This is a genomic window from Streptomyces sp. MMS24-W38 (genome assembly GCF_059889265.1).
This window is the reverse complement of sequence record NZ_JCBCPP010000001.1, coordinates 1953635-2180610: the sequence shown is the minus strand read 5'-3', so window position 1 is coordinate 2180610 and position 226976 is coordinate 1953635. Positions and strand designations below refer to the sequence as shown.

213 protein-coding genes, 1 rRNA gene and 5 pseudogenes (2 of these 219 running past the window's edge) are annotated in these 226976 nt (G+C 70.1%); 135 read left to right on the top strand and 84 right to left on the bottom strand.

Features of this window, described 5'->3' with window-relative positions; genetic code table 11:
• Nucleotides 1–463, bottom strand: partial view of a tetratricopeptide repeat protein gene (locus AC6F7H_RS08635; protein ID WP_500756291.1) — the 5' portion only. It extends 2744 nt beyond the left edge of the window; only the first 463 of its 3207 coding nucleotides appear in the window; it begins with the start codon at nt 461–463; the stop codon falls past the left edge of the window.
• Nucleotides 464–817: 354 nt separating this feature from the next.
• Here AC6F7H_RS08635 and AC6F7H_RS08630 point away from each other — a divergent pair, with 354 nt between their 5' ends.
• The gene (locus AC6F7H_RS08630) at nt 818–2860 is read left to right on the top strand and encodes a thioredoxin domain-containing protein (protein WP_500756290.1); all 2043 of its coding nucleotides are present in this window, start codon (nt 818–820) and stop codon (nt 2858–2860) included.
• Nucleotides 2861–3062: 202 nt separating this feature from the next.
• On the opposite strand, the gene AC6F7H_RS08625 is transcribed toward AC6F7H_RS08630, so the two are convergent.
• The 3 genes from AC6F7H_RS08625 to trhA are packed head-to-tail and all read right to left on the bottom strand — an operon-like array spanning nt 3063 to nt 4943.
• Nucleotides 3063–3392, bottom strand: a complete 330-nt coding sequence (locus tag AC6F7H_RS08625) for a hypothetical protein (RefSeq protein ID WP_500756289.1) — start codon at nt 3390–3392, stop codon at nt 3063–3065.
• 48 nt (nt 3393–3440) lie between these two features.
• Nucleotides 3441–4172 (bottom strand): Mut7-C RNAse domain-containing protein, encoded by a 732-nt coding sequence (locus AC6F7H_RS08620; protein WP_500756287.1) that lies wholly within the window; start codon nt 4170–4172, stop codon nt 3441–3443.
• A gap of 57 nt (nt 4173–4229) precedes the next feature.
• Nucleotides 4230–4943 carry a PAQR family membrane homeostasis protein TrhA gene (gene trhA / locus AC6F7H_RS08615; RefSeq protein ID WP_500756286.1) on the bottom strand — a complete coding sequence of 238 codons (714 nt, stop codon included), beginning with the start codon at nt 4941–4943 and terminating at the stop codon, nt 4230–4232.
• Between the two features lie 456 nt (nt 4944–5399).
• Between trhA and AC6F7H_RS08610 the strand changes: the two genes are divergently transcribed.
• The 6 genes from AC6F7H_RS08610 (at nt 5400) to AC6F7H_RS08585 (ending at nt 13314) form a co-directional block, all read left to right on the top strand.
• Nucleotides 5400–7220 carry a phosphoenolpyruvate carboxykinase (GTP) gene (locus AC6F7H_RS08610; RefSeq protein ID WP_500756284.1) on the top strand — a complete coding sequence of 607 codons (1821 nt, stop codon included), beginning with the start codon at nt 5400–5402 and terminating at the stop codon, nt 7218–7220.
• Nucleotides 7221–7884: 664 nt separating this feature from the next.
• Nucleotides 7885–10710: a sensor histidine kinase gene (locus tag AC6F7H_RS08605; protein WP_500756282.1), complete on the top strand. Its 2826-nt coding sequence runs from the start codon at nt 7885–7887 to the stop codon at nt 10708–10710.
• A gap of 16 nt (nt 10711–10726) precedes the next feature.
• Complete coding sequence (locus tag AC6F7H_RS08600; protein WP_500756281.1) at nt 10727–11164, top strand: roadblock/LC7 domain-containing protein; 438 nt, start codon at nt 10727–10729, stop codon at nt 11162–11164.
• 47 nt (nt 11165–11211) lie between these two features.
• Nucleotides 11212–11568: a DUF742 domain-containing protein gene (locus AC6F7H_RS08595; RefSeq protein WP_500761715.1), complete on the top strand. Its 357-nt coding sequence runs from the start codon at nt 11212–11214 to the stop codon at nt 11566–11568.
• 5 nt (nt 11569–11573) lie between these two features.
• On the top strand, nt 11574–12143 hold the full coding sequence (locus AC6F7H_RS08590) for a GTP-binding protein (protein ID WP_500756279.1): 570 nt from the start codon (nt 11574–11576) through the stop codon (nt 12141–12143).
• 40 nt (nt 12144–12183) lie between these two features.
• On the top strand, nt 12184–13314 hold the full coding sequence (locus tag AC6F7H_RS08585) for an FAD-dependent monooxygenase (protein WP_500756277.1): 1131 nt from the start codon (nt 12184–12186) through the stop codon (nt 13312–13314).
• A gap of 100 nt (nt 13315–13414) precedes the next feature.
• Here AC6F7H_RS08585 and AC6F7H_RS08580 read toward each other — a convergent pair whose 3' ends face one another.
• Both AC6F7H_RS08580 and AC6F7H_RS08575 read right to left on the bottom strand, forming a co-directional pair.
• Complete coding sequence (locus tag AC6F7H_RS08580; protein WP_500756276.1) at nt 13415–13630, bottom strand: hypothetical protein; 216 nt, start codon at nt 13628–13630, stop codon at nt 13415–13417.
• Nucleotides 13631–13718: 88 nt separating this feature from the next.
• Nucleotides 13719–14195, bottom strand: a complete 477-nt coding sequence (locus tag AC6F7H_RS08575) for an SRPBCC family protein (RefSeq protein WP_500756275.1) — start codon at nt 14193–14195, stop codon at nt 13719–13721.
• 498 nt (nt 14196–14693) lie between these two features.
• On the opposite strand from AC6F7H_RS08575, the gene AC6F7H_RS08570 reads away from it, so the two are divergent.
• Nucleotides 14694–15410 (top strand): DinB family protein, encoded by a 717-nt coding sequence (locus AC6F7H_RS08570; protein WP_500756273.1) that lies wholly within the window; start codon nt 14694–14696, stop codon nt 15408–15410.
• Here AC6F7H_RS08570 and AC6F7H_RS08565 read toward each other — a convergent pair.
• Nucleotides 15343–16125 carry an NUDIX hydrolase gene (locus AC6F7H_RS08565; RefSeq protein WP_500756271.1) on the bottom strand — a complete coding sequence of 261 codons (783 nt, stop codon included), beginning with the start codon at nt 16123–16125 and terminating at the stop codon, nt 15343–15345. The two genes, AC6F7H_RS08570 and AC6F7H_RS08565, sit on opposite strands and share 68 nt — an antisense overlap.
• Before the next feature lie 180 nt (nt 16126–16305).
• Here AC6F7H_RS08565 and AC6F7H_RS08560 point away from each other — a divergent pair, with 180 nt between their 5' ends.
• The 3 genes from AC6F7H_RS08560 to AC6F7H_RS08550 are packed head-to-tail and all read left to right on the top strand — an operon-like array spanning nt 16306 to nt 19019.
• Entirely contained in the window at nt 16306–16524 is a 219-nt protein-coding gene (locus AC6F7H_RS08560; protein WP_500756269.1) for a hypothetical protein, read from the top strand.
• A 48-nt stretch (nt 16525–16572) separates the two neighbouring features.
• Nucleotides 16573–17955, top strand: a complete 1383-nt coding sequence (locus AC6F7H_RS08555; RefSeq protein WP_500756267.1) for an SMI1/KNR4 family protein — start codon at nt 16573–16575, stop codon at nt 17953–17955.
• Nucleotides 17952–19019, top strand: coding sequence for an ATP-binding protein (locus AC6F7H_RS08550; RefSeq protein ID WP_500756266.1), 1068 nt, complete (start codon nt 17952–17954; stop codon nt 19017–19019). Before AC6F7H_RS08555 ends, AC6F7H_RS08550 begins: the two co-directional genes overlap by 4 nt.
• 19 nt (nt 19020–19038) lie before the next feature.
• Here AC6F7H_RS08550 and AC6F7H_RS08545 read toward each other — a convergent pair whose 3' ends face one another.
• The gene (locus AC6F7H_RS08545; RefSeq protein ID WP_500756265.1) at nt 19039–19401 is read right to left on the bottom strand and encodes a helix-turn-helix domain-containing protein; all 363 of its coding nucleotides are present in this window, start codon (nt 19399–19401) and stop codon (nt 19039–19041) included.
• Nucleotides 19402–19634: 233 nt separating this feature from the next.
• Here AC6F7H_RS08545 and AC6F7H_RS08540 point away from each other — a divergent pair, with 233 nt between their 5' ends.
• The gene (locus AC6F7H_RS08540; RefSeq protein WP_500756264.1) at nt 19635–20507 is read left to right on the top strand and encodes a hypothetical protein; all 873 of its coding nucleotides are present in this window, start codon (nt 19635–19637) and stop codon (nt 20505–20507) included.
• A gap of 103 nt (nt 20508–20610) precedes the next feature.
• On the opposite strand, the gene AC6F7H_RS08535 is transcribed toward AC6F7H_RS08540, so the two are convergent.
• From AC6F7H_RS08535 to AC6F7H_RS08520, 4 genes and pseudogenes are all read right to left on the bottom strand, one after another.
• A complete protein-coding gene (locus tag AC6F7H_RS08535; RefSeq protein WP_500756263.1) occupies nt 20611–21003 on the bottom strand; it encodes a hypothetical protein in 393 nt (130 codons plus the stop codon).
• A gap of 220 nt (nt 21004–21223) precedes the next feature.
• Nucleotides 21224–21745 carry a hypothetical protein gene (locus tag AC6F7H_RS08530; RefSeq protein WP_500756262.1) on the bottom strand — a complete coding sequence of 174 codons (522 nt, stop codon included), beginning with the start codon at nt 21743–21745 and terminating at the stop codon, nt 21224–21226.
• 209 nt (nt 21746–21954) lie between these two features.
• A pseudogene (locus AC6F7H_RS08525) lies at nt 21955–22314 on the bottom strand (polymorphic toxin-type HINT domain-containing protein); the annotation flags it as partial.
• Between the two features lie 100 nt (nt 22315–22414).
• A complete protein-coding gene (locus AC6F7H_RS08520; RefSeq protein ID WP_500756261.1) occupies nt 22415–22924 on the bottom strand; it encodes an SMI1/KNR4 family protein in 510 nt (169 codons plus the stop codon).
• A 40-nt stretch (nt 22925–22964) separates the two neighbouring features.
• Here AC6F7H_RS08520 and AC6F7H_RS08515 point away from each other — a divergent pair, with 40 nt between their 5' ends.
• Nucleotides 22965–23306, top strand: coding sequence for a hypothetical protein (locus AC6F7H_RS08515; RefSeq protein WP_500756260.1), 342 nt, complete (start codon nt 22965–22967; stop codon nt 23304–23306).
• Nucleotides 23307–24298: 992 nt separating this feature from the next.
• Nucleotides 24299–25978 carry a peptidoglycan recognition protein family protein gene (locus AC6F7H_RS08510; RefSeq protein ID WP_500756259.1) on the top strand — a complete coding sequence of 560 codons (1680 nt, stop codon included), beginning with the start codon at nt 24299–24301 and terminating at the stop codon, nt 25976–25978.
• Between the two features lie 158 nt (nt 25979–26136).
• On the opposite strand, the gene AC6F7H_RS08505 is transcribed toward AC6F7H_RS08510, so the two are convergent.
• The 4 genes from AC6F7H_RS08505 to AC6F7H_RS08490 all read right to left on the bottom strand — a co-directional run bounded on the left by AC6F7H_RS08505 (nt 26137) and on the right by AC6F7H_RS08490 (nt 31062).
• Nucleotides 26137–26559 carry an SCO4983 family protein gene (locus AC6F7H_RS08505; protein ID WP_500756258.1) on the bottom strand — a complete coding sequence of 141 codons (423 nt, stop codon included), beginning with the start codon at nt 26557–26559 and terminating at the stop codon, nt 26137–26139.
• Between the two features lie 110 nt (nt 26560–26669).
• Entirely contained in the window at nt 26670–27881 is a 1212-nt protein-coding gene (locus tag AC6F7H_RS08500; RefSeq protein ID WP_500756257.1) for a pyridoxal phosphate-dependent aminotransferase, read from the bottom strand.
• A 280-nt stretch (nt 27882–28161) separates the two neighbouring features.
• Nucleotides 28162–29772, bottom strand: a complete 1611-nt coding sequence (locus AC6F7H_RS08495; RefSeq protein ID WP_500756256.1) for an N-acyl-D-amino-acid deacylase family protein — start codon at nt 29770–29772, stop codon at nt 28162–28164.
• Between the two features lie 12 nt (nt 29773–29784).
• Entirely contained in the window at nt 29785–31062 is a 1278-nt protein-coding gene (locus AC6F7H_RS08490) for an amino acid deaminase (protein WP_500756255.1), read from the bottom strand.
• Nucleotides 31063–31285: 223 nt separating this feature from the next.
• Here AC6F7H_RS08490 and AC6F7H_RS08485 point away from each other — a divergent pair, with 223 nt between their 5' ends.
• The 5 genes from AC6F7H_RS08485 (at nt 31286) to AC6F7H_RS08465 (ending at nt 36134) form a co-directional block, all read left to right on the top strand.
• Nucleotides 31286–32392, top strand: a complete 1107-nt coding sequence (locus AC6F7H_RS08485; RefSeq protein ID WP_500756254.1) for a sugar kinase — start codon at nt 31286–31288, stop codon at nt 32390–32392.
• Nucleotides 32389–33147 carry an IclR family transcriptional regulator gene (locus tag AC6F7H_RS08480; protein ID WP_500756253.1) on the top strand — a complete coding sequence of 253 codons (759 nt, stop codon included), beginning with the start codon at nt 32389–32391 and terminating at the stop codon, nt 33145–33147. Before AC6F7H_RS08485 ends, AC6F7H_RS08480 begins: the two co-directional genes overlap by 4 nt.
• Before the next feature lie 13 nt (nt 33148–33160).
• Complete coding sequence (locus AC6F7H_RS08475) at nt 33161–33571, top strand: RidA family protein (RefSeq protein ID WP_500756252.1); 411 nt, start codon at nt 33161–33163, stop codon at nt 33569–33571.
• Between the two features lie 141 nt (nt 33572–33712).
• Nucleotides 33713–35209, top strand: coding sequence for a GntP family permease (locus tag AC6F7H_RS08470; RefSeq protein WP_500756251.1), 1497 nt, complete (start codon nt 33713–33715; stop codon nt 35207–35209).
• Nucleotides 35210–35336: 127 nt separating this feature from the next.
• Nucleotides 35337–36134 carry a hypothetical protein gene (locus AC6F7H_RS08465; protein WP_500756250.1) on the top strand — a complete coding sequence of 266 codons (798 nt, stop codon included), beginning with the start codon at nt 35337–35339 and terminating at the stop codon, nt 36132–36134.
• A gap of 57 nt (nt 36135–36191) precedes the next feature.
• Here AC6F7H_RS08465 and AC6F7H_RS08460 read toward each other — a convergent pair whose 3' ends face one another.
• Nucleotides 36192–37529 carry a M14 family metallopeptidase gene (locus tag AC6F7H_RS08460; protein ID WP_500756249.1) on the bottom strand — a complete coding sequence of 446 codons (1338 nt, stop codon included), beginning with the start codon at nt 37527–37529 and terminating at the stop codon, nt 36192–36194.
• A 206-nt stretch (nt 37530–37735) separates the two neighbouring features.
• On the opposite strand from AC6F7H_RS08460, the gene AC6F7H_RS08455 reads away from it, so the two are divergent.
• On the top strand, nt 37736–39073 hold the full coding sequence (locus AC6F7H_RS08455; protein ID WP_500756248.1) for an Nramp family divalent metal transporter: 1338 nt from the start codon (nt 37736–37738) through the stop codon (nt 39071–39073).
• A gap of 8 nt (nt 39074–39081) precedes the next feature.
• On the opposite strand, the gene AC6F7H_RS08450 is transcribed toward AC6F7H_RS08455, so the two are convergent.
• Nucleotides 39082–40341, bottom strand: a complete 1260-nt coding sequence (locus tag AC6F7H_RS08450; protein ID WP_500756247.1) for a hypothetical protein — start codon at nt 40339–40341, stop codon at nt 39082–39084.
• An 81-nt stretch (nt 40342–40422) separates the two neighbouring features.
• Nucleotides 40423–40932 carry a SigE family RNA polymerase sigma factor gene (locus tag AC6F7H_RS08445; protein ID WP_500756246.1) on the bottom strand — a complete coding sequence of 170 codons (510 nt, stop codon included), beginning with the start codon at nt 40930–40932 and terminating at the stop codon, nt 40423–40425.
• A gap of 489 nt (nt 40933–41421) precedes the next feature.
• Between AC6F7H_RS08445 and AC6F7H_RS08440 the strand changes: the two genes are divergently transcribed.
• From AC6F7H_RS08440 to AC6F7H_RS08425, 4 genes are all read left to right on the top strand, one after another.
• Nucleotides 41422–42987 carry an acyl CoA:acetate/3-ketoacid CoA transferase gene (locus AC6F7H_RS08440; RefSeq protein ID WP_500756245.1) on the top strand — a complete coding sequence of 522 codons (1566 nt, stop codon included), beginning with the start codon at nt 41422–41424 and terminating at the stop codon, nt 42985–42987.
• On the top strand, nt 42977–43765 hold the full coding sequence (locus AC6F7H_RS08435; RefSeq protein WP_500756243.1) for an enoyl-CoA hydratase/isomerase family protein: 789 nt from the start codon (nt 42977–42979) through the stop codon (nt 43763–43765). The genes AC6F7H_RS08440 and AC6F7H_RS08435 overlap by 11 nt, the downstream gene beginning before the upstream one ends.
• A gap of 76 nt (nt 43766–43841) precedes the next feature.
• Complete coding sequence (locus AC6F7H_RS08430; protein ID WP_500756241.1) at nt 43842–45239, top strand: FAD-dependent oxidoreductase; 1398 nt, start codon at nt 43842–43844, stop codon at nt 45237–45239.
• Complete coding sequence (locus AC6F7H_RS08425) at nt 45236–46027, top strand: shikimate dehydrogenase family protein (protein ID WP_500756240.1); 792 nt, start codon at nt 45236–45238, stop codon at nt 46025–46027. The genes AC6F7H_RS08430 and AC6F7H_RS08425 overlap by 4 nt, the downstream gene beginning before the upstream one ends.
• A 294-nt stretch (nt 46028–46321) precedes the next feature.
• Here the strand turns inward: AC6F7H_RS08425 and AC6F7H_RS08420 are convergent, their stop codons facing one another.
• Nucleotides 46322–47110 carry an IclR family transcriptional regulator gene (locus AC6F7H_RS08420; RefSeq protein WP_500756239.1) on the bottom strand — a complete coding sequence of 263 codons (789 nt, stop codon included), beginning with the start codon at nt 47108–47110 and terminating at the stop codon, nt 46322–46324.
• Between the two features lie 235 nt (nt 47111–47345).
• On the opposite strand from AC6F7H_RS08420, the gene AC6F7H_RS08415 reads away from it, so the two are divergent.
• The gene (locus tag AC6F7H_RS08415) at nt 47346–48695 is read left to right on the top strand and encodes an MFS transporter (RefSeq protein WP_500756238.1); all 1350 of its coding nucleotides are present in this window, start codon (nt 47346–47348) and stop codon (nt 48693–48695) included.
• A gap of 371 nt (nt 48696–49066) precedes the next feature.
• Here the strand turns inward: AC6F7H_RS08415 and AC6F7H_RS08410 are convergent, their stop codons facing one another.
• Nucleotides 49067–49753: a TetR/AcrR family transcriptional regulator gene (locus tag AC6F7H_RS08410; RefSeq protein ID WP_500756237.1), complete on the bottom strand. Its 687-nt coding sequence runs from the start codon at nt 49751–49753 to the stop codon at nt 49067–49069.
• Nucleotides 49754–49968: 215 nt separating this feature from the next.
• On the opposite strand from AC6F7H_RS08410, the gene AC6F7H_RS08405 reads away from it, so the two are divergent.
• From AC6F7H_RS08405 to AC6F7H_RS08385, 5 genes are all read left to right on the top strand, one after another.
• Nucleotides 49969–51654, top strand: coding sequence for a class I adenylate-forming enzyme family protein (locus AC6F7H_RS08405; RefSeq protein ID WP_500756235.1), 1686 nt, complete (start codon nt 49969–49971; stop codon nt 51652–51654).
• 3 nt (nt 51655–51657) lie between these two features.
• A complete protein-coding gene (locus AC6F7H_RS08400; RefSeq protein ID WP_500756234.1) occupies nt 51658–52461 on the top strand; it encodes an SDR family oxidoreductase in 804 nt (267 codons plus the stop codon).
• A gap of 34 nt (nt 52462–52495) precedes the next feature.
• The gene (locus AC6F7H_RS08395; RefSeq protein ID WP_202276549.1) at nt 52496–53731 is read left to right on the top strand and encodes an acyl-CoA dehydrogenase family protein; all 1236 of its coding nucleotides are present in this window, start codon (nt 52496–52498) and stop codon (nt 53729–53731) included.
• Nucleotides 53731–54816 (top strand): phosphotransferase family protein, encoded by a 1086-nt coding sequence (locus tag AC6F7H_RS08390; protein ID WP_500756232.1) that lies wholly within the window; start codon nt 53731–53733, stop codon nt 54814–54816. The genes AC6F7H_RS08395 and AC6F7H_RS08390 overlap by 1 nt, the downstream gene beginning before the upstream one ends.
• Nucleotides 54817–54888: 72 nt before the next feature.
• Entirely contained in the window at nt 54889–56208 is a 1320-nt protein-coding gene (locus tag AC6F7H_RS08385) for an MFS transporter (protein WP_500756231.1), read from the top strand.
• Nucleotides 56209–56283: 75 nt separating this feature from the next.
• Here AC6F7H_RS08385 and AC6F7H_RS08380 read toward each other — a convergent pair whose 3' ends face one another.
• From AC6F7H_RS08380 to AC6F7H_RS08360, 5 genes are all read right to left on the bottom strand, one after another.
• A complete protein-coding gene (locus AC6F7H_RS08380) occupies nt 56284–57993 on the bottom strand; it encodes a chitinase (protein WP_500756230.1) in 1710 nt (569 codons plus the stop codon).
• 186 nt (nt 57994–58179) lie between these two features.
• On the bottom strand, nt 58180–58614 hold the full coding sequence (locus AC6F7H_RS08375) for a hypothetical protein (RefSeq protein ID WP_500756229.1): 435 nt from the start codon (nt 58612–58614) through the stop codon (nt 58180–58182).
• The gene (locus tag AC6F7H_RS08370; RefSeq protein ID WP_500756228.1) at nt 58614–58826 is read right to left on the bottom strand and encodes a hypothetical protein; all 213 of its coding nucleotides are present in this window, start codon (nt 58824–58826) and stop codon (nt 58614–58616) included. The genes AC6F7H_RS08375 and AC6F7H_RS08370 overlap by 1 nt, the downstream gene beginning before the upstream one ends.
• Nucleotides 58827–58845: 19 nt before the next feature.
• Complete coding sequence (locus AC6F7H_RS08365) at nt 58846–59421, bottom strand: hypothetical protein (protein WP_500756227.1); 576 nt, start codon at nt 59419–59421, stop codon at nt 58846–58848.
• Nucleotides 59422–59442: 21 nt separating this feature from the next.
• On the bottom strand, nt 59443–60927 hold the full coding sequence (locus AC6F7H_RS08360; RefSeq protein ID WP_500756226.1) for a hypothetical protein: 1485 nt from the start codon (nt 60925–60927) through the stop codon (nt 59443–59445).
• A gap of 441 nt (nt 60928–61368) precedes the next feature.
• On the opposite strand from AC6F7H_RS08360, the gene AC6F7H_RS08355 reads away from it, so the two are divergent.
• The 14 genes from AC6F7H_RS08355 to AC6F7H_RS08290 all read left to right on the top strand — a co-directional run bounded on the left by AC6F7H_RS08355 (nt 61369) and on the right by AC6F7H_RS08290 (nt 73177).
• Complete coding sequence (locus AC6F7H_RS08355; protein WP_500761713.1) at nt 61369–62217, top strand: hypothetical protein; 849 nt, start codon at nt 61369–61371, stop codon at nt 62215–62217.
• Between the two features lie 133 nt (nt 62218–62350).
• On the top strand, nt 62351–63058 hold the full coding sequence (cpaB, locus tag AC6F7H_RS08350; RefSeq protein WP_500756224.1) for a Flp pilus assembly protein CpaB: 708 nt from the start codon (nt 62351–62353) through the stop codon (nt 63056–63058).
• Nucleotides 63059–63065: 7 nt separating this feature from the next.
• Nucleotides 63066–64319: a CpaE/TadZ family protein gene (locus tag AC6F7H_RS08345; protein WP_500756223.1), complete on the top strand. Its 1254-nt coding sequence runs from the start codon at nt 63066–63068 to the stop codon at nt 64317–64319.
• 11 nt (nt 64320–64330) lie between these two features.
• Nucleotides 64331–64744 carry a pilus assembly protein gene (locus tag AC6F7H_RS08340; protein WP_500756221.1) on the top strand — a complete coding sequence of 138 codons (414 nt, stop codon included), beginning with the start codon at nt 64331–64333 and terminating at the stop codon, nt 64742–64744.
• 1 nt (nt 64745) lies between these two features.
• Nucleotides 64746–65102: a TadE/TadG family type IV pilus assembly protein gene (locus AC6F7H_RS08335; RefSeq protein WP_500756220.1), complete on the top strand. Its 357-nt coding sequence runs from the start codon at nt 64746–64748 to the stop codon at nt 65100–65102.
• 118 nt (nt 65103–65220) lie between these two features.
• Nucleotides 65221–66558, top strand: a complete 1338-nt coding sequence (locus AC6F7H_RS08330; protein ID WP_500756218.1) for a TadA family conjugal transfer-associated ATPase — start codon at nt 65221–65223, stop codon at nt 66556–66558.
• An 11-nt stretch (nt 66559–66569) separates the two neighbouring features.
• Nucleotides 66570–67514, top strand: a complete 945-nt coding sequence (locus tag AC6F7H_RS08325) for a type II secretion system F family protein (protein WP_500756216.1) — start codon at nt 66570–66572, stop codon at nt 67512–67514.
• A gap of 19 nt (nt 67515–67533) precedes the next feature.
• Entirely contained in the window at nt 67534–68421 is an 888-nt protein-coding gene (locus AC6F7H_RS08320; protein WP_500756214.1) for a DUF5936 domain-containing protein, read from the top strand.
• A 16-nt stretch (nt 68422–68437) separates the two neighbouring features.
• Nucleotides 68438–70012 (top strand): sensor histidine kinase, encoded by a 1575-nt coding sequence (locus AC6F7H_RS08315; RefSeq protein ID WP_500756213.1) that lies wholly within the window; start codon nt 68438–68440, stop codon nt 70010–70012.
• Nucleotides 70009–70947: a response regulator gene (locus tag AC6F7H_RS08310; protein WP_500756212.1), complete on the top strand. Its 939-nt coding sequence runs from the start codon at nt 70009–70011 to the stop codon at nt 70945–70947. Before AC6F7H_RS08315 ends, AC6F7H_RS08310 begins: the two co-directional genes overlap by 4 nt.
• 156 nt (nt 70948–71103) lie before the next feature.
• Nucleotides 71104–71304: a Flp family type IVb pilin gene (locus tag AC6F7H_RS08305; RefSeq protein WP_500756210.1), complete on the top strand. Its 201-nt coding sequence runs from the start codon at nt 71104–71106 to the stop codon at nt 71302–71304.
• The gene (locus AC6F7H_RS08300; protein ID WP_500756209.1) at nt 71304–71909 is read left to right on the top strand and encodes a pilus assembly protein TadG-related protein; all 606 of its coding nucleotides are present in this window, start codon (nt 71304–71306) and stop codon (nt 71907–71909) included. Before AC6F7H_RS08305 ends, AC6F7H_RS08300 begins: the two co-directional genes overlap by 1 nt.
• A gap of 34 nt (nt 71910–71943) precedes the next feature.
• Nucleotides 71944–72522 carry a hypothetical protein gene (locus AC6F7H_RS08295; protein WP_500756207.1) on the top strand — a complete coding sequence of 193 codons (579 nt, stop codon included), beginning with the start codon at nt 71944–71946 and terminating at the stop codon, nt 72520–72522.
• Between the two features lie 7 nt (nt 72523–72529).
• Nucleotides 72530–73177 carry an OmpA family protein gene (locus AC6F7H_RS08290; protein WP_500756206.1) on the top strand — a complete coding sequence of 216 codons (648 nt, stop codon included), beginning with the start codon at nt 72530–72532 and terminating at the stop codon, nt 73175–73177.
• On the opposite strand, the gene AC6F7H_RS08285 is transcribed toward AC6F7H_RS08290, so the two are convergent.
• A complete protein-coding gene (locus AC6F7H_RS08285) occupies nt 73178–73369 on the bottom strand; it encodes a hypothetical protein (RefSeq protein WP_500756205.1) in 192 nt (63 codons plus the stop codon). It lies immediately after the preceding gene.
• Between the two features lie 9 nt (nt 73370–73378).
• A complete protein-coding gene (locus tag AC6F7H_RS08280) occupies nt 73379–74230 on the bottom strand; it encodes a helix-turn-helix domain-containing protein (RefSeq protein ID WP_500756204.1) in 852 nt (283 codons plus the stop codon).
• A gap of 269 nt (nt 74231–74499) precedes the next feature.
• On the opposite strand from AC6F7H_RS08280, the gene AC6F7H_RS08275 reads away from it, so the two are divergent.
• Nucleotides 74500–75000 carry an ATP-binding protein gene (locus tag AC6F7H_RS08275; protein WP_500756203.1) on the top strand — a complete coding sequence of 167 codons (501 nt, stop codon included), beginning with the start codon at nt 74500–74502 and terminating at the stop codon, nt 74998–75000.
• Nucleotides 75001–75008: 8 nt separating this feature from the next.
• Here the strand turns inward: AC6F7H_RS08275 and AC6F7H_RS08270 are convergent, their stop codons facing one another.
• Both AC6F7H_RS08270 and AC6F7H_RS08265 read right to left on the bottom strand, forming a co-directional pair.
• Complete coding sequence (locus AC6F7H_RS08270) at nt 75009–75383, bottom strand: DUF192 domain-containing protein (RefSeq protein WP_500756202.1); 375 nt, start codon at nt 75381–75383, stop codon at nt 75009–75011.
• A gap of 190 nt (nt 75384–75573) precedes the next feature.
• Nucleotides 75574–75807, bottom strand: a complete 234-nt coding sequence (locus tag AC6F7H_RS08265) for a DUF8730 family Cys-rich protein (protein ID WP_500756201.1) — start codon at nt 75805–75807, stop codon at nt 75574–75576.
• A gap of 911 nt (nt 75808–76718) precedes the next feature.
• On the opposite strand from AC6F7H_RS08265, the gene AC6F7H_RS08260 reads away from it, so the two are divergent.
• The 6 genes from AC6F7H_RS08260 (at nt 76719) to AC6F7H_RS08235 (ending at nt 83773) form a co-directional block, all read left to right on the top strand.
• Nucleotides 76719–77387, top strand: coding sequence for a YeeE/YedE family protein (locus AC6F7H_RS08260; RefSeq protein ID WP_500756199.1), 669 nt, complete (start codon nt 76719–76721; stop codon nt 77385–77387).
• Nucleotides 77387–77803: a YeeE/YedE thiosulfate transporter family protein gene (locus AC6F7H_RS08255; protein ID WP_500756197.1), complete on the top strand. Its 417-nt coding sequence runs from the start codon at nt 77387–77389 to the stop codon at nt 77801–77803. The genes AC6F7H_RS08260 and AC6F7H_RS08255 overlap by 1 nt, the downstream gene beginning before the upstream one ends.
• Before the next feature lie 682 nt (nt 77804–78485).
• Entirely contained in the window at nt 78486–79259 is a 774-nt protein-coding gene (locus AC6F7H_RS08250) for an isoprenyl transferase (protein WP_500756196.1), read from the top strand.
• A 291-nt stretch (nt 79260–79550) separates the two neighbouring features.
• A complete protein-coding gene (gene phoH2 / locus AC6F7H_RS08245; RefSeq protein ID WP_500756195.1) occupies nt 79551–80876 on the top strand; it encodes an RNA 5'-3' helicase PhoH2 in 1326 nt (441 codons plus the stop codon).
• Nucleotides 80877–81435: 559 nt separating this feature from the next.
• A complete protein-coding gene (locus tag AC6F7H_RS08240) occupies nt 81436–82161 on the top strand; it encodes an aggregation-promoting factor C-terminal-like domain-containing protein (RefSeq protein WP_500756194.1) in 726 nt (241 codons plus the stop codon).
• Between the two features lie 154 nt (nt 82162–82315).
• Nucleotides 82316–83773, top strand: coding sequence for an AI-2E family transporter (locus AC6F7H_RS08235; protein WP_500756192.1), 1458 nt, complete (start codon nt 82316–82318; stop codon nt 83771–83773).
• A gap of 102 nt (nt 83774–83875) precedes the next feature.
• On the opposite strand, the gene AC6F7H_RS08230 is transcribed toward AC6F7H_RS08235, so the two are convergent.
• Together AC6F7H_RS08230 and AC6F7H_RS08225 are read right to left on the bottom strand one after the other, a co-directional pair.
• The gene (locus tag AC6F7H_RS08230) at nt 83876–84409 is read right to left on the bottom strand and encodes an alkyl hydroperoxide reductase (protein WP_363036425.1); all 534 of its coding nucleotides are present in this window, start codon (nt 84407–84409) and stop codon (nt 83876–83878) included.
• 6 nt (nt 84410–84415) lie between these two features.
• On the bottom strand, nt 84416–84970 hold the full coding sequence (locus tag AC6F7H_RS08225; RefSeq protein WP_109376779.1) for a peroxiredoxin: 555 nt from the start codon (nt 84968–84970) through the stop codon (nt 84416–84418).
• Nucleotides 84971–85103: 133 nt separating this feature from the next.
• Here AC6F7H_RS08225 and AC6F7H_RS08220 point away from each other — a divergent pair, with 133 nt between their 5' ends.
• Nucleotides 85104–86147: a LysR substrate-binding domain-containing protein gene (locus tag AC6F7H_RS08220; protein WP_500756190.1), complete on the top strand. Its 1044-nt coding sequence runs from the start codon at nt 85104–85106 to the stop codon at nt 86145–86147.
• A 42-nt stretch (nt 86148–86189) separates the two neighbouring features.
• Here AC6F7H_RS08220 and AC6F7H_RS08215 read toward each other — a convergent pair whose 3' ends face one another.
• The 5 genes from AC6F7H_RS08215 to AC6F7H_RS08195 all read right to left on the bottom strand — a co-directional run bounded on the left by AC6F7H_RS08215 (nt 86190) and on the right by AC6F7H_RS08195 (nt 91162).
• Entirely contained in the window at nt 86190–88502 is a 2313-nt protein-coding gene (locus AC6F7H_RS08215) for an ABC transporter permease (RefSeq protein WP_500761711.1), read from the bottom strand.
• An 89-nt stretch (nt 88503–88591) separates the two neighbouring features.
• Nucleotides 88592–89281 (bottom strand): ABC transporter ATP-binding protein, encoded by a 690-nt coding sequence (locus tag AC6F7H_RS08210; RefSeq protein WP_500756189.1) that lies wholly within the window; start codon nt 89279–89281, stop codon nt 88592–88594.
• Nucleotides 89278–89802: a PadR family transcriptional regulator gene (locus AC6F7H_RS08205; RefSeq protein ID WP_109376783.1), complete on the bottom strand. Its 525-nt coding sequence runs from the start codon at nt 89800–89802 to the stop codon at nt 89278–89280. The genes AC6F7H_RS08210 and AC6F7H_RS08205 overlap by 4 nt, the downstream gene beginning before the upstream one ends.
• A 155-nt stretch (nt 89803–89957) precedes the next feature.
• A complete protein-coding gene (locus AC6F7H_RS08200; protein ID WP_500756188.1) occupies nt 89958–90230 on the bottom strand; it encodes a type II toxin-antitoxin system antitoxin in 273 nt (90 codons plus the stop codon).
• On the bottom strand, nt 90227–91162 hold the full coding sequence (locus AC6F7H_RS08195) for an SPFH domain-containing protein (RefSeq protein WP_500756186.1): 936 nt from the start codon (nt 91160–91162) through the stop codon (nt 90227–90229). Before AC6F7H_RS08195 ends, AC6F7H_RS08200 begins: the two co-directional genes overlap by 4 nt.
• A gap of 271 nt (nt 91163–91433) precedes the next feature.
• Between AC6F7H_RS08195 and AC6F7H_RS08190 the strand changes: the two genes are divergently transcribed.
• On the top strand, nt 91434–93725 hold the full coding sequence (locus AC6F7H_RS08190) for a transglycosylase domain-containing protein (RefSeq protein ID WP_500756185.1): 2292 nt from the start codon (nt 91434–91436) through the stop codon (nt 93723–93725).
• Nucleotides 93726–93819: 94 nt separating this feature from the next.
• Here AC6F7H_RS08190 and AC6F7H_RS08185 read toward each other — a convergent pair whose 3' ends face one another.
• From AC6F7H_RS08185 to AC6F7H_RS08165, 5 genes are all read right to left on the bottom strand, one after another.
• The gene (locus tag AC6F7H_RS08185; protein WP_500756184.1) at nt 93820–95955 is read right to left on the bottom strand and encodes an ATP-binding SpoIIE family protein phosphatase; all 2136 of its coding nucleotides are present in this window, start codon (nt 95953–95955) and stop codon (nt 93820–93822) included.
• A 366-nt stretch (nt 95956–96321) separates the two neighbouring features.
• Nucleotides 96322–97074: a cytidylyl-2-hydroxypropylphosphonate hydrolase gene (gene fomD / locus AC6F7H_RS08180; RefSeq protein WP_500756183.1), complete on the bottom strand. Its 753-nt coding sequence runs from the start codon at nt 97072–97074 to the stop codon at nt 96322–96324.
• A gap of 367 nt (nt 97075–97441) precedes the next feature.
• Nucleotides 97442–98845 carry a class II fumarate hydratase gene (locus AC6F7H_RS08175; protein ID WP_109376787.1) on the bottom strand — a complete coding sequence of 468 codons (1404 nt, stop codon included), beginning with the start codon at nt 98843–98845 and terminating at the stop codon, nt 97442–97444.
• A 247-nt stretch (nt 98846–99092) separates the two neighbouring features.
• Nucleotides 99093–100061, bottom strand: coding sequence for a M28 family metallopeptidase (locus AC6F7H_RS08170; RefSeq protein ID WP_500756182.1), 969 nt, complete (start codon nt 100059–100061; stop codon nt 99093–99095).
• Nucleotides 100062–100470: 409 nt separating this feature from the next.
• Complete coding sequence (locus AC6F7H_RS08165) at nt 100471–102147, bottom strand: fumarate hydratase (RefSeq protein WP_500756180.1); 1677 nt, start codon at nt 102145–102147, stop codon at nt 100471–100473.
• A 262-nt stretch (nt 102148–102409) separates the two neighbouring features.
• Between AC6F7H_RS08165 and AC6F7H_RS08160 the strand changes: the two genes are divergently transcribed.
• Nucleotides 102410–103099 carry a DUF1707 SHOCT-like domain-containing protein gene (locus AC6F7H_RS08160; RefSeq protein WP_500756179.1) on the top strand — a complete coding sequence of 230 codons (690 nt, stop codon included), beginning with the start codon at nt 102410–102412 and terminating at the stop codon, nt 103097–103099.
• A 181-nt stretch (nt 103100–103280) separates the two neighbouring features.
• A complete protein-coding gene (locus tag AC6F7H_RS08155) occupies nt 103281–103658 on the top strand; it encodes a WhiB family transcriptional regulator (RefSeq protein WP_500756177.1) in 378 nt (125 codons plus the stop codon).
• A 90-nt stretch (nt 103659–103748) separates the two neighbouring features.
• Here AC6F7H_RS08155 and glpX read toward each other — a convergent pair whose 3' ends face one another.
• Nucleotides 103749–104783 (bottom strand): class II fructose-bisphosphatase, encoded by a 1035-nt coding sequence (gene glpX / locus AC6F7H_RS08150; RefSeq protein ID WP_202276488.1) that lies wholly within the window; start codon nt 104781–104783, stop codon nt 103749–103751.
• 123 nt (nt 104784–104906) lie between these two features.
• Here glpX and AC6F7H_RS08145 point away from each other — a divergent pair, with 123 nt between their 5' ends.
• Entirely contained in the window at nt 104907–105440 is a 534-nt protein-coding gene (locus tag AC6F7H_RS08145) for a DUF4245 domain-containing protein (RefSeq protein ID WP_500756175.1), read from the top strand.
• Between the two features lie 83 nt (nt 105441–105523).
• Here AC6F7H_RS08145 and AC6F7H_RS08140 read toward each other — a convergent pair whose 3' ends face one another.
• From AC6F7H_RS08140 to xseA, 3 genes are all read right to left on the bottom strand, one after another.
• Nucleotides 105524–106114: a malonic semialdehyde reductase gene (locus AC6F7H_RS08140; RefSeq protein ID WP_500756173.1), complete on the bottom strand. Its 591-nt coding sequence runs from the start codon at nt 106112–106114 to the stop codon at nt 105524–105526.
• A 144-nt stretch (nt 106115–106258) separates the two neighbouring features.
• Complete coding sequence (locus tag AC6F7H_RS08135; protein WP_500756172.1) at nt 106259–106534, bottom strand: exodeoxyribonuclease VII small subunit; 276 nt, start codon at nt 106532–106534, stop codon at nt 106259–106261.
• Between the two features lie 9 nt (nt 106535–106543).
• Nucleotides 106544–107752, bottom strand: coding sequence for an exodeoxyribonuclease VII large subunit (gene xseA, locus AC6F7H_RS08130; protein WP_109376796.1), 1209 nt, complete (start codon nt 107750–107752; stop codon nt 106544–106546).
• 138 nt (nt 107753–107890) lie between these two features.
• Between xseA and AC6F7H_RS08125 the strand changes: the two genes are divergently transcribed.
• Nucleotides 107891–108925, top strand: a complete 1035-nt coding sequence (locus AC6F7H_RS08125; protein WP_500756171.1) for a 4-hydroxy-3-methylbut-2-enyl diphosphate reductase — start codon at nt 107891–107893, stop codon at nt 108923–108925.
• 81 nt (nt 108926–109006) lie between these two features.
• Complete coding sequence (gene ppgK, locus AC6F7H_RS08120; RefSeq protein ID WP_500756170.1) at nt 109007–109753, top strand: polyphosphate--glucose phosphotransferase; 747 nt, start codon at nt 109007–109009, stop codon at nt 109751–109753.
• A gap of 51 nt (nt 109754–109804) precedes the next feature.
• Here the strand turns inward: ppgK and AC6F7H_RS08115 are convergent, their stop codons facing one another.
• Complete coding sequence (locus AC6F7H_RS08115; RefSeq protein WP_500756169.1) at nt 109805–110458, bottom strand: DUF6542 domain-containing protein; 654 nt, start codon at nt 110456–110458, stop codon at nt 109805–109807.
• Nucleotides 110459–110641: 183 nt separating this feature from the next.
• Between AC6F7H_RS08115 and ychF the strand changes: the two genes are divergently transcribed.
• The 3 genes from ychF (at nt 110642) to AC6F7H_RS08100 (ending at nt 113874) form a co-directional block, all read left to right on the top strand.
• Entirely contained in the window at nt 110642–111730 is a 1089-nt protein-coding gene (gene ychF, locus AC6F7H_RS08110; protein ID WP_500756168.1) for a redox-regulated ATPase YchF, read from the top strand.
• A gap of 423 nt (nt 111731–112153) precedes the next feature.
• Complete coding sequence (locus AC6F7H_RS08105; RefSeq protein ID WP_500756166.1) at nt 112154–113035, top strand: helix-turn-helix domain-containing protein; 882 nt, start codon at nt 112154–112156, stop codon at nt 113033–113035.
• A gap of 41 nt (nt 113036–113076) precedes the next feature.
• Nucleotides 113077–113874, top strand: a complete 798-nt coding sequence (locus AC6F7H_RS08100; protein WP_500756164.1) for a hypothetical protein — start codon at nt 113077–113079, stop codon at nt 113872–113874.
• 120 nt (nt 113875–113994) lie between these two features.
• On the opposite strand, the gene AC6F7H_RS08095 is transcribed toward AC6F7H_RS08100, so the two are convergent.
• Nucleotides 113995–114306 (bottom strand): hypothetical protein, encoded by a 312-nt coding sequence (locus tag AC6F7H_RS08095; protein WP_500756163.1) that lies wholly within the window; start codon nt 114304–114306, stop codon nt 113995–113997.
• Between the two features lie 288 nt (nt 114307–114594).
• Here AC6F7H_RS08095 and AC6F7H_RS08090 point away from each other — a divergent pair, with 288 nt between their 5' ends.
• The 6 genes from AC6F7H_RS08090 (at nt 114595) to AC6F7H_RS08065 (ending at nt 119412) form a co-directional block, all read left to right on the top strand.
• Nucleotides 114595–114801, top strand: a complete 207-nt coding sequence (locus AC6F7H_RS08090; protein ID WP_500756162.1) for a hypothetical protein — start codon at nt 114595–114597, stop codon at nt 114799–114801.
• Nucleotides 114785–115300 carry a DUF6879 family protein gene (locus tag AC6F7H_RS08085; protein ID WP_500756160.1) on the top strand — a complete coding sequence of 172 codons (516 nt, stop codon included), beginning with the start codon at nt 114785–114787 and terminating at the stop codon, nt 115298–115300. Before AC6F7H_RS08090 ends, AC6F7H_RS08085 begins: the two co-directional genes overlap by 17 nt.
• Nucleotides 115297–116130 (top strand): helix-turn-helix domain-containing protein, encoded by an 834-nt coding sequence (locus tag AC6F7H_RS08080; protein WP_500756159.1) that lies wholly within the window; start codon nt 115297–115299, stop codon nt 116128–116130. Before AC6F7H_RS08085 ends, AC6F7H_RS08080 begins: the two co-directional genes overlap by 4 nt.
• Before the next feature lie 294 nt (nt 116131–116424).
• The gene (locus tag AC6F7H_RS08075) at nt 116425–116652 is read left to right on the top strand and encodes a DUF7848 domain-containing protein (protein ID WP_500756157.1); all 228 of its coding nucleotides are present in this window, start codon (nt 116425–116427) and stop codon (nt 116650–116652) included.
• A gap of 233 nt (nt 116653–116885) precedes the next feature.
• Entirely contained in the window at nt 116886–118415 is a 1530-nt protein-coding gene (locus AC6F7H_RS08070; RefSeq protein ID WP_500756156.1) for an Eco57I restriction-modification methylase domain-containing protein, read from the top strand.
• Nucleotides 118416–118434: 19 nt separating this feature from the next.
• Nucleotides 118435–119412 carry a BsuBI/PstI family type II restriction endonuclease gene (locus AC6F7H_RS08065; RefSeq protein ID WP_500756154.1) on the top strand — a complete coding sequence of 326 codons (978 nt, stop codon included), beginning with the start codon at nt 118435–118437 and terminating at the stop codon, nt 119410–119412.
• A 66-nt stretch (nt 119413–119478) separates the two neighbouring features.
• On the opposite strand, the gene rrf is transcribed toward AC6F7H_RS08065, so the two are convergent.
• Nucleotides 119479–119595: ribosomal RNA gene (gene rrf, locus AC6F7H_RS08060) — 5S ribosomal RNA — on the bottom strand.
• Nucleotides 119596–120731: 1136 nt separating this feature from the next.
• Here rrf and AC6F7H_RS08055 point away from each other — a divergent pair.
• From AC6F7H_RS08055 to AC6F7H_RS08030, 6 genes are all read left to right on the top strand, one after another.
• Nucleotides 120732–120953, top strand: coding sequence for a hypothetical protein (locus AC6F7H_RS08055; protein WP_500756152.1), 222 nt, complete (start codon nt 120732–120734; stop codon nt 120951–120953).
• Nucleotides 120943–121497 carry a hypothetical protein gene (locus tag AC6F7H_RS08050; RefSeq protein ID WP_500756151.1) on the top strand — a complete coding sequence of 185 codons (555 nt, stop codon included), beginning with the start codon at nt 120943–120945 and terminating at the stop codon, nt 121495–121497. The genes AC6F7H_RS08055 and AC6F7H_RS08050 overlap by 11 nt, the downstream gene beginning before the upstream one ends.
• A gap of 516 nt (nt 121498–122013) precedes the next feature.
• Complete coding sequence (locus AC6F7H_RS08045) at nt 122014–122208, top strand: helix-turn-helix domain-containing protein (protein WP_500756149.1); 195 nt, start codon at nt 122014–122016, stop codon at nt 122206–122208.
• A 71-nt stretch (nt 122209–122279) separates the two neighbouring features.
• Entirely contained in the window at nt 122280–123092 is an 813-nt protein-coding gene (locus AC6F7H_RS08040) for a hypothetical protein (RefSeq protein ID WP_500756147.1), read from the top strand.
• A 488-nt stretch (nt 123093–123580) separates the two neighbouring features.
• Nucleotides 123581–124111, top strand: a complete 531-nt coding sequence (locus tag AC6F7H_RS08035; protein ID WP_500761709.1) for an NUMOD4 domain-containing protein — start codon at nt 123581–123583, stop codon at nt 124109–124111.
• On the top strand, nt 124101–124313 hold the full coding sequence (locus AC6F7H_RS08030) for a helix-turn-helix domain-containing protein (RefSeq protein ID WP_500756145.1): 213 nt from the start codon (nt 124101–124103) through the stop codon (nt 124311–124313). The genes AC6F7H_RS08035 and AC6F7H_RS08030 overlap by 11 nt, the downstream gene beginning before the upstream one ends.
• Before the next feature lie 182 nt (nt 124314–124495).
• On the opposite strand, the gene AC6F7H_RS08025 is transcribed toward AC6F7H_RS08030, so the two are convergent.
• Complete coding sequence (locus AC6F7H_RS08025; RefSeq protein ID WP_500756144.1) at nt 124496–124993, bottom strand: hypothetical protein; 498 nt, start codon at nt 124991–124993, stop codon at nt 124496–124498.
• Nucleotides 124990–126114 (bottom strand): ISAs1 family transposase, encoded by a 1125-nt coding sequence (locus tag AC6F7H_RS08020; protein ID WP_500754596.1) that lies wholly within the window; start codon nt 126112–126114, stop codon nt 124990–124992. Before AC6F7H_RS08020 ends, AC6F7H_RS08025 begins: the two co-directional genes overlap by 4 nt.
• A gap of 121 nt (nt 126115–126235) precedes the next feature.
• Between AC6F7H_RS08020 and AC6F7H_RS08015 the strand changes: the two genes are divergently transcribed.
• Nucleotides 126236–126907, top strand: coding sequence for a site-specific integrase (locus AC6F7H_RS08015; RefSeq protein WP_500756142.1), 672 nt, complete (start codon nt 126236–126238; stop codon nt 126905–126907).
• A gap of 247 nt (nt 126908–127154) precedes the next feature.
• Here AC6F7H_RS08015 and AC6F7H_RS08010 read toward each other — a convergent pair whose 3' ends face one another.
• The 4 genes from AC6F7H_RS08010 to AC6F7H_RS07995 form a co-directional block, all read right to left on the bottom strand.
• Nucleotides 127155–127547 carry a PIN domain-containing protein gene (locus AC6F7H_RS08010; protein ID WP_384016235.1) on the bottom strand — a complete coding sequence of 131 codons (393 nt, stop codon included), beginning with the start codon at nt 127545–127547 and terminating at the stop codon, nt 127155–127157.
• Nucleotides 127547–127798 (bottom strand): hypothetical protein, encoded by a 252-nt coding sequence (locus AC6F7H_RS08005; protein WP_073946283.1) that lies wholly within the window; start codon nt 127796–127798, stop codon nt 127547–127549. Before AC6F7H_RS08005 ends, AC6F7H_RS08010 begins: the two co-directional genes overlap by 1 nt.
• A gap of 938 nt (nt 127799–128736) precedes the next feature.
• Nucleotides 128737–129129, bottom strand: coding sequence for a PIN domain-containing protein (locus tag AC6F7H_RS08000; protein ID WP_500756140.1), 393 nt, complete (start codon nt 129127–129129; stop codon nt 128737–128739).
• The gene (locus AC6F7H_RS07995; protein WP_500756139.1) at nt 129126–129392 is read right to left on the bottom strand and encodes a hypothetical protein; all 267 of its coding nucleotides are present in this window, start codon (nt 129390–129392) and stop codon (nt 129126–129128) included. Before AC6F7H_RS07995 ends, AC6F7H_RS08000 begins: the two co-directional genes overlap by 4 nt.
• A gap of 636 nt (nt 129393–130028) precedes the next feature.
• On the opposite strand from AC6F7H_RS07995, the gene AC6F7H_RS07990 reads away from it, so the two are divergent.
• The 6 genes from AC6F7H_RS07990 (at nt 130029) to AC6F7H_RS07965 (ending at nt 137037) form a co-directional block, all read left to right on the top strand.
• Entirely contained in the window at nt 130029–131447 is a 1419-nt protein-coding gene (locus AC6F7H_RS07990) for an ATP-binding protein (protein WP_500756137.1), read from the top strand.
• 251 nt (nt 131448–131698) lie between these two features.
• Nucleotides 131699–132049, top strand: coding sequence for a hypothetical protein (locus tag AC6F7H_RS07985; protein ID WP_500756136.1), 351 nt, complete (start codon nt 131699–131701; stop codon nt 132047–132049).
• A 26-nt stretch (nt 132050–132075) separates the two neighbouring features.
• Nucleotides 132076–134019 carry a DUF4132 domain-containing protein gene (locus tag AC6F7H_RS07980; protein WP_500756135.1) on the top strand — a complete coding sequence of 648 codons (1944 nt, stop codon included), beginning with the start codon at nt 132076–132078 and terminating at the stop codon, nt 134017–134019.
• Nucleotides 134019–134411 (top strand): hypothetical protein, encoded by a 393-nt coding sequence (locus tag AC6F7H_RS07975; protein WP_500756134.1) that lies wholly within the window; start codon nt 134019–134021, stop codon nt 134409–134411. The genes AC6F7H_RS07980 and AC6F7H_RS07975 overlap by 1 nt, the downstream gene beginning before the upstream one ends.
• A 173-nt stretch (nt 134412–134584) precedes the next feature.
• Nucleotides 134585–136801, top strand: coding sequence for a carbon starvation CstA family protein (locus AC6F7H_RS07970; protein ID WP_500756133.1), 2217 nt, complete (start codon nt 134585–134587; stop codon nt 136799–136801).
• Nucleotides 136798–137037, top strand: coding sequence for a YbdD/YjiX family protein (locus tag AC6F7H_RS07965; protein WP_500756131.1), 240 nt, complete (start codon nt 136798–136800; stop codon nt 137035–137037). Before AC6F7H_RS07970 ends, AC6F7H_RS07965 begins: the two co-directional genes overlap by 4 nt.
• 48 nt (nt 137038–137085) lie before the next feature.
• Here the strand turns inward: AC6F7H_RS07965 and AC6F7H_RS07960 are convergent, their stop codons facing one another.
• Nucleotides 137086–137280 carry a hypothetical protein gene (locus AC6F7H_RS07960; RefSeq protein WP_500756130.1) on the bottom strand — a complete coding sequence of 65 codons (195 nt, stop codon included), beginning with the start codon at nt 137278–137280 and terminating at the stop codon, nt 137086–137088.
• Between the two features lie 91 nt (nt 137281–137371).
• Between AC6F7H_RS07960 and AC6F7H_RS07955 the strand changes: the two are divergent.
• The 3 genes and pseudogenes from AC6F7H_RS07955 to AC6F7H_RS07945 all read left to right on the top strand — a co-directional run.
• Nucleotides 137372–137503: pseudogene (locus AC6F7H_RS07955) on the top strand (IS110 family transposase); the annotation flags it as partial.
• A 447-nt stretch (nt 137504–137950) separates the two neighbouring features.
• Nucleotides 137951–140131, top strand: coding sequence for a DEAD/DEAH box helicase (locus AC6F7H_RS07950; RefSeq protein WP_500761707.1), 2181 nt, complete (start codon nt 137951–137953; stop codon nt 140129–140131).
• Between the two features lie 136 nt (nt 140132–140267).
• Nucleotides 140268–141458: a hypothetical protein gene (locus AC6F7H_RS07945; RefSeq protein WP_500756129.1), complete on the top strand. Its 1191-nt coding sequence runs from the start codon at nt 140268–140270 to the stop codon at nt 141456–141458.
• Between the two features lie 521 nt (nt 141459–141979).
• Here AC6F7H_RS07945 and AC6F7H_RS07940 read toward each other — a convergent pair.
• Nucleotides 141980–142306 carry a plasmid stabilization protein gene (locus AC6F7H_RS07940; RefSeq protein WP_500756128.1) on the bottom strand — a complete coding sequence of 109 codons (327 nt, stop codon included), beginning with the start codon at nt 142304–142306 and terminating at the stop codon, nt 141980–141982.
• A 212-nt stretch (nt 142307–142518) separates the two neighbouring features.
• Here AC6F7H_RS07940 and AC6F7H_RS07935 point away from each other — a divergent pair, with 212 nt between their 5' ends.
• From AC6F7H_RS07935 to AC6F7H_RS07885, 11 genes and pseudogenes are all read left to right on the top strand, one after another.
• Complete coding sequence (locus AC6F7H_RS07935; protein WP_500756127.1) at nt 142519–143499, top strand: SDR family NAD(P)-dependent oxidoreductase; 981 nt, start codon at nt 142519–142521, stop codon at nt 143497–143499.
• Nucleotides 143442–144487: pseudogene (locus AC6F7H_RS07930) on the top strand (SDR family oxidoreductase). Before AC6F7H_RS07935 ends, AC6F7H_RS07930 begins: the two are co-directional and overlap by 58 nt.
• A 520-nt stretch (nt 144488–145007) precedes the next feature.
• A complete protein-coding gene (locus AC6F7H_RS07925; RefSeq protein ID WP_500756126.1) occupies nt 145008–146588 on the top strand; it encodes a S8 family peptidase in 1581 nt (526 codons plus the stop codon).
• A 285-nt stretch (nt 146589–146873) separates the two neighbouring features.
• Nucleotides 146874–148151, top strand: a complete 1278-nt coding sequence (locus AC6F7H_RS07920; RefSeq protein WP_500756124.1) for a DUF4190 domain-containing protein — start codon at nt 146874–146876, stop codon at nt 148149–148151.
• A gap of 146 nt (nt 148152–148297) precedes the next feature.
• A complete protein-coding gene (locus AC6F7H_RS07915) occupies nt 148298–149050 on the top strand; it encodes a GntR family transcriptional regulator (protein ID WP_500756122.1) in 753 nt (250 codons plus the stop codon).
• A 407-nt stretch (nt 149051–149457) separates the two neighbouring features.
• Nucleotides 149458–149646: an SPOR domain-containing protein gene (locus AC6F7H_RS07910; RefSeq protein WP_109376818.1), complete on the top strand. Its 189-nt coding sequence runs from the start codon at nt 149458–149460 to the stop codon at nt 149644–149646.
• Between the two features lie 65 nt (nt 149647–149711).
• Entirely contained in the window at nt 149712–150125 is a 414-nt protein-coding gene (locus AC6F7H_RS07905; protein ID WP_363041378.1) for an NUDIX hydrolase, read from the top strand.
• A 299-nt stretch (nt 150126–150424) separates the two neighbouring features.
• Nucleotides 150425–150832: an ATP-binding protein gene (locus tag AC6F7H_RS07900; protein WP_500756121.1), complete on the top strand. Its 408-nt coding sequence runs from the start codon at nt 150425–150427 to the stop codon at nt 150830–150832.
• Nucleotides 150833–151123: 291 nt separating this feature from the next.
• Nucleotides 151124–153880 (top strand): SpoIIE family protein phosphatase, encoded by a 2757-nt coding sequence (locus tag AC6F7H_RS07895; protein ID WP_500756120.1) that lies wholly within the window; start codon nt 151124–151126, stop codon nt 153878–153880.
• Nucleotides 153881–153923: 43 nt separating this feature from the next.
• Nucleotides 153924–154481 (top strand): GNAT family N-acetyltransferase, encoded by a 558-nt coding sequence (locus tag AC6F7H_RS07890; RefSeq protein ID WP_500756119.1) that lies wholly within the window; start codon nt 153924–153926, stop codon nt 154479–154481.
• Nucleotides 154482–154567: 86 nt separating this feature from the next.
• Nucleotides 154568–155683: a glycoside hydrolase family 18 protein gene (locus tag AC6F7H_RS07885; protein WP_500756117.1), complete on the top strand. Its 1116-nt coding sequence runs from the start codon at nt 154568–154570 to the stop codon at nt 155681–155683.
• A 13-nt stretch (nt 155684–155696) separates the two neighbouring features.
• Here AC6F7H_RS07885 and AC6F7H_RS07880 read toward each other — a convergent pair whose 3' ends face one another.
• From AC6F7H_RS07880 to AC6F7H_RS07865, 4 genes are read right to left on the bottom strand one after another with little or no spacing between them, the layout of a single operon-like run.
• Nucleotides 155697–156473: a succinate dehydrogenase/fumarate reductase iron-sulfur subunit gene (locus AC6F7H_RS07880; RefSeq protein WP_500756116.1), complete on the bottom strand. Its 777-nt coding sequence runs from the start codon at nt 156471–156473 to the stop codon at nt 155697–155699.
• Nucleotides 156470–158425, bottom strand: coding sequence for a fumarate reductase/succinate dehydrogenase flavoprotein subunit (locus AC6F7H_RS07875; RefSeq protein ID WP_500756115.1), 1956 nt, complete (start codon nt 158423–158425; stop codon nt 156470–156472). The genes AC6F7H_RS07880 and AC6F7H_RS07875 overlap by 4 nt, the downstream gene beginning before the upstream one ends.
• An 18-nt stretch (nt 158426–158443) precedes the next feature.
• Nucleotides 158444–159280: a succinate dehydrogenase subunit SdhC gene (gene sdhC / locus AC6F7H_RS07870; protein ID WP_500756114.1), complete on the bottom strand. Its 837-nt coding sequence runs from the start codon at nt 159278–159280 to the stop codon at nt 158444–158446.
• A 48-nt stretch (nt 159281–159328) separates the two neighbouring features.
• Nucleotides 159329–159622 carry an Rv0250c family protein gene (locus tag AC6F7H_RS07865; RefSeq protein ID WP_500756113.1) on the bottom strand — a complete coding sequence of 98 codons (294 nt, stop codon included), beginning with the start codon at nt 159620–159622 and terminating at the stop codon, nt 159329–159331.
• A 302-nt stretch (nt 159623–159924) separates the two neighbouring features.
• On the opposite strand from AC6F7H_RS07865, the gene AC6F7H_RS07860 reads away from it, so the two are divergent.
• The 14 genes from AC6F7H_RS07860 to AC6F7H_RS07795 all read left to right on the top strand — a co-directional run bounded on the left by AC6F7H_RS07860 (nt 159925) and on the right by AC6F7H_RS07795 (nt 179211).
• The gene (locus AC6F7H_RS07860; RefSeq protein ID WP_500756111.1) at nt 159925–162351 is read left to right on the top strand and encodes an ABC transporter family substrate-binding protein; all 2427 of its coding nucleotides are present in this window, start codon (nt 159925–159927) and stop codon (nt 162349–162351) included.
• A gap of 385 nt (nt 162352–162736) precedes the next feature.
• Nucleotides 162737–164653 (top strand): translational GTPase TypA, encoded by a 1917-nt coding sequence (typA, locus tag AC6F7H_RS07855; RefSeq protein ID WP_500756109.1) that lies wholly within the window; start codon nt 162737–162739, stop codon nt 164651–164653.
• A gap of 173 nt (nt 164654–164826) precedes the next feature.
• Nucleotides 164827–165411, top strand: a complete 585-nt coding sequence (locus AC6F7H_RS07850; protein WP_500756108.1) for an IS607 family transposase — start codon at nt 164827–164829, stop codon at nt 165409–165411.
• Nucleotides 165374–167041, top strand: coding sequence for a nuclease/transposase family protein (locus AC6F7H_RS07845; RefSeq protein ID WP_500756107.1), 1668 nt, complete (start codon nt 165374–165376; stop codon nt 167039–167041). The genes AC6F7H_RS07850 and AC6F7H_RS07845 overlap by 38 nt, the downstream gene beginning before the upstream one ends.
• Before the next feature lie 562 nt (nt 167042–167603).
• Nucleotides 167604–169223, top strand: a complete 1620-nt coding sequence (locus tag AC6F7H_RS07840; protein ID WP_500756106.1) for a peptide ABC transporter substrate-binding protein — start codon at nt 167604–167606, stop codon at nt 169221–169223.
• A gap of 130 nt (nt 169224–169353) precedes the next feature.
• A complete protein-coding gene (locus tag AC6F7H_RS07835) occupies nt 169354–170283 on the top strand; it encodes an ABC transporter permease (RefSeq protein ID WP_500756105.1) in 930 nt (309 codons plus the stop codon).
• On the top strand, nt 170276–171238 hold the full coding sequence (locus AC6F7H_RS07830; protein ID WP_500756104.1) for an ABC transporter permease: 963 nt from the start codon (nt 170276–170278) through the stop codon (nt 171236–171238). The genes AC6F7H_RS07835 and AC6F7H_RS07830 overlap by 8 nt, the downstream gene beginning before the upstream one ends.
• 11 nt (nt 171239–171249) lie before the next feature.
• Nucleotides 171250–172308 carry an ABC transporter ATP-binding protein gene (locus AC6F7H_RS07825; protein ID WP_500756102.1) on the top strand — a complete coding sequence of 353 codons (1059 nt, stop codon included), beginning with the start codon at nt 171250–171252 and terminating at the stop codon, nt 172306–172308.
• Nucleotides 172301–173449 (top strand): ABC transporter ATP-binding protein, encoded by a 1149-nt coding sequence (locus tag AC6F7H_RS07820; RefSeq protein WP_500756101.1) that lies wholly within the window; start codon nt 172301–172303, stop codon nt 173447–173449. Before AC6F7H_RS07825 ends, AC6F7H_RS07820 begins: the two co-directional genes overlap by 8 nt.
• Nucleotides 173450–173671: 222 nt before the next feature.
• Nucleotides 173672–175297 (top strand): peptide ABC transporter substrate-binding protein, encoded by a 1626-nt coding sequence (locus AC6F7H_RS07815; RefSeq protein ID WP_500756100.1) that lies wholly within the window; start codon nt 173672–173674, stop codon nt 175295–175297.
• A gap of 6 nt (nt 175298–175303) precedes the next feature.
• Entirely contained in the window at nt 175304–176227 is a 924-nt protein-coding gene (locus AC6F7H_RS07810) for an ABC transporter permease (protein ID WP_500756099.1), read from the top strand.
• Complete coding sequence (locus AC6F7H_RS07805; RefSeq protein WP_500756098.1) at nt 176220–177185, top strand: ABC transporter permease; 966 nt, start codon at nt 176220–176222, stop codon at nt 177183–177185. The genes AC6F7H_RS07810 and AC6F7H_RS07805 overlap by 8 nt, the downstream gene beginning before the upstream one ends.
• A 9-nt stretch (nt 177186–177194) precedes the next feature.
• Nucleotides 177195–178169, top strand: a complete 975-nt coding sequence (locus tag AC6F7H_RS07800; RefSeq protein WP_500756096.1) for an ABC transporter ATP-binding protein — start codon at nt 177195–177197, stop codon at nt 178167–178169.
• Nucleotides 178162–179211 (top strand): ABC transporter ATP-binding protein, encoded by a 1050-nt coding sequence (locus tag AC6F7H_RS07795; protein WP_500756095.1) that lies wholly within the window; start codon nt 178162–178164, stop codon nt 179209–179211. The genes AC6F7H_RS07800 and AC6F7H_RS07795 overlap by 8 nt, the downstream gene beginning before the upstream one ends.
• A gap of 33 nt (nt 179212–179244) precedes the next feature.
• Here the strand turns inward: AC6F7H_RS07795 and AC6F7H_RS07790 are convergent, their stop codons facing one another.
• Complete coding sequence (locus tag AC6F7H_RS07790) at nt 179245–181365, bottom strand: S9 family peptidase (RefSeq protein WP_500756094.1); 2121 nt, start codon at nt 181363–181365, stop codon at nt 179245–179247.
• A gap of 177 nt (nt 181366–181542) precedes the next feature.
• Here AC6F7H_RS07790 and AC6F7H_RS07785 point away from each other — a divergent pair, with 177 nt between their 5' ends.
• Nucleotides 181543–181737, top strand: a complete 195-nt coding sequence (locus AC6F7H_RS07785; RefSeq protein ID WP_500756092.1) for a hypothetical protein — start codon at nt 181543–181545, stop codon at nt 181735–181737.
• Nucleotides 181738–182320: 583 nt separating this feature from the next.
• On the opposite strand, the pseudogene AC6F7H_RS07780 reads toward AC6F7H_RS07785, so the two are convergent.
• Nucleotides 182321–183293 (bottom strand): annotated as a pseudogene (locus AC6F7H_RS07780) (BtrH N-terminal domain-containing protein); the annotation flags it as partial.
• 172 nt (nt 183294–183465) lie between these two features.
• On the opposite strand from AC6F7H_RS07780, the gene AC6F7H_RS07775 reads away from it, so the two are divergent.
• Both AC6F7H_RS07775 and AC6F7H_RS07770 read left to right on the top strand, forming a co-directional pair.
• Nucleotides 183466–183894 (top strand): DUF5959 family protein, encoded by a 429-nt coding sequence (locus AC6F7H_RS07775; RefSeq protein WP_500756090.1) that lies wholly within the window; start codon nt 183466–183468, stop codon nt 183892–183894.
• A gap of 111 nt (nt 183895–184005) precedes the next feature.
• Entirely contained in the window at nt 184006–184518 is a 513-nt protein-coding gene (locus AC6F7H_RS07770; RefSeq protein ID WP_500756089.1) for a hypothetical protein, read from the top strand.
• 340 nt (nt 184519–184858) lie between these two features.
• Here the strand turns inward: AC6F7H_RS07770 and AC6F7H_RS07765 are convergent, their stop codons facing one another.
• Complete coding sequence (locus AC6F7H_RS07765) at nt 184859–186049, bottom strand: SPFH domain-containing protein (RefSeq protein WP_500756088.1); 1191 nt, start codon at nt 186047–186049, stop codon at nt 184859–184861.
• A gap of 89 nt (nt 186050–186138) precedes the next feature.
• Nucleotides 186139–186366, bottom strand: coding sequence for an NfeD C-terminal domain-containing protein (locus tag AC6F7H_RS07760; protein WP_500756087.1), 228 nt, complete (start codon nt 186364–186366; stop codon nt 186139–186141).
• A gap of 238 nt (nt 186367–186604) precedes the next feature.
• Here AC6F7H_RS07760 and mshB point away from each other — a divergent pair, with 238 nt between their 5' ends.
• From mshB to AC6F7H_RS07745, 3 genes are all read left to right on the top strand, one after another.
• Nucleotides 186605–187498, top strand: coding sequence for an N-acetyl-1-D-myo-inositol-2-amino-2-deoxy-alpha-D-glucopyranoside deacetylase (mshB, locus tag AC6F7H_RS07755; protein ID WP_500756085.1), 894 nt, complete (start codon nt 186605–186607; stop codon nt 187496–187498).
• Nucleotides 187495–187932, top strand: a complete 438-nt coding sequence (locus AC6F7H_RS07750; RefSeq protein WP_500756084.1) for a DUF6113 family protein — start codon at nt 187495–187497, stop codon at nt 187930–187932. Before mshB ends, AC6F7H_RS07750 begins: the two co-directional genes overlap by 4 nt.
• 195 nt (nt 187933–188127) lie before the next feature.
• Nucleotides 188128–190344 (top strand): hypothetical protein, encoded by a 2217-nt coding sequence (locus AC6F7H_RS07745; protein ID WP_500756083.1) that lies wholly within the window; start codon nt 188128–188130, stop codon nt 190342–190344.
• A gap of 88 nt (nt 190345–190432) precedes the next feature.
• Here AC6F7H_RS07745 and AC6F7H_RS07740 read toward each other — a convergent pair whose 3' ends face one another.
• Together AC6F7H_RS07740 and AC6F7H_RS07735 are read right to left on the bottom strand one after the other, a co-directional pair.
• Nucleotides 190433–190861 carry a DUF7144 family membrane protein gene (locus tag AC6F7H_RS07740; protein WP_500756082.1) on the bottom strand — a complete coding sequence of 143 codons (429 nt, stop codon included), beginning with the start codon at nt 190859–190861 and terminating at the stop codon, nt 190433–190435.
• A gap of 75 nt (nt 190862–190936) precedes the next feature.
• Nucleotides 190937–191380 (bottom strand): SHOCT domain-containing protein, encoded by a 444-nt coding sequence (locus AC6F7H_RS07735; RefSeq protein WP_500756081.1) that lies wholly within the window; start codon nt 191378–191380, stop codon nt 190937–190939.
• A gap of 161 nt (nt 191381–191541) precedes the next feature.
• On the opposite strand from AC6F7H_RS07735, the gene AC6F7H_RS07730 reads away from it, so the two are divergent.
• From AC6F7H_RS07730 to AC6F7H_RS07720, 3 genes are all read left to right on the top strand, one after another.
• Nucleotides 191542–192951 carry a DUF2252 domain-containing protein gene (locus tag AC6F7H_RS07730; protein ID WP_500756079.1) on the top strand — a complete coding sequence of 470 codons (1410 nt, stop codon included), beginning with the start codon at nt 191542–191544 and terminating at the stop codon, nt 192949–192951.
• A gap of 174 nt (nt 192952–193125) precedes the next feature.
• A complete protein-coding gene (locus AC6F7H_RS07725; protein ID WP_500761705.1) occupies nt 193126–193479 on the top strand; it encodes a DUF6247 family protein in 354 nt (117 codons plus the stop codon).
• Nucleotides 193476–193694, top strand: coding sequence for a hypothetical protein (locus tag AC6F7H_RS07720; protein WP_500756078.1), 219 nt, complete (start codon nt 193476–193478; stop codon nt 193692–193694). Before AC6F7H_RS07725 ends, AC6F7H_RS07720 begins: the two co-directional genes overlap by 4 nt.
• A 52-nt stretch (nt 193695–193746) precedes the next feature.
• Here the strand turns inward: AC6F7H_RS07720 and AC6F7H_RS07715 are convergent, their stop codons facing one another.
• The 6 genes from AC6F7H_RS07715 to AC6F7H_RS07690 all read right to left on the bottom strand — a co-directional run bounded on the left by AC6F7H_RS07715 (nt 193747) and on the right by AC6F7H_RS07690 (nt 201288).
• On the bottom strand, nt 193747–193944 hold the full coding sequence (locus tag AC6F7H_RS07715) for a DUF8691 family protein (RefSeq protein ID WP_500756077.1): 198 nt from the start codon (nt 193942–193944) through the stop codon (nt 193747–193749).
• Nucleotides 193945–194084: 140 nt separating this feature from the next.
• On the bottom strand, nt 194085–196754 hold the full coding sequence (locus tag AC6F7H_RS07710) for a winged helix-turn-helix domain-containing protein (protein ID WP_500756076.1): 2670 nt from the start codon (nt 196752–196754) through the stop codon (nt 194085–194087).
• Between the two features lie 212 nt (nt 196755–196966).
• Complete coding sequence (locus AC6F7H_RS07705; RefSeq protein ID WP_500756075.1) at nt 196967–198616, bottom strand: MFS transporter; 1650 nt, start codon at nt 198614–198616, stop codon at nt 196967–196969.
• 235 nt (nt 198617–198851) lie between these two features.
• A complete protein-coding gene (locus tag AC6F7H_RS07700; protein ID WP_500756074.1) occupies nt 198852–199325 on the bottom strand; it encodes a MarR family winged helix-turn-helix transcriptional regulator in 474 nt (157 codons plus the stop codon).
• Nucleotides 199326–199390: 65 nt separating this feature from the next.
• Nucleotides 199391–200242, bottom strand: a complete 852-nt coding sequence (locus AC6F7H_RS07695) for a SirB1 family protein (protein ID WP_500756073.1) — start codon at nt 200240–200242, stop codon at nt 199391–199393.
• A 17-nt stretch (nt 200243–200259) separates the two neighbouring features.
• Nucleotides 200260–201288, bottom strand: coding sequence for a GNAT family N-acetyltransferase (locus tag AC6F7H_RS07690; protein ID WP_500756072.1), 1029 nt, complete (start codon nt 201286–201288; stop codon nt 200260–200262).
• A 140-nt stretch (nt 201289–201428) separates the two neighbouring features.
• Here AC6F7H_RS07690 and fdxA point away from each other — a divergent pair, with 140 nt between their 5' ends.
• Nucleotides 201429–201746 (top strand): ferredoxin, encoded by a 318-nt coding sequence (gene fdxA / locus AC6F7H_RS07685; RefSeq protein ID WP_055572727.1) that lies wholly within the window; start codon nt 201429–201431, stop codon nt 201744–201746.
• Nucleotides 201747–201933: 187 nt separating this feature from the next.
• Entirely contained in the window at nt 201934–203031 is a 1098-nt protein-coding gene (locus AC6F7H_RS07680; RefSeq protein WP_500756071.1) for a bifunctional succinyldiaminopimelate transaminase/glutamate-prephenate aminotransferase, read from the top strand.
• 127 nt (nt 203032–203158) lie between these two features.
• Here the strand turns inward: AC6F7H_RS07680 and AC6F7H_RS07675 are convergent.
• Nucleotides 203159–203419 (bottom strand): annotated as a pseudogene (locus AC6F7H_RS07675) (ATP-binding protein); the annotation flags it as partial.
• A gap of 335 nt (nt 203420–203754) precedes the next feature.
• On the bottom strand, nt 203755–204807 hold the full coding sequence (locus AC6F7H_RS07670; RefSeq protein WP_500756070.1) for a VldE C-terminal domain-containing protein: 1053 nt from the start codon (nt 204805–204807) through the stop codon (nt 203755–203757).
• A gap of 81 nt (nt 204808–204888) precedes the next feature.
• Here AC6F7H_RS07670 and dapE point away from each other — a divergent pair, with 81 nt between their 5' ends.
• Both dapE and AC6F7H_RS07660 read left to right on the top strand, forming a co-directional pair.
• Nucleotides 204889–205968 carry a succinyl-diaminopimelate desuccinylase gene (gene dapE / locus AC6F7H_RS07665; protein ID WP_500756069.1) on the top strand — a complete coding sequence of 360 codons (1080 nt, stop codon included), beginning with the start codon at nt 204889–204891 and terminating at the stop codon, nt 205966–205968.
• 148 nt (nt 205969–206116) lie between these two features.
• A complete protein-coding gene (locus tag AC6F7H_RS07660) occupies nt 206117–206875 on the top strand; it encodes an LOG family protein (RefSeq protein WP_500756067.1) in 759 nt (252 codons plus the stop codon).
• Between the two features lie 93 nt (nt 206876–206968).
• Here AC6F7H_RS07660 and folP read toward each other — a convergent pair whose 3' ends face one another.
• Nucleotides 206969–207829 carry a dihydropteroate synthase gene (gene folP, locus AC6F7H_RS07655; protein WP_500756066.1) on the bottom strand — a complete coding sequence of 287 codons (861 nt, stop codon included), beginning with the start codon at nt 207827–207829 and terminating at the stop codon, nt 206969–206971.
• A gap of 245 nt (nt 207830–208074) precedes the next feature.
• On the opposite strand from folP, the gene AC6F7H_RS07650 reads away from it, so the two are divergent.
• Together AC6F7H_RS07650 and AC6F7H_RS07645 are read left to right on the top strand one after the other, a co-directional pair.
• Complete coding sequence (locus AC6F7H_RS07650; RefSeq protein ID WP_500761702.1) at nt 208075–208431, top strand: DivIVA domain-containing protein; 357 nt, start codon at nt 208075–208077, stop codon at nt 208429–208431.
• The gene (locus AC6F7H_RS07645) at nt 208428–209012 is read left to right on the top strand and encodes a DNA-3-methyladenine glycosylase I (protein ID WP_500756065.1); all 585 of its coding nucleotides are present in this window, start codon (nt 208428–208430) and stop codon (nt 209010–209012) included. The genes AC6F7H_RS07650 and AC6F7H_RS07645 overlap by 4 nt, the downstream gene beginning before the upstream one ends.
• A gap of 47 nt (nt 209013–209059) precedes the next feature.
• On the opposite strand, the gene chcB is transcribed toward AC6F7H_RS07645, so the two are convergent.
• Complete coding sequence (gene chcB / locus AC6F7H_RS07640; RefSeq protein ID WP_500756064.1) at nt 209060–209863, bottom strand: 2-cyclohexenylcarbonyl CoA isomerase; 804 nt, start codon at nt 209861–209863, stop codon at nt 209060–209062.
• Nucleotides 209864–209927: 64 nt separating this feature from the next.
• Between chcB and AC6F7H_RS07635 the strand changes: the two genes are divergently transcribed.
• Together AC6F7H_RS07635 and AC6F7H_RS07630 are read left to right on the top strand one after the other, a co-directional pair.
• Complete coding sequence (locus tag AC6F7H_RS07635) at nt 209928–210092, top strand: hypothetical protein (RefSeq protein WP_363039651.1); 165 nt, start codon at nt 209928–209930, stop codon at nt 210090–210092.
• 152 nt (nt 210093–210244) lie between these two features.
• The gene (locus AC6F7H_RS07630; RefSeq protein WP_003966491.1) at nt 210245–210412 is read left to right on the top strand and encodes a DUF3117 domain-containing protein; all 168 of its coding nucleotides are present in this window, start codon (nt 210245–210247) and stop codon (nt 210410–210412) included.
• A gap of 141 nt (nt 210413–210553) precedes the next feature.
• Here the strand turns inward: AC6F7H_RS07630 and AC6F7H_RS07625 are convergent, their stop codons facing one another.
• The gene (locus tag AC6F7H_RS07625) at nt 210554–211252 is read right to left on the bottom strand and encodes an O-methyltransferase (protein ID WP_109376867.1); all 699 of its coding nucleotides are present in this window, start codon (nt 211250–211252) and stop codon (nt 210554–210556) included.
• A gap of 162 nt (nt 211253–211414) precedes the next feature.
• Here AC6F7H_RS07625 and sigE point away from each other — a divergent pair, with 162 nt between their 5' ends.
• The 5 genes from sigE (at nt 211415) to AC6F7H_RS07600 (ending at nt 216885) form a co-directional block, all read left to right on the top strand.
• Nucleotides 211415–212188, top strand: coding sequence for an RNA polymerase sigma factor SigE (sigE, locus tag AC6F7H_RS07620; protein WP_500761700.1), 774 nt, complete (start codon nt 211415–211417; stop codon nt 212186–212188).
• On the top strand, nt 212185–213255 hold the full coding sequence (locus tag AC6F7H_RS07615) for an anti-sigma factor family protein (RefSeq protein WP_500756063.1): 1071 nt from the start codon (nt 212185–212187) through the stop codon (nt 213253–213255). The genes sigE and AC6F7H_RS07615 overlap by 4 nt, the downstream gene beginning before the upstream one ends.
• Before the next feature lie 164 nt (nt 213256–213419).
• Nucleotides 213420–215273, top strand: coding sequence for a S1C family serine protease (locus AC6F7H_RS07610; protein WP_500756061.1), 1854 nt, complete (start codon nt 213420–213422; stop codon nt 215271–215273).
• A gap of 228 nt (nt 215274–215501) precedes the next feature.
• Nucleotides 215502–215963, top strand: coding sequence for a sec-independent translocase (locus AC6F7H_RS07605; protein ID WP_500756060.1), 462 nt, complete (start codon nt 215502–215504; stop codon nt 215961–215963).
• A 244-nt stretch (nt 215964–216207) separates the two neighbouring features.
• Complete coding sequence (locus tag AC6F7H_RS07600; protein WP_500756059.1) at nt 216208–216885, top strand: hypothetical protein; 678 nt, start codon at nt 216208–216210, stop codon at nt 216883–216885.
• 137 nt (nt 216886–217022) lie between these two features.
• On the opposite strand, the gene AC6F7H_RS07595 is transcribed toward AC6F7H_RS07600, so the two are convergent.
• The 3 genes from AC6F7H_RS07595 to AC6F7H_RS07585 are packed head-to-tail and all read right to left on the bottom strand — an operon-like array spanning nt 217023 to nt 220189.
• Complete coding sequence (locus AC6F7H_RS07595; RefSeq protein WP_500756058.1) at nt 217023–218156, bottom strand: Mrp/NBP35 family ATP-binding protein; 1134 nt, start codon at nt 218154–218156, stop codon at nt 217023–217025.
• Nucleotides 218157–218199: 43 nt separating this feature from the next.
• Entirely contained in the window at nt 218200–218808 is a 609-nt protein-coding gene (locus tag AC6F7H_RS07590) for a DUF1003 domain-containing protein (protein ID WP_500756057.1), read from the bottom strand.
• Nucleotides 218798–220189, bottom strand: coding sequence for a magnesium transporter MgtE N-terminal domain-containing protein (locus AC6F7H_RS07585; protein ID WP_500756055.1), 1392 nt, complete (start codon nt 220187–220189; stop codon nt 218798–218800). The genes AC6F7H_RS07590 and AC6F7H_RS07585 overlap by 11 nt, the downstream gene beginning before the upstream one ends.
• Before the next feature lie 232 nt (nt 220190–220421).
• Here AC6F7H_RS07585 and AC6F7H_RS07580 point away from each other — a divergent pair, with 232 nt between their 5' ends.
• Nucleotides 220422–221216, top strand: a complete 795-nt coding sequence (locus AC6F7H_RS07580) for a hypothetical protein (RefSeq protein WP_500756054.1) — start codon at nt 220422–220424, stop codon at nt 221214–221216.
• A 21-nt stretch (nt 221217–221237) separates the two neighbouring features.
• Here the strand turns inward: AC6F7H_RS07580 and AC6F7H_RS07575 are convergent, their stop codons facing one another.
• Complete coding sequence (locus AC6F7H_RS07575; protein ID WP_500756052.1) at nt 221238–221768, bottom strand: hypothetical protein; 531 nt, start codon at nt 221766–221768, stop codon at nt 221238–221240.
• A gap of 78 nt (nt 221769–221846) precedes the next feature.
• Nucleotides 221847–222965 carry a magnesium and cobalt transport protein CorA gene (locus tag AC6F7H_RS07570; protein ID WP_500756050.1) on the bottom strand — a complete coding sequence of 373 codons (1119 nt, stop codon included), beginning with the start codon at nt 222963–222965 and terminating at the stop codon, nt 221847–221849.
• A gap of 606 nt (nt 222966–223571) precedes the next feature.
• Here AC6F7H_RS07570 and AC6F7H_RS07565 point away from each other — a divergent pair.
• From AC6F7H_RS07565 to AC6F7H_RS07550, 4 genes are all read left to right on the top strand, one after another.
• Nucleotides 223572–224156 carry a suppressor of fused domain protein gene (locus tag AC6F7H_RS07565; protein ID WP_363039634.1) on the top strand — a complete coding sequence of 195 codons (585 nt, stop codon included), beginning with the start codon at nt 223572–223574 and terminating at the stop codon, nt 224154–224156.
• Nucleotides 224157–224356: 200 nt separating this feature from the next.
• On the top strand, nt 224357–225004 hold the full coding sequence (locus AC6F7H_RS07560) for a DUF6758 family protein (protein WP_500756049.1): 648 nt from the start codon (nt 224357–224359) through the stop codon (nt 225002–225004).
• 177 nt (nt 225005–225181) lie between these two features.
• A complete protein-coding gene (locus AC6F7H_RS07555; RefSeq protein WP_500756047.1) occupies nt 225182–226039 on the top strand; it encodes a PHP domain-containing protein in 858 nt (285 codons plus the stop codon).
• Nucleotides 226040–226179: 140 nt separating this feature from the next.
• Nucleotides 226180–226785 (top strand): MarC family protein, encoded by a 606-nt coding sequence (locus AC6F7H_RS07550; RefSeq protein ID WP_500756046.1) that lies wholly within the window; start codon nt 226180–226182, stop codon nt 226783–226785.
• A gap of 58 nt (nt 226786–226843) precedes the next feature.
• Here the strand turns inward: AC6F7H_RS07550 and AC6F7H_RS07545 are convergent, their stop codons facing one another.
• Nucleotides 226844–226976, bottom strand: partial view of a DUF8834 family protein gene (locus AC6F7H_RS07545; protein WP_202277958.1) — the 3' portion only. It continues 20 nt past the right edge of the window; only the last 133 of its 153 coding nucleotides appear in the window; its start codon lies off the right edge, out of view — the gene reads right to left on this strand; its stop codon occupies nt 226844–226846.

The following is a 226976-nucleotide window of genomic DNA, read 5'->3' as shown; positions in this document are numbered from 1 at the left end:
TCAGCCACTGCAGCCGCAACTGCTCCGGCCCGCCCGGCTGGCTCACCACTCCGGCCCGGTGGTGCGCGGCGGGCACATGCGCGCCCACCACCTTCACCACGGTCGCCGCCGCGCCGGTCACCCCGACGGCCACACCCGCGCCCAGCGCCGTCCCGGTCCCCGTACCGAGGGCGAGGTCGGCGGCCACGGCCGCGAGCCCGGCCACCCCGGCCACGAGCAGCGGCGTCCCGGCGCCCTCGCGGGCGTACCGCTGGCGGAAGGTGAGCTGGCCGGCCGCCGCCTCGTCCAGCGCGCGGGTGTACGCCTCGTACTCCTCGGCCGCCGTCCGCGCGATCGCGTCCAGCGCCCCGCGCGCCCGGGACAGCAGCACTTTTCCGTCGGCACGCCCGCCCGACCGGCGTACCTCTTCCTCCACAGCCCGTGCCAACAGCCGCTCCGCGTCCGCACGATGACCGTCCCGCATGTCACGTCCCCCTCCGGCGGCCTCGGTCGCACCCGGTGTGCCCGGGAGTCCTCGGGTCCCTTCCGACCCATCCCCGAGACCCCATCCGGTTATGCGTCGGCCAAGTGTCCTGCGCACGAAGCTTCTTGGGGAGGGGGAGACAGGAAGAAACCCGGGAGCGCGGCGGGGTGGGGAGAGGAACCGGATGCTCCCGGGAGCCGGCCGGGCCGCCGCCGCGGCCCGCCCCCGACCGAGGCGAACAGGTCGACGTACCGGTGCGCCGGCGTGCCCCGATCGGCGGCGTCCCCCGGACGCCGGGCCCCGCCGGAGGCCGGTGACACCCCTCCACGGGGTTACTGGGGCAGGATGGAGCACATGGCGAACCGACTGGCCCACGAGACGTCCCCGTACCTCCTTCAGCACGCCGACAACCCCGTCGACTGGTGGCCCTGGTCGGACGAAGCCTTCGCACACGCGCGCGAGCGGAACGTGCCCGTCCTGCTGAGCGTCGGCTACGCGAGCTGCCACTGGTGCCATGTGATGGCCCACGAGTCGTTCGAGGACCAGGCCACCGCCGACTATCTGAACGAGCACTTCGTGAGCGTCAAGGTGGACCGCGAGGAGCGCCCCGACGTGGACGCCGTCTACATGGAGGCGGTACAGGCGGCGACCGGGCAGGGTGGCTGGCCGATGACCGTGTTCCTCACCCCCGGCGCCGAGCCGTTCTACTTCGGCACCTACTTCCCGCCCGAGCCCCGGCACGGCATGCCGTCCTTCCGACAGCTGCTCCAGGGCGTGCACCAGGCGTGGGAGGAGCGCCGGGACGAGGTCACCGAGGTCGCCGGGAAGATCGTGCGGGACCTGGCCGGCCGGGAGATCTCCTACGGCGACGCACGGCTCCCGGGCGAGGAGCAGCAGGCGCAGGCGCTGCTCGGGCTCACGCGGGAGTACGACGCGCAGCGCGGCGGGTTCGGCGGGGCGCCGAAGTTCCCGCCGTCCATGGTGCTCGAGTTCCTGCTCAGGCACCACGCCCGCACCGGTTCCGAGGGCGCCCTCCAGATGGCGCGGGACACCGCCGAGCGCATGGCCCGCGGCGGCATCTACGACCAGCTCGGCGGCGGTTTCGCCCGGTACTCCGTGGACCGGGACTGGGTGGTGCCGCACTTCGAGAAGATGCTCTACGACAACGCCCTGCTCTGCCGGGTCTACGCCCACCTGTGGCGGTCCACCGGCTCCGAGCTCGCGCGCCGGGTCGCGCTGGAGACCGCCGACTTCATGGTCCGCGAACTGGGCACGCCCGAGGGCGGGTTCGCCTCCGCGCTGGACGCGGACAGCGACGACGGGAGCGGCAAGCACGTCGAGGGCGTGTACTACGTCTGGACGCCGGAGCAGTTGCGCGAGGTGCTCGGCGCGCAGGACGCCGAACTCGCCGCGCGGTACTTCGGGGTGACCGAGGAGGGCACCTTCGAGGAGGGTGCCTCGGTGCTGCAACTGCCGCAGCAGGACGAGGTGTTCGACGCCGACCGGATCGGAGGGGCCGGCGGGGTCAAGGAGCGGCTGCTCGCGGCGCGAGGCGCCCGTCCGGCCCCCGGCCGGGACGACAAGGTCGTCGCCGCCTGGAACGGGCTGGCGGTCGCCGCGCTCGCCGAGACCGGCGCCTACTTCGACCGGCCGGACCTGACCGAGGCCGCGGTCGCCGCCGCCGACCTGCTGGTCAGGGTGCATCTCGACGACCACGCCCGGATCGCCCGCACCAGCAGGGACGGCAGGGTCGGTGCCAACGCGGGCGTCCTGGAGGACTACGCCGATGTCGCCGAGGGGTTCCTCGCGCTGGCCTCGGTGACCGGGGAGGGGGTGTGGCTGGAGTTCGCCGGTCTGCTCCTCGACCATGTGCTGGTCCGCTTCACCGACCCGGAGACGGGCGCCCTGTACGACACGGCGTCCGACGCCGAGCGGCTCATCCGGCGCCCGCAGGACCCGACCGACAACGCCGTGCCGTCCGGCTGGACGGCCGCCACCGGGGCGCTGCTGGGGTATGCGGCGCAGACCGGCTCCGAGCCGCACCGCACCGCTGCGGAGCGGGCGTTGGGCGTGGTGAAGACGCTCGGTCCGCGGGTGCCGCGGTTCGTCGGCTGGGGTCTCGCGGTCGCCGAGGCGGCGCTGGACGGGCCGCGGGAGGTCGCGGTGGTCGGTCCGGCGCTCGACGATCCGGCCACGGCGGCCCTGCACCGCAGGGCGCTTCTGGGCGTCGCCCCGGGCGCGGTGGTCGCCGTCGGTGCGCCGGAGAGCGACGAGTTCCCGCTGCTGGCCGACCGGCCCCTGGTGGGGGGCGAACCGACCGCGTACGTCTGCCGCAACTTCACCTGCGACGCGCCGACGACCGACCCCGACCGGCTGAGCACGGCCCTGGGCGGCTGAGGCGGCGGACGTGCCAGGGCGGCGCGTGCTCGGCTCGCGGATCGGCAGCGAGTGGGACCACGCCGGCATCCGGCGGAGCACTGTCGACCGGTCCATCGCCGAGGCCGCTGCCCCGTCTCTGGCTGAGACCGGTACCACGGCTCAGCCGGGCCGGCGCCGGGTGCCGCCGAGGACGTACGTCAGGCGCCGCGGCGCACGGGGATCAGGGGCCGCTGAGGATGAGCGCGCCCGTGGTGAGCATGGCCAGCCACTGCACGGCGACGGCTCCGAACCGGGCGGACGGCCACCGGGTCCGGGGCCATGCCGTGGCCAGGACCCCGGCCACGAGGGCGGTCACGAAGAAGCCCGGGGCGAGCCCGTCCGGCACGTCGTAGCACTGCTCGCCGTAGAGCAGGCAGCGGCCGCCCCGCTCGGTGAGCAGGACGGCGATCCAGGCGAGGACCACGGTGGGCAGCAGCAGGACGAGCCCGGCGACGGCCCATACGGTCAGCGGACGGGTGGCGGAGTGCGGCGGCGGTGCGCTCGTGGTCATGCCGCCATCCCACCGCGCCGGCCGGCGCCCGGACATCGGCCGGGGTACTCAGTGCTCCTGAGCGCTCCGGCTCAGTGCGCGTTCCACGATCGCCTCCAGCTGGTCGTGGTGGGCGCCCCGCCAGTAGGCGCGGCCGCAGTCGGCGCACCGCGCGAACACGTCGTACGAGCGGTGCGTGCCGCTCTTCAGCTGGTCGGCGACCTCGTCCTTGGTGGCGGGGCCCAGCAGGCCGTTGCAGGCGGTGCAGCGGGTCCAGGGGCGCAGTTCGGGCTGGAAGCGGTCCAGTACGTAGGGGAGTTGCTCCTCGGGCCCGGTGCTGTAGACGAACGCGCCGGCCCACAGTTCCCGGCGGCGCAGCAGGCCGCGGTCGCGGCTGAGCATCACCCGCTGTTCGGCCGCCGAGCGGGCGGCCAGTGCCGGGTCGCCGATGTCCGTCGACTCGTACGCCGTGTCCACGCCCAGCAGCCGCAGCCGGCGGGCCAGCGTGCCGAGGTGCACGTCGAGCAGGAAGCGCAGGGGGGCGCCGGGCACCCGCTGGGGGAGTACGACGGGGCGGACGGTCACCGACTCGCCGGCGGCCGGGGTGTGCGAGACGGGCACCTCGCGCCCGTCCACGAGCAGCGCGCCGACCTCGGTCAGCGGGACGCCGAGCGACTCGACGACGTGACCGAGGGTGGAGACGCCGTCGATGGGGGCCTTCGTGGCGCCGGTGGACCGTGCCCGGGGGACGAAGACGAGCAGTCCAGGGGCGAACTCGACGTGGATCTCGGGACCGTTCACCCGTTCAGGATGTCATGCGCGCGGTCCGCGGCCCCGGGTTTTCCGGGCGCTCCCGGCTCAGGCGTGCTGGTAGGCGACCAGGGAGATCCCCACGTAGTGGGCGATGAAGGCGGCCAGGGTGAAGGAGTGGAAGACCTCGTGGAAGCCGAACCAGCGCGGTGACGGGTTGGGCTTCTTGATGCCGTAGACCACTCCGCCCGCGCTGTAGAGCAGGCCGCCCACGATCACCAGGACCAGTACGGCGATGCCGCCGGTGCGCATGAAGTCGGGGAGGTAGAAGACGGCCGCCCAGCCCATCGCGAGGTAGCAGGGGGTGTAGAGCCAGCGCGGGGCGCCCACCCAGAACACCCGGAAGACGATCCCGGCGGCGGCGGCCGCCCAGATGCCCCAGAGCAGCCACTGGCCCTTCGCCTCGGGCAGGAGCAGCAGGGTGAGCGGGGTGTAGGTGCCGGCGATGATGAGGAAGATGTTGGCGTGGTCGAGGCGGCGCAGCACCCCGTCCATGCGGGGGCTCCAGTCGCCGCGGTGGTACAGCGCGCTCACGCCGAACAGCAGGCAGGCCGTCAGTGCGTAGATCCCGCAGGCGATGCGGCCCCGGGGCGAGTCGGCGAGGGCGGTGAGCACCAGCCCGGCGATCAGGGCGGCGGGGAACATGCCCAGGTGCAGCCAGCCGCGCAGCTTGGGTTTGGCCGGGTGCGGGAGGGAGAGCTCTACCGGACCGCGGTCTTCGGCCGGCGGGTCCGCGGGTGCGTCGGGGGCGAACGCTGTCATGGCCGCATCGTACCTACGGAACCGTAAGTTGCGGAGCGGTGCGCCTGTTCGGCGGTGACGTAGTGGCCATCCTCTCACGCGGCACGCATGGCGGTGTTCGTCGGTGTTCGTCGGTGCTCATCGGGGTCTGCCGGTGTTCGCCGGTGCCTCCGGCTCGGGCGAGGAGCCGCACCGGGGTGATCGCCTGCACAAAGAACCCGCAAAGGAGCGGCCCGCCGCACGTCACGCGTACGCAATGTGCACGCAAAGCCGCCCAGCGTACGCGCGAGGTTTCCCGGAAATCGTGGCCAGCGTCACTCTGCTCACCTGTGCATCCCTCTGGACAGATGGGCACTCTCATCAGAGGATCAAATGAGTGCGGTCGGCACCGGATGAGCGCCGAACATCCACCGTGAAGCATCCGGGCCGCAGCCCCCACGGGGCCTCTCAACCAAAAACCCTCACTTAGGAGCAATCGTGGCGCGCGACATCGCGGCTCCCACCGTCCCCACCCACCACCAGGGACTGATTTCCTGGGTCAACGAGATCGCAGAGCTGACCCAGCCGGACCGTGTGGTCTGGTGCGACGGTTCCGAGGCTGAGTACGAACGGCTGAGCGAGGAGCTCGTCGCCAAGGGCACGTTCCGCAAGCTCGACCCGATCAAGCGCCCCAACTCCTACTACGCCGCCTCCGACCCCAGCGACGTCGCCCGCGTCGAGGACCGCACCTTCATCTGCTCCGAGAAGGAGGAGGACGCCGGCCCCACCAACCACTGGAAGGCCCCCGGCGAGATGCGGGAGATCTTCACCGGTGAGAAGGGCGTCTTCCGCGGCTCCATGAAGGGCCGCACGATGTACGTCGTGCCCTTCTGCATGGGCCCCCTCGGCTCGCCGCTGTCCGCGATCGGCGTCGAGATCACCGACTCCGCGTACGTCGCCGTCTCCATGCGCACCATGACCCGCATGGGGCAGCCCGTCCTGGACGAACTCGGCGACGACGGCTTCTTCGTCAAGGCCGTGCACTCGGTCGGCGCCCCCCTGGAGCCCGGTCAGCAGGACGTCCCCTGGCCCTGCAACCAGACCAAGTACATCTCGCACTTCCCCGAGGACCGCGAGATCTGGTCCTACGGCTCCGGCTACGGCGGCAACGCCCTGCTCGGCAAGAAGTGCTACGCCCTGCGCATCGCCTCCGTCATGGCCCGCGACGAGGGCTGGCTCGCCGAGCACATGCTGATCCTCAAGCTGACCCCGCCGCAGGGCGAGTCGAAGTACGTGGCCGCCGCCTTCCCGAGCGCCTGCGGCAAGACCAACCTCGCCATGCTGGAGCCCACGATCTCCGGCTGGACCGTCGAGACGATCGGCGACGACATCGCCTGGATGCGGTTCGGCGAGGACGGCCGCCTCTACGCCATCAACCCCGAGGCCGGCTTCTTCGGCGTCGCGCCCGGCACCGGCGAGCACACCAACGCCAACGCGATGAAGACCCTGTGGGGCAACTCCGTCTTCACCAACGTCGCCCTCACCGACGACGGCGACGTGTGGTGGGAGGGCATGACCGAGGAGACCCCGGCCCACCTCACCGACTGGAAGGGCAACGACTGGACCCCCGAGTCCGGCACGCCCGCCGCCCACCCCAACGCCCGCTTCACCACGCCTGCCGCGCAGTGCCCGATCATCGCGCCCGAGTGGGAGGACCCCAAGGGCGTGCCGATCTCCGCGATCCTGTTCGGCGGGCGCCGCGCCACCGCCGTACCGCTGGTCACGGAGTCCTTCGACTGGAACCACGGCGTCTTCCTCGGCGCCAACGTGGCCTCCGAGAAGACCGCCGCCGCCGAGGGCAAGGTCGGCGAGCTGCGCCGCGACCCGTTCGCCATGCTGCCGTTCTGCGGCTACAACATGGGCGACTACATGGGCCACTGGGTCGACGTGGCCAAGGACAAGGACCAGTCCAAGCTGCCGAAGATCTACTACGTCAACTGGTTCCGCAAGAACGACGAGGGCAAGTTCGTCTGGCCCGGCTTCGGCGAGAACAGCCGCGTCCTGAAGTGGATCGTGGAGCGCCTGGACGGCAAGGCGGGCGGCGTCGAGACCCCGATCGGCGTCCTGCCGACCAAGGCGGCCCTCGACACGGACGGCCTCGAACTGACCGACGCCGACCTGGACTTCCTGCTCAGCGTCGACAAGGAGGTGTGGCGCGAGGAGGCCGCGCTCGTCCCCGAGCACTTCAACACCTTCGGCGACCACACGCCCACCGAGCTGTGGGACCAGTACCGCGCCCTGGTGCAGCGCCTGGGCTGAGCCGCCCGGCACACAGACTCCGCGGCCGGTTGGGATGGGATGCCCTGACCAGCGATCGTCACGACCGGCCGCGGGACGGACAGGCGAGGCTCCGCACAACGGCGTGCGGGGCCCTGGGCCTGTCGTCACCCTCCCGCCCGCCCCGGCGGAACAGGGCGACGACAGGCCTTCGCCATGTCACCGCGAGGCCTCGGCCGTCCCGCGGGCTCCGTGCGCGCGCCGGTGATCCGGTGGTTTCGTATGGCGGGCTCGGCCGCCGTGGTGCTCGGCCCCGGGCACGGGAACGTCCGGCAGACCTCGGGGACCGGGAGCGCGCCGGTGCGAGGCGGTGACCATCCCCGATGTGGCTGAATCCGGCCGCGGTGGCGGCAAGGGCAGGCACCGCGCCACCGATCGGCCGCGCCCCCCGAGGACGATTCCCGCCACGCTTCTCGCGTACCCCGCTTTCGGAGTATGACGTTCCAGGGGCTCTCGAGGTGAACAAAGGGTTGCGGATCGATGTCGACATGTGGCCAGAACGAGGCTGTCCGGATTGTGGCGTCCGAAGTGTCCCGGTGCGGAGGTGTCAGGGCGTCGCCCCCACGTGGGTGAGCAGTCGCGCAGTGTGATTAATATGCGCGCGGCACGACTAGTAAGTAAAACCGCCCGGCTGTGAAGCCGTTCCATGTCAAGGGAGTTCGCCCTGCGCACGCGTGCGTCACGACGGACCGTCTCGACGACCATGTCGTTGCGGACGGCCCTCCTCGTTCTGGCCATCGTCCCCGGTATCGCACTGGTAGCCCTGTGGGCCGTCACGAGCGGTCGGACCTTCTTCGACTTCCAGCGGATGGCGGCCCAGGGCCTGTTGGCGGAGAAAGCCGGACAGCCGTCCAACATCGTCTACTACAACCTTCAGGAGGAGCGGCGTCTCAGTGCCGAGACCCTCGCCGGATACGACGGTGCGTCCAAGGCCTTGGAGCGGCAACGGGCAGCGACCGACAAGGCGGTGGAGGCCTTCCGGGCGCTCTCCGACGACCTGTCCTCGACGGACGACGCCCCCCTGGAGATCAGGGAAGCGGTCACCGAAGCGCGTAACGCGATTGAGCGGCTGCCCGCGCAGCGCTCCGTGGTCGACAGTGGCGACCGAGGCCAGCAGGAAGCGGTGTACCGGTACTACACCGACCTGATCACCGTCGACCTCGAGTTGTTCACGGCCCTGAGCCACGTGGACAACGGCCGGATCACCGTGCTCTCCCAGCCGCTCGTCGACCTCTTCTGGACCAAGGAGATGATCTCCCGCTCGGACGCGCTCCTGGCCCGGGGCTGGGGCAAGGGTGAACTGACCGTCGAGGACTTCCGGCAGGTCAGGGAGGCGATCGAGACCCAGTCGTTCCTTTACACCGTGAAGGTCGCTCCCCACCTGTCCGACGACCAGCGCGAGATCTGGCAGCGGATCACCGGCAGTCCGGCGTGGAAGAGCAAGAGCAGCGTGGAGCAGGAGGTGCTGAGCCCGGGCGAGCCCGACGAGAGCGGCCCGGTCCGTCTCGGCGCCGACCGGGAGACCTGGCGCGAGGCGATGGACGCCCTCGCTCCGGAGTTCGAGAAGCTCCTCGAGCGCCGGACCGCGCTGGTGATCGAGGAGGGCACGTCCGATGCGATGGGACTGCTCCAGAGGACGCTGTTCACCACCCTCGTCGGTCTCGCCGCCGTTGTCGCCGTCGTCTGGACGACGTGGCGCCTCACCCGTAGCCTTCGACAGCGCATCAGCGGCCTGCAGAAACAGGCAGAGGTGCTGGAGACCGCCCTGCCCGACGTCGTCGAGCGGCTCGCGCAGGGCGAGCGGATCGACGTCGATGCCGAGGCGAAGGCCATCCGACACGACGAAGTCCGCCGCGGCACCGACGAGCTGACCCAGCTGGGCACAGCGCTCAACCTCGCCCGCACCAGTGCCCTGCAGGCCGCCGTCAAGCAGGCCGACCAGCACCGCGGGTTCGAGCGGCTGCTGCAGCGCATCGCCCGCCGCACCCAGCAGCTCATCGGGCAGCAGCTCAAGAAGCTGGACGAGATGGAGCGCCGCCACGAGGACTCCGAGGTCCTCGACGGTCTCTTCGACCTCGACCACCTCACCGCCCGGCTGCGGCGCTACGAGGAGAACCTGGTCATTCTCGCCGGCGGCACACCCCACCGGCGGTGGCGCGACCCGGTCGCACTGCTCGACGTGATGCGCTCAGCCCAGGGGGAGGTGCAGGACTACCAGCGGGTGGTGATCGAACAGGAGGGCGGGACCTGGCTCGCGGCCCGGGCCGTCGGTCCGGTTGCGCACGTGCTCGCCGAACTGATCGAGAACGCGCTCACGTTCTCCCGCCCGCCGAGCCCGGTCGAGGTCAGGGCGGCCGAGGTGATCCGCGGTCTGGTCATCGAGATCGAGGACCGTGGCCTGGGCATGGATGAGGGCAGGCTGGCCGAGGCCAACGAGCTGATGGCCCACCCGCCCCGGCTCGACGTCCTGGCCCACTCCGAGGACATCCGTCTGGGTCTGCACGTGGTCGCGCGCCTCGCGCACCAGTACGGCCTGGGAGTGGAGTTCCGTCAGTCCGCGTACGGCGGTACGCGGGTGGTCGTGCTCATCCCCGTCGAACTCACCGTCCCCGCCTTCCAGCAGGCTCCGAAGGCGGTGCTCTCATCCGTCCCGGACCCGACTCCCGCCCCCGGTCCGGTGGGTCCCGTGTACGGCGCCGACGAGCCGCTGCCCGTACGCGTACAGGGACGGGCCTTGGTCGACGTCACGGCGCTGGCCCCGACGCACGCGGTGTCCCACGAGTCCGAGCCGCAGCCGCACCGGGACTTGTACCAGCCGCATGTCCCGGAAGTCACCGAGGCCTTCCCCGCGCCGGGCACGCCGGAGACGCCGTACGCGCAGCACGAGCGCGGCCAGGACGCGAGCCACCAGCCCTACGGGACGTACGGCACTTACGCGTCCGCGGTGACCCACGACACCGTCGGCACCCGCACACCTCAGGGCGGCCGGACGCCCCACATGACGGGTGAGGGCCACGGGGTGAACCTGGCCCACGGAGCCGACCTCGCCTTGTACGGGACCGGGCAGGAGGGCGGGACCGGGCACGCGTCGTATCCGGCCGAAGCCGCCTCGTACGGGTCCGTGCCGACCTACTCCGGTGAGGCCGAGGGGCCGTATCCCGCCCACAGCGGGCCGCACCCGGCACCGCACCAGCCGCACACCGACGCGGGCGCCGACGGTGCCGGCCTGACTGGTGACCAGGCACCTCTGCCCCGCCGGGTGCGCCAGGCCAGCCTCGTCGACGAACTGCGGGCGGACGTCCCCGCCGAGGTGCCGCTGCCCAGGCCGCCGCGCTGGCAGGACGACCCGTTGCTGCGCCCCGTACCGCGCCGCGCCGGGGCGACGATCGGTGCGTTCCAACGTCGGTCGCGCGCTGCCCGTGAGGGGGGGATGCCGACGCCGCTCCCCCCAGCGCTCCTCGCCAACAGATGAAAGAAGAAGAACGGTCATGACACGAACTACTGCGACCCATCAGGACCTGGACTGGCTGCTCGACGGCCTCGTGGACTCGGTCGCCGAGACCAGGAACGCGGTTCTGCTGTCCGACGACGGCCTGGTCGTGAGTCACTCGCAGAGCATCGCCCGCGCGGATGCCGAGCGGCTGGCAGCCATCTGCACCGGCCAGCAGAGTCTGGCCCGCGGCGTGGGGCAGCTCTTCAACGGCGGCGTCGTCCACCAGGTCATCGTCGAGCTCGCCGACCTGTGGCTCTTCATCATCTCGGCGGGCCAGGGCACCCACCTGGCCGTGGTTGCCTCCCAGGAGGTCGACGCGGAGGTGATGTCGCTCGCCATGCACAACCTCGTCCAGCAGGTCGGGCCGAAGCTCGGTACGGCGACCCGCGACGAGTTCGACGCCTTCGGCGCGGGGCAGGGAACCGTCACGTGAACCCGGGATGGGAGTACGAGGACCCCGGGGAGGACGGCGCGGGAAGCATGGTGCGTCCGTACACCATCACCCGTGGCCGGACCGCTCCCGAACGGGACGACCTCACCCTCATCACGGTACTCACGACCCTCGACGACCCGCGCGACGAACGCGGCGTGCCGTTGCGCCCCGGCAAACTCCAACCGGAGCACCGTCGGATTCTGGAACGCTGCCGCCGTTCCGCGGCCGTCGCCGAGATCGCCGCTGGACTCGACCTTCCCGTGTCGGTGACCAAGATCCTTCTGGCCGACCTCGTCGGCCAGGGCCTGCTCGCCGCTCGGGCACCGCTCACGGTGGCCTGGGCGGCGGGCGGTGCCGACCCGAGCCTGCTGGCTGCCGTTCGTGAAGGACTCCGGAGACTGTAGGAACCATGACCACGAGTCAGGCGGCACCCGCCGCAGTCAAGATACTCATCGCCGGCGGATTCGGTGTCGGCAAGACCACCCTGGTGGGCGCGATCAGCGAGGTCGCACCGCTGCACACCGAGGAGTACATGACAAAAGCTAGCGTCGGTGTGGACGACCTCGCCGGGATCGGGGAAAAGAGCACCACGACCGTCGCCCTGGACTTCGGACGCATCACGATCAACGACGAACTGGTCATGTACCTCTTCGGCACCCCCGGCCAGGAACGCTTCTGGTTCATGTGGAACGACCTGGTCAACGGCGCGCTCGGCGGAGTGGTCATCGCGGACACCCGGCGCCTGGACACCAGTTTCGCCTCGATCGACTTCTTCGAGAGCCGGCGCATCCCCTTCGTGGTGGCCATCAACTGCTTCCACGGCCACAACACCCGCACGGTGGAAGAGATCAGGGAAGCCCTCGACCTCGACCCGCATGTGCCCCTGCTGATGGGTGACGTCCGGCAGCGCGAGTACGCCAAGGAGGCGTTGCTCGCGCTGGTCGACCATCTGGCGAGCCTGCCCGCCCCGGTCGGCTGAGACCACACCCCCGTTTTCATCTTTCTTCGGAGAAACTGACATGGCTTCACGCCTACGCGTACTCGTTCACGGCGGCGGCATCGGCGGGCTCACCCTCGCCACGGCTCTGGCCCGGCGCGGCCACACGGTGGAGGTCGCCGAGCTCCGAGGGGAGCTGGAGGCGCTGGGCGTGGGCATCATCCAGCCGTCCAACGCGCTGCACGCCCTGCGGGAGATCGGCGTACTCGACGACTGCCTCGCGGTCGGTTTCGAGTGGGAGATCCTCACCGTCGCCGATCCGGAGGGCAACGCCCTGGCCCGGATACCGCAGCCCCGGATGGACGACGTTCCCCCCAGCAACGGCATCCCCCGCCCCGCTCTCGCGCGGGTACTCAATGCCGCTGCGGTGGCGGCGGGCGCGAAGATACGGTTCTCCACCACCATCACCGAACTCACCGACGACGGTTCTGGTGTCGACGTCACCCTTTCGGACGGATCGTCCGACCGCTGGGACATGGTGGTCGGCTTCGACGGCATCGGCTCCCCGCTGCGCAGCCGGCTGTACGGCGACCGGTACACCCCCGAGTACACCGGCTTCGCCAACTGGCGGGTCACGGTCCCGCGCCTGCCCGACGTACGGGGCGTGGTGATGGGCACCGCGCAGGAGACGAAGGCGCTGCTCACCCCCATCACGGACGACACGATGTACCTGGCCGCGGTGTTCGCCGAGCCCGAGGACTTCAGGCCGGACCCGGAGCGTGCCCACGAGCAGTTCGCCGAGCGGCTGCGGATGTTCTCCGGACCGATCGCCGAGGCGCTCGCCGCGGTCACGGACCCCGCCGCCGTCGTGTACTCCAGGATCTCCCAGGTGACGGTGGACGCGCCGTGGCACGTGGGCCGTGTGGTGCTGGCCGGGGACGCGGCCCACGCCAGCACCCCGCAGCTGGCGCAGGGCGCGGCGATGGCCGTCGAGGACGCCGTCGTGCTCGCCGAGGTGCTCGACGCCCAGGACGGCGTCCCCGAGGCCCTCACGGCCTGGGAGGAACGGCGTCGGCCCCGCGCCCTGTGGGTGCAGGCCTTGTCGCGCGCGGTGCTCAAGCAGGAGATGGGCGGTGAGACGACCGCCGAGGAGGACGAGCTGCTGAAGATCGGCGTTCCGGGCGCCGCGCACGTACTGGTCAAGCCGTACTGATCCGTACCGCCTCAGCACGCCGGTCCGCGGTGTTCGAGGGCCGGACCGCTGCCCCGGCCCTCGAACCGAAGTCCCCCGGCCGTTCATTCCAACGCCCGCTTCACCACGCCTGCTGCGCCACCGCCGTCCTGCTACGCCCCCGGTACAGCCGCTCCAGGTCCACGAGCAGCACCTCGCCCCGGTCGGCGGCTGCCCGCAGTTCGGGGGCGAAGCCCGCACCGCTGTAGCAGGCGGGTCTGGCATGGCGGGTGTTCACGCCCCGTGCGGCGAGCAACTCCAGGATGCGGCGCAGGCGCTGGAGATGCCCGAGGTGCATGACCTTGTGCCATTTCGCCTCGCCCGTGGAGAAATCACCTCTGACAACGAGACGAACCGACCCGGGGCACCCTGCGCTGTACAGCTCCTCATCCGCTCCGGGTGCTCTGCAGCGCGCCGCCGGCGCTGCCGTGACGCTCGCGCACCGCGATCCGGGCCAGCTTCGTCAGCATCATGCCGTTGCGGATCGAGACGAGGTAGTCCACGGGCAGCCCGTGCATCCGGGTGCCGGGGCCTCGCAGGGGATGCCATTCGAGAAGGAAGAGAGTGCTCTCGCCCCAGGGGATCAGGTTCATGGCGATGCGGGCCGCACCGAAGGGATCCGCCTTCGCTTCCAGCTCCAGACGGCGTTGCGGCTCGCAGATGCGTACGACACAGGTGTCGTCGAGGACCAGAGGGCCGAGGCCGACCCGGACCTGCAGGCGGGCGCCCACTTCCGGCCAGTGCGGGTCCGCGGCGGTGACCTGCTGCGTTCCCGAGACCCATTCCCCGTAGCGCCGGCCGTCGGACAGCAGGCCCCAGACCCTGGACGGCGAGCTCAGGATCAACCGGCGGTTCCGGGCCACACCGACCACGCTCCTTCTTTCCGTCGGAACCGGTGCCCATGACCACGCTGCCAGGCGGGGAACGCCTCCTCGGCTGCTCAGCGCGCTCCTCGACACTAGCCGCGCCGCACACCTCCGGCACCCGCGACAGTGGCCGGGCCCGGCACCCGCACGGCATCGAGCACGACCGGTCCACCAGGCACGATCACAGCCCTGACCGGCACTGTCCCTCCGGTCGGCACCGAGTGGTGCGCTCGTCCGACCAGGTGACGGCAGTGACCGTCAGACGGCTGGTGCGGATCGGCTCTGCCCTCGGCCGATCCCGGGGAGGCTCGACCACCGAAGTCCACTTCGCCCGCGGTGGCGAAGTCGGACCGTGTGCTGGACGAGTGCGGTGATGCCGGTGACGCTGCGCCGCTTCGGGGCGAGGAAAACGGTCGCGCCCCTGTGAGGGGGTCCGTTGACTTCCACCTGAACGCAGTGCGTTGTGTGCGAGACGCGGCCGCCAAGGGGGCAGGCATGGAGATCGAGGGCGTGCGGACCGACCGGCTGGGACTCCTGCTCGACCAGTTCGACCAGGCCAGGGAGATGGCCCAGGTGCGGCTGACGGGGCTCGGCGACGAGGAGTACCTGTGGGAGCCGGTGCCCGGTTGCTGGTCGATCCGGCGCCGGAGTGAGGCGGTGACGCCCAGGGCGTTCGGTCCGGGCGAGTGGCTGCTCGACAAGGGCGCCCCGGACATCCCCTCGAGCGAGTACGCCGAGGTCGCCCGGCAGGCCGCGGGCGGCATGACCGTCGAGAGGATCGCCGACGACTGGAGCGTGAGCGTCGAGCGGGTCGAGCAGGTTCTCGCCCACACCGGTACGCCGGAGCCCGACGCATCGCCGGTCACCACCATCGCCTGGCGGCTGGGGCACCTGCACTCCTGCTTCGCGGGCCAATGGGAGTGGACCTTCGGTGAGCGGCGACAGGAGCCGGACCTGCTGGTCGACTTCACCCCCTCCGCCGCCCTGGCACTGGAGCGGTTCTGGGAGCTGGTCGACCGCTGGCGCGCCGACGTCGGCGCCGTCACCGACGAGCAGCTCGACACGGTCGGCTTCTCCCGGTACCCGTACAGCAACGACGCCGACCACCCCTTCGTCGCCGTGCTGGTGGGGGCCAACCTCGAGTTCATCCACCACATGGCCGAGATCGCGATGCTCCGCGACCTGTGGCGGGCCCGCCCGTCCGACCGGTGAGCCGGAAGGGGCCGTGGCGGCGGAGGACCGGCTCCAGGTAGGCCACCCGCGGGCCGCCGAGGCCGGTCAGGTCGGTGGGGGAGCGGACGAGGGCGAGGCGGTCCAGTTCCGGGACGCGGCCGAGGGCGTGTTCGGCGGAGGTGAGGGCGGCGAAGCGCTCGCGCAGCCAGGACTCCGGCCGGGGCGGGGCCTGGAACAGGACACCGACGCTGCCGTTGGCGCCCCGGGTGACCTGCCAGGGGGTGAGGTCGTCGGCAGGGGTGTCGATACCGGTCTCCTCAGCCAGCTCCCGGGCCGCGTGACGGCGTAGGGCGGCCAGGTCGAGGGATGCGCCGTCCGGCGGGGGCTCGACCGAGCCGCCCGGGAGCTGCCAGCGGCCGGGCGCGGTCGTCCAGGACGCCATCTGCCCCACCAGCAGGCACCCGTCGTCCGCCGGCTGCGCGACGGCCACGAACAGGGACGGCAGCCGTACGGACGCGCCGGGCAGCCTGCGCAGGACGTAGAAGCGGTAGGTCGCCCGGACCCAGGTCAGGACGAGGCCGTCACGTGTGTCGTGTTCCAGGCCCGTACACCCGGCCACCGGCCCGTCGAACAGGGTCGGGTTGGCCCGGACCGCCGCGTCCCAGGCGTCGTCCATGGCGCGACGGTCCTCCGGCGACAGCTGAGGTGGCAGGGCTTCGACCAGTCGCAACCGGTCAGCGGCGAAGAGGTCCATGTCGGGACCGTACCGGGCCCGGCCGGTACGTCGTGGAAGGGAAACCGCCGGGCGCGAGCCGTCCTGAACGCCGCAGAGGAACTCATCGGCCTCCCGGCGGGCGAGTCCCCCGTCTCGCAGCCCCGTCCAGCAGCCGCGCCGCCCACTGTCAGTGGCCGGCCCTAGGATCGCGCCAGATTCATGACCGGGAGGGGTCGGGCGGCCGTGGGCGCCAGTGGGTGGGAGTACGTCGCCGCGTACGAGGGCAGTGTCGAGAAGTCGCCGGAGGCTCTGCACCGGCTGGACGAGTGCCGTATGCGGTGGACGGGCGTGTACGTCCTCCTCCACACCGGTGACCAGCCCGAGCCGACCCACCTGGGCGTCTTCGGATACTCGGACGACTGCGCCGCCCCGCCGTGACCGACCGCTTCCGCTTCCCTGTCTCAACCGGCCGACCGGAGAACACCGTTGTCCTCGATACATGACTTCACCACCTGGGAACCGCTGCTGCGGCTCGTGCGGGAGTCCGACCCGGAGCGGCTTGCCGCGCCGGGTGGTTACGTAACGGGCTATATCGACTTCGGCAGTTGGAGTGTGCCGGTGCAACGGCCGAGCTCCGTGCCGGGGTGGACCGCCCAGGTGGAGGACAGGCAGGCCGAGTTCACCGCCGTGGAGCGTGTGCAGGCCGCCATCAGGGCCGACGGCGCGAACGGTGTCTCGTTCATGGTGGAGACGGCACCGGACGGGAGGACCCTGTTCCACGTCATCGAGTCGGGCCCCGCCGTGGAGCCCGGCTTCATGAGCCCCTACGTGGGTGCGCTGGTTCTGGTCGAGGGCGCCGTCCCCGAACCCTGGCGGCGCCTGCCCGAGGTGGTGCCGGGCGTGGCTCCGGCCCCGTCAGCGGACCCGGCGCTGCTGGAGCGCACCCTCCGCGAGCGGCTCCCCGACGCCATCGGTGCCACCGAGGCGGAGATCGCGGCAGCGGAAGCGCGCCTCGGCATCCCGCTGCCCGACGAACTCAAGGCGCTCTACCGGGTGACCCGGGCACGGTGGCAGGACCGGGGCGACGACTACGAGGCGGCGGAGCGCGTCGCCGACGCGGTCGGCTGCGAGCTGTTCTCCCTGGACGGGCTGTACATCGCGGACGCCCGGTCCCGCCCCTGCCCCTGGCAGTTCGCCGCCACGGACGCCGTCGTCACCGAGCCGGACGCCGTCGTGCAGGGCCTCGTCGGCTCGCCCGGCTGGATCGTCTTCGGCGACAACGGCGGCGGCGACCGGATCGCCCTCGACCTGACACCCGGGCCGGGCGGACACACCGGGCAGGTCATCGTGATCGACCACGAGAGGAAGATCGGCGCCGGACTGCGCGCCGACTCCCTCACCGCCATGGTGATGAACCGCCCCGACGGCTGGTACCGGGGCCCTGACACGGACGGCCCGCCGGTGGTGGCCCGGGTGAACATCCACGCTCTCGACAGTGTGGAGGCCGCCGCCCACCCCGAGCTGGAGGTGCTCAGCATCGGTGTGTGGCAGGGCGAACCGCTCAGTCTCGCCCCGGTCGTCGGGCTCCCCCGTCTGCGAACCCTCAGCGCCTACCCGGGGACGCTGGCCGACCCCCTGGAGATCGCCGGGCTGACCGGTCTGGAGTACCTGAGTCTCGGCCCCGAGGAGTGGCGCGTCCTGCTCGACGCCGGCGCCGTCCCCCGGAGCCTGTCGGCGGCGGCCATCGAGATGCAGGGCGTACGGCACCCGCTTCCGATCCTGGACCTCGCCAACGAACTCCTCGCCCTGTGGGACCGCCCCCTCATCAGCCGAACCGTCCTGGAAGCCCACCCGGACACCGACCGGTGAGCGAGGACGGACTGGAGGAGTGGGCGCCGCCGCCCGAGTACGAGATCGAGATCGGTACCGAGCCGCTGGAACGCCCGGCCCGGAACTCGGTGGGCGGGTGGCCCTACTTCGACGACGACCAGGAGTGGCCGCGCTGCTTCTGCGGCGAACGGATGGCGCTGTTCTTCCAACTGGATCTGCCGGACGACATCGAGTTCTTCGGCGGAGAACACCTGTCGGTCTTCCACTGCGCCCACCACCACGACGCGGCCGACCCGGTGACGTCCGACGGCCGCCTCGTGCCCCGGTTCTGGGAGGCTCCGCAGCCGCCGTTCCCGGGCTCGTTCTGGCGGGTGCTGCTGCAGCGCGACCCGGGGGTGCCGGAAGCGGAGCCCGAGCCGGCCGTGCGCGCCCTGCCCCTGTCCCTGCGGCCCTTCGTGGACGGGCACGGGCCGTACGAAGTGCACTTCAAAGTGGGGGGTACGGCGGCCTGGCCTCACGAGGCCGAGTACTACCTGTGCGCGTGCGGCGTGGAGCCGGCGTTCGTCTGCCAGATACCGGGGAACTGGGAGTTCGGCGTCCGCCCCGGGGCTCCGGTGCAGCCCTACAGCATCCGGGACGACACCTACCACCTGTTCCTCGGCAACGAGGTCTACCTACTGGCCTGCCCGAAGCGCTGCGACCCGGCGGCCGTGTCCGGAGTGCGCCGCGCCCTGCGTGACTACGGCGTCGACGTCCAGCTCTGCGCGAGCGAACTCGTCACCAACGTGATCCGGCACCTTGGCCAGGGCCTCCCCGTCACCGTCCGGGTGTCCTGCGGCGACGGCCGTACGCGACTGGAGGTCACCGACCCCGACCCGTGCGCCCTGCCCGTCCTGCGCGAGGCGGTCACCGTCGACGACGAGTCCGGCCGGGGGCTCGCGCTGCTCGACGCGCTGGCCCTGCGGCGGGGCGTGACGCAGGGGCCCGGCAGCAAGACCGTGTGGTGCGAGCTGGTGGCACGGCCGTCAGGGGGCGAGTGCGGCGGACACCCGGGCGGGCGGCAGTTCGAGGAGTCCGTACGCTCACACACCCCACCTCGCTGAGGACCGCCTGCCCAGTTGCTCAGGCTGCGTCGGTGCGGTGTGCGGTGTGCGGTTTGCGGTGTGCGGTGAAGGACACCCAGGTGTCGTTGTCGTCCAGGGCGATGTTCAGCGTCGCGTCCAGGGCCTTGGCCAGCTTGGCGAGAAGCGGCAGCGTGGGGACGGTGTCGGAGCCTTCGATCCGGGAGATTTTCGCCTGGGTGAGGCCGGCGCGGTCGGCCAGCTCGGTCTGGGTGAGCCCGAGCTCCGTCCGTCGGTCGTGCACAGCCTTCGCCAGTGCCATGGACAGGCGGATCTCGCGCCGCGCCTCTGCCACGTCTTCCGGCTCGGTGAACCCCTCCGCGAGCTTCCGTTCGCGCAGGGTCTTCCAGTGGCTGTGGCTCATGGCTCCGCCTCTCCCTCGTCGACGGTACGAATGAACTCCTCGTGGGCCGGTTCGTGTTTCGCCTCGCATACCTTCTGCGCGAGCTTGGCACGCCGGACCTCGGTGTCTTCCCTCATCCTCGTCTTAAGGAAGGGAGGTGACGTCACCGGATGTCGGGATTGTCCGCCGGGGTGATCGAGGGGCGGGCGCTGTTGTACAGTCCGCGCCTCTGTCGTGACGTAAGGAAAAGGTCCATGCGAACTCGTCCCGGACGCACCGCCGCGCTCGCCCTCCCGGTCGCCCTCACGCTGGCCGCGTGCGGCGCGGAGACGGACGACGCGAAGACCCAGGAGACGACCTCGTCGCCTGCCCGCGAGGCGTCCGAGCAGCCCCAGGCGCCCGAGTCCGCGGAGGACTTCCTCGACCTCGCCGAGAAGGCGATGGCCGAGGAGCCCGCCTGGAGCTTCTCCGTGACGGGCGAGGAGGGGCTGACGCTCCAGGGGCAGAAGAGCGCGGCGACCTACGAGGGCAGCCTCCGGCGTGCCGCCGGGCGGGCGGCACTGCACTCGCAGGGCGTCAGCACCAGCAGCAAGGGCACGAAGAAGACCGAGGAGCTCTACGTCGTCGGCGACGCGGGGTATCTGAAGGAGGGTTCGGCCGGCTGGAAGGCAGTGTCCCCCGCCGACCCCGAGATGCGGAACAAGGTCGAGGACCCGATCGCGGTCGTCGACGAGTTCCGGATGTACGCGCGGGCTGCCGACGGCGAGGTGAAGGTGACCGAGACGGAGGGCGGCGGCACGGTCGAACTCCGTGTCGTGAGCGGCGAGCAGAAGCTGAGCGCCGTCCAGGACCGGGCGTGGGCGAAGAAGGCCAAGCGCGAGTTCGACCCGACGGCCGAGCAGCTCCGCGCGGCGGGCATCCCGGTCGAGGACGGGCAGTTGACGCTCTCCGGCCTGGAGGAGGTGCTGGTCCTGGACGCGACGTCGTACCGGATCGAGAGCCATCGTCTCGACTTCGGCTTTCTGATTCCGTACAACGGCCAGGACGTCACGTTCGAACAGAAGGTCAGCGAGGCGAACCAGGGCCCGTACCAGGGAAAGATCGAGCTTCCGGCGGACGTGCGCTGACGCGGAGTTCCCTGCCCGCACCCGAGTGGTGGCCGGCCGGGTGAGGGCGCTACGGGGTCAGGGTCGAGGACGGCACCGACGTGCCGGCTGTGACCGGGTGGCGTCAGGCGGCGGCACGCCGGCCTCGTCCGTGCAGGGTCAGGTAGAAGGTGCTCAGCGACTCCTGTGAGCTGCCCGCCGCGAAGCAGTTGCGGACCTTGCCGAGGGGGTTCCACACCCGTCCGTCCGGCATCCGTACGCCGACCGGCTGCCCGAAGTAGTCCTGTTGGTCGGCGTCGAAGTCGACCCACTGGGCGTCCGCACGGCGGACCAACACCTCACCGACGTAGGCCCCGAGCCCTAACAGCGCACCGCTCACCCGCACCTCTTCCACGCCGTCCTTGCGCAGCCCGTCGACCAGGAAATCGACGAGGCGGAGGCTGGCCACGGAGTAGTCCAGCGGGAGCCGCTTGCGGGCGGTGACGCGACTGACGAAGGCCCCTGCACATGTCCGCATGTCCTCCGCGCACGGCAGTCGATCGCTCACATCACTCACAGGATCGCTCCCCCTCCACTCGATTCGGGGAGAGCTCCCGCCCGTCCCCCATCAGATCAAGCGGATCCGGCCTTGGAGGCATCACGGGTCACGGACGTGCGGAATCCCACATGAGGTCCCGCGGGAACCGGTACAACCTTTTCACTTGCCATGCGTCGTCAGGGTCATGTCGCTGGGCCGGTCAGCCCACGGGCAGGATCGACGGCCACCAGCCGGGGATACCGGCCGGCCCGCAGAGTCCTTCCATGGGGCCCGTCACCAGGTTCCAGACGACCATGGCGGGCCAGAGCAGGGCCACCACCAGGACCGCGGTGCTGAGGACGCGCACCGCAGGCCGCCCTCCTTCCATCCTGTGCAGCAGCGTTCCCCAGGTCGCAACGCCCGCTGCTCCCACGACTGTCGCGCTGATCAGGACATGGAGCATGGCGAATCCGGGCTCGCCGGCGTGACAGTCCCGCCAGGCGAGACCGAGGAGCAGTCCGTGTGTATAGAACGAGCTGGTGAAGACGAGCCATGGCATCAGGACGGGTGCGTCATCACTCCGGCGGAGAATGCGACTGCCCCACGTGTCCGCTGCGCACCGGAAGAGATACCACCAGGCGATCAGGCCGATCACAGAAAGCACGATCCGCGCCATGACCGGAATGTCAGCCACAGCCGCCTGTCCCGGCGCACCCACGGCGAACATGACGGCGAAGCCCACCAGTCGCCAATCAATCCATATGCGCCCTTGCAACAGACCTCCAAGGCGTTGACGTGGAGCCGTCGGCTGTTGTCCGAGCCCGAGGTCGCCCTCGCCCCGCCCTTCCTGCCGACCTGTGAGGCCCGTGGGCCTGACGCGATCCTAGGGACGGCCGTTGACATCACGCGGTCCGTGCCGCGTGATGTCAACGGCCTGCGTGGACAGAACATCTAGACCCAGGGCTGTGATCGTACGACGGCCACGCAGCAGACACCGGCCAGAAGCAATGTGAGCCCTGCGGGTCGCGTCGCAGCCTTGCCCGCGTCGGTCTTGTAGACCTCGGTGGGTTCGTCGTTGTGGACGAGAACCGCCGCCGAGCCGACCGCCACGAAGTACGTGTGCTGGCCGTCGACGGTGAGGTTGTGAACCCGCTGGGTCCGGTGCCTCTCGTCGATCGCGGTGATCTGGACCCAGGCGCCGGCCGAGGTCTGGAGCCACATGCCGGGCTCGAGGTCCTCCGCGTTGGCCCATCTGCCGAAGTCCGGCAGCCAGAACGGGTGCTCGGCCGTGGCAGTGATCGTCTCCGGCTTGGTGTCGCCGTCCTCGCCGCCGGGGTCGACGGCGAGGAGGACACAAGCGGAGCCCCGCCCACCGGCAGTGGGCGGGGCTGCTTTGTTGTTCTCGGCTCCTCTACCTCAGGAGGTCCACCTGGCTGAGCAGTTCAGCCCATTGGTCTTCGCGCCCCGCGGCGGACAGGTCCACGTAGCGGGGCCCTGCCACGAAACGCAAGAAGAAAGAGGTGAAGTCGTCCGCAGCCTTCTCGAACGACGAGGATTTCCACCACTCGACTCCGGTGTCCGGGAAGTACCAGACTTCTCCGCTCGACCGGTTCACGAAGAACGGATCATCGGTGATGACTCCGCAGCACAGCCAATTCTCGTGTCCGAGGGTGATCTCTGCCCCGGGAATCGGATCGGTATAGAACTGCATCTGGTCAGCCATGGAAGCCGAGAAGATGGTGGCGTCACCACAGGTCGCGCCGTTCGCGACCATGAGGAACGTCCGAAGTGAGGGCGGTAGGTCTGCGGACAGTTCCTTGGGGCGAGCCCCAGCGGGCAAGGAATTCATCATGCGCCATTCGGCCTGCATTCCCGTCGCATTCCGCAGTGTTTCCATGACCCGCTGGAGCTCGGCACTCATGTTTCGATCACCACTCAACCCTGATCTTGATCGGAGTGAAGTGGGTCTGCAGCCGCTCGGGTGGCTGTCGGAGAGCCGGCCGGACCTCGGTCCGCGGCAGCCAGGAGAACTGTTTCCCCTGGAGGCGGCTTGGCAGTCGGAGGACGACGAGACGGTCGCCCCTGAGGACGATCCACGCACCGATGCCGTGTACACCAAGGGGTCGATCGTTTTGGGATCGGAGGACGGGCAGTCGTTCTGGGTGCTGGTGACCACGGGGCCCCGCCGGGGCGAGGTCTGGATGGTGGCCGACGTGGGAACCGGCCCGGTGCCGGGGGAGGACGCCTGGGGCTTCGAGCAGTGGGTGCGGCAGTGGCACTCCGGTGACGCTCGGTCGGCCTGAACTACTGCCTCGGGTGCTGTCGAAGCACGCGGACGGAGCCAATGACGCATGCGGTCACCAGGGTGACGGTGATCGCTGCTGTCCCCGCCGGCGCGACTTCCCTGCTCGTTGACGATTCAACTGCGATCTCTGTCAACTCGGCGGGCCCGGCCCGGCCTTGTGACGTCGCCGCTGTCGCTGCGAGCGGGAAGTGTCCAGATCCTGAAGTCGATGACCGGGATGACGACGGCTGCCAGCAGGAGAATCGCTCCGGAGACGGAGGCGAAGCCGGCATCCGATTCCAGCCTTTCTCGGACTGGGACTGCTATGAGTCCTACCGCAGCCCGCTCAGTGCATCAGCGGACGTCGATGCAGGTGTGCGAACCCGAGACAGAACCAAGCCGGAAGTCAGCCACGTTCCGCCGCCCGCGAGCAGGTGAAAGGCCGGCTCGCGGGCGCGCGGGCGAATTATTGACCAACGGATCGAGGGTACGTCAAGCCCAAGGACATTCGGGGAATTTACCCCACCGAAAAGCAGTCGGTTCGCCCCTTTTGCGCTCTCCGTCGCGTGGCGCGCTCCGCGTGGTGTATAACCGCCCGGTCCGACTTCAGCTGAATGCCGCATCGATCCGTCATGCCGAAAGTCGGACCCTGTTCGTGTCGTCGAAGGAATCCGCGGAGTCCATGGAGTCCATGGAAAGCGAAGAACCGGAGAGCATGTCCGAGGGGCCGCACCACGCGGAAGCCGGGGCGGTGTGAAGGCGGATGCGGCGGCGGTCGGCGCCGAAACCACCGGTGCGCAGAACGGCGCGGGCGAGAACACGGGCAAGAGCGCGAGCGGTGGCGCTCGTCCCCGGCGAGCGGGGCGGCCGGACGGCCTGCACGCTCGCGATCCACAGCGGGCACGTCCAACAGGCCGCTGTTGTGGGTGAGTTCCGCCGTGCTACAGGTGTCGGCGAGCCGCCCGCCAACGACAACTGATCTTCACGTACAAGGTTCACAAAGGGGTGGGCATGAGTCCAAGAGGAACCCGCGCGCGGCGTACGAGAACGTCGAGGCGCACGATCTGGCTGGCGGCCGGGGCCGTGGTCATCGCAGGCACCGGTGTGACGGCCGTGGCCGTCGGCGGAGGTTCCGAGGGCGGCGGCGCCGACGAGGCCGCGCGTCCCGCGCAGGCCCATACGCTGGCGTTGACCGGCAAGGACCCGAAGAAGCGCGAACTGCCGCGCACCGAAACACAGTTGTTCTCGCTCATCGGTGTCTCCTGGGAGGACAGCGCCGACGAGTTCGAGGGCACCGCGCAGATCCGTACCCGCGGTGCGGAGGGCGGCGCGTGGACCGACTGGCGCGACCTCGATTTCGACATCCGGGCCCCCGAGACGCAGGAGGGTGAGGCCGGCGATGTCCGGGGCGCTTCCGAGCCGCTGTGGGTGGGGCCGTCGGACGCCGTCGAGGCCCGTGTCGTGGCCGGCGGCAAGGAGACAGCCGTGCCGGACGCGCTGCGGCTGGACATGATCGACCCGGGCGAGACGAAGGGCGGCAAGGGGAAGGGGAAGACCGGCAAGGGACAGGAGAACGGCAACGGCAACGGGAACGGCAACGGCAACGGGAAGGGCAACGGCAACGGCAAGCCGTCCGCCGAGCCCGGCGACTCCGGGACCACCGTCCCGGACCCGTCGCAGTCCGGCGGGGAAACCGAGCCGAGCAGCGCCCCCGAGCAGCCGACCGGGCCGTCCTCGGAGCCGACCGAGCCCCCGGCCACCGAGCAGTCGGCCACCTCCAGCGCCCCGGAGCCTTCCGAGGAGCCGACGCAGGACCCCGCACAGGACCCGACGGCCGAACCGAGCGCCCCCACCGCGAGCGAGGAGCCGACCGCCGAGCCCGGCAGTCCGAGCGAGGAGCCGACGGCGCCGGAGCCTTCCGAGGAGCCGACGCAGGACCCGACACAGGACCCGACGGCCGAACCGAGCGCCCCCGCCCCGAGCGAGGAGCCGACGGAGGAGCCCACCGCCGACCCGACCACCGAGCCCACGGCGGAGCCGAGCACCCAGCCGGACCCGGCCGAGTCGACGGCACCGGCCGCTCCCGCCGCACCGGCGGTCGTCAGCCGTGCCGACTGGGGCGCGGACGAGTCGCTCGTCGCCGACCCGCCGGACTACCTGGGCAAGGTCGACGCGGTCTTCGTGCACCACACGGCCGGCACGAACAGCTACGAGTGCGCCGAGTCGCCGGCCATCGTCCGTGCGATCCTCACGTACCACGTGAAGACCAACGGCTGGAGCGACATCGGCTACAACTTCTTCGTCGACAAGTGCGGAACGGTCTTCGAGGGCCGTGCCGGCGGCACCGACAAGCCCGTCCGGGGTGCTCACACCTACGGCTTCAACGGCTACTCGTCAGGCGTCTCGCTGCTCGGCGACTACGAGAACGGCGGCACGCCGACCGCCGCGGCCAAGCAGGCGATCGCCGACATCTCCGCCTGGAAGCTCGGCCTGCACGGCGTCGACCCGGAGGCGAAGGCCACACTCACCGCGGCGGCCGACGCCAAGGGCTGGAAGAACGGCGACAAGGTCACGCTGAACACGATTTCCGGCCACCGCGACGGCTACGCCACGCTCTGCCCGGGTGTCGCGCTCTACTCGGCGCTGCCGGAGATCCGCCGCACGGCGGGCGCGTCGGAGTACGCGGGCTGATCCGCGTACGCGAACCGATCCCGCGGGGAAACGGCGACGGGGCACTCCGGGCGGGCTGCCCGGAGTGCCCCGTCGGCGGTGCGCGGTGCGTGGCGCCCGGTCCGCGCGTCGCTGCGGGTGCACGCGGACCGGGGCCGTATGGGGGAGCCCGGCGGGGCTCAGCGGGACGCGAGTTCGCGCGGCTCGAGGGCCGCGGTGTGCGCGTCCATCCGTTCGGCGGCCAGGATCGCGGCCACCGTGTCGGCGCGGGAGGCGGCGACGACCAGGGCGCGGCCCGCGCGGGCGTGCGCATGTCGGTGCAGGGCCGTGGCGTTCGCCTGACGGCCCCTCGTGGTCGCCGACGCGCGAGCCGGCTTACGTCCTCCCCGCAGGCGGGCCACCTGCTCGGCGAGCCGCTCGGCCGCGGTGTCCAGATCGGCTGAGGGCGCCGCGACACGCAGCTCGTCGGTGACGGCGAGCAGCGCGGCGAGATGGCCCGCGAGCTGGATGTCCAGCTCTTCCTCACGGGACCGGTGGGGGAAGTCGTGGGGGGTGCCGGCCATCGTGCGGTGGACCGACTTGCTGCGGATCGGTTCGTACATGGATGGCCTCCTGAGTGCTAACAGGAAGCCATCCTAGCTTGGATTTCGTCTAAAGTTGAGTCGTTCACAAGATCGGACAGCTTAGACACACAGGGTGAGCGCGTGCCCCGTCAGAGCTGGCCGTAACCGTCCAGGAAACGGGCGATCCGGCCCACCGCGTCCCGCAGGTCGTCGACCGACGGCAGGGTCACCACCCGGAAGTGGTCGGGTTCCGTCCAGTTGAAGCCGGTGCCGTGCACGACCATGATCTTCTCGCTGCGCAGCAGGTCCAGGACCATCTGCCGGTCGTCCCTGATCTTGAAGACGTCGGGGTCGAGGCGCGGGAAGAGGTACAGCGCCCCCTTCGGCTTCACGCAGGTCACGCCCGGGATCTGGGTCAGCAGTTCGTACGCCACGTCCCGCTGCTCGCGCAGCCGGCCGCCCGGCAGCACCAGGTCGTTGATCGTCTGGCGTCCGCTGAGCGCGGCGACCACTCCGTGCTGGCCCGGCATGTTCGCGCACAGGCGCATGTTCGCCAGGATCGTCAGACCCTCTATGTAGGAGTCGGCGTGCGCGCGGGGCCCGGAGACCGACATCCAGCCCACCCGGTAGCCGGCCACCCGGTACGCCTTCGACATGCCGTTGAAGGTGAGGGTGAGCAGGTCGGGGGCGACGGAGGCGGTGGGGGTGTGGACGGCGCCGTCGTAGAGGATCTTGTCGTAGATCTCGTCCGAGCAGACCAGCAGGTTGTGGCGGCGGGCGATGTCGGTCAGGCCCTTGACCATCGCCTCGTCGTACACCGCGCCGGTCGGGTTGTTCGGGTTGATGATCACGATCGCCTTGGTGCGGTCGGTGACCTTGCGTTCGATGTCGGCGAGGTCCGGCATCCAGTCGGCCTGCTCGTCGCAGCGGTAGTGCACCGCCGTGCCGCCCGCCAGCGAGACGGCGGCCGTCCACAGCGGGTAGTCCGGCGCCGGGACCAGCACCTCGTCCCCGTCGTCCAGCAGCGCCTGCATCGCCATCACGATCAGCTCGGAGACGCCGTTGCCGATGAAGACGTGCTCGACGTCGGTCTCGATGCCGAGGGTCTGGTTGTGCATGACGACCGCCCGGCGCGCGGCCAGCAGCCCCTTCGCGTCGCCGTAGCCGTGCGCCGACGACACGTTGCGCAGGACGTCCTCGAGGATCTCGGGCGGGCACTCGAAGCCGAACGCGGCCGGGTTGCCGGTGTTCAGCTTGAGGATGCGGTGACCGGCAGCTTCCAGCCGCATCGCCTCCTCGAGCACCGGGCCCCGGATCTCGTAACAGACGTTGGCGAGCTTGGTCGACTGGATCACCTGCATGCTGGGAGCTTACGACTCGGTAATGCCCCGCGCGCCGTGTCATCCGCCACGTGAGATGCGTCGGTTCGGTTCGTTGTGTCCGTGCGGGGCCCGTGGCCACCCTCCTCCCGGCCGTGCGGCGCCCCGTCCGAGCCCTCTCGGGCGGTCCGAGGGGTGCGGCGCTGGCGGCCTCGAGGTTCCCCCGAACGTGTACCGCTCGAATGCCTTCCCCACCTCCGCGCCGGCCGCCGCCCGGGTCCGGGAGGGCCTGACCCGGGCGGCGGCCGGCGCGGGCGGGCGGTCAGTGGGGAGACCTGCGGACCGACCGCCCCGCCAGTACGTCGGTGCGCCGCCCGTCCTCCATCACGAACCGCCCGTCGACCAGCACGTACGGGATGCCCACGGGGAGCGTCCGGGGCTGCTCGAAGGTGGAGCCCGCGGCCACCGTCCGCGGGTCGAAAAGCACCAGGTCGGCCCTGTACCCCTCGCGGACCAGTCCGCGGTCCGCGAGCCGCAGCCGGGCGGCCGGCCGCGACGTCAGGTGCGCGACGCACTCCTCCAGCGACAGCACGCCCAACTCCCGTACGTACCGACCGAGATACTGCGGGAACGTGCCGTACGCGCGCGGGTGCGGCTTGGCGCCCTGGAGGATGCCGTCCGAGCCGCCGGTGTGCACCCGGTGCCGCATGATCGCCCGCACGTTCTCCTCGTGGCCGACGTGCTGCAGGATCGACGGGGCCAGTCTGTCCTTGAGCAGCAGTTCACGCGCGAGGGCCCACGGGCTCTGACCGCGCAGCGCGGCCGACTCCCGCACCGTGCGGCCCACGTACTCGCCCAGCGCGGGGTCGCCCACCCCGGAGATCTCGATGGTGTCCCACTCGATGGGCACCCCGTGGCAGCCGTCCGAGCCGGTCACCTCCAGATGGTGCCGGATCCGCTCGGCCGTCCCGTCGTCCGCGAGCCGCCTGAGCGTCTCCTCCGGGCCGCCCTCGCTCGCCCAGCTCGGCAGCATCGCGACGAGGGTGGTGCAGCCCGGCGTGTACGGGTACGTGTCGAGGCTGATGTCGGCGCCGGCGTCCAACGCCTCGTCCAGCAGAGCCAGCAGTTCGGGAGCCCTGCCCTTGTTCACGCCGAAGTTCATCGTCGCGTGCGCCAGGTGCAGCGCGCAGCCCGCCTCCCGGGTGAGCGCCACCATCTCCGCGTACGCCTCGAGCGCGCCCGCGCCGTAGGAGCGGTGGTGCGGGCAGTAGTAGCCGTCGTACCGCGCCACCACCCGGCACAGCTCGGTGAGTTCGGCCTCCTTGGCGTACATGCCGGGCGTGTACGTCAGCCCCGACGACATGCCGACCGCGCCCTGCTCCATCCCCTCCGCGACCAACTGCCGCATCCGGTCCAGTTCCCGGGGCGTCGCCTCCCGGTCCTCCCAGCCGACGGCGAGCGCGCGGACCGTGCCCTGCGGGATCAGATACGCGGCGTTGACCGCGATGCCCGCGTCGAGCCGGTCCAGGTACTCGCCGACCGAGCGCCAGTCGAAGTCGATGTCGTCCCCGCCGCCGTTCCAGCCGGCGATGGCCGAGCGCACCTCGCCGAGCGTGCGGTCGTCGACCGGCGCGTACGACAGGCCGTCCTGGCCCAGTACTTCGAGGGTGACGCCCTGCGCCGCCTTGGCGCTGTGGTCGGGGTCGCGCAGCAGCGCCAGATCGCTGTGCGCGTGCATGTCGATGAAGCCGGGGGCCAGGACCAGCCCCTCGGCGTCCAGTTCGCGGCGGGCCTTCGGGCGCTGGCAGCCCGCTGCCGCCGCCTCCTTCACGATCGAGACGATCCGGCCGCCGTCGACGACCACGTCCGCGCGGTAGGCGTGGTCGCCGGAGCCGTCCACGACATCGGCGTCCCGGATGACGAGTTCTTCCATGCCGCGGCCCTCCTAGAAGAACGTACGGATGTAGTCGACCACCGTGCCGTCCGCCTCCGCCACGGGAATGAGTACCCACTTGTCGAACGACGTGCACGGGTGCGACAGTCCGAGCCCCAGCCAGTCGCCGACCTCCAGGTCGGTCTCCGGGGTGGTGCGCAGCCAGGTGTGCTGGTCGGAGAGGGAGACCACCGAGACGCCGGTCGCCGGACGCTCGGCGCCGTCCCGGCGGATCACCTGCGCGAACGGCAGGTCGAGATCGTAGGCCGCGTCCCGCTTGCCGGCGTTGGCGAAGGCCTGGTCGGCGGACGGACGGGACACGATCTGCGTCCACAGCCGGAACGCCGGTTCCAGCGCGCCCTCCTCCGGTACCCGGTTGAACGGCGTCACCGCGCTGTAGTGCCCGTCGTCGTGCGAGACGTACGCACCCGAGCGCAGCAACTTCAGCACGGGAGTGGAGAGTTCGGGGATCCCGGCGAAGACGTCGGCCACCGCGTCGAACCAGGCGCTGCCGCCCGCGCTCACCACGATCTCGTCCAGGTCCGCGAACCGGCCCGCCTTGTCGAAGTCCACCGCCAGGGCCACCAGCCGCCGCAGCCACGCCCGCACCCGCTCCGGGTCGGCGTCCGGCACCTCGCCCTCGTACCCGGCGACCCCGACCAGCCGCAGACCGCGCGCGCCCGCCACCGCGTCGGCGACGGCGGCGCACTCCGCCTCCGTGCGCACCCCGGTCCGGGCGCCCTCGCCGGCGGCCAGCTCGATCACCACGTCCACCGGGCGGGCGGACCCGGCCAGCGCGGTGTCCATCAGCTCGACGCCGCGCACGGAGTCGACGTAGCAGACGAAGCGGAAGTCCGGGTCGGCGTCCAGCTCGCCGGAGACCCAGTGCAGGGCCGCCGTGTCCACCACCTCGTTGGCCAGGAAGATCCGCTGGACACCGAACGCCCGCGCCACCCGTGCCTGGTGCGGCACCGCGAGCGTGATGCCCCAGGCGCCGTGCTCGATCTGGCGCCGGAAGAGCTGCGGGGCCATGGAGGTCTTGCCGTGCGGGGCGAAGGCGAGGCCGTGCCGGGCCGCGTACGTCTCCATCAGCTTCAGGTTGTGCTCCAGGCGCTCGGCGGACAGCGCGAGCACCGGGGTGGTGAAACCGCCGGTGAACAGGTTGCGGCGCTGGGCGGCCAGCTCGCCGACGGTCAGCCCGGCGGCGTCCGGCGGGAGTCCCTTGAAACGGTGGTCGACGCGTTCCTCGGTGAGGTGCTGGTAGCTGTCGGAGCCGGGGTCGAGGACCATCAGAGCCTCCCTGATCTGGTGTGTTGCATTCTCTGCAACACCCATTGCGTATGTCGCTTACGGCTGTCTAACATCTCGGCCACGCGGGGTCAACGGAAACGCGTCCCCGCCACCACCGCAACCGCCCACGCAGCCGCCCCACGCCGACCGCCGCGGACGACGCCGTGGACGCCCGCCACCGCCCCTGCCGCCCGACCCCGCCACGCCGAGGAGCCCCGACATCGTGACCGCCACCGGACCCCGCACCGCCCCCGACGTCGTGGAGGTCGTCGACGTCGTCGCGCTGGGCGAGTCCATGGTGACGTTCCTGCCCTCCCGGCCGGGCCCCCTCGCCGACGTGCCCTCCTTCGAACGGGCCATCGGCGGCGCGGAGTCCAACACCGCGTGCGTGCTCGCGGCGGCCGGGCACCCGGCACGCTGGATCAGCGCGGTCGGCCAGGACGGCTTCGGCGACCACCTCGTCCGGACCATCGGGGAGTACGGCGTCGACGTGTCGTACGTCCGGCGCGACCCGCACCGCCCCACCGGCGTCTACTTCCGCACCGCCGGCGACCGCGCCACCGACGCCCACGAGGTCGCCTACTACCGGGCCGGCTCCGCCGCCTCCGCGATGACCCCCCGCACCGTCGACCTGGCCGCCGCCCGCGCCGCCCGCGTCCTGCACCTGTCAGGCATCACCGCCGCGCTCTCCACCGGCTGCCTGGACCTCCTGCGGGAGCTGACCGCCCGCCGCCCCGGCCGCCCGCTCGTCTCCTTCGACGTCAACCACCGGCCGGGACTGTGGCGCGACAGCGCCGCCCACGGCCCCGAGGTACTGCTGGAACTGGCCCGCGGCGCCGACATCGTCTTCGTGGGCGAGGACGAGGCGCGCGAGGCCTGGGGCCTGCGGGACGCCGCCGCCGTACGGGAGGCGCTGCCGGAACCGGAGGTCCTGGTCGTCAAGCAGGGCGGCCGCGGCGCGACGGCCTACGGCCCGGACGGGACCGACGCCGGCGCCGCGGTCTTCGCCCCGTCCCTCGATGTGGACGTCGTGGCCGCCGTCGGCGCGGGCGACGCCTTCGCCGCCGGGTTCCTCTCCGCCACCCTGCGCGCCCTGCCCGTACGGGACCGGCTCCGGCACGGCCACCTCGCGGCCGCCGCCGCCCTCACCACCCCCGGGGACCTCGCCGCACCCCCCGCCCGCGACCTGGCCGACCGGCTGGCCGCCCTGGACGACCCGGCGTGGGGGAGACTGCGTCTTGGCCCCGGTTGGACCGAGACCGACACCGCGGGCGCGCACCCGGACGCGGGCCACGCGGACCGGGCCGAGGAGGAGGGACGTACCCCATGAGCCAGACCGTCGACCGTGCGCTGAGCATCCTGCCGCTGCTCGCCGAGGGCCCCGCCGACCTCGGGCAGGTCGCCGACCGCCTGGGCGTGCACAAGTCCACGGCGCTGCGGCTGCTGCGCACCCTGCACGAGCACGGACTCGTCTACCGCCAGTCCGACCAGCGCTACCGGCTCGGTGCCCGCCTCTTCGCCCTCGCCCAGGAGGCGATGGAGAACCTCGACGTCCGGGAGATCGCCCACCCCCACCTCGCCCGCCTCAACGAGCGGTGCGGCCACACCGTGCACCTCGCCGTGTACGAGGAGAACGAGGTCCTCTACATCGACAAGGTGGAGAGCCGCTACCCGGTGCGCATGTACTCGCGGATCGGCAAGCCCGTCGCGATCACCGTCGCCGCCGTGGCCAAGCTGCTCCTCGCCGACCTGCCCGAGCCCGAGCGCCGCGCCCTCGCGGAGCAGCTCGACTACCCCATGTACACGTCCCGTTCGACACCCAACCCGGCCGCGTTCCTGCGGGAGTTGGAGAAGGTGCGCGAACAGGGCTGGGCCACCGACCTCGGCGGCCACGAGGAGTCCATCAACTGCGTCGCCGCGCCGATCCGCGGCGCCGACGGCCGGGTGATCGCCGCGATGTCGGTCTCCGCGCCGAACGTCGTCGTCACCGCCGACGAACTCCTCACCCTGCTCCCGCTGGTCCGCCGCACCGCGGACGCGATCAGCGGCGAGTACTCCGGCAGAACCCCGGCAGAACTCAAGTGAAGGACAGCCCCGCATGACCGAGAAAGTCGCCCTCACCCCCAGCACCCACACCACCCCGCCCGCGAAGTTCTCCCACGGCGTGCGGAAGGGCAACATCCTCCAGGTCGCCGGCCAGGTCGGGTTCCTCCCCGCCGAGGAGGGCAAGGCGCCCACGCCCGCCGGTCCCACCCTGCGCGAGCAGACCCTCCAGACCCTCGCCAACGTCAAGGCGATCCTCGAAGAGGGCGGCGCGACCTGGGACGACGCGATGATGATCCGCGTCTACCTCACCGACGTGGACCACTTCGCCGAGATGAACCAGATCTACAACACCTACTTCGAGGAGCAGGGCCTCACCCAGCCGCCCGCCGCGCGCACGACCGTCTACGTCGGCCTGCCCGCGGGGCTCCTCATCGAGATCGACGCACTGGCCGTACTGGGCTGACGCGCGCTCCCTCCTTTTTCGTTTTTCCGTACCCCCCCTCACACCTCGTGTGCCACGGCACGGCGTCCACCACCCCTGGGACGCCGTGCCGCGATCCCCCATGCCCAAAAGCTTCGTGTACTCCAGTAGAGGACCCCCCGAATGTCCCGACTGTCCCCACCATCCTTTTCGCTCGCCGCCGACGCCGCGGCCGAGGCACCCCCGCACACCGGAGGGCTGCTCCTGCTGATCGACGGCACCGCCGGTCTGCTGACCGTCGCCGCCATCGGCATCGCACTGCTCCTCTTCCTGATCATCAAGGCGCGGGTGCAGCCCTTCGTCGCACTGCTCGGCGTCTCCATAGCCGTCGGCCTGATGGCCGGCCTGTCGGTCACCGAACTCTTCGGCACGGTCCAGCGTTCGGACGCGGTGTCCACCATCGAGTCGGGGATGGGCGGCATCCTCGGCCATGTCGCGATCATCATCGGCCTCGGCACCATGCTCGGCGCGATCCTCGAGGTCAGCGGCGGCGCCGAGGTGCTGGCCTCGCGGCTGCTCGGCGTGTTCGGCGAGAAGCGGGCCCCGCTCGCCATGGGCCTCACCGGTCTGATCTTCGGTGTCCCGGTCTTCTTCGACGTCGGCATCTTCGTCCTCGCGCCGATCGTGTACGCCGCCGCGAAGCGCTCCGGCAAGTCGATCCTGCTCTACTGCCTGCCGCTGCTCGCGGGCCTGTCCGTCACCCACGCCTTCCTGCCCCCGCACCCCGGCCCGGTGGCCGCCGCCGGACTGCTCAATGTCGACCTCGGCTGGGTCATCCTCATGGGTGTCGTCACCGGCATCCCGGCCGTCATCGCAGCCTGGGGCTACTCCGCCTGGATCGGCAAGCGGATCTTCGTCGCCGTACCGCAGGACATGGTCGAGGCCGCCGAGGAGTCCAAGCAGGCCGTCCTCGACGAGCAGCGTGCCGCCGGCGTCGAGCCGCGCGAGACGCCGGTGCCGCTCGGCACGGTCCTCGGCATCATCGGTACGCCGCTCCTGCTGATCCTCGCCGCGACCTTCTCCTCGATCGCCCTGGACGAGTCGACGCTGCGCTCGGTCGTCGAGTTCTTCGGCCACCCGTTCGTCGCGCTCACCATCGCCCTGTTCATGGCGTACTACCTGCTCGGCATCCGGCGCGGCTGGTCCCGCAAGTCCCTGGAGACCGTCTCGACGTCCTCGCTGAAGCCGGTCGGCAACATCCTGCTGGTCGTCGGCGCGGGCGGTGTCTTCGGCGCGGTCCTCAAGGGCAGCGGGGTCGCCCAGGCGCTGTCCGACACGTTCAACGACGTCGGACTGCCGGTGATCGTCCTGTCGTACCTGATCTCCGTGGTGCTCCGGGTCGCGCAGGGCTCGGCGACGGTGGCGATCGTCACGACGGCGGGCATCGTGGCCCCGCTGCTGTCCGAGGGGGACCACTCCCAGGCGTTCGTGGCCCTCGTCATCATGGCCATCTCGGCGGGCTCCATCTTCGCCTCGCACGTCAACGACGGCGGGTTCTGGATGGTCGCCAAGTACTTCGGCATCAGCGAGCGGGACACACTGAAGACGTGGACGGTGCTGGAGAGCGTCCTGTCGGTGGCCGGTTTCGTGGTCGCGGCGGCGCTCAGTCTGGCCGTCTGACCCGGCCCGCGCGTCCTGTCGGATCATCGTCCGATTGGTGCGAACGGTGGGTCCCATGTAGGCGTCTGATAACGAAAACAGGGGCTGGCTGTGTCCCGCACAGGATCGTCGACCATACTCCTCCGGTGTGGAGCAGCGCATAGGTTCGAGCAGCCAGCCCCTGGAAGGCGCCGGATTCGACCCGGCCTTCATCCCCGGGCTCACCGCCCCCGCGTCCGGCCGCAAGGCGGACGTGAAGGACGAGGTGGAGCCGGAGGACTCGAAGGCGGCGTCGGAGCAGGCGGACGCGGACACGGCGGCGGAGTCCGAGGAGAGGACCTCACCGGAGAAGCCCGAGGCCGCCGACGCCTCGGACGCCTCCGGTGCCTCGGACGCCTCCGACGAGTCCGACGCCTCCGAGGAGGAGCCCGCCCCCGACGGCCCGGTCTTCGAGGCGTCCGACCGCCGCGCCAGGATCGTCGCCGACCACAGTGGCGTACGGCTCCGCCTGGACGACCAGGAGTGCGAGTTCCGCTGGGACGAGATCGGCGCGGTGGAGACGGAGACCGCCCGCTTCGGCAAGCGCTACACGGTCACCGTCCACACCACGGACAGGCGCTGGTACCCGCTGGAGATCGAGGCCGCGTCCCGAAGCCGCTTCGCCGAGTGGGACACGGAGCTGGACGCGGTCCTGGACGCCTACTTCGACGACGAGGCCGCCGAGCCGGAGACGCCCGACGCGGACGCCACCGACGCAGACGCGTCCGACGACGCGGACAAGCCCGAGTCGGAGGCCGAGAAGGGCAAGTCCGCGCCGGACGCCGCTGCCGGGGAGTCCACGCCGGAGGCCGACCTGGACGAGTCCAAGCCGGGCGCCGACGTGAACGAGCCGGAGTCGGAGGCCGACAAGAGCAAGTCCAAGTCCGATACCGCCCCCGTGGAGTAGGCGCCACGCCTTCTCACGGCGGGCGGCGCCGCTCCGCGGCACCGGGGGCGGGCCGCGCTAACGGCAGTACTGTGCCTCCTTGCCGATGGAGCGGTACATGCAGTCCGCGTTCTCCAGGAGTTGCAGGACGGCGTCCCGGTTCCGGGACGTCTCCCGCTCGATGACCTCGTCGGGCGGGTAGAAGCCGCCGCCCGACGCGGACCTCGGATACATCTCGAAGGTGTAGCCGAAGATCTTGTGCGTGCCCCACAGGTAGTCGTCGATCGACCCGTCCGTGATGTACAGATCGCTGGACTGCTGCGGCGTGTAGCCGTTGCTCGCGGCCATCTTCTGACCGACCGTCCGGAAGGCGGCCTGGTCGTCGGCCGTCATCCCGGTCGTGGTGTCGGAGTAGGTGTAGCCGAACGGCCACAGCACCAGCTCGCTGTACGTGTGGAAGTCGACGCCCGCCTTGATCTGCTGCACCCCGCCCACGACCCGGCTGCGCACGAAGTCGGCGACGACCTTCACCTCGGGCGCGGACTCGGGAGCCGGACCCCGGTAGGTCTCGGAGGACGTGGAGCCGGAGGAGCCGCCGCAGCAGCCCCAGCGGTAGTTCCAGTTGCGGTTCAGGTCGGTGCCGACGTACGACGAACCGGAGTTGGGCTGCCGGTTCTTGCGCCAGGAGCGGTAGGAGCCGGTGGCGATGTCGTACTCGCCGCCGTCCGGGTTGAGGTCCGGGATGATCCAGATCTCCCGGCCGTTGACCATGTTGGTGATCCGCGAGTCGCTGCCGTACCCCGCGCCGAGTTCGCGCAGCAGGTACAGCGCCATCTCGACGGTCAGGTGCTCACGCGCGTGCTGGTGGTGGGTGAACAGGACCTCGGGCTCGTTCTCGTCCGCCGTCACGTTGTCGCTGATCTTGATGGCGACGATGTCCCGGCCCTGGTAGGAGCGGCCGATCACCCGCTTGCTCATGATGTTAGGGTACGCCGCCAGCCGCTGGTCGATCTCCGCGTTCATCTCGGCGTAGTTGTGGTAGCGGGAGTCGGCCGAGGGGAAGTCGAACAGCCGCAGACCGTCGGCGGCGGTCGAGCGGTCGGGAGCGGCGCCCAACGGCGTGACCTCGTAACCCTGTCGGCGCAGGGTGCGGATCTGGTCGGCGTGGCCGGAGACGACCACCGTCTCCTCGTCGGCCTCGTCCACGGTGACCCCGGCCCGCTGGATCTCCGTACGGGTCACGGGAGTCGTGCGCTGATGGATCTCGTACTGGCGGATGTCGTCGGCCGAGGCCGCCGCCGGCTCCGCGCTGTCGGCGTCGGCCTGAGTGGCCGTCATCGACACGGGCGCGGCGAGGGCGAGGGCGAGGAGTGCGGCGAGCACGGCGGAGCGTCTGCCGCGTGTGCGAAGTCGCATGAAGTCTCCTTGTGGGAGGTGGGGTTGTCCATGGCGACGTGCCTGGTGCGGTGTACGGTGCCGCAATCCTGCGCTCATGACATGATCAGGTCAATACCGTCATGTCGGTCGACCGTTCGACCATTCGACCACCCGACCAGGTACATCCGGTGAAGATCCCCGCACGCCCCCTTGTCCGACCGGCCTCCATCGGCTTTCTTGCCCTCATGGCGGACACCACGGGAAACACGGGAAACATCCAGGACACCGGGGCGCCACTCCACGGCCCCGGACCCCAGCCCCGCAAGTCCAGTTGGCGCCACATCGGCCCCGGCATCGTCGTCGCCGCGACCGGGGTGGGCGCCGGCGACCTGGTCGCCACCCTCATCGCCGGCAGCAGCTTCGGCTACACCCTCCTGTGGGCGGCGGTGATCGGCTGCCTGGTGAAGATCTCCCTCGCCGAGGCCGCGGGCCGCTGGCATCTGGCCACCGGCCGCACCCTGTTCGACGGCTGGGCGAGCCTCGGCCGTTGGACGACGTACTTCTTCGGCGTCTACGTCGTCGTCTGGGGCTTCGTCTACGGCGCGGCGGCGATGTCGTCGAGCGCCCTGCCCCTGCAGGCCCTCTTCCCGGGCGTGATGGACCTCGAGTGGTGGGGCATCGCCTGCGCCCTGGTGGGCCTGGCCTTCGTCTGGTTCAACCGGTACGCGGTCTTCGAGAAGGTCATGACGGTCCTGGTGGGCGTCATGTTCGCGGTGACGGTCTACCTGGCGGTCAGGGTGGTCCCGAACCTGGGTGACGCCTTCGCCGGACTGCTCCCGGTCCTGCCCGACGCGGACGACTCGGTCCTCTACACCCTCGGTCTGATCGGCGGTGTGGGCGGCACGATCACGCTGGCCGCGTACGGCTACTGGATCAACGCCAAGGGCTGGACCGACTCCGGCTGGATGAAGGTGATGCGGCTGGACAACCGCGTCGCCTACCTCACCACCGGCATCTTCGTGGTCGCGATGCTCGTCGTCGGCGCCGAACTCCTGAACTCCGCCGGTGTCGCGATCGCCGGCGGCGACAAGGGCCTGATCCAGCTGAGCGACATCCTGGAGGACAAGTACGGCGCCACGACGGCCAGGTTCTTCCTGATCGGTTTCTTCGCCACGTCGTTCACATCGCTGATCGGCGTGTGGCACGGGGTGAGCCTGATGTTCGCCGACTTCGTGGCCCGCGGCCGGGAGAAGGCGAAGCCGTCGACGGGCGAGGCCATCGCCTCCGGCGGCCCGGAGAAGTCCTGGCCGTTCCGCGCCTACCTGCTGTGGCTGACCTTCCCGCCCATGATCCTGCTGTTCGAAGGCCAGCCCTTCCGCCTGATCATCATCTACGGCGTCCTCGGCGCCGCCTTCATGCCCTTCCTCGCCCTCACCCTGGTCTGGCTCCTCAACTCCGCCCGCACTCCCCGCGAATGGCGCAACGGCCCCCTCAGCAACACCATGCTCGCCATCGCGGGCCTCCTCTTCCTGGTCCTGTGCGTCAAACAGATCTGGGACCAGCCCTGGTCGGAGTTCTTCTAGCGGTCAGGTCAGTTCAGGTCGTCCCACCGCGGGCTGAGGGCGATCGCCCGGAGTTCCTGCATGCTCAGCGCGGGGGCGTCGCGCGTGGCGTCCTCGTGCTGAGCACCGGTGTTGAAGGCGCTGATCACCACACGCCTGCCGTCGGTCCGCAGGGTGTCGACGGTCCACATGACGACCCCGGCGGCGCCCTTCTCACCCGGCCCCTGCCGGGTGGCGACCAGGGTCCCGTCGTCCAACGTCCCGGCGGAGCCGTAGGGCTGGTCGGCGACATCGAGCATGCCGTGCTGGACGTTGATCTGGACGAAGCTCTTCCCCTTGCCGTCGTCGAGGACGAGATAGGCGTACCCCGACTCCTGGCCGCCCTTCGACACCACCTCGACACGGTCGGGGACGAGTTCGGCGAGCGTCTCCTGGACCGCCGGGCCGTCGGCGCGCGGCGGCGGTGCACTCGATTCCGCGGACGGGGTCCCGGCCCTCTCCGGAACGGCGTCGACGGCGGCCCGCCACTGCGGAGCCGTGGCGATCTCTTCGAGCTGCGAGGCGGACAGCGGGGGCGCGGACCGGCTGATGGGCGCGTCCTTCTCGGTGGCCGAGTTCCACTCGCTCACGCTGACCTGCTGCCCCTGGGGCGTGACGAGCACGGCGTTCCACCACTTGGTGTCCACACGCCGGTCCGGATACTCGTACCCCTTGAACATCATGAACTTCGACCCGTCCGCCAGAGTGCTGGTGACGCAACCGTCGTGCGGGGTGAACACCTTGTCCGGGCACTGGGTGGCCTCGCGGGCCTGGGGGCTTCCCGGCTCGACGCGGTGGAGGCCGACGCCGATGGCTGCGGGCCCTTCACCGTCGTCATACACGAGCTGGGCGAACGGCCCGCGGACCGAGTCGGTCCCGCGCCCCTGCTCTCCGCTGAACTCCCCGTCGGGGAGGAGTTCCTTCAGCGTGCGGATGAGTTCCTCACCGGAGACGGGCGCCGGAGCGCTCTGGGCGGCGGCGGTGACCTCGGCTCCCGAGGCTGCCGACGTTCGCCCGCTCTCCCCGCCGCTGCCCTCGCCCGGCAGGAGGAGTGCCCCGCCCACTCCCACGAGCGCGATCCCGGCCGCGCCCCCGAGGACGGCGGCCCGCCGCCGCACCCGCATCCGCCTCCCCCGGGCCCGCCCCCCGTCGCTGAGGGCACCCCGGTCGGCCTCGAAGGTGTTGCCGGTGTCGTGCAGAGCGGAAGAGAGACGCTCCTCGAAGGGGTCGCTGTGCTGGTCTACGGACATGACGAACCACCGCTTCCGTGAGGTGATCTGAGGTGAACTGGGATGAACAGGGGAAGTGCGGAAGGGACGGCCTGCGGCCGGTCAGGACCGGGCGTACTCACCGAGCTCCTCGCCGAGCAGTTCCCGCAGCCGGGCCAGGGCGCGCACACTGCGCGTCCGCACCGCCGCCGAGCTGACGTTCATCGCCTTGGCTGTCTCCTGGACCGAGCAGTCCTCCCAGTACCGCAGGACGATCACCACGCGGTCCTTCGCGGGCAGCCCGGCGAGGGCGTCGAGCAGGGTGAGCCGCAGTGACGGGTCGTCGTCGGCACCCGGCCGGTCCGGGAACGCGGACGTCGAGCGCTCGGTACTGCTGCGCCGGCGCCGGTGGGCGAGGAACGCGCGGGTGAGCATGGTCTGCGCGTACCCGGCGGGGTTGCCCGCCCGGGAGACCCGCCCCCAGTGCACGTACACCCGCCCGAGGGTCTCCTGGACGAGGTCCTCGGCGAGGTGCGTGTCCCCGGCCGTGAGCAGACACGCGGACCGGTACAGATGCCCGGCCCGCGCCACCGCGAACTCCCCGTATTCGCCCCCGCCACCGTCCTGCACCATCCGCGCCTCTCCCTCGGCTCACCCCACGGCTCTCACCTCATTGATGCGCCGGACCCGGGAAAATGTTTCACCTGTTGGCGAGAGCGCCATCGTGGGAGGTGCTGCGGGCGCACGGGCCGGCGGACCTGGTGGGCCCCGCCCAGCGCGGGCGCCAGGTCGTACGGCAGCCCGCCCGCCCCTGCACCCCTGCCGTCAAGGTGATCCGCTCTCCAGGGCAAGTGGCTGAAAAGCGTGAGCACTTGGCGGCCGACTGTCACGGGAACGCTCGAACGAGCGGCATCCGGACAGTGGCGGCCGAAGTGCTCACGCTTTCGGCAGGGGCACCGCCCCGCCCGCATCGCTGGACGGCTGCCGGCGAAAGGCCCAGGTGGCCAAGGCCTGAGCGCTCTGGTTGAAATTATGTTTCTCCTTGGAATGCCATTCCAGCCGTGTTACTTTGTGGCCACTTCCGGCCAACGTCGGTGGGAGGGAAGAGGGCAGGTGACTTCAGTGGAGGACGTCGCAGTGGGTGGCGTGTCGATCAGCGCGGCCGCGGCAGTGCGTGAGATCACCGATGGCGCGACACTCGCGATCTCGGGTGGCGGGGGCGGGGTGCTCGAGCCGGACGCGTTGATCATGGCTCTGGCGGACCGCTTCGAGGCCGAGGGGAGTCCGCGCGATCTGACGATCGTGCACAGCGTGGGCGTGGGCGACAAGGCGCTGCGAGGCATGAGCCACCTGGCCAAGCCCGGCCTGGTCGCCAAGTTCATCGGTGGCCACATGGGCAACAGTCCCGCCGTCGGCAGGATGATCCGTGACAACCAGGTCGAGGCCTACAACCTTCCGCTCGGTGTGCTGAGTCAGCTCTTCCGCGACACCGCTGCCGGTCGACCCGGACTGCTGACCAAGACCGGCCTCGGCACGTTCGTCGATCCGCGGCTCGACGGAGGCAGCCTGAACTCGATCTCCAAGGACAGCCTCGTCGAGGTGATGGAGATCGACGGACAGGAGTACCTCTTCTACCGGGCGATCCCCATCGACTTCGCCTTCGTACGGGGAAGCCGGGCCGACGCACTGGGCAACGTGGTGCACGACGACGAACCGTCGTACCTCGACACGCTGGAGATCAGCATGGCCGGCTACCGGGGCGGCGCGACCCGTCCCGGTCCGGGGCGTACCTTCGTGCAGGTCAAGGAGGTCGCGTCCGAGCGCTTCCATCCCAAGCGCGTGCACATCCCCGGGGCGCTCGTCGGCGCGGTCGTGGAGTACCCGGAGCAGTGGCAGACCTACGTGGCGGAGCGTAACGACGCCTTCGCCGGCGATGTGCGCATCGACGAGTTCCCCGAGTTGCCGCACGGGTGGCGACGGATCATCGCCGAGCGGGCGGCCCGCTTCGTCCAGCCGGGCGATGTGGTGAACCTCGGTGTCGGGGTGCCCGACGGCGTGGCGTCCGTGCTGCAGGAGACCGGCATGAGCGAGCAGATCACGATGACGAACGAACACGGGGTCATCGGCGGAGTCACGTCGCTCGGCATGACGTTCGGCGCGTCCAGCAACTACGACGCCCTGCTGACGATGACGAACATCATCGACCTGTACCAGGGCGGCATGCTCGACGTCACCTTCCTGGGCTTCGCGCAGGCCGACCGGCACGGCAACGTCAACGTGTCGCTCTACAACGGCGAGGTGATGGGGGCCGGCGGGTTCATCGACATCGCTCAGAACGCCCGTCGCGTGGTCTTCTGCGGCTCGTTGACCGCCGCCGGCTTCAGGCCCGACATCGGCGACGGAACGCTGGGCATCGCCCGCGAAGGCTCCGTCGACAAGTTCGTCCGTGACGTCGACCAGATCACCTTCAGCGGCGAGCAGGCGATCAAGCGGGGCCAGGACGTACGCATCGTCACCGAACGCGCCGTCTTCCAGCTGACCCCGCAGGGCTGGGCCCTGCGCGAGGTCGCACCCGGTGTCGACGTACAGGCCGACGTGCTGGACCACTGCCCCTTCACTCCTGTGCTCGACGACGTGTCGCCCATGGCGGCCGAGCTCTTCACCCGAAAGGACAGCCGTGAAGTCTGAGACCGACGGACCGATCCGGATCCTCACCCTCGATCGACCGGAAAAGCTCAACGCCATGAACAGCGAGGCGTGGACGGACCTGCTGCGCGAGCTGCGCACGGCCGAGGACGACCCGTCGATCCGTGTGGTGTTGCTCCGCTCGCAGGGGCGCGCCTTCTGCGCGGGCAACGACATCAAGGAGACGAACGCCTTCACCACGAGGGCGCAGACACGCGCCTACTTCCTGGACCTGATGGTCCCGACGATCACGGCGATGGCCGGCAGCAGGCTGCCGATCGTGGCGGAGGTCCAGGGCATGGCGCTCGGCGCCGGCATGGAACTCCTCCAGTTCTGCGACGTCGTCGTCGCCAGCGACGCCGCTGTCTTCCGCCTTCCGGAAACGAGCATCGGCCTGTGGGCCACCGTCTTCCTGGGGTCGGCCAGCTACACGACCAGCCGACGTATGACGCAGTACCTGGCGCTGACGGGCGAACCCGTCAGCGCGCAGGAGGCCCTCGAGGCGGGTCTCATCACCCGCGTCGTCGCGCCGGACGAGCTGGAGCGCGTGGGCGGGGAGGTCGCCGCCACGATCGCGCGCAACGCCCCGCGGGCCACCGCGTTGAGCAAGAAGTTCGCCAACCACACGATGCTGACCGAGTCGCTGCCGGTGGTCCGTGAGGCGCTCTCCGTGCTCATCGACGAGACGTTCAGCGGGCAGGAGGGCATGGAGGGCGTGGCCTCGTTCCTGGAGAAGCGCGCCCCCGTCTTCGCCGACATCACGAACGTGCACGGGCGGTGAGGCGGTTGTCCGGGTCTTCACGGGTGCGTGCGGTCCGTCGTCCGGCCGCCGAGGGTGCTCGGGTCGAGGTGGCGTCATGAGCCACGACCGAGGCGTGGTGCCCTCCCAGGTGGACGTCGTCATCGTCGGGGCCGGCATCACCGGTCTCGCGGCCGCGGCGTGGTGCGCCGAGCACCAGGTACGTGCCGTCCTGCTGGAGAAGCAGCCGGAGATCGGCGGCACGACCGCGATGAGCGGCGGATGGTTCGCCTTCTCGGGCACCGACGAGCAGCAGCGGCGCGGCATCGTCGATCACGACTCCACCTTCGTGGCGGACATGCTCGCCGCCTCCGGCGGGGTCGCTGAACCGGCGCTGCTGGAGGCGTACGCGCGCGAGCAGCACGACGCCTACGACTGGATGCGCGGGCTGGGGCTGGAGTTCGACGTGGTCAAGCTCAGTTCCGGACAGAGCGTCCCCCGCTCGCACCACGCGCCGATCGAGACCGTGCTGGCTGCCCTGCTCGCTCGTGTCGAGGCCTCGTCCACCGTGGTACTGCGCACCGGTGCGCGCGTGGTGGACCTCATCGACGACGGAGGGACCGTCGCGGGTGTGGTGGTCGAGTCGGACGGTGGCACGCGGCAGAGCGTGCACGCCCGCGGCGTCCTGCTGGGGACAGGCGGTTTCACCCGCTCCCCGGAGATCATCGGCCGGTACGCTCCGCGGCAGGTCGACGCGATGCCGTACGGGGGCCTGGGCAACACCGGCGACGGCCTGCGCTTCGCCGCCGCTCGAGGAGCGGCCCTGCGTGACATGGAGTACGTCTCGGGCACGTTCGGGTCTCACCCCGAGACGACCATCGAGGAACACGAACTGCTGACCGCGTTCTACATGGGCGCCGTCATCGTGAACGTCGAGGGCCGGCGCTTCGTGGACGAGTCGGCCTCGTACAAGACACTGGGCGCCGCGTGCCTGGAGCAGCCCCGGCAGATCGCGTTCCAGGTGTTCGACGCGGATGTACGCGCGCAGTCCCAGCCGGGGGTCCCCCTCTCGGACATCGACGCTCTCGAGGGCAAGGGGCATGTGCACCGGGCCGACTCGTTGCGGGAGCTCGCCGAGGCGGCGGGCATCGACGCGGCACAGTTGGAGCGCACGGTGCACGAGTACAACGCGGTGGTGGCCGATGGCCGCTCGGACGCCTTCGGCCGCACCGGACTGTGCAACGGGGTGGGGCGTCTCGTGCCCGTCGCCAAGGCTCCGTTCTACGCCTACCCCGCGAAGACGTTGATGACGTCGACGTACTGTGGCGTGGCCGTCGACGCCGTCGGCCGGGTGCTGACCGAGTCCGGGGCGGCCGTGCCCGGGCTGTACGCCGCGGGCGAGGTCGTCGGCGGATTTCACGGCAAGGCGTACGTGACCGGCACGGCGCTGAGCAAGGGCCTGATCTTCGGCCGTGTCGCGGCCGCACACATAGCCTTGGAGGCTGCCGCGCGATGAAGCTCTTCGTGCTGCTCGGCGATCCGATCAAGCAGGCCAAACTGCCCGACCTGTTCAACGACCGGGCGCGTGAGGTCGGCCTGAACTCGTTGATGGTCATGACACGTTGTCGTGCGGACAGCCTGTCCGCCGTCATGGCCGGCCTGTCCGGGACCGAGCAGGTGGCCGGGATCGTCGTCACGGTGCCGCACAAGGTGAACGTCGCCGGGATGTGCGACAGTCTCGGGCCGGCGGCCGAGGCGTGCGGCAGCGTCAACGTCGTGCGCCGTACCGAGCGCGGCGGCTGGCACGGGGACAACGTCGACGGCCTGGGGTTCGTCGCGGGGCTGCGTGCCCGGCACCGGCTGCCCGATCATCCGCGGGTCGACATCATCGGCGGCGGAGGTGCCGGCGTCGCCATCGCCTTCGCCCTGCACGCGCAGGGTGCCGAGGTGCGGATCGGGGAGATCGACGCGGGCCGCCGTGCGGCGGTGGCCTCGTTGCTGGGTGCTGCGGGCACCGAGGTCCAGGTCCTCGACCGGGTCGACGGCCACGCATGCGATCTCGTGGTCAACGCCACCCCCTTGGGCCTGTCACCGGACGACCCGCTGCCGTTGGATCTGAGCCGTACCTCGCTGGCACCGGGCGCGGTGGTCGCGGACATCGTGATGGACCCGACGCGCACCGCGTGGTTGGAGCACGCGGACCGGTTGGGCCATGCGACGCACGAAGGCCGTCACATGCTCGCGGCCCAACTGGAGCCGATGCTCGACTTCTTCGGCGAGACCCAACCCCGGTCCACCGGCTGAGGGACGGCGGTGCCGTTGCCGGTCACGTGACAACCGCACGCCGTCTTCCGCCGGTTCCTGTCGTGCCGGGCCGCACACTCCGCTGCTGCCCGGCACGTACGCGGTTCCGTGTCCATTCGCTCTCAGAGCCTCGAACACAATGGGCGCCCGGCTCGCGGCGCCCGGCACGCACTCCCCCAAGCTCTCGGCTTCTCCCCCGAGTTCTCGGCTTCGCTCGAACAGGGGGGACCCCCATGAGCAGGGGGACCTTCATGACGCCGCAAGCTGATCGGGCGCCCATTGTGTTCGGGGCTCTCAGGCGCGGGCGACGGTCTGCAGACGCCCTTCGGCGGCTTCCAGGATCTTCGTGACCTCGGCCGTGGTCTGGAGCAGGCGCGGCGCGAGCTGCGTCAGTCGTTCCTCGGTCAGCCGTGGCGTCGGGGCGGTGATGTTGATCGCCCCGGCGACCTCACCGGCGACGAAGACGGGTGCGGCCACGGTTCCGACCCCCAGGGAGTAGGTGTCGATGGCGATGGCGAAGCCGTTGTCGCGGGTCTTCTTGAGCTCGGCGCGGATCTCGTCGATCGTCTGGGGTGCGCGGGGCCCGCCGTCCTCCCGGCTGGTGATGCCCTGGCGCAGGATCTTCTGCAGCGCGATCTCCTCGGGGACGTGCGCCATCCAGGCGAAACCGGTGGCCGAGCAGCTGAGCGTGACGGTGCTGCCCGAGTCGGGGTCGTAGCGCAGCCCGGAGCGTGCGCCCTGGTAGGCGGCGACCCAGACCATGTCCTCATGGTCGATGACGGCCAGGCGGACGAGTTCGGCGGTGTCACTGGCAAGTTGTTCGAGTACGGGTCGGGACAGGCCGACCAGGTCGTTGACCGCAAGATGCTTCAGGCCCAGGGAGACCAGCTTGAGGCTCAGCACGTAGTTGCCGAGCGCGCCGTCCTGGCGTACGTAGCCGGCGTCGCTGAGCTCGGCGAGCAGTCGGTGAGCCGCACTGCGCGGTATGCCGAGCGAGTCGGCGATCTGGTGCAGCTGCAGGCCTTTCTCGACGCCGGCGAGGACTTCGAGGATGCCGAGGCCGCGCGCGAGCGCAGGAGCCATGAGTCGTTTCCCTTTCTCAGCGAGGGTTCTTGCGGGAGGTGCCGCCGGCTTGCGGCCCATCCTGCCACTGAAACCTGGATCGCCGTATCCATATGCGATGTCGTTCCAACTTTATCTTGTATCGAACTGCTTTTCATGTTGGAATGCCGTTCCAGCGCGACGGAGCGGCAGGCGTCCGTCACGCTTCCCGCCCTCACACGAGAGCCTCGTGCACGACGCAAGGACGGCAAGAACCATGGAGCAGGTCACGCAGAGACAGAAGACACCACGCAAGGCCGCGATGGCGTCACTGTTGGGCAGCACGCTCGAGTACTACGACTTCTTCATCTACGGCGCCGCGGCTGCGCTGGTCTTCAACCACCTGTTCTTCCCCGACGTGAGCCCGGCTGTCGGCCTGATCGCCTCGTTCGCGACGTTCGGCGTGGGATACGTCGCACGGCCGCTCGGCGGCCTGGTGTTCGGTCACTTCGGCGACAGGATCGGCCGCAAGCGGGCGTTGCTCGGGTGCCTGGTCCTGATGGGCGTGAGCTCCTTCCTGATCGGCTGCCTGCCCAGCTACGACTCCGTCGGATTCCTGGCCCCGATCGGGCTGACGCTTCTGCGGCTGCTCCAGGGCTTCTCGGCCGGGGCGGAATCGGCCGGTGCGGCGACGCTGACCGTCGAGCACTCCTCGAACGAACGCCGCGGCTTCTTCAGCAGCTTCCTCTCGGTCGGCATCGCGGCGGGCAACGTGCTGGCGACCCTGGTGTTCATCCCGGTCGCGGCACTGCCGGACGAGGCGCTGTACAGCTGGGGATGGCGGGTGCCCTTCTGGCTGTCGGCGGTCGTCGTTTTGATCGCCTACCTGGTGCGTACGCGCCTGGAGGAGACCCCGGTCTTCCAGGAGATAGCCGAGGACGACGAGGTGCGCAGCCTGCCGGCGAAGGACGTGCTGCGCTACCAGTCCGGATCGGTCGTGCGCGTCGCGGGCGCGACGATGCTGGCCATGATGCAGTCGCTGTCGACGGTGTTCGTCCTGGCCTATGCGACGCAGGAGGTCGGCGTGGAGCGGTCGACGATGCTGATCATCAGCGCGGTGGCGGTCGCCCTGATGATGTTCACGTCCCCTGCCGCGGCTCATCTGTCCGACCGGTTCGGCCGGCGACCGGTGACGCTCACCGCCGCGATCGGCTGCGGAGTGACGATCGTCCCCTACCTGTGGATCGTCTCGACCGGCAACGTTCCGGGCATCGCCGTCATGACGATCGTGTTCATGTCGCTGCTCTACGCCTGCCGCGAGGGCGTGTGGCCGGCCTTCTACGCCGAGCAGTTCGCAGCCCCGGTCCGCTACTCCGGCATGGCGATGGGCAACCAGCTGGGCAATGTGATCGCCGGATTCGCACCGCTGATCGCCACCGCCCTGCTCTGGGACGGACCGCTGGGGTGGCTGCCCGTGGCAGTGTTCGGCGTCGTCGTGGCCATCGTCTCGGGTACCGCGGTCTACTTCATGCGTGAGACGGCCGGGCTCTCGACCGAGGAGCTCGACGCGCCGTACGAGCAGGCGCGGGCCGCACGGCGTGAGCAGACGGCTGTCCCCGTCGCCTGACCGTGGTCAGTGTGGTCACGGCGCCGCCTCCGCCCACGTCACCGTGGGCGGAGGCGGCGCCGTACCGGCTGAGGCCGGGGCGGGGTGCGGACGTGTGTGGGGGCCGACCGCGCCGGAGACCTTGGTTCGGGCAGCCCGGGCAGCCCGGCGGCCCGGTCGGCTGTCATGCCCGCCGCGACCCGCATGCGGGCGCCCTGCCCAGCGTGAGTGCGAGGTCGTACGGCGGCCCAGCCGCCCTTCGGCCGTAGAGGAAGAGCGCTGGGTGTGTCTGGGGTGGGGTCGGCCCCAGGGGCGTGCGGAGGCGATGCCGAGAAGGCGGTCTCCCGGCCTCCGCAGGGACGGCTTTCCGGCCCGTACGGCGCGGAAGCCGGTCAGGGGGACGGCGCGGACGGTCCCGGCGGTGCCGCGCCGACGGTCATGCGGGCCATGGTGCGGTAGCGGGCGGCCAGTTCGGAGGGGGGGAGCCTGCCGTCCACGCGGTACCACTGGGACACCGCCGTGCACATCGTGACGATCGCCCGGCTGACCTCGCGGGAGTACGGTGTCGTGAACGTCCCCCGTGCCACGCCCTCCTCGACGGCCGCGTCCATCAGGCGCTGCTGCCGGTCGCGGGCCTGGAGGTAGGTGGTGCGGTCGTCGTCGAGCAGGCTGCGGATCTCGCTCGCCGCGATGAACGCCAGGTCCCGCCGGTGCGCGTGGAACAGCACCAGGCACTCCACCAGCAGGTCCAGCCGCCTCCCGACGTCCGGTCCGGCCTCCTCCAGTGCCGCTGTGCTGCGCTCCCACAGCTCCGCCATCGCCCGGGTGACGATGCCGACCAGCAGGGCGTGTTTCGACGGGTAGTGGTGGTACACCCCCGGCACCGACAGGCCGGCCCGCGCCGCCACCTCCCGGATCGTGGTGCCGTGGTACCCCTGCTCCACGAAGCAGGCCAGGGCGGCCCGCAGGACGGGCGGAAGGCCGTCGCTGGTGTAGAGCCTCCAGTCCGCCGTGGTTCCGGCCCCGTCGTCTCCGGTCACGGCGGCTCCGCCGGTGGTCAGTGCGTCGGCTTCGGTCATGTTCTCCTCGCCGCGTGTGCTCGTGCCGGTACGTAAGTATGCACAGGTGCTCCGCCCCTTCTGCCGGGCGACCGCCGTCGGGAGCCCTCCGCCGCGCACCCCCTTGACACGCTGACGCACCCCGTAGATCCTCACCTGCAATACCGAGCGAGCGCTCGGTCGGTACGTTGTCCAGCATATCCCGGGCTGTTCGGAGCCGGTGGAGGGAGCGGGAGATGTCGATGCCCGAGGTGCGTCCGTGGCGGGAGCTGTACCCGGCCGCGGTGCCGGCGGAGATGACGGTCGGCCACGACTCCCTGACGGCCGCATGGCGAGCCCGGGTGGCGCGCGACCCCGACGCCGTCGCCCTGCGCTACTTCGACGGCGCGCTCACGGCACGCGAGGTGGACAGCGCCTCCGACGCACTGGCCTGCGCCTTCGCAGCCCGCGGAACCGGACGCGGGGACCGGGTCGGCATCTACCTGCAGAACATCCCGCAGTACGCCCTGGTGCTGCTCGCCCTGTGGAAACTGGGCGCCACCGCGCTCCTGCTCAACCCGATGTACCGCCGAGGCGAGCTGCGCCGCCTGATCGACGATGCCGGGGCCGTGGGTGTCGTCTGCGCCGACCTGGACGTGGAGGAGACCCGCACGACCCTCGCCGGCAGCTCCGTGCGATGGACGGTCAGTACGTCGGCGCTGGAATTCCAGACACGCAACGACCCGCGCGCCTTCCCCTCGACCGAGCGTCCCTCGCCCGCCGACGGCGGCGACCTGGCGGCCCTGCTCCAGGAGTTCGCGGGCCGCCGCCCCGAACCGGTGGATCTCACCTCCGACGACGTGGCCCTGCTGACCTACACCTCCGGCACCACCGGACCGCCCAAGGGCGCGATGAATTCCCACGGCAACGTCCTCAACGTGGCACTCACCAACGCCGCCTGGGCCGATCTGGCCGACGGCGACACGGTGTACGCGCTGGCCCCGCTCTTCCACATCACGGGGGCGGTGGTGAACGGGGTCATCTCGCTCGTCACCCCCACCACCCTGGTCCTCACCGGCCGCTTCCGGCCCGAGGTGGCGCTGGACGCGCTCGCCGAGCACCGGGTGACCTACATGGTCGGCTCGATCACCGCCTACAACGCGATGTACGCCGTGGAGCACGCAGGACCGGAGCACTTCGCCTCGGCCAAACACCTCTTCTCCGGCGGGGCCCCCATCCCGCCCGCCACCGTCGACCGGTTCCGGGAACGGTTCGGCGTCTACATCCACAACATCTACGGCATGACCGAGACCAGTTCCGCCGTCATCGCCGTGCCGCCCGGCACCACCGCGCCCGTGCACGAGGCCAGCGGCACCCTCTCCATCGGCGTCCCGCTGCCCAACCTCACCGCCCGGGTCGTCGACCTCGACGGCAACCCGCTGCCCCCCGGCGAGCAGGGGGAACTCGAACTGAGCGGCCCCCAGGTGGTCGCCGGCTACTGGCAGCAGCCCGCCGCCACCGAACAGGCCATCCCCGGCGGCCGACTGCGCACCGGCGACGGCGCGATCATCGACGAGCACGGCTGGGTCTACCTGGTCGACCGGCTCAAGGACCAGATCAACGCCTCCGGATACAAGGTCTGGCCGCGCGAGGTCGAGGACGCCCTCTACGAGCACCCGGCGGTCCACGAGGCCGCCGTGGTCGGACAGCCGGACGACTACCGCGGCGAGACGGTCGTCGCCTACGTCTCGCTCACCGCCGGTGCCTCGGTCACCCCGGACGAACTGATCTCCTTCACCCGCGAGCGGCTGGCCGCCTACAAGCGGCCCACCGAAGTGCACATCCGTGCCGACCTCCCCAAGACCCAGACCGGCAAGATCCGGCGCACCGCACTGCGCAGGCCCGTGGGCCACGACGCCCCTCCCCCCACGACGAAAGGCTGACCGGTGCAGCACCTCCACACCGACCAGAACAACGCCCCCCAGACAGCGGGCCGCCTCGCCGGACGCACCGCCGTGGTGACCGGGGCCAGCCGCGGGATCGGTCTGGCCATCGCCGAACGCCTGGTGGCCGAGGGCGCACGGGTGTGCATCACCGCCCGCAAGCCCGAACCGCTGCTCGAGGCCGCCCAGGCACTGCCCGAGGGCCGTGTGCTCGCCGTCGCGGGCAAGGCGGACGACCCCGAGCACCGCGCCGAGGTCCTCGACACCGTGGCCCGGGAGTTCGGCCGCCTCGACATCCTCGTCAACAACGCCGGCATCAACCCCGCGTACGGCCCCCTCACCGAGATCGGCCTCGACGTGGCCCGCAAGGTGCTGGAGGTCAACGTGCTCGCCACGCTGGGCTGGGTGCAGGCCACCCTCGCCCACCCGCGGCTGCGCTTCGCCGAGAACCACGGCACCGTCGTCAACCTCTCCTCCGTCACCGGCGACACACCCGCTCCCGGCATCGGGCTGTACAGCGTCAGCAAGGCCGCCGTCTCCCACCTCACCCGTGCCCTGGCCGCCGAACTCGGCCCGGACGTCCGCGTCAACGCCGTCGCCCCGGCCGTGGTCAAGACCCGCTTCGCCCAGGCGCTCTACGAGAACAGGGAGGACGAGGTCGCCGAGGCCTACCCGATGCGGCGGCTCGGCGCCCCCGCCGACGTGGCCTCCGCCGTCGCCTACCTCGTCTCCGACGACGCCTCCTGGGTCACCGGCCACGTCCTCACCGTCGACGGCGGCCTGGCCGTCGCCGGCGGCACCGCCTGACCCACGGCATCCGTTCAACGAAAGGACCCCGATCATGTCCCTCGGCAATCTGCCGCCCTCGGTGGAGGAACTGCGCGAGCGCACCCGCCGCTTCATCCGTGAGACCGTCATCGACGCCGAGCCCGTCCCCGGCGAACGACTGCAGGAGGACACACGCCTGCGGCTGCAGGCCGCGGCCAAGGAGGCCGGGGTCTTCGCCCCGCACGTGCCGACCGAGTACGGCGGCCAGGGCCTGTCCATCGAGCACTGGTCACCGATCCTTCAGGAAGCGGGCTACTCGCCCATCGGCCCCAGCGTGCTCAACTGCATGGCCCCCGACGAGGGCAACATGCACATGCTCAACCTCATCGCCACCGAGGAGCAGAAGAAGCGCTACCTCCTCCCGCTCGCCACCGGTGAGATGCGCTCCTGCTTCGGCATGACCGAGCCGCACCCCGGCGCCGGCTCCGACCCGACCGCGCTGCGCACCTCCGCCGTACCGGCCGAGGGCGGCTGGGTGATCAACGGCCACAAGCGGTTCATCAGCGGTGCCCTCGGCGCCGGCTTCTGCATCGTGATGGCACGCACCCCCCAGGTCGGGGACGCCCCCGAGGGCGCCACCATGTTCCTCGTCGACATGACCAACCCCGGCGTCCGCATCGGCGCCCCCATCCACACCGTCGACCGCTACATCGACGGCGGCCACCCGCACGTCCACCTGGAGGACTGCTTCGTCCCCGACGAGGCCGTCCTCGGATCGCCCGGTCAGGGCTTCCGGTACGCGCAGGTGCGGCTCGGACCGGCACGGCTCACCCACTGCATGCGCTGGCTCGGGCTCGCCCGGCGCTCCCTGGACATCGCCCTCGACCGGGCCGGGGAGCGGGAACTGTTCGGCGCTCCGCTGAACGCGCTCGGCCTCGCACAGAACCTGATCGCCGAGTCCGTCATCGACATCGAGACCTCCGACGCCATCATCGACAAGACGGCCGCGCTGCTCGCGAGCGACCCCCGGGCCGGCTCCGCGATGTCCTCGGTCGCCAAGGTGTACTGCTCGGAAGCCATCTCCCGAGTCATCGACCGGGCGGTCCAGCTGTGCGGCGGCGACGGCGTCTCCGACGGGCTTCCGCTGGCCCAGTACCTCAACGAGATCCGCCCGTTCCGCATCTACGACGGGTCCACCGAGACGCACAAGTGGGCCATCGCCCGCAGGGCGGCCAAGCAGCGCGGCGCCGCAGTCCAGGCCGGAGAGCGCCATCAGGGCACCGCCGTCGTGCGGGGCGAGGAGGCGTGATGGAAACCATCCCCGACGGCATCGAAGTCGTCGCCGACCGGGAGGCCGCGGAGCGGCTGACCGCCCCGCCGCTGCTCATCGTCGACGAGATCACCGGCTTCCTCGACAAGCACGGCATCGGCAGCGGCCCCCTCGCCTGGGGACGCATCGGCGACGGGCACTCCAACGTCACCTATCTGCTCCGGCGCGGCGACACCTCCGTCGTGCTGCGCCGCGGGCCGCGCCCGCCGCTGCCCAGGTCCACCCACGACATGGTCCGCGAGGCGCGCATCCAGCGGGCCGTGGGTGGCCACGGCGTCCCGGTGCCGGAGATCCTCGCCATCTGCGAGGACGACTCGGTGCTCGGAGTGCCCTTCTACCTGATGGGCCATCTCGACGGCGCCGTCATCACCGACACCGTCCCCGCCCACCTCGACGCCCCCCAGCGGCGCCGGGCCACGGGACTCGCGGTCGTCGACACCCTCGTCGACCTGCACCGCCTCGACGTCACCCGGGGCGAACTCGCCTCCTTCGGGCGGCCCGAGGGCTATCTGGGCCGGCAGGTCGAGCGCTTCGCAGGCCTGTGGGACGTCAACACCACGCGCAGCTTGCCGGCCGTGGCCAAGCTCGCCGACTGGCTCGCCGCCAACCTCCCGGCCAGCCAGGCCGCCACGGTGGTGCACGGCGACTACCGCATGGGCAACCTGATGTTCGCGCCCGACGGCCCGCCCCGGCTCCTGGCCGTCCTCGACTGGGAGATGGCCACCCTCGGCGACCCGCTCGCCGACCTCGGCTACCTCGTCGCCACGTACGCGGAGAAGGGGCAGTCCGTCACCCCGCTCGAACTCACCCCCGTCACGCGTGAGGAGGGATACCCCACCCGCGCCGAGCTCGTCCGGCACTACCACGCCGGTATGGACCACCTCGACCTCACCGCCCTCCCCTGGTACCAGACCCTCGCCCTGTGGAAGGCAGCGATCTTCTGCGAGGCCATCTACACCCGGTGGCTGCGCGGGGAGCGACCCCACGACCGCACCTTCGGACCCTCGCTCGAGGCAGGGGTCCCCCTTCTGCTGGAGGCGGCCGCCGCTCACGCCGCCGGCTGACCGCGGCGCCGGGCCGCACCCCGGCGCCCCCAGGCAACGCCCGCCCTGCCCACCCGGAGCAAAGGAGCTCTCGTGAGCGACGTACAGACATCCCGCGGCGCGCCGCACGAAGCCGGAGCGCAGGCCGGACCCTCGCTGCGTGCCAAGCGCAAGTCCCTCATGGCCAGCACGGTCGGCAACGTCCTCGAGTGGTACGAGTGGAGCGCGTACGCCGTCTTCACGCCGTTCATCGCCACGGCCATGTTCAACTCCCAGGACGCGGTCTCCGCCCTGCTGTCCACCCTCGCGGTGTTCGCGGTCGGCTTCCTCATGCGGCCCCTGGGCGGCATCGTCTTCGGCCGTGTCGCCGACCGGCGCGGGCGCAAGTTCGTGCTGATCACCACCATGCTGATGATGGCCGCGGGCAGCCTCGTCATCGGCTTCCTCCCGTCCTACGCCTCCATCGGAGCCTGGGCCTCGCTGATCCTGCTGCTGGCCCGGGTGGTGCAGGGATTCGCGCACGGCGGCGAGTCGGCCACCGCCAACACCTATGTGGCGGAGATCGCGCCGAGCCACCGGCGCGGCATGTGGGGCAGCATCGTCTTCGTCGCCATCTTCGGCGGTTCCGTCGTCGCCTACACCGTCGGCGGTGTGGTCACCTCCACCCTCTCGGAGAGCGCCGTCGCCGACTGGGGCTGGCGCATCCCGTTCTTCCTCGGCGCGTTCCTCGCTCTGGCGGCGCTCTACCTGCGCCGCAACATGGAAGAAAGCGACGTGTTCGAGAACGAGCAGTCCGGATCGGCGGACGCCGACCGGCCGGTCTCGCGCAAGCAGGTGACCCGGTCGGTGCTGCTGGTCGTCCTGATGACGTCCGGCATCACCTCGGCCCACTACACCTGGACCTCGTACGTCTCCACCTACGCCATCACCCAGCAGGGCATGGACCCCGGCGTCGCCTACTGGTGCTCCGTCGCGGCCCAGTGCATCGCGCTGGCGACGCTGCCGTTGTGGGGACACGTCTCCGACCGGGTCGGCCGCCGGCCGATGCTGATCGCCTTCGCGGTGCTGATGACGGCGCTGCACATGCCGCTCACCGGGATGATCGGCTCGGCGGGCTGGACCCTCTTCGTCGCCGCCACGGTGGCGCTCATCGTCGTGGCCATCCCCGGCGCGCTGCTGTCGGCCACCATGTCGGAGGCCTTCCCGACCAAGGTGCGCACCCAGGGCATCGGGTTCGCCTACTCCATCTCCGTCGCCCTCTTCGGCGGCACCGCCCCCTACCTCAACCAGCTCTTCATCGACCTGAAGATGGCGCAGCTGTCCGAGTTCTACATCATGCTGCTGTGCCTCTGCACCGGTGTCGCCGTCTACCTGATGAAGGAGACCAAGGGCATCGAGCTGAAGAACGCCTGAGGCGTGTCCCCGGAGGTCCGGTCTCGGCACCCGGAAAACCGAGCGTGCCGAGACCGGCCTCCCTCCCCTTACGGGTTACGGCAGGGCGTGGACGTGGGGGCCGACCGCGTTGGACCAGGCGTTGCCGGCGGTGGCGTCCCAGTTGGTGGACCAGGTCATGGCGCCGCGCAGGCCCGGGTAGGTCCTGGAGGGCTTGAAGGAGCCGCAGTTGGTGCCGCGTGTCAGGCAGTCCAGGGCGTTGTTCACCACGGTCGGGGAGACGTAGCCGCTGCCCGCGCCGCGGGTGGAGGCCGGGAGGCCGAGGCCCACCTGGGACGGGTCGAGGCCGCCCTCCAGCTGGATGCAGGCCAGCGCGGTCAGGAAGTCCACCGAGCCCTGGCTGTACACCTTTCCGTCGCAGCCCAGCATCGAACCGCTGTTGTAGTACTGCATGTTGACGACCGTGAGGATGTCCTTCACGCTCAGCGCGGTCTGGAAGTAGGAGTTGGACGTGGACTGCATGTCGATGGTCTGCGGAGCCATCGTCAGGATCATGCCCGGACCCGCCTTCGCGGACAGCGACCGCAGCGCCTGCGTCATGTAGGTCGCGTTGAGGCCGTTCTCCAGGTCGATGTCGACGCCGTCGAAGCCGTACTCCTGCATCACGGCGTACACGGAGTTCGCGAAGTTCGTCGCGGAGGTGGGGTTGTTCACCGACACGGTGCCCAGTTCGCCGCCCACCGAGATGACGACCTTCTTGCCGGCCGCCTGCTTGGCCCGCACGTCCGCCTTGAACTGGGCAACGGTGTAGCCGTTCAGGCCGGCCGTGTCCAGGTTGAAGGTGACCGCTCCCGGCGTGCCCGTCGCGTCCGCGAAGGCGACCGCGATGATGTCGTACTGGGCCGGGACGTCCGAGATGCGCTGCACCGCCGCGCCGTTGTTGAAGTTCTGCCAGTAGCCGGTCACCGCGTGCCTGGGCAGACCACCGCCTCCGCCGCCGTTCTCCCTCGTCCGGGCCGTCACCGCCGTCGACTTCGTCGACTCGCCCGCCGCGTTGGTGGCGGCCACCTGGAAGGAGTACGACGTCGAGGCCGCGAGGCCGGTCACCGTCGCCGACGTGCCCGACACCGCCGTCACCTTCGTACCGTCGCGGTAGACGGTGTAACCGGTCGCGCCCGACACCGCGTTCCACGCCAGCGACACCGACGACGACGTCGTACCGGAGACGCTGAGGCCGCCCGGCGTGGCCGGGACCGTGGGTTGCGGGTCACCGCCCCCGCCCCCGTCGGGGCCGAAGACCGACAGGTCGTCCGCGTAGTAGGCCTGCTGCCCGTACCAGCCGTGGGTGTAGACGGTCACCGAGGTGGTCGCGGAGCCGGTCCGGAAGCTCGTCGTCAGCTGCTTCCAGCTGCTGGAGTCCGGGGTCCAGGTCGAGACGTCCGTCGTACCGGTGCCGGTCACGCCCAGGTAGGCGTAGCCGCCCCGCACCCAGGAGCTCAGGGAGTACGTGGAGTCGGGCCGCACCGCGACGGTCTGCGTGCAGCGGGCGTTGTCCTGCCCGGACGGCGTGGCCTTGAGCGCGGCCGTGCCGCCGTGCACGGGGGACGAGACGGTCGTCCCGCTGCTCGCCGAGCAGGTCCAGTTGTTCAGGCCCGCCTCGAAGCCGGCGTTCTTGACGTTGTTGACGTCCGCCGCGACCGCCTGGCCCGCGCCCGCGAGGGGGAGGGTGAGGGCCAGGGCGGAGACGAGGGCGCCCGCCCACAGACGTCTGCGCCTGGGGCCTGGCGTGCTGGGTGCGCGATCCACTGGGGCCTCCGGTGGGGGAAGGGGAGATCAGGAGATGGGGAGATGGAGAGGAGGGAACGACGGTGGCCACCGTTGGGGATACAAAATGGTCCAGACCAATAGGCTTGTCAATGGGTCCGGACCATTCATCGGCCCCTCGGGCCGGCCACCTGCCGTGCCTCCTCGCTGCCCTGCGCCCCTTGCGCGTCAGTCCCGTGCCTTCCACAAGCGGTCCAGCAGCACCCCCAGCACACAGCCCGCCAGCAGCACGCCCGTCGACAACCAGAACGCGAGCGTCCCGACCCCCGCCCGGTCCCAGTGCAGTGACAGGGTGAGCACCTGGGCCGCGACCGGCACCGCGCAGGCCGCCGCCGCGTGCCGCGGCGGCACCTCCCGCCACGGCTCCGGATGCACCGACGCCGCCGCCCATGTCGCCAGCACCACGCACACCAGGTTCGGCAGATGCACCAGCCCCAGCGCCGCCCCGAACGACCCCACACCCTCCGGGCCCAGCAGGTGGTCGTACACCAGCGTCCCCTGCACCGCCGCCGTGACGACCAGGACGATCACGCCGGCCGCCCACGACCGTACGAGCGCGAGGGCGGGCGAACCGGCCCGCGTCGTGGTGTCGTAGCGGGTCATCAGGAACCTCCCCGTATCTCGAAGTAAAGGACCACCGCGAAACCCGCGGCCGCCGTGCCGCACCCCGCGAGGACGGCGAGCGATCCCGGCACCGGCGACCACCTGCCCCGGCCCGCCACCGTCACCGGCCGCCGCGCGTACGTCGACGCCGGCCGGCCGAGCAACGCCACGAGCAGAGCGGGTACGACGTATCCGGTGCCCGGCACCTCCACGGCCGGTGAACCTCCATGGCTAGTGGACCTCCACCGACTCGACGATCCGCCGTACATCGGCGTCGGAGAGCTTCCCCCGCTGGGCGTCGATCCGGATCTGGAAGGTCTGCTCGGTGGAGTCCAGGCCGGTCAGGATCACGCCGTTCACAGGTGTGCCCTTGGGCGGTCCGCCCTCCTCGCCGGCGGCCTTGAAGGTGAAGTCGATCCGGCGGGCCTCGTCCGCGCCGGCCAGCTCGATCTCCTTCTGGCCCTTGACGTCCGCGCCCATCTGGATGCCGGCCTCGGCGGCGATGGCCGCCCGTTCGGCGGAGTCCGCCTGGGTGAAGCCGAGCTGCACGGTGATCAGCGAGACGGTCCTGCCGCCCTCCGTGCGCGTGGCCGCGGCCGCGTTGAACTTGCTGCGCTCTTTCGCGCTCTGCTCCTCGTACCCCTCGGGGTACGACACGGAGACCCCCTTGGTCTTCAGCGTCCCCCAGCCGTCCGGCACCGAGGCGGAGCCGGAGGCGGAGTCGTCCGTGCCGCAGCCGGAGAGGGCGAGGGTGAGGGCCAGCAGGCCGGTGGTCAGGTACGTACTGCGGGGCTTCGGATGAGTCATCGGTGCGGGCTCCTTGTCCGGTCAGTCGGCACAGTAGCTATAGGGGACGTAGGAGCGGTTGTCCCCCTTGGGGGCGCCGAGGAACTGCGCGTCGGTCAGGGTCTCCGCCTTCTGCTCGGTGCTGATGGACAGGCCGAGGCTGAGTCCGAGGTTCAGCTCGAAGCCGTACTCGGCGGCGTTCACCTCACCCGTGTAGTTCATCCGGCTCGACTTGCCCTTGTCGAACATCAGCTGCCCGAACGGGTCGTCGGCACCGGGGCGGTCGGTGGGCGCGTTGTCGTCGAACATGTACTGGAACGGTGTCCCGAACTGCTCGTTGTTGCCGTCGAGCCACTGCTCGGCGACCGCCCGGTCCTGGTCGCCGGCCGGTCCCGGGTCGAAGGCCACGGTGTTGGTGACGATCTCGACCCCGTTGGGGCTGTCCGTGCCCTTCACGCTCCCGCTCCCGCCCCGCTTGTCCTTCCCGCTCTTGCCGTTGTCGCCGCCCAGCTTGGCGCCGTCCTTCTGGCTGCCCTCCTCGACGGTGCGGGTGGTGTCGATGCGGACCAGCTTGCCGGTGGCCTTGTCGTAGGTGACGGTGATGCTGCCGGTCTGCGTGGTGTTCGCCGAGGCGTCGCCGTTGAGCGCGCCCGCCTCGTAGCTCGCCTTGACGCCGTACTCGATGGACGAGGAGTACGTGTACGACCTGGTGTTCTTGTACGCGTTGTCGGTCCAGGTGACCTCGGGGGCGTACTTGAAGTTGCCGCCGAGCGTGGCGCTCAGCTTCTTCTCGTCGGCCACCGAGAACTTCAGGCCGGCCGCTGCCGAGGCCTCCAGGTTCACCTTGCCGTAAGTGATCTTCCGGTTGTCGCCGAGGTCCTTGCTGATCCGGTCCCGCGTCTCCTCCTCCTCCTTCAGCGGGCCGGTCCCGAACAGGTAGAGGATGCTGTCGCTCAGGGCCACCTCCCCGCCGTGCGGTGACCTCCGCCGCATCTCGTACATCTGCAGCGTCTCGACGTCGTCCCGGAACCGCTGGGCCTCCTCGGGGCTCTCGAAGACCCAGGTGTCACCGTTGGTGACCTTGATGCCGAGGCCGAGCTCCACCTTGTCGGTGCCGAACTTGCCGACCTTCATGCCGGGCTTGAAGTCCTTCTTCGCCGCCACGGACGCCGCGTCGGTGAAGGTCAGGTACACCATCTCGTCGTTGTCGTCGACCTTGCCGTCGCCGTTGACGTCCGTCTTCGCCTTGATCCGCTGTTCCTGGAAGCCGTACTCGTTGCCGATCTCCCAGAAGGCGATCTTCACCTTCGAGCCCGCCTTGTCGGTGACCGAGGAGACCTGGCACAGTGCCGGCTCGAAGTCGGCGTCGGTGAGCGGCTTGCCCTGCTCGTTCGCGCCGTTACCACCGGTTCCGCAGTTCCCGCCGCCGGTGACCCGGCAGACCTGGGCCGCGATCTCGTCGTAGAGCGACTGCCCGATGCCCGTGGCGGAAACCGCCAGGACGACGGCGGCGCTGACCACGATCATCCCGAGATACTCCGGGGCGGTCGCCCCCCGGTCGTCCCGGGCGTGTCTCCATCGCCCGCCCGTCCGTATGCCCCCGCGAGCCATACGGCACCCCTCCTCGCCCAGCAGCCTCGGTGTGGACCGCGAGCGTATGTACGGTCGTGGCCGGAAAGCGTGGGCCCGGGGGCCCAAACCGGGCCCAGTGTCGAAGCGGCGCACAGGGCCCACACGTCCCGTGCCGAATTGGGCCCGCCAAGATGCTCTACGTGTCCCGTTTTGGAGCATCTTGCGCGACGCCCGTTGCCGTTCGGCTACACAAACGCTGTTCTCCGGTCATGAAGCCGCGGATACAGTGCGGACGTAGTGACGCTGTGGAGTGGGCGCGGTGCACCTGGTGAAACAACCGGTGGGCCGCTGGGCAGGGGAAGAACGGGGGAACCGCGCGTGTCGACCGCCATCGCCGTGACCGGCGCCGACCTGGCGCTGCCGCCGCAGGACGAACGAACCCTGCCGGCCGTCGTGCTGCAGGACATCGAAACCCGCCCGCTCGAACAGGCGCTGACCGAACTGCAGACGCTCATCGAGCAGCACGGGCACGTCATCGTGGTCTCGTCCCCGGCCGCGCCCACCGCCGTCCAGCGGCGGCTGCACAGCCTGCGCTCCCTGTTGGAGACCGACCGGATCGCACTCTTCCAGCCCGACCTGCCACCGCTCGGACTGGCCGTCCTGGCCCGCCAGCTGCGGCAGCTGGCCTCGTGCGATCTCAGCCCCGGCGTGCTGGCCTCGGCCGGCCGGCTGCTGGTCCACTACATCCACGCCGGCGCCCTGCTGGGTTCGGTCGCCCGGCTCGACCGCGTCCCCGTGAACCTCAAGCAGCACGCCAAGTCCTGGCTCCCGGGCAGCCAGTTCGCCGTACTCGCCCACCCCCATCCGCAACTCGTGCGCCTCGGCCCGGAAGCCGTACTGGACGGACCGGAGTTCGGCACATGGATGCTCGTCGCCAAGGGCCAGCTCCAGTCCGACTGGGTCACCGGCACCCTGGCCCCGTCCTGGAACGTGCAGGGGCTGCGCGAGGTGTCACTGCCGACCGCGTCCCCGGGGTGGTGGGGGACCGGCAAGCTGATCGAGTTCTGCACCTACCTGCCCGACCTGTCCGTTCTGTATCAACTGGTCACGTCCGTGCGGCGCGGTGTCTGCCACTGGTGCGGCCTCGACGTCCTCGGCGACCGGTGCGTGTTCTGTTCGGCCACCCCGCCAGGCCACGACGCCCCACTCCAACCCCGCCCCGAAAACCGGACGGCCGCCGGGTGAGGCCCGAACACACGCGGCGCGCCGCGGTACCCGTGGCCCGGAGATCCTGCCCACGCCCGCCCGGGCGCCTGTTCACCACGCTCACCACACCCGACTCCGCTCGACCGATATCCCCAATGAGGTTGCACGGTTCATGAACTCCCGTCAGCGCCGCGGCGTGATACTCCTGCTCCTGTCGGTCCTGTGCGCCCTCGGCGCGTTCGCCGGCGTGCTGTCCGTCATCAGTGACGTGAACTCCAAAGTCGGCCCCGAGGTCGCCGCGTACCGGCTGAAGACCAGCGTGGCGCCCTACACCGAGCTCAGTACCGGCCAGTTCGAAAAGGTCCGGATGCCCGAGCGGTGGCTGTCCCAGAACGCCGTCACCGACCTGGACGAGATCCAGGGCAAGATCGCCGTCACCACGCTGCGGAAGGGCTCTCTTCTGCAGAACGACATGATCGTGAACCAGCCCGCCCTGAAGCCGGGGCAGCAGGAGGTCGCCATCATGATCGATGCCGCGACCGGTGTCGCCGGCAAGATCACACCGGGATCGACGGTCAACGTCTACGCCACCTTCGCCGGAGCGCGGCAGGGCGACCCCGCCCAGTCCAAGATCATCGTAACGAACGCCCAGGTCCTCGACGTCGGCCGGATCACCGCCCTCGAGCCCGGGGAGGACGAGCGAGGGCGGCAGCCCACCGACGGCGTCCCGATCACCTTCGCGCTGTCCACCATCGACGCCCAGCGCATCACCTACGCCGAGTCGTTCGCCCAGCGTGTCCGGCTCGCGCTGGTCGCCCCCGGCAGCGACACCACCGTCCCGGACTCCCAGCGGACGTACGAACTCGCAAAGGACAAGTGAGAGCCGCATGCCCACGAGGATCCTCCCGGCGGTCGGCGACGCGGACGCGGTGCGGTCCATCACCACACTGCTCAGTCAGCTTCCGGACGCCGAGCCGGTGGCTCCGGTGGCCGACTCCACCCAGCTCATCGACACCCTCGCGCGCCTGGCCGCCGAGTCGGTCGACGAGCTGCCCGAGGTCGTGGTCGTCCACGAGCGGATCGGTCCCGTCCCGGCACTGGAGCTGATCCGCGAAGTCGCCCTGCGCTTCCCCGCCGTCGGCGTCATCCTCGTCACCTCGGACGCGAGCCCCGGCCTGTTCCAGGCCGCGATGGACTACGGCGCCCGCGGCCTGATCGCCCTCCCGCTCAGTTACGAGGAACTCGGCAGCCGCGTCCAGGCGGTGGCCCAGTGGTCGGTCGGCGTACGCCGTCATCTGGGCGCGAGCGGCGACGTCTTCACCGGCGTCGGCGGCACCGTCGTCACGGTCAGCGGGGCGAAGGGCGGCGTGGGGACGACCCTGACGGCGATCCAGCTGGCCCTCGCCGCACAGGCGTCCGGCCGAGCCGCGGCCCTGGTCGACATGGACCTCCAGACCGGCGACGTCGCCTCCTACCTGGACGTCCAGTTCCGTCGCTCGGTCGTCGACCTCGCGGCGGTCACCGACATCTCCCCGCGCGTCCTCGCCGACGCCGTCTTCCGGCACGACACCGGTGTCGCGCTGCTGCTCGCCCCCGCCGAGGGCGAACGCGGCGAGGACGTCACCGACCGCGCCACCCGGCAGATCGTCAGCGCCCTGCGCTCCCGCTACGAGGTCGTCGTCATCGACTGCGGAGCCCAGCTCGGCGGGGCGGGCGCGGCGGCGGTCGAGATGGCCGACACGGCGCTCCTGGTCACCACGCCGGACGTGGTGGCGGTCCGGGGCGCCAAGCGGACGGTGCGGATGTGGGAGCGGCTACAGATCCGCAAGGCCGAGGAGACCACGGTGGTCGTCAACCGCCACACCCGGGCCACGGAGATCCAGCCCCCGCTGATCCAGAGGATCACCGGCACCGTGGTCGCGGCGACCGCGGTCCCCGCCAACTTCAAGGAACTGCAGAGCGTCGTGGACGCGGGCCGGGTCCACGAGCTGGAGAGCAAGAGCGCGGTGAAACAGGCCCTGTGGGGCCTGGCCGGCGAACTCGGCCTGGTCAAGGCCACCGAGGGTGCCCACAAGGCCGGTCGGCTGCGCGGCGACCGGGGATCGGTCAGCCTCCGGCGGCGCAAGGACCAAAAAGAATGAGGAGGTCGACGATGCCGACGATGCGAAGGGCGCGTGACCGAGTCCGGAACCGGGAACGGGACCGGGACCGGGGCCAGGTCACCATCGAGTTCCTCGGTATGACACCGGCGATTCTGGTGACGTTGGTGGTGCTGTGGCAGCTCGTGCTGGTGGGATACACGTTCACCCTCGCGGGGAACGCCGCGGACGAGGCGGTGCGGGCGGGGACGGCGTCGGAGCCGGCCTGGCGCCAGGGCGCCTGCAGCGAGGCCGGGTTGGACAAGCTGCCCGACGCGTGGAAGGGCGCCGCGACGGTGAACTGCACGACGGCGGGCGGGCATGTCACGGCCGAAGTGAAGCTGAACGTCCCCGTGCTGTTCCCCGGCACAGCCGACTTCCCCTTCGACGTGACGGGCACCGCGGGTGCGGTGGAGGAGGTGGACTGACATGCCGTACCACCACGGGCGCCGTGACCGGGGCCAGGCGGCGATCGAGTTCCTGGGATTCATCCCGGTCCTGATCATCGTCGGCATGGCCGTCGTACAACTCGGCCTGATCGCGTACACCGCCCAGCAGGCCGGCACCGCGGCCCGAGCCGCGGCGCGCAGCGCCTCGCTCGACCGGGGCACCGGGCAGGCCTGCACCGCCGCCGTCAGCGGCTGGCTCGCCGACGGCACCGACTGCCGGGCCGCGTACGGCGGCGACGAGGTCACCGTCACCGCCACGATCGACATCCCCTCGATCGTCCCCGGCTGGGACTTCGACCCGGCACGGAAGTCCGCCACGATGCCGATCGACCACTGACGCCGCCGCCCGGCCGCCGGTCACCACACCGACTGACCGCCGGTCACCACCACCACCGACCGGCCGTCGGCCACCGACGACCGTCCAGGACGAAAACGAGGAGAGGAGCACCGGACTCATGAGTCTGCGGGCACGTATCAACTCCCCCGAGGAGAAGGGAAGCAGGGGCGAGGACGGTCACCGGGTCGCCGCCTACCGCGCCAAACTCCTCGAGGAGATCGACCTCGCGGAGATGAGTTCGATGGCCGCCGCCGAGCGCCGGGTGCGCCTGGAGCGGGTGCTCGGGCACATCATCAGCCGCGAGGGCCCGGTCCTGTCCACGGTCGAACGCTCCCAGCTGATCCGCAGGGTCGTCGACGAGGCCCTGGGCCTCGGCATCCTGGAACCGCTCCTGGAGGACGCCTCCATCACGGAGATCATGGTCAACGGCCCCGACACGATCTTCGTCGAGCGCGGCGGCAGGGTGGAACAACTGCCCCTGCGCTTCGCCTCCAACGACCAGCTCATGCAGACGATCGAGCGCATCGTCTCGACCGTCAACCGCCGCGTGGACGAGTCCAACCCGATGGTCGACGCCCGCCTCCCCTCCGGTGAACGCGTCAACGTCATCATCCCGCCGCTGTCCCTGACCGGTGCCATCCTCACCATCCGCCGCTTCCCGCGCTCCTTCACCCTCCAGGAACTCATCGGGCTCGGCTCCCTCGACGAGCCCATGCTGTACCTGCTCGCCGGTCTGGTGCAGGCGCGGTTCAACGTCATCGTCTCGGGCGCGACGGGCACCGGCAAGACGACCCTCCTCAACGCGCTGTCCGGGCTGATCCCGGAGGGCGAACGCATCATCACCATCGAGGACTCGGCCGAACTCCAGCTCCAGCAGCCGCACGTCATCCGCCTGGAGTCCCGCCCGCCGAACGTCGAGGGCAAGGGCCGGGTCACCATCCGCGACCTGGTGCGCAACTCGCTGCGCATGCGCCCCGACCGCATCGTCGTCGGCGAGGTCCGCGGCGGTGAGTCCCTGGACATGCTCCAGGCCATGTCCACCGGCCACGACGGCTCCCTCGCCACCGTCCACGCCAACAGCGCAGAGGACGCGCTGATGCGACTCCAGACACTCGCCTCCATGTCGGAGGTGGAGATCCCCTTCGTGGCTCTCCACGACCAGATCAACAGCGCCGTCGACGTCATCGTCCAGCTCACCCGCTTCGCCGACGGCGCCCGCCGCATCACCGAGATCGCCCTGCTGGAGAGCCACGGGGGCGAACCGTACCGGCTGGCCACGGCCGCCCGCTTCAACGCGCAGCCGATGACCGCCGACGGCCGGATCCACGGCGCGTTCGAGTACCACCCGCTGCCGCGTCGCACCGCCGACCGCCTCTACATGGCGAGCCAGGCCGTTCCCCAGGCCTTCGGCATCGCCCAGTCCACCGACCAGCTCGCCGCCCGAGAAGCCAGGTAGGAACCGTCCCCATGGATCTGCAGAACCTGATCACGCTGACCACGGGCGTCGCCCTGCTGACCTGCGTCCTCGCCGTCGTGGGCGTGCACTCCTACGCCATGGGCAAGTCGCAGCGGCAGGTGCTGGTGGACCGGCTCTCGGCCACCGGCCAGATCCCCGTCGTCGGCCGCCGGCGCCACTTCCACGGCCTGGACCGCCGCCTGCGCCGCACCAGGACCGGCAAGAAACTGGAACTGCGCCTGGCGGCCACCGGCCTGGACATCACCCCGGGCGAGTTCTTCGTCGCCATGCTCGCCACGGTCGCCGGCCTCTGGCTCACCGGCCAGGCCATGCTGGCCCCCTTCTTCGGCCCGCTCGCCGGACTCCTGGGCGTCTGGGTGACCTTCCAGTTCCTCAACTGGCAACGCCAGAAACGCATCGAGAAGTTCATCAACCAGCTTCCGGAGCTGTCCCGCATCCTCGCCAACGCCACCCAGGCCGGCCTGGCCCTCCGTACCGCGATCGGCATGGCGGCGGAGGAACTGGAGGCCCCGGCGGGCGAGGAACTGGCGAAAGTGGCCGACCAACTGGCGGTGGGCGCCTCGATGGACGACGCACTGGGCGAACTCACCGACCGCCTTCCCTCCCGCGAGCTGGTCGTCCTGGTCACCACCCTGGTGCTGTCCAACCGGGCCGGCGGCCATGTGGTGAGCGCGCTGCGCAACCTGACGGAGACGCTGGAGGAGCGCAAGGAGACCCGGCGCGAGGTCCGCACCCAGCTCTCCCAGGTCAGCATGACGTCGTACGCCGTTCCCGTCCTGGGCGTCGGCTCCCTGTTCCTGATGAACGGGGTGAAGGACGGCGCGCTGGAACGCATGACCGACTCCCCGGTCGGCCAGGCCGCGGTCGTCGTCGCCTTCGGGCTGTACGCCGTCGGCTTCGTCCTCATCCGCCGCATGTCCCGCATCGACGTCTGAGCGGAGAGGAGCAACCGACATGGCACTTCTGCTCGCACTGACCATGGCCATCGGCGTCTGGGGCGTCTTCGCCGGCATCCGCATGTACCGGGCCGAGGCGAAACTCCCCAGCGACCTGGCCCTCGCCCTGGAGGTCGGCTCCACCCGCACCGGCGCGGTCGACTCCCTGGTCGACCGCCTCGGCATGCGCTACGCCCCGGCCGTCCTGCGGGCCATGGGCCCCAAGCAGGTCGCCAAGTACCGCCGCAAGATCGACCTGGCGGGCAACCCCGGCGGCCTCACCATCGACCGCTACGCCGCCCGCCGCGCGGTCTACGGGGCCCTCGGCGGCGTCGGCTTCCTGGTCTTCCTCATGCGCGGCCAGCTCTTCGTGGCCCTGCTGCTGCTCGCCTTCGGCGCGTTCTGGACGGAGGTCGGCATCTGGTCGGCGATGCGCATCCGCAAGGACGAGATCGAGCGCACGCTGCCCGACTTCCTGGACGTCCTCGCGGTCGTGGTGAGCGCGGGCCTCGGCTTCCGCCAGGCACTGGACCGCGTGGCCTCGCGGTACGAGGGCCCCTGGGCGGACGAACTGCGCATCACCCTGCGCCAGATGGACCTCGGCATGAGCCGCCGCCAGGCCTTCGCGGAACTCCGGAGGCGGAACGACTCCGAACAGGTCGCCATGTTCGTCACGGCGCTGCAGCAGGGCGAGGAGCTGGGTGCCCCGATCGTCGACACGCTGGTGGCGCTGGCGAAGGACATGCGCCGCACGGACGCGCAGAACGCCCGCCGCAAGGCCGCCCGCGCGGTCCCCAAGGCCACCATGATGATCACCACGTTCATGGTCCCGGCCACGATGATCCTGCTCGGCGCCGGCCTGATCCTCGGCTCCGGCACCGACTTCGGCTCGATCACGGGCGAGTAGGACGGGGCAGGGTGCCATGACGATCGAGAGGGAACGCACGGTGCGGCTCCGCCGCATCCCCAGGGCCGCGGAGATCACCACCCCACCGGCGGGCACGGTCCTCCCGGAGCACGTCCGCACGGGAGCGCCGGACATCCCGGTGACGTCGGTGACGCCGGCGCTGCCACCGGGCTGGGGGCCGACGGCAGCGGGCCGGGTGAACGCCCCGGCAGCCGACGCCGACGCCCGGTCCTCCCAGGGACCACCCGCGGCCGACGGCGGAAGCCGCACAGGTGGTGCGGGTGGGAACGAGATCCCGCCGTCCGGAAACCGGGACACCCTCCACGCACCCGCACCGGACGTCGACATCCAGATCAACGCCCTTCAGGCCCTGTGCCGACAGGTGTTCGGTTTCCGGCTGGCGATGATCGCACTGGCCACCCCCGCCGCCCTCCTCAACGCGAGCCCCGGCTGGGGCACCCGCCTGGTCGGCATCGCCGTGGTGGTCACCTTCATGGCCTCCTACGTCCTCTTCCGGGACTGGGAACGCTTCGGCCCCCTCCTCCTGCGCCACCCCACGCTGCTCGCGGTGGACACCGCCTTCGGTGCCCTGCTGCTCATCTCGGCGGGCCCGGACACCACCCTCGCCTACGTCAGCGTCTGCACGCCGCTGCTGGCCGGCCTGGTCTACGGCTGGCGGGGCGCGGCCGTCTTCGCGTCCCTCCAGGGCCTGATCCTGCTGCTGGTCTACGCGGCCGTGGAGAACCCGCACGCGAGCCTGGCGGAGACCTCGCTCCTGCCCGGCCTCTGCGTGGTCGCGGGGGCGGCCGGCTCCACCCTGCGCGGCCTGATGCTCCGCTTCGGCGCGGCGACCCAGGCCCTCACCACGGTCCAGGCCCGCCTGGCCGTCACCGAGGCGGTCGGCGCGGAACGCGCCCGCCTGGCCCGGGAGATGCACGACTCGGTGGCCAAGACGCTACACGGGGTCGCCCTGGCGGCGGACGGACTGGCCGGTTCGGCGGGCGCACGGCACATGGGCCCGGAGTTGGTGAAGCAGCAGGCGGAACTCGTCGCCCGCTCGGCCCGCCGCGCGGCGGCGGAGTCCCGTGAACTGTTGGCCGACCTGCGCCGCGAGTCCGACCCGGCCCAGGGCACGGACGTCCTGGAGGAACTGGCGGCCCGCACCCATGATTTCAGCACACGCACCGGCCTGACGGCGGCCTACAGCCTGACCGGCGACCACACGGTGGTCCCACCGGTGCCCCCGGCTGTGGCCCGCCAGATCCTCACCATCGCCTCGGAGGCCATGGAGAACGCCCACCGCCACGCGGAACCGACCCGGGTCGACGTCCGCGCGGGCGTCCACGGCGGCCTGCTCCGCATCAGCGTCCACGACGACGGCCGCGGTCTCCCGTCCGGCACCAGCCTCGAACAGCTCCGCCGGGCAGGCCACTTCGGCCTGGTCGGCATGGTCGAGCGGGCCGCCTCCGTCGGGGCCCGCATCCGCATAGGCCGGGGCACACAGGCCCACGGCACGGAGGTCCGTCTGGAACTCCCGTTGGCGGCCGTGACGACGCCGGGCCCGAACCCGGCGGAAGGCAGGGCCGCATGACCGAGCAGACGCCGTACCCGTCCCCCCACTCCCGGAGAGGAGGCAGCCCCGTGCAGCCACCGCCGAACCCCTTCGAGAACGCCCCACCGCCCGCCGTGCTCCGGGTGGTCGTGGCCGACGACAACCCGGTGGTCCGCGCCGGCCTCACCGCCCTGCTCTCCGGCCGCGAGGACATCTCGGTCGTGGCGGAAGCGGCGGACGGGAGGCAGGCGTACGAGGCGGCCCACGAACACCGCCCCGACGTCGTCCTCCTGGACGTCCGCATGCCGGGCGTGGACGGCATCTCCGCCCTCCCGTACCTGGTGCAGATCGCCCCGGTCGTGATGCTGACGTACAGCAGGGAGTCGGAGATCGTCCAGGAGGCCCTGCGCAGGGGAGCGGGCGGCTACCTGGTCCACGGCGAGTTCACGGCGGACCAGCTGGTGTCGGCGGTACGGGACATCAAGCACGGCAGACCGCACTTCACCCCGACGGCGGCCGGAGCATTGCTGGCGCAACTGCGTCAGGGGATGGGTGCGGGTCAGGCGCTACCGGAGGGGCTGGGGCAGACGGGGGTCATTCCGCCGAGTGCGCAGGTGAGTTCGAATGAATTCGGGCTTCCGCGCATCCCGGCTCCGCCTACTTCTTCGGAAAACCTTTCGCGACTGCAACCGAATGTGGCACAGTCGACGTCTGGGTGGGCAAGTGGCCGCCCGGCTGCTCCCGACAGGTCTAGGTTCCAACTGAGCACCAGGGAGGCGGAGATCATGGACCTCATCGCGTCCGGCATGACCAACCAGCAGATCGCCGCCACGTGCTTCATCAGCGAGAAGACGGTCAAGAACCACATCAACCGCATCTTCGCGAAGCTCCACAGCACCAGCCGTTCCGAGGCCGCCGCGAAGTGGCTCGGCACGGCACCGGGTTCGGACCTAGGGACGGGTGACCTGCGGTGACGGTACGGGGGACGAGGAACCGGGCCGGTGATTGGGCCCGGAATTGGGCCCTGGGGCCCTCTGGCGGGCGGGGGAATTCGCCGTACCTTACTGATGTCGAAAGCGGCACCGCGAAGAAAGCGGAAGCCGCAACCGCGTCAGCCGGAGGGGAACACCATGAGCAACTGGATCAACACGACGGTCACGTACCTCCAGTCCCGCACAGCCCGCAACGACAAGGGCCAGACCGCGGTGGAGTACCTGGGCATCATCGCGGTGGTCGTGGCGATCGTACTGGCGATCACGGGAACGGATCTTGGTCAGTCGATCTACACTGCCATCACCCAGCAGATCGCCGAGGTTACCGGCGGAAACTGATGCGGCTTCGCAAGTTCGGCGACGCAGGGCAGGCCTTCCCCATCTACATCACGGTGGTGGGGGGCCTGCTCTTCCTCGCGTTCGCGTACTTTGCGGTCGGCCAGGCCGCGGCGAATCGGAACGACGCGCAGACGGCAGCTGATGCCGCCGCCCTCGCGGAGGCCCAGGACAAGCGGGACAAGCTCGCAGGGGCCTGGGTGGACAGTCTCCTTGACCCGACCGAGTGGCAGGACATCTTCGACGGCAAGGGCTTGGGGCTCGCTCCTTCGTGTTGGAGAGCGCATCAGCTCGCAGAGCAGAACGACGCCGTTGTGCGGAGCTGTGTTCCAGACGGTTTGCTGGCTTACACGGTTGAAGTCGAGACGAACGGCACCGTGGGAGACTCCATCGTGCCCGGCACAGAAGACATGAGATCGCGGGAGACCGCCACTGCTGTGATCGAGCCGCGTTGCACATTCGAGCTTCCCGTGGGGGATGAGGATGCGGGGGACGACACGTTGCCCCTGCTCACCTGCAAGGACAGGGACTGGGACTTGGACCCCAAAGCTCCCAAGGATCTCCTCCCCAAGCCCGAGGACCTCTTTGACGTCCACCTGGCCGACTGACAAGCGAACGACGAGTGACTAAGGAAGCAGAGACATGAGCATTCGGTTCACGAGGCGGGCTCGCAGGGGGATGGTCGCGTTGACCCTTGCAGCCGGACTATCCCTGGGAGCGGCTGGGTGCAGCGACGAAGGCGGTGACGGTAAGCCGGAAGCCTCGACATCTGCCTCCAAGGGAGAAGGCTCCGATCCGAGTGCGCAAGAAGGGGAGTCGAAAGAACCGCTGGCTGAGCTGAAGGGGCCTTCCGGCCTCATGCTCAAGATCACCGAAATGCAGCGGGATTCGGGCGGCTTCCTGACTGTCAGCGGTGATTTGAAGAACGATGGCAGTAAGGTCGCTGTCGTTCCAGCTCAGTTGAGCGGGAACGAAACTGAGATCATTAGGAACGGCAGGTCGCTTGGCGGAGCCACTCTGGTGGACTCCAAGGGGAAGAAGCGCTATTACGTGCTGCGGGACACGGACGGTCGACCGCTCACGACAACCAACTTTCCTAACCTGAAGGCTGGTGAGTCCTTGCCCGTCTTCATGCAGTTCCCCGCACCTCCTGCGGATGTGACCGAGTTGACGTTCCAGCTGCCCATGTTTTCGGCTGGTGCCATCAAGATCGCAGAGTGAGGCTCACATGAACACGACCTCACTTGTTGCCACGTATACGCGGTTCTCTCTCACTGCCACCGCCGCTACGGCCCTGGTGGCTACATGTGTCCTCGGCGTTGGATCGGCGCATGCCGCCGACAGCCCCAGCGTCCCCCCAGGCACCGAAGCCACCGCCTCCGCCCCCGTGGAACTCGACCCCAACGACCCGGACCTCAAGCTCCCGGACGGCGCCACCCTCGCGGAGCCCAAGGTCCTGGACATCAAGCAAGTCGTCGAAGACCAGAGCGGCGACGAACGTCGCGAGGACACCAACTCGGACGTGAAGTTCGCGCTCCAGGCCGAAGTCCTGTTCGGCAAGGACAGCGCCAAGCTGAGCGCGCAGGCGAAGTCCCGTATCTCCACGATCGCCGAGGAGATCAAGACGCAGAACGCGACGAAGATCCGCGTCTTCGGCTTCACGGACAACCTCGGCTCGTCCGCGCACGGCGACGTCCTGTCCCGCCAGCGTGCGAACGCCGTACACGGTGTCCTCGAGCAGGAGCTGAACGACTCCGACCTCACGTACGAGGTACGCGGCTACGGCGAGCAGTACCCGATCGCCGACAACTCGACGGAGGCCGGCCGCAAGAAGAACCGCAGGGTGGAGATCTCCTTCCCCCGCACGGAGAGCTGACTACAGCAGGTGATCGGCCTTGCCCGCCTTGATCTCCAGGATCAGGGAGCGCAGGGCCTCTCTGCTGTCGGTCAACGGGTGCTCCTCCTGCCCGGCGACGGCGATGTAGGCGTTGCCCTCGGCGTCGGTCCCTATGCGGAAACAGTTGTTGCCTTCGGCGCAGAACGGCTCTTCCCAGTGGATCCCGGCCATGACGGCTCCTCAGAGGTGGCGTGTGAGTGAGTGGATGAAGTCGCGGGAGGCGTGCGGATCGAGTGACCTCTCGTGCCACCAGTCCATGTGCGAACGGTACTTCGTGAGCTGTGCGTCAGCGTGAGTGAACTCCCCGCCATGTGCGGAGTCCAGCTGCACGGTGTCGAGTTGGGGAACCACTCCGTGTGCGTAGAGAACCGCGTGTCCGGCCCCAGGGAACGCGCCGGCCTCGACGGGGAGAACGCGTAGGTCGACGTTGTCGCGCTCGGACATCTCGCACAGGTGCTCCAACTGCTCCCGAGTGTTGCGGAGTCCCCCGAACTGCATGCGCAAGGCGCACTCGTGCACATAGGCCACGTACTCAACCGCAGGCTCACGCTCCAGGACCTTCTGTCGCTGCATGCGCAGAGCCACCCGCAGCTCGACTTCCGACCTGGGAAGGGGTGGTAGCGCCGAGTCGAAAACGGCGCGTGCGTACCCGCTCAGCTGTAGGAGTCCGGGGACGTGCACGGTCTGCAGACTGCGCAGTCGCGTGGCGTTCCACTCCAACTCTGCTACGTCTAAAAGGCCTTGAGGAAGCTGGCCCTTGTAGTGCTCCCACCAGCCGCGTCGGCGTGACGCCACCATGGCGATCAACGCGTCGATGTAAGCCTGATCCGTGCACTCGTAGCTGTCGGCGAGTATCTGGATGCGCTCAGGCGAGATCGTGCGAACTCCCGCCTCCATGTTGGAGACCTTGGTCCTGTCCAGCCCGAGCAGCCCGGCAGCGTACTCCGTGGTCCGCCCTGCCGCGATGCGCAGCCTCCGCAGCTCAGCGCCAACTCGTCGCTGTCGCACGGTGGGTGTGGCACGTGTGGGCATCGACACCTTCCTCCCCGCGGTTGGAGACCCAGTCTGCCCTCACTTACGCGTTCGACCCAAACTCATTGGAGGCATTTTCCTTGCATGAAGTGGCACTCGTGCCACACCTGACCGTACATTCAGTCATGGGTCGACTACGGCCCGCACCGTTCCGGAAGGGCATCGCGCGAGCCTGCCCGCACTCTCCTGCCCTGGGAGGGGCGCGTTCGCGTCAGGGAGACGAGCCACTGGGCGGAGCCACGAACCACCTGTTGCCCGAAGGAGTCGCCATGCTCGAATCGACCGCCCTCTGCCCGATCGTCACCCCCGTCGACAAGCCGCCCACTCCGCAGACCCCCGCCACTCTCAACTACAGCCTCACCCTCCCCCCGGCCCTGCAGAGCCCCGCCATCGCCCGTACCGCCACCCGGTCGATCCTGCGGGCCCACGGCCTGGACGACATGACCGACGCGGCGGTACAGGTCGTGGGCGAACTGGCCGCCTGCGCATGCCGCCTGGCCCCCACGGCCCAGGTGTACGTGTCCCTCCGGTACCGGGACGACACCCTGCGCGTGGTCCTCTACGACGCACACCCCCGCCACACGCACCCCCGCCTGGCGGCCTCGTGTGACGCCCGCCGCCGGGCCGCACTCAGGGTGCTCGCGTGCGTCGTCAGGGCGTGCGCCGGCGACTGGGGCTTCGGCGACGCGCGGGAGCCGGGCGGAGGCACCCGTATGTGGGCCGTCCTGCCCAGGGAAGGCGCGTCCGCATACGTGGACGGAAAGCCGTAGAGGCTCCGTCACCCCTCTTCCCGCACCACCTCTACCCGCACCCCCGCCCGCAGGCTCCACCCCGCCATGGTCCCGGCCTCCGCCTCGATCACATGCCGTGCCCGGATCCTCGGCAGCCCGAGTCGCCCCGGCGGCATGGTGCGCACGGCGATGACGCGGAGACGCCGGTCGAGGTAGGCGACGTCGATGGGCATGCGCATACGGAAGGTGTGGATGCTGTTGGCGGGGGAGAGGAGCAGTGCGCCGTCGAGGGCGTCCCGCCCCAACAGCCCCTTGGTACGCGCCCGATAGGAGCCGGCGATCTCCAGCGGTACGCGTACAGCAGGCCGGCTGTCCTCGCCGGGGATGACCAACTCCCCACGCCCGTCATGCCAGCGCGCCATCAGCGACCCACCCCGCCCCTTCACTCCACCGCCGAACGATCAACCGTCCACACCGAACCTATCCCCGCCAGGCCCCGGAAGTCAGCTCCTGCGCGGTTGGCGGGACGGGGAGGGCGGCCAGGGCCGCCCTGGCGATCGCGGTGGCCGACGACCTCACCCGACTCCCGCTCTACGTCTTCCGGCTGTCGCCTCACGCCGGGCGCTTCACCCAGTCGACGAGCCGGGCCCACCGGCCACCCCCCGGTCGGCTCGGCGCCGGTCCCGATCGGGACATCGCCTCGGCCGTGCGCGCACCCGTGCGCCCCGCGGGCCCACACGCGCACCGCTGAGTCGCGGGCACGCCCGCGAGCACCTGCTCCACATGTCTCCCGCAGCCCTCGTAGGTCACCTTCCGGCACGACCGGCAGACAGCACGCTGACACATGACTCCCCTTCGACAACATCTTCATCTGCGATCTGAGACATTCACATACGCGCCACAAATGGCTCCAGTGTTTGCAGCCTCTCCGTGAGTGGCGGAATTAATTCGACGGGAGTTCGGCCGTCAGGTCGAATCGTGATCCAAGTGGCCTCGCCGAGGCTCCCCCGAATGTCCGGACAAGAGAGGCGGACGGGCATATTCGTCGCTTGGCGCAACTCGCCACGTGCTGTCAACCGGTCTGCGGGAAAAGCCTCCTGAAGTTGCCCGGGATACCGGAACAGTGGTTGCATCACGCCTGAACGTGGTGACGGAAAGTCGAAGTATGGCGCTGTGCCTACATTCTGGACTCTTTGAGATCGTCGACCGAGCGCAGCCAGGACAAACACCGAGAACGGCAACCGCCCACCCCGAACGGGCGGTGTGCGCCGGTCAGGAGGGAGCGACGTGAGTTGCTCGCACGCCGCAGGATGTCCCCTTTTCCCGCTCCTCAGGGCGAGCTTGCAAGGTTGGCGCGACTACTACTGCGACAGCGACGGCCAGTGGCACGACTGCGCCCGCTACCAGTTGGCACTCACCGGCGAGCCCGTGCCCATCAGCCTGCTGCCCAACGGAGCCCGCGCGCGGCATCTCGAACCCGTGGCCGACACGAACGGGTCCGGCGTGAACGGGCCTGGCGCGAACGGGCCCGGCGTGGCCGACCCGAGCCGGGCGCCCCGGCAGACCCCGCCGCCGGCGCCGGAGAGCGTGCCCCCGTTTGAACCGGTGCCCCCGTCGGCCCCCGTACTGCACCACCGACCGTCCCCACTCACACAGACGCCCCACCCGCCGGACCGCGTCGCTCGGCACACGCGGAGAGCCCCCCGCTCGAAGCGCGGCTGGTGGGCTCGGATCGCCGACTGGATGAGAGGCCCCGCATGAGTACCTACTGGCCCTGGTGGGCAGGCGCTGTCGGACTTGCTCTGGTCACCATCACCTACACCCTCCTCACCGATCGGTCTTTCGGGGTGTCGTCGGCGTGGGACCGCGTGTTGCACTGGCGCAGCGAACGCCGCATCGAGCGGATGGACGAGGAGTTCGCCGACGATCAGGCTCTCGCCGACGCGCTCGCCGCAGCCACCGCGGAGCACTTCGGTACCCGCCCCGGCCCCGGCTCCGGCGTGACCACCTCGCCGCTGGTCGCGTACGGGAAGCCGCAGCCGCTCGAGTCGGACAACGAACCGACGCCGAGTGAGAGCCCGTCGGCCGCGAGCCTGCGTCCGGTCCCGCTGGTCACCCAGGCTGCCCTGCTGGTGTCGATCTTCCTCGGCGGACTGATCGCCGCGGTCACCTCCGGGCGGTTCCAACTCCGCTTCGACATGGGCCCGGGTTTCAAGGACCTGGTCACCGCCGACTCGGCTGCCATGATCGGCCTGTTGTTCCTGGGCGGCGTGCTGGTGGGCTTCGGCACCCGACTGGCCGGCGGGTGCAGCTCCGGCCACGGACTCAGCGGCTGCGGGCGTCTGCGCCCGGTCAGCATCGTGGCGACCGCTGTCTTCTTCGGTACCGCCGTCGCGGTGTCGTTCCTCCTGTGGAAGGTGATCTGATGCGTACCCGGGGAACGATCCTGCTGGCCAACATCATCACCGGACTGGCCCTCGGTTACACCGTCACCAACATCGGCTTCGGGGACTACGCCGAGCTGAACCGCATGTTCACCTTCCAGGACCTGCGCATGTTCTTCTCCTTCGCGGGTGCCGTCGGGATCATCGTGTGCGTGTTCGCTCTGCTGCGGGTCCGCCGCACCCCGGGGCGCATCCACGCCGGTGTGATCCCCGGCGCGGTGCTGTTCGGTACGGGCTGGGCGATCTCGGGTGGCTGCCCGGCGATCCCGATCATCCAGGTCGCCAGCGGATACCTGCCCGCCCTGATCACCATCGTCGGCGTCGCCGTCGGTATCGGGCTGTGCCGCTGGGCCAACGCCCGGTACTTCCACCTCGACCGCGGCTCCTGCGGTCTGTGACCCCAGGGCTCCGGCCGGCGCCGCGTGGTTCGGGCATAGGCCGTCGGTCGGACGGTGTTCACGTTGCCGCAATTCGCGTGGGCGAAGCTGCGCGGAAGGGGAGCGTGCAGTGGAGGGGACCGCGCGACCCCTCCAACGCTTTCAGCGCCTCCATCGCTTCCGACCGGAGCCTGCCTGTTCTTCAGCCCGTCGTTCCGTCATGGGGGCGCCGGAGGCGGGGTCAAGTGGGCGTTCCTGGTGGGGTCACCCGTCGGGGGGACGGCTGGAAGGGTCGGTGTGGTGGGGGCCGGTCGCGGGTGGGTCGCGCCACGCCGGGCACGATGTCCGTGTATTGCCTGTTTCTTCCGGGAGGAACGGCTTCATTTCGGCCGTCGAAGTGCCTGGAATGCGGGGTTCAGCGGTCGCCGGGGCGTCGCCGGACGGTTTCGGAGAGTAGTTTTTGCCCGCCGATGCACGCAGCATCACTTACGAAGGGTTATGGTGGAAACCCCCCCTCGGGCCGGTCCGTATCCCCCCCCCACGGACCGGCCCGTTTTTCTGGGCCCTACCCCTGCGGGGGTAGGCTTCGCGTCCGGGGGCTGCCAGAGGGACAGGATTCGCCCGCGGCCGAGAGCGTGCCGCATGCCGTGGATCGCTGCGGGTGCCGCTCCTGTCCGATCCGTACGGAGGGGCTGACGATCACGTGAACCTGCGCGACAAGCTGCGCGGCCTGCTGGTCAGGCTGTACGCGCGCCGGGTGGAAGGCCACCTGGACCCCGCTCAGGTGCCCAAGCACATCGGCGTCATCATGGATGGCAACCGCCGTTGGGCGAAGGCCTCCGGTTCCAGCACCGTCCACGGCCACCGGGCCGGCGCGGACAAGATCGGGGAGTTCCTCGGCTGGTGCACCGAGACCGACGTCAAGGTCGTCACGCTCTGGCTGCTGTCGACGGACAACTTCGACCGGCCGGAGGAAGAACTCGTCCCGCTCCTCGGCATCATCGAGGACGTCGTGCGCACCCTCGCCGCCGACGGCCGCTGGCAGGTGCACCATGTCGGCACGCCCGACCTGCTGCCGTCCGGGATGCAGACCACGCTCAAGGAGGCCGAGGAGGCCACCGCGCAGGTCGACGGCATAGTGGTCAACGTCGCCATCGGGTACGGCGGTCGCCAGGAGATCGCCGACGCGGTGCGCTCCATGATGCTCGAGGCCCACGAGAAGGGCACCTCGATGGAGGAGCTCGCCGAGGCCGTCGACGTCGACATGATCGGGCGTCACCTCTACACCAAGGCCCAGCCCGACCCGGACCTCGTCATCCGTACGAGTGGCGAACAGCGGCTGTCCGGATTCATGCTCTGGCAGACCGCTCACGCGGAGTACTACTTCTGCGAGGTCTTCTGGCCGGCCTTCCGCAAGGTCGACTTCCTGCGGGCCCTGCGTGACTACGCCGCTCGCCACCGGCGTTTCGGCGGCTGAGGCCGTCCCCGCGTAACGGGGAGTTCATCGGGGCGCCGTCGTACGGTCTGGCATGACGGCGATTGTTCGAGGGCATAACTCAGACAGGTCGACGCCCGAACCACGGGTGTCGGATCTCAGCGGGCGGCCCGGGGCCGTCCGCCCGGGAGGCCCTTTGCACCAGCCCGACCGTGCGGTCACGGCACGGACGAAGCAGCGGAGGGCCGGTTCTCGGCCCGTGCATCGGCGCCGTCGACCGGTCCAGCTCCGCTCCGTCGCTCCCCGACCTCTTCCGAGGGGGTACGTCCTTCCGTGGTGACCAGCACACAGCGCCACAAGCCCGACCGGCGCACCTATGTCATCGACACCAGCGTTCTGCTGGCCGACCCCAACGCCCTGAGCCGCTTCGACGAGCACGAGGTCGTGCTTCCCGTCGTCGTGGTGACGGAGTTGGAGGCCAAGCGGAACCATCCCGAACTCGGCTACTTCGCCCGGCAGGCGCTGCGCCTGCTCGACGACTACCGGGTGAGGTACGGCCGTCTCGACGCTCCCCTTCCGATCGGGGACCTCGGCGGAACCCTGCGTGTCGAGCTCAACCACTCGGACCCCAGCGTGCTGCCCAGTGGCTACCGCCTGGGGGACAACGACTCCCGCATCCTCGCGGTCGCCCGCAACCTGCAGGCCGAGGGATTCGACGTCACCGTGGTGTCGAAGGACCTCCCGCTCAGGATCAAGGCGTCCTCCGTGGGCCTCCTCGCCGAGGAGTACCGTGCGGAGCTCGCCGTCACGGACGCCTCCGGCTGGACCGGGATGTCCGAACTGAACCTGCCCGCCGAGCAGGTGGACGTCCTCTTCGAGGAGGGGCACATCTACGTGCCCGAAGCGGCCGACCTGCCCGTGCACACGGGGCTGACCATCCAGTCCGAGCGGGGCAAGGCCCTCGGCCGGGTCACGCCCGAGGGCAACGTCCGTCTGGTGCGCGGCGACCGGGAGGCGTTCGGCATCAAGGGCCGGAGCGCCGAGCAGCGGATCGCGCTCGACCTGCTGCTCGACCCGGACGTGGGGATCCTGTCCCTGGGCGGCCGGGCCGGCACCGGCAAGTCGGCGCTGGCGCTGTGCGCGGGCCTGGAGGCGGTGCTGGAGCGCCGGCAGCACCAGAAGGTGATGGTCTTCCGCCCGCTGTACGCGGTGGGCGGGCAGGAGCTCGGTTATCTGCCCGGCAGCGAGGCCGAGAAGATGAGCCCCTGGGCGCAGGCCGTCTTCGACACGCTGTCGGCGGTCACCAGCCGTGAGGTCATCGAGGAGGTCACCGCGCGCGGCATGCTGGAGGTACTGCCGCTCACGCACATCCGGGGCCGCTCGCTGCACGACGCGTTCGTGATCGTCGACGAGGCGCAGTCACTGGAACGGAACGTACTGCTGACCGTTCTGTCCCGGATCGGCGCCAACTCGCGGGTCGTCCTGACCCACGACGTCGCCCAGCGGGACAACCTCCGGGTGGGCCGGTACGACGGTGTGGTCGCCGTCGTCGAGAAGCTGAAGGGACATCCGCTCTTCGCGCACGTGACCCTGAACCGGTCCGAGAGGTCCCAGATCGCCGCCCTTGTGACCGAAATGCTGGAGGACGGGCAGCTCTGATACGTCCGCTCCTGATATGAACCTGATCCGACCCTGATGGGCCGTCCGGGTTCTATCGGGCATGTCGGGGTCTATCGGGCCCATTGGGGCGATAGGGCGGGAGAGTCCTTCAAGGGGCCCTGTGGGGCAGGTGGGCCCTTTCGCTCCTGTCTCCGAACGGGGTTCGACAGCACGGCAGTTGACGCCGCCCGGAAAGGCGAAGAGCCTAGCCGGGCGGCGTTGGCGCGCGTGCGGCTTTCCAGGAATCTCCAGGGACAAACGAGATGTGAGCTTTCACACGCGTGATGGAATTGCCTCGCGCCTCCGGATTACGGCAGAGTCTCACTCCTGTCAGGCCCCGCATGCGACACAGCCTTACCCCCAGCGGCAAGGCACCACACAGGCACCAGCGCCAACTGCATAGCGTCGTCGTATGCCGCCCGAGCACCACGCGGCGCTCCCGTTCGGGAGTTGCCCACCGGGCCCGTGCCTCCCGTGACCCGAGTTGGGGAGGCCAGTGTCAGGGGCACGATTGCGTCCGCGAGGGTCACCGAAGCGGTCGATGCTGGAAGGAAACCGTGTGAGCCGGATTTCGGTCCGGGGATTCGCAGTGGCCTCGGCCACGGCGGTCACCGCTGTCGGAAGCGTCGTCGGTGTCGCGTCGGGCAGTACCGCGCAGACCAACGACGACCTTGAGATGACGGCAGCCGGCACCACGCTGCTCGCGGACATCCCCGCGGGCCAGCAGGCCCAGGTGCAGACCGCCTCCCTGACGCAGCAGGCCGAAACCATGGCCATCGCCGCGGACACGAGTGCCAAGAAGGACGCGGAGGAGGCAGCCCGCAAGGCCGCCGCCGAGACCGCGATCGCCAAGAAGCAGGAAGCCGCCGAGCAGGCGGCCAAGGAAGCCCAGGCCGCGAAGGAGGCCAAGGAGCGCGCGGAGGCCGAGAAGGCCGCCAGCCGTTCCAAGGCGGCGTCCGCCTCCGCCTCCGACTTCGCGGTCCAGAGCTCGTACACCGTCGCCCAGGTCCAGGCGATGGCCCGGCAGATGATTCCGGCCGACCAGTTCCAGTGCTTCAGCAACATCGTGCAGCACGAGTCCACCTGGAACTACAAGGCCATGAACCCCTCCTCCGGTGCCTACGGTCTCGTACAGGCGCTGCCGGGCTCCAAGATGGCCTCGGCCGGCGCCGACTGGCAGACCAACCCGGCCACCCAGATCAAGTGGGGCCTCAACTACATGAACGACCGCTACAAAAGCCCCTGCGGCGCCTGGTCGTTCTGGCAGGCCAACCACTGGTACTAGGACTTCCGGATCGTGCCGGACCCATCGTCCCGCGGTCCCGCTCAACCTGGGCAGAGCCCCACACCGTCCTCAAGGTGTGGGGCTTTCGCCATGTACGGTCGGAGCGACGACTCCAGGGGGAGTGGTGGTGCGAAACGGGGGCAAGGGGCGGTTCATGTCACGAGTGCCAGGATGGCTCGGCCGGGCCGGAGCCCGACTGACCGAAGTGAGCAGGCGGTTGGAAGAGCGCCGCGCCGAGATGGAACGGGAGAGCCGGGACACTCCGGAGCACGCCGAGGCGATCGAGCCGATCGAACCGGCCGCCGCACCCGTCGACCGGGCCCCCGCGCTGCCGGACGGCCACACCCCCGCAGCCGGTTCCGGGCATGCTTCTGCTCCGGTTCATGTCATGCCCTCCCGTCCGGACCCCGCCCAGGCCGTGCCGTGGGGCGTACGGGTCGCCGCCGAGGCCGGCTGGCGCCTGCTGGTGCTCGCGGGCACGGTCTGGGTGCTCATGCGGGTCATCGGCGCCGTCCAACTGGTGGTGCTGGCCTTCGTCTCCGCGCTGCTGATCACGGCGCTGCTGCAGCCGACGGTGGCCTGGCTGCGGCGGCTCGGGCTGCCGCGCGGCCCGGCCACGGCGCTGACCGCACTGTTCGGGTTCGTCGTCATCGGCCTCATAGGCTGGTTCGTGACCTGGCAGGTCATGGAGAACATCGACCACCTCTCCGACCAGATCCAGGACGGCATCGACGAGCTGCGCAACTGGCTGCTCAACAGCCCCTTCCACGTCACCGACAAGCAGATCAACGAGATCGCCAAGAGCCTGCGTGAGGCGGTCGGCGCCAACACCGAGCAGATCACCTCGGCGGGCCTGGAGGGCGTGACCGTCGTCGTCGAGGCGCTCACCGGCATCCTGCTCGCGGTCTTCTCGACGCTGTTCCTGCTCTACGACGGCAAGCGCATCTGGGAGTGGACGCTGAAGCTGGTGCCCGCCGCCGCCCGCCCGGGTGTCGCCGGTGCGGGGCCGGCCGCGTGGCGGACGCTGACGGCGTATGTGCGCGGCACGGTGGTAGTGGCGCTGATCGACGCGATCTTCATCGGCCTCGGCATCTACTTCCTGGACGTGCCGATGGCGGTGCCGCTCGCCGTCTTCATCTTCCTGTTCGCCTTCATCCCGCTCGTCGGCGCGGTGGTGTCGGGGGCGCTGGCCGTCGTCGTCGCGCTGGTCACCCAGGGCGTGTTCACGGCGGTCATGACGCTGGTGGTGGTCCTGGCGGTGCAGCAGATCGAGGGCCACATCCTCCAGCCGTTCATCCTGGGCCGCGCGGTGCGCGTCCATCCGCTCGCGGTGGTGCTGGCGGTCGCGACCGGCGGGATGGTGGCCGGGATCGGCGGTGCGGTGGTCGCCGTACCGCTGGTCGCGGTGACGAACACCGTCGTGGGCTATCTGCGCGCGTACTCGCAGGAGGCGGCCGTACGTCTCGCCCCCAGGCCCCGGGGCGCCACGGCGGTTTCGGCGGCCATGAGCCACCACGGGCCGCCGGTGCCCCCGGTACCGCGGGTGCCCCCGGTACCTCCGGAGCAGCCGGCCTCGCCGGGGCCGGTCCCGCCGGAGGACACACGGGGGTAGTGCGGGAGCGGTAAGGGGCCGGTGCACGACAGCGGGCCCGGTCACCGTCGTGGTGATCGGGCCCGCTGCGGATGAGGAGGGTGGGTCCGCGGGGTTACGGAGTTACTCCGAGAGAACCGCCTCCGCGTCCAGCGTGGCGGCGACGGCCTGGACCACCGCGGCGATCTTGAACGCCTCCTGGATGACCTCGCGTTCGACGCCGGCCTTGCGCAGGACCTGCTCGTGGGAGTCGAGGCACTGTCCGCAGCCGTTGATCGCGGACACCGCGAACGACCAGAACTCGAAGTCGACCTTGTCGACGCCCGGGTTGCCGATGACGTTCATCCGCAGGCCGGCGCGGAGCGTGCCGTACTCGTCGTCCGACAGCAGGTGGCGGGTGCGGTAGAAGACGTTGTTCATCGCCATCACCGCGGCGGCGGCCTTCGCCGCCGTGTACGCCTCGGGCGACAGGTTCGCCTTCGCCTCGGGCTCCAGCTCGCGCAGCACGATGGCCGAGCGCGAGGCGATCGCGGTCGACAGCACCGTGCCCCACAGCTGCTGGGCGGGAAGGTCGGAGTTGCCGATGACCGAGCCCAGGTTGAGCTTCAGGTCCTTGGCGTAGTCCGGGAGGCGGGACTTGAGGGAGTCGAGCGACATGTCAGGTCACTCCCCGGCCAGCAGCGCGACCGGGTCCAGGGTCTCGTCGCCCTTGGACCAGTTGCACGGGCAGAGCTCGTCGGTCTGCAGGGCGTCCAGGACCCGCAGGACCTCCTTGGGGTTACGGCCGACGGAGCCGGCGGTCACCATGGTGAACTGGATCTCGTTGTTCTGGTCCACGATGAACACGGCGCGCTTGGCGAAACCGTCCTCGCCCTCGATGCCGAGGTCGCGCATCAACTCGTGCTTGGAGTCCGCCATCATCGGGAACGGCAGGTCGCGCAGGTCGTCGTGGTCCTTGCGCCAAGCGTGGTGGACGAACTCCGAGTCACCGGAGAAGCCGAGGATCTGGGCGTCACGGTCGGCGAACTCGTCGTTCAGCTTGCCGAAGGCGGCGATCTCGGTCGGGCACACGAAGGTGAAGTCCTTGGGCCACGCAAAGATGATCTTCCACTTGCCCTCGTAGGTCTTGTGGTTGATCGTGTCGAACTCCTTGCCCTTCTCCAGCGAGACGCAGGCCGTCAGTTCGAACTCGGGGAACTTGTCACCAACAGTGAGCACAGGCTCTCCTTGCAGCGAGGAAACACCCGGATTGCAGGGGTTTCCCATGGGTTGGACATGATTGATGTTGGCACAGGGTGCATTGATTAGTGAAATAGCTACAATCGGTCAGGTTGATCGGAGGGACCTATGAGTGACCGTGGGTAATCGGCGCAGACGGCAGCCCAGCCTGGCGCAGCTGCGCGCGTTCTCCGCGGTGGCCGAGCATCTGCATTTCCGGGACGCCGCCGCGGCCATCGGGATGAGCCAGCCCGCGCTGTCGGGGGCTGTGTCGGCATTGGAGGAGACACTGGGTGTCACCCTCGTGGAGCGTACGACGCGCAAGGTGCTGCTCTCGCCCGCCGGTGAGCGCCTCTCGGTGCGGGCCAAGGCGGTGCTGGAGGACGTCGGGGCTCTGATCGAGGAGGCGGAGGCGCTGCGGGCACCGTTCACCGGGGTGTTCCGGCTCGGGGTGATCCCGACGGTGGCGCCGTATCTGCTGCCCACCGTCCTGCGGCAGGTCCGCGTCCGCTATCCGCACCTCGACCTCCAGGTGCACGAGGAGCAGACCGCGAGCCTGCTGGAGGGGCTGGCCGAGGGCCGGCTGGACCTGCTGCTCCTCGCCGTGTCGCCCCCGGCGGCGAAGGAGTCCCCGGCGGCGAGTGCGTCTCCGGCAGCGGTGCCTTCTCCGACCGCGAGCGGGTCCGGGCGGAGGTACTCGTACGGGGCGCCGGGCGTGACCGAAATGCCGCTGTTCGACGAGGACTTCGTGCTCGTCACACCGCCGGACCACCCGCTCGGCGGCCGGGTGCGGCTTCCCCGTGCGGTCCTGCGCGAGCTGAACCTGCTGCTGCTCGACGAGGGGCACTGCCTGCGCGACCAGGCCCTCGACATCTGCCGCGAGGCGGGCCGCGCCGGAGTCGCGGCCACCACGACGGCGGCGGGACTGTCCACGCTGGTGCAACTGGTGGCGGGCGGCCTCGGCGTGACCCTGCTGCCCCGTACCGCCGTCGAGGTCGAGACCAGCCGTGCCGGCCGCCTGCGCACCGCGTGCTTCACCGACCCGGCCCCCTCCCGCCGTATCGCCCTCGCCATGCGCACGGGCGCGGCCCGCGCCGCGGAGTACGAGGAACTGGCGGCGGCCCTCCGGGAGGCGATGGCGGACCTGCCGGTACGGATCGTCCCGGACGCCGCCTGACCACCGCCCCCGCCCCGTGGTGCGGGGCGGGGGCGGGTCGGGTCACTCCGTGCGGAGGCCGTCCGGGCGCATCATGCGCAGCAGGGGCGGCAGGCTCAGCAGGGTCACCGCCAGGACGACGCCCGCACCGATGCCGGTCATCTGGAACAGGCTCGCCCAGTCCACCCGTACCGGTGTCCTGGCCATCCGCAGCAGGACCGCGCCCAGCGCCACGCCCACCGTCGCGGCCAGCGCCAGCCCCAGGCCGATCGGGACGGCCGTCTGCCACAGCACCGACAGGCTCAGCGTGCGCCGCCGGGTGCCGAAGGCGACCAGCGCCGACAGCAGCTTGCGGCGTTCGCGCAACTGCTCCAGCTGGGAGACCAGCAGGCTCGCCCCGATCAGCACCAGGACGCAGACGGCGCCGACGAACAGGCCGGTACGGATGGTCTCGTAACGGCTGGAGCGCTCGGTCGTCTGCCATGCCATCGGCTCGGTCAACGGGTCGAGCGCGGCGGCCGTGTTGCGTATGTGCTCGCGGGCGTACGGCACCGATTCGTCGACCGCGACGTAGAGATTGCCGGAGACCGCGCTCGCCACCTCCGCCGGCACCGCGCCCGGGGTCATCAGGAAGCCGCCGCGTTCGTCGCCCACCGGGTCCGGGATCGACCGGCCCTGCTTCACACCCTCCGGGACGGTCCAGACGACGTCCTCACCGTAGCCCGAGGGGTCGGCGGGGTCGGGCACCTCCAGGTACAGCTTCTGGCCCGGCCTGTTCAGCGCCGGGGTATCGGTGTCGTACTTGCCGGACAGCGAGAACACATCGCCGTCACGGCAGGAGGGGAGCTCCGCCACCATGCGCAGGTTCGCGCAGTCGGCGACGGTCAGGCTGGTGATACGTTCCGGCTGCTGATGCCAGGACGCGTCGCCGAAGTAGCCCTCGGACAGCGCGTAGACGTGCCGTACCCCTTCGGTGTCCGTCAACTTCTGTGCTGCCGGGGCGAGTTCCACGCCCCGCAGTACGTCTATCTGCATCTGGACCCGTGACACGTCGTGCCCGGTGGCCTCGGTGTAGTCGTCCTCGACGCCGGCGAACAGCATCTGCAGCGCGATCGCCCCGGCCACCGCCACCGCGATGCCGTTGACCATGCGGGCCGCCGTGCCGCTGCTCAACTGCAGTCGCCGCACCGCCAGTTGCCAGGAGACGCTGCCCTTGCCGAGCCGGGCGACGACCGTCTCCACGACCCACGGCAGCAGCGCGGTGACTCCGATGAGCAGCAGCAGGACGCCGCCGACGACCAGGTACTGGTTGAACTCCCCCTCGTCCCGGCCCTGTCCGACCATGGGGTAGAGCATCGCGATCCCGGCCAGCGGCAGCAGCAGCCGCCACCACAGTCGGCGCCGAACCGGGCGCGCCGTGCGCACCACGCCCAGCGGTTCGATGACGACCCCGCGCAGCGCGAGCAGGGTCACCAGCACCGCGGCGGCCGGAACCGCCACCGCGACCAGCAGCGCCAGCAGCGGCGAGGGGTTCAGATAGCTCGGGAACACGCTGACGCCGAACACCTCGAAGGAGGCAGCGACCTCGCGTCCGATCAGGAAGAAGACCGTACCGAGCACCAGCCCGAGCAGTGACCCGGCAAGCGCCTCGCCCGCCGCGATCCGCCGGGTGGCCGCGGCGTCGGAGCCGACCAGCCGCAGCGCCGCCAGCCTGCGGTCGCGCCGCTCGCCGCCGAACCGTACGGCGGTCGCGATGAACACGGCGACCGGTGTCAGCAGCACCACGAAGACGACCAGGACCAGCAGCATGAGTACCGGGTCGAGTTCCTCGGGGGTGATCTGCTCGGGTGAGCCGAGTGCGGTGAGGCGTACCGTGCCCGAACCGATCCGGTCCGCGAGGTCCGCGCCGCCGGCGTAGTAGGCGAGTTCCTGGGAACCGATGAGTCCCTGCTCGCCGATGGTCCCCACGATGTCGTAGGGCAGCCGCTCGCGCAGCAGCCGTGCGTCGTCCGAGGCGAGGAACTCCTTCAGGGCGGGGGAGACGACCATGTCACCGGCTGCCGGGAACTCCGTCAGGCCCGGCGGCAGCGGCGCCTTCGGACCCTCCGGCTCCAGTACCCGGCCGCGGACCCCCCGGTCCCGGAACTGGGTGTCGACACGCGCGACGAGCAGGGTGTTGTCGGCGCCGGACTCGGCCATCTGGCTGGTGAAGGGCCAGTCGAGGCGCGCCTCCTCCCGCCGGTCCCGCTCCGCCAGCGCGCCGGGCAGGGCGGTGGTGAGCAGCAGCAGCGCCACTCCGAGGCCGACGCCGACGCCGGTGAGCAGGGCTCGGACCCATCCTTCCCGTCCGCCGGCCAGGGCGAACCGCAGGCCCATGCCCAGGTCCCGGGCCACGGCACGGAGCTTCGACTCGGCGCGGGCCGCGGGGACGGCGGGGGCGGTGCGGGCCCGCTCCTCGGTCTCGTTCATACGGCGTGCTCCATGTCCCGGGACTTCCCGTCGCGCACGACGATCTCGCGGTCGGAGTACGCGGCCACCCGTGCCTCGTGCGTGACGAGGACGACGGCGGCGTTGGTGGACCGGGCGGCGTCGGTGAGCAGTTCCATCACGCGCTCGCCGTTGAGCGAGTCCAGCGCGCCGGTCGGCTCGTCGGCGAACAGCACCCGCGGGCCGGTGACCAGCGACCTGGCCACGGCGACCCGCTGGCCCTGACCGCCGGAGACCTCACCGGGCCGCTTCCCGCGCACGTCGTCCACCTCGAGGCGCTCGAGCCAGGACAGGGCGGCCCGCTCGGCCTCCTTGCGGGGCGTGCCGTTCAGCCGCATCGGCAGGGCGACGTTCTCCACGCAGGTCAGCTCCGGCACGAGCTGGCCGAACTGGAAGACGAAGCCGAACTCCGAGCGCCTGAGCCTGCTGCGCTCGGAGTCGTTCATCGCGGTCAGTTCGCGCCCGTCGTACGTGATGGAGCCGGAGTCGGGGGTGACGATCCCGGCGAGGCAGTGCAGCAGGGTCGACTTGCCCGACCCGGAGGGGCCCATCACGGCGACGACCTCGCCGGGATGGATGGAGAACCCGGCGCCGTCCAGCGCGGTGGTCGGTCCGTACGCCTTGCGCAGGTCCCGGGCGGCGAGCAGGGATCCGGCGGGGATCGTCATCGGGTGACCGCCTCACGGAGCTTGTCGAGGCGCGCCGCGGTGAGCTCCAGCCAGCGCAGATCGGCCTCGAGGTGGAAAAGGGCGTGGTCGCAGATGAGCTGGTCGGCCAGGTCGCCCTGGCGTTTGCGCTCGGTGAGGACGCGCATGCCGCGCAGATGCTCGGAACGTTGCGTGTCGAGGATGTCGGCGGCGTCGCGGCTGGTGAGCAGCGCGAGGACCACCTTGGTGTAGAGCGTCGACTGGAGGTACGGCTCCGGCTTCTCCGGTGTGGCGAGCCAGCGCGCGACGTCGGTGACGCCGGCCTCGGTGATCGCGTACCGCTTGCGTTCGGGGCCGTCGCCGGCCTCGATGCCGTCGACTTCGACGAGCCCGTTCTTCAGCAGGCGGGACATCGTCGAGTAGACCTGGCCGTAGTGCAGCGGCCGGTCGTGACCGAACGTCGCGTCGAAGGCCCGCTTCAGGTCGTAACCGTGGCGGGGGCCGGACTCCAGGAGCCCGAGAAGGGTGTGACCGATGGACATGCGGGGGACTCTACACACGGTGTATACGCTCCGTGTATACATCGCGTGTGCAGAGCGCCGGGGAGGGTACGGGGAGGGAGTGGAAGCCCAGGTGGGGGCCCATTGTCACGGTTCTGTCACCGGGGTGCCGTGGGCGCCGGGGCCCGGGCGGGGTGTCACCCGGGCTTGGGCGAGTCGCCGGGGGGTTGGGCCGGTGGGCGGCCCCGGCGGGGGAGGGGGCCCGCCTCGCCGGGGAGGCGGCCCGCCTCCGCGAGGGCGCGGCGCAGCAGGAACTCGATCTGCGCGTTGGCCGAGCGCAGCTCGTCGTTGGCCCACCGCGCCAGCGCCTCGTACACCAGCGGGTCCAGCCGCAGCAGCACCTGCTTGCGCTGCTGCTGCGGCCTGCGCCGAGGGGCCTTGCCCTCGGGGGGGTCGGAGGGGGTGGTCACTGGTAGAGGGATCCCGTGTTGAGGACCGGCTGCGCGGCGCGGTCGCCGCAGAGCACCACCATCAGGTTGGACACCATCGCGGCCTTGCGCTCGGGGTCCAGTTCCACGATGTCGTGCTCGGTGAGCCGGGCCAGCGCCGTCTCGACCATGCCCACGGCGCCCTCCACGATCAGCTGCCGGGCCGCCACGACCGCGCCCGCCTGCTGCCGCTGGAGCATCGCCGAGGCGATCTCGGGCGCGTAGGCGAGGTGGGTGAAGCGGGACTCGATGATCTCGACGCCGGCCGCCTCCACCCGGGCGCGCAGCTCGACCGCGAGCTTCTCGGTGATCTCCTCGGCGTTGCCGCGCAGTGAGAGGCCGCCCTCCTCGTGGGCGTCGTAGGGGTACTCGATGGCGATGTGCCGGACGGCGGCCTCGGTCTGGGTCGAGACGAACTCGACGTAGTCGTCCACCTCGAAGGTGGCCTGCGCGGTGTCCTCCACCCGCCACACCACGACCGAGGCGAGCTCGATGGGGTTGCCGTAGGCGTCGTTCACCTTGAGGACCGCGGTCTCGTGGTTGCGTACGCGGGTCGAGATCTTGGTGCGCGAGGTGAAGGGGTTCACCCAGCGCAGGCCGTCCTGCCGGATCGTGCCCCGGTACCGCCCGAAGAGCTGGACCACGCGGGCCTCGCCCGGCGCCACCATGTTCAGCCCGCACATCGCGAGGAACGCGACCATGGCGATCAGGATGCCGCTGACGATCAGCAGGGCCTTCAGTCCGTCCCCGGTGACCGCCGTGGCGCTGACGGCCAGTCCGACGCCGAGCAGCAGTCCGGCCAGTCCGAGTATCAGGGCCAGCCCGCCGCCGATGCTGTGTGCCGCCTTCTCCCGTACGCGTGGTGCCGGCATCTCCGGCACCACGGCCGTGACCTGCGCGTCATGTGTGGACATGGGTGATCCCCCGCCTTTCGGGGCGCCCGCCGCGCGACCTTCGCGCCGCTAGCGCCTGCCTATCTAAGTGATATCACTTTAACGGATCGCGGCAACCTTGACCACCGTTCGCACGTCGGTTCCAGTGGGGCGGGTGCTGATTGTCACGTCCGTAAAGACCGGATCGGCGGCCGTTTGTCATACCTCCCGGTGTTAGCTTGCGGAGTTGACCAGAGCGACGAACCCGTGTGGCAGTAGCGCACACACGAACGAAGCGGAGCAGAGCGGACCCATGGGACGAGCGGAAGAACGACGCGCACGACAGCGCGGGGGGCACCGTGTGGCATCCGGGGGCCGTTCGTCGGGCGGGCAGGGCCGGGGCCGGATACGCCGCCTGTTCACCTGGAAGAAGATCCTCGGCACCTTCTTCGGGCTCTGCCTGCTCGGCATGGGCGCCTTCATCGTGCTGTACATGGTGATCGACATCCCCGAGGGGAACGCCGACGCCCAGGAGCAGAGCAACGTCTACAAGTACGGCGACGGCTCGATCATGGCCCGCGACGGCAAGGTCAACCGTGAGGTCGTCGAGCTGGCACAGGTTCCCAAGCCGGTCCAGCAGGCCTTCGTCGCCGCCGAGAACAAGACGTTCTACAAGGACGCCGGCGTCGACCTCAAGGGCACCGCGCGCGGCGTGCTGAACACCATCTCCGGCAAGGGCGCGCAGGGCGGTTCGACGATCACCCAGCAGTACGTGAAGAACTACTACCTGACCCAGGACCAGACGGTCTCCCGCAAGCTCAAGGAACTCGTCATCTCCCTGAAGCTGGACCAGGAGAAGTCCAAGGACTACATCCTCGCCGGCTACATGAACACCAGCTACTACGGCCGGGGCGCCTACGGTGTCCAGGCCGCCGCGCAGGCCTACTACGGCGTCGACAGCGAGGACCTCTCGGTCGAGCAGGGCGCCTACCTCGCCGCGCTCCTCCAGGCGCCGAGCCAGTACGACTGGGCGGTGGCCTCGGAGACCGGCAAGAAGCTGGTCAAGAACCGCTGGAACTACGTGCTGGACAACATGGTCGGGCAGGGCTGGCTGGACGGCTCCGAGCGGTCCGGCATGGAGTTCCCGGTGCCACAGGACCCCAAGGGCAACCCGGGCATGGCGGGCCAGACCGGCTACCTGGTGGAGGCGGCCAACAACGCCCTGAAGCGGCAGCTGGTCGCCGAGGGCGCCGTCGAGGACGCCAAGCAGGCCGACGCCCTGGTGGACCTCGGCGGCTGGACCATCACGCTCAACATCGACAAGAAGAAGCAGGCGGCGCTGGAGAAGGCGGTCAAGACCCAGCTCACCGACAAGCTGGATCCGAAGGAACGCGAGGTCGACGCCGACGTCCAGGCCGGTGCCGTGTCCGTGGACGCGAAGACGGGCGCGGTCGTGGCGATGTACGGCGGTGTGGACTACCTCAAGCACTACACGAACAACGCCACCCGCGCCGACTACCAGCCCGCCTCCACCTTCAAGCCGGTGATCCTGGCCGCCGCGCTCGAGGAGCAGGCCGAGACCCAGGACGGCGAGCCGATCACGGCCAACACCGTCTACGACGGCACCAGCAAGCGCCCCGTCGAGGAGAACGGCAGGGAGGTCGGGTTCGCCCCGGAGAACCAGGGCGACGTCGACTACGGCGACATCACCGTCCAGACGGCCACGAACAAGTCCGTCAACTCCGTCTTCGCGCAGATGGGCGTCGACATCGGGATGGAGAAGGTGATGCAGACCGCCGGCGAGCTCGGCATGGACGTCGAGAAGCTGGAGGCGGTGCCCGCCCAGACCCTGGGCTCCATGGGCGCGAGCCCGCTGGACATGGCCGGCGTCTACGCCACCCTCGACAACCACGGCAAGAAGACCACCCCGACGATCCTCAAGTCGGCGGAGCACCTCGACCGCACCGTCACCGTCCCGGACGCGGTCGGCGAGCAGGTCATCGGCCGTGAGGCCGCCGACACCGTGACCTCGGTCCTGACCGGCGTGGTCGACGACGGCACGGCCCGCGCGGCCGTGCGGGACCATCCGCTGCGCGGCGGCCAGCAGGTGGCCGGCAAGACCGGCACCTCCGACAACAACAAGTCGGCGTGGTTCGCCGGCTACACCCCCGACCTGGTCACCGCGGTCGGCCTGTTCGGCGAGGACGACAAGCGCCCGCACCCGCAGGTCGAGATGTACGGCGCGGGCGGCCAGGACCGGGTCAACGGCGGTGGCTTCCCGGCGCAGATCTGGTCCGCGTACACCTTCGGCGTGATGGAGAAGACCAGCAGGTTCGACCTGGAGACCAGCCAGGGGGCGGCCGTCAAGCCGCCTCCGTCGCCGTCGTCCTCCACCCCGACGCCGTCGGACACGCCGACCGAGGAGCCGACGACCGAGGCGCCCACCACCGAGCCCCCGACCGAGGAGCCGACGACCGAGGCGCCCACCACCGAGCCCCCGACCGAGGAGCCGACGACCGAGGCGCCGACGCCTCCGCCCTTCACCCCGCCGACGATCGAGCCCCCGGAGGACCCGGGCAAGCCGACGGACCGCGCGGAGGAGTAGACGGGGCGACGAAGAGGGGTGGGGCGCCCGGTGACAACACCGGGCGCCCCACCCCTCTTCGTGCCGTACGGCCGCCGTGGTTCAGCCGCTGTGCTCAGCCGCCGTGGTTCAGTTCGAACCACACCACCTTGCCCGTGCTCAGCCGGGTCGCGCCCCAGCGCCGGGCCAGCCGGTTGACCAGGTACAGGCCGCGTCCGCCCTCGTCCGTGGCACGCGCCTGCCGGAGCCGGGGCAGCTGCGGCACGTCGTCACCGACCTCGCAGCGCAGTACGTCCGTACGCAGCAGCCGCAGCGTGACCGGCCGGGAGGCGTACCGCACCGCGTTGGTCACCACCTCGCTGACCAGCAGCTCCACCGAATCGGTCAGCTCCTCCAGGCCCCACCGGGACAGCGCCTTGCGGGCCAGCCGGCGGGCCCGGCCGGGAGCGGCGTCCTCCGGCTCCAGGAACCAGTACGCCACGTCGCTCGGCGCGATCCCGTCGAAGCGGGCGGCGAGCAGCGCGATGTCGTCGTCCCGGTCGCCCGGACCGAGCATGTCGAGCACCTCGTCGCACAGCGCCTCCAGCGGCGGCGGATGATCCGGGCCGGTCAGCTGCGCGGTCGCGGCGAGCTTGTCGCGCAACTGGTCGATGCCGGTCCACACGTCCCGCAGCCGCGACTCGACCAGCCCGTCGGTGTAGAGCAGCAGCGTCGCCCCGGCGGGCGCCTCCAGCTCCACGGCCTCGAAGTCCACGCCGCCGACCCCGATCGGGGCGCCCGCGGGCACCCGCAGCACCTCGGCCCGGCCGCCCAGGGGCAGCAGAATGGGCGGCGGGTGACCGGCGTTGGCGATGGTGATGCGGTGCGCGACCGGGTCGTACACCGCGTACAGACAGGTCGCCATGCGGTCCGCGCCGAGCCGCTGCGCCTGCTCGTCCAGGTGGTGCAGCACCTCCTGCGGGGGCAGGTCGAGCCCGGCCAGGGTCTGGGCGGTGGTGCGCAGTTGGCCCATGATCGCGGCGGAGGTCATGGAGTGCCCCATGACGTCGCCGACCACCAGCGCGACCCTGCTGCCGGGCAGCGGGATGGCGTCGTACCAGTCACCGCCCACCCGCGCGGTCTCCGCGGCCGGCAGGTAACGGGAGGCCAGCCGCACACCGGTGCAGCGCGGCAGGTTCTCCGGCAGCATGGTGCGCTGGAGCTCGTCGGCGATGTACGCCTCCCGCCCGTACAGCACCGCCTTGTCGATGCCGAGGGCGCTGTGCGTGGCGAGTTGGGCGGCGACCAGCAGGTCGTCGGCCTCGAAGGCGGTGCGCTCGGGGCCGCGCAGGAACAGGGCCGCGCCGATGACCCGGCGCCGGCCGCGCAGCGGCGCGAGGATCGCCCGCTGCCCGTCGGGCACGGCCGCCCCGCCCTCCTTGCCGAGGAGTTCGGGCAGCGCGGCCCGGGCGGCGGGCGCGTCCGTGAACACCGGCCGTACGCCGCGCAGCACTTCGGCGAGCGCGCTGCCGGGCCGCACCGTGCACCGCTCCGCGCCGACCGAGTCCAGCGCGGACGGCTCGGGCGGGAGGGCCGGCACGAACCCGTTCTCGGTGTCGCGGGCGGCCGGGATCCGGTCGCTGCGGCGCAGCCGCAGCACCAGCGGACCGGTGGGCCGCTCGTCGCCGACCGGCAGCGGCTCGCGCAGATAGACCAGGATCGTGTCGGCGAAGGTGGGCACGGTGGCCCGGCACAGCCCCATGACGATCTCTTCGAGATCGATACCGCGGGCGATCCGCCGGGTCGCGGCGCCGACGAACCTCAGCCGGTCCCCGTCCCGTCGCATCGGCGTGGGCCGCCCGGGCGCCGTCACCTGCCCGGTGCGACGCTCCGAACCGCCGGGAAGCCGCGCGGAGCGGTCCTGCGACGGGAGGTTCTGGGCCGGCTCGTCCGGTGCGTCGGGCTTGTGGCCCTGTTCTCCGGGGGTTCCGGGTACTCCGGGTTTTCCGGGTTCTCCGGCCGGCTGGAGCGGGATGCCCTCGGGCGCGGGCCGGGGCCGGTGCGCGTCCGGCCCGGCGTCCTGCCCGGCGCCCGGCTGGGAGTGCTCGGCGCCGGGGCCGCCCGCCGGGCCCGCCGCTGACGACGATGTCACACCCGGCCCGTGGGCCGGTGTCGAGGCGGGCAGGAGCGCCCCGCGGGCATCCGCGGGGGTGGCGCCCGGTTCCGGGCGCTCGTAGGAGGTCGGCTGCTCCGTCACGCGTGTCGAGTCCATCCGTCCGGGGCCATGTCCCTGTCCTCGCAGTACTCGTGGTCCTCGTAGCACTCGTTGTACTCGCATTCCCGCCTGCCCCGCGGGTGCGAGGGCAGGGACGTACGCCGTGCGCGCGGTACGTCCCGCCGGAACTCCGATACCCGGATCGTGTGTCCCCGGAACGGAATTCCCGCGTGGTCAGAGGTTGTTCCTGTGCCGCCTGCCGGCCGTTCCCGGCCCGCACGGGTGGTGCCGTACCCCTCGCTCACGTCCTGCCGCCCCTCGGTGACGTCCGGTCAAGCCCGGAGCGGGTCAAGGAAGTTGCTGCCGCTCCGTGCCTTGCGGAGGACGATCCTACGTTTCTTGCCCCGGGGTGCATCAAGAGTCTCATGACGACAGATGCGCGGGAGTGCGGTCCCAGTCCGGTGGCAGTGACGGTACCGTCCAGGCCGGATCCGGGCGCCAGTTCTGCCAGCCGTCCGAGAACGGCGCACCCCACCGGGCGATCACGTCCACCGCGTCCCGGCCGGCCTTGCGCACCCTTTGGGCCAGGGCGGCGTCCACGAGCCCGTCCCGCTGGGCCTGCGCGAACTCGTCCTCGTCACGCCAGTGCCAACTGCGGTCAGGGTGAACGGAGATGTCCAGGAAGTGGTCCTCGGAGTCCACCCCGCCCGCCCAACGGGCCAGCGGATCCTCCAGGTTCACGTACCAGTTCTTGAACCGCCAGCCAGAATCCCAGAACAACCACACCGACCAGGGGTCGCCGGGCCGGGCCAGTTTCAGCACACCGGTCCCGGACCAGCGGTCACGCCGCACCGTACGGGGCTTGGTGTACCGGGTCGGGAGGGGTTCCCGGTGCACGGGCGTACCGTCGGCGAGCACCGGCTTCACGCACTCGGTGCCGGGCGCCATCCACACGGCGAGCAGTTCGGGATCGTCGCGTACGACCGTGACGGGGCGCGCGATGTGAATGTGCGCGCCGCCGTTCTCCCGGTAACGCCACAGCACCTGCGTCCCGGGCGCCCAGTGCCCCCCGGGGCCGCCGAGGCCCTTTGGGGTGCTCGCCGCGGCGCCCGCCGCCCCGTCCCCGTGCCGTGGGCCGCCCGCTTTCCCGCGTCCTGCCGCTCCGCCCTCTGTCATCAGGTCTCTCCGTGGATGCCCCCGCCGTGCAGCGGGAGTTGGGTGAATTGGGTGGTAGGGTCGGGCTTCGCCCGGTTGGCGAAAACCAAGTCAGTCGGGTCTACCGCCGGGCTGGCGGGATGTCAGGTCCGTGGAGCCGGCGCAAGACCGATGGCTGGCACACCAGCCCCTGCCGTTTGTTCGGGTCGGCTGCTGTCGATGAAGCAGAAAGCTCAACCCGTGAGGGCTGAATCCCCCTGCTTCGGCTGGGAGAGATGTCAAGGGCAGATATTAGGTGCCCACGGCACCCGGTGCTGCGGCCCCGTCACGGTTCACCCATGCGGCAGAGCAGGGACGTGACGGGGGCACACATCTGAGCCGCACGGTTTCAGGGGCGCGTCATCCGCAGGACGTCCAGGGCCTCGTCCAACTGCTCCAGGGTGAGGTCGCCGCGCTCGACGTACCCGCTCTCCAGGACCACCTGGCGGATGGTCCTCCGCTCCGCCAGCGCCTTCTTGGCGACCTTCGCGGCCTCCTCGTAGCCGATGTACCTGTTGAGCGGGGTGACCACGGAGGGGGAGGACTCGGCGTACTCGCGGGCCCGCTCGCGGTCGGCGACGATCCCGTCGACGGTACGGTCGGCGAGCAGCCGGGAGGCGTTGGCGAGCAGCCGGATCGACTCCAGGGTGTTCTTCGCGATGACCGGCAGCATCACGTTGAGCTCGAAGTTGCCGGAGGCGCCCGCGGTGGCGACCGCCGCGTCGTTGCCCATGACCTGTGCGCAGACCATGAGGACGGCCTCCGGGACGACCGGGTTGACCTTGCCGGGCATGATCGAGGAGCCGGGCTGCAGATCGGGCAGGGCGATCTCGGCGAGGCCGGTGCGGGGACCGGAGGCCATCCAGCGCAGATCGTTGGCGATCTTCGTCAGCCCGACGGCGATCGTGCGCAGCTGACCGCTGGTCTCCACGATCCCGTCCCGGGCGCCCTGCGCCTCGAAGTGGTCGCGGGCCTCGGTCAGCGGCAGCCCGGTGACCCGGGCGACCTCCTCGATGACGGCGGCCGAGAACCCGGGCGGGGTGTTGATGCCGGTGCCGACGGCGGTCCCGCCGAGGGGCAGTTCGGCCAGCCGGGGCAGGGAGGCGCGCAGCCGCTCCACCCCGTACCGCATCTGGGCGGCGTACCCGCCGAACTCCTGCCCCAGGGTCACGGGCGTGGCGTCCATGAGGTGCGTCCGCCCGGACTTCACCACGTCGGCGAACTCCTCGGCCTTGCGCTCCAGCGAGGCCGCGAGGTGCTCCAGGGCCGGCACGAGGTCCCGGGTGACGGCGGCGGTGGCGGCGATGTGGATCGAGGACGGGAAGACGTCGTTGGACGACTGGGAGGCGTTGACGTGGTCGTTGGGGTGCACGGCCCGCCCGAGCCGCTCGGTCGCCAGGGTGGCGATGACCTCGTTGGTGTTCATGTTGGACGAGGTGCCCGAGCCCGTCTGGAACACGTCGACCGGGAAGTGCTCGTCCCAGGTGCCCTCGGCGACCTCACCGGCCGCCGCGCCGATCGCCTCGGCGATGTCCTCGTCCAGCACCCCGAGGTCCGCGTTCACCTTCGCGGCGGCGCCCTTGATCCGGGCGAGGGCCTCGATGTGGGCGCGTTCGATGCGCTGCCCGGAGACGGGGAAGTTCTCCACGGCCCGCTGTGTCTGCGCCCGCCACTTGGCGTCGGCCGGTACCTTCACCTCCCCCATGGAGTCGTGCTCGATGCGGTAGTGCCGGTTGTCGTCCGTGGTCGTCATCGTCGTACCTCCGAAGGTCACAGCAGTGGTGCGGGCCGGGGGTATTCCTGCCGGCCCCTTGCCAGCATCGCGCGCGGGTACCCGGAACGGACTCCGCCCCGCCGCGAGGGGGCGGCGGGGCGGAGTACCGCGTGGAGGTCGGCGCCGACCAGGTGCGCGGAGGCACGCGTCGCCGGTCAGCGGACCCGTCCGCGGGGACGCGCTCTCACCGGCCGCGGGGAGACGGCCACCCGGCGGTGTCCCGGCTTCACGAGACGGCCTGCTGCCAGAGGGTGTGGGCGATGCCGTCGGCCGCGCGGTTCAGGCCGGTGGTGTTGATGTTGGTGAGGGTGTCGCAGGACCGGTGGTAGCAGGGGTCGTAGGCGGAACCGGCCGTGCCGCCCCATTTGGCGGCCTGCGCGGACGTCTTGCGGGCACTGGCGCCCATCGCGTAGCCGGAGGTGGGGATGCCGGCCTGCTCGAAGGGGTAGTCGTCGCTGCGCCCCGCGCCCTCGGTGTTCTCCTCGGGCCGCAGGCCCAGCGAGTCCCAGTACGCCTTCATCGGCGCGGCGGCCGACGAGGTGATGTGGTTGATGAAGTAGCCGCCGTTGGTCGAGGCGACCATGTCGAAGTTGTAGTATGCCCGGATCTGGGAGCGCTGGGTGGAGGACAGCGAACGGACGTAGAACTTCGAGCCGTTGAGGCCCTGCTCCTCGTCGGTCCACCAGGCGAAGCGGACCCGGTTGCGCATGGTCGGGTTCTGCTGGGCCAGGGTCAGGGCGTTCTCCAGGAGTGCGGCCGAGCCGGAACCGTTGTCGTTCATGCCGGGGCCCGCCGAGACGCCGTCGAGGTGGGCGCCGAACACGTAGACGTTGTTCGCGTCGCCCCGCGGCCACTCGGCGATCAGGTTGGGGCCCGCTCCGCTGGTGCAGCCGGAGGTGCAGGGCTGCTCGGTGACGGTGTAACCGGCCGCCTGCAGCTTGCCCTTCACGTAGGCGACGGAGTCGCGGTACCCCTGGGTGGTGGAGCGGCGGTTGCCGCCGTTGCGGCCGGCGATGGCGCTGAGCTCGCTCAGGTGCGCCTGCACCTTCGTCACGTCGACGTCGGGCGCGGCGAGCGCGTCCGCGGCGAGGGCGGACCGGCTCGTGTCCGCGGGAGCGGCGGCCGCGGCGGGGAGTGTTCCGCAGCCGAGCACGACGGCGAGGGAGAAGCTCGCCACGGCGAATCGTCGTCTCACACTGTCTCCTTCGGGAAGTGGCCGTGGGGTGGGCCACAGGGAGTCCGGCATAGCGTGTGCATGTCAGATTGGCGAGAAGACTCACAGTGGAAGTTGAGGGAGTCAACGGAAATGGGGCCCGTGCGGGCAGGTTGTCCAAAAAAGGAACGCGACGTCCGTTATCCGGGCACGCGGAACCCCGCAGCAGCCCCCACGGGCGTTTCCGGGGCCGGAATCCACCGTGGGGGCACGGTCGGTGTCGAGCTGTCCCGGCCGGTCGGGGGCGAACTGCGGGTGGTGGGCCGCCGCTGCCCGTCCGGCGTTCGGGGCGGGACCCGTTCAGGGCCCGAGGGGGCCCGGGGCGCGGCCTCGGAGACGGGAAGGGAAGGGGCGGCGGGAGTCGAAACCCTCGACCGCCGCCCCCGGGGCACTACGCCAGCCCCGGCCCCCGCACCGGAATCGTCGTGAACGTCGGCGCCGGCGCCGGGTCCTGGAAGAAGTCGTTGCCCTTGTCGTCGACGACCACGAACGCCGGGAAGTCCTCGACCTCGATCTTCCAGACCGCCTCCATGCCGAGCTCCTCGTACTCCAGGACCTCGACCTTCTTGATGCAGTCCTGGGCGAGCCGGGCGGCCGGGCCGCCGATCGAGCCGAGGTAGAAGCCGCCGTGCGCCTCGCACGCGTCGGTGACCTGCTTGCTGCGGTTGCCCTTGGCCAGCATCACCTTGGAGCCGCCGGCCGCCTGGAACTGCTCGACGTAGGAGTCCATGCGGCCGGCCGTCGTCGGGCCGAAGGAGCCGGACGCGTAACCCTCGGGCGTCTTGGCCGGACCGGCGTAGTACACCGGGTGGTCCTTGAGGTACTGCGGCATCCCCTCGCCCGCGTCCAGCCGCTCCTTGATCTTGGCGTGCGCGATGTCGCGGGCCACCACCAGCGGGCCGGTGAGCGAGAGCCGGGTCTTGACCGGGTACTTGGTGAGCTCCGCCAGGATGGCGTCCATCGGCTGGTTCAGGTCGACCTTGACGACGTCCGAGTTGCTTGCGTCCGACTCCAGCTGCTCGTCCGTCGTCTCGGGCAGGAACCGCGCGGGGTCCTTCTCCAGCTGCTCCAGGAAGACGCCCTCGGCGGTGATCTTCGCGACGGCCTGGCGGTCGGCGGAGCAGGAGACGGCGATGGCGACCGGGCAGGACGCGCCGTGCCGCGGCAGGCGGACCACGCGGACGTCGTGGCAGAAGTACTTGCCGCCGAACTGCGCGCCGATGCCGATCTTCTGCGTCAGCTCGAAGACCTTCTGCTCCAGCTCCTTGTCCCGGAAGCCGTGGCCCAGCGGGGAGCCCTCGGTGGGGATCTCGTCGAGGTAGTGCGCGGAGGCGTACTTCGCGGTCTTCAGCGCGTACTCGGCGGACGTACCGCCGACGACGATCGCCAGGTGGTACGGCGGGCAGGCGGCCGTGCCGAGCGAACGGATCTTCTCCTCCAGGAACTTCATCATGGAGGTCTCGTTCAGGACGGCCTTGGTCTCCTGGTAGAGGAAGCTCTTGTTGGCGGAGCCGCCGCCCTTGGCCATGAACAGGAACTTGTAGGCGTCGCCGTCGGTGGCGTAGAGCTCGATCTGGGCGGGGAGGTTGGAGCCGGTGTTCTTCTCCTCCCACATGGTCAGCGGCGCCATCTGGGAGTAGCGCAGGTTGAGCTTCTGGTAGGCGTCGTAGACGCCCCGGGACAGGGCCTCCTCGTCGCCGCCCTCGGTGAGGACATTCTGACCGCGCTTGCCCATGACGATCGCGGTGCCGGTGTCCTGGCACATGGGGAGCACGCCGGCCGCCGCGATGTTGGCGTTCTTCAGCAGGTCCAGGGCGACGAACTTGTCGTTGGACGAGGCCTCGGGGTCGTCGATGATGCGGCGCAGCTGGGTGAGGTGCGCGGGGCGCAGGTAGTGCTGGATGTCGCGGATGGCCTCTTCGGCGAGCTTGCGCAGCGCATCCGGCTCCACCTTGAGGAAGGTCCGTCCGTCGGCCTCGAAGGTGGAGACACCTTCGGAGGTCACCAGCCGGTAGGGGGTGGTGTCCTCTCCCATGGGGAGCAGATCGGCGTACTCGAACTCAGGCATCTCGCCCATTCCTCACTCGACAGACGGCCGCCCGCCTCCGTTGGCGGGCGCTCACCAGCGTATGGCCTGTCGCCGCGGGTGGGCTTGTGAGGTTGTCCTCAGTGGTTTCCGAAGCTCCCGACAGGTCCGTGGACGGGTTTTCAGGGGGGGGTGACGGGTCCTCAGGGGGCGCGGAGAGGTTTTCGACGGGTTCCGGACTCGTTCACGAGTAGTTCCCGACAGGGGCTGGTCGCGATCTATCGCGTTTGGGTACGCTGCTGCCGTGGACCTTCAGAAGCATGCCCAGCCCCAGGGCGGCACCGCGCCGGCCGCCGACCTGCGCGTCTCGGACGCGGACCGCGACCGCATCGCCGACCTCCTGCGCGAGGCCCTCGCGGAGGGCCGGCTGACCGCCGACGAGCACGCGGAGCGTGTCGAGGGCGTGCTGGCCGCCAAGACGGCCGGGGAGCTCGAGGTGTTCGTCCGGGATCTGCCGGCCGCTCATCAGGGGCGCGCGGTCCATGCCTCGGCGCCGAGCCGCCCCACCGCCGGCGCCATCCCGACGGACCCCGACGAGAACGTGGTGGCGGTCTTCAGTTCCGCCACCCGCAAGGGCCGCTGGCGGGCCGGTCGCCGCATCCACGTGTACGCGGTCTTCGGCAACGTCGAGATAGACCTCAGCGAGGCGCTCTTCGACCACCAGCAGGTCGTGATCAAGGCCTTCTCGGTCTTCGGCAACGTCGAGGTCCGCGTCCCGCAGAACGTGTCGCTGCGCGGTGTGGGCGGTGGCGTGCTCGGCAACTTCGAGGTCGCCTCGCTGGACGCGGAGGACCCCGAGGCCCCGGTGGTCTACGTGGACGGCTGGTCGGTGCTGGGCAATATCGAGGCGCGGCCCAAGCGGGGCAAGCTGGTGGCGGACATCCTCGACCGGGTGCAGCGCTCGGTGGACAAGCGCAAGGGCCTGGACCGCTGACGCTCCGGCGCTCGTGCGGCGGGGTGGGCGAAGGTGCCGCGTCCGCGGGGAGCGGAGGCGGTCCGTGCCGAATTCCGGTGCCGGAAGCCGCGGTTCGGAACTCAGTGCATAGGCGTGCGCACAGCGGGTAGGCCTTGCTGCATCGTCTCTCGCTCGCGAAGCCGTCGTCAGGAGTAGACCCGTGCCGCAACCGCTGCATTCGTCCCTGCAGGTAGCTGCCGTTCCGGCCCGGCGGGTGCCGACGCGAGACAGGGATCAGGACACGCCCTGGCACACCGAGGCGGTGTGCCGGCGTGACGAGGCAGGGCTGTTCTTCGCCCCCTCGAAGGAACCCACGGCCGCCCGGCTCTCCCGCGAGGAGGCCGCCAAGCGGGTCTGTGGCCGCTGCCCGGTGATGGTCGAGTGCCGGGAGCACGCCCTGCTCCAGCCCGAGCCCTACGGCGTCTGGGGCGGCCTGACCGCCGCCGAGCGCCGGGTGGTCCTGGCCCGGCGCCGCCGCCGCGACCTGGAACTGCAGAAGGCGGCGCGCACGACGGGATCCATAGCGGCGGCCGGCTGAGGCGCACCGTTCGACGAGGCAGACCCACGGTGACCCACGGACCGCACACCCGTGGGTCACCCGCACGTCCTCCGGCGAACCCGGCGGGAGCTACCTCGCCCGGTCGAAATCCACCGCACTGTAGGCGCGCAGCTTGCTCAGCCGGTGCTCGGAGTCGATCCGGCGGACCGTGCCGGACTTGGAGCGCATCACGATGGAGTCGGTCGTGGCGGTCTCGGGGCGGTAGCGCACCCCGCGCAGCAGCTCGCCGTCGGTGATTCCGGTGGCCACGAAGAAGACGTTCTCCCCGGTGACCAGGTCGGCGTCGGTCAGCACCCGGTCGAGGTCGTGCCCCGCGTCGATCGCGCGCTGCCGCTCCGCGTCGTCCTGCGGCCACAGCTTGCCCTGGAGGGTGCCGCCGAGGCACTTCACGGCACAGGCCGAGATGATGCCCTCGGGGGTGCCGCCGATGCCGAGCAGCAGGTCGATGCCGGTGCCCTCGCGCAGGGCGAGGATCGAGCCGGCCACGTCGCCGTCGGAGATCAGCTTGATGCGCGCCCCGGTCTCCCGGATCTCCTTGATGATGCCGTCGTGCCGCGGCCGGTCGAGGATCACCACGGTGACGTCCTCGGGCGTGACCCGCTTGGCCTTGGCGACCCGGCGGATGTTCACGGACACCGGCGCGTCGATGTCGACGAAGTCGGCCGCCTCGGGCCCGGTGACCAGCTTGTCCATGTAGAACACCGCGGACGGGTCGAACATCGAACCGCGTTCGGCGGCGGCGAGCACGGCGATCGCGTTGGTCATGCCCTTCGCGGTCAGCGTGGTGCCGTCGATCGGGTCGACGGCGATGTCGCACTCGGGCCCCGTCCCGTCGCCCACGCGCTCCCCGTTGAAGAGCATCGGGGCCTCGTCCTTCTCGCCCTCGCCGATGACGACGACGCCGTTCATCGAGACGGTGGAGACGAGCGTGCGCATGGCGCGTACCGCGGCACCGTCGGCGCCGTTCTTGTCGCCCCGTCCTACCCAGCGCCCCGCGGCCATCGCCGCTGCCTCGGTGACCCGGACGAGTTCCAGGGCGAGGTTGCGGTCGGGAGCTTCGGAGGGCACATCGAGCTCGGACGGCAATTGATGGTGCTCGGTCATCGGAGCGCACCTTTCTGTACGACGACGGCCGGATGAGGGTATGGGTTGACTCTAGCGCCGGGATGACAAAATGAGCAGGGGACCCCACGGATGAGCGCGACGGGCACCTGCGACGATAGGGGCGTGGCAGGAACGAACAGCACGCAGAAATCGGCCCGGGACATGGTTCTCTCCCTGGGTCTCATCTTGCTCGTCGCGGGAGTGATCTGGCTGTTCATCCCGCACGACGACTCGGAGCCCGATCTCAGGCGGGTCGACTACCGGGTCGACCTGCTGACCGCGCGCCGCGCCGCCTCCTACGCGGTGGCCGCGCCCGAGGGGCTGCCCGAGGCGTGGAAGCCCACCTCCGTCCGCTTCCGGCGCGAGGATTCCGAGTCCTGGCACCTCGGTTACCGGGCCCCCGACGGGGAGTACGTGGCGGTCGAGCAGTCCACCGAGAAGCCGGTGGTCTTCATCGAGGACGCGACCCAGGGCGCGGAGAAGACCGGGACCACCCAGCAGATCGACGGCAGGACCTGGACCCGGTACGAGGGCGATCACTACGACGCGCTGGTGCACGAGGACCCCGAGGGCTCGACCACGGTGGTGACGGGCACGGCCTCCTTCGACCAGCTGACGCGGATGGCCGAGGCCCTGCGCACCGGATCCGCCGACTGACCGGTTCGCGACGGCAGGCGCATACGGCAGGACCCCCCGACACGTCGTGTCGGGGGGTCCTGCCGTATGCCGCGAGGCGACGATCAGACGGTGGTGACGACCTTGTCGTACTCCAGGCGCGGGCCGCGCGGGAACCAGGCGTTCTCGCCGGGACGGCCGATGTTGACGACCATCAGCGGGGTGTGGTCGTCGTCGAGGAACTCCTTGCGGATGCCCTCGAAGTCGCATCCGGTCATCGGTCCGGCGGCCAGACCCGCGGCGCGGACGCCGACGATGAAGTACGCGGCCTGCAGGGCGGCGTTCAGGGAGGCCTGGCCCTCCCGCATCGAGCGGTCGCCGGCGAACATGTCCTTGGCCCCGGGGAAGTGCGGGAAGAGCTGCGGCAGCTCCTCGTGGAACTCGTTGTCCGCGGAAAGGATGGCGACCAGCGGGGCGGCGGCCGTCTTGGTCGCGTTGCCCTCGGCCATGTGCTGGACGAGGCGCTCGCGGGCCTCGGGGGAGCGGACCAGGGTGACGCGCAGCGGCGACTGGTTCATGGAGGTCGGGCCGTACTTGACCAGGTCGTAGATCGCCTGAATCTGCTCGTCGGTCACCGGCTCGTCGGTGAACGTGTTGGCGGTGCGCGCCTCGCGGAACAGCAGGTCCTGGGCGGCGGGGTCAAGAACGAGAGACATGGGGGAACCTTCTCGGGATATACGTCGGATCCGTGAGCCAAGTCCGTGGGGGTGCCACGTATCGGCTGACGGGAACGACGCTACGCCAATGAAGTTCAACTTTCAAATAAGTGCGGAACCCGATGACCCACTTCACGGCCGCGGTCAGCCGGCGCCTCCCCGCCCGGAGCCCTCGGAGCCCTCGTTCTTGGTCTCCTCCGCGAGCGCCGCGTCCAGCCGGGCCCGCGCCCCGTCCAGCCGGCGCCGGCACACCTTGGCCAGCTCCTCGCCCCGCTCCCAGAGCGCGAGCGACTCCTCCAGCGTCGTACCGCCCGTCTCCAGGCGGCGTACGACCTCGATCAACTCGTCCCGCGCCTGCTCGTAACCGAGCGCCTCGGCCTCGGCCGAGGCCGCCGTCGACTGGTCCTTCTTGCTGGTCATCCGCCCACCCTACGCATCGACTCGGACAGTGAACTCACCCTCGGACACCCGTGCCCGCAACGCCTCACCGGGCTCCACCTCGCCCGGATCGCGCACCGCGTGCCCGTCGGCCCGCTGCAGCACGGCGTACCCGCGCTCGAGCGTCGCGGCGGGGGACAGGGCCACCACGCGCGCGTGCGTGTGCGTCAGTTCGGAGTCGATCCGGTCCAGCTGGTGCCGCAGGCAGCGCCGGGCCCGGTCGAGCAGCGCCGTGACCTCCTCGGCCCGCGCGTCGACCATCCGGTACGGATCCTCGATCGACGGCCGGGCCAGGGCGTGGGCCAGCCCCCGCTCCTCCCGGTCGACGAACGCCTGGACGCAGCGCCGCGCGCGGTCGCGCAGCAGCCGCACCCGCTCGTACTCCTCGCCCACGTCCGGGACGACCTTCTTGGCGGCGTCCGTCGGGGTGGAGGCCCGCACGTCGGCGACATGGTCCAGGAGCGGGCTGTCCGGCTCGTGCCCGATCGCGGAGACGACCGGCGTACGGCAGGCCGCCACCGCCCGCACCAGCTGCTCGTCGGAGAACGGCAGCAGGTCCTCCACGCTGCCCCCGCCCCGCGCGACGACGATCACGTCCACCTCGTCGACCGCGTCCAGCTCCTTCACGGCCTGGACGACCTGCGGCACCGCGTGCACTCCCTGCACGGCGACGTTGCGCACCTCGAAGCGGACGGCGGGCCAGCGGCGTCGGGCGTTCTCCAGCACGTCCCGCTCGGCGGCCGAGGCGCGTCCGCAGACCAGCCCGATCAGCCGCGGCAGGAACGGCAGCGGCTTCTTCAGCTCCGGCGCGAAAAGACCCTCCCGGGCGAGGGACTTCTTCAGCTGCTCCAGCCGGGCGAGCAGCTCCCCGACCCCGACCGGCCTGATCTCGGCGGCCCGCAGCGACAGCTGCCCGCGCGGGGCGTACCACTCGGGCTTGCAGTGCACCACGACGCGCGCGCCCTCGCTCACGACGTCGGCGACGGCGTCGAACACCTGCCGGTAGCAGGTGACGCCGACGGAGACGTCGTACGAGGCGTCCCGCAGCGTCAGGAACACCATCCCGGCGCCCGGACGCCGCGACAACTGGGTGATCTGCCCCTCGACCCACACCGCGCCGAGCCGGTCGATCCACCCCCCGATGAGCCGCGACACCTCACCGACCGGGATGGGCGCTTCCGCAGACGTGTTGAGAGCCATGCCGCGAGAGTAGTGGGCGCCACCGACAACCCAGGCCCTCTCACCCGCCGGCAACGCAGACGCTCCCGTCCACCGGCGTCCACCGGCCCGCACCGCTTCCCGGACGCGATCACCGGCCCGCCGGGCGTGGCCCTTACGATGGGACGCATGACCGCTTCGCCTGGCCGCCGTGTCCTGCTCGCCGCCCCCCGGGGCTACTGCGCGGGCGTGGACCGCGCCGTGATCGCCGTCGAGAAGGCCCTCGAGCAGTACGGGGCCCCCGTCTACGTCCGGCACGAGATCGTGCACAACAAGTACGTCGTGCAGACCCTGGAGAAGAAGGGCGCCGTCTTCGTCGAGCAGACGGAGGAGGTCCCCCCGGGCAACATCGTCATGTTCTCCGCGCACGGCGTGGCCCCCGTGGTCCACGAGGAGGCCGAGCGCGGCCGGCTCGCCACCATCGACGCGACCTGCCCGCTGGTCACCAAGGTGCACAAGGAAGCGGTCCGGTTCGCCAAGGAGGACTACGACATCCTCCTGATCGGGCACGAGGGCCACGAGGAGGTCATCGGCACCTCCGGTGAGGCACCCGACCACATCCAGCTCGTCGACGGCCCCGAGGACGTCGCCGAGGTCGAGGTCCGCGACCCGTCGAAGGTGGTCTGGCTCTCCCAGACCACGCTCTCCGTCGACGAGACCATGGAGACCGTCGACGCGCTCAAGGACAAGTTCCCCCAGCTGATCTCCCCGCCCAGCGACGACATCTGCTACGCCACGCAGAACCGTCAGCTCGCGGTCAAGCAGATGGGCGCCGAGGCGGACCTGGTGATCGTGGTCGGCTCGCGCAACTCCTCCAACTCCAAGCGGCTGGTCGAGGTCGCCAAGCTCGCGGGCGCCCGCGCGGCGTACCTGGTGGACTTCGCCGACGAGATCGACGAGGCCTGGCTGGAGGGCGTCTCCACGGTCGGCCTGACCTCGGGCGCCTCGGTGCCGGAGGTGCTGGTCGAGCAGGTCCTGGAATGGCTCGCGCAGCGCGGCTTCGAGGACGTCGAGATCGTCAAGGCCGCCGAGGAGTCCATCATCTTCTCGCTGCCGAAGGAGCTGCGCCGCGACCTGCGCGAGGAGGCGGCGGCGCTGGTGGCGGAGCGCGGCGGCACCGGGTCGGACGAGCCGGAGGCGAACCCCGCGGGGTGACCCCGTGAAGGTTTCGGAGGGTTCCGGGGGGCGGCGGTATCCGGTTCGGTGACCGTCCGCCGTCCGGCATACCGTAGGTTCATGCAGATCTTCGGTGTGGACATCGGCGGTTCCGGCATCAAGGGTGCCCCGGTCGACCTGGACAAGGGGGACCTCGCGCAGGAGCGCCACAAGGTCCTCACCCCGCAGCCGTCGACGCCGGACGCGGTGGCCGACGGTGTCAAGGAGGTCGTCGACCACTTCGGCTGGTCCGGGCCGGTCGGGGTCACCTTCCCCGGTGTGGTCACCGACGGCAGCACGGTCCGTTCGGCGGCCAACGTCGACAAGGGCTGGGTCGACACCGACGCGCGCATGCTGCTCGGCGACCGTCTCGGCGGCATGCCCGTGACGGTGGTCAACGACGCGGACGCTGCGGGCATCGCCGAGGTGCACTTCGGCGCCGGCCGGGGCCGCCGGGGCACGGTCGTCCTGCTGACCTTCGGCACGGGGATCGGCAGCGCCGTGTTCGTGGACGGCCTCCTCGTCCCCAACACGGAGCTCGGCCATCTGGAGCTGAACGGCCACGAGGCGGAGAAGCGTGCCTCCAGCAAGGCCAAGGAGGACCACAACCTGACGTGGGAGCACTGGGCGCGCCGGGTGCAGAAGTACCTGGCCCATGTGGAGATGCTGTTCTCGCCGGAGCTCTTCGTCATCGGCGGCGGCGTCAGCCGCAAGTCCGACAGGTTCCTGCACCACATCCACGGCATCAAGGCCGAGATCGTCCCGGCGCAGCTGCAGAACAACGCGGGCATCGTCGGGGCGGCGATGCGGGCGGCCACGGGCATGTGACGCGACGCCCGACGGATCAGGCCCGGAGTAGGCTCCGGACCCGGGAGCCGCTCAGGCCCGGAGACGGCTCCGGGCGGCGGCGGCCCGGCGGTTGATCACGCGGACCGTGCGCATCCTCCGGCCGAGCACGATCGCACCGGCGACGAGGGTGCCCCCGTACAGCCAGCCGGCCTGGGTGGCGAGGCCGGTCACCATGCCCATCAGCCAGCCGCCGCTCCCGCCGTCGTCGACCAGGGGGAGCAGCCCCAGGGCGAAGGCGATCGGGACGATCACGGGCGCGGTGAGCAGATCCCCCTCGCGCACCCACAGCGCCGTCAGCACGCACACCGGCAGGAACAGAACGCCGTACAGGGTCTGGACCGACCCGAACAGCAGCGCGACGAGGAACCCGAGCGTCAGCATCACGAACCCGCAGAACAGGCCTCCGCCCAGCCCGGTGAGCCGGGGGTTCGGCAGGTGCCGGGCGGCAGGGGGAGCGGGCCGCCGCACCCGGGCCGGCCGGTCCGGCACCGGCCGGTCCGGCACCGGCCGGTCCGGCGCCGGGCGACCTGGCACCGGCCGACCCGGCGCCGGGCGGGCGGCGGGACGGGCGGACCGCGCGACCCCGCCCCCGGGTGCCCGCCCCGCCTGCGGGGGCAGCGGCGGCCGGGGCGGCCTGTCGCGTCGCGGTCCGTACCGGGCGGGTCGCGTCCTGTGTTGCTCCACTGGATCAACTTAGGTCTGTTTATGTGCTGAATAGCCCGTCAGACACGCCGGGAAGCGAAGACCGTCCAGACGTTCGACGGATCGCCGGGGCGGGGGCGGGTACGCCGTAGACTGGTGGATCGGCCCACGCAGCCCAGTCGGCGGGGCCTCAGTCCCCCAACCTCACGTACGGGAAGTCGCAACGTGTCGCTCACGATCGGAATCGTCGGCCTGCCGAATGTCGGCAAGTCGACCCTGTTCAACGCCCTGACCAAGAACGACGTGCTGGCGGCCAACTACCCGTTCGCCACCATCGAGCCGAACGTCGGCGTGGTCGGCGTGCCCGACGCCCGCCTGACGAAGCTCGCGGAGATCTTCGGCTCCCAGCGGATCCTCCCGGCGACGGTCGACTTCGTCGACATCGCGGGCATCGTGCGCGGCGCCAGCGAGGGCGAGGGACTCGGCAACAAGTTCCTGGCGAACATCCGCGAGTCCGACGCGATCTGCCAGGTCATCCGCGCCTTCAAGGACGAGAACGTCGTCCACGTCGACGGCAAGGTCTCGCCGAAGGACGACATCGAGACGATCAACACCGAGCTGATCCTCGCCGACCTGCAGACCATCGAGAAGGTCCTGCCGCGCCTGCAGAAGGAGTCGCGGATCAAGAAGGACGTCGCGCCCAAGGTCAAGGCGGTCGAGGAGGCCAAGGAGATCCTGGAGAAGGGCGACACGCTCTTCGCGCACGGCATCCTCCAGGGCAGCGAGCGCGACGAGCTCCTGCACGACCTGCACCTGCTCACCACCAAGCCCTTCCTCTACGTCTTCAACGTCGACGAGGACGAGCTGACCGACGAGGACTTCAAGAACGAGCAGCGCGCCCTGGTCGCCCCCGCCGAGGCGATCTTCCTCAACGCCAAGCTGGAGGCGGACCTCGCCGAGCTGGACGAGGAGGACGCGATGGAGCTGCTGGAGTCGGTCGGCGCCGAGGAACCCGGTCTCGCCACCCTCGCCCGCGTCGGCTTCAACACCCTCGGCCTGCAGACGTACCTCACGGCCGGCCCGAAGGAGTCCCGCGCCTGGACCATCAAGCGCGGCGCCACCGCCCCCGAGGCCGCCGGAGTCATCCACACCGACTTCCAGAAGGGCTTCATCAAGGCGGAGGTCATCTCCTTCGCGGACCTCGTCGAAACCGGCTCGGTCACCGAGGCCCGCGCCAAGGGCAAGGCCCGCATGGAGGGCAAGGACTACGTGATGCAGGACGGCGACGTGGTGGAGTTCCGCTTCAACGTGTAGGGTGATTTCCCTTGATCGCTAAGAGGGCTGGTCAAGGCATATAAGCCCAGGTCAGAGGCCAGATCTTCGGATCTGGCCTCTCCTCGTTCATCCCCGTTGAAACCGGTTGTTACGCGTTCCTGTGGTGACTGGGTGGTGACTCCTCGGCTGAGCCCGGATCGCTCTGATCAGGGGTTTCTTCCGGCAGAGATTCAAGCGTCGACGAGGCGTCCTCCGAAGTGTCGGCGCACCTTGAAGGTCGCCGACGGTTGTTACCGAGAGTGACGATGTTGGACGTTTGTCATAACGTCCTGTAAGTTTCCCCGCACAACAAAGACCCCCCAGGGACGGGAATCCCTGAGGGGCAACAGCAGGCCCGGTTGCAGCCGGGCGCTACTACACACCTGAAGGGCTTAGCTTCAGATGCGGGTTTATCGTACGCGCTTGGCGCGTGAGTACGTCCAGGTCCCAAACGCCATAGCGAGGCACGGGAACCTCTCCCTTGAGGCCGTCGGCCTCCTCGTTCGTCTCCTCTCCCTCCCCGATGGTTCGGGCGCAACGGTCGAGAGGATTGCGGCTCAGCTCCCCAACGGCCGGCGTTCTGTCTCGAAGGCGATGAACGAGCTGATCGAGGCTGGCTACGTCAAGCGCGCCAAGGTCCAGGACCCGGAGACCGGTCGGTGGGTCACCATCACGACCGTCACGGACACCCCGGACTCTCAGGTCTCCCCGACTGACCGCATGTCGACGGTCGGTGGTCCGACTGGTCAGGCCGTCGGCGGTTCTCCCATAGGGAGTAAGACAGAGAGCAAGAAAGACACCACCCCACCCCAGGAGTCTGCTCAGGCTCAGGCCGCTGTGCGGCCGTCTGAGGGCACCGAGAACGGTGGGGAGGGGGAGAACTCCTTCCTCACCAAGATCAACCGCAAGATGGCCCGTGAAGCCCGCCGCATCCTGGAGCGGCTGAGCCTGCACAAGAGCCTGCCTCTCTCGGATCAGGAGATCGAGCGCCTGGCCCCCAAGGTCGTGCCGTGGCTGCGTGAGGCGTACAGCAACGACGAGATCCTTCAGTGCCTCACGTCTCGCCTCCCTGAGGAGATCAGCTCTGTCCCTGGCCTGATCTCTCACCGCCTGAAGACCTTCACCCCGGAGAGGTCTGCCCCTCAGACCCCCGTGGCGCCCTCGCAGCCCGTCAAGCGGACTTACTGCGAGGTCTGCGAGGCCACGTTCCCTCTCGGCCACCAGGGCGGCATCTGCCGCAACTGCAAGGACGAGATGGACCGTGCTGCCGGTTTCCTCGGCGTTGAGCTCCAGCTCTCCCTCTGAGCTGAGAACCCCTTTACCTTCCCTCGATTGAGAGGACTCCCATGCCTACTTCAGCCATGCCCTGGTACATCAAGGCCGTTCTTCGCGTCGCCCTCCCCGCGGCCTGCCTTGCGGCGCTGTACCTGTCCATCCCCGGCGAAATCTCCCTCGCCAAGACGGCGGGCTGGTCGGAGCACTACGCGCCGGCCATGCCTATCTGCCTGAGCGTCTACGCGCTCTCGGCTGGCGCCATTGCCACGTACCGAAGGAAGATGAGACTCCCCGGGCAGGCGACTGCCCTTATAGGCGCCCTGGCCGCCCTGGTGCTGGCCATGTCGGCGCAGTCCATCTCTCACCTGATCGAGCAGACCTACATGGCCGGCTCGGCGTTCCTCACCGTGGCGGTCTCCTGCGTCCCGCCCCTGGTGATCGGTCACCTCGTCCACATGGCGGAGACTCCCTCTCAGGTGAAGTCGGCCTCTGAGGAGCTGGAGGAGCTGAGAGAAACCAACTCTCAGTTGTTCATGGCCTTGGTCGACCATGAGGGAAGGTCTCTCATCTCTCGGACCGTCGCCCTCCTGGGCGTGGCCAAGCATCTTGAGTTGCAGGCCGGCGAGGCTGCCGAGGTAGCTGCGGTGACCATTGACCGCATCGAGGCGGACATGACTCCGAGGAAGCGCACCGGTACCCGGGTGACCGGGCAGGACATCGAGGAAGCCCGCGAGAGGCTGGCCAGGGAGAGCGGCGAGAAGCCGACCGTGGCCCGCGTCTGTGAGTTCCTGGGGATCTCCCCGGCCACCTACTACCGCCACAAGCCCGCGGAACAGCACGCGGCCGGCGCTCTGTTCGCCACTGCCTGACAGCCCTACATCTGAGGTAGGGGGTCTACCTCGGGCTGAGAGATGGAAATAAATTGCCCCCGGCCTTCTGGCCGGGGGCCTTCTGCGTTACGGGGTCTGCCTGCCGTAACTCTCCGGTCATCACTGCTCCCAGGACTGTATGGGAATGTTCATTCCTCGGTCCCGAAGCGCAGCGACACACCCTTGAGACCAGGCAACCAACTGCCCATCGTCCCAGCCCGCGGCTTCCGCTCTCAACTGGGAGAGTACCGAGTCATGCGCCACTCCCGCTTCGCAATCGTGCAGGGCCGTAGCCGGGTCCTGCATGACGAAAGACCAGTGACCAGCATCGTAGTAGCCGGACTTGTATTCGGATGACGAGGTGTCGATACCCCCTCCGCTGCCGCAGCCTGTGGCGACGATGCTGACCATGCCGATGACGACGACCGGCATAACGACTCGACCTATGACTCTTCGCATATTTACCCCCCATGGGTGATGTGAGTTGATCATATGTGGTTGATCCGTGAGCGAGAAGGGGGGCCTCGTGAAGGCGGCGCCCCTTCCCTCGGCACGTCCCCGGACCGCCTGAGGGCCCCTCAGGGGCCTTGTGAGGCCCGTGTACGACCCTGGGTTTATGCGAACACGCGCATAGTCGCCTGAGCGCATAGACGGCCGTGCATGGGCCTCGTACCGTCGTAGGCGACGCTCCAACCAGGGCAACGACTCAGGGGGTTTCGCATGGCACGCGAGGAACTGACTCGCCTTACCGGAAACGGAAATGGGGAGTGTGGAGAGAACGACTGCCCGAACGTGTACCGCACGGAGCGAGGAACATTCGTCGTCCAGGGCGACGTATCCGAAGCCTTCATCCCACCCCAGGGAGAGGGCTTGGTGGAGATCCCCGAGAACGTTCTTCGGGAGGCCGTCCGTGCTCTTGGATGGTGAAGAATGGCGGAAGACTCTCAGACACTTCCAGGCGGAAGCCTGGAGGCTTGAGACCCTGCCTCAGTATCTCGTTCCACAAGAGGCCGGCGAGATCGAAGCCTTCCGGGCCGGGAAACGAGTCGACCCGGAAACCTACACATCCCCGTACGTGGAAGACCTGAAGAGGCTCCGCGGTGAGGGGAAGTGCAAGGGTCGCGTTCACATCGTGCGCCGACCGCTCTCTGAGTATCTGCAATTCGAGTTCTCTCGCTACTACGCGCCCCACGTACTCGGTGGGGAAGAAATCCGAATCCTTGACGTGTCAGACAGGGCCAACCCACTGGAGGGCGTCGAAGACTTCTGGATGTTCGACAAATCCAGGGTGGTCCTCATGCACTATCAGGCGGACGGAACGCAGATCAGCCGAGAGTTGCACGAGGGTGATCCAGCGCCGTTCGTGGAGTATCAGCGCATCGCACTTGCTGAGTCGGTGCCGTTCCTGGAGTACGTGAAGGGTTGACGTTCGAACCAGAGCAGCTAGGCCAGTCAGGGCAAGAGCTGGCCGCGATGCTTCGAGACCTACGTAAGCGGGCCGAGCTCTCAGGAGTCCGGCTTGCTGCACGTTGCAACATGTCTCAGTCCAAGGTGAGCCGCATCGAGAACGGCAAGGTACGGCCGTCCCTGGTGGACGTTGAACAGATCTTGCGGGCTCTGGACGCCCCGCCGGCGCTGGTGGCAGAAGTAACCGCACTGACCCGTATTGCGAACACCGAATGGCAGGACTCGCGGTCGCTCCGCCGCAAGGGGTTGCACACTAAGCAATTCGAACTGGCCGGCCTCGAAGCATCTTCCGCGGAGTTCCGTTTCTTCCTCCTCTCCATGATCACCGGTTTGCTGTCCACCCCGGAGTACATCCGGGCCAGTCTTTCCCATGTTCCTGGTGACCACAGCAAGGCGATAGCCAAGAAGCTAGAGAGACAAGAAGTTCTCTACGACCGGTCAAAGAAATTCACCTTCGTTCTCACCGAGCAGGCGGCACGGTCACCGTTCCTGCCGCCCGACGCCATGGCCATACAGCTTGACCGACTGACATCACTTACTCATCTGCCGAACGTGCGGCTGGGTGTAATCCCGCTCGATACCCGAATGCCGGGTAACCCGCTCAACACATTCACTATTTATGGCGACAGGTTGGCCACGGTCGAACTATCCACCGGGGCAATGGTTTTCCGGGATCCGAGAGACGTACGGGCGTACCTCGAAGAGTTTGCGGCCTACGAGGAACTAGCCCTCTTCGGAGAAGAAGCCCGAGGAAGGCTCTCGGAATGGTCGAACGCCTGCCGCTCATGATCTTCAGTCCAACACGTGCATAAGGCGAGGCACTTGACCTGTTTCACGGGATCATGCATAGGCACAGACGAAGCCGCGGGGAGGTCACCACAAGATGAGACCACAGACGACGCAAGGGGAACCGGTTTACCTGACTGCCCCGGTACCGGAACCTGACCCCATGGCAGGGTGCCGTGACTGCCTGAGCATCGCACTGACCCGAACCAATGCCCGATCCGCCGGCGACTACTCGAAGGCGTCAGATGCGAACGTAGTCCTCCGAACACATCTCCGCGATGACCACGGAGGCGAGGAGTGAGCAGAGCAGTCCTCCGCTACGTGGAGCACAAGATCACGCAACACCCGGACACTGACGTGACCTTCGAGGCCGAGTGTCTGACGTACGAATGCGGTTGGCAGGCCACCCCTTCGACGGACGGGGCCGCGGTGGACGTCGATTGCATGAGCCATACCGGCCGGACCGGACACGGTGGCTTCCGCCGCATCTGCACTTCCTTCGCCCTGGTGGTCCGGAACGAGTAGCCAGACTGGATGTCCACCACGATGGTGACGCGCTGGGCAAAATCTCCCGCTCAACACCGGGTCCGCCGGGCCGGTTCTGGGCCGCGTGCGAGGTTGTCCAACGCCGACCGGCAACGACAGAAGCCCAGGCGTCTGAGCTACTCAGAGCTGATGGTGCCGACGCGCGCCCGCGACGGGGGGTGCGCTAGAGACTCTGGGCCACCCCAGTGCTCCCAGATGCGTAGGCTGTGTGCATGGCAACGGAAGCACCTGCATTGGCGATGGATCTTGTCCTCAGGACGGAGGCGCGGCGACAAGAGTCCTCGGCCGCTCTCGATTCAAGCCTGCGGGCCAAGCTTGGCCAGTTCTTCACCCCCGCGCCGGCCGCTGACTTCATCGCATCGTTGGCGAGGCTGGCAGAAGCGGGCACTCTCCGCATCCTTGACCCCGGAGCTGGGGCTGGCTCTCTGACCGCATCTCTCGTCGCGAGGCTTCTCGTGGAGTGTCCGGGGGTGAAGATCAGCGTCACCGCTTGCGAGGTAGACCCACAGCTGCACCCGGCACTGCAAGCCACTCTCGATGACTGTGTTAACACGGCCAACAGCCTCAACGCGCACGTTGAGGTGAACCTGGTGCGCGGTGACTTCATCTCTTGGGCCACCGAGGGAGACGGCTTGTGGGGCGAGCCACCAGAGCCCTTCGACCTGGTCATCATGAACCCGCCGTACAAGAAGCTCGCAGCAAGTTCGCGCGAGAGGAAGCTCGTCTCGTCGGTCTGTACTGAGACTTCGAACCTCTATTCGGCGTTCATGGCGCTCGGCGTCCACCTCTTGAGTCCTGGCGGACAGCTTCTGGCCATCACTCCCCGAAGCTTCGCTAACGGCCCTTACTTCCGGCCGTTCCGCCAGTACTTTCTTGAGCGGATGCATCTCGACCGCATGCACATCTTTGAGGCGCGTAACAAGGTCTTCGCTGACACTGCTGTGCTGCAAGAGAACGTCATCTTTGCGGCAACTCGGATGGCCGTCGCTGAGCGAGGGCCGGTCGTGGTGTCGACCAGCCGAAGCTACTCCGACGAGGTTCGTCAGCGATCTGTGCCCTATGTGGAGATTGTGCACCCTAATGACCGAGAGTTCTTCATTCACATCAGTGCAGATGAAGGGGACACTCAGCTTGCTGCATTGCATGCGAGCTTGCCGGTCACCCTCTCTGACTTGGGGCTTCAGGTCTCCACGGGGCGTGTTGTCGACTTCCGTAGCAAGGAGCATCTCCGCCCAGAGCATGTCGACGGGGCAGTGCCGCTAATCTACCCGCTCCACATGCGTGATGGCGCCATCGTCTGGCCGGTGCCTGGAGCGAAGAAGAACAATGCGATCATGCTCAATGAGAAAACGGAGAAGTTGACGTTTCCGTTGGGCTATTACGTGGTCGTTAAACGCCTCTCCTCAAAGGAAGAGAAGCGTCGCGTAATCGCTGTCGTATTCGACCCTGAACAGGTTCCCTGTGAGCGCATCGGGTTTGAGAATCATGTGAATGTGTTCCATGTGGATGGTGCGGGACTGCCCGTTGAAGTGGCCCGCGGGTTGTGTATCTGGCTGAACTCAACCCTTCTCGACCGCTTCATTCGGCGCTTCAACGGGCATACACAGGTCAACGCAACGGATCTGAGAAGTCTGCGATATCCGAGCGTCGAGCAACTTTCTGCCATGGGTCGCTCATGGGAGTCCGGTACCTGGTTGGGGCAAGAAGAGATCGATGAGCTGATCAGCCAACACGTCAAGTGAATAACGAGGTAGGAGCTAGGTGAGCGAGCAGACCGCAATAGATGTTCTCGGCGACTGGCGCGAGGAGAAGATAGCTGAGGCACGACAAATTCTGGGTTTGCTAGGCTTCGATGCCGAGCAGTCCAATGAACGTTCCGCCCTTGTGCTGCTTGCCCTGCTGGAGTTGGAGCCCGAGGCTGAGTGGCATGCAGCCGAACGGCCCATGTTGCGCACAGTTCAGATAATGCAGTGGCTTCGCGAGGTGTACGGAAAGGACTACAAGCCGAACACTCGGGAGACGATTCGCCGGTTCACATTACATCAGTTCACCGAAGCCGGACTTGTGGTTCAGAATCCCGACCGGCCAGACCGCCCCACGAACTCGCCCAACTGGTGCTATCAGATAGAGCCAGCGGCCTACGGGCTCATTACAGCCTTCGAGCAGGACGACTTCCAGGAGCGGCTCGAGGAATATCTTGCTGAACGTCCTGGCTTGCAGTCGCTGTACGCGCGTGAGCGTCAGATGCACAGGATTCCCCTTCAACTGCCCGGCGGGAAGGAAGTCGCCCTCAGCCCTGGCGGACAGAACATTTTGATCGCCCAGGTGATCAACGAATTCTGTGAACGGTACACGCCCAACGGCGAAGTGCTGTACATCGGAGATGCGGACGACAAGTGGGCGGTCTTCGACAAGGAGACGCTTGCGTCGCTTCACGTAGAGGTTGACTCCCACGGGAAGATGCCTGATGTCGTGGTCTATCTTCGGGAGAAGAACTGGCTTGTACTCATTGAAGCAGCGTCAAGTCATGGCCCTGTCGATCACAAAAGGTACCGAGAGTTGAACGAGTTGTTCCAAGGGTCGACGGCCGGCCTGGTGTTCATCTCTGCCCTGCCATCTCGTGTGGAACTACGCAAGTACCTCAGGGACATCGCCTGGGAGACGGATGTGTGGTGCGCCGACAACCCCACCCACCTAGTTCACTTCAATGGCGACCGGTTCCTCGGGCCCTACAACTGAGACACCAGCAGATTGAATGACGAGAGCCCGTCCGTTCAGCTGAACGGACGGGCTCTCAGTGGTTAAGCTCGGCGACGACCTACTCTCCCACGAGGTCCCCCTCGCAGTACCATCGGCGCTGACAGGCTTAGCTTCCGGGTTCGGAATGTAACCGGGCGTTTCCCTGCCGCTATGGTCACCGAAAATCGGGTAGACGCGGACTGCTTGGAGAGCAGATCCCGTGTCTTCAGTAAGAGATTGTACATGGAATCGGAGCGTGGCTGACCAGGGGCTTCACGCACGTCCGCATGCGGGGTCTGACCTGATCTGGTGGGCGCCTGTTCCAGTCAGCAGGACGACGGTTGGCGAGCCTGCCGCTCACTGCGGAGCTATGCCAGTCGGCACGTCTAGTGCAGCTGGGCCGCCCTGTAGGCACAGGCCCTGGCGCGCTCAATGGCTCCTTGCCATCGCCTCGTTCACGCACTTAGCGATGATATTCCTCTACCAATCGGTTGATTTCTCTCACGGCCTCGCGGGCTTCAAATGACTCATCTGGGGAATCTGCCCGTTCTGCGTAGGTCAACAGAGCGTCAGTGATCAGCGTCTGTGACCTCAACACCAAGCCGCCGAGGTTGATCAACGCCGCAGGCTTCGTCGGAAAGTCGTCCATCTCACTCCTCGCAATACCGCTATAACGTGAACGTTGAATCGCGCTGCGTTGGAATGTACGCAGAAGCCTCCAGGAAAGCAAGTGCGGGAGCTAATTATTTCTTTCAGGCCCCCGAGGAGGGAATTAATTCCTCCTCTCCCGGAGGGGATCCTGCCCCGAACGTCGACGCGCTCCCATCGCTGCGTAGCCTGTGTGGACACGGAATATCGGGGGTGCGGACATTGCCACGCAGTGCAGCGGTATGCGGGCGCATCTCCCTTGGCGGCACAGTAGGGAATTAATTGCTCTGGCAATTAATTCCTTCGGTCATCGCGTGACAGTGGGGGTAATACATTAAATCAATAAGAGCGGACCCGCCGGGGGCATCTTCCTTCGATCGTGTACGGGTTTGAAATAATCGAGAATCAATTAATTCAGCCGGAGAAACACCCTGGAAAGGGTGTCGACCGGCATCGGATGGAGGGTCTCTGGCTGCTCTGACCTGGGGATTTGTGCTGATCGAGCACCCTTGGATGTGCCCTGGGGCCACCTTGAAAAACCAAGCGCATCGAGGCCGACGTGAAGAACCTGGGACAGTGATCTAGGTCACCAAATTCAGGGGAGTGGAGCCGTCGGAAGTGTGCTTTAAATGGAAGTAGGAGACCAACACGGATGCGGAAGGAGTGAGGTCATGACCAAGGCCGAGAAAGACGCCTTCCTGGAGGGCATCACCCTGGCCGTGTATCAGGGCGGTATGGATCGAGACTGTGCGGCCTGGCTCATGAAGAAGGTGCTCCGCTACAGCCTCCCCCTGGCGTACCGAACCATCGATGACGCCATGGTGCTGTTGGTCCTGGAGGACGCGGACGAGTTGACCCAGCAGGCAGCAGACAGGAACGTGAATGGGATCTGACATCAAAACGGAGGCCGGCCCGCTCAAGTCGGACGGCAAGGCTTGGCAGCACAAGGCCGCGGAGCAGCCCTACGAGCCGGGCATGTTCGTCAAGGTCCACAAGCACAGAGGAGTGCACCCCCTTGTGTCGAACACGGCCTTGAGTAACGACCTGCGAGTGTTCCACTTCGCTCTTGACCGTATGAACAACGTGGGCCATGTCCACCTGGAGGCCGGGGAGCTTGGGGCCGCTATGCCGGACGTACCCAAGCGCAGCATGCAGAGGGCTGTGAGGACGCTCAAGGACGCTCAACTCCTCGCCCCGGCGTCTTCGGCCGCTCTCCTGGTGGTCCCCACTGAGATTGCCTCACAAGGGCTCAAGAGGAAGCAGAAGTGCCCCCGCGGATGTGACGGGCACTTCTGGTCGAACGACCTGGGGTGCTGGGTCGACCCTCAAGAGGTGAACCGGTCGGGCATCGGTAATGCCGAGTGGGCTCAGGGGATGCGGGAGCTGGGGGCAGCCCAAGGAGTACCGCGCCAAATATGGCGCACTGAAACACTCTGACCTGCGGAAACTAGAAGTTTCCTCTCTAATATAGAGGGAGTCGCCTTTGGGGGCGGCTCTTCATAGCCTGGGCCGACGTGGTGGAGGGCCAGCAGAACAACTTAATAAGATCACTAGCAGGCGCCCTCTGAAGGCGCCTTTTGTATGTCCTCAGTAGGCCAGGGCTCCAACCCTGGCCCTCTGCTTCTCTAGTAGTCCCTGGTCCGCCCTGAGCCAGCCCAGGCAAGGGAGTGAAACGACCGTAGAGCGGTTCGAAGGACCGAACTAGTAGGGCTAGGAAACGACAGCTTCCGCTGCCGTAACAGGGCTTCTTATGCCTGATTCTCTGTGACTCCCGTCTCATTCTCTGGTGGTGGTGTCCCAGAACAAGGACATTGACACCGACATCCTTAGTGAGAGAGGGAGAAAATACCTCTCTTGTTGAGTCGTCAGTCTCAGTCAGAGTTGCCCCCTTCCGAGGGGGCTTTCTCTTTTTGGGCTTAGAACACACCACTCCCACCAACACGGAGGAAGAAGATGCAGGTGCAGTACGACGCCGTCCGCTTCAAGGAGGCCCGGAACGCTCAGGGGTGGTCTCGTGTTCGGCTGTCCAAGGAGTGTGGAGTAAGTGTCCGCTCGATCGAAAGCTACGAGCAGGAGACCAGGATTCCCCCGGCCGCAAATGTCGAACGCATGGCCAAGGCTCTTGGCCTCGCCGAGAAGATCTACTGAGGGCGACTTGGAACGGCAGAACGTTGCCAAGGTCGTTGACTCGATGATTGACACCAACAAGGAGTATCACCATGCCTAATCCCTATGACGCTAACTTTGCCACCGAGCCCCCGGCGGATCTCCCTCTGAGCTCTAAGGTGAAGAACCTCAGGAAGGCGTATCAGGACGCCGAGGAAGCTCACGAGAAGTACGTTCAGGAAAACTCTCGATACCGCACTAGGGATGTTTCAGAGATCTGGGAGGGTAAGCCTCGGTACAGCTCCACTGCCCTGGAAGAGGCCAAGAGGGAGCTGCGGGATGCCGAGATTGCCGCTGTAGGGGCTGGCAATCTGCTCCCTGACCAGGATGAGTTTCTGGCCCCGGTGAAGGCCAAGATGGACGACTACACCCGGACGGTGGCAGCTCTCAAGGTCCTGATCCAGGAGGCCAAGGAGGCGTACTCAAACGCCCTGCTCGGAGAGCTGAGGACGATGGGACTCAAGGAGGCCGAGAAGGCAGCCAAGGCCCGTGACGAGTGGGAGAAGGCTTACCACGCCATGGTGGCTGCCAGGGCCACCCTGGAACGCCATGCATCCCTGTTCTCCTGGTGTGTCACTGCCGGTGGGTTCGACGTCTACCCGACCCATGGCAACAGCCAGGGTGAGAATCTGGAGTATTGGGAGCTGACCGAGGATGGACGCCTTACGTTTGAGGCGTCCCTGGCATTGGACTTCCAGCACACCGAGGCACACCTCGCTTCCCTGGTGAAGGTCGACGGCCTTATCGAGCCGAACCCGAACCCGCCTGCTCCGGTAGAGGCATGGGCCGGGCCTCGCAATCCGAGGCAGTACTACAGCAAGTCTGTAGGGGACCCGGACGCCAGCCACGTTGGCGAGATCTACTGAGGATCTCCACGAGTCTCCTCCGCGAGTTCGTCGTTAGGGTCAGTGCCGGCTGCGATCCCGAGCACTGGCCCGATGGAGATGTGATTCCCGAAAACCGATAGACCACCCGCTTACCTCGCGGGATGGGTCAGGGGCCCTGGCTAGCCGGGGCCCCTTAATTATTTGGAGTTGAAAGCAATGCGGCGTGACGGACGTAAGAGTCCATGTTGGTCGTACGGGTGTTCTTCCCCTGGGTCGATTACTGCCTCTCGTTCGGCTATTCGATACTGCCCAGATCACTGGCTAGAGCTGTACGGCCGTCCTTCCCGCATGGACGATCTGACTGCGAAGCCTGAAGCAAAGGTTTGCCAGGACTGCGGGGAAGAGCTGCCAATCGCTTCCTTCCCCCGGAATATCGCCCAGTCGGATGGTTGGTCTATCCGCTGCTACACCTGCTCTCAGGCTTGGCATCGACGCCGAGCCTTGGAGCGAGAAATAGAGGCCCGGTGATGGAAGAGGAGTCTTGGAAGCCTATTCCTGGCTTTGATGGTTGGTACGACGTTTCAGACATGGGTCGTGTCCGGTCCTGGAAGGTTCGCGGCCGGTCTCACCGTGCCGAACAACCCAAGATTCTGCGAGACCAGGCACACAAGAAGGGGATGCGATATGTCGCGCTGAGGAAGGACGGTAGATATGCGCGTCGGCTTGTGCATCGCCTTGTAATGATCGCCTTTGTCGGCGAACCTCCCGAGGATGAGGCGCTTGTGGTCCATCTGAACAAGGAAAACGCCGATAATCGGCTAGCGAACCTCGAATACGCATCTCCTGAGGTCATGTCTGCCTTTCATCTGGACGACTATGCCCGCGGCGAGGATCACCCGAACGCCAAGCTGACTGAGGGCATCGTTCGCTTTTGCCGAAGTGTTTACGCACCTGGTGATCCTCTGGTGGGGGCCTCTGCCTTGGCCGAGGAATTCGCAGTGACGCCGGCCGCGATGCATAACGCGGTAACGGGCAAGGCTTGGCGGCATGTCGAGTAGGAGAGAGGGAGAAGCTATGTCCGCTGGTGGATCGAACCGCCTTATGTCTCCGGAAGAGTTGGCAGAATACCTTGCCATATCTAAGCGCTCTCTCCTGGGCTGCTATCGGGAGTGGGGTATTCCGGCGCATCGCGTCGGCCGGCACTTGAGGTTTCGAGTGCGGGACGTTGAGCAATGGCTAGAGCAGCACAGAACCAACTAACAAAGTGGGTTGTTTCGGTTGAGGTGCTGGTGTAGTAATTCGGCTCGAAGGGATCTCCCTTCGGTGCCTATCGGTAGAGGAGAAGAGGGCGAGTGGCGAGCATCTTCCAGAAGTGCAAGACCGACCGGCAGAGTAAGGACTTTCCGTGCGAGAAGACGCGGTGCGGTCATTCCTGGACGGTTTCATATCGAGAGCCCGGCGGCAGGCAGGGAAGGAAGCGGGAACGCTCTTTCAAGCTGAAGCGCGAGGCCGAGGGCTTTGCCTCCAAGGTTGAGAACGAAAAGAACCAGGGTGTCTACGTGGATCCTGACCGGGGGAAGGTTCCTGTTCGTGTCTGGGCTGATGAATGGCTCTCTCGCCACATCGTCCACGAATCGACGCGCCGGAACTATCAGGGGTTCATCACCAACCACCTGGTCCCGAACCTGGGTCGGAAGACGATAGCCGGCCTCACGGCCGCCGACGTGAAGGGGCTCCAGGCCGAGATGGTGAAAGGCGGCCTGGCTGCCGCCACGGTCAACGACCGCATGAACGTCCTTCGCTCCATGATGTCGGCGGCCGTGAAGGAACGGCGCATAGCGTTCAGCCCCTGCGATGATGTGCCGCCTCTCAAGACCGCTACGGCCGCGGTGGACCAGGACGAGATCCCGACCCAGGGCTCCGGCAAAGTCGTCGGTCATGCGGTCAGGAGAAGGCTGACGGGGCGGTCGGTGTCGCGGGCGTGGTGTCGTAGGGCGGCGGCGATGTTCTGGTGGCCGTGGAGGCGGAGGAGGGTGATCGCGGTGTTGCGGATGCCTGCCATGACGCGGGGTGCGTTGCCGGTGCGGACCTGGGAGCGGTCCTCGTCGAAGGTGACGTCGCGGACCCAGTGCAGGCGGTTCTCGATCTCCCAGTGCGACTGCACCCATGTGGCCAGCAGCTCCGGGGGCGCGGTGCGGGCGTCCGCGCTGGTGATCAGGTAGACGATCTCGACCGTCCGTGTGCCCTTCCTGGTGACGGTGCGCCGCAGCTGGGCGACCTGCGCGGCCCCGGTGAAGTCGATCCAGGCGGGGACGGCGACGGCCTTGATCGTTCGGGTGGCGCGGCGCCCGTGTCCGCGGTCCGTTCTGGTGACAGCAGGTATCCGGGCCCAGGGCAGAGCCTTGAGCCGTGCGTACAACGACTTCTGATTGGCCTTCACGGTCAGGACGTAGTCGGCGCCGGCCTCGGTCACGAGTGCCGCGGTGGCGTGCTGGGTGTGCAGCGCGTCCATCGTGACCACCGCCCCGTCCAGGTCGAGGGCATCCAGCAGTTCTCTGGCCGCGGGGATCTCGTTGCTCTTCTCGCGCACGGCGACTTGGCCCAGTACCGCTCCCGAACCGTGCGCGAGCGCGGCGACCAGATGTGGGGCCGGGGCGTCACCGCCGCGTGCGCCCCGGACGGTCTTGCCGTCGATCGCGATGACCCGCCGGCCCGCGACCAGCGAGGCCCTCGTCGCCGCCCATGTCCCCAGGAGCGCGTCGAGGCGGTCCGCGTCCAGCCTCGCGAACAGGCGCCGCAGCGTCGACTCGTCCACCGAGCCTCGCACCAGGCCCAGCTGTTTCACGGCTACCGCTCCGGCGTCCCGGGCCCACTCCCCGATCGCCGTGAAACCCCGCGCTCCGGCCATCACCGCGCACACCGCGACCGCGATCAGAGCACTCACCGGGTGACGGACCCCGCGCCGGCGGCGCGGATCGGGCATCCGGCCGAGCAGGTCGACGAGGAGCTCGCGCTCCGGGACGGGCGTGCGAACAGGCACGCAGATGCGAGACGATGGCATGGCGCGGGCGTTGTTCCCTGGTCGGACGGAAGGCGTAGGAACCTCCATCCAACCGGACCGGAACACGCCCGCGCACCTCACCCACCCGCAAAACCACACGTCACAGGGCTACCAAACGACTTTGCCGGAGCCCTGGATCCCGACCCTGGCTGAGGTGAACGCTCTCTCAGAGGCCATCTCGCCTCAGTACCGGCTCACCATTTGGTTGATGGCGGGTGCCGGCCTCCGGATCAGTGAGGCCCTGGGCTTCTCCAAGGACTGTCGCAGGGACGGCTTCCTGAGGCTCCGCCGTCAGGTCAGTGCGAAGGCCAACCGCGGGGACTGTGTGACCCGTCTCGTCCCGCTGAAGCACCGTACGGCCGAGGAGTACCGGGACGTACCCACGGCCCCCTTCCTCGAAGAGGAGATTGATGCTCACCTGGAGCGCTGGGGGACGGTTGAGGTAGACGGCCTGGAAGTGCTGTTCTCGCCCCGCGAGCGGGGTAAGGGCGCCATGCCCACGGCGTCGACCTACGGCTACCACTTCAAGAAGGCGTGCAAGGCGGCCGACCTGGTGGACGGGCAGGGTGAGGCACGGTTCACCCCGCACTCCCTGAGGCACTTCTTCGCCTCAACGGCTCTGGCAAACGGCGTCAGCCTCCTGGAGGTCTCCCGGTGGCTCGGGCACAAGTCGATCAACGTCACGGCGAACACGTACGGTCACATCGTCCCCGAGGCTTGGGACCGATGCCGGGACGTGATTCAGAGTGCGCTTCGCCCCACTTCGCCGGTTTCCCTGGCTGCGGCTGCCTGAGTGGCGGCTCGCCGAACGGTGGTGATTTGGTGGTGACTTGGCAGCCTGAGAGGGGGCAGAGCCCTTGGGGTCACTGGGCAATATGGCCCTCGTTGGAAGTTCCGCTTCAACGTCTGACGTCTCATCAAATCTGGCGCCCGGCCCGCTTGTCGGTGGGTCGGGCGCAGATGTCTGTCCGCGGGAAGTCCTCGTCTGCGAAGTGTTGTGGCTGACGGTCGACCTGGTTGGAGTGGCTGTGGCCGACGCTTCAGACCTTGACGACCTCTACGGAGGGGCCGCACAGGAGCGTCAGGTCCTCGGGGTCGGAAGTAAGGATTGTGGCCGGCTGGGGCGCGTTGCGGGCGATGACGGCGAAGGCGGCGTCGATGGCGTACTTGTGGCCGTGGAGATGATGGGCGCGAAGGAGGGCGGCGGCTTCGTCGGTGACCTCTCTGGTGACGTCGTGAACGTCGACGCGGGAGAGGACCCACTTGATGCGGGCCGGGTGGATCCGCTCGTAATCGGCCTCCAGAGTGGTCATGGCGCTGGTGATCACGCGGATGCCCTCCTCCGATGCCGCCTGGACCAGAGCCACGACGGTGCGGTCCTTGCGGTAGAGCTTGGAGAGTCCTTCGCTGTCGAGCAGCAGTGTGCCGGGCATCAGGCGGCGGCACCGCCTACCTGTCGGTGGTCATGGCGCAGCAGCGCGCGGGCGGCCTCGACCTCCTCGCGGGTGAGCTCGTCATTGTCGGTCTCGAAGTCGGCGACGATCTCCCGAAGCTTGTCCATGGCGACCCGTTGTTCGAGGGCTTCGGCGACGTAGGCGGAGAAGCCACCGGGTCCGACATGGGCGCGTACGGCCTCGGCAAGGTCCTCGGGCAGGCTGATGGAGTACTTTCTGCTACTGCTCATGGTGCCGATCCTACTGGCGGTCGTAACTCTGTGGGTGTGAATAGTCATGGCGGCGCCGGAGGCGGCTCGGCGTGTCCGGCGCCGCCTTGCGGGAGGCTGCCCGGTCCGCAGAGGGTCACGCCGGGGCTCGACGCGATTCGTGCCGTGAGACGGAGGAAGACCGTGCCCACTGAACGGAATATCCGCACCCATTTCGCCTTTACCCGCCCCAGGATGACTGCGGAGCTTGGCGTGCCACAGCCGAGTACCTGGAGAGGGCTCTGAGAGAGGCATTTCCCGAGCCCATCGTGGACTATCGGATCTCGGGAATCCACGACGTCCCCGTCCTCGATTTTGAGATCGAGCTGGCGCCTGGCTTATGGATCGACGGGACGGCGTCGATGCCTATGCCCGCCTATGCCTACATCACTCTGACCGACGTGACCGCCGGCGAAGCCGCTGTCTTCGCGCGATGGCTCCGGGACTCCTTCGTGCCCGCACCCCGCCTCGTCTGGTTCGCGAGCAGCCTTGTTGTGGCGAACGGCGAGCGGGCCCCTGGCCACTGCCGGCCGGGGGTGGCGACGAAGAGATCGCGACGGAGCTGCGCAGGAACCTCGGCTCCGTCGAGACCCTCGTAGGCCGGTCCGCAGCCAGTCCGCAGGACACTCGTAAACAGCCATCGGGACCCAACGCATGCCAACGGAGAAATAGCTGGTCAGAGCCCTGGATGGGGCTCCGCCGCAGGCCAGGATCGGGGCGCAGGCATTCCGCTTCAACGTGTAGCGCCTGATTCCTTGATCGCCGGAAGCGGCTGGTCGGGGTAGGAAACCCCAGGTCAGGAGCCAGATCTTCGGGTCTGGCCCCTTCCTGTTTTCTCCTGCGGATTTGGGCCGTTTCCGGGTCGTGTGCTGACTTGGTGCTGACCCTCAGGCCGGGTGTCGGCCGGGGATCACGGGAGGTCAGACGGTGCGGATGACGGGGGCGGGCTTGATGTCCTGGGCGTCGATGAGGGTGCGGATGTCGTCCGGGTCGGAGGTCCAGATGATGGCGCCGAGGGTGGAGGCCATGACGACGACGGTGGCGTCGACGACGTCGGCAGTGCCTGCCTTGCCGCACAGGATGCCCGCAGCCTTGGCGGTTTCCAGGCCCACGGGCGCGACATCGCATCCGGCGAGGAACTTGCCGAGCCGGACCTGGCGCCGAGCGTCCCGCCACGCTTGGCTCACGACGACAGAGGGGACGTGGATGTCCCGGCCGTCCTCCAGAGCCAGATGGTGGCGGGCCCACATGTGCCGGTCGCCGTTGTCGATGGCGATGAGCGCACCGGCGTCGTACAGGTAGGGGATGTTCACGCGGCCGAGGCCCTCGAGCCGCTGAGGTACTCGGCGTCGGCGTCGGCCATCTCGGAGCGGGCGGCGGCGAGCTCCTCGGGGGTGAAGCCTCCGTGCTCCGCCTGCCACTCCTGGATCACGGCCCGTCCGGCTCGCAGCCGCAACTCTCGCTCAGCTGCTCCGGCGACGAGCCGGGACAGCGGGATGCCTTCTTCTTCGGCGGCGCCCGCCAGGGCCGCGACCAAGGATTCATCGAGGGTGATCGTTACCTTCTTGGTAGCCATACCAACACCATACTCCTGTATGGCGTCGATGTGGGGCGGGTTTCGAGGAGGTGGGGGGATGGTCCCCTGAGTCTCTTCCGCTCGACCGCCAGGTCTGGGTGTGTCAATTTAACGGCCCTGTCTCACATACGGTGGTGACAGAGCGTCATCATTGATGTGCCTGGTCCGAGCTTCAAGGAGAGCAGTCGCAGACGCGCCACCGAGCAGGACAAGCATGGTGCTGACGATCGCGTCACCCATGCTGGCCTGGGAGTGTCACTACCAGCCACGACAACTGCTTATCGTCACCACCGCATGTGAGACAGGGCCGTTAAATTGGCCCTGCCTCACATGCGGTGGTAACGGAAGGTCATCGCTGATCTGGCAAACATGCAGGTCAGGAGGGGTCCGACTCTTCGGAGTCGGACCCCTGGTCTTTCCCGTGCCGGGATGGTGCCGGGAAGCCTGACCTCTCGTCACCTGTCATCACCCCTGCTCATCCCTGCTGTGCCGGCATGGGCTTCGGTGACCCCTCCCTCGGACCGTGCGGGACGCGGGTCCGCGACTCGTGACCGTGAGCGACGACTGCCGAAGGCATTCTACTAACGTCTATGTTAGTAACATTGACGTTAGTGTCATGAGTGGAGGTCGACAGGCGTGGTGGATTTCGTGGGCCGTCGCCAGGAACTGGCGACGTTGGAGCGAGAGCTGCAGAAGGTGGCGGCAGGGGTTGACGGGGAGCGGCCCGGTCGGTGCGTGATGTTGCGTGGGCGGCGCCGGGTGGGCAAGTCGCGACTGGTCGAGCGGTTTGCGGAGCGCTCTGGAGCCCCGTTCTTGTTCTACGCGGCCACCGGTGCGTCCCCTGGGAACGATCTGGCACGGCTGGCCCGGGACGCCCGGACATCGACGCTGCCGCTGGCGGGGCTGGTGGCTGCCGCGCGGCCGGAGAGCTGGGATGCCGCGTTCGATGTGCTGGCTGCGGCGCTGCCCGCCGACCGGGCGAGCGTGCTGGTCATCGACGAGGTGCCGTACCTGATGGATGTCGGTGGCGCCTTTGAGGGGATGCTGCAACGAGCCTGGGACCGGGTGCTTGAGACCAAGCCGGTGCTGTTGGTCCTCATCGGCTCCGATCTGTCGATGATGGAGGCTTTGAACAGCTACGGCCGACCCTTCCATCAGCGCGGCCGGGAGATGGTGCTGGGACCGCTGAATCCCGCCGAGGTGGGGCGGATGCTCGGGCTGGATCCGGCGGAAGCCTTCGATGCCGCGCTGGTCACCGGCGGGCTGCCGCTGATCTGCGCGGAGTGGCCGCGGGGCGCAGGGCTGTGGGACTTCCTGGGCGAGGCGCTGAGTGACCCGGTCTCGGCCCTGCTGGTGTCGGCGGAGCGCTCGCTGGCTGCCGAATTCCCCCCGCAGGCTCAGGCGCGTACGGTGCTGGCGGCTATCGGCAGTGGTGAGCGGACCTTCACCAACATCGCCCGTGCGGCCGGCGGGATCGGGGCCACGCCGCTGCAGCGAGCGCTGGAGCTGCTCAAGGACAAGCGGATCGTCGCTGCGGAGCTGCCCGTATCGCTGCGTCCGTCGAAGGACCGTCGCTACCGGGTGACAGATCCCTACCTGCGGTTTTGGCTGCACCTGCTCGGCCCGTCCATGGAGGAGATCGAGCGGGGGCGGGGCGATCTGACCTTGGCGCGGATCCGGGAGAGCTGGACCAGTTGGCGCGGCCGGGCGATCGAGCCGCTCATCCGCGAGGCGCTCGCCCGGATACTGCCCGACGACCGGCTCCCCGCGGCCCCCGCAGTGGGCGGCTACTGGACCCGCACCAACGACGTCGAGATCGACATCGTCGGGGCGGACCGCGCCCCCGTTGCCAAGGAGCTGCTCTTCGTCGGCTCCGTCAAGTGGCTGGAACAGTCACCCTTCGACCGGCACGACCTGGCAGCTCTCCATCGGCACCGAGCCGCCCTCACCGACGCTCCTGTTCCAGTCGTGGCGGTCTCCCGCGGCGGAGTCGACTGTCCGGGGCTCGATGCCGCCTACGGCCCCGGCGATCTGCTGATCGCTTGGCCGCTGTGAGTGGCGGATGGCAGGCGAAGCACGGGAGTCGGTGAGCGGGATCAGGCCGCAGACGGTGCGGAGAAGTCCCACAGACCTCGGCTCCTTGTCGGCGCCGGCCGACCCGCTGTCCGAGGGGCGCTGCTGCCCATGGGATGCCGCGGTCGGATCGTCAGTCCGGCCTGCCATGATCGCGCCATGCCGTTTCCGCTCCACCCCCGCACCTCGATCGCCGGCGTGACGCCCCTGCGCCCGGGCTGGAGGAACGTCTGATGGGCTTCGCCACTCAGCTGCCGCGCGCGATGACCGCCCCGGACTTCGAATGCGACATCGGGTACCGCGATGTGTCGCGGATCTCCGGCCAGGAACTCGGCACCCTGCTCCCGGCGGCCTGCACCGTGAGCCTCTCCGCCGGGCATTCGGCCAGACTGATCGGCTCCGCCGCCACGCGCGAGGGCCGGGACCGGCAGCCGCGCTGCACGACCGAGGCGTACCGCCGGATGTTCGAGGTGCTCGTCACGCACCTGAAGGAGCGCCGGGGGCGGACCTCGCGCTCGGAACGGTCGCCGTGGTGCGCTGCACGGACCCCTTGCCCGACCTCGCCGACAGCGCCCGCACCCTGATCGACTTCATTGTGGGGAAAGGTGACATGCACCAGCCGTACGCACTGCTCGCGGTGGCGGGGCTCGCCGGTGACAAGGCGCTGCGCCTTGCCGCGGAGCGCCTCTGCCGGGACCAGGGCCCCATCGCCGTGGACGAGATCGTGATGCTCGCAGGCCTCGACATCGACCCGGTCGACCGGGCGCTGCTGGCCGGGACCGAGCGCGGCGATTCGTTCAACACGCCGCCGCTCCCGGACGTGTGGAGGCGGATCGCCGGCATACCGGCCTACGCCGCGTTCGCCCACCGTGCCCTCACGGCGGCGGTGGACCGCGCCGACGCGATCCACGCGGGCGAGATCCCGTACCGGGCGGACAAGGCCTTCACGGCCCGGGAGGTCGTCGTGCTCGGGCACGCAGCACGGGTGGCGCTGCTGCGCGACGAGCCGTGGCTGCCGGAGCTGCTCGACCGGTTGCTGCCCCGGATCGTCCTCGCCCCAACGGCCGCCAGGACCCTGCCGTCGCAGGCACTGCTGTACGAACTGGTCCGCGCCGGGCAGGACTTCCCCACTCCGGAACTGGTGACCGCGATCCGTACCGTGCGTACGGCCGTGCGGCACGCCGGTGTGCCCAAGCAACTCGACAAGATGCTCAAGAAGCTCGAGGCGGCCCTGGCCGAACGGGCCGAAGTGGCGCTGCGGCTCCCGACGTCGGGGTTCGATGCCGACGGTGTGCTGCGCAGACAGGCGGGCGACTGCACTGCGGTCGTCACAGTCGCCGAGACCGCCGAACTGGCCTGGCACAAGGACGGCCGCCCGCTGCGCGGTGTCCCGGCTGCCGTACGCCGCGACCACGGCGGCCTGGTGAAGGAGCTGCGGGACCTGGTCAAGCGGGTGAACGTCCAACTCTCCACTCTTGCACGTGCGTTGGAGGGTGGCTTCACCGTTGAAGCCGTCCACCCGTACGGGTGGTGGCGCGCCGAGCTGGCCGGGCATCCGCTCGCGCGGTCCGTCGTACGGCGACTGATCTGGGAGATCGAGGTCGCTCCCGGCGAATGGCGGGCCGTGCTCCCCGAGGCCGGGGATCTCCCCGTCGCGCCCGACGACGCCTCCGTACGGCTCTGGCACCCGATCCGCTCCGGGCCCGACGCCGTACGGGCCTGGCGGGACCTGCTGACCGAACGGCGGATCCGGCAGCCGTTCAAGCAGGCGTTCCGCGAGATCTACCTCCTCACCCCGGCCGAGGAGGAGACCCGCGTCTACTCCAACCGCTTCGCCGCACACCTCGTCCACTACCGCAGGATGTTCGCCCTGTTCAGGTCCCGCGGGTGGTCGAGCGACCTGCTGGGCCCTTGGGACGGCGGCAGCGAGGACGAGGCCGTGCGGACCCTGGCGGCGGGGCAGTGGCAGGTCCGTTTCTTCCACTCGCTGGCGGACCATGCGGGCGGCCACGAGCTGGCCGCGACCGATCAGGTGCGCTTCGCCCGCCGTACGGACGGCGCATGGCGGGAGGCGCCGCTCGCCGACGTGCCGGCGCTGGTGTTCAGCGAGGCGATGCGTGACGTGGACCTTTTCGTGGGCGTGACCTCGATCGCGGCAGATCCCGACTGGAGCGACCGGGGCCCCGAGCGCGCCTACTGGGAGCGGGCCTCTTTCGCCGAGCTGACGGAAAGCGCCGAGGCGCGCCGCGACGTCCTGGAGCGGATCCTGCCGCGCCTGAAGATCGCCGACCGGTGCTCACTCGACGGTCGCTTCCTCGTCGTCCGCGGCGACCTGCGTACGTACCGGATCCACATCGGTTCGTCCAACATCCTCATGGAACCGGACAACGCCTATCTGTGCATCGTTCCGTCACGCCCCAGGGGAGGCGGCACGGTGTTCCTGCCGTTCGAGGACGACCGCCTCGCGCTGATCCTCAGCAAGGCGTTCCTGCTCGCCGCCGACACCGCGATCACCGACGAGTCCATCCGCAGGCAGATCGAGCGAGGCGCCTGATGACCACCGTGACGTTCCGGGACGAGACCCCGGCGGGCAGGCCGGTCACCGAGTGGCAGGTCGCGGGGCTGCCGGAACGGATGACCGTACGGGAGCTGATCAGGCTTCGGGTCCGCGAGGAGGTCGCCCGGCACAACGCCCGACCGACCGATCGCTTCAACGGCCTCGTCCGCCCCGACGACGCCGAGACGGAACTGAACGGCTACCGCCTCCGCGAACCCCGCCGCATCGACTGGGAGCGCCAGGCGGAGATCACCGAGCACGCTTTCCTGTCCAACGGGTTCTTCGTGCTGACCGGGGACCGCCAGGTGGAGAGCCTCGACGAGACCGTGGACCTCACGACCGGCCCGGACCTGGTCTTCGTCAAGCTCGTCGCCCTCGCCGGCGGCTGATGCCGGGCCGTTCGTCTCCGCCTGGGCGGACGGACAGCGGTCCTGTACACGCCAGAGAAAGATGTGAGATACAAATACATTATTGACGTCGCAACTACTCGCGCTTAAGTTCTCCGTTGCGGAATACGCCATTCCGCGATGGTGGACGGCGATACAGCTGGGTGTCGCGTCCGATGTCGACAGCCGTGCCGTTCGGTAGGCCACGTGTTGTCCGACCGACGTCGGCGCCAACCCGCCGGCTGGCTGCGAGAGAAGCAGGGAACGTAACAGTGCGCAGATTCAACCCCGCCCAAGTGGCGATCTGGGCGGCCGTCGCCGCACTCGGCGCAACGGGCTGGTCCGTGCTCGCGCTCTCCCGTGGTGAGAAGGTCTCCGCGATCTGGATCGTGGCCGCCGCGATCGGCTCGTACCTGATCGCCCAGCGCTTCTACGCGCGGTTCATCGCGCGCAAGGTCCTCAAGGTCGACGACCGGCGCGCCACCCCGGCAGAGCGGTTCAACGACGGCGTCGACTATCACCCGACGGACAAGCGCGTCCTCTTCGGCCACCACTTCGCGGCCATCGCGGGCGCGGGTCCCCTGGTCGGTCCCGTGCTCGCCGCGCAGATGGGCTATCTTCCCGGCACCATCTGGATCATCGTCGGTGTGATCTTCGCGGGCGCGGTCCAGGACATGGTGGTCCTGTTCTTCTCGATGCGCCGCAACGGCAAGTCGCTCGGGCAGATGGCCCGCGACGAGATCGGTCGCGTCGGTGGCATCGCGGCCCTGATCTCGGTCTTCGCCATCATGATCATCATTCTGGCCGTGCTCGCGATGATCGTGGTCAACGCCCTCGCCGAGTCCGCGTGGGGCACCTTCTCGATTGCGATGACCATTCCGATCGCCCTGTTCATGGGCTGCTACCTGCGCTATCTGCGGCCGGGCAGGGTCACCGAGGTCAGCGTGATCGGGTTCGTCCTGCTGATCGCGGCGATCCTCGGAGGCAACTGGGTCTCGGAGTCCTCGTTCGCCGACATCTTCGTCCTGTCGCCCACCGCGCTGGCGTTCTGCCTGGTGGCCTACGGCTTCGTGGCCTCCGTCCTGCCCGTGTGGCTGCTGCTCGCACCGCGCGACTACCTCTCCACCTTCATGAAGGTCGGAGTGATCGTGCTGCTCGCGCTCGGTGTCCTGTTCGCGATGCCGGACCTCACGGTCGACCCGGTCTCCAGCTTCGCCCGCGAGGGCAACGGGCCGGTCTTCGCCGGCGGGCTCTTCCCCTTCGCCTTCATCACCATCGCGTGTGGCGCCCTCTCCGGCTTCCACGCGCTGATCTCCTCGGGCACCACCCCGAAGATGATCGAGAAGGAGTCGCACGTCCCCCTCATCGGCTACGGCTCGATGCTGATGGAGTCCTTCGTCGCGATCATGGCCCTGGTGGCCGCGTGCATTCTCGACCCGGGCCTGTACTACGCGATGAACGCCCCGGCGGGAGTCCTCGGTGACACCTTGCAGTCCGCGTCCGACGCGGTCGCCGGCTTCGGCTTCCACATCACCCCCGAGACCCTGCAGCACATGGCGGACTCGGTCGGTGAGGAGTCGCTCGTCTCCCGCACCGGCGGCGCGCCGACGCTCGCGGTCGGCATCGCGGTGATCCTCGCGGATGCTTTCGGCAGCACCGGCATGATGTCGTTCTGGTACCACTTCGCGATCATGTTCGAGGCGCTGTTCATCCTCACCGCGGTGGACGCCGGCACCCGCGTGGGCCGCTTCATGCTCCAGGACACGCTCGGCAACGTCGCACCGCGGTTCCGGGACAAGGACTGGCGGCCCGGCATCTGGATCACGTCGGCCGTGGTCGTCCTCGCCTGGGGCTACTTCCTCTGGGTCGGCGTCACCGATCCGCTCGGCGGCATCAACCAGCTCTTCCCGCTCTTCGGCACCGCCAACCAGCTGCTCGCCTCCATCGCCCTGGCCATCTCCACCACCCTGCTGATCAAGTCGGGTCGCCTCAAGTGGGCCTGGGTGACCGGGGTTCCGCTGGCCTGGGCGCTCGCGATCACCATGACCGCCTCCTGGCAGAAGGTGTTCTCCGACGACCCGGCGATCGGCTTCTTCGCGCAGCGCGCCAAGTACCAGGACGCGCTCGACCAGGGCACCGTCCTGGCCCCGGCCAAGTCCCTGGACGACATGGCGACCGTCGTCACCAACTCGACGGTCACCGGCACGCTGTCGGTGGTGTTCGCGGTCCTGACCATCGTCGTGGTGCTCGCCTGCGCCCGGACCGCCGTCAAGGCGATCCGCAACGGCGGATCACTGCCGCTCGCGGAGTCCGAGTACGTGGAGTCCCGGATTCCGAGCCGGCCCGAAGCGGAGACCGCCGATGCCGTGCGCACCCCGGCGGGCTCCCGGTGACCGCCCCCGGCGCCGTCGCGTCCGCCACGGCACGGGGCGGTGCCCTCGCGCGCGCCCGCCGCGGTGCGGCGTGGCTCCGCTGGTACCTGGGTGAACTCAACGGCGAGCACGCATACGGCCGTTACGCCGAGCGGGCCCAGGCGTCCGGCCGGCCGGTCCTGAGCCGCCGGGAGTTCGAGCACGACCGGACCGACCGCCGGGACAGCGACCCGCGTGAGGGCGGATGCTGCTGCTGACGGAACGGCGCCGTTCGCGAAGCCGAGGTGTGGAATACCGGGCCGCGTTCAGTCCGCGTGGGGTGACCAGTGGCGGGCGGAGGTGTCGTACGCGTAGCGGCTCAGGTTCTCGACGGCGCTGGTACGGAACGGACGACCGTGGTCGTCGATCCGCACGGCGCCCGTGCGGCCCTGGGAGGGCCAGCCCATCTCCAGGTACCAACCGCAGGCGCAGGTAATGGTGGCGGCCGTGATCTGCAGCACTTCGGGGTCCTTCGCAGAGACCCGGTAGGGCATGCGCACCGCCGGGATCGGCGTAGCCGCGTCGTTCCCGGCGGTCGCGTGGGCGAGCGGCCGGTTCTGCTACGACAAGTGCCGGGCCCGCGGAAAGACCCACACGCAGGCTCTCCTCCGCCTGGCCCGCCACCACATCAGCGTGCTGTTCGCGATGCTCCGGGACGGCACCTTCTACGAACCCCGTGTCCCCGGGCGACGGCTGCATGAACCAGCCCACAGGCAGGTCGGCTCGGATCAACATCTTGTGTCGTCCGTCCCCGCCGAGATCTCCGCGGCACCCCGGCGGACAGCTCCTCCAGCTCCCGCAGTAGCGCCGCGAATTGTGCCACCGTCCTCCGTCGGCACCGTCACACCCCGCGTTCGTAAGGCCGGGTACGGTCCCGGGACCCCACCCTGGGACGGGCCGCGCCACGAGACCGTGGACGGGGACCCTCTGTCGCTCGGGGTGGCCCTCTCGGGATGGTTGCTCATTCCGCGCGTCTGTCCGCTCTCCTGTCACTTGCACACCCGGCACACCCCCGGGCCCGGGGCCGAGAGCGCGTGGGGCCGGGACGATCCGCAGCGCACCGCGGACGTCCGGCGGGGCCCGGTGCGGGCGGTGGGAGGATGCGGGGAGGACGAGGGAAGGGCGGGAAGCGTGGGGCGGGGTGAGCGGGACACGGTCGCGAGGGGAGCGCGGCTGTACGAGGCGGCGCAGGCCGTGGTGGGTGACCACGGCAGGGCCGTCGGGGCGGTGCGGGCGGCACTGGAGCCGATCCACGACGCGGCGGTGCGGCGGGAACTCGACGCCATCCCCGTCGCCCGGCTGCAGGACGTCACCGAAGGGCGGCTCCGGCTGGGGGGCGTCGAGAAGAGCGGGCTGCGCACGGTGGGCAGTGTGCTCGAAGCGGGCCCCTACCGGTTGCGGCAGATTCCCGGGGTCGGGCAGCGCACCGTCGACCGGATGCTCGCCGCCGCCCGCCGGCTTTCCGAGGCCGCGCACGAGACCGTGGCCGTCCACATCGACGTGGACCGGCCGGAACCGAGCACCACCGCGCTCGTCGGGGCCCTGCACGTACTGGTGGAGGCCGGCCCGGACGCCCGGCGCGCCGTCGACAGGGCCGCCGCACTGTCGGAGCGGCTCGGTCCGTTGCTGGCCGATGCCAGGCCAGCCGCCGGGCGTCTTCGGATGCTCATGGCGGGCCGGGAGAAGAGGGCGCGCGCGCTGGCCGCGGTCACCGGGATCCGGGTGCTGGTGGACGAGGAGGAGCAGGCGGGCCTGCCCGGACTGCTCGCCCAGGCTTCGGTGGACCTGCTGCGGGGGCCCTCGTCCGACGTCGCGGCCTGGGTGGACTTCGAGCTCCGCTCGGCCGAGTACTACAGCCTGCTCGCCGAGATCTCCGGGCGGCTGCCCGACGCGGCCGCCGCCGAGGGGTTCCTGCCCGACGAGATCGCCGAGCGGGTACGGACCCAGCAGCTCGACGACTCCCACCGGCGGGTCTCCCTGCGTGGTTACCAGGCGTTCGGCGCGCGGTTCGCCCTCGCGCAGCGCAAGGTGATACTCGGCGACGAGATGGGGCTCGGCAAGACCATCCAGGCGATCGCCGTGCTGGCACACCTGGCCGCCGAGGGGCAGAGCCACTTCATGGTCGTCTGCCCGGCGAGCGTCCTCGTGAACTGGACCCGGGAGATCGAGACCCGCAGCGCACTGCGCGCCATGGTGCTCCACGGCCCCGACCGGCACGACGCGTTCGCCGACTGGAAGGGTCGGGGCGGGGTCGGAGTGACCACGTTCGACGCACTGCGGGGATTTCCCGTGCCGGGAGGCGGAGAGGTCGGACTGATCGTGGTCGACGAGGCGCACTGCGTGAAGAACCCGAAGGCCAAGCGGTCCCAGGCGGTCGCCCTGTGGGCGGAGCACTGCGAGCGCGTCCTCTTCATGACCGGAACCCCGATGGAGAACAGGGTCGTGGAGTTCCGCAACCTGGTCCGGATGCTCGATCACGGTGTCGCGGAATCCCTGGGCGAGGGGGACGCACCGGCCGGATCGGTCGCCTTCCGCAAGGCCGTCGCCCCGGTCTACCTGCGACGCAACCAGGAGGACGTGCTGACGGAACTGCCGAGTCTCCAGCAGACCGACGAGTGGGAGGAGCTGAGCGCTTCGGACGAGGAGGCATACCGTGAGGCCGTGCGCGCCGGCAACTTCATGGCGATGCGCAGGGCCGCGTACCTGCGCCCCGAGAAGTCGGCCAAGCTGGACCGGCTCCGGGAGATCGTCCAGGAGGCCGGTGAGAACGGGCAGAAGACGGTGGTCTTCTCCAACTTCAAGGACGTCCTGGGCGTGGTGAAGGAGGCACTCGACGCAGGACCCGCTGCCGGCACCGCGGTGTTCGGTCCGCTCACCGGAGGCGTCCCCGCCGGACGACGGCAGCAGATCGTCGACGACTTCGCCGGTGTCCCGGGCCCCGCGGTGCTCCTGGCGCAGATCCAGGCGGCGGGTGTCGGCCTCAACATGCAGGCCGCCTCTGTCGTCGTCATCTGCGAACCCCAGATCAAGCCGACCCTCGAGCACCAGGCGGTGGCCCGGGCACACCGCATGGGCCAGGTCAGGCCGGTCTGCGTGCACCGCCTCCTCGCCACCGGGGGAGTGGACGAACGCATGGTGAGGATGCTGGAGGACAAGACCCGCCTGTTCGACGCCTACGCACGCCGCAGCGCCGTGGCCGAAGCCACCCCGGACGCGGTCGACGTCTCGGACACCGAGTTGGCGCGCCGGATCGTCGAGGAGGAACAGGCACGCCTGGGCATGACCGACGGGAGGCCCACGGCACCCGAGTGAGCGACGGGGAGAGCGGCGGCCCACCGGCCAGGTCGTCGACGGGCCGTCCACCGACTGAGACCGTCGTTGATCAAGTCCGTCGTCCGCGGGGACACTGGGCCGCGTCGAACGGGTGCGGGGTGCCGGGGGTGGGTCGGTGAGGACGGCGGGGGCGGGTCCGGTGTTCCGGTGGGTGCTGCTTCTGGGGCTGCTGCTGGCGGGGGCCGGGGCCTGGGTGTCTGAGACGGCGACCGAGATCGAGCTGGTCGAGCTGACGGTGCTGGAGGAGCAGGCCGACGGTCGGTGCGTGGTCGAGTGGAACGATCCCTGGGCCGGCCCGCGGGAGGGGGAGTACCTCTGCGATCTCGGACGCGATCCGCTGCTGTTCGGCCCTCCGGCCCGGGGAGACGGCCCTGAGGGGTGGGACATGGGCTGGATCGAGGCGGAGGGCCCGGACCGCGGGGATCTCACCTCGGTGGAGACGTGGAACGACCGGATGGACCTCTCCGACGAGTTGTTCCTGCTCGGTCTGCTGCCGGTGCTGGTGGGCCTGGTGGGCGGGGGTGCCCGCCTGGTGCTGAGGCTGCGGGGGAGGCGCCACGGGCCGACCGGGGTGGGCTCGATGCTGCCCTGGCACACGGTGGGGAGGCAGGCGGGGGGCGCGGTCCTCCTGATTCTCGCGCCCCTCCTGGGGCTTCTCGGCCACGACCTGTTCACCGGTATCCCGGAGGATGTCGCCCGCCACCGGGCCTACCGGGCCGCCGTTCCCTGCTCGCCGGCCACGCCGTACGAGAAGGGGGAGGAGTGCCTGCGCGCGGTGGACTTCCGGGTGGTGGACGTGGTGACGGTGACGCATGCGAAGGGTTCGGACGACCACGAGCTGACCTTGGCCGGCTCCGGCCGCTGGGACGGCACGGTCCGGATGCGAGGCGAGGAGCCGCTCTTCCACCGCCTGGAGCGGGGGGACCGGGTCACCGGAACCGTCTGGCGCGGCGAGGTGGTGGCCGTCGCCCAAGGTGACGTGCGGCAGGTGACGCAGAACGAACCGCTGTACCAGCCTCAGCTGATCGCCGCCACCAGCGTCTACCTGGGCTACCTGGCGGCCCTGGGGGGGCTTGCCGGCCTCGCCCACCTGCTCCGTCCGCAGCGTTACGGCAGCGCTCTGTGGTACTGGTTCGTTCTTCCGCTGGTGGTGACCGGGGCGGGTGTCGCCCTGGCGGCCTGGGCGATCGGGGCCGCGGGCGACCGGCCGGTGTTCCCCCTGGCCCTGGGTACGGCCGTGGTGCTGCTGTTGCAGGCAGGGCCGGTCGCGGTGCTGGCCCACCGGGCGAGGCGTGCGTGGGGGTGAGGAACGGGGCGGCGAGCGGCCCGGGGGCGCGTGGTCCGTAGCAGGTCACAAGGGCTCCGGGAGGCAGTAGGGTCCGTCTCATCCAGCTCGCTCGTGACCGAGACGGGGCATTCGTGGACCTTGAGGCCCTTCACTCCTTCCTCGCGGTGGCCAGGCACCGGAGCATCTCCAAGGCCGCCGATGATGTTGCCCAGGTCCTGATAGTCGAGCCCGAGTTCCTTCATCATCGAGGGGAAGAGCGGGCTGATGATCCAGCGGTCCGGGCCGACGAGACCGAATCCCAGGGACAGCAGCAGAACAGCCGAGCGCCCACGACGCACTGACCGCGGACATCCAGCGGGAAGAAGGGGCGGCGGTCGCCACGGGCGGCGAGCTCGTCGTCGAGACCCACCAGCTCCTCTGCGAACTGGCGAACGCGGCTGAACGCCGTCGCCGCGCGCCCGCACCGGAGCGGTAGAGGCGGGCGCGCGGCGACGGCAGGGCCGCGGGGCGGCCCTGCCGGTCCGTTCCGGCGTGGGCGGTCAGCGCCCGACGGCCTTGCGCAGTTGTTGCTTGTCCATGGACGAACGGCCTTCGATGTTCTTCTTCTTCGCCTCTTCGTAGAGCTGATCCTTCGTGGGGCCCTGCGCACCCCTGTGGGAACGCTCTCCGCCACGCTGCGAGGCGGACTTCGGGTCCTGTGTGGAGGTCTTGCTCGAGGTCTTGGCCTCACCCGAACGCGCACGCTCCTTGTTCACCGTGCGTGCGGCGATCTCCTTCGCACGCTCCGCCGACCTGCCGCGCTCCTCGGCGCTCTCCTTGATGTGCTCGTACTGCCGCTCTCGCTTGGCGCTCGATCCGGACGGCATGACGCGTCTCCTCTGTCTCGCATGTCTCACACGGATGTCACGGGCACCGGCGCTCTGCGGGTACCCGCAACCGGCGGCATGCCACACCGCGCTGCTCCACCGCGTCGTGCCGCAGGCGTCAACCGCGCACGACGTGGGCACTCGTCCGCGAGGCACCCCGATCCGCAACGCCAGGAAGCCGCGCGGGCCGCGCACCGTACAAGGAGGCCGTGATGTCACCTCTGACCGCCGCCCCGTCCATCCGGGGACTGTCAGCCGTGGTCACCGGCGGTTCGCGGGGGCTGGGGCTGCTCCTCGCGGACGAGCTGGCCGCTCGGCACTGCGTCGTGACGGTGGTCGCCCGGGACGGCGAAGAGCTGACCCTGGCGGCGGAACTGCTCCGCCGGCGTCGCGGGGCACGCATCCGTACAGCGGTGTGCGACGTGCGGGACCGTGCGGCCGTGCGGGACGTGCTCGGCGAGACCGCCCGGGACTGCGGAGGCGTCGACCTGGTGATCGCCAACGCGGGGATCATCCAGGTGGCGCCCGTGGAGGCCGTCGGCGCCGAGGAGTTCCGGTCCGCGATGGACACGATCTTCTACGGCGCGTTGCACACGTCGCTGGAGGCGCTGCCGTATCTGCGGAGGAGCCCGGCCGGCGGACGGCTCGCGCTGATCGGCTCGGTCGGCGGGCTGCTCGCCGCCCCGCACCTGCTGCCGTACTCCTGCGCCAAGTCCGCCGTGGGAACGCTGGCGGAAGGGCTTCATGCCGAAGCCGCCCGCGACGGCGTCACCGTCACCGCCGTGCATCCGGGCCTCATGCGCACCGGTTCGCACCTGCACGCCGTTTTCGGGGGCGAGCAGGAGAAGGAGTTCGCCTGGTTCTCGACGCTGGCGGGCATGCCGTTGGTGTCCATGGACGCCGGCCGTGCGGCGAAGGCCATCGTCCGCGGCATCCAGCGGCGGCGTACGCGCATCGTGCTCACGCCCGCCGCCCGCGCGGCCGGCCTCGCGCACGGTGTGGCGCCGACGCTCACCACCCGGGCCACCGCCCTGGCCGCCCGCATGCTGCCGTCTGCCGGAGGCGGCCCGCGAGGGCTCCGGAGGGGCGCCGAGGTCGGGCCGCCGTCCCATCCGGTGGCGCGCAAGGTCCGCGCATGGGGCAGCGCGCTCAACGATCGCGCGTCGAGGGCGTACAACCAGCGTTCCGTGTGACGGCCGAGCGCGAGGTGGACAGAACGCGACGTGGACGGAGTGCGGTGCGAGCAGAGTGCGGCGCGAGCAGAGGACGACGTGAACAGGAAGGAGGCACGACGACGGACGGAAACGACGCACCGCAGGACCCCACCGGCCTGCACCCGCAGCCGGACTTTCCCTCGCAGGACCAGCCGCACCCGGGTTGGACCGGTCCGATGGACCCGCCGCCCGACCACGGCGAGGACTCCTACCGCGGCAGCGGGCTGCTGAAGGACCGGAAGACCGTGGTCACCGGGGGCGACTCCGTTATCGGCCGAGCGGTCGCCCTCGCGTTCGCCCGGGAGGACGCCGACGTCCTGTCCACCCGTCTGCGGGAGGAAGAGGACGAGGCGCGTGAGACGACGCGGCTCGTGGAGGAGGCGGGCCGGCGCGCCGTGGCCGTCGCCTGCGACATCCGCGAGGAGTCCCGGTGCCGGTCGCTGGTCGAAAGGGCCGTGGCGGAATTCGGGCGCATCGACGTCCTCGTCGACAACGCCGCCCACCAGATGGCTCAGCCGAAGGGCATCGGCAGTATCTCCACCGAGCAGTTCGACCGGGTCGTGCGCACGAATCTCCACGGCATGTTCCGCCTGTGCAAGTTCTCCCTGCCGCACATCCCGGCGGGCGGCTCGATCATCGACTCCGCGTCCGTCCAGGCATACAAGCCCACCCCCCATCTCCTCGACCACGCGACGACGAAGGGGGGATCGTCACGTTCACGCAGGGCCTGGCCCAGATGCCCGCCTCCGACGGGATCCGGGTGAACGCCGTGGCGCCCGGGCCCGTGTGGACCCCGCTGATCCCCGCGACGCTGGAGGACACCGCCGAGTTCGGCAAACAGAGTCCGCTCGGCCGCCCCGCCCAGCCGGCGGAGACGGCACCGGCCTATGTCCATCCGGCCTCGGCGCAGGCCGGTTTCATCACCGCGGAGATCCTCGACGCGACGGGCGGTACGCCCCTGCCCTGACCCCATGAGGGGGCGGCTACGGCCGGCCACCGGCGGGAGCGGCACGACGGCCGTCCCGCGGGTGGGCAGGCCCGTACGACGAAACCGCTGCCCGCCCGTCGGCCCGCGCTGACGTCGCCGCCCAGGACCTCGACCCGTTCGGACCCGTTCGGAGCCTGGCGAGGCCCCGCGGTGATCTCGTGTTCACTGTGCCGCACTTCGACCGAGGTGCGGCTTTCGTGTGTTCGCTCGAGGGCGTTCGGCGGGGTCTTTCGCGTGACGTGGCGCGCCACCGGAGAAGCGCCGTCGAAGGCCCGGCGGGAATATGACGCGCGCATGGCGGCTCTGTTTCGTTCGCGCAGGGCCCTTGTGCGATTCCTGTGGAACCCTCAATCTTTCATCTGGCGCACGGAGTTGACCGGTCACAGAGAGTTGACATGGGCAGGTCAATCATGGACCCGCTGTGCCACCCGCGCAGCACGTGTGTCGACCGCACCATCCCCCCACAGCAACGCACCACCGACTGAGGAGGAACCCTCACATGGCAGTGATGCGTCACCCCCGGCGAAGAATGGCCACCCTCGGCGTCGCGACCAGCGCGGCGCTCGTGGCGGGGCTCGTCGCCGCACTCCCCGCCGGCGCGGCCCCCGCTGCTGCCGAAGGCCGCATCCAGTACGAGGGCGCGGCGAACGCCGTCGCCGACAGCTTCATCGTGACCCTGAAGGCGGACGAGGCCAAGGCCGGCTCCGCCAAGGGCCGCGCCCTGGCGGAGAAGTACGGGGCCGAGATCGAGCGGACCTACACCAAGGCCCTCAACGGCTACGAGGTCGAGGCCTCCGAGGCCGAGGCGAAACGTCTCGCCACCGACCCGGCCGTCGCCTCGGTGATCCAGAACCGCACCTTCCACATCACCGCCACCCAGCCCAGCCCGCCCTCCTGGGGCCTGGACCGCATCGACCAGCGGAACCTGCCGCTGAACAACTCGTACACCTACCCGGACTCGGCCGGGCAGGGCGTGACCGCCTACGTCATCGACACCGGCGTCCGCATCACGCACAGCGACTTCGGCGGCCGTGCCTCCTACGGTTATGACGCCGTCGACAACGACAACACCGCCCAGGACGGCAACGGCCACGGCACCCACGTCGCGGGCACCGTTGCCGGCAACGCCTACGGCGTGGCCAAGAAGGCGAAGGTCGTCGGCGTCCGCGTGCTGAACAACTCAGGCTCCGGCACCACCGCCCAGGTCGTCGCCGGCATCGACTGGGTCGCCCGGAACGCGGTCAAGCCCGCCGTCGCCAACATGTCCCTCGGCGGCGGTGCCGACAGCGCCCTCGACACGGCCGTGCGCAACGCGGTCGCCTCCGGCGTCACCTTCGTCGTCGCGGCGGGCAACGAGTCGACCAACGCCTCCACCAAGTCCCCGGCCCGCGTCGCCGAGGCGATCACCGTCGGCGCCACCACCTCCAGCGACGCCCGCGCCAGCTACTCCAACTACGGCTCCATCCTTGACGTGTTCGCGCCCGGCTCCTCCATCACCTCCGCCTGGCACACCGGCGACACGGCCACCAACACCATCTCCGGTACGTCCATGGCGAGCCCGCACGTCGCCGGAGCGGCCGCCCTCCACCTGGCCGCCAACCCCTCGGCCACTCCCGCCCAGGTCTCCTCCGCGCTGACGGCCGCCGCCACCACCGGCGTCGTCGGCAACCCGGGCAGCGGCTCCCCCAACCTCCTGCTGAACGTGGGGGAGGGCGGCACCACCCCGCCGCCCACCGGTGACCGCTTCGAGAGCACCCAGGGCGTCGCCATCCCCGACCGGTCCACCGTCGAGTCCCCGATCACCGTCTCGGGCGTCTCCGGCAACGCGCCGTCCGACCTGGCCGTCGACGTGGACATCACCCACACCTACATCGGTGACCTCCAGGTCCAGCTGATCGCCCCCGACGGCACGGCGTACACGCTGAAGTCGTACGGCACCGGCGGCAGCACGGACAACATCAAGACCACGTACACGGTCGACGCCTCCTCGAAGACCGCGAACGGCACGTGGAAGCTGCGGGTGAGCGACAACGCCTGGTTCGACTCGGGCCGGCTCAACGGCTGGGCCCTGCAGTTCTGACGTAGGGCCTGACCCCGCGTCAATGCTGTTCCTGTGCCTCGTCCCCGCGGTCGGGCTCCGGGTCGGTGACCCGGCCGCCCGCCGCGGGGCGGGGCACGGGCATGCGGTGGGAGGTTCTGAGAGGTCCCGAGAGGTACGCAGTCCCGCGGGCCCGGCCCGAACCGGGGGCACCCCGACGGTCCCCGCGTACAGCCCGCTTACGATGCGCGCGGAGCCGTATGTCGGCCCGCGTCCAGCGTATGCACCTCTCCGCGTCAGCACGGCAGAACCAGGAGCACGGCACCCGTGTCCATACCCCCGCCCCCCGGGCCCCGTCAGCCCGAGGGCTTCCAGGGCCCGCACGCCCAGGGGCCGTACCCCCAGGGCCCGTACGCCGCTCCGCAGCCGCAAGGGGCCCACCCGCCACCGCAGTTCCCCTACGGGCCTCAAGGCCCCCATGGCCCCCATGGCCCCCACGGCCCTTACCCCCCGTACGGCCCCTACGGGCTCCAGCCCCCGGCCGCCGGCGCAGTCAACGGGGTCGCCATCGCCGCCCTCGTGTGCGGCCTGCTGTGCTTCCTGCCGGCCGTCGGGCTCGTGCTGGGGCTGATCGCGCTGTGGCAGATCCGTCGGCGCTCGGAGCGCGGCCGGGGCATGGCGATCGCCGGGGTCGTGCTGTCCTCCGTCGGGTTGGCGCTGTGGGTGCTGTCGCTCTCCACCGGCGCCGCGGCCGCCTTCTGGGAGGGCTTCAAGGAGGGAGCGCGCGGCAACACGATCCTCGCCCTGGAGGAGGGCGACTGCTTCGACTCGCCCGGCGGACTGGTGGGCTGGGCGGTCGAGGCCGACCAGGTGCCCTGCTCGCAGGAGCACGACGGGGAGGTCTTCGCCCTCGTCACCCTGCCCGACGGCGCCTTCCCGGGCGACGACAGCCTCGTCGACACCGCCGACGACCGGTGCTACGCCCTCCAGGACGGCTACGCCATGGACGCCTGGGCCCTGCCGTCCGACGTGGACGTTTACCACATCACGCCGTCCCGGGAGAGCTGGGACTACGGCGACCGCGTGATCACCTGTGTGTTCGGCAACCGGGACGCGGACGCCACCCTCACCGGGTCGCTGCGCCGGGACGAGAGCACGCTCGACGCGGACCAGGTGGCCTATCTGAAGGCCACGCACGTCCTCAACGCGGCACTGGACCAGATCCCCGTGGCGGAGGCCGAGGAGGACCTGCCCGGCCACCAGAAATGGGCGGGGCAGATGTCCGAGGCGCTCGCCGAGCAGAGCGGGATGCTGCGGGAGCACGAGTGGCCCGCCGACGCCGAGCGGCCGGTGACGAAACTCGCCGGTGAGCTCGAGAAGGCCGAGGCCGCATGGGCGAAGGCCGCCGAGGCCGACGGCCTGGACGCCTTCTACGAGCACTCCGCTCAGGGGTGGGAGCTCATCGATTCCCGCAAGACGGTCACCGCGCGCAAGGCTCTGGGCCTGACCACCACGCCGCCGACGTTCGACGAGGACGGGAGTGGGGGCGAGGGTGGGGCCGGAGGCGGGGACGACAGGGCCGATGACGGCAGTCTCGAGGTGTGAGGGCTTCCGTAGCGGGAGAAAGTGCCTGGGTAAAGACCCCGGCAAGGGTCCGTCATCACTTCGAGTGATTCTCTGGCCTTCACTTGCCCGGTACAACCTACGGTTGCCACCCTGTCGCTATCTGTACAACCTGACGGGAGCGGCCAGTGACATTCGGTGAGCAGCCGGCATATCTGCGCGTCGCGGGTGACCTCCGTAAGAAGATCGTCGACGGTCGGCTGCCGCCGCACACCCGTCTCCCGTCCCAGGCGAGGATCCGCGAGGAGTACGGCGTCTCCGACACGGTCGCGCTGGAGGCGCGCAAGGTGCTCATGGCGGAGGGCCTCGTCGAGGGCCGCTCCGGTTCGGGGACCTACGTCCGGGAGCGGCCCGTCCCCCGTCGCATCGCCCGTTCGGGCTTTCGTCCGGAGCGTGGCGCCACCCCGTTCCGGCAGGAGCAGGCGGACGGGAGCGTGCAGGGCACCTGGGAGTCGAGCAGTGCGCAGGCCGATGCCTGCGGGACCATCGCCGAGCGGCTCGGGATCGAGCCGGGCGACCGGGTGATGCGCACCCGGTACCTCTTCCGGGAGGCCGGCGAGCCGATGATGCTCTCCACCTCCTGGGAGCCGCTCGCCCTGACCGGCCGGACGCCCGTGATGCTGCCCGAGGAGGGGCCGCTCGGCGGTATGGGCGTGGTCGAGCGCATGCGCGCCATCGACGTGATCGTGGACAACGTCACCGAGGAGGTCGGCGCCCGCCCCGGCCTCGCCGAGGAGCTGGCGTCGCTGGGCGGCGTCCCCGGTCACGTCGTCCTGGTCGTCCGGCGCACGTACTACGCCTCGGGCCGCCCGGTCGAGACGGCCGACGTGGTGATCCCCGCCGACCGCTACCGGGTCGCGTACCACCTCCCGGTGAAGTAGCCGCGCCGTCCCGGGACCATCGCGGGCGGCGACCCCGGGAGATCGCCCCGGAGCCGTCGCCGGGCCCGAAGTGCTCCCTCTGCGCCCCGCCTGCGCCCCGTCCCTGCGTCCGGGCGGGGGCGGGGGCGGCGGCTTGCCTGGTCGGGCGACGTAGAAATCTGGCCGTTCTCGCAGGTGGCCCCCGAGTGGGGGGAGCCGGGGCGGCATGCCGCTGACCGGATACGTCGGGCTTGCGTACGGCGCGTTCGCCACCGTGCGCCCCCTGGGTACTGGCTGGTTGCGTACCTCTTTGTGCAAACTCATGTTCGCTGCGTGAAGGTAAGGCGTAGGCTCGGGCATATGCGGATTGGGGTTTCCTTACCGGGCTGGGCGCGGCGCAGGTCGCGGGCGGGAAGTGGAGGGGCGCGATGAGCGACGGCACGGCCACGCTTCCCTGGCTCGTGGTGCGGCAGGACGACAACGGCAACCGGTACCGCGTGGGCCGGTACGCGACCCGGGCCGAGGCGCAGAAGATCGCGGACAGTCTCGACGGTCGCGGGCACAAGCAGCTGTACTGGGTCGAGCGCATCGGGCAGAACGCGACGACCGCCGACTGACGTCACGCTTCCCGGTAGGGTCCCGTTCGACTGTGGTTCGAACGAGCGGAAACGGGACGGGTTCGGTGCTGATCGACACGGTGGCCTGGGTGCGGATCGAGAAGGGCCGCATCCTGTGCGCGCGCCCGCGCGGGAAGGACGTCTTCTACATCCCCGGCGGCAAGCGCGAGGGGGCGGAGAGCGACGTCGAGACGCTGCTGCGGGAGATCAGGGAAGAGCTCGCGGTCGCACTCGACCCGGACACGGCCGTCCACGTGGGCACGTACGAGGCGGCGATCCCCGGGACCCTCGGGACCCCCGGCCTTCCGGAGGGCGCGGTCGTCCGGATGGCTTGTTACACCGCCGAGGGCGAGGGGGAGCCGGAGCCGAGCAGCGAGATCGAGGAGATGGCCTGGTTCTCGTACGCCGACCGGGAACTGGTGCCGCCGGTGGACCAGTTGCTCTTCGACGATCTGGCCGCCACCGGCGAACTCGCCTAGACCACCCGCCCCGACCCCGCACCCGCCCGAAGGGCCCCGCCGCTTGATGCGCGGTGGGGCCCTTCGGGGTCCCGGGATCGGGAGGGCTCGTCGGACTCGCCTTCCCCGAGGCGGGTACCCGTCCGTTCGTCTCGCACATCACGGGCGACGTCGAACGCGGAGCCCGCGGTGCGTTCGAGGTGACGGACCTGTGACCGATGTCCGTATGCGCGATACCCGGGCAGGGATGTCGGGTATGGGTCCATTGACCCCATGAAACCTGATGTGGGGAGCCTGTTGTCAGCCCCGGAGTGACGGAAGTGGTCCGCGTGATCGACACCGAAGACGACCGGGTCACGTGGACCTTCCCCGCGGAGCCGGGTGCCGTGGGCGCCGCGCGCTCCACGGTCCGCGCGCAGTTGCACGGCTGGGGTCTCGACGGCGTCGGTGACCTGGCGGCCCTGCTGGTAAGTGAGCTGGTCACCAACGCCCTGCGGCACGCCACCGGTCCCATCGGCGTCTGCCTGTCGCGTCCCTCCGGCCCGGACGGCGTCCTGCGGGTCGAGGTCTCCGACCCGCTGCCGGACTTCCCGCACGAGCGCGTGGCCCGGGCCGAGGACGAGGGCGGGCGCGGGCTGCAGCTCGTCGCCCGCACCGCCCGCCGCTGGGGCGCCCGGCCGGGCGAGGTCGGCAAGACCGTGTGGTTCGAACTCACGGTGCCCGAGTGAGGCGTTCGCGCCCGGCTGAAACGAGGCGCTGTGCCGCGCCTCGGCCGTGTACGCACGGGCCACTCCTGTCGAGCGGCCGGTTCCGGCCCCTGATGGTTGTCGAAGAAGGGGGTTCGATGACGTGTCCGCTGGTTAGAAGACTGGGAGTGTTCTCACAGTTCGGACCGAAAAGCATCGGGATCGTGCTGTGATCGTGAACACCGTGTTGTGTAGCGCCGTAGTGCTGGATACTGCGGGCAGCCGCCCCCGGCGACCGGTGCCGGACGCGGTGAGCTGGAGGGGACGGTTCGCGTGAGCGAGATACCAGCGAAGGCCACGGAGTCCAAGGACCCGTCGGACGGCGCAAGAGCCGAGGCCGCTGACGGCCTCACTTCCGGCGATGCCTCGTCCGCCGGCGTAGCGTCCGCCGGCGTTTCCCCCGTCGGGGCATTGGCCACCGACGCCTCTTCCGGCACCCCTTTCCCCACCGACGCCCCGACCGTCGACGGAATGTGGCAGAGCAGTCCTCCCGGCTCCATGTACGACTACATAAAGGTCGCCTCCTTCTCCATCGGCCCCGACGGACTGGTCGACCAGTGGAGCCTGCGCGCCGAACAGCTCCTCGGCATCCCGGCGGAGCGGGCCGTCGGGACGGACCCCATCGCGGCGTTCGTCGATCCGGACCGGCGCGAGCGGGGCCAGCGCAAGATGGCCGAGATCCTCGACGGCCGGGAGTGGACCGGAGTCGTGCCCTTCCGGATCCCCGACACGGGGGACGACGGGCCCGGCCGGGAGGGGATCGCCGAGGTCTACGTCATGCCGACGCGCACCGAGGACGGTGAGAAGGCAGCCGTCTGCATCGTCGTCGACGTGCGCACCCTGCGCAGCATCGAGACCGATCTCGCCGCCTCGCAGGCCATATTCGGCCAATCCCCCTTCGGCTTCCTGCTGATCGACCCCGACCTGCGGGTGCGCCGCGCCAACCAGCGGTTCGCGTCCACCTTCGGCGGCATGCCCGACGACCACCGGGGCAAGGGGGTTCACGACTACCTGCCGCGTGCCGAGGCCGAGCGGGTGGCCGCGACCATGCGCAGGGTGCTGGAGACCGGCGAGTCCATCACGGACATGCACGTCACCGGATTCATTCCGGACACCGACGGACGCCGCCACTGGTCGGTCAACCTCTACCGCGTGCACAGCGGCAGCGGCCGTCCCATCGGCATCGCCTGGCTGGGAATCGACATCACCGCCCGCCGTGCCGCCGCCCGCGAGGCCGCCGCCGCACGGCGCAACCTCGCCCTGCTCAACGAGGCCGGCGCCCGGATCGGCAATTCCCTCGACCTGGAGACCACGGCCCGCGAACTCCTGGACGTCGTCGTCCCCGGCTTCTGCGACCTGGCCACCGTCGACCTCTACCAGGGGCTGCTGGCCGGTGACGAGACCCCGCCGGGGCTGGCCGACGGCAGTGCGGACGTGCGCCGCGTCGCCTTCGCCAGCGCCGTCTCCGAAGCGCCGTTCAGCGTCACCGGCGAGCCCGTCAAGCTGGGCGCCGTCCACAACTACGCGTTCAACTCGCCGTGCGCGGACGCCCTGCGCACCGGCCGCCCGCGACTGGTGCCGGGAGAGGAGGGCGGGCTGGTGCGGACCACGCTCGCCGTGCCGATGGTCGCCCACGACACGGTGGTCGGGCTCGCCCAGTTCGCCCGTACCAAGGGCAGCGAGCCGTTCGGGGACCGCGACCGCGACCTCGCCGTGGAACTGGCCGCGCGCGCCGCCGTCTGCATCGACAACGCCCGCCTCTACCGGCGCGAGCACGAACGCGCCCTGCTGCTGCAGCGGTCCCTGCTGCCGCCCGGCGACCCGGAGGCCTCCGGCCTCGACATCGCCTGCCGCTACCTGCCCGGCAGCGCGGCGACCGGCCGGTCCGGCGAGGTCGGCGGCGACTGGTTCGACGTCATCGAACTGCCCGGCCACCGCACCGCGCTGGTCGTCGGGGACGTGATGGGGAGGGGGCTGCGTGCCGCGGTGGCCATGGGTGAACTGCGCAGCGCCGTCCGCACCCTGGCCCAGCTCGACCTCGAACCCGCCGAGGTGCTCTCCCAGTTGGACGAGATCGCCCAGGGGCTCGGCGCCCCCGGAGGCGTCCAGCAGGCGACCCGGGCCGCCCGCCGCCCCCGGGAGGCCGACCTCTCCGAGGTCTACCTGGCGACCTGCGTCTACGCGGTCTACGACCCGGTGACCAGGCGGTGCACCTTCGCCAACGCGGGCCATCCGCCGCCGGTCCTGGTCGAACCGGGGGAGGCCGCCCTGATGCTGGACGTGCCGCCGGGCATGCCGCTCGGCGTCGGCGGGGAGCCCTTCGAGGAGGTCGAGGTCGAACTGCCCGAGGGCGCCCTGCTCGCGCTCTACACGGACGGGCTGGTCGAAAGCCGCGACCACCCCCTCGACGAGGGCCTCCAGGCCTTCGTGGGCGCCCTCACCGACCCGCCCCACCCGTCACCCGGCCACCGCTCCGCGACGTCGGCGCCGCGCGCCGACACCCACAGGGACCTGGAGGACGTCTGCGACCACGTCCTCAACACCCTCAACACCCACCACGGCGAGGACGACATCGCGCTGCTGATGGCCAGAATCCAGGGGCTGCCCGCCGATTCCGTCGGCGACTGGACTCTGCCGCGCGAGCCCCGCAGCGTGGGCCGCGCCCGCGAGTACGCCCGCGCGCAACTGCTCGCCTGGGACCTGGAACCCCTCGTCGACACCACGGAACTCCTGGTCAGCGAGCTGGTCACCAACGCCCTGCGATACGGCGAAGGAGAGATCAGGCTCCGCCTTCTGCTCGACCGCACCCTGGTCTGCGAGGTCTGGGACTCCGGCCTGGTCCAGCCGCGCCGCCGCCGCGCCCGCGACACCGACGAGGGCGGCCGCGGTCTCCAGCTCGTCGGCCTGCTCAGCGCGGCCTGGGGCTCCCGTCGCACCCCCCGCGGCAAGACCGTCTGGTTCGAACTCCCCCTCCCCGGCGGCGAAACCCCCCTCGCCGACCCGGCCGAAGCCCTCATGAGCCTCTTCTGACCCCGACACGCCGACCGACCGCCGCTCGTCTACGCTCGCCCCCATGCCCCCGATCCCGTTACGCCTGGCAGTCGGCACCCTCACCCTGCGGCCCTGGAGCCCGGAGGACTCCGCCGGACTGGCCGAGCTGTTCCAGGACGAGGCGATGCGCCGCTGGGTGAGCGCCGCCGTGCACGACGAGGCGAGCGCGGCGCGCTGGGTGACGGCACAACAGCGGGGCTGGGAGGTGGGAGACAGGTTCGCGTTCGCAGTGCAGGAGACGGGAGTTCCCGGCTGTGCGCCGCGGCTCGTCGGCAACGCCGTCCTCAAGTACGAGGCCAGGGAATCGGGTTGTGCCGAGGTGGGCTACTGGACCGCGGCACCCGCCCGCGGCCGGGGAGTGGCCCACCGGTCTCTGACGGCGCTGACCGACTGGGCGTTCGAGGCCTTCACCCGGGAAGGCCTGACCCGCCTGGAGCTGGTGCACCAGGTCGACAACGTGGCGTCCTGCCGCGTCGCCGAGAAGGCCGGTTTCGCACTGACCGGTGTCCTCCCGGCCGCACCGCCCGCCTTTCCCCTGGACGGACACGTGCACGAACGGCACGCGCCCACCGCCGCCTGAAACGCAACCGCGGGCCCCCCGCCGTCGTCCTCCTCCGAAAGATCAGCCGCGCGGCCCGGACGGACCGGCGGCGGAGGGGACGCGCGATGTCAGGCACGGAGCCCGCGGAACCCACCGAAGCCGCGGAGCCGGACGACCCCGGATCCGCCGGCGGGGAGAACACCCGAGACCGGCCGGACGAGCGGCCCCGGAGCTGGAAGCGCCGGCTCACGCGGACCGCGCTCGCGGTCGTGCTCGTCGTCCTGGTGCCGCTGCTGACCGCCGGGGCGGTGTTGCGGGTCAACTTCACCGGTGACCCCGCCGACGGGACGTACACCCGGGACCGGGACGCCCTCTGGCTCGGGCACGCCTGGGTCGACGGGCGGAAGAAGGACGCCGACGTCACCGCCCTCGCCCGCCGCCTCGAAGGCACCGGGGTACGCGACCTCTACGTCCACTCCGGGCCCCTGGAGCACGACGGAAGCCTGCCGAAGTCCCGGTACCCGCAGGCCCGTTGGCTGATCGAGTCCGTGCACAGGGAGATACCCGGCGTCCGGGTCCAGGCCTGGCTCGGCGACATCCTCGCGCCCGAGCACCCCGAGGCGCTGCACCTGGAGCGCGCCGAGTCCCGCGCCGCGATCCTCCGGTCCACCCGGGAGATCCTGGACACCGGCTACGACGGCGTCCACTTCGACCTCGAACCCCTGCACTCCGGGGACGCCGACTACCTCGAACTCCTCGACGCCCTGCACGAGGAGACCGGCTCCCGCGACGTGTCGCTGTCCGTCGCCGCCCACCAGATCGACCCGCTCCCCGGCTTCCACTCCTTCTGGGGCGCGGTCACCGGCCACCCCAAGTGGTGGTCGCAGGAGTTCTTCGGGCAGGTGGCGCGCCGCGTCGACCAGATCGCCGTCATGTCGTACGACACCATGCAGCCGCTGGAGGGCACCTACGGCGGCTACGTCGCCCAGCAGACCGCGCTCGCCCTGGAGGCCACCCCGCCCGGCACCGACCTCCTCATGGGGCTTCCCTTCTTCCAGGAGAACCGGTTCGGCCACTGGGCCCACGCCGAGACCGTCCCCGCCGCCGTCCGCGGTGTCCGGCTCGGGCTGTCCCGCACCGACGCCGACCGCCCCCGCTTCGGCGTCGCCCTCTACGTGGACTTCGCGGCGACGGAGGCGGACTGGACGGCGTACCGGAAGGGCTGGGTGGACCGTCCCTGACGCACCGGGCGGATCAGGACGACGCGGACCTGCGCCGGATCTTGTCGCCGAGCCAGACGAGCGGGTCGTACTTGCGGTCGACCGCCCGTTCCTTCATCGGGATCAGCGCGTTGTCCGTGATCCGGATGCCCTCGGGGCACACCTCCGTGCAGCACTTGGTGATGTTGCAGTAGCCGAGCCCGTGCTCGTCCTGGGCCGTGCTCCTGCGGTCCAGGCCGGCCTCCTCGGCGGCGTCCAGCGGATGCATGTCCAGCTCCGCCACCCGCATCAGGAACCGCGGCCCCGCGAACGCCCGTTTGTTCTCCTCGTGGTCGCGGACCACATGGCAGACGTCCTGGCACAGGAAGCACTCGATGCACTTGCGGAACTCCTGCGAGCGCTCCACGTCCTCCTGCCTCATCCGGTACTCGCCGGGCCCGAGGCCCTTCGGCGGTACGAAGGCCGGCACCTGGCGTGCCTTCGTGTAGTTGAAGCCGACATCGGTCACCAGGTCGCGGATCACCGGGAAGGCCCGCAGCGGGGTCACCGTGATCGTCTCGTCCCGGTCGAACACCGACATCCGGGTCATGCACAGCAGCCGGGGGCGCCCGTTGATCTCCGCCGAGCACGAGCCGCACTTGCCGGCCTTGCAGTTCCAGCGCACGGCCAGGTCGGGGGCCTGGGTGGCCTGGAGCCGGTGGACGATGTCGAGGACCACCTCGCCGTCGTTCACCTCGACGCGGAAGTCCTCCAGGCCGCCGCCCTCGACATCCCCCCGCCACACCTTGAAGCGGGCCTCATAGCTGCTCACTCGTACAGCTCCTCTTCGGCGAGGTACTTGACCAGCTCCTCCTTCTCGAAGAGGGCGAGCAGGTCGGGGCGGATGGGTTCGGTGGTCTCACGGGTCAGGGTGATCTGGCCGCGCTCCGGGGCGGTGGCCGCGATGCCGCCGGTGGGGTCGGTCATCGCGCACAGCAGATTGACGTTGCGCCAGGCACGCTCCATCTCGGAGTGGTCCTCGCGGGTGTGCCCGCCGCGCGACTCGGTGCGCTCCCGCGCGGCCCGTGCCACACACTCGCTGACCAGCAGCATGTTCCGCAGGTCCAGGGCGAGGTGCCAGCCCGGGTTGAACTGCCGGTGCCCCTCGACCCCGGCCCGGCGCGCCCGTACCCGCAGCTCGGCGAGCTTGTGCAGGGCCTCCTCCATCTCGTGCTCCCGGCGGATGATGCCGACCAGGTCGTTCATCGTCTGCTGGAGTTCCTGGTGCAGGGTGTACGGATTCTCCGGAGCGGACGCCGGGCCCTTCGCCGGTTCCCCGGCCTCGACGGAGAAGGGCCGCAGGGCCTCCGCCGCCGCGGCGTCGACCTGGGCCTCGTCCGCCCGGGGCCGCTCGGCGCCCGTCCCGGCGGTGTACGCCCCCGCGTGTTCGGCCGCGTGCCGGCCCGCCCGGCGCCCGAACACCAGCAGGTCGGACAGCGAGTTCCCGCCCAGCCGGTTGGAGCCGTGCATCCCGCCGGCCACCTCACCGGCCGCGAACAGCCCCGGCACCCCGCGCGTCGCCGCCGTGTCGGAGTCGACGGCGATGCCGCCCATCACGTAGTGGCAGGTCGGGCCGACCTCCATCGCCTCCGCCGTGATGTCGACGTCCGCCAGCTCCTTGAACTGGTGGTACATCGACGGCAGCCGGCGCCTGATGACGTCGGCGGGCATCCGGGTGGACACGTCCAGGAAGACCCCGCCGTGCGGGGAGCCGCGGCCCGCCTTCACCTCGGCGTTGATCGCGCGGGCCACCTCGTCGCGGGGGAGCAGCTCGGGGGGACGCCGGTTGTGGTCCGGGTCGTCGTACCAGCGGTCGCCCTCCTCCTCGGACTCGGCGTACTTCTCCTTGAAGACGTCCGGCACGTAGTCGAACATGAACCGCTTGCCGTCGGAGTTGCGCAGCACCCCGCCGTCGCCGCGCACCGACTCGGTGACCAGGATGCCCTTCACCGACGGCGGCCAGACCATGCCCGTCGGATGGAACTGCACGAACTCCATGTTGACCAGCGGGGCCCCGGCCAGCAGCGCCAGCGCGTGACCGTCCCCGGTGTACTCCCACGAGTTCGACGTCACCTTGAACGACTTGCCGATGCCGCCCGTCGCGAGGACCACGGCGGGCGCCTCCAGCACGAAGAAACGGCCGGACTCCCGCTCGTAGCCGAAGACGCCGGAAACGTGGGAACCGTCCTTGAGGAGGCGGGTGACCGTGCACTCCTGGAAGACCTTCAGCCGGGACTCGTAGTCCCCGGTCTCCCGGAAGTCCTCCTGCTGGAGCGCGACGATCCTCTGCTGGAGGGTGCGGATCAGCTCCAGGCCGGTGCGGTCGCCGACGTGGGCGAGGCGGGGGTACTCGTGGCCGCCGAAGTTGCGCTGCGAGATCCGGCCGTCCTTGGTCCGGTCGAACAGCGCGCCCCAGGTCTCCAGCTCCCACACCCGCTGCGGTGCCTCCTGGGCGTGCAGCTCGGCCATCCGCCACTGGTTGAGGAACTTCCCGCCGCGCATGGTGTCGCGGAAGTGGACCTGCCAGGTGTCGTGCTCGTTGGCGTTGGCCATGGCGGCGGCGATGCCGCCCTCGGCCATCACGGTGTGCGCCTTGCCGAACAGCGACTTGCAGATCACCGCCGTACGCGCCCCCCGCTCGCGTGCCTCGATGGCGGCGCGCAGCCCGGCGCCGCCCGCACCGACCACGACGACGTCCCATTCCTGCCGGTCGACCACGGTCATCTCAAAAGGCCCCACTCATCAGAAGAAGCGCGGATCGTCGAAGGCACCGGACGCGAGGAGGTAGACGTAGAAGTCGGCGACCGCCACGCTCACCAGCGACGCCCAGGCGAGCTGCATGTGCCGGGCGTTCAGCCGGCTCACCCACTGCCACATCCGGTAGCGCACGGGATGCTTCGAGAAGTGCTTGAGCTTTCCGCCGACGATGTGCCGGCAGGAGTGACAGGAGATGGTGTACGCCCAGATCAGCGCGATGTTGACCAGGAAGACGAGGGTGCCGAGCCCCATGTGGCCCCACGCGTGGTGCTCGTCGCGGAAGGCGAGGGCGGTGTCGTAGGTCAGCACCCCGGCGACCAGGAGCGCCGCGTAGAAGAAGTACCGGTGGACGTTCTGCAGGATCAGTGGGAAGCGGGTCTCCCCGGAGTACTTCTTGTGCGGCTCGGCCACCGCGCAGGCCGGCGGGGCGGCCCAGAAGCCCCGGTAGTAGGCCTTGCGGTAGTAGTAGCAGGTCACGCGGAAGCCGAGCGGGAAGATCAGGATGATGATCGCCGGTGAGATCCCCCACCAGCTTCCGAACAGCTCCCAGTTGGGCCCGGCGCGCATCGTCTCGCAGTTCTCCGCGAGACACGGGGAGTAGAACGGCGAGACGTACGGCGCCGCGTAGTAGTCGGCGTTCGCGAAGGCCCGCCAGGTCGAGTAGACGACGAAGGCGAGCAGACCGGCCGCGGTGGCGGCAGGGGCCAGCCACCAGCGGTCGGTCCGCAGATGCGGAGCGGCGATCGCGGCGCGGGTACCGGTGCGCACACCGGCACGTCGGGGGTGGGGTTCGGTGGCAGGGGGTTCCGTACCAGTGGCCACTTGTCCGCTCCGGTAGGGGTCAGGGGGGCGCTGCGGGTCCGGTGGGGGTCAGGGGGCGTGGCGGTCGCGGACGCCGAGGCCCTCGTCGTCCGAGTCCACCCACAGGGAGGGGTCGTACGGCGTGTCGGAGATGGTGACGAGATCGGGCCGCTTCGGCGGGGTGGTCCCGGCCGTGGCCGTCTCCCGCAGCAGCGCGACGCTCTCCCGCAGATGGTTGGTGTCGGATCGGACGCGGCGCATCTCCAGACCGCCGCTGCCGAGCTGTTTCTCCAGGCGTCCCACCGACCGGATCAGGTCGTCGAGGCTGCGCTGGACGGATGCCAGTTCGTCGTGCACGGACATGACTTGCCCTCACTTCCCGCGGGTCCTTCAGGGTCCTTCAGGCCCAAGGCGGCAACGTTCATGCGCCTGCGAGTGTCGCGCGTCACACCTTGTGCTGTGAAGGGATGTGCACCGATTGGCCGAGGCGCAGGGGTGCGTCGTGCGGTGTGCTGCGTCGTACGGGTGAGCTTCCCGCCCGTGGTCGCCGTGTCGCTCTCGGTTGCCGAATCCTTTCCTTTTCAGTGGCCGCATACATCAGATGAGCACCAAAAATACTGACAAAAGTGATCATAACGCCCGCGGCTTCCCGGAGGTAACCAGAGATGTCCCATGACGGCATCGCCCCGCGCGCGGCCATGCGCTCGGTCGTCCTCCTCACCGCGGGCGCTCTCGTGGTGCCCGCTCTGGCCGGATGCAGCTCCGAGGACCCGGCCGGCCGTCCCCTCGCCGCGGGGGACGTCGCACGCGCCGACCGCACGGGGATCGCCGACGGCGGCACCCTGCGCTGGGCCGTGGACACCGTCCCGGACACCCTGAACGCCTTCCAGTCGGACGCCGACGCCACCACCACCCGGGTCGCGCAGGCCGTCCTGCCGTCGATGTACCGGATGGACGACCGAGGACGCCCGGTGCGCAACGCCGACTACCTGGAGTCCGCCGAGGTCGTCGAGACCGAGCCCAAGCAGGTCGTCCTCTACCGGCTCAACCAGCAGGCCGTCTGGAGCGACGGCCGCGAGATCGGCGCCGCCGACTTCGCCGCCCAGTGGCGTGCCCTGTCCGGCGAGGACACCGCCTACTGGACCGCCCACAACGCCGGCTACGACCGCATCGAGAAGATCGAGCGCGGCAAGGACGACCTGGAGGTCAAGGTCACCTTCAGCCGCCCCTACGCCGACTGGAAGTCCCTGTTCACACCGCTGTACCCGAAGGACGTCATGGGCTCCCCGGACTCCTTCAACGACGGGGCCCGCAAGAAGCTGAAGGTCACCGCCGGCCCGTTCAAGGTGAAGAAGGTCGACCGCAAGGGCGAGGAGGTCACCCTCACCCGCAATGCCCGTTGGTGGGGCGAGCCGGCCCGGCTCTCGACGATCGTGCTGCGCGCGGTGCCCCGCGACGAACGGATCGCCGCGCTCACCGCCGGCACCCTGGACCTGGCCGAGATCGACGCCACCGGCGCCCGCCGCATCTCCGTCGCCGCCGGCCCGCGGGGCGAAAGCGCACGCGGGAGCGAGGAAGGCGGCGAGCAGAAGAGCGAGCGGGACGGGAAAGGAGGGGCCGAACGGGTGAGCACGCCCCTGGCGGGCCCCCTCGGTGCGGGCAGGTCCGCCGCCCGCGCCCTGCGCTCCTGGGCCGTCGCGAACGGTTCCGACGAGGACGCCGCCGACGAGGAGATCTCCGCACGCGAGCGGCAGCGCAAGGCCGCCGTGACGCACGCGCGCCAGCAGAAGGCCCTCAGCGGGTTCGAGGTGCGCAAGTCGCTGGAGCCCGCCTACACCCAGCTCGCCCTCAACGGCGACGAAGGCCCGCTCGCCGACGAGCGGGTCCGCCGCGCCGTGGCCCGCGCCCTGGACCGGGAGGCCCTGGCGAAGGCGGTCCTCGAGCCGCTCGGCCTGCCCGCCGAGCCCGTCGGCAGTCACGTCGCGCTGTCCGGGCAGGCCGCCTACGCCGACGGGAGCGGCGCCCTCGGCGCCCAGGACGCCGCGGAGGCGCGCGCCCTGCTCGCGGACGCCGGCTGGGTACCGGGGGGCCCGGTCGACCGGGAGAAGGCCGAGAAGAAGGAGAAGGCCGAGAAGAAGGGGGACAAGAAAGACAAGGAAGGCAAGGGAGAGAAGGAAGAGCAGGAAGAGCAGGAAGAGCAGGAAGAGCAGGAAGACAAGGAAGAAGAGGGCGGCGAGAAGGCGGCCGGTGCGGAGGGCAAGAAGGCCGGGACGTCCGACAAGGGCTCCAAGAGCGGGTCGGAGGGCGACGACGGCACCTACAGCGTCGGCGAGGACGAGGCGAAGGACGACGACAAGAGCGGTGACGGCCGCACGACGGAGCGCCTCGCGCAGGAAGACAGCGAGCACACACGGCTGTACCAGGGCGGCGCCCCCGGCGCCTACGCCCCCAAGGGCACCGCTGCCCCCGCCCAGGCGGAGAACGCCCCGCTCGCCAAGGACGGCAAGGCGCTCACGCTCGACTTCGTGCTCCCCTCGGGGCCCGGCTCACAGACCCTGGGCGTCGTGGCCGACCGGATCACCCGGATGCTGGAGCGGATCGGTATCCGCACCGCCATTTCCACGGTCGACGACGAGAGCTACTTCACGGACCACATCGCCGCCGGTGAGTACGACCTCGCCCTCTACTCCTGGCCCGCGACCGCCTTTCCCGCCACCGACGCCCGCCCGGTCTACGCCAAGCCGGTCCCGGCCGCCGACGGATCGCTGAGCGTCGGACAGAACTACACCCGTGTCGGCACCGACCAGGTCGACCAGCTCTTCGACCAGGCCCTCACGACGCTCAACGACACCAAACGCGCCGAGCTGCTCCGCAAGGCCGACTCCCGCATCTGGGCGGCGGCCGGTTCGATCCCCCTCTACCAGCGCCCCCAGCTCACCGCGGCCCGGAAGAACCTGGCCAACGCGGGCGCCTTCGGTTTCCGCACCCCCGTCTACGAGGACATGGGCTTCCTGAAGAAGAGCGCGCGGGGCCCGGCCGGGACACCGGCGGAGAAGACCACCGGGCCCTCGGGCTCCTCCTCGGCGCGGTAGTCCCGGCCACCGCGCCGACGTGAGGCAGATCTCGGCACTTTTCTCGCGGTCCCGGCCCCGGCGGAGCGGCCACCGCGGGCGGCCCGCGGGCGGGGCGGGCGCCGGGGGTTGCTTCCCGCACTGCTGAACTGCGACGGGGCCGGTCCTCGGGGTTTCCGGCGGCGCCCGCGTCGCGGGCCCCGGGCCGCCCGTGCGCGCGGGGAGCGGCAGCGACCAGGGAAAGGTCACCGGGCCCTCGATGCGGCCCCGGCGGAGGAGGCGCGAGTGTCCGGTTCCACGGGCCCGTAACATGGGGAGAGGCCGTGGCGTGTTCAGCCCGGCAGGGCCCGCGCACCACAGCCGTCTGCGCAGGGCGCTTCTCACCATTTCGGGAGTACGCCAACCCATGGCTTCGTCCATCCAGCGTCACGACATCCGCAACGTCGCCATCGTCGCCCACGTCGACCACGGCAAGACCACCATCGTCGACGGCATGCTCAAGCAGGCAGGTGCCTTCGCCGCCCACCAGCTCGACCAGGTCGACGAGCGCATGATGGACTCCGGCGACCTGGAGCGTGAGAAGGGCATCACGATCCTCGCCAAGAACACGGCGGTGAAGTACCACCCCAAGGACGGCGGGGACCCGATCACGATCAACATCATCGACACCCCCGGCCACGCCGACTTCGGTGGCGAGGTCGAGCGCGCCCTGTCGATGGTCGACGGTGTCGTGCTGCTCGTCGACTCCTCCGAGGGGCCGCTGCCGCAGACCCGCTTCGTGCTGCGCAAGGCGCTCCAGGCGAAGCTGCCGATCATCCTGTGCATCAACAAGACGGACCGGCCGGACTCCCGTATCGACGAGGTCGTCAACGAGGCCTACGACCTGTTCCTCGACCTGGACGCCGACGAGGACCAGATCGAGTTCCCGATCGTCTACGCCTGCGGCCGGGACGGCATCGCCTCCCTGACCAAGCCGGCGGACGGCACGGTCCCGACCGACTCCGACTCCCTGGAGCCGTTCTTCTCCACCATCCTGCAGCACATCCCGGCCCCCACCTACGAGGAGGGCGCCCCGCTCCAGGCCCACGTCACCAACCTCGACGCCGACAACTTCCTCGGCCGGATCGCCCTGCTCCGCGTCCACCAGGGCGAGCTGAAGAAGGGCCAGACGGTCGCCTGGATGAAGCGCGACGGGTCCGTGCAGAACGTGCGGATCTCCGAGCTGATGATGACCGAGGCGCTCACTCGCAAGCCCGCCGAGAAGGCCGGCCCCGGTGACATCTGCGCGGTCGCCGGCATCCCGGACATCATGATCGGTGAGACCCTGGCCGACCCGGAGAACCCGGTTCCGCTGCCGCTGATCATGGTGGACGAGCCCGCGATCTCCATGACCATCGGCACCAACACCTCGCCGCTGGTCGGCCGCGGCGGCACCGGCAAGGGCGCCGACGCGAAGGCGGCCGTGAAGGACCGCAAGGTCACCGCCCGCCAGGTCAAGGACCGCCTGGACCGCGAGCTGATCGGCAACGTCTCGCTGCGCGTCCTGGACACCGGCCGTCCCGACGCCTGGGAGGTGCAGGGCCGAGGCGAACTGGCGCTGGCGATCCTGGTCGAGCAGATGCGCCGTGAGGGCTTCGAGCTCACCATCGGCAAGCCGCAGGTGGTCACCCGGGAGATCGACGGCAAGGTGCACGAGCCCGTCGAGCGGATGACGATCGACGTGCCCGAGGAGCACATGGGCGCGGTCACGCAGCTCATGGGCGTCCGCAAGGGCCGCATGGACAACATGTCGAACCACGGCTCCGGCTGGGTGCGCCTGGAGTTCGTGGTGCCCTCGCGTGGTCTGATCGGCTTCCGTACCGAGTTCCTCACCCAGACCCGGGGCACCGGTATCGCGCACTCCATCCACGAGGGCCACGAGCCCTGGTTCGGGCCGCTCACGACCCGTAACAACGGCTCCCTGGTCGCCGACCGCGCCGGCGCGGTCACCGCGTTCGCGATGACCAACCTGCAGGAGCGCGGTGTGCTGTTCACCGAGCCCGGCACCGAGGTGTACGAGGGCATGATCGTCGGCGAGAACTCCCGCTCCGACGACATGGACGTCAACATCACCAAGGAGAAGAAGCTCACCAACATGCGGTCGTCCTCGGCCGATTCGTTCGAGGCGATCGTCCCGCCGCGCAAGCTGTCGCTCGAGCAGTCCCTGGAGTTCTGCCGGGACGACGAGTGCGTCGAGGTGACCCCGGAGTCCGTGCGTATCCGCAAGGTGAACCTGGACGGCCGCGAGCGCGCCCGCGCCGCGAGCCGCGCCAAGCACGGCTGACCCCGGTCGCACACCGCACCCGCAAGAACGGCGCCGGGCACCCCTGTGATAAGGGGTGCCCGGCGCCGTTCTTGTGCGTGCCGGAATCTCAGAAGAGAAAGGTTCTCAGCTGTTGCTCCATAAGGTCGGGTGAGTGAGCGTAACCATGCACGGGTGAGTTTCGTTGTCCGGTTGTGAATCTGACGGAGTGGGCCAAGGCGCAGGGTGTACACCCGCAGACGGCGTACCGATGGTTCCGTGAGGGGACGCTGCCGGTGCCTGCCCGGCGGGTGGGTCCGCGCACGATCCTGGTGAACATCGACGCTGTTGCCATGCCCGCGACCGTGGGCGGGCTGGGTTTGTATGCCCGGGTGTCGTCGCATGACCAGAAGGCGGATCTGGAGCGTCAGGTGGCCCGTCTGTCGGGATGGGCGGCGAAGGCCGGTCATCGTGTGGTGCGGGTCGAGCCGGAGGTCGGCTCGGGCATGAACGGTTGCCGGTCGAGGGCCAGGCGCCTGCTCGCCGACCCCGAGGTGACCACGGTCGTGGTCGAGCACAGGAACCGGCTGGGCCGGATGAACACCGAACTGGTCGAGGCCGCCCTGTCCGCGACGGGCCGCCGTCTGGTCGTCCTCGAGGACGACCAGGCCGAGGATGATGAGGATGATCTGGTGCGGGACATGACGGAGGTCCTGACGTCGTTCTGTGCCCGCCTGTACGGGCGCAGGTCGGCGAAGAGCCGTGCCCGGGCCGCGCTGGAAGCCGCCGGGCACGGCTGAGAAGAAGCCGCTCCGGTCCATCGCCCGCCCGTTCGTGGCCGACGGACCCACCGGTGTCAGCATCCGTACCCGCCTCAAGGACCTCACGCCCCAGGACAAGGAGGTGCTGCGGCTGGTCGGTGAGCACCTGGGCCGCCTGGCCGGGCGGGATCTGGCCCGGCGCTGCCAGGACGGCCTGGAGCACTCCACCGGCACCTGGGCCGACCGCAAGCGGGACCTGACCGCAGAGTCCTCCTCCCGCTGGGCGGGGTCCGTCACGGCGAACACCCACGACCAGTGGGCTCTGTCGCGCCGGGCCCAGCATGCTCACCTGCAATCCCTGGACGCCGGAATCCGCATGCTCCGTCACCGGCTGTCCCTGCCCCTGGGGGAGAAGGGCAGCCGGAGCAGGCCCGGCGGATACCGCAGCAGACACGAGTGGTTCCAGAAGTCCCGCCGCCTGGCGGTTCTGGAGCACCGGTTCGAGGAGGTCCGCGCCGAGCGGGAAGCCGGGAAGGTCTCCGTGGTGCGGGGCGGGCGACGCCTGCTCCACCAGCGCCACCACCTCACCGATGCGCACAAGAGCGAAGACCAGTGGCGTCGGGAATGGGAGGCGGCACGCTGGTTTTTGACCGCCGACGGTGAATCCGGCAAGCGGCACGGCAACGAGACGATCCGCGTCACCCCCGGCGGCGAGGTCGGCATCAAGCTGCCCAAGCCCCTGGAACATCTCGCCAACGCACCCCGGGGCCGGTACGTCCTCACCGGCGCGGTCACCTTCCGCCACCGGGGCCAGGAATGGGCTGACCGCGTCGAGGCGAACCGGGCTGTCGCCTACCGGATCCACCACGACGTATCCCGGGACCGCTGGTACCTGGACGCGTCCTGGACCCGCAAAGATCTCCCCGTCACGCCCCTGAACACTCTGCGCACCGGAGGCCTGGTCGGCGTCGACATGAACACCGACCACCTCGCCGCCGACCGTCTCGACGAGCACGGCAACCCGGTCGGCGAACCACGGCAGTTCTTCTACGACCTGTCCGGCAACGCCGACCACCGTGACGCCCAGGTACGGCATGCCCTCACCCGCCTCATGCACTGGGCCAGACAGACCGGAGTGCGGGCCATCGCGATCGAGGACCTGGACTTCTGTGACGGGAAGACCAGGGAGAAGCACGGCCGCAAGAAGCGGTTCAGGCAGCTCGTCTCCGGCATCCCGACGGGAAAACTCCGCGCACGCCTTGTCTCCATGTGCGCCGAAGCCGGACTCGGCGTGATCGCCGTCGACCCCGCTTACACCAGCAGGTGGGGCGCCCAGTACTGGCAAAAGCCCCTCACGACCAGCAAGCGCAAGACCACTCGCCACCAGGCAGCAGCCGTGGCGATCGGACGACGCGCCCTGGGGCATCCGATCCGGCGACGGACGGCACCGCCCCCGCACGACCGGAGCGATCGTGCGGGGCATCGGACCGTCCAGGCCCGATTGGGCATCCCGGGGCGTGAGGAAACCCGCCCCCGTGTACCTGGACCACGGACACGATCCGTGCCGCCGGACACGGAGCGAAAGCGGGCGACCAGGACCCCCAACACCGTTCGGGGTGTCCGCAGTGAGCGGGAATGGGTCCAGGACTCACTTCTGCTCACTGACTAGGAACGGTAGGGATAACCCTCGATCTGGCCGGGAGACGTCCCTGAACTGGCCGACTCCCACTACCCTGCTCTGGAAGCGGACCGATGCGACGGCCGACGCGCCCGGTGCTGTCCGGGAAAGGCGGAAGCCGCGCCTCGTCGGCCAACGGCCTTGCCGGCCAGGCGCGTTGAGCGCACGGCAGCCCTGAAAGGCAGCCTGTACGGCGGCCACGTTACCCGCAACGGGTTTTCCTTACATTGGTGTCCGATATGCGGACACGTGCTCCCGATAGATGTGTAACAAGTCCGTTTCGCAGGGATCTTTCACCAAACGCTTTGTCCGGATTTTGGAAGATGTAGGACTCAGCTGTGATCGAACCGATACCTCGGGAGTGTGGTTCGGCCGGTGGCGCATGGCAGATAGTTAGGCGCGTAGAGCTCGGACGAACGGGTCACGCGCTGAAGGCGCCGACTCACGAGCGCGGGGGCACTTGACTATTTCCGACACCGGCGACGGGCGGTGGGCGGTGAGATGTCGTGTGCTCCTCTTTGCGGTGAACCAATGGACTCATGAGGAGGAACCCATGCGCGGTGCCAAGAGCGCCAAGTGGGTCGCGGGTGCGATAGTCGTCGCGCTGGCTGCTACTGCCTGTGGCGGCGGCGACGGCGGCGGCGACGAGGGGAAGAGCAAGGGTTCCGGCCCTGCGGGATACGTCTCGATCGACGTCGGCGAACCGCAGAAGCCGCTGATCCCGGCCGACACCAACGAGTCCAACGGCTCGTACGTCATCCAGGCCCTGTTCACCCAGCTCCTGGACTTCGACGCCAAGGGCGAGATCGTCTACACGAACGCCGAGTCGGTCACCACCGAGGACTCGAAGACGTGGACGGTCAAGCTCAAGAAGGGCTGGAAGTTCCACAACGGCGAAGAGGTCACCTCCAAGTCGTACATCGACGCCTGGAACTGGTACGCCAACATCAAGAACAACCAGCAGAACTCCTTCTGGTTCCAGGACATCAAGGGCTACGACGACGTCCACCCGGAGAAGGGCGACCCGAAGGCCGAGACCATGTCCGGTCTGAAGGCCGTGGACGACCACACCTTCACCATCGAGCTGAAGTACACGATGCCGTACTTCAACTACAAGCTCGGCTACACCACGTGGGCCCCGCTGCCCAAGGTCTTCCACGACGACCCGAAGGCCTTCGGCCAGAAGCCGGTCGGCAACGGTCCCTACACGTTCGAGAAGTGGGACCACAAGAAGCTCATCCAGGTCAAGGCCTGGGACGACTACCAGGGCCCGAACAAGGCGAAGAACAAGGGCGTCCAGTTCAAGGCCTACACGACGCTCGAGGCCGCCTACAAGGACGTCGTCTCCGGCAACCTGGACATGATCCGCCAGGTCGGCCCGACGGACCTGCCGAAGTACAAGTCGGACCTCGGTGACGGCGCCATCGAGCAGCCGTACGCGGCCATCCAGACGCTGACCCCGGCGTTCTACTCCAAGACCTTCAAGGACATCGACCCGAAGGTCCTGCAGGGCCTGTCGATGGCGATCGACCGTGAGACGATCACCAAGACGGTTCTGAACAACACCCGCACGCCGGCCGAGTCCTTCACCCCGCCCGGTGTCAAGGGCAACCAGAACCTGGACACCGACGTGTTCACGTACAACCCGGAGAAGGCCAAGAAGCTCGTCAAGGAGGGCGGCGGCGTTCCGGGCAACAAGTTCACCGTCCAGTACAACACCGACGGTGGGCACAAGGAGTGGGTGACCGCGGTCTGCGAGTCCATCCGCAACGCCACCGGTGTCGACTGCGTCGGCGACCCCAAGCCGGACTTCGCCACGGACCTCGAGGCCCGTGACAACGACCAGGTGAAGGGCATGTACCGCGGTGGCTGGGTCGCCGACTACCCGGTCAACGCCAACTTCATGAAGGAGCTCTACCACACCACCGCCGAGGCCAACAACGGTCGCTTCTCCGACAAGGAGATCGACAAGCTGATGAACGAGGCCGACAAGGCCGATTCCCTCGAAGAGTCGGTGAAGGCCTTCCAGGAGGTCGAGAAGAAGCTGGTCGACCACATGCCGGCCATCCCGCTCTGGTACTACCGCATCAACGGCGGCCACGGTAAGAACGTCGACAACGTCGAAGTCGACTTCCACGGTGACCTCGAAGTGTGGGCCGTCACCACCAAGTAAGAGGATCCTCGGGGATCTTCCCACTCGGCCGTAAGCCCGCCGCCGCTCAGGCGGCGGTGGGAGGTGCGTGGGGCCGTCTCGTCATCGGGAGGCGGCCCCCCACCTGCGTTAACCCCTCACGGAGGCACCTATGGGGCGCTATGTCGCACGACGACTGCTCCAGATGATCCCGGTCTTCATCGGATCAACTCTGCTCATCTTCTGCATGATGTACGCCCTGCCCGGCGACCCCGTCCGGGCGATGATGGGGGATCAGGCGTACGACCCTGCGGTGGTCGCGAGCATCAAGAAGGACCTCGGCCTCGATCAGTCGCTGCTGCAGCAGTACGTGAACTACATGACCGGGCTGGTCCAGGGCGACTTCGGCACCCAGATCGCCAGTCAGCGGCCCATCAGCGACGTCATCGCCGACGCGTTCCCGGTGACGATCAGGCTGACGATCTTCGCCTTCACCTTCGTCACGCTCGTGGGCATCGGCCTCGGCCTCGTCGCCGGCCTGCGCCCCGACACGCTGCGGGACCGCGGACTGCTGACGCTGACCCTGTTCCTCGTCTCCATGCCGTCCTTCGTGCTGGGCTTCCTGCTGCAGTACCTGCTCGCGTTCAAGTGGTCCGTCACCACACCCACGGTGACCGACTCGACGAACTTCTCCCAACTCGCGCTTCCCGCGACCGTGCTGGCGTCGCTCTCGCTCGCCTACGTGGCCCGGCTGACCCGCACGTCGATCGCGGAGAACCTGCGTTCCGACTACATGCGCACCGCCATCGCCAAGGGGCTGCCGCGCCGCCGTGTCATCGGTGTCCACCTGCTGCGCAACTCGCTGATCCCCGTGGTCACCTTCCTCGGCATCGAGATCGGCAGCCTGATGACCGGCGCCATCGTGACCGAGGGCATCTTCAACGTGCGGGGCATCGGTATCGAGATCTACGAGGCGCTCAGCCGGCGTGAGGGCGCCACGGTCGTGGGCATCGCCTCGCTGATGGTGCTCATCTACCTCGCCACCAGCTTGATCGTCGACCTGCTTTACGCGGTCCTGGACCCGAGGATCCGGTATGCCTGACAAGACCATCGAGAAGAAGGTCGACGCCCTTCCCGGGGACACCGCGAGCACCGCGGCCGTCGTCGTCACCGACTCCGGCCCGGCCCCCGACAAGGCGCGCAGCCTCTGGTCCGACGCCTGGCACGACCTGCGGCGCAACCCGCTGTTCCTGGTCTCGACCGTGCTGATCGTGTTCCTGCTGGTGATGGCGATCTGGCCGGGACTGTTCACCAGCGCCTCGCCGCGCGACGCCGACCTGGCCAAGCACTACCTGGGCAAGCCGAACTGGGGTCATTTCTTCGCTCCGGACTGGTTCGGCTACGACGTGCAGGGCCGTTCGATCTACGCCCGTGTCGTCTACGGCGCCCGCGCCTCGATCACCGTCGGTGTGGGAGTCACCCTCGCCGTCACCGTTCTCGGCACGGTCATCGGCATGATCGCCGGCTACTTCGGCGGCTGGACCGACACCCTGCTCTCGCGGCTGACCGACATCTTCCTCGGCATCCCGTTCCTGCTCGGCGCCCTGGTGGTGCTCAACTCCTTCGACGACCGCACCGTCCTGGTCGTCATCCTGGCCCTCGCCTTCCTCGGCTGGACCCAGATCGCCCGTGTCGCCCGCGGCGCCGTGATCACCATCAAGCAGGCGGACTACGTGGTGGCCGCCAAGGCGCTCGGTGCCTCGACGTCCCGGATCATGTTCCGGCACATCCTGCCCAACGCGGTCGCGCCCATCATCGTCGTGGCGACCATCGCGCTCGGCGGCTACATCGCGGCCGAGGCCACCCTGTCCTTCCTGGGTGTGGGCCTCGGTGACACGGCCGTGTCCTGGGGCGGCGACGTGGCGCGTGGACGTGAGCAGCTCCGTATCGCCCCCCACACTCTGATCGTCCCGTCGGTGATGGTCTCGATCACGGTGCTCTCGTTCCTGATGTTCGGCGATGCGGTACGCAACGCCCTCGACCCCAAGCTGCGCTGAGGGAGGCGTACGTGACCATCATCGATGAAACGGCCGGGAGCCCCGCGCCGGACGGCGCCCGGGACGACGGCGGCCCGCTGCTCGAAGTCCGCGACCTGCACGTGGAGTTCCACACCCGCGACGGGGTCGCCAAGGCCGTCAACGGCGTCAACTACTCCGTCGCCGCGGGCGAGACGCTCGCCGTGCTCGGCGAGTCCGGCTCCGGCAAGTCCGTCACCGCCCAGGCCATCATGGGCATCCTCGACATGCCTCCCGGCCGCATCCCCAAGGGTGAGATCCTCTTCCGCGGCCAGGACATGCTGCGGATGTCCAACGAGGAGCGCCGGAAGATCCGCGGCAGCAAGATCGCGATGATCTTCCAGGACGCGCTGTCCTCGCTGAACCCGGTGCTCTCCGTGGGCTACCAGCTCGGCGAGATGTTCCGCGTCCACCAGGGCCTGTCCAAGAAGGAAGCCAAGGCCAAGTCGATCGAGTTGATGGACCGGGTGAAGATCCCGGCCGCCGCGGCCCGGGTCAACGACTACCCGCACCAGTTCTCGGGCGGTATGCGCCAGCGCATCATGATCGCGATGGCGCTCGCCCTGGAGCCGGACCTGATCATCGCCGACGAGCCCACCACGGCCCTCGACGTGACCGTCCAGGCCCAGGTCATGGACCTGCTCGCGGAGCTGCAGCGCGAGTACAACATGGGCCTGATCCTGATCACCCACGACCTCGGCGTCGTCGCCGACGTCGCGGACAAGATCGCGGTGATGTACGCGGGGCGGATCGTGGAGACCGCGCCCGTGTACGAGCTGTACAAGCGGCCCGCGCACCCCTACACCAAGGGCCTGCTCGACTCGATCCCGCGCCTGGACCAGAAGGGCCAGGAGCTGTACGCGATCAAGGGGCTGCCGCCCAACCTGACGCGGATCCCGTCCGGCTGCGCCTTCAACCCGCGGTGCCCGCAGGCACAGGACATCTGCCGTACGGACATCCCGCCGTTGTCCCCCGTCACCGAGCGGGACGGTGGCGAGTTGGCCGGCCGCGGCAGCGCGTGCCACTTCTGGAAGGAGACGATCCATGGCTGAGCTGGAGAAGACGGACGAGGCCGTGGACGCCACCCCCAACGTCACCGAGGTCGAGACGGTCGACGCCGCGACCGAGGCTGAGGTGGTGGCCGCACTCGACGCGCCCGTCGACCGCGGTGAGCCGATCCTCCAGGTGCGCAACCTGGTGAAGCACTTCCCACTGACCCAGGGCATCCTGTTCAAGCGTCAGGTCGGCGCGGTCAAGGCCGTGGACGGGATCTCCTTCGACCTCTACCAGGGCGAGACGCTCGGCATCGTGGGCGAGTCCGGCTGCGGCAAGTCCACGGTCGCCAAGCTTCTGATGATGCTGGAGAAGGCGACCGCGGGCGAGGTCTTCTACAAGGGCCAGGACATCACCAAGCTGTCCGGGCGTGCGTTGAAGGCGGTCCGCCGGAACATCCAGATGGTGTTCCAGGACCCGTACACCTCCCTCAACCCCCGGATGACGGTGGGCGACATCATCGGGGAGCCCTTCGAGATCCACCCCGAGGTGGCCCCCAAGGGCGACCGGCGCAAGAAGGTCCAGGACCTCCTCGACGTCGTCGGCCTCAACCCGGAGTACATCAACCGGTACCCGCACCAGTTCTCCGGCGGCCAGCGCCAGCGCATCGGCATCGCCCGCGGCCTGGCCCTGAACCCCGAGATCATCATCTGCGACGAGCCGGTCTCCGCGCTGGACGTCTCCGTCCAGGCCCAGGTCATCAACCTGATGGAGAGGCTGCAGGACGAGTTCAACCTGTCGTACGTCTTCATCGCGCACGACCTGTCGATCGTCCGGCACATCTCCGACCGGGTCGGCGTGATGTACCTCGGCAAGATGGCCGAGATCGGCACCGACACCCAGATCTACGACCACCCGACGCACCCCTACACCCAGGCGCTGCTGTCGGCGGTCCCGGTGCCGGACCCGGCGGCCCGCGAGGGCCGTGAGCGGATCATCCTCACCGGTGACGTGCCGTCGCCGGCCAACCCGCCGTCGGGCTGCCGCTTCCGCACCCGCTGCTGGAAGGCGCAGGACAAGTGCGCCGAGGAGGTCCCGCTGCTGGCGGTCCCGGAGCGCTTCAAGACCTCGGACACCCCGGCGGCCCACGAGTCGGCCTGCCACTTCGCCGAGGAGAAGGACGTCGTCCACGCGGCCTGACGTCCTCGCTCGACCGCCTGCCCGGAACCCGGCACCCGTTCACAGGGGTGCCGGGTTCCGGCGTCTTCGGACCCGCCCCCTCTGTACGGAGAGCCGCTCATACGTACATACGGCTGGAGTTCCGTCCGTGCAGGTGTCGCACGTACGCGTGATGCTCCTTTTGCGTTGATATGTACGTGTGACGGATCAGTGCACCACCGCGTACGTACGAGGAGGCACTCCATGCGCGGAGCCACGCACGCCGGACGGGCCGTGTGCGCGGTGGCGGCGGCCCTCGCGGCGACGGCCTGCGGAGGGGGCGGGGGCAGCGGTGGTGACACGGGCGCGGTGCTGAGTGCCTCCTGGGGTGACCCGCAGAACCCGCTGGAGCCGTCCAACACCAACGAGGTGCAGGGCGGCAAGGTCCTCGACATGATCTTCCGGGGGCTCAAGCGCTACGACCCGGAGACCGGCGAGGCCCAGGACATGCTCGCCGAGAGGATCGAGACCCCGGACTCGCGGAACTTCACCATCACCGTCAAGGACGGCTGGACCTTCAGCAACGGCGAGAAGATCACCGCGAAGTCCTTCGTCGACGCCTGGAACTACGGCGCCGGTCTGAGGAACAACCAGCGCAACGCCTACTTCTTCGGCTACATCGAGGGCTACGACAAGGTCCACCCCGAGGCGGGCGAGCAGAGCGCCGACACCCTCTCCGGCCTGAAGGTCGTCGACGACAGGAGCTTCACCGTCAAGCTCGCCCAGAAGTTCTCCACCTTCCCCGACACCCTCGGCTACGCCGCCTTCGCCCCGCTGCCCCGGACCTTCTTCGACGACCACGCGGCCTGGGTCGCCAAGCCGGTCGGCAACGGCCCGTACCTGGTCGACTCGTACGCCAAGGGCTCGCAGATGTCCCTGCGCAAGTGGGACGACTACCCCGGCGACGACAAGGCACGGAACGGCGGCGTCGACCTCAAGGTCTACACCGACAACAACACCGCCTACACCGACCTCATCGCCGGCAACCTCGACCTGGTCGACGACGTCCCCGCCGCCCAGCTGAAGAACGTCAGGAACGACCTCGGCGACCGCTACCTCAACACCCCCGCCGGCATCATCCAGACCCTCGCCTTCCCGTTCTACGACGAGGCCTGGAACACGTCCGGCTCGGCGAAGGTCCGCAAGGGCCTGTCCATGGCGATCAACCGCGACCAGATCACCGACACCATCTTCGCCAGGACCCGCACCCCCGCCACCGACTGGACCTCCCCGGTCCTCGGCAAGGACGGCGGCCACCAGGCCGGCCTGTGCGGGGACGCCTGCGAGTACCACCCCGACCAGGCCAAGAAGCTCATCCAGGAGGGCGGCGGCCTGCCCGGCGGCCGCTTCACCATCACGTACAACGCGGACACCGGCTCCCACAAGGACTGGGTCGACGCCGTCTGCAACTCCATCAACAACGCGCTCGGCGACGAACGCGCCTGCACCGGCAACCCGGTCGGCACCTTCGCCGACTTCCGCAACCAGATCACCCAGCAGAAGATGAACGGCCCGTTCCGGGCCGGGTGGCAGATGGACTACCCGCTCATCCAGAACTTCCTCCAGCCGCTCTACTACACCGACGCCTCCTCCAACGACGGCAAGTGGTCCGACAAGGAGTTCGACGGCCTCGTCGACCAGGCCAACGGCGAGACCGGCAACGCCAAGGCCGTCGGCCTGTTCCAGCAGGCCGAGGGGGTCGTCCGCGACAACATGGCCGCCATCCCGCTCTGGTACCAGAACGGCAGCGCGGGCTGGTCTCAGAGGCTGTCCGACGTGAAGCTCAGCCCCTTCAGCGTCCCCGTGTACGACCAGATCAAGGTGAGCTGATCCGCCATGGGACGCTACGTCGTCCGGCGCCTGCTCCAGATGGTCCCGGTGTTCTTCGGGGCCACGCTGCTGATCTTCCTCATGGTGAACGTGATGGGCGACCCCATCGCCGGACTCTGCGGCGAACGGCGCTGCGACCCGGCGACGGCCGCCCAGCTGAAGAAGGAGTTCGGCCTCGACAAGCCCGTCTGGCAGCAGTACCTGACCTACATGGGGAACGTCTTCACCGGCGACTTCGGTACGGCGTTCAACGGCCAGGAGGTCACCGAGCTGATGGCGACCGCGTTCCCCGTCACCATCCGCCTCACGATCGTCGCGATCCTCTTCGAGATCGTCATCGGCATCGCCCTCGGCGTGGTCACCGGACTGCGCCGGGGACGCCCCGTCGACACCGGCGTCCTGCTGCTCACCCTCGTCGTCATCTCCGTCCCCACCTTCGTCACCGGTCTGCTGCTCCAGCTGCTGCTGGGGGTGAAGTGGGGCTGGATCAGGCCGTCGGTCTCCTCCGCGGCACCCCTCGACGAACTGATCCTGCCCGGCCTGGTGCTGGCCTCCGTCTCCCTCGCCTACGTCACCCGGCTGACCCGTACCTCCATCGCCGAGAACCGGCGTTCCGACTACGTCCGCACCGCCGTCGCCAAGGGCCTGCCCCGGCACCGGGTGATCACCCGGCACCTGCTGCGCAACTCCCTCATCCCCGTGGTCACCTTCATCGGGGCCGACATCGGCTTCCTCATGGGCGGTGCGATCGTCACCGAGCGGATCTTCAACATCCACGGCGTCGGCTACCAGATCTACCAGGGCATCCTGCGGCAGAACACCCAGACCGTCGTCGGCTTCGTCACCGTGCTCGTGCTGGTGTTCCTGGTCGCCAACCTCGTCGTCGACCTCCTCTACGCCGTACTCGACCCGAGGATCCGCTATGCCTGAGCAGCACTACGAACCCGATCGCGCCATCGCGGGGGCCGGCATGGGCGGCAGCATGGACCTGGGCGTCGACGAGGCGGAGACACTCGAGCGCACCCCGGACGGCCCGCAGGGCACGCCGCGTTCCCTGTGGTCCGACGCCTGGCGCGACCTGCGCCGCAACCCCGTCTTCATCGTCTCGGCCCTGATCATCCTCTTCCTGGTCGTCATCTCCCTGTGGCCCTCGCTGATCGCCTCCGGCAGCCCCCTCAAGTGCGACCTCGCCAAGGCCCAGGAGGGTTCGCAGCCCGGCCACCCCTTCGGCTTCAACGGCCAGGGCTGCGACGTCTACACCCGCACCGTCTACGGCGCCCGCACGTCCGTCGCGGTCGGTGTCCTCGCCACGCTCGGCGTCGCGCTCCTCGGCAGCGTCCTCGGCGCGCTGGCCGGATTCTTCGGCGGGGTGGGGGACTCGATCCTGTCCCGCATCACGGACGTCTTCTTCGCCATCCCCGTCGTCCTCGGCGGACTGGTGCTGCTGTCCGTCACCACCAGCAACACCGTCTGGCCGGTCATCGGCTTCATCGTGCTGCTCGGCTGGCCGCAGCTGTCCCGGATCGCCCGCGGCTCGGTCATCACCGCCAAGCAGAACGACTACGTCCAGGCCGCGCGGGCGCTCGGCGCCTCCAACTCCCGCCTGGTGCTGCGGCACATCGCGCCCAACGCGGTCGCCCCGGTCATCGTCGTGGCGACCATCGCGCTCGGCACGTACATCTCGCTGGAGGCGACCCTGTCCTACCTCGGCGTCGGCCTGAAGCCGCCCAGCGTCTCCTGGGGCATCGACATCTCCGCCGCCTCCCCCTACGTCCGCAACGCCCCGCACGCACTGCTGTGGCCCTCCGGCGCCCTGGCGATCACCGTCCTGGCGTTCATCATGCTCGGCGACGCGGTGCGCGACGCCCTCGACCCGAGGCTGAGGTGAGTCGCCGTCATGCTGCTCGAAGTGCGTGACCTGCACGTGGAGTTCCACACCCGGGACGGTGTCGCGAAGGCCGTCAACGGCGTCGGCTACGGCGTCGACGCGGGGGAGACGCTGGCGGTGCTCGGCGAGTCCGGCTCCGGCAAGTCGGTGACCGCGCAGGCGGTCATGGGCATCCTCGACGTGCCGCCCGGCCGGATCACCGGCGGCCAGGTCGTCTTCCGGGGCCGCGACCTGCTGCAGCTGAAGGAGAACGAGCGCCGCAGGGTCCGGGGCGCCGAGATGGCGATGATCTTCCAGGACGCGCTGTCCTCCCTCAACCCCGTGCTCTCCGTCGGCGACCAGCTCGGCGAGATGTTCGTCGTGCACCGGGGCATGTCGAAGAAGGACGCGCGGGCCAGGGCCGTCGAGCTGATGGACCGGGTGCGCATCCCCGCCGCCCGGGAGCGGGTCGGGCAGTACCCGCACCAGTTCTCCGGCGGCATGCGCCAGCGCATCATGATCGCCATGGCGCTGGCCCTGGAACCGGCCCTGATCATCGCCGACGAACCGACCACCGCCCTCGACGTCACCGTCCAGGCCCAGGTCATGGAACTCCTCGCGGAACTCCGGCGCGAGTACCGCATGGGGCTCGTCCTCATCACCCACGACCTCGGCGTGGTCGCCGACGTCGCCGACCGGATCGCCGTGATGTACGCGGGCCGGATCGTCGAGTCGGCGCCCGTGCACGACATCTACAAGGCCCCCGCCCACCCGTACACCCGGGGCCTGCTGGACTCCATCCCCCGCCTCGACCAGAAGGGCCGGCAGCTCTACGCCATCAAGGGCCTGCCGCCCAACCTCATGAACATCCCGCCCGGTTGCGCCTTCCACCCCCGCTGCCCGATGGCCCGCGACGTCTGCCGGACCGACGAGCCCCCGCTGTACGAGGTCTCGGAAACGCGGGGGAGCGCCTGCCACTTCTGGCGGGAGTGCCTGAATGACTGAGCCGATCCTGGAGGTGTCCGGCCTGGTCAAGCACTACCCGCTGACCCGGGGCATCGTGATCCGCAAGCAGATCGGCGCCGTGAAGGCGGTCGACGGCGTCGACTTCGCCCTCGGCCGGGGCGAGACCCTGGGCATCGTGGGCGAGTCCGGCTGCGGCAAGTCCACCGTCGCGAGGATGCTGGTCCACCTGGAGCGGCCGACGGCCGGCGCGATCCGCTACAAGGGCGAGGACATCACCCGGCTGTCCGGGAAGGCCCTCAAGGCCGTCCGCCGCAACATCCAGATGGTGTTCCAGGACCCGTACACCTCCCTCAACCCCCGGATGACGGTGGGCGACATCATCGGGGAGCCGTACGAGATCCACCCCGAGGTGGCCCCCAAGGGCGACCGGCGCCGACGGGTCCAGCACCTGCTGGACGTGGTCGGCCTCAACCCCGAGTACGTCAACCGCTATCCGCACCAGTTCTCCGGCGGCCAGCGCCAGCGCATCGGCATCGCCCGCGGGTTGGCGCTGCGCCCCGAGGTGATCGTCGCCGACGAGCCGGTCTCCGCGCTGGACGTCTCCGTCCAGGCCCAGGTTGTCAACCTGATGGACCGGCTCCAAGCCGAGTTCGACCTGGCGTTCGTCTTCATCGCGCACGACCTGTCGATCGTCCGGCACATCTCCGACCGGGTCGGCGTGATGTACCTCGGCCGGATCGTCGAGACCGGCACCGACACCCAGATCTACGACCACCCGACCCACCCCTACACCCAGGCGCTGCTCTCGGCCGTCCCCGTCCCCGACCCGGAGGCCCGCGAGCACCGCGAGCGGATCATCCTCGCCGGCGACGTCCCGTCCCCCACGAACATCCCCTCCGGCTGCCGCTTCCGCACCCGCTGCTGGAAGGCGCGGGAGCGCTGCGCGGTGGAGGTCCCGCTGCTCGCGGTCCCCGAGGCCTTCCGCGAGGCCGGCGGCCCGGCGGCCCACCCCTCGGCCTGCCACTTCGCCGAGGAGAAACAGGTGGTACCGCCGGAGGAGCCCCGCAACGGGCCGGGGTGACGTGGTGCACCCCGGCCCGCTGCCCCGCTGTGCTCAGCCCTCGAGGCCCAGCGAGCGTTTGAGGAAGTCCACCTGGAGCAGGAGCAGGTTCTCCGCGACCTGTTCCTGGGGGGTGATGTGGGTGACGCCCGACAGGGGGAGGACCTCGTGGGGGCGGCCGGTGGCGAGGAGGGCGGAGGACAGGCGCAGGGAGTGGGCGACGACCACGTTGTCGTCGGCCAGGCCGTGCACGATCATCAGCGGGCGGTGCTGCTCGGCGGGGGAGGAGAGGCCCTCGGCGGTGACCAGCGAGCTGTTCGTGTACGTCTCCGGGCGTGCGGCCGGGTCGCCCAGGTACCGCTCCGTGTAGTGCGTGTCGTACAGCGTCCAGTCCGTCACCGGGGCGCCCGCGATGCCCGCGTGGAAGACGTCCGGGCGGCGGAGCACGGCCAGCGCCGCGAGGTAACCGCCGTAGGACCAGCCGCGGACGGCGACCCGGGAGAGGTCGAGGGGATGGGACGAGGCGAGGTCCTGGAGCGCCTCGATCTGGTCGTCCAGGGTGAGCGTGAAGTCGTGGTGGACCGCCTTCTCCCAGGCCGGGGAGCGGCCGGGGGTGCCGCGGCCGTCGGCGACGACCACCGCGAAGCCCTGGTCGGCGAACCACTGCGAGGTCAGATGGGGGTTGTGCGCGGCCACCACGCGCTGGCCGTGCGGGCCGCCGTAGGGGTCCATGAGGACGGGGAGCGGAGCGTCACCGGAGTAGTCCCGGGGCATAAGCACGGCGCACGGGATTTTGCGTGCGCCCCCCTGGGTGAGGGTCACCCGAGGGGACATACCGGGGTCTTCGGCGTACGAGGGGACAGTCGTCGTCGGTTTCCCGTCACGCAGGACCACCGCCCGGGAACCTGGCCGGTCCGGTGTCGCGGAGACGAGCACGGTGACGCCCCCGGCACGTACGGCGGAGTGCACGCCGGGCTCCTGCGAGACGCGCTCCACGCCGAGCTCGTTCACCCGGTAGACGTGCACCTCGCCGATCTCCGGATCGGCCGCCTCCTCGCCCGCCGACGCCGAGACCAGCACATCGTCGTCGGAGACGTCCAGCACGGCCCGGATGTGCAACTGCCCTCCGGTGAGCGGTCGTTCGCCCACGGCGAGTCGTCGTGCACCCCCCTCGTCCGCGATCCGCACCAGTTGCCCGGACGGGCTCCAGCACGGCACCCCGGGGAAAAGTTCAAGCCAACTTGGATCTTCGTCGGCGTGCACCATCCGGGTCGCCCCGGAATCCGGGTCCACCGCCAGGATCAGCTGACCGCGCTGGTCGCGCGCCTGTACGAGCAGCAGCGGCGCCCCCGCCGCTGACCAGTGCACATGCGCCAGATACGGATACCGCGCCCGGTCCCACACGACCTCCGAACGCGCCCCGTCCAACCCGATCACGAACAGCCGCACCTCCGCGTTCGCGGTGCCCGCCGCCGGGTACGCCACCCGCTGCGGCTCCCGCTCCGGATGCGCCGGATCGGAGATCCACCACCGCTCCACCGGCGTGTCGTCCGCGCGCGCCACCAGCAGCCGGTCCGACTCGGGCGCCCACCAGAAGCCCCGCAGACGGTGCATCTCCTCGGCCGCGATGAACTCCGCCAGACCGTAGGTGACGTGGTCCGCCTCGGGCGTCGCCAGCGCCCGGTCGTCCTCCCCCTCCGCCCCGACGACCCGCAGCGCACCCTGCGCGACATAGGCGACGTGGCGTCCGTCGGGCGACGGACGGGGGTCGATCACCGGTGTGGGAGTGGGCAGTTCGCGTGCCGTCCCGGCCTGCAGCTCGGCCGTGAAAAGCCGCCCTGACAAGGCGAAAGAGGCCAACTCCACGGCTGCGTCGGTGGCGTAGCCGACGATGCCGGCGCCCCCCTCACGGCTGCGCTCGCGCCGGGCCCGCTCCTCGGCCGACAGGCGCTCCGAGGCGCCGCCCAGGAGGGCCCGCGGGTCGGCCGCCACGCGCTCCCCACCGCCCTCCGGGTCGAGCACCCACAGCGAGTTCGCCCGGTCCGTACCGGAACCCGAGCGCAGGAACACCACCCGGGAACCGTCGGGTGCCACGGTGAACGCACGCGGCGCGCCGAGCGTGAAGCGCTGGGTGCGGGCGTGCCGTCGGGGGAAGGAGTCAGCATCGGTCGTCATGCCATGACCATATTGGCCATGCGCCCCCTTGTGCGGCCGTGCGCCGACCGATGCGCACGTACGGATAGTTATGATCGTTAGCGCATAGTGGGTATGAACCTGCTGGCTGCTGTGTGGAAGTCCCTGCCCCCATATCCCTACCCCCCCGAGTCCTGGGGTCCTTGGAGGTGAACCGCCGTGGCACTCTCGATTTCGGCGGTGGTGCTGCTGGCGATCATCGTCTTCCTGCTGATCAAGAAGTCGGGCCTCAAGGCCGGGCATGCGGTCGTCTGCATGCTCCTCGGCTTCTACATGGCGTCGTCGACGATCGCGCCCACGATCAGTGAGTTGACGACCAACATCGCGGGGATGATCGGCAGCATCAGCTTCTGACCCGGCCGGCCTCGTCCGGCCCGACTCCACGCCCCGCGGGGGTGCCGACGCGACACGCGGGGACTGACAGGTGCAGGAAGCCGGGCTGCTCGCCGTCATGGGGCTGCTGGTCCTCTGGCTGCTGTGGAGCCTGGTGAACTTCTACCGCATCCCCACGGGCCTGCGGGACGGATCGTGGCGGCGTCCGCTGTGGTGGGTGCGCCTGTGGTCCCTGTCGCTGTTCGTCGGCTTCGCGGCATGGCTCCGGGGAGTGCTCAGTGGCCGGGCTCGACGTCGGCGAAGCATGCGCGTACATGCATCACCAGAGGTACGACAGCGCCTACCTGGCGGCCCACCCCGAGGGGTTCAACGAGCTGTTCCCGCTGAGCAACAAGTGCAACGCGCACTACGACCTGGTCCCGGCCTGGGTGAACCCGACCATCGCGAACTGCGCCGCCTTCGTGCTGCTCGCCACCGCGGTGCTGCTGTGGTTCGGCGCCGCCCGTCTCACCCGATTGATCGGGGAACACCCGCGGTCACAGGCCTGACCACAGGGTGCGGCCTCCGACTCCGGCTCCGCGCACGACCCGCCGGACAGGACCTGGAGCAGGCTGAGGGCCTGCATCGCCTCGCGTTCGATGCGCGAGAGGTCGTGGAGGACGGAACCGGCCTGTACGAGGTTCTTCGCGTCGCCGGATTCGCCTGCTGCCTCGACGAGTGCGGCCACCTGCGTCCAGAGGGTGGCGGCCTCGGCATACAGGGTGTGGCCGGTGCGCAGGTGGCTGCTGTCGATCAGTTGGGCGCACTCGGCGAGGAAGTCCCGGTAGGGATTGCGGAACAGGGCGCCGCCGGTGCCGGCCCTCTCCATGAGGACGGCGGTCCGTGACAGGTCGTCCCGCGGATCGTCGCTGCGTTCCCACCACTTCGGCACTCGCCCGGCGGTCTTCTCGATACCCCGGTGGCCCAGGTTCGCGATGGGCGGGTTCAGGAAGGCGTCGGCGCAGGTCTTGATCGCGGGGACGATCCGGTTCCGCGGTGACGTCGGGCCGCCGGGCGCCGTGAGGGTGAAGGAGCGGTGCCTGGCGGTCATGGGGCCGCGCGCGGCCCTGGCTCCGGCCAGGCCGGCGAGGCCGGTGGAGACGGCTCCGCCCTGCTGGTCGGTGTCCACCAGGTAGGCGTCCTGTTCGTCGTAGCCGTACATGGCCACGACGTGCCCGCCGAAGTGCACCTCGGTACCGAAGTAGTCCAGGTGGTAGCTGTCGAGTTGCAGGCCGACCGGCGTCGAGGGGTGCCGCCACGTTCCGCCATGCCTTGCGCGGGGAGGTGGTCTCCTCGACCAGCAGCCCGAGCCCGAGGGCGGCGGCCAGGTTCCTGGTGAGCTCGAACGGCTTGACCCGGCCTCCCAGGAAGGGAAACCCCATGGCCTTGCTGTCCCAGTAGACGAAGGACAGCCCGGAGCCGAGCCCGAACAGCATGGGTTCGGACAGGTCGATCCCCTCATGCCGCAGCAGCACGCCCAGCGCCGTCGTCTCGCAGTGCTGCGTGCCGCGGGCCCCGACGCCCTTCACCATGGCCATGCCGCTCACTCTCCTCCCCCACCTGCCGACGAGGCCGCAGAGGGAGGTGCCGGATCACCGGGTCCCAGGCACGATCCGCCGGGCAGGTCCTGAGAACCCCTGGCGAAATGGGTTTGGCCGGGCACTCCTGGCAGGGCGATGATCTCTGGTACTCGCGGATGAAGGGGCATCAATGAGCGACAGCGCTTTGAGGGAGCTCATCCGTCTTGCCGATGACGAGGGGAACAGCGTCACCGTCAACGTCCTGGGGTATGACCCCCGGTGGAGCGCCGGGCTCGACGCCGAGGTCGTGGTCGGGACGCCTTTCGTGTCCGGCCGTATTGACTTGGTGCTTTCCACCTCGAAGCTTGAAGCCTGGTCCGACGCGCTGGACAGGCTTGACGCCGGCGAGGATGTCGCATGGATGGAGAGGAGCAGGGGGCCGTCCCTCTTCATCCACCTCACCGGCGAGCGCGACTGTCCGGAAGTAGTCGTCGAGGACGAGTCGGGGTCCATGGTCACCGTGCGGGTGCCCCTCGTCCCGCCGGACGACTGGCTTGCCGACCACCGGCAGCGTCTGCACAAGGTGATGAACCACTGGGTCCCGATGCTGTCAGCGTAGGGAGACAAGTCGCCGCCGACAGATGAGTGCGCAGCCCAGGATGAGGGAGACTCCGTGGATGTCGTCGCGGATCTCCAAGAGGGGGTACGGGGCGTGGGCGAGGGGAAGCATGTGAACGAGAGCACTCGGGACGGGCGCCTCCAGCTCGCGGGGCTGTCCGGCGCTGCGGTGGCGGCACTCCTCGCGGTGGTGCCAGTCGTCGGCTTCGGCTTGAAGGCCAGTCTGCCTTGGTGGTCCGTTGCGGCCGCCGTCTTGCTGACTGCGGTGCTTGCCGGATGGACCGGAGCGCAGATCGGCCGACGCCAAGGTATCCGCAAGGAGGTTCTGGAGCCCGGAGAGAAGGTGGTCGCCACCTACACCGTCCGGCCCCCGTTCACCGAACACACACCGCCCGCGGCGTACCAAGGCCCCCAGTATCAGCTCCGCGTGACTACGCACGGACTGCAGATGTGGGAGCGTTCCGTCTTGCTCTGGCGGCACCCGTGGTCAGAGCTACGCGTGATCCCCGACGGCCCCCGGCTGCGCATCCACCATCAGGGACAGGAGGCCGGGACGCTGCTGTTGGAACAGCCAGGTGCCCTGCAGGAAGTCCTCCTCGCCGCCGGACGGCACGGGGCCGCCTGATAACCGCCTACGGCACGAAGAGACACCGGACGGCCGCGTCATCAACCTGTCCGGCGGCTTCGACGTGTGCGATACCGGGGCGCGCATCCACGTCCCGGGGTGACACACCGTCCCAAAACCGTGAGCACTTTGGCCATCACTGTCCTGATGTCGATCGTTTGAGTGCTTAAGTGACACATGTTCGCCGACTGCTCACGGTTTTCGGCAAGGCACCCGTCTCCGGCCCCGCAGTGTCGGGACCGCAAAGACCCCTGCACCACCCGGCAGGGCGGGCACGGGTCGTGCGTGAGCGAAGCTTCCCGGCCGCAGGCCGTGAGCGGGTCCGGGTGCAGGGCTGCCGTTACGGGGTCGGGCCGGGGATCCGTAGGTTGCTCTTTCCGTTGACGTTGGGGTCCTTCGTGTTCTGGAGGGTGTCGAGAATGGCCAGGCCCTGGCTCACCAGGCCCGCGGCCATCTGGTTGACGCCCTCGGTGCCGTTGAGGACGGTGAGGTGGGCGCCCGACATGCCGCGGGCGGCCGCGTCGGCGAGGGCCGGCAGGTTCTCCACCACACGGTTGGCGGCGATCAGTTCCTGGTTGCCGTCGCGCAGCGAGTGGGCGCGGGCGGTGTTCGCGTCGGCCTGGGCCTGCGCGAGTGTCCGCTCGGCGTAGGCGTTGCCGTCCGCCTCGAACTTGGCCTTGTCCCGGGCGGCTTCGGCCAGGGTGCGCTGCCGGTACGCCTCGGCGTCCGCCGGGCGCCTGACCTCTCCTTCGAGGCGCTGGGCCGCCAGTTCGGCCCGGCGCTTGGCGAGCGCGGTCTGTTCCTCGATGACCTCGTGAGACGCCGTGGCCTCGGCGAGCGGGCCGGCCTGGGCGGCTCGGGCCTTGGACTGCTCGGTCTCGGCGAGGAACCCGGCCCGCTTGATCGCGGTGTCCCGTTCGTACTCCGCCTTGAGGGCTGCCGCCTGCTGTTCGCGTTCGGTCGCCTCCTGGTCGGCCTTGGCCTGGGCGATCCGCGCCTGGCTGGCGACCGCGGCGGCGTGCGGGGCGGCGAGGTTGTTGATGTAGCCGGTGGCGTCCTCGATCTCCTGGATCTGGAGCGCGTCGACGACGATGCCGAGTTTCTCCATCTCGCTGTGACTGCCCGCCATCACCTCCTGGGCGACCCGGTCGCGCTCCCGGATGATCTGCTCGACGGTCAGTCCGCCGACGATGGACCTGAGGTGTCCGGCGAAGATCCGGCCGACGAGCTCCTCCATCTGTTGCTGTTCGGAGAGGAAGCGGCGGGCCGCGTTGGCGATCGAGACCGCGTCGTCGCCGACCTTGAACACGCAGACCGCGCGCACGTGCAGCTGGATGCCCTGCTGGGTGACGCAGTCCTCCGCGATCTCCGCTTCCCGCAGCGCCAGGGACAGCATGCGGGCCTTCTGCTTCACCGGCAGGACGAAACTGCCGTGACCTGTGACGATACGGAACTGCGTCTCCTGCGCCTGTCGTTTCGTGCCGGAGATGAGCATGGCCTCATTGGGCGCGGGGACCTGCCAGAACAGCATGAGAGAACTCCCGTCGAGCAGCGGGACGCGACATGTTTTCAAGACCTTTGCAGGGCCGTTCAGAGCTGTTCAGGACCGCTCAGGACCGTTCAGGCCGGCAGCGGTTCGACGATCACCGAACGCGCCGAGAGGGAGTCGACGACGACGACCCGTACGTTCCTTGCGAGGGGGGTGTTGGTACGCGACCACGCCGCGTAGGTCTCCGAGCCCCCGCGCACAGCCACCAGGACCTCGCCCGGTCCGTCCGGAGGAATCCCCACGGTGATCCTTCCGATCGCTCCGACCGGACTCCGGGAGGACTCGTCAGCGCTGGGCACGGGCCCTCTCGCCGGGCATACGCCTCATGATCACAGGCGATCACCTCCGGCCCTCTCCTCGATCGGGAACGGCTGCGGCACTCGAGCCGACGGCGACGATTCTCCCGATGTCTTCACGGTACTCCCGCCCGGCAGGGGGCGGGCCGTGATGGGTGTCCGGTGGGGGAGGGGCGGGACCTGGAGGAGGTGGGACGGCGCCGTGCCCGTGGGGAGGCCGGGCTCCTCGTAGGCTGGGCCCATGACGGAACTGCCCTCTCGGCGGATGATGCTCGTGCACGCTCATCCGGACGACGAGTCGATCAACAACGGCGCCACCATGGCCCGGTACGCCGCCGAGGGCGCGCACGTGACGCTGGTCACCTGCACGCTCGGTGAGCGTGGCGAGGTCATTCCACCCGAGCTGGCCCACCTGAGCGGTGCCGCCCTCGGGCAGCACCGGATGGGTGAGCTGGCCGAGGCGATGCGCGCGCTCGGTGTCGACGACTTCCGGCTGCTCGGCGGCGCCGGGCGCTACAGCGACTCCGGGATGACGGGCCTGCCCGACAACGACGATCCCGGGTGCTTCTGGCAGGCCGACGTCGACCAGGCCGCCGGTCTGCTCGCCGAGGTGATCCGAGAGGTACGGCCCCAGGTGCTCGTCACGTACGACGAGCGCGGCGGCTACGGGCACCCCGACCACATCCAGGCGCACCGCGTCGCCATGCGCGCCGTCGAGCTGGCCGCGAGGGCCGCGGAGGACGGCCGGGGCGGGTGGGACGTCCCCAAGGTGTACTGGAACCGGGTGCCCCGCTCCGTCGCCGAGGCGGCTTTCGCGCGTCTGGACGAAGAACTGCCCGGGCTGCCGTTCGACAAGGCGGGCAGCATCGGTGACGTACCCGGTGTCGTCTCCGACGTGCACGTCACCGCAGAGGTCGACGGCACGGCGTACGCCGCCGCCAAGGCCGCCGCGATGCGCGCGCACGCCACCCAGATCACGGTGGCCGAACCGTACTTCATGCTTTCCAACGAACTCGCGCAGCCGCTGTTCACCACCGAGTACTACGAGTTGGTGCGCGGAGAACGCTCCGTCGGCCGGGAGAACGACCTGTTCGCGGGAGTGGGCACCGGAGCCGGTGCGGAGGAGGCCTCGTGAGCGACCGGAGCGACCGGAGCGACCGGGGCCGGCCCACCTCGGTGCTGGCCCAGCCGCTGCGACTGCCCTCCGCCGGGCGGCTCGCCGCCTGCCTGGGGCTGTTCGTCCTAGGTGCCGTGGTCGGTGTGGCCGGGGCGTTGGTGCAGCCCGCCTGGTTCCCGGGCGGGCTGCTGCTCGCCCTCGCGGGCGAGGCCGGGCTCTGTCTCGGCGCGGGCCTCGCCCTCCGCAGCCGGGCGGGGGCCGCGTCGGCCGCCGGTGGCTGGGTGATCGTCGTCCTCCTGCTCACCGCCAGCCGTCCGGAAGGTGACTTCCTGTTCGCCGCGGCAGCCGGCTCCTACCTTTTCCTGTTCGGCGGCATCGCCGTCGCTGTGATCTGTGCCACCCTCGTGCCGGTGCGGCAACCGGACGGCCGCACCGTCCGACTTGGGAAGTGACGTACCACTTCGCCGCGGTACGCGCGTGCGGGTCCCGTGCGGGTTTCCCCGACGGTCCTGAGAAACGGGCCGGATGCGGCCAGTATGGTGGTGCGCGCGCCGCTGAGCCTCCCCGCACTCTCGGCTCCGGTCGAGTTGGGGGGGACCCCACCGTGAGGTCGTGACGGGCGGCGGAGCCAACCGGGAGAACCTGCCTTGAGTCGTGAAACTGACACTCCGTCCACCGGGCCCGACGGGCGCGGCGGAGCCGCGTACCCGTCGGGCACTCCGCCCTACGGGATTCCGGCGGTTCCGGACGAGGCGACGGCCGCGGGCCGTCCGGCCGCGCGGTCGGACGAACGGCGTCCGGACGAACGCAAGACCGAGACCACCCTGACGACCAGAATCCGGATCAACATCCCCGGATCGAGGCCCATTCCGCCGGTCGTCGTGCGCAAGCCCGTCACGGACGGCGAGGGAACGGACGACGGAGACACCCAGTCCGACACCCGTGCCGAGGGGCAGGCGCCGGCGCCCGGTTCGCCCGGGCCCGCGGGCACCGGTACGGGTACCGGCCCCGGTTCCGGTTCCGGCGAGCCGCCCGCCGTGGCGGCTCCGGGCGCGCAGTCCGGCGGCTCGGGGCAGCTGGTTCCGCGGCAGGCGGCCCCGCAGCAGTCGGCCCCGGCGGAGAAGCCGACCAGTGACTGGTTCGCGCCCCGCAAGTCCGGTGCGGGCAAGGGCGGTACGGGCGGCGGCTCCGGCAACGGGGCGGGTGCGCCGAGCGGTTCGGGTTCCGCGGCGCCCGGGGGCGGCCCCTCCGGTGCTTCCGGCGCCGGTGCGCCCGGTGGTGCGCGGCCGGGTGGACGTCCGGCCGGCGTGGTCGGCGGCATGAGCGTGACGAGCGGCGGCGCCCGGACCGGTGGTCCCGGCGGCACGAACGGTTCCGCACCCGGCGCCGGGGTCGGCGGGTTCTCCGGCGCGACCGGCGGCCCGGTGGCCCCCGGGCACGGCGGCGGCACCGGTTCCTTCGACGTGACCGAGGCGCTGGCCGGTGGCGGCCAGGCCGGGCACTCCGGCCTTCCCGAGCAGCCCGGTGCGTCCAGTCCGTCCGGTCCGTTCGGGCCGCCCGGCCAGTCCAGGTCGGCGCTGTACCAGGGCGGGCCCGAGGGGCCCACGACCGGCCCGGTCACCGGCCAGGGGCCGATGGTCCCGCCGCGCGGCAGCGGCCCCCACGGCGCGGGCGGCGGGCTGAGCGACGACACCGCGAGCCTCACCCCGCAGATCCACGCTCCCGGCCAGGAGGCCCCGGGCTACGGCGCCCGCCACGACAGCGTCTCCGGGTACACCGGCACCAGGAACGCCCCGGTCGTCCCGGCGAGCGCGGCCTTCGACGCGGACACCCCCGCCGGTGGCCGTGGCCCGCTCACGCCCTCCAGGTTCCCCGAACCGGTCACCCCGACCCCGCCCCCGGCGACGTCCTCGAAGCAGCCGAAGAAGAAGGGGCGCAACAAGCTCGCCCTGATCGGCGGCGGCGTGGTCCTCCTCATCGGGGTCGCCTACGGCGCCGGCCTGCTGATGAACCACTCCGACGTACCCAAGGGCACCACCGTGCTCGGTGTCGACATCGGCGGCGGCACCCGCGACGAGGCCGTGAAGACGCTCGACAAGGCCCTCGCCGAGCGGTTGAACAAGCCGCTCGAGCTGGCCGTCGGCGACAAGACCGTCGAACTGCAGCCGGACAACGCCGGACTGCAGCTCGACACCGACGCCACCGTCGGCGACGCGGCGAAGAGCGACTACAACCCGGTCTCCGTGATCGGCTCGCTCCTCGGCAACAGCCGCGTCGTCGACCCCGTCATCCCCGTCGACGAGGAGAAGCTGCACGCAGCCCTGGAGGCCGCGGGCGGCGGCTCCGGCAACGACGGCACGATCACGTTCGAGTCCGGCAAGGCCGTCGCCGTCTACGGCAAGCCCGGCGCGGGCATCGACGTCGACAAGTCGACCGACGCGGTCGAGGCGGCGTACCGGGCCCAGGTGGAGACCGGTTCCTCGTCCCCGGTGAAGGTCCCGACCACCACCCAGGAACCCACGGTCTCCAAGGCCGAGGTCGACCGGATGATGAAGGAGTTCGCCCAGCCGGCGATGTCCGACCTGGTCACGGTCCAGACCGATGCCGCGCACACCATCGCCTTCAGCCCGGAGAAGTCGCTCTGGAAGTTCCTCGGCGTCAAGGCGCAGGACGGCAAGCTGGTCGAGTACTACGACCGGAAGGCGCTCGAGGAGCTCTACGGCGACACTTTCGACGGCGTGCTGATCACCCGCGGCAACGGGGAGAAGACCCCGGTCACCGTCGAGGACGTGATCGGCGCCCTGCGCCCCGCGCTGCTGAGCACCGGCGACCGCGTCGCCGTCATCGAGACCGACCCCAGCTGACCCGGACCGGCCCCGGCCGTCGCGCGCTGTCCGTCGCGCGGCGGCCGGGGCCGAGCGCTGCCCGGCACGCTCCGGGCGAGCGGCTGCCTCAGACGTCCCCGGGACGCACCAGGCACAGGGCCCAGATCATGAAGCCGGAGAGGGCGATCATCACGACCGACCAGACCGGGTAGTACGGCAGCGACATGAAGTTGGCGATCATGATGAGCCCGCCGATCGCCACACCGGCCACCCGCGCCCAGGTCCTGGCCCGGAAGAGTCCCATGCTGATGAGGACGGCGACCGCACCCAGGATCAGATGGATCCAGCCCCAGGACGTGAGATCGAACTTGAAGACGTAGTTCTGGGTGGTGACGAAGACGCTGTCCTGGGCGATCCCGGAGATGCCCCGGACGATGTTGAGGATTCCGGCGAGCAACAGCATGACGCCGCCGAAGACGGTCAGTCCGCCGGCCACCTGGTGTTTGGTGGACGGTGTGTGGGTGCGTGCGTGTGCGTGCGGGGCGTGTGCGGTCATGTCGCCACCTCATTCCGTCGTGTGCGGTCGGGGTCCGGGGGCGTCGGGGCGGGTCCGGGGCGGGTCCGGGGCGGGTCAGCGGGCGTGCCCGGAGCCGTGGCCGCTCAGCACCAGCTCCTTGGCCCGGTCGAACTCCTCGTCGGTGAGGTCGCCGCGCGAGCGGATCTCGGACAGCCGGTGCAGTTCGTCGGCGGTGCCGGTCTGCGTGCCGTGGCCCGCCGCGGTCTCCCGGACGTAGCTGTCGAACGCCTCCTGCTGCGCGCGGGCCTGCGCGATCTCCCGGCGGCCCATGTTCTTGCCGCGGGCGATGACGTAGACGAACACGCCGACGAAGGGCAGCACGATGACGAAGACCATCCAGCCGGTCTTGGCCCAGCCGTTCAACGAGTCGTCCCGGAAGATGTCGAAGACGACCCGGAACAGCAGCACGAACCACATGACCCACAGGAACAGCAGCAGCATGGTCCAGAAGGCTCCGAGCAGGGGGTAGTCGTACGCGAGGTACGTCGCGGGGCTCATGGCTCTCCTCCGTCCGACGCGGGGATGCGCGCCGGTTCCAGGCTGCCCACGGCGGCGACCGTGCCGCCTCACCCCCGACGGGTGATCCCGGCCGGGTCCGGAGTGCGGTGCGCTGGAGAACGGACGTACGCCGAAGCCAGCCGAAGCCAGGAGGCCGGACCATGACCGCACCGAGCGCCGTCGCCGCGGCCCTCTCACCGGCCGAACGGGCCGAGCGGGGCCGGACGGCCCGCAAACGCGTCCCCCGCTCGGCGCACGTCCTGTTCGCCCCCGGCCCCGACCGCTTCGACCCGGTCGACGTGCTCGTGCGCCAGTCGGCCACGCGGGTGCCCGAACTGGTCCCGATCCGGTACGGGCGCATGCTGGAGTCGCCGTTCCGCTTCTACCGGGGCGCCGCCGCGATCATGGCCGCCGACCTCGCCACGCTGCCGCACAGCGGGCTGGAGGTGCAGCTGTGCGGCGACGCGCACCTGCTGAACTTCCGGCTGCTGGCCTCGCCGGAACGGCACCTCGTCTTCGACATCAACGACTTCGACGAGACCTTCCCGGGCCCCTTCGAATGGGACGTCAAACGGCTCGCCGCCAGCCTCGTCATCGCGGGCCGCGCCAACGGCTTCTCCGAGCGGGAGCAGAACAAGGCGGTCATCGCCTGCGTACGGGCGTACCGCGAACGGATGCGGAGCTTCGCCGGCATGCGCACCCTGGACATCTGGTACGCCCAGGACGACGTCGACCGGATGCGGGAACTCCTCGCCTCCTCCCTCGACCGGTCCGTCCGGCGCCGTACCGAACGGGCCGCCGAGCGGGCCCGCGCCCACACCTACGTCCAGGCCGTCGACCGGCTCACCCGGCTCACCCCCGAGGGCCGGCGGATCACCCCGGACCCGCCCCTGATCACCCCGCTGCGCGACCTGCTGGCCGACGAGCCCGGACGCGACGAGGAGAGCGAGCTGCGCTCCGTCTTCGAGGGATACGCGGACACCCTGTCCTCCGAGCGCCGGCATCTGCTCCGCCGGTACCGGATCGTGGACACGGCCCGCAAGGTGGTCGGCGTCGGCAGCGTCGGCACCCGCTGCTGGATCCTGCTCCTGCTCGGCCGGGACGACGACGACCCGCTGCTGCTCCAGGCCAAGGAGGCGCAGGAGTCGGTGCTCGCGCCGTACACGGAGGGCGAACGCTTCGACAACCAGGGCCGCCGCGTGGTGACCGGGCAGCGCCTGATCCAGACGACCAGTGACATCTTCCTGGGCTGGACCCACGTACAGGGCCTGGACGACAGGGAACGGGACTTCTACGTGCGCCAGCTGCGGGACTGGAAGGGCATCGCGCGTCCGGAGACCATGGACGCCGGGACGCTCGCCCTCTTCGGGGGCTGGTGCGGAGGCAGCCTGGCCCGCGCCCACGCCCGCTCCGGCGACCCCCTCGCGATCGCCGCCTACCTGGGCACGAGCGACCGTTTCGACCGGGCCCTGCCCGACTTCGCCCAGGCCTACGCCGACCGCAACGAACGGGACTTCGAGCAGCTCGCGACCGCCGTACGCTCCGGGAGGCTCACCGCCGAGAGCCTCTGACGCGCGTGCGGTCGTATGCGCGAACGGGGAGTGCGCCCGACCGGCGCCATACCCACCTCAGACGTCACGGACGCGTCGAAGGATCGCTTCTCCCTCACTCGTTCGAGCGGTGAGGAAGCGCTCATGCCCGATACGCTGACGCCCGGGATCAGAATCGTGCCCATGGGAGCAGCCATGACTACCTTCGCCGCCGGGCAACCACTCATCCCCCAGCCGCCTGCCACGGTTGCCGCGTTGCGCCAGGCGGTCGGCCAGATCGCGCCCGCAGCACTGCCGGCCTTCACCCGGGAGTTGGATCAGGCGGCTGACCAGTCCCGGCAGAGTTGCGACCTGACGCCGCTCCAGCGGTTCATCGGCCAGTGGGCCGTTCATGTCCATATCCAGCGTTGGCCCGAACTGGCAGCAGACCTCCGACGCTGGGAAGACATCGTCGAGTCAGGCGACGCGACTCAGGCACGAGAGGCCGCTTCTGAGATCGGCCGAATCCTGGACACAGCTCACGCGGCCATCGGTCTCCCGGCCCTGTGAGCACGGACTGGCGCTGGGAATACGACCACGACCACGTGGTAGCCGGCATCCCTGTTCACGTCGTGGCTGAAGTGGAACGCCTGACCGACCAGCTCGTCGACCTTGCCGGTATGGGCATCGACCTCAGCGACATCGGCAACGGCCCTCGACCGGGCGGTCCGAGGCGCATGGATGCCGCCGGCGGCTGGTTTCTACTTCCTGGTGGCACCACGTGACCCGCTGATCATCGTGGTCCGTATCGTGCCGCCGTTCGACGCGCTGTAGGCGTCACTGGGGGGTCGGGCGCATCTCGACCACGCGGAGGCCCAGGGAGCGCAGGCGGGCCAGGAGTCCGTACAGGTGTGCCTCGTCGACGACCTGGCCGAACAGCACGGTCTGGCCCCGCATCACGACATGGTCCAGCTCGGGGAAGGTCTCGGTCAGCGTGTCCGACATGTGTCCGTCGACGCGGATCTCGTACTGCATGCGCCCCTCCTCCCACGGCTCGGGAGCGGCGGCAGACTGCCGCCACCCTGCGATCGTCCACCCCTCCCGGCCGCCCCGCCCTCACCCGCGGCAGGTGAGCGGGGGAGTGGCGGCGGGCGGCACGCGCGGGGCGGCCGTGCTCACAGCAGCCGCAGGTCACGGGCCCGGCGTACGGCGTCGGCGCGGCGGTTGACGTCGAGCTTCCGGTAGACGCTCTTGAGGTGGGTCTTCACCGTGTTGACCGACACGTACAGGTCGGCGGCGATCTCCTCGGTCGTCATCATCCGCGCCAGCCGCCGCAGCACGTCCCGCTCCCGGCCGCTCAGCTCCTCCACCACGGGCGGCACGGCGGGCGGCGGCACGTCGGCGGAGCCGGTGACGAGCCAGCCCGCGGCCAGCCCCCGCAGCGGGTCCGTGTCCAGCAGCGGTGCGATCCACGGCCCGGCGTCCACGAAGGGGCGGCGCAGATGCCCGTGCCGGGCGCCGCGCAGCGCCACGGCGAGCCACCGGCGGGCGGTGGCCGGGTCCCCCGCCAGGTGCCCGTTCCAGGCGCGTACCAGTGCGGCCCGCACGGACACGCCGGGGCCGGTGCGGCCCGCGCCCTGCAGCGCGTCGAGGAGTTCGGCCGCCTCACCGGGACGGCCCGCGGCGAGCTGCATCCTGGCGGCCTCCACGACACAGGCCGGCTGGTCGAGGGGCACCTCGTGGAGCGCCTCGGCGACCGCCTCGGGCCGTCCCTCGGCCAGGTGCGCGGCGGCCTCCACCAGCGCCACGTGGCCCCGCACCCAGGGGGAGGGCACCTCGGCGGTGACGTCCGGCCGGGCCGCCCGGACGGCGGCGCGCGCATCACCGCGGGCCAGCAGCAGCCGGGCCGCGGCGATGGCCCGCCCGGCCAGCGCCACCGGGTCGTGCGAGACGTCCCCCTCCGCAGGGGTGACCGCCTCGTCGAGCAGCTCCTGTGCCCGGTCCAGCTCGTCGCGGTCCACCGCCACCGCCGCCAGCACCAGCCGCTCCATGCCGGTGCCGGGAGGGCCGGGAAGGCTGTACCGCGCGGTCTCGGCCAGGGCCTGGGACGCCTTGTGCTCCGCCCGGCCGGGCCAGCCGTTGAGCTGGTCGATCAGTGCGAGCTGGGCCAGGGCGTCCTCCCTGGGCAGCGCGGTCGACGCCCCCTCGGGCCCGGTGGCGACCGCGGTCAGGGCCGTCCGGGCGTCCTCGAAGCGGCCCGCCCACAGCCGGGCCGAGCCCAGATGGGTCAGCAGCAGCGCGGTGAGCTCGGGATGCCGGTCCAGCAGGTCGGCGGGTACGGCACCGCGCAGCTCCCCGGCCAGCCGGGCGGCCCGCTCCGCACGCGCCGAGGACGCCGTCAGCCGGGCCGTCAGCACCTCCAGCAGCGCCCAGCACAGCTGCGCCGCCGCCGGGTCCGCGGCCCCCTCGGCCAGTTGCCTCCCGGCGCGCTCCAGATGGGCCGGCCCCCGGTCCAGATCGCCGCGGGCGAGGTCGCGGGCCGCTCGTACGAGTTCCGGCGCGGGGCCCGTCGCGTCGGGCGCCATACGGGAGAACAGGTCGTCCAGACCGGCCGAGCGCAGCCCGGTGAACAGCTGTCCGATGGCCAGATCGGAGACCAGGGTGCCGGCGGCGAAGTCCCAGTCACCGGCGGCGGCGCCGTGGACGAGGGTCTCCGGGAGGAATCCCGCGTCCTTCAGCCAGCGCGCGGCCCGCCGGTGCAGTTCCGGTGTCAGACCGGGGCACCGCACCGCCAGATGGGCCCGCAGGATCTCCGCGAACAACGGGTGCAGGCCGTACCAGGAGTGCCCGAGGTGCTGCACGAAGGCGTTGCGGTGGTGCAGGGAGTGCAGTACGGGCCCGGCGTCGGAGCGCCCCGTCAGCGCGTTCGCGAGGTCGGGGCAGAACCGCTCCAGGACACTGATCCGCAGCAGCAGGTCCTGCGTGTCGGGCGGCTGGATGTTCAGCACCTCGGCCAGCAGGAAGTCGGCCACCGTGCTCTGCCCGGCCTCGAACTCCTTCAGATACGTCTCCGGGTCGGGGCTCTCCCGCGCGGCCAGCGCGCACAACCGCAATCCGGCGGCCCACCCCCGGGTGCGGTCCACGAGGGCGTTCGCGACGGGCGCGGGCAGGGACAGTCCGTGCCGGTCGAGGAGTTCGCCCGCCTCCCGGGCGGTGAACGCCAGTTCCGCGTCCCGGATCTCCGTCAGCTCCCCGGCGGCCCGGTAGCGGTGCAGCGGCAGCAGCGGTTCCGTACGGGACACCACGACCAGGCGCAGGCCCCCTCCCGCGTGCCGCAGGACGAAGTCCAGCTGGGCGGCCGTCTCCGGCGCGGCGACCCGGTCGAACTCGTCGAGCACGAGGACCGCCGGCCGCCGTGCTGCCGTCGGGCCGCTCAGTTCGGCGGCCAGCCGGTTCAGCAGCACCTCGTCCACCCGGCTCGGATCGGCGGGACAGCCCGCCGCCGCGGGGACCGGCACCCCGGCGGTGTGCAGGGCCCGCAGTACGTACGCCCAGAACACGCCGGGACGCAGATTCGGCGCGTCGGTGGTGAACCAGGCCACGGGCCGGCCGAGACCGGCCGCCCAGTCCGCGACGAGCAGGGTCTTGCCGGCTCCCGCCGCCCCGTTGACGATCGTCAGAGGCGTGGCGAGGGCACCGTCGAGATGCCGGATCAGGCGCTCCCGGCGCAGGAACGTGACCGGTCTCGGGGGGACGGCGTACCGGGTCCGCAGAAACGGGTCCCCCCGGGGGTCGACACCGGGGAGCCCGGGGGTGTCCCGCTCCGGGACGTCGTCGATGGCCATGGCGCTCACCACCCATAGTCGGCCGCGTCACGCGCGGCGCCTCACCTCCCAGAATCCCAGCGTTCGCCCTGGCCCGCGCGCCGCGGCCGTGTCCGCGCGGGGCGGCCCGCGAAGACACGGAAGCGGTGCTGCCGGGTCGAGTCCGACCCGGCAGCACCGCTCCTCGAGGACCGCCCCGCACGCACGCCCACACGCGCGCGTGCACCGTGGCATCAGTGAGCGACGACGGCCACCGCGGGCTCCTCGGCGTTTGCCGACTGGGCACGCATGTTCTTCGCCTCCTCGGCGCGGCTCTTGATGCCGAGGACGGCGGCCACGGCACCGAGGACGCACAGGACGCCGGTGACGGTGACGGCGGCGTGCAGACCGTTGACGAACGCCTGGCCGCTGCCCTCGACGACGGCGGCCCTGAGCTGTGCCGACATGTCGCCGGCGACCGGGGCGATGCCCATCGTGACGGCGTCCTGGGCCTGCTCCAGGCCGTGCGCCGTGTCCGTCGGGACCCCAGCGGCGGTCAGCTCACCGAACAGCGAGGAGCCGACCCGGCCGGCGATCACGGTGACCAGCACCGAGGTACCGAGCGCGCCACCGATCTGCAGCATCGTGGACTGCAGGCCGGACGCCACACCGCCGTCCTCGACCGGCGCGTTGCCGATGATCGCGGCGGCGGTGGCGGGCAGCACGATGCCGACGCCGAGACCCATCGCGATGAACGGCGGCCACATCGTCGCGTAGGACGAGTCGACGGTCCAGGTGAGCATGGAGAACATGGCGGCGGCCGAGAGGGCCAGGCCCAGCGGAATCGTGACGCGTGCGCCGAAGCGGGCGGTCAGCTGGGAGCCGATCGGAGAGGCGAACAGCGACGCGATGGACATCGGCAGCGTGCTGATACCGGCCTCGACCGGCGTGTAGCCCCGCACGTTCTGCAGGTACAGCATGATGAAGAAGATGCCGCCGAGCATCACGAAGAAGTTCAGCAGGGTCATGACCGCGCCGGTGGTCAGCGACCGGTTGCGGAACAGGCGCATCGGCAGCAGCGGGTGCTCCTGCCGGGTCTCGTACCAGCCGAAGACGACCAGGAGCGCCAGGCCGAGGGCGATGGCGCCGAGGGTTCCGGCGGAGGACCAGCCCCACGTCTCGCCCTTGACGATGCCGAAGACCAGGGCGACCATGCCCGCGGCGAGCAGGACGACGCCGGGGATGTCGAAGCGGTGCCGGCCGGTGGAGTTCTTGGACTCGGCGAGGACCGCCGTGCTGAACAGCAGCGCGACGACGCCGATCGGCGCGTTCAGGTAGAAGACCGACTCCCAGTTGACGCGCTCGACGAGCAGACCGCCGACGATCGGGCCCAGCGAGGTCGACACGGCCGAGACCATGCCCCAGATGCCCACCGCGAGCGCGAACCGCTTCGGCGGGAAGACGGCGCGCAGGATGCCCAGGGTGTTGGGCATCAGGATGCCGCCCGCCACACCTTGGAGGGCGCGGAAGACGATGACGCCCTCGATGCTGCCGACCAGGCCGATCGCGACCGAGGTGACGACGAACCCGCCGACGCCGACGAGGTAGTGGAAGCGCCGTCCGAACCGGTCGCCGAGCTTGCCGCCGAGGATCATCGAAGCGGCGAGCGCGATCAGGTAGGAGTTGGTGACCCACTGCAGTTCCGCGGTGCTGGCCCCGAGGTCCTTGCCGATCGCCGGGTTGGCGATGGCGACGACGGAACCGTCGAGCTGCACCATGAGCAGGCCGAACGACACCGCGATCAGCGCGAGCCAGGGGTTGGCCCGGAGGCGCTCGATCATCGACTGCGGGGAAGCAGCCGTGTCGGGGGTGGGGGCGGAGTGATCCACGGGTGTGGACGCCATGAAGAGAGCCGTTTCTTTCTCAAAGGGGGACGAACGAACCGCACGGCGCATGGCCGCGGTCGGGCAGCCGGGTGTACGGGGCCGGGCCGTGAGCGGGGCGGCCCACGGGGAACCGCCCCGAGGCGGCACTGCCTCGGGGATGGACTGCCTCGGGGGAAGGAGGGCGGGGCGGGAAGCCGAACGCTTCACCGCGGGCACACGCTCGACGCGCGTGCCCGTGCCGCTGACGCCCTGGTCAGCGGGCCGCTGAGTGAAGGTGCCGGGTCAGTGCCTTCAGCGCGCCGACGGCGGAACCGAGCGCGTCCAGCTCACCGTCGGTGAGGGACTGCAGCGCCCGGCCGAGATGGCTCTGCTCGAGAGCGCCCACCTCGGCGATGCGCTGTCGCGAGGACTCCGTGAGGTGGAGGCGGGCGACGCGCTTGTCGGCGCCGTCCTGCCGGCGCTCCAGTTCTCCCCGCTCCGTGAGCTGGGAGACCAGCGCGCTGACGTTGTTGGGCTTCATCAGCAGTGCCTCGGCCGCCTCGCGCACCGTGGTGCCCTCGCGCCGGGCGACGAACCTCAGCAGCGCGAGCTGTCCCTCGGGCGGCTTCGGGTGCGGATACTCGCTCGCCACCCGCCGGTCCAGGGCCCGGTGCAGCGCGGGCAGGCACGCCGCGAGCTCGGAGCTCACGTGCGCGACGCGCTGTTCGGGGGCACTGCTTCTGGACACCAGAAGATAATAAGTATCCAGTTATACCTATGTCAAGAGAGGTATGTGATCGGGGCCCCGGATCCTCAGTTGAGCAGGGCCCGTGCCGCTCGGGCCTGGCCTCGGATCCGCTCCGCGGTCGGCTCGTCCACCGCGGACACCACCTCGGCGTACGCCTCCAGCTCGTCCGCGCCGTCGGCGAAGTCACCGCGCTGCACCAGCAGCTGGGCCCGTTCGTACCGCAGCCGGGCCGGCCGGGAGGGGAGCAGCAGGGACAGCTCCACCGCCCACAGCGCCACGTCCGACCGTTCCGGGCGGGCGGACGCCCACGCCCGGATGTTGTTCAGGATGCGCAGGACGACGTCCAGCGGATCGGCCGGCGTCAGCATCGACGCGTCCAGCGGTGCCCCCGTGGCCCCGGCGACCAGCAGATCCGCGTCGGCCCCGGTCAGCACCCGGCCCCCGTCGAAGGGGTCGACGAGCACCTGCTGCTCCGCCTTTCCGAGGCCCACCACGAAATGTCCGGGGAGCGCGACCCCGTACACCGGGGCACCCGCCCGCCGGGCCACCTCCAGCCACACCACCGACAGCAGGATCGGCAGCCCGCGCCGACGACGCAGTACCTCGTGCAGCAGCGACGACTCCAGGCGCCGGTAGTCGCCCGGGGTGCCGTGGAATCCGTACCGCTCGCCCAGCAGCTCCCGCAGCGCCGTAGCCCAGGCGTGCGGGGAGCCGGGCCGGTAGGGGAGCCGGCCGGCCAGCGCGTCCAGCTCGATCTGCGCGACGTCCATGCCCGCCTCGTCCAGCGCGCCGTCCGCCTCCGCGCCGACCAGCAGGCAGAGCGTGGTCAGATCCGGCTGCTCGGAGCGGGCCTCCTCGCTGAACCGCCGCCGCAGCTCGGCGGACCGTTCCGGGGACGGGGGGCAGGGGGAGCGCATAACCGGTCAGTGCCCTCTCACGGCGATCCGTCACCTGCCGGAGCCGGTGAGCCGGGCGCGCGGTAGTGGTGGTACGTGTGATGTGTGGCGAAGCCCATTCTGTCGTACAGGGCGCGGGCTTCCGCGTTGTCCTCCTCGACCTGGAGCCACGCGGCCGACGCGCCCTCGTCGAGCGCCCGCCGGGCCAGCGCCGCCATCACGGCCGTCGCGAGCCCGCGCCGCCGCTGCGCCGGGTCCGCCTCGACCGCCGCGAAGCCCGCCCACCGCCCGTCGACGACGCACCGCCCGATCGCGGCAGGCGCGGGGTCGCCCGGCACGGTCGCGAACCACACGGAGGGTCCACTGCCCAGGACCTTCAGGGCCACCTCGCTCACACCCCTGCGCCGGTAGCGCCTGAGCCACGCCTCGTCGGCCTCCCGGGACAGCACGACCCCGGGCCCCTCGGCCAGGTCGGTCAGGTCGGCGATCGGGGCGAGACCGCCGATCCACAGTTCGGCGGTCACCTCGCGCGCCCAGCCCCGCCGCTCCAGCTCCGCGCACAGCTGCTCCTGCGTGCCCGCGGCGCCGGTCGCCGTCTGGAGGTAGGCGGGCAGCCCCCGGTCGGCGTACCAGCGGCGTACGGCCGTCAGTGCCCCGTCCAGGGGCATGCCCGGGTCGCCGAGCGGCAGCACGGAGTTGGCCCGGCGCGTGTAGCCGGCCGCCGCCCTCAGCTCCCAGTCGCCCAGCCGCTCGCTCTCCACCGGCCGCCACGCCCGCGCGGCGACCCGGGCCAGTTCCTCGTACGAGGCGGCCGGACCGCGCCTGCGGGCCGGTGCGGGCGGTATCACTTTGCCCGCGACCAGCGCGGATTCCGTGATGCGGACGCTTTCCCCGTTCTTCCGTGTGATTCGCAGCACACCGTTGTCCCATGATGTGAGAACTCCGACCGTGTCGGTGAACCTCTCACCCGGCGGGCCATGTTCGATCAAGCTCCGTACGGAAACTCGTTTGCCCACGTCAGCAGCGGTGACGCGGACCTCGAGACGTCCGGCTGCAGAGAATTCCACAGGTCAGTTCACCCCTCCTGTTCGGATCATGCCCGGGAACGGAGATACTAGGGGCGGGCATCGACGACGCCGCGCTCCCGCGCGCCAGGCGGCGGAGCCTGAGGAGGCCCGCCGGCGCCCAATCGAGGAGGAACGACAGCGTGACCTACGTCATCGCGCAGCCTTGTGTCGACGTGAAGGACAAGGCGTGCATCGAGGAGTGCCCGGTCGACTGCATCTACGAGGGCCAGCGGTCCTTGTACATCCACCCGGACGAATGCGTCGACTGCGGCGCCTGTGAACCGGTCTGCCCGGTCGAGGCCATCTTCTACGAGGACGACACTCCCGAGGAGTGGAAGGACTACTACAAGGCGAACGTCGAGTTCTTCGACGACCTCGGCTCGCCCGGCGGCGCCTCCAAGCTGGGGCTGATCGAGCGGGACCACCCGTTCATCGCCGCGCTGCCGCCGCAGGCCTAGAACGCGCTGCTCGCGCATCGGTGGCGGGCCCCGGAGCCCGGGGCCTGTCGGTGCGCGCGGCCCGCACGTCTGTGCCGCCTCGGTTCCGTACGGTCGATCGACCCGATCGCCGTACGGGGCCGAGGCGTTTGCCGTAACGGTGCAGCAGCGCAGCAGCAGTGCCGCACCAGAAAGTGAGCCAGAACCCGTGTCCGCAGTCTCCGACCGGCTGCCCACCTTTCCCTGGGACAAGCTGGAGCCCTACAAGAAGACGGCCGCCGGGCACCCCGACGGCATCGTCGACCTCTCGGTCGGCACCCCCGTCGACCCGGTCCCCGAACGGATCCAGAAGGCCCTGATCGCCGCGGCGGACTCCCCGGGCTATCCCACGGTCTGGGGCACCCCGGAACTGCGCGACGCGCTCACCCGCTGGGTGGAGCGTCGCCTGGGGGCCCGCGAGGTCACCCACCGCCATGTGCTGCCGGTCGTCGGTTCCAAGGAACTGGTCGCCTGGCTCCCCACCCAGCTGGGCCTCGGTCCCGGCGACCGGGTGGCGTACCCGCGGCTGGCCTATCCGACGTACGAGGTCGGCGCCCGCCTGGCCCGCGCGGAGCACGAGGCGTACGACGACCCGACCGAACTGGACCCGACGGGCCTGAAGCTCCTCTGGCTGAACTCCCCGTCCAACCCGACGGGCAAGGTGCTCTCCAAGGCGGAGCTGACCCGGATCGTCGCCTGGGCCCGTGAGCACGGCGTCCTCGTCCTCTCCGACGAGTGCTACCTCGAACTGGGCTGGGACGCCGAACCGGTCTCGGTGCTGCACCCCGACGTCAACGGCGGCTCGTACGAGGGCGTCGTCTCCGTGCACTCGCTGTCCAAGCGGTCCAACCTCGCGGGCTACCGCGCCGCCTTCCTGGCCGGTGACCCCGAGGTCCTCGGACCGCTGCTGCAGATCCGCAAGCACGGCGGCATGATGACCTCGGCGCCCACCCAGGCGGCCATGGTGGCTGCGCTGGGCGACGACGAGCACGTGCGCGTCCAGCGCGAGCGGTACGCGGCCCGCCGCACCGCCCTGCGGATGGCCCTCCTGGGGCACGGCTTCCGGATCGAGCACAGCGAGGCCGGGCTCTACCTGTGGGCCACCCGCGACGAGTCCTGCTGGGACACCGTCGGCCGCCTCGCCGAGCGCGGCGTCCTGGTCGCGCCGGGCGACTTCTACGGCCCGGCGGGCGAGAAGTTCGTACGCGTCGCCGTGACCGCCACGGACGAGCGCGTACGCGCGGCGGTGGAGCGCCTGAAGGCGTGACGCGGAGGGTGTGACGCCGCGGAGTGCGCGACATGCGCGGACGGGGCCCGGGAGAACCCGGGCCCCGTCCGCGTGGGGGCATGCGTACCGGCGCCCGCGCCGGAGCGGCTCAGCCGATCGGCAGCGACGCGGCCGGCAGGGTCTGGGCCGTCGGCACGCCGTCCAGGGGGAGGGAGCCGGTACCAGCGGCCTCGTTGACGACCTGCGTCGTGTCGTTCACGGGACTGGCCAGGTTCGACCCGTCCAGGGCGGTCAGCCCGCCGACGTTCGGGGTGGCCGCCGTCGCGGGGGCCGCGACGGCGGAACCGGCCGCACCGACCCCGGCGGCCGCTCCGGCGGCGACGAGCAGCGCGGCACGGGCGATCCGGCGGGTCAGGGGGAGGGACATGGTGCTCCTTGAGCGGGAGGGAACGATGGCGTGTCCATCCGGACCCGGTGTCGATCTCCGGGCTCGGACGCAGTGACTACCGCTCGAAGGCCGGGAAGGTTGCGGCAGGGCGACGTAAAGAGTTGGCAATGCGCAGCATGATCGGCTGTGTATAAAAACGGACGAACGGTGCGTGGTTCGACGGACCGTCGAACGGTTACGGCGGCGCAACCCCAAGGGATACCGCCGTACCAGGGCTGACGACGCGACGCCCCGCGCGCGCCGTCAGCGGCCCGTACTCCGTACAACCCCTGGGAGCGACCTCTCGCACCGCTGTGCGGCACCACTGGGCGGCGCTACCGTGCGGTCGTGATCCGGACCTCGCCCGCTGCCTCGGTGTCCTTGCCGCCGTTCTTGTCGTTGTTCTTGCCGTTGTTCTTGCCGTCGGCACTGTCCTCGAGCACGCGCCACTGGTTGTCGGCGCCCCCCGCGGTCCACTCCCGCCCGGCGTACGCCACCCGCTCTATGTGCAGCGCGGAGGCGTTGGCCACGGCCCAGTGCGCGAGCTGCCAGCCCTGTGTCCCGGCCTTCCGTCCCGCGTCGGCGTCGGCGCGGACCGACAGCGTCACGGTCCGCCCGTCGGAGTCGACGTCGGCATCCGCCAGGGGCGCGGCGGGTGCGGCGGCCGTGGAGGACGACGCGGGGGAGGGAGCCGGGGAGTCCGCCGTGTCGCTCACCTCGGCACCGGCCGGCTCCAGCGTGCCCCCTCCGAAGTCCCGGGCCAGCGCCGCGCGTACCGCGTCCGTATCCGCCGCACGGGTCGTCCCCGGGCGGCCCTTGCAGGTCAAGGTGGCCGCCGAGTGACCGGTGAGGGCGGCGGCCAGCAGGGTGGCGTCCGGCTCGTGCTTGGCGTAGGCCTGCGGGAAGCCGCTGAGCTGCACCCGCTGCGCGGCGACGGTGAGCGGCAGCCGGGTGTAGCCCGGCACCTTCTCCAGGCCCTCGTAGAACTTCTCCGCCGAGTACACCGGGTCCATGATCTCCTCCGGTGTGCCCCAGCCCTGTGAGGGCCGCTGCTGGAACAGGCCGAGCGAGTCGCGGTCGCCGTAGTCGATGTTCCGCAGCGCCGACTCCTGGAGGGCCGTCGCCAGCGCGATCGTCACGGCCCGCTCGGGCAGTTCGCGCGCGGTGCCCACGGCGGTGATCGTCGCCGCGTTCACCGCCTGCTCCGGCGTGAACTCGTACGTGGCTCCGTCGCCCTTGCCCGACACGACGCGGCAGCCCGGTCCGCCGCCGCCCCCCGAGTCGTACTGGACCACGAGGTAGCCGGCGACTCCGAGGAGAACCACGGAGGCCGCCCCGAAGCGGAAGAGGCGGCCACGACGTTTGGAAGGAAGAGGTGGCTCTGACACGCGTACAAGGTACTGGAGAGTACGAGGCGCGTGTGCCGGGTGTGGACAGTGTGACCGGACCCGCGCGTTAGGGTCGTGGCCATGGCCGACACCCCGCTTGACCTCACCCTGGACGCGGCACGACTGACCGCGCGGCTCGTCGACTTCCCCTCCGTCAGCGGCACCGAGAAGCCGCTCGCGGACGCGATCGAGTCCGTCCTGCGCGATCTGCCGCACCTCACGGTCGACCGTTACGGCAACAACGTCGTGGCCCGGACGAACCTCGGACGCGCGGAGCGTGTGATCCTCGCCGGCCACATCGACACCGTCCCGATCGCGGACAACGTCCCCTCCCGGCTCGACGCGGACGGCGTGCTGTGGGGCTGCGGCACGTGCGACATGAAGGCGGGTGTGGCGGTCCAGTTGCGCATCGCGGCCACCGTCCCCGCCCCCAACCGGGACCTGACCTTCGTCTTCTACGACAACGAGGAGGTCGCCGCGGACCTCAACGGGCTGAAGCACGTCGCAGAGCAGCATCCAGACTGGCTGGAGGGCGACTTCGCGGTACTCCTCGAGCCCTCCGACGGCCAGGTGGAGGGCGGTTGCCAGGGCACCCTCAGGGTGCTGCTGAGGACCACGGGCGAGCGCGCCCACTCCGCGCGGAGCTGGATGGGTTCCAACGCGATCCACGCGGCGGCCCCCGTCCTCGCCCGCCTCGCCTCCTACGAGCCGCGCCGTCCGGTGATCGACGGCCTGGAGTACCGGGAGGGCCTGAACGCGGTGGGCGTCTCCGGGGGCGTGGCCGGCAACGTCATCCCCGACGAGTGCGTCGTCACCGTCAACTTCCGCTACGCGCCCGACCGCTCGGAGGCCGAGGCCCTGGCCCATGTGCGCGAGGTCTTCGCGGACTGCGGCGTGGCCGAGTTCGTCGTCGACGACCACAGCGGTGCGGCCCTGCCCGGCCTGTCCCACCCGGCCGCGGCGGCCTTCATCGAGGCCGTGGGCGGCACCCCCCAGCCCAAGTACGGTTGGACGGACGTCTCCCGCTTCTCGGCGCTCGGCGTCCCGGCGGTCAACTACGGTCCCGGCAACCCGCACCTGGCGCACAAACGGGACGAACGCGTGGACACGGCGAAGATCCTGGCGGGGGAGGAACGGCTGCGGTCCTGGCTGACGGCGTGACGGCGGGACGGCGTTTCGGAACGCTCTCCGGCGGACATGCTGACGTCCCCCGTACGTAACCCGCATGGATCTACGCTGAAGTGGAACGATCTCTCCCCGGCGCCTCGGCGTTTCCCGAGCGGGGAGACAGCAACCGGAGGGAGCGCATATGGCTACTGGCAACCCCGAGGGCAAGAAGCGCCCACCGGAGGAACAGCGCCTGGGCCCGGTGCTCCGCAGGCGGGGCCAGGTCCAGGCGAGCACCACGGACCAGCGGCTGCTGGACGAGCGCGAGCCCTCGGACTGGGTGCACACCGACCCCTGGCGGGTGCTGCGCATCCAGTCGGAGTTCGTCGAGGGCTTCGGCACGCTCGCCGAGCTGCCGCCCGCCATCAGCGTCTTCGGCTCGGCGCGCACACCGGTGGACTCGCCGGAGTACGAGACCGGTGTCCGGCTGGGCCGGGGCCTGGTCCAGGCGGGCTTCGCGGTGGTCACCGGCGGTGGTCCCGGTGCCATGGAAGCGGCCAACAAGGGCGCGTACGAGGCCCATGGTGTCTCGGTCGGCCTCGGCATCGAGCTGCCGTTCGAGCAGGGGCTGAACAGCTACGTCGACATCGGCCTGAACTTCCGGTACTTCTTCGTGCGCAAGCTGATGTTCGTCAAGTACTCGCAGGGCTTCGTGGTCCTGCCCGGCGGACTCGGCACCCTCGACGAACTCTTCGAGGCCCTGACCCTGGTCCAGACACAGAAGATCACCCAGTTCCCCATCGTCCTGTTCGGCACCGACTACTGGGGCGGTCTGGTCGACTGGCTGCACGGCACGGTCATCGCCCAGGGCAAGGCTGCCGAGAAGGACCTCCTCCTCTTCCACGTCACGGACGACGTCGACGAGGCGGTGGCCCTGGTGTCCAAGGAAGCGGGCCGCTGAGACGGCAGGGCGTGGGGGCGCGCGTCCAGGGCGCCCCGCCCCTGCCGGGGGAGCGGGGCTAAGCCCCCGCACACACCCCGGCGGGGGAGGTCCCTACGCCAGCCCCCGCCGGGCCACCGCGGGATCGCGGTGCCCCGCGATCGACGCCACCATGTCCAGCACCTGCCGCGTCTCCGCCACCTCGTGCACCCGGTACACCCGGGCCCCCAGCCACGCCGACACCGCCGTCGTCGCCAGCGTCCCCAGCACCCGCTCCTTCACCGGCCGGTCCAGCGTCTCCCCGACGAAGTCCTTGTTGGACAGCGACACCAGCACCGGCCACCCGGTGGCGACCATCTCGTCCAGCCGCCGCGTCGCCTCGAGGCTGTGCCGGGTGTTCTTCCCGAAATCGTGCCCGGGATCGATCATCACCGACTCCCGCGGCACCCCCAGCGCCACGGCCCGCTCCGCCAGCCCCACGGTCCGCTCGAGGATGTCGGCCATCACGTCCTCGTACGTCACCCGGTGCGGCCGGGTCCGCGGCCGGGCGCCCCCCGCGTGGGTGCACACCAGCCCCGCGCCGTACCGCGCGGCGACCTCCGCGAGCCGCGGATCGACCCCGCCCCACGCGTCGTTGAGCACATCCGCCCCGGCCTCGCACACGGCCTCGCCCACGTCGTGCCGCCAGGTGTCCACGCTGATCACGACGTCCGGGAAGCGCCGCCGCACCTCGGCGACGAAACCGACCGTCCGCCGTGCCTCCTCCTCGGCGGACACATCTTCGCCCGGCCCGGCCTTCACCCCGCCGATGTCGATGATCGCGGCACCCTCCGCCACCGCCTGCTCCACGCGCGCGAGCGCCGGTTCGTCGCGGAAGGTCGCGCCCTGGTCGTAGAAGGAGTCCGGGGTCCGGTTCACGATCGCCATGATCACCGGCTCGTGCGGTGCGAATTCCCGCCTGCCCAGCCTGAACATCCCCTGTGACCTCTCCTCGTTCGTAAGGGCTCGTAAGAGTTCGTGATGGTCTATAAGACTTCGTGAGGGTTGGTCCGGTTCCGTCCGGTCCGTCGCCGTCCATGACCGCCTGTGACCCTGACTGTCAGACTCGCATGGCACGATCGGAGCCACACACCCGACTCCGATCCGCCGACCGATCCGGCTCGATCCGACCGGCTCGATCCATCCGACCCGATCCAATCGTGGGGGCCCCAGCGATGGTTATGTTCTTGTTCCTGGTCGTCGCGCTCGCCGTGGTGGTCGCCGCGGTGACCCTCGCCGTGGTGGGCGGTGGAGAGAACGGCCCGCTGCCCGAGGCGGTCCCCGACCGCCTGACGGACTCCCTGCCGCTGGACCGCCCGGTCCGCCGCGTGGACGTGGACGGTCTTCGCATCCCGCTCGCCGCCCGCGGCTACCGCATGGCCGATGTGGACGACGCCCTCAGCCGTCTCGGCGCCGAGCTCGCCGAGCGCGACGCCCGGATCGCCGACCTGGAGTCCGCGCTCGCCGGTGCCCGCGCCGTCGCGGCCCACATCTCCATGGAGAAGCCCGCCGCGCACCCGCAGGGCGAACAGCCGTGACCGACGGTGCCGCCCTCGCCGGCCCCGACGGCGCCCCGCGCTGCCCCTGGGCCCTGTCCACCGAGGACTACATCGCCTACCACGACCAGGAGTGGGGCCGCCCGGTCCACGGAGACGACGCCCTCTTCGAGCGGCTCAGCCTGGAGGCCTTCCAGTCCGGCCTGTCCTGGATCACGATCCTGCGCCGCCGTCCGGGCTTCCGTACCGCCTTCGCCGGTTTCCGGATCGCGGCCGTCGCGGAGTTCACCGACGCAGACCGGGAGCGCCTGCTGGCCGACGCCGGCATCATCCGCAATCGCGCCAAGATCGACGCGACCCTGGCCAACGCGCGCCTGCTGGCCGGGTGGGCGCCCGGCGATCTGGACGCCCTGATCTGGTCCCACGCCCCGGACCGGGCCGGCCGCCCGGCGCCGAGGACCCTCGCCGACGTCCCCGCGGTCACTCCCGAGTCGACGGCGCTGTCCAAGGCGCTGAAGAAACGGGGCCTGCGTTTCGTCGGCCCGACCACGGCCTACGCGCTGATGCAGGCCTGCGGGCTGGTCGACGACCACCTGAAGGACTGCGTCGCCCGGCGGCCCTGAGCCGCACGGCCCGGGGCCCTGGGTGGCCCCGGGCCCCGTGCCGCCGGTCAGTGGCCCAGGTACTTCGGCTTCTCCTTGTTGACGAAGGCCTGCACGGCGATCGCGTGGTCCTCGGAGGCGCCCGCCCGGGTCTGGAGCTCGTCCTCCTTCCCCAGCGTCTCCTCCAGGGAGTGGCTGAGCCCGTACGCCACCGACTCCTTCAGCGCCGCGTACGCCACCGTCGGCCCCGCCGCCAGCGCCCGCGCCGTCCTCTCCGCCTCCGCGCGCAGTTCGGCGGCGGGGACCAGCCGGTTCGCGATCCCGAGGTCGTACGCCTCCTGGGCCGGGATGTTGCGCGGGAAGAGCAGCAGGTCGGTCGCACGACCGGGGCCGACGACCCGCGGCAGGGTCCAGGAGATCCCGGAGTCCGCGGTCAGCGCGACCCCGGCGAACGACGTGTTGAACGCTGCCGTGTCGGCCACGATCCGGTAGTCCGCCGCCAGCGCGAAGCCGAAGCCCGCTCCGGCCGCGACCCCGTTCACCGCGGCGACCACCGGCTTCGCGGCCCCGGCGAGCGCCTTCACGATCGGGTTGTAGTGCTCGCGCACCGTCTCCATCGTCCGCCCGGAACCGTCCTCGCGGTCGGCGGTCAGCAGCCCGATGTGCTCCTTGAGGTCCTGCCCCACGCAGAACGCCCGGTCACCGGCGGCGGTCAGCAGCACGGCCCGCACGGCGGCGTCGTCCGCGGCGGCCCGGACCGCGTCCCTGAGCGCGACCTTCGCCGCCACGTTCAGCGCGTTCATCGCCTCCGGGCGGTTCAGCGTGATCGTCGCGAGCCCGTCGCGCACCTCGTAGAGCACGGTGTCGGCCATGGTGTGTCCCCTCCGCGTGGCGGCTCGGGGGCGTACCGGCCGGTACGCCCCTGTGCAGGACAGCATGACGGAGATGGCCGACGGTGGCGTGACCCCGGTGTGTGACCTGCGTCAAAGAATTACAGGTCGTTTTCGTTCGGTGGAACTGCGTGCGGTGGCGCAGTATCGCAGCCACATCGCCGAATTGAGTGGTTTTGCTCGCGCGCGTTGCCCAAGCGATGCCGACTGATGTTGGTCATTGGGTCCTGCGATGCGGGATAATGGCCTGGAAGCAATGTGTTCGATGCCGGTGGCGTGTGTCCTGCTTCAAGGACCGCAGGTGCCCTTCAGTGGGCCGTCGGCTTCAGACGGTTGAGCTGGGTTTCAGGAAGGGGAACGAGCATGGCGGCCATGAAGCCGCGGACGGGTGATGGCCCGCTCGAGGTGACCAAGGAGGGGCGGGGCATCGTCATGCGCGTTCCGCTCGAAGGCGGCGGTCGGCTCGTCGTCGAGCTGACCCCGGATGAGGCCGACGCGCTCGGCGACGCCCTCAAGAAGGTCGTCGGCTGACGCGCAAGCGACCATACCCTTTCAGTTTCAGTTCAGTCGCCCCGGTGCCGCACGTGGTACCGGGGCGACTGTTTAAGCAGGTCAGAGCGTTGCCTGGTGGTCTGGGCGCGTGTTTGTGCATCTGCTCACCGCTTCACCGCTTCACCGCTTCACCGCGCAGAGCAGTCCGTCGCCCACGGGCAGCAGCGACGACACCAGTTCCTGGCTCTCGCGCACGGCCCGCACCAGTTCCCGCAGCCGCAGCACCTCGGTGGGCTGCGGACCGGAGTCCACCGTCCGGCCGCTCGCGAAGACCCCTTCGAAGGCGACCAGGCCTCCCGGGCGCAGCAGGCGCAACGATTCGGCGAGATAGTCCTGGTACTCGAGCCGGTCCCCGTCGCAGAAGACGAGGTCGTAGCCGGAGTCCGCGAGACGGGGCAGGACGTCCAGGGCCCGGCCGGGGATGAAGCGGGCCCGGTTGGCGGCGAAGCCCGCCGTGCGGAAGGCCTGGCGGGCCGACTGCTGGTGCTCCGGCTCCTGGTCGACCGTGGTCAGTACCCCGTCCGGCCGCATGCCGTGCAGCAGGTGGACCCCGGAGACCCCGCATCCCGTGCCGATCTCCGCGACCGCCTTGGCGTCCACGGTGGCCGCGAGCAACCGCAGAGCCGCGCCCGTACCGGGCGCCACCGAGCGCAGCCCTGCCTCGCGAGCCCGGTCCCGGGCCCAGTGCAGCGCCTCGTCCTCGGCGACATAGGCGTCCGAGAACGCCCAGCTCGTCTGCCGGTTGGCGGTAATGACCCTCTCCTGTCCCCGTGGTTGCCTCGGCGTGACTTTATCCGTTGGCGCCGGGAACCCACTGATGGGACCGGTCGTTCAAGGGGAAGAGCAAGCGGCGTGTGCCGTGAGGGGGGTGAGCGGGTGAGCGAGGACACCGAGCAAGTGCTGACGCAGGCCCACGAGCCGTGGCAGCCCAGATCAATTTCTCGTAAAACCGCTTATCCGGAGCTAACGGGCGAGGTGGCTATGGTAGGGGCTCCACTGGACACCACCAGAGCCGATAGGGGAGGTGCGGCTGCGCCTGTGGATCGGGGCGGAGCGCTGAAGCGCTTCCTCGGATCGGCGGGTAGGCCGAAATCCGTGAACAACACCGTTGCTGACCACATCCACGCCGCTGAGCCGGCCCAGACCGCGAGCTTCTCCACCGACGCGGACGGGCAGGCGTGGACTCCGCCCACCTGGGAGGAGATCGTCAGCACGCACAGCGGCCGGGTCTACCGGCTCGCCTACCGTCTCACCGGTAACCAGCACGACGCGGAGGACCTCACCCAGGAGGTCTTCGTCCGTGTCTTCCGCTCGCTGTCGACGTACACGCCGGGCACCTTCGAGGGCTGGCTGCACCGCATCACCACCAACCTCTTCCTGGACATGGTGCGCCGTAAGCAGCGGATCCGGTTCGACTCGCTGGGCGACGACGCGGCCGAGCGGCTGCCCAGCAAGGAGCCCACCCCCCAGCAGGTCTTCAACGACACCCACTTCGACGCGGACGTCCAGCAGGCCCTCGACACCCTCGCTCCGGAGTTCCGCGCCGCGGTCGTCCTCTGCGACATCGAGGGACTGTCGTACGAGGAGATCGCCGCGACCCTCGGCGTCAAGCTCGGCACGGTCCGGTCCCGGATCCACCGCGGGCGTTCCCAGCTGCGCAAGGCCCTCGCTCACCGCTCGCCCCAGGCACGTACGGAGCGCCGCTCCTTCGTGCCGCGTGTTCCCGCACTGGGGGGAGGGGGCACGAGCGCGTGAGTGGATCACTGCCGAAACCTGCCGAGGGACACCTCGCAGAGGAGCACCTGGGAGACCGACTCTCCGCCCTGGTGGACGGAGAGCTCGGTCATGACGCGCGCGAGCGCGTACTGGCACACGTCGCCACCTGCGCGAAATGCAAGACGGAGGTGGACGCGCAGCGCCGGCTGAAGAACGTCTTCGCGAAGGCGGCCCCGCCACCGCCCTCCGAGAGCTTCCTGGCCCGCCTCCAGGGCCTGCCTGCGGGCGGTGACCTGGGCGGTGGCTCGCCGCTGAACAGAGGAGGGCTGCCGGGCGACCCGTCCGGGCCGCACGGCCGGATCTCCGGAGTCTTCGGGACCGGCAGTCGTGGCGAGCGGTTCGAGTTCGCCTACGCGCCCTCCCGCCGGCATGCTCCGCTGCCGGCCTCCTCAGCGGGCGCGATCGGAGCCGGCCGGGGCTTCCGCATCCATGACGTCAGCCGACCGGAGCCGGACCGTCCCGCCTCGCGCGGGCTGCGGTTCGCCGCCGCTGCCGCCGGAGCGGTGTCGCTGGCCGCGATCGCCCTCGGCGGTGTGGCCGGGGTCACGCCCGCCGACACGGCGGCCCGCGGCTCGGGCAACGGCAGCAACGTGACTCCGATGCGCACCCAGGGCAGCGCGGCGACGACGGCGCCCGACTCCCAGCGGCGCCGCGGCACCGCACCGTCGGTCGCTCAGCCGCAGGGGCAGAGCGCCCCGGGCGATGTTCCGGCGCAGGCCTCCGCACCGCTGCTTCCCGGGGCGCCGCCGCCCGCCCACCGGCACCACAGTGCTTTGGCAGCCCCGGTCATGGCCGACGCGGCCCTGGTGTCCCCGCTGATACCGCCGCTCAGCACGGCCCCGCCGCTGGTGCTGTCCGCGTGGGAGACGACCTCCGGGCTCATGGCACCCGGTTCGTTCCCCACCGCCCCCGGGTCCACGGCCCCCGGGACCACCGCGACCGGTTCCACGGCCACTGGTTCCACGGTCGGTGCGACCGCGGCTCCGGCCCCCACCGTGTCCTCGGAGACCTCGGCGTCCTCGGCATCTTCCCGCATGCTCCGCTGACCGGTGCACCGCCCCCACCCCGTCCGCTGCGCACGGGCGTGCGAACCTGATTGAATCCAGGTGGCGCGCCCAGGCCGACTGCAGCCGGGTGCCGGACCGGCTCTGAAGCGCGGAGGCGTACGGAGCCACGGAGTCGACGATCTGCGGCCAGCTGTGGGGAGAGCATGAACGAGGGGAAGCCCACGAAGGCGGGCCCGACGGGGGAGCAGGAGGAGTCCGCCGAGCCGGCAGCGGCCGGAGCCACCCCGTCCGAGGCGGTGCAACGGGACACGGAGCCCGACAGGGAGCGTGCGCGGGACGCCGGCGGAGACTTCGAACTCGCACGGCCCGCTGTACCTGCGACCACCCCCGGGGGCGACTACGAACTGCACCGGCCCCTGAGCGCCGAGGCCACGGAAGCCGCCGAGGCCACGGAAGCCGCGGAGACCGGCGAGGCAGCGGTGGCAGGCCGCCTCGCCGGGGCCGTCGAGCCCGCCGGGGCCGGATACGGCGTGGGGCAGACCGAGCAGCCCCGGCCGCTGCACGATCCCGACCCCTACAGCACCCCGCCGTACGGCGAGCCGGGGCCCTGGGCGCCGGCGCCCCCGGTTCAGCATCCGGCGGCAACTCCCGCGCAGGACACGGCGGTCCCGCACCCGGTGCGGCATCCGGCGTCGGACCTGCCGACGCCCGGCGCGCCCGCCCCGGCCACCGCAGCTCCCACCGTTCCCACCGTGTTCGAGCCCGGCCCCCCGGCCGCGAGCCACACCGCACCCGCACCCGCGCCCCCGGCCGCCTCCGCCACGGACGCCGCGGCGGCAGCCGACCCCTGGCAGCGTTACGACCCCTGGGCGGCGCCCGCCGCCGGGGCGAGTGCGCCGTTGCAGCAGACCGGGGTCGCGGAGCCCACGAAGGACCAGCGGCGCAAGCGCGCCCGGAGGAAGCTCATCGGCCTCATGCTGGTGGTCGCGCTCGCCTCCGGCGTCGTCGGCGGAATCGTGGGCGCCCACCTGGAGCGCAACGGTGGTGTGGGTGCCGTGGAGCTGCCGCAGGCCGGGGAGGAGCCCGCCGGACGGGACCCCGGGAGCATCGCCGGGATCGCCGCGCAGGCGCTGCCCAGCGTCGTCACCCTGCACGTCAGCGGCGCCGCGTCGGCGGGCACCGGTACCGGGTTCGTGCTCGACGGCCGCGGGCACATCCTCACCAACGACCATGTCGTGCAGCCCGCCGGAAGCGACGGCGAGATCACCGTCACCTTCCACAGCGGCGACACCGCGAGGGCCACGCTCGTCGGCCGGGACAGCGGCTACGACCTCGCCGTGGTGAAGGTCAAGGGCGTCAGCGGACTGGACCCCCTGCCTCTCGGCAACTCGGACAACGTGCGGGTGGGCGATCCCGTCATCGCCATCGGCGCACCCTTCGACCTGGCCGGCACGGTCACCGCCGGCATCATCAGCGCGCGGGAACGCCCCATCACGGCGGGCGGCGGGCGGGGCGACGGCAGCGACGTGTCGTACGTCGACGCCCTGCAGACCGACGCGCCGATCAACCCCGGCAACTCCGGCGGCCCCCTGCTCGACGCCCAGGCCCGCGTGGTCGGCATCAACTCCGCCATCCGCTCCGCCGGCAGCGGTGGCGACGAGGGGGAGAGCGGCCAGGCGGGCTCCATAGGGCTCGGGTTCGCCATCCCCATCAACCAGGGCAAGCGCGTCGCCGAGGAACTGATCAACACCGGTAAGGCGACCCACCCGGTGATCGGCATCACCCTGGACATGGACTACACCGGTGACGGCGCCCGCGTCGGCACCAGGGGCAGTGACGGAGGGCCCCCGGTCAGCACCGGCGGCCCCGGAGCCAAGGCCGGGATCAAGGCCGGCGACGTCATCACGAAGGTCGACGGCCGACGCGTCCACTCGGGTGAGGAACTCATCGTCAAGACCCGCGCCCACCGCCCCGGGGACCGGCTGGAGCTCACCCTGGAACGGGACGGCGAGGAGCGGGAGGTCTCGCTGGTGCTCGGGTCCTCCGGCGGTGACTGAGCAGGGCGGCGACCGAGGCGTACCGCACGCCACGAGAAGGCGAACGGGCGGGGAAGACCCCCCGCCGCACGCGCCCGGAAGCCACGGGACGGTACCGGTCGTACGGGGCGGCGGGTACCGTGGATCCGGCCCGGACCACGGAGGACCGCACGGACGTACGGGCGCACGGACGAATTGACGCACCGACCACCGAGGGCCGAGGGCCGAGAACATCGCAAGGAGCTTCAGGTGTTCAATGACATAGGACCGCTCGAGCTGGTGACGCTCGTCGTCCTCGCCGTGCTCGTCTTCGGTCCGGACAAGCTCCCCAAGGTCATCCAGGACGTGAGCCGGACGATCCGGAAGATCCGCGACTTCTCGGACAGTGCCAAGCAGGACATCCGCGAGGAACTCGGCCCGGAGTTCAAGGACTTCGAGTTCGAGGACCTCAACCCCAAGACGTTCATCCGCAAGCAGCTGGACAGCGACGAGCTGGGGCTCAAGGAGATCCGCAGCGGCTTCGACCTGAAGAAGGAGATGGCCGACGTCACGGACGCCGTCCACGGCCGCGACTCCACGTCGTCCTCTGCCGGGTCCACTGCGGCTGCCGCTTCCTCTGCGTCCTCTGGGGGTGGCCGCATCGACATGACGAAGAAGCCCGAGCCGTCGGCCGCCGACGACCGCCCGCCCTTCGACGCGGACGCCACCTGAGGCACACCCTGCGCGGATCCGCGGGTCCGCAGAGAAACAGCCCCCGCGCACGTGACGCGTTTCATACTCCGCAGGGGTCCCGCACGGCCTGAACCGGACATCCAAGCGGCCCACGCGCCGGGCGCTTTTCCCGGCCCGCGCCGACGAGGTGGCTATGCTGCCCCAGTTGTTGTGCGGTCCGGACGAGTACGCCCGAAGGGGGGCGGGCCGCCCCGGTCCGACCAGAGCGAGGAGGCGTCCGGGCATGGAGACGACGAGTCGGGCAGTCGCGCAGGCGGCGGCCGCGGAGGACGGAGGACACGCCCCCTCCGCCTGGCGTACGGTCGACGGCTACCTGCGCGCGCCCTTTCCCTGGTACGGCCTCGACGAGGCGTTCACGGGGCGGCGCTGGCTGATGCAGGTCGGCGCCACGGCCGACGGGGTCGTCGAGCACGGGTCGATCGGGCACGGTGACGAGCCCTCGGTGCGCAGCGAGTACACGGCCGGGACCGGCCAGGAGGTCAAGGAGAAGTTCGCGGTCGCCGTGACCGTGGCCGCCAACCCGGTGCGCCGCAGCGCGGACGGCACCGGCCTGCTGGAGGCCACCTCGGTGTCCTCCGCCGCCTGGCTCGCCGGTGTGGGGCTGCTGTCGTTCACCTGGCCGGGCCAGATGGACCACTCCCTGCGCGACGACTGGCTGGAGCAGCAGACGGAGACGGCCTGGGTGCTCGCGGACGACCTCGCCGGACCGGACTGGTCGACGCTGTCCCTCCCCGTGGACGGGGTGCCGACGCCCTTCCACTACCGGGAGTCCGAGTTCGGCTGGGTGCTCGCGGGATCGACGCAGGCGGGTGTGCACGTCGGCGCGTACGGCAGGGGCATGAGCGCGTACGGCCTGGGCTTCGCCGTGGTCAAGGACATCAGCGCCTACGCGGGGGCCTGAGCCCGCGGCCCGTGCGGGAGTCCCGTACGGACCCGTGCGGCCGCCCCGTAGGGCGAAGGGCGCCGCCCCGGCGGACGGCGCCCCCCGTGTGAGTGCGCTGCGGCGGCTCCCGGCCCCTTACCGGGCCGCTGGAGCGCTCAGAACTTGTTGCGCGGCGTGATGCCGAGCGACAGGCCCGCCAGGCCGCGCTGGCGGCCGCCGAGCTTGCCGGCGATCGAGCGGAGCGCCGAACCGGCGGGGGAGTCCGGGTCGGACAGGACGACCGGCTTGCCCTCGTCGCCGCCCTCGCGCAGGCGCACGTCGATGGGGATGGAGCCGAGCACCGGGACGTCGGCGCCCGTGGTCCGGGTCAGCCCGTCGGCCACCGACTGGCCGCCGCCGGTGCCGAAGACGTCGACCATCTCGTCGCAGTGCGGGCACGGCAGGCCGGACATGTTCTCGACCACGCCGACGATCTTCTGGTGGGTCTGCACGGCGATGGAACCCGCCCGCTCGGCCACCTCGGCCGCCGCCTGCTGAGGCGTGGTGACGACCAGGATCTCGGCGTTCGGGACCAGTTGGGCGACCGAGATCGCGATGTCACCGGTGCCCGGGGGCAGGTCGAGCAGGAGCACGTCCAGGTCGCCCCAGTACACGTCCGCCAGGAACTGCTGCAGCGCGCGGTGCAGCATCGGGCCGCGCCACACGACCGGCGCGTTGCCCGGGGTGAACATGCCGATGGAGATGACCTTCACGCCGTGCGCGGACGGCGGCATGATCATGTTCTCGACCTGGGTCGGACGCCCGTCGGCACCCAGCATGCGCGGCACCGAGTGACCGTAGATGTCGGCGTCCACGACGCCCACCTTCAGCCCGTCGGCCGCCATCGCCGCCGCCAGGTTCACCGTCACCGACGACTTGCCGACACCGCCCTTGCCGGAGGCGACCGCGTACACCCGGGTCAGGCTGCCCGGCTTGGCGAACGGCACCTCGCGCTCGGCCTGGCCGCCCCGCAGGGCGCTCGCCAGCTCCTTGCGCTGCTCGTCGCTCATCACGTCCAGCGTGACGTCGACGCGGGTGACGCCCTCGACCCCGGCGACCGCGTCCGTCACCCGCTGCGTGATGGTGTCCCGCATGGGGCAGCCGGAGACCGTCAGGTACACGGTGACCGCGACCGCACCGTCCGCACCGATCTCCACAGATTTGACCATGCCGAGCTCGGTGATGGGCCGGTTGATCTCCGGGTCGTTCACCGTCGCCAGTGCTTCGCGCACCGCGTCTTCCGTAGCCATGATGTCGATGGTACGGCGCCCGGTACATTCCCCGGTAAGCCCGTCAGTGGTCGTCTGCGTCACGTCCCGGAGGCCGCTGCGCCCGCATCGCGGGGAATGAGCCGTGGTGATCCCGGTGTCCGTTGTGGCGTTCCTCCAGTTCCTTCATCACGTCCTGCAGTTCCGAGCGGATCCAGTCCCGCGTCGCGACCTCCCCGAGCCCGATCCGCAGGGCGGCGATCTCCCGGGTCAGGTACTCGGTGTCCGCGATCGACCGCTCGCCCTGCTTGCGGTCCTGCTCCAGGTTGACCCGGTCGCGGTCGTCCTGCCTGTTCTGTGCGAGCAGGATCAGCGGGGCGGCGTAGGAGGCCTGGAGGGACAGCATCAGGGTCAGGAAGATGAACGGGTACTCGTCGAAGCGCAGTTCCTTCGGCGCGGACACGTTCCACACCAGCCACACGATGATGACGACCGTCATCCAGACGATGAACCGCCCGGTGCCCAGGAAACGCGCGATCCGTTCCGACAGCCGCCCGAAGGCCTCCGGGTCCCACTCGGGCAGGAGCCGGCGCCGGGGGGCGCGCGGCTGGTCCAGCCGGGGGGTACGCGGGCGCCCGGCGGCCGTGGCGCCCGCCGGCAGGCGCTCGCGCCCGCCCTCTCGCTCAGGAGCCATCGGTCACCACCCCGTCGCCGTCCTCGGCGTCCCTGCCGTTCGTCTCGCCGGCGTCGTGCGCGTTGTCGCTGTCACCGCCGTTGTTGTCGTTGTTGTCGTTGTTACCGCTGTTGTCGTTGTCGTCGTCCAGATGGAACTCGGTCTCCCGCCAGTCCTCGGGCAGCATGTGGTCCAGTACGTCGTCCACCGTCACCGCGCCCAGCAGCGCACCCGCCTCGTCGACCACGGGCGCCGCCACCATGTCGTACGTGGCGAAGAACCCGGCGACCACGGGGAGCGCCGCGTCCGGCTCCAGCGGCTGCAGGTCGTCGTCGAGGATCGAGCCGACCAGGGTGTACGGGGGGTCGCGCAGCAGGCGTTGGAAGTGGACCGTGCCCAGGTACTTGCCGGTCGGGGTCTCCTCCGGCGGCCGGCAGACGTAGACCTGGGCCGCGTGCGCCGGGGACAGATCGGGGTTGCGGATGCGGGCCAGCGCGTCGGCGACGGTCGCGTCGGGCCTCAGCACGATCGGCTCGGTCGTCATCAGACCGCCCGCGGTGTGCTCCTCGTACGACATCAGACGCCGCATGTCGGCCGCGTCGGCGGGCTGCATCAGGCTGAGCAGCCGCTCCTTGTCCGCCTCGGGCAGTTCGGAGAGCAGGTCGGCGGCGTCATCGGGGTCCATGGCCTCCAGGACGTCGGCGGCGCGCTCCTCCTTCAGCTTGCCGAGGATCTCCACCTGGTCGTCCTCGGGCAGCTCCTCCAGCACGTCCGCCAGGCGGTCGTCGTCCAGGGCGGCGGCGACCTCGGCGCGGCGCTTGGGGGAGAGGTGGTGCAGGACGTTGGCCAGGTCGGCGGGGCGCAGCTGCTCGAAGGTGGCGAGCAGGTTCTCGGCGCCCTGCCCCTTCTCCTCCAGGGAGAAGCCGGTGACCGCGGACCACTCGACGGTCAGTGCCTCCCCCTTGCCGCGCCGAAACGTTCCGCCCTTCTTGCCCTTGCGGACGAACACCCGGTCGATCTCCCATTCCCGACGGGCCGGCAACTGATGCACCGACAGGTCGAGGACGGTGACCTCCTCGTCGGTCTCCACCAGCGTCACCCTGCGGTCCAGGAGCTCACCGAAGACGAGCCGCTCGGTGGGCCGCTGCTCGAAGCGCCGGACGTTGAGCACACCGGTGGTGATGACCTGACCGGACTGCACGGCGGTCACCCGGTTCATGGGCAGGAAGATGCGGCGCCGGGTGGGGAGTTCGACCACCAGGCCGAGCAGCCTAGGTGGACGGCGGCCGACCCGCAGCATGACGACCAGGTCGCGCACGCGCCCCACCTGGTCACCGGCCGGATCGAAGGCGGCGACGCCGGAGAGGTGCGAGACGAAGAACCGGGGGGCGCCCGCTGCCATGGCGGCGGCTCCTTTTCATACGGGGTCGTGCCGTGCGTGATACTGCTTGTTCTGTTCCTGTCTCTTCCCGCCTTCGGTGTCCGGCTGCCCTGCTCAAGTGGGTTTCAGGCTAGCCCGTCCTGATCGTCGGTGCCCGAGGGCCAGCCCGGACGGACTGCCTCCGCCCGGGCCGTACGTCCCCGGTAATCTGCGGTACGCCGTTCAGGTCCCCATCAGAGAGGCAGCGCAACCTGTGACTCCGATCTCCCAGGGCCGGTCTCGCGCCGCCGCGCTGGCGCGCGCCGTGTGCGTGCTGCTCGTGACCGGAATGACGCTCACGGGATGCTCCGAGGAAGTGGACCCGAACGAGGGCACCAACGGTGTCGGCAGACTGACCGCCGACGAGATCCAGAAGAGAACCCTGACGGCCGCCACATCGGTCGAGACCGTGCGGCTGCACGGAAGCGTGGTCACCAGCGGGAGCACCTACAAGCTCGACATGCGGCTCAAACCCGAGGGCGGCATCGGTTCGGTCACCGCCGGAGGGCAGACGTTCAGGCTGCTGAAGGTCGACGACGAGCTCTTCCTGAAGGCCGACGCGGATTTCTGGGCGAACGGCAAGGGCGACAAGGACGCCGCGGAGGGCGGGGGCGTGAGCGACGAGGGCGGCGGCGCGTCGGACACGGCGGTGGCCGGCAAGCTCGCCGAGAAGTACGTGAAGGTGCCGGAGGATGATCCGTCGTACAAGAAGTTCGTCCGCTTCGCGGACAAGGATGTCCTCCTCGGCGCACTGCTGCCCCTGCACGGCAAGCTGGCCACGGACGGCCACCACGAGCAGGGGGGCGTCCGGTGCATCCGCATCGCCGGCGACCGGGGCTCCGGCGGCACCCTGGACGTCTCCCTGGAGGGCAAGCCGTATCCCCTGCGCCTGGTGCGGGCCGGCAAGGCGGGCACCCTCACCTTCTCGGCCTGGGGCAGTGACTTCGCCCTGGAGAAACCGGCCGAGAGCGAGACCCTGGACTACGGCGGACAGCTCCCGGCCTCGTAGCCGCGGCGGGGCCGCGACCGGCTAACGGTGCTTCTTCGGGCCCCGCCTGCCCGCCAGCAGCCGGGGCAGGCCCGCGGGGAGCGGACGCCGGGTCGTCACCGGGGTCGGCAGCGGGGGCCCGGCCAGTGAGCCGTCGGGCAACGGCGCCGTCGCCCCGGTCGGCTCCAGGCGCAGGACGCGGCACTCACGGGCCCAGCGCTCCGTCATCGCCTCGCCGTCGGGTGCGTTGAGGCGCTTGCCCTTGAGCACGGCGACCGCCGCGTCCCACTCCTCGGAGCCGGACGGCAGCTCCACGACCTTCGCGGTCCAGGAGACCAGTCGGCCGCCCTTGTCCTTGCTGCGCACCGTCACCTCGGCCGAGACGCCGTCGGCCAGCCCCGGCAGCGGCTGCTCCCCGGGCCCGTCGCCGACCAGGCACATCGCACCCTCGTGCCACACGTGCCACAACGGCCGGGCCGGGGCACCGGGCCCCTCGACCCAGACGAGGCCGGACTTCTTCGTGGCCTCCTCGATGAGGGCCCGGTCGAACAGCGCACTGGTCGCACTTGTCATGGGCCCAGCCTATCCAGGGCCCGCTCGGGGGCAGGGCCTCTCCCGGAGCCGGCCGTTCTCCCGGAGCCGGTCCTTCTCTCAGAGCCAGCCGTTGCGCTTCAGGGTGCGGTGGATGCCCAGGCAGAGGATCACCGTCACGCTGAGGATCACCGGGTAGCCGTACTTCCAGCTCGTCTCCGGCATGTAGTCGAAGTTCATGCCGTACACCCCGCAGACCATCGTCGGCACGGCGATGATGGCGGCCCACGAGGTGATCTTGCGCATGTCCTCGTTCTGCGCCACGGACGCCTGCGCGAGATTGGCCTGGAGGATGGAGTTGAGCAGCTCGTCGAAGCCGATCACCTGCTCGTGCACCCGGGCCACGTGGTCGGCGACGTCCCGGAAGTACTTCTGGATCTCCGGATCGACCAGCCGCATCGGCCGCTCGCTGAGCAGCTGCATGGGCCGCAGCAGCGGCGACACCGCCCGCTTGAACTCCAGCACCTCGCGCTTGAGTTGGTAGATCCGACCGGCGTCCGTGCCGCGCGGCGTGCCGCCCCGGCCCGGCGAGAACACCTCCGTCTCCACCTCGTCGATGTCGTCCTGCACGGCGTCGGCGACCGCGATGTAGCCGTCGACGACGTGGTCGGCGATGGCGTGCAGGACGGCCGAGGGGCCCTTGGCCAGCAGCTCGGGGTCCTCCTGGAGACGGTGCCGCAGGGCCCGCAGGGAGCCCTGGCCACCGTGCCGGACGGTGATGAAGAAGTCCCGGCCGGTGAAGCACATCACCTCGCCGGTCTCGACGACCTCGCTGCTGGAGTTGAGCCGGTCGTGGTCGAGGTAGTGGATGGTCTTGAAGACCGTGAAGAGCGAGTCGTCGTAGCGCTCCAGCTTGGGCCGCTGATGGGCCTGGACCGCGTCCTCCACGGCCAGCGGGTGCAGCCCGAACTCGCGTGCGATACCGGCGAATTCGTCCTCGGTCGGCTCGTGCAGGCCGATCCACACGAAGCCCGAGTCACGGCGCACCAGGCGCATCGCCTCCTGCGGGGTGAGCGGGCTCCCGGTGGCCACGCGCCGGCCGTCGCGGTAGATGGCGCAGTCGACGACCGCGGTGGTCGTCGCCGGGTCGCGGGTGCTGTCGTAGGGGGCGCCGCTCTCCTTGCGCGGCGAGACACGGGAGGGACGGACCACGGCGCGCAGGTCGCGGATCATCGACATGGCGGGCTCCTTCGCGAAACGGGCAACGAAAGGCGCCGGCGTGACGGGTGGAACCACCCGGAATGAGGACGTCCTGACCAGGGATTGTCCCTGCCTCCGAGAAGAGTTGAGGCGCAGGATGTTTGGCACGTCCACAAAGCGGGGAGCACCGAACCGTCGCGGTGGCGAGTTCCGTCGCTGACACAGCTGCTGGGGCAGATCAGGCACAACGAAACGAGATGCTCTTCCGGTGAAGACGCGATGGTGAGGGGTGGCAGCCAGTACGGAGCGGCTACATCAGCGGGTGGAAGAGCGGGTGCTACTGCACGGTCGACTTCGGTCCATGCCAGCCCCACCTCCTCCGGCCGGTCCCTCGTGAGGGACGATCCTCATCCCCTGAGGGGATTCAGGGGATTCCCCCGTGGGGGGAAGCGTCACATCGGGGCTCGGGACGCGGACCGACTCTCCCAGCGCACCGAGGCGACGCCCTGAAGTGACGACCCCAAGGCCTGGGCGGTGCCTGGGCGGCCTCCTGCGTGCTGCCCCGAACCACCGGGCCAGAGTAGCAGCCGACCGATGTGTCAAGGTGCCGCTTCGCCTGCTACTGGCGAGTTCTATGCTCGCCGCATGGCTGATGTTCTTCCTCTGGTCGAGGCCCGGTTGCGTACGGCTCTGGGCGAACCGGACGCACGCGCGGCGGTCACCTTCCTGGGTACGGACCGCTTCGAGGTGCTGCGTTTCCGCGAGGGCGACATCGTGCGCTACGCCACCCTCGGCATGTCCGCGCAGCCCATGGCCGACCCCACGGCGGTGGTCGCGGACCCGGTGGCGGGCCCGCGCGTGGAGCTGCTGCTGTCCGTACGGGCCGGTCTCGCCGACACCGACAAGGTGCTCCGTCCGCTCGCCGTGCTCGCGGCGTCCCCGCAGGTCGAGGGCGTGGTCGTGGCCCCCGGCGCCTCCCTCGACGTCGGTGAACCGCTGTGGCCCGGGGCCCCGTTCACCTCGGTGCTGGTCGCCGAGCCGGGCGGTCTGGTGGAGGACCTGGAGCTCGACGAGCCCCTGGAGCCCGTACGGTTCCTGCCGCTGCTGCCGATGACTCCGAACGAGGCCGCCTGGAAGCGGGTGCACGGTGCTCAGGCGCTCCAGGAGCGCTGGCTGGCCCGGGGCACGGACCTGAGGCATCCCGCCCGCGCCTCCGTCCCGCTGGAGTGAGCAAGCTCACCCCCCTCCTCGTCAACTGGCCGGTTCCCGGCCGACGTTGACGGGCGGGCGCAGGGTGTCCTCCGGGCCGGTGGACCGGACCGGACGACCGGACGGGCCGAGTGGGGCACGTCCGGTTCCGGGTGACCGGTTCGGTCCGGACGGGTGATCGTCCTTGACGTGACGGTGCGGGGGTAGGACCGTGGGGCCCTATGAGGGGCGAACCCAGTTGCCCGAAGTGCGGTGGCCGGGTCAGGGCTCCCGGCCTCTTCTCCGATGCGTGGCAGTGCGATGCGCACGGCGTGGTGCATCCGGTCCAGCCCGTGATACCGCCGAGCGTCGACGCCCTCAACGTCGTCGTGCAGCGCACCAGGGTGCCGGTGTGGATGCCGTGGCCGCTGCCGGTGGGCTGGCTGTTCACCGGCGTGGCCTCGGCGGGTGACGACCGCAGCGGCGGCCGGGCCACCGCCGTCGCCTGCACCGGGCCCGGACCGCTCGGCGGCATGGGGGAACTCGTCCTCGTGGCCGAGGAACTCGGCGTCGGGCTGGGCGCGCGGTACGCGGGCGTCGACGGCCCGGACCCCGGCCCGTACATGAACGTCGGGAAACCCGCCGACACCAAGGTGCTGGCCGCCGGCCGGCCGACCCCGCTCTGGCACGTCTCCAAGGCGCCGGACGACCGGGCGGTCTTCGCGGGCGAGGCCCTCGGGATGTGGCTGTGGGCGGTGCTCTGGCCCGAGCGGTCCGGGCTCCTGATGTACGACGAGCTGGTCCTCACCGACCTCCGGGACGCCGGGGCCGAGGTGGAACTGGTGCCCTGCGGGGCGCTGTCACCGCGGCTGATGGAGACGAGACCGTAGGTCCTCGCGCGGTGGGTGTGCGGGGGCCCGTGGGGCGGCTGCGCGGGAAGGGGCGGGGCTGAGGAGCGCGGAGAGCGGTAGGGGGCGCAGGGTGGGTTCGGGTGTGACAGGGGCGTTCGGAAATACGGTTATCCTGAGGCGTCCCTGTCCGTCGGCCACCGCTTGGAGCAACGCGTCGTGCGTATCGATCTGCACACCCACTCCACCGCGTCCGACGGTACGGACTCCCCGGCCGACCTGGTCCGCAAGGCCGCCGCTGCCGGTCTCGACGTCGTCGCGCTGACCGACCACGACACCACCCGCGGTCACGCCGAGGCCCTCGCCGCGCTCCCCGCGGGGCTCGCGCTGGTGACCGGCGCCGAGCTCTCATGCCGACTCGACGGTGTCGGCATGCACATGCTGGCCTACCTCTTCGACCCCGAGGAGCCGGCCCTGCTCGCCGAGCGCGAGCTGGTCCGGGACGACCGGGTACCGCGGGCCCGGGGCATGGTCGCCAAGCTGAACGCCCTGGGTGTGCCCGTCACCTGGGAGCAGGTCGCGCGGATCGCCGGCGACGGCTCGGTGGGCCGCCCGCACGTGGCCACCGCACTCGTCGAACTGGGTGTGGTGGCGAGCGTGGACGACGCGTTCACCCCTCAGTGGCTGGCCGACGGCGGCCGGGCCCATGTGGAGAAGCACGAGACGGACCCCTTCGAAGCGCTCCGGCTGATCAAGGGTGCGGGCGGGGTCGCGGTGTTCGCCCACCCGGCCGCCGCCAAGCGCGGCCGGACCGTACCGGAGTCCGTGATGGCCGAGCTGGCCGAGGCCGGCCTCGACGGCATCGAGGTCGACCACATGGACCACGACCCCGAGACCAGGGCGCGGCTGCGGGGCCTCGCGAAGGAACTGGGGCTGCTGGTGACCGGGTCCAGCGACTACCACGGCAGCCGGAAGAGCTGCGAGCTCGGCGAGTTCACGACGGACCCCGAGGTGTACGGCGAGATCACGCGGCGCGCGACCGGCGCGTTCCCGGTGCCGGGGGCCGGCGGAGCCTGAGTCCCACGCCCGCACGCCCCACCCGCTCCTCCGGCTCGTCGCCCCCTTGTCCGGGGCGTCGACGCCCTTCTTTCCCCCTGCTCATTCCCTGAGCTCTTTCCTCGAGCGCTCCGCGCTCGCTCGTTCTCAGCAAGGCACTCATGTTCGACGTCGCCGTCTTCGGCTCCCTCTTCCTGACCCTTTTCGTCATCATGGATCCCCCGGGGATCACCCCGATCTTCCTGGCCCTGACCGCGGGGCGGCCCGCCATGGCGCAGAAGCGGATGGCCTTCCAGGCCGTCTGCGTGGCCGGCGGTGTGATCGTCCTGTTCGGGCTGGTCGGGCAGCAGATCCTCGACTACCTGCACGTTTCCGTGCCGGCGCTGATGATCGCGGGCGGGCTGCTGCTTCTGCTGATCGCGCTCGACCTGCTCACCGGCAAGACCGACGAGCCCCAGCAGACCAAGGACGTCAACGTCGCGCTGGTCCCGCTCGGCATGCCCCTGCTGGCCGGCCCCGGCGCGATCGTGTCGGTCATCCTCGCCGTGCAGAAGGCGGACAGCGCGGCCGCCCAGGTGTCGGTGTGGGCGGCGATCCTCGCCGTCCACGTCGTGCTGTGGCTGGTCATGCGCTACTCGCTGCTGATCATCCGGGTCATCAAGGACGGCGGGGTGGTCCTGGTGACGCGCCTCGCGGGCATGATGCTCTCCGCGATCGCCGTGCAGCAGATCATCAACGGGGTCACGCAGGTGATCCAGGGCGGCTGACCGTCCCGCGGTGCGCGTCCCGCGTCATCGCGCGTCTCGAGTCATCGCGCGTCCCGCGTCATGAGGCTGGTGTGTCGGCCGGGCGGATCCACAGGCGCTGCCCGATGGCGGCGGCCTGCTGAACGATACGGTTGACGGAGGCGGCATCCACAACGGTGCTGTCCACGGCGGTGCCGTCGATGTCGTCGAGT

Bases quoted from the DNA above. Each gene is read 5' to 3' on its own strand.
- AC6F7H_RS07730 (WP_500756079.1), top strand. From the start codon at position 191,542: ATGACCGCACCGAGCGCCGTCGCCGCGGCCCTCTCACCGGCCGAACGG.
- AC6F7H_RS08055 (WP_500756152.1), top strand. From the start codon at position 120,732: ATGACCAAGGCCGAGAAAGACGCCTTCCTGGAGGGCATCACCCTGGCC.
- AC6F7H_RS08535 (WP_500756263.1), bottom strand. From the start codon at position 21,003: ATGCGGACATGTGCAGGGGCCTTCGTCAGTCGCGTCACCGCCCGCAAG.
- cpaB (WP_500756224.1), top strand. From the start codon at position 62,351: ATGAACTCCCGTCAGCGCCGCGGCGTGATACTCCTGCTCCTGTCGGTC.
- AC6F7H_RS08175 (WP_109376787.1), bottom strand. From the start codon at position 98,845: ATGACGACCACGGACGACAACCGGCACTACCGCATCGAGCACGACTCC.
- AC6F7H_RS08275 (WP_500756203.1), top strand. From the start codon at position 74,500: ATGCTCGAATCGACCGCCCTCTGCCCGATCGTCACCCCCGTCGACAAG.
- AC6F7H_RS08430 (WP_500756241.1), top strand. From the start codon at position 43,842: ATGAGCCACGACCGAGGCGTGGTGCCCTCCCAGGTGGACGTCGTCATC.
- AC6F7H_RS08210 (WP_500756189.1), bottom strand. From the start codon at position 89,281: ATGACGATCCCCGCCGGATCCCTGCTCGCCGCCCGGGACCTGCGCAAG.
- glpX (WP_202276488.1), bottom strand. From the start codon at position 104,783: ATGACCGAGCACCATCAATTGCCGTCCGAGCTCGATGTGCCCTCCGAA.
- AC6F7H_RS07865 (WP_500756113.1), bottom strand. From the start codon at position 159,622: ATGTCCGTGCACGACGAACTGGCATCCGTCCAGCGCAGCCTCGACGAC.
- AC6F7H_RS08390 (WP_500756232.1), top strand. From the start codon at position 53,731: ATGGAAACCATCCCCGACGGCATCGAAGTCGTCGCCGACCGGGAGGCC.
- AC6F7H_RS08295 (WP_500756207.1), top strand. From the start codon at position 71,944: ATGAGCATTCGGTTCACGAGGCGGGCTCGCAGGGGGATGGTCGCGTTG.
- AC6F7H_RS08520 (WP_500756261.1), bottom strand. From the start codon at position 22,924: ATGAGTGCCGAGCTCCAGCGGGTCATGGAAACACTGCGGAATGCGACG.
- AC6F7H_RS08140 (WP_500756173.1), bottom strand. From the start codon at position 106,114: ATGTCTCTCGTTCTTGACCCCGCCGCCCAGGACCTGCTGTTCCGCGAG.
- AC6F7H_RS07835 (WP_500756105.1), top strand. From the start codon at position 169,354: ATGGGGCGCTATGTCGCACGACGACTGCTCCAGATGATCCCGGTCTTC.
- AC6F7H_RS08215 (WP_500761711.1), bottom strand. From the start codon at position 88,502: ATGGGCCTGCGGTTCGCCCTGGCCGGCGGACGGGAAGGATGGGTCCGA.
- AC6F7H_RS08010 (WP_384016235.1), bottom strand. From the start codon at position 127,547: ATGCCCGGCACACTGCTGCTCGACAGCGAAGGACTCTCCAAGCTCTAC.
- AC6F7H_RS08420 (WP_500756239.1), bottom strand. From the start codon at position 47,110: ATGGCTCCTGCGCTCGCGCGCGGCCTCGGCATCCTCGAAGTCCTCGCC.
- AC6F7H_RS07600 (WP_500756059.1), top strand. From the start codon at position 216,208: ATGGAGACGACGAGTCGGGCAGTCGCGCAGGCGGCGGCCGCGGAGGAC.
- AC6F7H_RS07635 (WP_363039651.1), top strand. From the start codon at position 209,928: ATGACGGAGATGGCCGACGGTGGCGTGACCCCGGTGTGTGACCTGCGT.
- AC6F7H_RS08020 (WP_500754596.1), bottom strand. From the start codon at position 126,114: ATGCCATCGTCTCGCATCTGCGTGCCTGTTCGCACGCCCGTCCCGGAG.
- AC6F7H_RS07550 (WP_500756046.1), top strand. From the start codon at position 226,180: ATGTTCGACGTCGCCGTCTTCGGCTCCCTCTTCCTGACCCTTTTCGTC.
- AC6F7H_RS08005 (WP_073946283.1), bottom strand. From the start codon at position 127,798: ATGAGCAGTAGCAGAAAGTACTCCATCAGCCTGCCCGAGGACCTTGCC.
- typA (WP_500756109.1), top strand. From the start codon at position 162,737: ATGGCTTCGTCCATCCAGCGTCACGACATCCGCAACGTCGCCATCGTC.
- AC6F7H_RS07570 (WP_500756050.1), bottom strand. From the start codon at position 222,965: ATGTCGATGATCCGCGACCTGCGCGCCGTGGTCCGTCCCTCCCGTGTC.
- AC6F7H_RS08280 (WP_500756204.1), bottom strand. From the start codon at position 74,230: ATGCCCACACGTGCCACACCCACCGTGCGACAGCGACGAGTTGGCGCT.
- AC6F7H_RS08025 (WP_500756144.1), bottom strand. From the start codon at position 124,993: ATGACCGACGACTTTGCCGGAGCCCTGGGTCGGGATCTCGTCCTGGTC.
- AC6F7H_RS08455 (WP_500756248.1), top strand. From the start codon at position 37,736: ATGGCGGACACCACGGGAAACACGGGAAACATCCAGGACACCGGGGCG.
- AC6F7H_RS07610 (WP_500756061.1), top strand. From the start codon at position 213,420: ATGAACGAGGGGAAGCCCACGAAGGCGGGCCCGACGGGGGAGCAGGAG.
- AC6F7H_RS07725 (WP_500761705.1), top strand. From the start codon at position 193,126: ATGACTACCTTCGCCGCCGGGCAACCACTCATCCCCCAGCCGCCTGCC.
- AC6F7H_RS08460 (WP_500756249.1), bottom strand. From the start codon at position 37,529: ATGCGACTTCGCACACGCGGCAGACGCTCCGCCGTGCTCGCCGCACTC.
- AC6F7H_RS08265 (WP_500756201.1), bottom strand. From the start codon at position 75,807: ATGTGTCAGCGTGCTGTCTGCCGGTCGTGCCGGAAGGTGACCTACGAG.
- AC6F7H_RS08270 (WP_500756202.1), bottom strand. From the start codon at position 75,383: ATGGCGCGCTGGCATGACGGGCGTGGGGAGTTGGTCATCCCCGGCGAG.
- dapE (WP_500756069.1), top strand. From the start codon at position 204,889: ATGGCCGACACCCCGCTTGACCTCACCCTGGACGCGGCACGACTGACC.
- AC6F7H_RS08565 (WP_500756271.1), bottom strand. From the start codon at position 16,125: ATGGACCTCTTCGCCGCTGACCGGTTGCGACTGGTCGAAGCCCTGCCA.
- xseA (WP_109376796.1), bottom strand. From the start codon at position 107,752: ATGGCTCTCAACACGTCTGCGGAAGCGCCCATCCCGGTCGGTGAGGTG.
- ppgK (WP_500756170.1), top strand. From the start codon at position 109,007: ATGCAGATCTTCGGTGTGGACATCGGCGGTTCCGGCATCAAGGGTGCC.
- AC6F7H_RS08445 (WP_500756246.1), bottom strand. From the start codon at position 40,932: ATGGTGCAGGACGGTGGCGGGGGCGAATACGGGGAGTTCGCGGTGGCG.
- sigE (WP_500761700.1), top strand. From the start codon at position 211,415: ATGGTAGGGGCTCCACTGGACACCACCAGAGCCGATAGGGGAGGTGCG.
- AC6F7H_RS08490 (WP_500756255.1), bottom strand. From the start codon at position 31,062: ATGGTCCTCGACCCCGGCTCCGACAGCTACCAGCACCTCACCGAGGAA.
- AC6F7H_RS08260 (WP_500756199.1), top strand. From the start codon at position 76,719: ATGAGTACCTACTGGCCCTGGTGGGCAGGCGCTGTCGGACTTGCTCTG.
- AC6F7H_RS07715 (WP_500756077.1), bottom strand. From the start codon at position 193,944: ATGCAGTACGAGATCCGCGTCGACGGACACATGTCGGACACGCTGACC.
- folP (WP_500756066.1), bottom strand. From the start codon at position 207,829: ATGTTCAGGCTGGGCAGGCGGGAATTCGCACCGCACGAGCCGGTGATC.
- AC6F7H_RS08070 (WP_500756156.1), top strand. From the start codon at position 116,886: ATGGCAACGGAAGCACCTGCATTGGCGATGGATCTTGTCCTCAGGACG.
- AC6F7H_RS07735 (WP_500756081.1), bottom strand. From the start codon at position 191,380: ATGAGCCCCGCGACGTACCTCGCGTACGACTACCCCCTGCTCGGAGCC.
- AC6F7H_RS07815 (WP_500756100.1), top strand. From the start codon at position 173,672: ATGCGCGGAGCCACGCACGCCGGACGGGCCGTGTGCGCGGTGGCGGCG.
- AC6F7H_RS07705 (WP_500756075.1), bottom strand. From the start codon at position 198,616: ATGGCGTCCACACCCGTGGATCACTCCGCCCCCACCCCCGACACGGCT.
- AC6F7H_RS07885 (WP_500756117.1), top strand. From the start codon at position 154,568: ATGTCAGGCACGGAGCCCGCGGAACCCACCGAAGCCGCGGAGCCGGAC.
- AC6F7H_RS07935 (WP_500756127.1), top strand. From the start codon at position 142,519: ATGTCACCTCTGACCGCCGCCCCGTCCATCCGGGGACTGTCAGCCGTG.
- AC6F7H_RS08285 (WP_500756205.1), bottom strand. From the start codon at position 73,369: ATGGCCGGGATCCACTGGGAAGAGCCGTTCTGCGCCGAAGGCAACAAC.
- chcB (WP_500756064.1), bottom strand. From the start codon at position 209,863: ATGGCCGACACCGTGCTCTACGAGGTGCGCGACGGGCTCGCGACGATC.
- AC6F7H_RS08495 (WP_500756256.1), bottom strand. From the start codon at position 29,772: ATGGAAGAACTCGTCATCCGGGACGCCGATGTCGTGGACGGCTCCGGC.
- AC6F7H_RS08345 (WP_500756223.1), top strand. From the start codon at position 63,066: ATGCCCACGAGGATCCTCCCGGCGGTCGGCGACGCGGACGCGGTGCGG.
- AC6F7H_RS08320 (WP_500756214.1), top strand. From the start codon at position 67,534: ATGGCACTTCTGCTCGCACTGACCATGGCCATCGGCGTCTGGGGCGTC.
- AC6F7H_RS08255 (WP_500756197.1), top strand. From the start codon at position 77,387: ATGCGTACCCGGGGAACGATCCTGCTGGCCAACATCATCACCGGACTG.
- AC6F7H_RS07795 (WP_500756095.1), top strand. From the start codon at position 178,162: ATGACTGAGCCGATCCTGGAGGTGTCCGGCCTGGTCAAGCACTACCCG.
- AC6F7H_RS07975 (WP_500756134.1), top strand. From the start codon at position 134,019: ATGACCACCGTGACGTTCCGGGACGAGACCCCGGCGGGCAGGCCGGTC.
- AC6F7H_RS08600 (WP_500756281.1), top strand. From the start codon at position 10,727: ATGACACGAACTACTGCGACCCATCAGGACCTGGACTGGCTGCTCGAC.
- AC6F7H_RS07790 (WP_500756094.1), bottom strand. From the start codon at position 181,365: ATGACGACCGATGCTGACTCCTTCCCCCGACGGCACGCCCGCACCCAG.
- AC6F7H_RS08100 (WP_500756164.1), top strand. From the start codon at position 113,077: ATGCCTACTTCAGCCATGCCCTGGTACATCAAGGCCGTTCTTCGCGTC.
- AC6F7H_RS08585 (WP_500756277.1), top strand. From the start codon at position 12,184: ATGGCTTCACGCCTACGCGTACTCGTTCACGGCGGCGGCATCGGCGGG.
- AC6F7H_RS08305 (WP_500756210.1), top strand. From the start codon at position 71,104: ATGAGCAACTGGATCAACACGACGGTCACGTACCTCCAGTCCCGCACA.
- AC6F7H_RS08090 (WP_500756162.1), top strand. From the start codon at position 114,595: ATGGCACGCGAGGAACTGACTCGCCTTACCGGAAACGGAAATGGGGAG.
- AC6F7H_RS07875 (WP_500756115.1), bottom strand. From the start codon at position 158,425: ATGACCGTGGTCGACCGGCAGGAATGGGACGTCGTCGTGGTCGGTGCG.
- AC6F7H_RS08570 (WP_500756273.1), top strand. From the start codon at position 14,694: ATGGAGATCGAGGGCGTGCGGACCGACCGGCTGGGACTCCTGCTCGAC.
- AC6F7H_RS08630 (WP_500756290.1), top strand. From the start codon at position 818: ATGGCGAACCGACTGGCCCACGAGACGTCCCCGTACCTCCTTCAGCAC.
- AC6F7H_RS07840 (WP_500756106.1), top strand. From the start codon at position 167,604: ATGCGCGGTGCCAAGAGCGCCAAGTGGGTCGCGGGTGCGATAGTCGTC.
- AC6F7H_RS08330 (WP_500756218.1), top strand. From the start codon at position 65,221: ATGAGTCTGCGGGCACGTATCAACTCCCCCGAGGAGAAGGGAAGCAGG.
- AC6F7H_RS07830 (WP_500756104.1), top strand. From the start codon at position 170,276: ATGCCTGACAAGACCATCGAGAAGAAGGTCGACGCCCTTCCCGGGGAC.
- mshB (WP_500756085.1), top strand. From the start codon at position 186,605: ATGACGGAACTGCCCTCTCGGCGGATGATGCTCGTGCACGCTCATCCG.
- AC6F7H_RS08340 (WP_500756221.1), top strand. From the start codon at position 64,331: ATGCCGACGATGCGAAGGGCGCGTGACCGAGTCCGGAACCGGGAACGG.
- AC6F7H_RS07695 (WP_500756073.1), bottom strand. From the start codon at position 200,242: ATGCGCTCCCCCTGCCCCCCGTCCCCGGAACGGTCCGCCGAGCTGCGG.
- AC6F7H_RS07585 (WP_500756055.1), bottom strand. From the start codon at position 220,189: ATGGCAGCGGGCGCCCCCCGGTTCTTCGTCTCGCACCTCTCCGGCGTC.
- AC6F7H_RS08205 (WP_109376783.1), bottom strand. From the start codon at position 89,802: ATGTCCATCGGTCACACCCTTCTCGGGCTCCTGGAGTCCGGCCCCCGC.
- AC6F7H_RS08040 (WP_500756147.1), top strand. From the start codon at position 122,280: ATGCCTAATCCCTATGACGCTAACTTTGCCACCGAGCCCCCGGCGGAT.
- AC6F7H_RS08030 (WP_500756145.1), top strand. From the start codon at position 124,101: ATGTCGAGTAGGAGAGAGGGAGAAGCTATGTCCGCTGGTGGATCGAAC.
- AC6F7H_RS08190 (WP_500756185.1), top strand. From the start codon at position 91,434: ATGGGACGAGCGGAAGAACGACGCGCACGACAGCGCGGGGGGCACCGT.
- AC6F7H_RS07985 (WP_500756136.1), top strand. From the start codon at position 131,699: ATGGGCTTCGCCACTCAGCTGCCGCGCGCGATGACCGCCCCGGACTTC.
- AC6F7H_RS08505 (WP_500756258.1), bottom strand. From the start codon at position 26,559: ATGTACGAACCGATCCGCAGCAAGTCGGTCCACCGCACGATGGCCGGC.
- AC6F7H_RS08035 (WP_500761709.1), top strand. From the start codon at position 123,581: ATGGAAGAGGAGTCTTGGAAGCCTATTCCTGGCTTTGATGGTTGGTAC.
- AC6F7H_RS08290 (WP_500756206.1), top strand. From the start codon at position 72,530: ATGAACACGACCTCACTTGTTGCCACGTATACGCGGTTCTCTCTCACT.
- AC6F7H_RS07980 (WP_500756135.1), top strand. From the start codon at position 132,076: ATGCACCAGCCGTACGCACTGCTCGCGGTGGCGGGGCTCGCCGGTGAC.
- AC6F7H_RS07710 (WP_500756076.1), bottom strand. From the start codon at position 196,754: ATGGCCATCGACGACGTCCCGGAGCGGGACACCCCCGGGCTCCCCGGT.
- AC6F7H_RS08300 (WP_500756209.1), top strand. From the start codon at position 71,304: ATGCGGCTTCGCAAGTTCGGCGACGCAGGGCAGGCCTTCCCCATCTAC.
- AC6F7H_RS08325 (WP_500756216.1), top strand. From the start codon at position 66,570: ATGGATCTGCAGAACCTGATCACGCTGACCACGGGCGTCGCCCTGCTG.
- AC6F7H_RS08625 (WP_500756289.1), bottom strand. From the start codon at position 3,392: ATGACCACGAGCGCACCGCCGCCGCACTCCGCCACCCGTCCGCTGACC.
- AC6F7H_RS08315 (WP_500756213.1), top strand. From the start codon at position 68,438: ATGACGATCGAGAGGGAACGCACGGTGCGGCTCCGCCGCATCCCCAGG.
- AC6F7H_RS08125 (WP_500756171.1), top strand. From the start codon at position 107,891: ATGGGACGCATGACCGCTTCGCCTGGCCGCCGTGTCCTGCTCGCCGCC.
- AC6F7H_RS07565 (WP_363039634.1), top strand. From the start codon at position 223,572: ATGGCTGATGTTCTTCCTCTGGTCGAGGCCCGGTTGCGTACGGCTCTG.
- AC6F7H_RS08510 (WP_500756259.1), top strand. From the start codon at position 24,299: ATGAGTCCAAGAGGAACCCGCGCGCGGCGTACGAGAACGTCGAGGCGC.
- AC6F7H_RS08230 (WP_363036425.1), bottom strand. From the start codon at position 84,409: ATGTCGCTCGACTCCCTCAAGTCCCGCCTCCCGGACTACGCCAAGGAC.
- AC6F7H_RS08050 (WP_500756151.1), top strand. From the start codon at position 120,943: ATGGGATCTGACATCAAAACGGAGGCCGGCCCGCTCAAGTCGGACGGC.
- AC6F7H_RS07660 (WP_500756067.1), top strand. From the start codon at position 206,117: ATGGCTACTGGCAACCCCGAGGGCAAGAAGCGCCCACCGGAGGAACAG.
- AC6F7H_RS08605 (WP_500756282.1), top strand. From the start codon at position 7,885: ATGTCAAGGGAGTTCGCCCTGCGCACGCGTGCGTCACGACGGACCGTC.
- AC6F7H_RS08560 (WP_500756269.1), top strand. From the start codon at position 16,306: ATGACCGGGAGGGGTCGGGCGGCCGTGGGCGCCAGTGGGTGGGAGTAC.
- AC6F7H_RS07910 (WP_109376818.1), top strand. From the start codon at position 149,458: ATGAGCGACGGCACGGCCACGCTTCCCTGGCTCGTGGTGCGGCAGGAC.
- AC6F7H_RS08425 (WP_500756240.1), top strand. From the start codon at position 45,236: ATGAAGCTCTTCGTGCTGCTCGGCGATCCGATCAAGCAGGCCAAACTG.
- AC6F7H_RS08045 (WP_500756149.1), top strand. From the start codon at position 122,014: ATGCAGGTGCAGTACGACGCCGTCCGCTTCAAGGAGGCCCGGAACGCT.
- AC6F7H_RS07630 (WP_003966491.1), top strand. From the start codon at position 210,245: ATGGCGGCCATGAAGCCGCGGACGGGTGATGGCCCGCTCGAGGTGACC.
- AC6F7H_RS08450 (WP_500756247.1), bottom strand. From the start codon at position 40,341: ATGTCCGTAGACCAGCACAGCGACCCCTTCGAGGAGCGTCTCTCTTCC.
- AC6F7H_RS08470 (WP_500756251.1), top strand. From the start codon at position 33,713: ATGTCCCGACTGTCCCCACCATCCTTTTCGCTCGCCGCCGACGCCGCG.
- AC6F7H_RS07970 (WP_500756133.1), top strand. From the start codon at position 134,585: ATGTCGACAGCCGTGCCGTTCGGTAGGCCACGTGTTGTCCGACCGACG.
- fomD (WP_500756183.1), bottom strand. From the start codon at position 97,074: ATGACAGAGGGCGGAGCGGCAGGACGCGGGAAAGCGGGCGGCCCACGG.
- AC6F7H_RS08415 (WP_500756238.1), top strand. From the start codon at position 47,346: ATGGAGCAGGTCACGCAGAGACAGAAGACACCACGCAAGGCCGCGATG.
- AC6F7H_RS08405 (WP_500756235.1), top strand. From the start codon at position 49,969: ATGTCGATGCCCGAGGTGCGTCCGTGGCGGGAGCTGTACCCGGCCGCG.
- AC6F7H_RS07805 (WP_500756098.1), top strand. From the start codon at position 176,220: ATGCCTGAGCAGCACTACGAACCCGATCGCGCCATCGCGGGGGCCGGC.
- AC6F7H_RS08310 (WP_500756212.1), top strand. From the start codon at position 70,009: ATGACCGAGCAGACGCCGTACCCGTCCCCCCACTCCCGGAGAGGAGGC.
- AC6F7H_RS08165 (WP_500756180.1), bottom strand. From the start codon at position 102,147: ATGCCTGAGTTCGAGTACGCCGATCTGCTCCCCATGGGAGAGGACACC.
- AC6F7H_RS07560 (WP_500756049.1), top strand. From the start codon at position 224,357: ATGAGGGGCGAACCCAGTTGCCCGAAGTGCGGTGGCCGGGTCAGGGCT.
- AC6F7H_RS08480 (WP_500756253.1), top strand. From the start codon at position 32,389: ATGAGCCAGACCGTCGACCGTGCGCTGAGCATCCTGCCGCTGCTCGCC.
- AC6F7H_RS08545 (WP_500756265.1), bottom strand. From the start codon at position 19,401: ATGAGCCACAGCCACTGGAAGACCCTGCGCGAACGGAAGCTCGCGGAG.
- AC6F7H_RS08500 (WP_500756257.1), bottom strand. From the start codon at position 27,881: ATGCAGGTGATCCAGTCGACCAAGCTCGCCAACGTCTGTTACGAGATC.
- AC6F7H_RS08595 (WP_500761715.1), top strand. From the start codon at position 11,212: ATGGTGCGTCCGTACACCATCACCCGTGGCCGGACCGCTCCCGAACGG.
- AC6F7H_RS07595 (WP_500756058.1), bottom strand. From the start codon at position 218,156: ATGGCTACGGAAGACGCGGTGCGCGAAGCACTGGCGACGGTGAACGAC.
- AC6F7H_RS08365 (WP_500756227.1), bottom strand. From the start codon at position 59,421: ATGACTCATCCGAAGCCCCGCAGTACGTACCTGACCACCGGCCTGCTG.
- AC6F7H_RS07590 (WP_500756057.1), bottom strand. From the start codon at position 218,808: ATGGCTCCTGAGCGAGAGGGCGGGCGCGAGCGCCTGCCGGCGGGCGCC.
- AC6F7H_RS08135 (WP_500756172.1), bottom strand. From the start codon at position 106,534: ATGACCAGCAAGAAGGACCAGTCGACGGCGGCCTCGGCCGAGGCCGAG.
- AC6F7H_RS08580 (WP_500756276.1), bottom strand. From the start codon at position 13,630: ATGCACCTCGGGCATCTCCAGCGCCTGCGCCGCATCCTGGAGTTGCTC.
- AC6F7H_RS07860 (WP_500756111.1), top strand. From the start codon at position 159,925: ATGTCCCATGACGGCATCGCCCCGCGCGCGGCCATGCGCTCGGTCGTC.
- AC6F7H_RS08235 (WP_500756192.1), top strand. From the start codon at position 82,316: ATGTCACGAGTGCCAGGATGGCTCGGCCGGGCCGGAGCCCGACTGACC.
- AC6F7H_RS08375 (WP_500756229.1), bottom strand. From the start codon at position 58,614: ATGACCCGCTACGACACCACGACGCGGGCCGGTTCGCCCGCCCTCGCG.
- AC6F7H_RS07925 (WP_500756126.1), top strand. From the start codon at position 145,008: ATGGCAGTGATGCGTCACCCCCGGCGAAGAATGGCCACCCTCGGCGTC.
- AC6F7H_RS07940 (WP_500756128.1), bottom strand. From the start codon at position 142,306: ATGCCGTCCGGATCGAGCGCCAAGCGAGAGCGGCAGTACGAGCACATC.
- AC6F7H_RS07765 (WP_500756088.1), bottom strand. From the start codon at position 186,049: ATGCTGTTCTGGCAGGTCCCCGCGCCCAATGAGGCCATGCTCATCTCC.
- AC6F7H_RS08195 (WP_500756186.1), bottom strand. From the start codon at position 91,162: ATGTCCACACATGACGCGCAGGTCACGGCCGTGGTGCCGGAGATGCCG.
- AC6F7H_RS08475 (WP_500756252.1), top strand. From the start codon at position 33,161: ATGACCGAGAAAGTCGCCCTCACCCCCAGCACCCACACCACCCCGCCC.
- AC6F7H_RS07575 (WP_500756052.1), bottom strand. From the start codon at position 221,768: ATGACAAGTGCGACCAGTGCGCTGTTCGACCGGGCCCTCATCGAGGAG.
- AC6F7H_RS07740 (WP_500756082.1), bottom strand. From the start codon at position 190,861: ATGACCGCACACGCCCCGCACGCACACGCACGCACCCACACACCGTCC.
- AC6F7H_RS07820 (WP_500756101.1), top strand. From the start codon at position 172,301: ATGGCTGAGCTGGAGAAGACGGACGAGGCCGTGGACGCCACCCCCAAC.
- AC6F7H_RS07650 (WP_500761702.1), top strand. From the start codon at position 208,075: ATGTTCTTGTTCCTGGTCGTCGCGCTCGCCGTGGTGGTCGCCGCGGTG.
- AC6F7H_RS07775 (WP_500756090.1), top strand. From the start codon at position 183,466: ATGAGCGACAGCGCTTTGAGGGAGCTCATCCGTCTTGCCGATGACGAG.
- AC6F7H_RS07890 (WP_500756119.1), top strand. From the start codon at position 153,924: ATGCCCCCGATCCCGTTACGCCTGGCAGTCGGCACCCTCACCCTGCGG.
- trhA (WP_500756286.1), bottom strand. From the start codon at position 4,943: ATGACAGCGTTCGCCCCCGACGCACCCGCGGACCCGCCGGCCGAAGAC.
- AC6F7H_RS08590 (WP_500756279.1), top strand. From the start codon at position 11,574: ATGACCACGAGTCAGGCGGCACCCGCCGCAGTCAAGATACTCATCGCC.
- AC6F7H_RS07995 (WP_500756139.1), bottom strand. From the start codon at position 129,392: ATGGCTACCAAGAAGGTAACGATCACCCTCGATGAATCCTTGGTCGCG.
- AC6F7H_RS07810 (WP_500756099.1), top strand. From the start codon at position 175,304: ATGGGACGCTACGTCGTCCGGCGCCTGCTCCAGATGGTCCCGGTGTTC.
- AC6F7H_RS07800 (WP_500756096.1), top strand. From the start codon at position 177,195: ATGCTGCTCGAAGTGCGTGACCTGCACGTGGAGTTCCACACCCGGGAC.
- AC6F7H_RS08335 (WP_500756220.1), top strand. From the start codon at position 64,746: ATGCCGTACCACCACGGGCGCCGTGACCGGGGCCAGGCGGCGATCGAG.
- AC6F7H_RS08360 (WP_500756226.1), bottom strand. From the start codon at position 60,927: ATGATCGTGGTCAGCGCCGCCGTCGTCCTGGCGGTTTCCGCCACGGGC.
- AC6F7H_RS08540 (WP_500756264.1), top strand. From the start codon at position 19,635: ATGCGAACTCGTCCCGGACGCACCGCCGCGCTCGCCCTCCCGGTCGCC.
- AC6F7H_RS08410 (WP_500756237.1), bottom strand. From the start codon at position 49,753: ATGACCGAAGCCGACGCACTGACCACCGGCGGAGCCGCCGTGACCGGA.
- AC6F7H_RS08185 (WP_500756184.1), bottom strand. From the start codon at position 95,955: ATGGACTCGACACGCGTGACGGAGCAGCCGACCTCCTACGAGCGCCCG.
- AC6F7H_RS08395 (WP_202276549.1), top strand. From the start codon at position 52,496: ATGTCCCTCGGCAATCTGCCGCCCTCGGTGGAGGAACTGCGCGAGCGC.
- AC6F7H_RS08095 (WP_500756163.1), bottom strand. From the start codon at position 114,306: ATGCCGGTCGTCGTCATCGGCATGGTCAGCATCGTCGCCACAGGCTGC.